At 43.4% G+C, this 198358-nt stretch carries 152 protein-coding genes and 4 pseudogenes; 42 read left to right on the top strand and 114 right to left on the bottom strand.

Features of this window, described 5'->3' with window-relative positions; translation table 11 throughout:
* Positions 1–155: 155 nt before the first annotated feature.
* The 4 genes from J2Z28_RS17250 to J2Z28_RS17235 form a co-directional block, all read right to left on the bottom strand.
* Positions 156–1109, bottom strand: a complete 954-nt coding sequence (locus J2Z28_RS17250) for an alpha/beta hydrolase (RefSeq protein WP_211083434.1) — start codon at positions 1107–1109, stop codon at positions 156–158.
* 56 nt (positions 1110–1165) lie between these two features.
* Positions 1166–2218: an LLM class flavin-dependent oxidoreductase gene (locus tag J2Z28_RS17245; protein ID WP_211083433.1), complete on the bottom strand. Its 1053-nt coding sequence runs from the start codon at positions 2216–2218 to the stop codon at positions 1166–1168.
* A gap of 28 nt (positions 2219–2246) precedes the next feature.
* The gene (locus J2Z28_RS17240) at positions 2247–3116 is read right to left on the bottom strand and encodes an NAD(P)-dependent oxidoreductase (protein ID WP_211083432.1); all 870 of its coding nucleotides are present in this window, start codon (positions 3114–3116) and stop codon (positions 2247–2249) included.
* A gap of 159 nt (positions 3117–3275) precedes the next feature.
* On the bottom strand, positions 3276–3860 hold the full coding sequence (locus J2Z28_RS17235; protein WP_342357512.1) for a TetR/AcrR family transcriptional regulator: 585 nt from the start codon (positions 3858–3860) through the stop codon (positions 3276–3278).
* Between the two features lie 154 nt (positions 3861–4014).
* On the opposite strand from J2Z28_RS17235, the gene J2Z28_RS17230 reads away from it, so the two are divergent.
* A complete protein-coding gene (locus J2Z28_RS17230; RefSeq protein WP_211083431.1) occupies positions 4015–4497 on the top strand; it encodes a hypothetical protein in 483 nt (160 codons plus the stop codon).
* Positions 4498–4701: 204 nt separating this feature from the next.
* On the opposite strand, the gene J2Z28_RS17225 is transcribed toward J2Z28_RS17230, so the two are convergent.
* From J2Z28_RS17225 to J2Z28_RS17205, 5 genes are all read right to left on the bottom strand, one after another.
* Positions 4702–5874: an MFS transporter gene (locus J2Z28_RS17225; protein ID WP_211083430.1), complete on the bottom strand. Its 1173-nt coding sequence runs from the start codon at positions 5872–5874 to the stop codon at positions 4702–4704.
* Positions 5875–5898: 24 nt separating this feature from the next.
* Positions 5899–6717 (bottom strand): MerR family transcriptional regulator, encoded by an 819-nt coding sequence (locus tag J2Z28_RS17220; RefSeq protein WP_211083441.1) that lies wholly within the window; start codon positions 6715–6717, stop codon positions 5899–5901.
* Between the two features lie 254 nt (positions 6718–6971).
* A complete protein-coding gene (locus J2Z28_RS17215) occupies positions 6972–9440 on the bottom strand; it encodes an FAD-dependent oxidoreductase (protein WP_211083429.1) in 2469 nt (822 codons plus the stop codon).
* On the bottom strand, positions 9437–9751 hold the full coding sequence (locus tag J2Z28_RS17210) for an ArsR/SmtB family transcription factor (protein WP_211083428.1): 315 nt from the start codon (positions 9749–9751) through the stop codon (positions 9437–9439). The genes J2Z28_RS17215 and J2Z28_RS17210 overlap by 4 nt, the downstream gene beginning before the upstream one ends.
* 231 nt (positions 9752–9982) lie before the next feature.
* Entirely contained in the window at positions 9983–11797 is a 1815-nt protein-coding gene (locus J2Z28_RS17205; protein ID WP_211083427.1) for a glycoside hydrolase family 43 protein, read from the bottom strand.
* 352 nt (positions 11798–12149) lie between these two features.
* On the opposite strand from J2Z28_RS17205, the gene J2Z28_RS17200 reads away from it, so the two are divergent.
* A complete protein-coding gene (locus J2Z28_RS17200; RefSeq protein WP_415841486.1) occupies positions 12150–13514 on the top strand; it encodes an alkaline phosphatase in 1365 nt (454 codons plus the stop codon).
* 114 nt (positions 13515–13628) lie between these two features.
* Here the strand turns inward: J2Z28_RS17200 and J2Z28_RS17195 are convergent, their stop codons facing one another.
* The 4 genes from J2Z28_RS17195 to J2Z28_RS17180 are packed head-to-tail and all read right to left on the bottom strand — an operon-like array spanning position 13629 to position 18109.
* Positions 13629–15044: a 6-phospho-beta-glucosidase gene (locus J2Z28_RS17195; protein WP_211083426.1), complete on the bottom strand. Its 1416-nt coding sequence runs from the start codon at positions 15042–15044 to the stop codon at positions 13629–13631.
* Between the two features lie 11 nt (positions 15045–15055).
* Positions 15056–16957, bottom strand: coding sequence for a glucose PTS transporter subunit IIA (locus tag J2Z28_RS17190; protein WP_211083425.1), 1902 nt, complete (start codon positions 16955–16957; stop codon positions 15056–15058).
* Between the two features lie 27 nt (positions 16958–16984).
* Complete coding sequence (locus J2Z28_RS17185) at positions 16985–17539, bottom strand: DJ-1 family glyoxalase III (protein WP_211083424.1); 555 nt, start codon at positions 17537–17539, stop codon at positions 16985–16987.
* Positions 17540–17551: 12 nt separating this feature from the next.
* Positions 17552–18109, bottom strand: a complete 558-nt coding sequence (locus J2Z28_RS17180; RefSeq protein ID WP_211083423.1) for a DJ-1 family glyoxalase III — start codon at positions 18107–18109, stop codon at positions 17552–17554.
* A gap of 232 nt (positions 18110–18341) precedes the next feature.
* Between J2Z28_RS17180 and J2Z28_RS17175 the strand changes: the two genes are divergently transcribed.
* The 4 genes from J2Z28_RS17175 to J2Z28_RS17160 all read left to right on the top strand — a co-directional run bounded on the left by J2Z28_RS17175 (position 18342) and on the right by J2Z28_RS17160 (position 22308).
* A complete protein-coding gene (locus J2Z28_RS17175) occupies positions 18342–19301 on the top strand; it encodes a LysR family transcriptional regulator (protein ID WP_211083422.1) in 960 nt (319 codons plus the stop codon).
* Positions 19302–19464: 163 nt separating this feature from the next.
* On the top strand, positions 19465–20841 hold the full coding sequence (locus J2Z28_RS17170; RefSeq protein WP_244988361.1) for an MmgE/PrpD family protein: 1377 nt from the start codon (positions 19465–19467) through the stop codon (positions 20839–20841).
* Positions 20842–21290: 449 nt separating this feature from the next.
* Complete coding sequence (locus tag J2Z28_RS17165) at positions 21291–21731, top strand: hypothetical protein (protein WP_211083420.1); 441 nt, start codon at positions 21291–21293, stop codon at positions 21729–21731.
* A gap of 106 nt (positions 21732–21837) precedes the next feature.
* Entirely contained in the window at positions 21838–22308 is a 471-nt protein-coding gene (locus J2Z28_RS17160) for a ferritin family protein (protein ID WP_211083419.1), read from the top strand.
* Positions 22309–22434: 126 nt separating this feature from the next.
* On the opposite strand, the gene J2Z28_RS17155 is transcribed toward J2Z28_RS17160, so the two are convergent.
* From J2Z28_RS17155 to J2Z28_RS17115, 9 genes are all read right to left on the bottom strand, one after another.
* Positions 22435–23322 (bottom strand): cation diffusion facilitator family transporter, encoded by an 888-nt coding sequence (locus J2Z28_RS17155; protein WP_211083418.1) that lies wholly within the window; start codon positions 23320–23322, stop codon positions 22435–22437.
* A gap of 339 nt (positions 23323–23661) precedes the next feature.
* On the bottom strand, positions 23662–28725 hold the full coding sequence (locus J2Z28_RS17150; RefSeq protein ID WP_211083417.1) for a golvesin C-terminal-like domain-containing protein: 5064 nt from the start codon (positions 28723–28725) through the stop codon (positions 23662–23664).
* A 228-nt stretch (positions 28726–28953) separates the two neighbouring features.
* Entirely contained in the window at positions 28954–30162 is a 1209-nt protein-coding gene (locus J2Z28_RS17145; protein WP_211083416.1) for an SGNH/GDSL hydrolase family protein, read from the bottom strand.
* 16 nt (positions 30163–30178) lie between these two features.
* Entirely contained in the window at positions 30179–32410 is a 2232-nt protein-coding gene (locus J2Z28_RS17140) for an FAD-dependent oxidoreductase (RefSeq protein WP_211083415.1), read from the bottom strand.
* 96 nt (positions 32411–32506) lie between these two features.
* A complete protein-coding gene (locus J2Z28_RS17135) occupies positions 32507–34117 on the bottom strand; it encodes a response regulator transcription factor (protein ID WP_211083414.1) in 1611 nt (536 codons plus the stop codon).
* Positions 34117–35856, bottom strand: coding sequence for a sensor histidine kinase (locus tag J2Z28_RS17130; RefSeq protein ID WP_211083413.1), 1740 nt, complete (start codon positions 35854–35856; stop codon positions 34117–34119). The genes J2Z28_RS17135 and J2Z28_RS17130 overlap by 1 nt, the downstream gene beginning before the upstream one ends.
* A gap of 93 nt (positions 35857–35949) precedes the next feature.
* Positions 35950–37536, bottom strand: a complete 1587-nt coding sequence (locus J2Z28_RS17125) for an extracellular solute-binding protein (protein WP_211083412.1) — start codon at positions 37534–37536, stop codon at positions 35950–35952.
* Between the two features lie 65 nt (positions 37537–37601).
* A complete protein-coding gene (locus J2Z28_RS17120; protein WP_076210617.1) occupies positions 37602–38471 on the bottom strand; it encodes a carbohydrate ABC transporter permease in 870 nt (289 codons plus the stop codon).
* Positions 38472–38484: 13 nt separating this feature from the next.
* The gene (locus tag J2Z28_RS17115; protein ID WP_211083411.1) at positions 38485–39432 is read right to left on the bottom strand and encodes an ABC transporter permease; all 948 of its coding nucleotides are present in this window, start codon (positions 39430–39432) and stop codon (positions 38485–38487) included.
* Positions 39433–39530: 98 nt separating this feature from the next.
* On the opposite strand from J2Z28_RS17115, the gene J2Z28_RS17110 reads away from it, so the two are divergent.
* Positions 39531–39632 (top strand): IS3 family transposase, encoded by a 102-nt coding sequence (locus J2Z28_RS17110; protein ID WP_211083410.1) that lies wholly within the window; start codon positions 39531–39533, stop codon positions 39630–39632.
* Between the two features lie 10 nt (positions 39633–39642).
* Here the strand turns inward: J2Z28_RS17110 and J2Z28_RS17105 are convergent, their stop codons facing one another.
* The 3 genes from J2Z28_RS17105 to J2Z28_RS17095 all read right to left on the bottom strand — a co-directional run bounded on the left by J2Z28_RS17105 (position 39643) and on the right by J2Z28_RS17095 (position 41879).
* On the bottom strand, positions 39643–40425 hold the full coding sequence (locus J2Z28_RS17105) for an SDR family NAD(P)-dependent oxidoreductase (RefSeq protein ID WP_211083409.1): 783 nt from the start codon (positions 40423–40425) through the stop codon (positions 39643–39645).
* Positions 40426–40494: 69 nt separating this feature from the next.
* Positions 40495–41166, bottom strand: a complete 672-nt coding sequence (locus J2Z28_RS17100) for an MATE family efflux transporter (RefSeq protein ID WP_244988359.1) — start codon at positions 41164–41166, stop codon at positions 40495–40497.
* A 101-nt stretch (positions 41167–41267) separates the two neighbouring features.
* Entirely contained in the window at positions 41268–41879 is a 612-nt protein-coding gene (locus J2Z28_RS17095; RefSeq protein ID WP_211083407.1) for an MATE family efflux transporter, read from the bottom strand.
* A 180-nt stretch (positions 41880–42059) separates the two neighbouring features.
* Between J2Z28_RS17095 and J2Z28_RS17090 the strand changes: the two genes are divergently transcribed.
* Complete coding sequence (locus J2Z28_RS17090; RefSeq protein ID WP_211083406.1) at positions 42060–42941, top strand: LysR family transcriptional regulator; 882 nt, start codon at positions 42060–42062, stop codon at positions 42939–42941.
* Positions 42942–43032: 91 nt separating this feature from the next.
* On the opposite strand, the gene J2Z28_RS17085 is transcribed toward J2Z28_RS17090, so the two are convergent.
* Complete coding sequence (locus J2Z28_RS17085) at positions 43033–44202, bottom strand: MFS transporter (RefSeq protein WP_211083439.1); 1170 nt, start codon at positions 44200–44202, stop codon at positions 43033–43035.
* Positions 44203–44470: 268 nt separating this feature from the next.
* Here J2Z28_RS17085 and J2Z28_RS17080 point away from each other — a divergent pair, with 268 nt between their 5' ends.
* Positions 44471–45019 (top strand): TetR/AcrR family transcriptional regulator, encoded by a 549-nt coding sequence (locus J2Z28_RS17080; protein ID WP_211083405.1) that lies wholly within the window; start codon positions 44471–44473, stop codon positions 45017–45019.
* A gap of 112 nt (positions 45020–45131) precedes the next feature.
* On the opposite strand, the gene J2Z28_RS17075 is transcribed toward J2Z28_RS17080, so the two are convergent.
* Positions 45132–47387, bottom strand: coding sequence for a copper amine oxidase N-terminal domain-containing protein (locus J2Z28_RS17075; RefSeq protein ID WP_211083404.1), 2256 nt, complete (start codon positions 47385–47387; stop codon positions 45132–45134).
* A gap of 232 nt (positions 47388–47619) precedes the next feature.
* Between J2Z28_RS17075 and J2Z28_RS17070 the strand changes: the two genes are divergently transcribed.
* The 3 genes from J2Z28_RS17070 to J2Z28_RS17060 are packed head-to-tail and all read left to right on the top strand — an operon-like array spanning position 47620 to position 51282.
* A complete protein-coding gene (locus tag J2Z28_RS17070; RefSeq protein WP_211083403.1) occupies positions 47620–49083 on the top strand; it encodes a spore germination protein in 1464 nt (487 codons plus the stop codon).
* Positions 49076–50164, top strand: a complete 1089-nt coding sequence (locus tag J2Z28_RS17065) for a GerAB/ArcD/ProY family transporter (RefSeq protein ID WP_211083402.1) — start codon at positions 49076–49078, stop codon at positions 50162–50164. The genes J2Z28_RS17070 and J2Z28_RS17065 overlap by 8 nt, the downstream gene beginning before the upstream one ends.
* Positions 50161–51282: a Ger(x)C family spore germination protein gene (locus J2Z28_RS17060; RefSeq protein ID WP_211083401.1), complete on the top strand. Its 1122-nt coding sequence runs from the start codon at positions 50161–50163 to the stop codon at positions 51280–51282. The genes J2Z28_RS17065 and J2Z28_RS17060 overlap by 4 nt, the downstream gene beginning before the upstream one ends.
* Positions 51283–51444: 162 nt before the next feature.
* Here the strand turns inward: J2Z28_RS17060 and cls are convergent, their stop codons facing one another.
* From cls to J2Z28_RS17040, 4 genes are all read right to left on the bottom strand, one after another.
* Positions 51445–52884: a cardiolipin synthase gene (gene cls, locus J2Z28_RS17055; RefSeq protein WP_084174617.1), complete on the bottom strand. Its 1440-nt coding sequence runs from the start codon at positions 52882–52884 to the stop codon at positions 51445–51447.
* A gap of 212 nt (positions 52885–53096) precedes the next feature.
* On the bottom strand, positions 53097–53441 hold the full coding sequence (locus tag J2Z28_RS17050; RefSeq protein WP_211083400.1) for a DUF3992 domain-containing protein: 345 nt from the start codon (positions 53439–53441) through the stop codon (positions 53097–53099).
* A gap of 84 nt (positions 53442–53525) precedes the next feature.
* On the bottom strand, positions 53526–53873 hold the full coding sequence (locus J2Z28_RS17045) for an S-Ena type endospore appendage (RefSeq protein WP_211083399.1): 348 nt from the start codon (positions 53871–53873) through the stop codon (positions 53526–53528).
* A 176-nt stretch (positions 53874–54049) separates the two neighbouring features.
* Entirely contained in the window at positions 54050–54529 is a 480-nt protein-coding gene (locus J2Z28_RS17040) for a GyrI-like domain-containing protein (RefSeq protein ID WP_211083398.1), read from the bottom strand.
* Positions 54530–54634: 105 nt separating this feature from the next.
* Here J2Z28_RS17040 and J2Z28_RS17035 point away from each other — a divergent pair, with 105 nt between their 5' ends.
* A complete protein-coding gene (locus tag J2Z28_RS17035) occupies positions 54635–55603 on the top strand; it encodes a helix-turn-helix transcriptional regulator (protein WP_211083397.1) in 969 nt (322 codons plus the stop codon).
* 89 nt (positions 55604–55692) lie between these two features.
* On the opposite strand, the gene J2Z28_RS17030 is transcribed toward J2Z28_RS17035, so the two are convergent.
* The 7 genes from J2Z28_RS17030 to J2Z28_RS17000 form a co-directional block, all read right to left on the bottom strand.
* Positions 55693–56922, bottom strand: a complete 1230-nt coding sequence (locus J2Z28_RS17030; RefSeq protein ID WP_076253136.1) for a multidrug effflux MFS transporter — start codon at positions 56920–56922, stop codon at positions 55693–55695.
* Positions 56923–57060: 138 nt separating this feature from the next.
* Complete coding sequence (locus J2Z28_RS17025) at positions 57061–58284, bottom strand: macrolide family glycosyltransferase (RefSeq protein ID WP_211083396.1); 1224 nt, start codon at positions 58282–58284, stop codon at positions 57061–57063.
* A 70-nt stretch (positions 58285–58354) separates the two neighbouring features.
* Positions 58355–59719, bottom strand: coding sequence for an MFS transporter (locus tag J2Z28_RS17020; protein WP_211083438.1), 1365 nt, complete (start codon positions 59717–59719; stop codon positions 58355–58357).
* A 196-nt stretch (positions 59720–59915) separates the two neighbouring features.
* A complete protein-coding gene (locus J2Z28_RS17015; RefSeq protein ID WP_211083395.1) occupies positions 59916–60236 on the bottom strand; it encodes a HesB/YadR/YfhF family protein in 321 nt (106 codons plus the stop codon).
* Complete coding sequence (locus J2Z28_RS17010; RefSeq protein ID WP_211083394.1) at positions 60229–60588, bottom strand: HesB/IscA family protein; 360 nt, start codon at positions 60586–60588, stop codon at positions 60229–60231. Before J2Z28_RS17010 ends, J2Z28_RS17015 begins: the two co-directional genes overlap by 8 nt.
* Entirely contained in the window at positions 60578–60925 is a 348-nt protein-coding gene (locus J2Z28_RS31820) for a winged helix-turn-helix transcriptional regulator (RefSeq protein ID WP_370511441.1), read from the bottom strand. The genes J2Z28_RS17010 and J2Z28_RS31820 overlap by 11 nt, the downstream gene beginning before the upstream one ends.
* A 12-nt stretch (positions 60926–60937) precedes the next feature.
* The gene (locus tag J2Z28_RS17000; protein ID WP_211083393.1) at positions 60938–62296 is read right to left on the bottom strand and encodes an MFS transporter; all 1359 of its coding nucleotides are present in this window, start codon (positions 62294–62296) and stop codon (positions 60938–60940) included.
* Between the two features lie 165 nt (positions 62297–62461).
* Here J2Z28_RS17000 and J2Z28_RS16995 point away from each other — a divergent pair, with 165 nt between their 5' ends.
* Positions 62462–63121, top strand: coding sequence for a helix-turn-helix transcriptional regulator (locus J2Z28_RS16995; RefSeq protein WP_211083392.1), 660 nt, complete (start codon positions 62462–62464; stop codon positions 63119–63121).
* 121 nt (positions 63122–63242) lie between these two features.
* A complete protein-coding gene (locus J2Z28_RS16990) occupies positions 63243–63644 on the top strand; it encodes a VOC family protein (protein ID WP_076317831.1) in 402 nt (133 codons plus the stop codon).
* Positions 63645–63673: 29 nt separating this feature from the next.
* On the opposite strand, the gene J2Z28_RS16985 is transcribed toward J2Z28_RS16990, so the two are convergent.
* The gene (locus J2Z28_RS16985) at positions 63674–64852 is read right to left on the bottom strand and encodes an MFS transporter (RefSeq protein ID WP_211083391.1); all 1179 of its coding nucleotides are present in this window, start codon (positions 64850–64852) and stop codon (positions 63674–63676) included.
* Positions 64842–65006, bottom strand: a complete 165-nt coding sequence (locus J2Z28_RS16980; protein ID WP_211083443.1) for a hypothetical protein — start codon at positions 65004–65006, stop codon at positions 64842–64844. Before J2Z28_RS16980 ends, J2Z28_RS16985 begins: the two co-directional genes overlap by 11 nt.
* Positions 65007–65163: 157 nt before the next feature.
* Between J2Z28_RS16980 and J2Z28_RS16975 the strand changes: the two genes are divergently transcribed.
* Positions 65164–66051: a LysR family transcriptional regulator gene (locus tag J2Z28_RS16975; RefSeq protein ID WP_211083390.1), complete on the top strand. Its 888-nt coding sequence runs from the start codon at positions 65164–65166 to the stop codon at positions 66049–66051.
* Between the two features lie 46 nt (positions 66052–66097).
* Here the strand turns inward: J2Z28_RS16975 and J2Z28_RS16970 are convergent, their stop codons facing one another.
* Positions 66098–66781 (bottom strand): TetR/AcrR family transcriptional regulator C-terminal domain-containing protein, encoded by a 684-nt coding sequence (locus J2Z28_RS16970; RefSeq protein ID WP_211083389.1) that lies wholly within the window; start codon positions 66779–66781, stop codon positions 66098–66100.
* 136 nt (positions 66782–66917) lie between these two features.
* On the opposite strand from J2Z28_RS16970, the gene J2Z28_RS16965 reads away from it, so the two are divergent.
* Positions 66918–68270 (top strand): MATE family efflux transporter, encoded by a 1353-nt coding sequence (locus J2Z28_RS16965; RefSeq protein ID WP_211083388.1) that lies wholly within the window; start codon positions 66918–66920, stop codon positions 68268–68270.
* A gap of 117 nt (positions 68271–68387) precedes the next feature.
* On the opposite strand, the gene J2Z28_RS16960 is transcribed toward J2Z28_RS16965, so the two are convergent.
* From J2Z28_RS16960 to J2Z28_RS16925, 8 genes are all read right to left on the bottom strand, one after another.
* Positions 68388–69404 carry an alpha/beta hydrolase family protein gene (locus J2Z28_RS16960; RefSeq protein ID WP_211083387.1) on the bottom strand — a complete coding sequence of 339 codons (1017 nt, stop codon included), beginning with the start codon at positions 69402–69404 and terminating at the stop codon, positions 68388–68390.
* Positions 69397–70041 carry a GNAT family N-acetyltransferase gene (locus tag J2Z28_RS16955; RefSeq protein ID WP_211083386.1) on the bottom strand — a complete coding sequence of 215 codons (645 nt, stop codon included), beginning with the start codon at positions 70039–70041 and terminating at the stop codon, positions 69397–69399. Before J2Z28_RS16955 ends, J2Z28_RS16960 begins: the two co-directional genes overlap by 8 nt.
* A 12-nt stretch (positions 70042–70053) precedes the next feature.
* Positions 70054–70818 carry a MerR family transcriptional regulator gene (locus J2Z28_RS16950; protein ID WP_211083385.1) on the bottom strand — a complete coding sequence of 255 codons (765 nt, stop codon included), beginning with the start codon at positions 70816–70818 and terminating at the stop codon, positions 70054–70056.
* 141 nt (positions 70819–70959) lie between these two features.
* The gene (locus tag J2Z28_RS16945) at positions 70960–71937 is read right to left on the bottom strand and encodes an alpha/beta hydrolase (RefSeq protein ID WP_017688351.1); all 978 of its coding nucleotides are present in this window, start codon (positions 71935–71937) and stop codon (positions 70960–70962) included.
* Positions 71938–72102: 165 nt separating this feature from the next.
* Positions 72103–73401, bottom strand: coding sequence for an NCS2 family permease (locus tag J2Z28_RS16940; RefSeq protein ID WP_017688352.1), 1299 nt, complete (start codon positions 73399–73401; stop codon positions 72103–72105).
* 364 nt (positions 73402–73765) lie between these two features.
* Positions 73766–78223, bottom strand: coding sequence for a carbohydrate binding domain-containing protein (locus J2Z28_RS16935; protein WP_211083384.1), 4458 nt, complete (start codon positions 78221–78223; stop codon positions 73766–73768).
* Between the two features lie 43 nt (positions 78224–78266).
* Entirely contained in the window at positions 78267–79145 is an 879-nt protein-coding gene (locus tag J2Z28_RS16930) for a carbohydrate ABC transporter permease (RefSeq protein ID WP_017688354.1), read from the bottom strand.
* A 15-nt stretch (positions 79146–79160) separates the two neighbouring features.
* A complete protein-coding gene (locus J2Z28_RS16925) occupies positions 79161–80111 on the bottom strand; it encodes an ABC transporter permease (RefSeq protein WP_211083383.1) in 951 nt (316 codons plus the stop codon).
* A 146-nt stretch (positions 80112–80257) separates the two neighbouring features.
* Here J2Z28_RS16925 and J2Z28_RS16920 point away from each other — a divergent pair, with 146 nt between their 5' ends.
* Positions 80258–81967 (top strand): sensor histidine kinase, encoded by a 1710-nt coding sequence (locus tag J2Z28_RS16920; RefSeq protein WP_211083382.1) that lies wholly within the window; start codon positions 80258–80260, stop codon positions 81965–81967.
* An 11-nt stretch (positions 81968–81978) separates the two neighbouring features.
* Entirely contained in the window at positions 81979–83619 is a 1641-nt protein-coding gene (locus J2Z28_RS16915; protein ID WP_211083381.1) for a response regulator, read from the top strand.
* Positions 83620–83776: 157 nt separating this feature from the next.
* Here the strand turns inward: J2Z28_RS16915 and J2Z28_RS16910 are convergent, their stop codons facing one another.
* From J2Z28_RS16910 to J2Z28_RS16885, 6 genes are all read right to left on the bottom strand, one after another.
* On the bottom strand, positions 83777–85462 hold the full coding sequence (locus J2Z28_RS16910; RefSeq protein ID WP_211083380.1) for an extracellular solute-binding protein: 1686 nt from the start codon (positions 85460–85462) through the stop codon (positions 83777–83779).
* Between the two features lie 188 nt (positions 85463–85650).
* Positions 85651–86364: a beta-glucanase gene (gene bglS / locus J2Z28_RS16905; RefSeq protein ID WP_211083379.1), complete on the bottom strand. Its 714-nt coding sequence runs from the start codon at positions 86362–86364 to the stop codon at positions 85651–85653.
* A 312-nt stretch (positions 86365–86676) separates the two neighbouring features.
* On the bottom strand, positions 86677–87381 hold the full coding sequence (locus J2Z28_RS16900; protein WP_211083378.1) for an ankyrin repeat domain-containing protein: 705 nt from the start codon (positions 87379–87381) through the stop codon (positions 86677–86679).
* Between the two features lie 10 nt (positions 87382–87391).
* Positions 87392–88900 carry an S-layer homology domain-containing protein gene (locus tag J2Z28_RS16895; RefSeq protein WP_211083377.1) on the bottom strand — a complete coding sequence of 503 codons (1509 nt, stop codon included), beginning with the start codon at positions 88898–88900 and terminating at the stop codon, positions 87392–87394.
* Positions 88901–89019: 119 nt separating this feature from the next.
* Positions 89020–89712: a response regulator transcription factor gene (locus tag J2Z28_RS16890; RefSeq protein WP_047843050.1), complete on the bottom strand. Its 693-nt coding sequence runs from the start codon at positions 89710–89712 to the stop codon at positions 89020–89022.
* A gap of 6 nt (positions 89713–89718) precedes the next feature.
* On the bottom strand, positions 89719–91188 hold the full coding sequence (locus tag J2Z28_RS16885; RefSeq protein ID WP_211083376.1) for a sensor histidine kinase: 1470 nt from the start codon (positions 91186–91188) through the stop codon (positions 89719–89721).
* Between the two features lie 203 nt (positions 91189–91391).
* On the opposite strand from J2Z28_RS16885, the gene J2Z28_RS16880 reads away from it, so the two are divergent.
* Both J2Z28_RS16880 and J2Z28_RS16875 read left to right on the top strand, forming a co-directional pair.
* Positions 91392–92219, top strand: coding sequence for a helix-turn-helix transcriptional regulator (locus tag J2Z28_RS16880; RefSeq protein ID WP_211083375.1), 828 nt, complete (start codon positions 91392–91394; stop codon positions 92217–92219).
* Between the two features lie 79 nt (positions 92220–92298).
* On the top strand, positions 92299–92637 hold the full coding sequence (locus J2Z28_RS16875) for a cupin domain-containing protein (protein ID WP_211083374.1): 339 nt from the start codon (positions 92299–92301) through the stop codon (positions 92635–92637).
* Positions 92638–92750: 113 nt separating this feature from the next.
* Here the strand turns inward: J2Z28_RS16875 and J2Z28_RS16870 are convergent, their stop codons facing one another.
* The gene (locus tag J2Z28_RS16870; RefSeq protein ID WP_211083373.1) at positions 92751–93821 is read right to left on the bottom strand and encodes an ABC transporter substrate-binding protein; all 1071 of its coding nucleotides are present in this window, start codon (positions 93819–93821) and stop codon (positions 92751–92753) included.
* Between the two features lie 249 nt (positions 93822–94070).
* On the bottom strand, positions 94071–94955 hold the full coding sequence (gene pdxS / locus J2Z28_RS16865) for a pyridoxal 5'-phosphate synthase lyase subunit PdxS (protein ID WP_200868523.1): 885 nt from the start codon (positions 94953–94955) through the stop codon (positions 94071–94073).
* Positions 94956–95100: 145 nt separating this feature from the next.
* Here pdxS and pdxR point away from each other — a divergent pair, with 145 nt between their 5' ends.
* Both pdxR and J2Z28_RS16855 read left to right on the top strand, forming a co-directional pair.
* Positions 95101–96591 (top strand): MocR-like pyridoxine biosynthesis transcription factor PdxR, encoded by a 1491-nt coding sequence (pdxR, locus tag J2Z28_RS16860; RefSeq protein WP_211083372.1) that lies wholly within the window; start codon positions 95101–95103, stop codon positions 96589–96591.
* Between the two features lie 59 nt (positions 96592–96650).
* Positions 96651–98672 (top strand): ATP-dependent DNA helicase, encoded by a 2022-nt coding sequence (locus J2Z28_RS16855; RefSeq protein WP_211083371.1) that lies wholly within the window; start codon positions 96651–96653, stop codon positions 98670–98672.
* A 154-nt stretch (positions 98673–98826) separates the two neighbouring features.
* On the opposite strand, the pseudogene J2Z28_RS16850 reads toward J2Z28_RS16855, so the two are convergent.
* The 3 genes and pseudogenes from J2Z28_RS16850 to J2Z28_RS16840 all read right to left on the bottom strand — a co-directional run bounded on the left by J2Z28_RS16850 (position 98827) and on the right by J2Z28_RS16840 (position 103228).
* Positions 98827–101557: pseudogene (locus J2Z28_RS16850) on the bottom strand (Tn3 family transposase).
* A 13-nt stretch (positions 101558–101570) separates the two neighbouring features.
* A pseudogene (locus tag J2Z28_RS16845) lies at positions 101571–102481 on the bottom strand (tyrosine-type recombinase/integrase).
* A gap of 129 nt (positions 102482–102610) precedes the next feature.
* Positions 102611–103228, bottom strand: a complete 618-nt coding sequence (locus J2Z28_RS16840; protein WP_211083370.1) for a TetR/AcrR family transcriptional regulator — start codon at positions 103226–103228, stop codon at positions 102611–102613.
* A gap of 504 nt (positions 103229–103732) precedes the next feature.
* On the opposite strand from J2Z28_RS16840, the gene J2Z28_RS16835 reads away from it, so the two are divergent.
* Together J2Z28_RS16835 and J2Z28_RS16830 are read left to right on the top strand one after the other, a co-directional pair.
* Complete coding sequence (locus J2Z28_RS16835; protein ID WP_211083369.1) at positions 103733–105499, top strand: CocE/NonD family hydrolase; 1767 nt, start codon at positions 103733–103735, stop codon at positions 105497–105499.
* A 563-nt stretch (positions 105500–106062) separates the two neighbouring features.
* Positions 106063–106590, top strand: coding sequence for a DinB family protein (locus J2Z28_RS16830; RefSeq protein WP_211083368.1), 528 nt, complete (start codon positions 106063–106065; stop codon positions 106588–106590).
* 78 nt (positions 106591–106668) lie between these two features.
* On the opposite strand, the gene J2Z28_RS16825 is transcribed toward J2Z28_RS16830, so the two are convergent.
* The 5 genes from J2Z28_RS16825 to J2Z28_RS16805 form a co-directional block, all read right to left on the bottom strand.
* Positions 106669–107610 (bottom strand): family 43 glycosylhydrolase, encoded by a 942-nt coding sequence (locus J2Z28_RS16825; RefSeq protein WP_211083367.1) that lies wholly within the window; start codon positions 107608–107610, stop codon positions 106669–106671.
* A gap of 30 nt (positions 107611–107640) precedes the next feature.
* On the bottom strand, positions 107641–109356 hold the full coding sequence (locus tag J2Z28_RS16820) for a discoidin domain-containing protein (protein ID WP_211083366.1): 1716 nt from the start codon (positions 109354–109356) through the stop codon (positions 107641–107643).
* Positions 109357–109427: 71 nt separating this feature from the next.
* Entirely contained in the window at positions 109428–111113 is a 1686-nt protein-coding gene (locus J2Z28_RS16815) for a type 2 periplasmic-binding domain-containing protein (protein WP_211083365.1), read from the bottom strand.
* 161 nt (positions 111114–111274) lie between these two features.
* Positions 111275–112144, bottom strand: coding sequence for a carbohydrate ABC transporter permease (locus J2Z28_RS16810; protein WP_017688372.1), 870 nt, complete (start codon positions 112142–112144; stop codon positions 111275–111277).
* Between the two features lie 18 nt (positions 112145–112162).
* Positions 112163–113047 carry an ABC transporter permease gene (locus J2Z28_RS16805; protein ID WP_026081071.1) on the bottom strand — a complete coding sequence of 295 codons (885 nt, stop codon included), beginning with the start codon at positions 113045–113047 and terminating at the stop codon, positions 112163–112165.
* Positions 113048–113364: 317 nt separating this feature from the next.
* Between J2Z28_RS16805 and J2Z28_RS16800 the strand changes: the two genes are divergently transcribed.
* A complete protein-coding gene (locus tag J2Z28_RS16800) occupies positions 113365–115074 on the top strand; it encodes a sensor histidine kinase (RefSeq protein ID WP_211083364.1) in 1710 nt (569 codons plus the stop codon).
* Entirely contained in the window at positions 115074–116423 is a 1350-nt protein-coding gene (locus J2Z28_RS16795) for a response regulator (protein WP_211083363.1), read from the top strand. The genes J2Z28_RS16800 and J2Z28_RS16795 overlap by 1 nt, the downstream gene beginning before the upstream one ends.
* Before the next feature lie 188 nt (positions 116424–116611).
* Here J2Z28_RS16795 and J2Z28_RS16790 read toward each other — a convergent pair whose 3' ends face one another.
* The 13 genes and pseudogenes from J2Z28_RS16790 to J2Z28_RS16730 form a co-directional block, all read right to left on the bottom strand.
* Positions 116612–117061 (bottom strand): GNAT family N-acetyltransferase, encoded by a 450-nt coding sequence (locus J2Z28_RS16790; RefSeq protein WP_211083362.1) that lies wholly within the window; start codon positions 117059–117061, stop codon positions 116612–116614.
* 184 nt (positions 117062–117245) lie between these two features.
* A pseudogene (locus J2Z28_RS16785) lies at positions 117246–117925 on the bottom strand (AraC family transcriptional regulator).
* Between the two features lie 106 nt (positions 117926–118031).
* A complete protein-coding gene (gene dnaN / locus J2Z28_RS16780) occupies positions 118032–119156 on the bottom strand; it encodes a DNA polymerase III subunit beta (protein ID WP_211083361.1) in 1125 nt (374 codons plus the stop codon).
* 27 nt (positions 119157–119183) lie between these two features.
* Positions 119184–119276 (bottom strand): hypothetical protein, encoded by a 93-nt coding sequence (locus J2Z28_RS31250; protein WP_244988353.1) that lies wholly within the window; start codon positions 119274–119276, stop codon positions 119184–119186.
* Between the two features lie 721 nt (positions 119277–119997).
* Entirely contained in the window at positions 119998–120864 is an 867-nt protein-coding gene (locus tag J2Z28_RS16770; RefSeq protein ID WP_211083359.1) for an aldo/keto reductase, read from the bottom strand.
* Positions 120861–121253, bottom strand: coding sequence for an ArsR/SmtB family transcription factor (locus tag J2Z28_RS16765; protein ID WP_211083437.1), 393 nt, complete (start codon positions 121251–121253; stop codon positions 120861–120863). Before J2Z28_RS16765 ends, J2Z28_RS16770 begins: the two co-directional genes overlap by 4 nt.
* Before the next feature lie 265 nt (positions 121254–121518).
* Positions 121519–122079, bottom strand: a complete 561-nt coding sequence (locus J2Z28_RS16760; RefSeq protein ID WP_211083358.1) for a class I SAM-dependent methyltransferase — start codon at positions 122077–122079, stop codon at positions 121519–121521.
* A 566-nt stretch (positions 122080–122645) separates the two neighbouring features.
* A pseudogene (locus J2Z28_RS16755) lies at positions 122646–122903 on the bottom strand (DUF7674 family protein); the annotation flags it as partial.
* A gap of 776 nt (positions 122904–123679) precedes the next feature.
* On the bottom strand, positions 123680–124873 hold the full coding sequence (locus tag J2Z28_RS16750) for a winged helix-turn-helix domain-containing protein (RefSeq protein WP_211083356.1): 1194 nt from the start codon (positions 124871–124873) through the stop codon (positions 123680–123682).
* A 110-nt stretch (positions 124874–124983) separates the two neighbouring features.
* Complete coding sequence (locus tag J2Z28_RS16745; protein ID WP_211083355.1) at positions 124984–125451, bottom strand: DinB family protein; 468 nt, start codon at positions 125449–125451, stop codon at positions 124984–124986.
* Between the two features lie 639 nt (positions 125452–126090).
* Entirely contained in the window at positions 126091–127329 is a 1239-nt protein-coding gene (locus J2Z28_RS16740) for a DUF418 domain-containing protein (RefSeq protein WP_211083354.1), read from the bottom strand.
* 170 nt (positions 127330–127499) lie between these two features.
* Positions 127500–128240, bottom strand: coding sequence for a type I methionyl aminopeptidase (map, locus tag J2Z28_RS16735; protein WP_211083353.1), 741 nt, complete (start codon positions 128238–128240; stop codon positions 127500–127502).
* Between the two features lie 232 nt (positions 128241–128472).
* Positions 128473–129690, bottom strand: a complete 1218-nt coding sequence (locus tag J2Z28_RS16730) for an AraC family transcriptional regulator (protein WP_211083352.1) — start codon at positions 129688–129690, stop codon at positions 128473–128475.
* Positions 129691–129873: 183 nt separating this feature from the next.
* Between J2Z28_RS16730 and J2Z28_RS16725 the strand changes: the two genes are divergently transcribed.
* Positions 129874–130503, top strand: coding sequence for a GNAT family N-acetyltransferase (locus J2Z28_RS16725; protein WP_211083351.1), 630 nt, complete (start codon positions 129874–129876; stop codon positions 130501–130503).
* A 28-nt stretch (positions 130504–130531) separates the two neighbouring features.
* Here J2Z28_RS16725 and J2Z28_RS16720 read toward each other — a convergent pair whose 3' ends face one another.
* From J2Z28_RS16720 to J2Z28_RS16710, 3 genes are all read right to left on the bottom strand, one after another.
* Entirely contained in the window at positions 130532–131047 is a 516-nt protein-coding gene (locus J2Z28_RS16720; protein ID WP_211083350.1) for a VOC family protein, read from the bottom strand.
* Positions 131048–131132: 85 nt separating this feature from the next.
* The gene (locus J2Z28_RS16715; RefSeq protein WP_211083349.1) at positions 131133–132095 is read right to left on the bottom strand and encodes a helix-turn-helix transcriptional regulator; all 963 of its coding nucleotides are present in this window, start codon (positions 132093–132095) and stop codon (positions 131133–131135) included.
* Between the two features lie 220 nt (positions 132096–132315).
* Positions 132316–136368 carry an S-layer homology domain-containing protein gene (locus J2Z28_RS16710; RefSeq protein WP_211083348.1) on the bottom strand — a complete coding sequence of 1351 codons (4053 nt, stop codon included), beginning with the start codon at positions 136366–136368 and terminating at the stop codon, positions 132316–132318.
* Positions 136369–136670: 302 nt separating this feature from the next.
* Here J2Z28_RS16710 and J2Z28_RS16705 point away from each other — a divergent pair, with 302 nt between their 5' ends.
* Positions 136671–137795, top strand: a complete 1125-nt coding sequence (locus J2Z28_RS16705; RefSeq protein ID WP_211083347.1) for a GerAB/ArcD/ProY family transporter — start codon at positions 136671–136673, stop codon at positions 137793–137795.
* 151 nt (positions 137796–137946) lie between these two features.
* Here J2Z28_RS16705 and J2Z28_RS16700 read toward each other — a convergent pair whose 3' ends face one another.
* The 3 genes from J2Z28_RS16700 to J2Z28_RS16690 form a co-directional block, all read right to left on the bottom strand.
* Positions 137947–138597, bottom strand: a complete 651-nt coding sequence (locus J2Z28_RS16700; RefSeq protein WP_211083346.1) for a hypothetical protein — start codon at positions 138595–138597, stop codon at positions 137947–137949.
* Between the two features lie 194 nt (positions 138598–138791).
* The gene (locus J2Z28_RS16695; RefSeq protein WP_211083345.1) at positions 138792–139823 is read right to left on the bottom strand and encodes a ketopantoate reductase family protein; all 1032 of its coding nucleotides are present in this window, start codon (positions 139821–139823) and stop codon (positions 138792–138794) included.
* A gap of 27 nt (positions 139824–139850) precedes the next feature.
* Entirely contained in the window at positions 139851–140597 is a 747-nt protein-coding gene (locus J2Z28_RS16690) for an acetoacetate decarboxylase (protein ID WP_211083344.1), read from the bottom strand.
* A gap of 346 nt (positions 140598–140943) precedes the next feature.
* Here J2Z28_RS16690 and J2Z28_RS16685 point away from each other — a divergent pair, with 346 nt between their 5' ends.
* A complete protein-coding gene (locus J2Z28_RS16685; RefSeq protein WP_211083343.1) occupies positions 140944–141831 on the top strand; it encodes a LysR family transcriptional regulator in 888 nt (295 codons plus the stop codon).
* 88 nt (positions 141832–141919) lie between these two features.
* On the opposite strand, the gene J2Z28_RS16680 is transcribed toward J2Z28_RS16685, so the two are convergent.
* Positions 141920–143326, bottom strand: a complete 1407-nt coding sequence (locus tag J2Z28_RS16680) for a family 4 glycosyl hydrolase (protein ID WP_211083342.1) — start codon at positions 143324–143326, stop codon at positions 141920–141922.
* Positions 143327–143502: 176 nt separating this feature from the next.
* On the opposite strand from J2Z28_RS16680, the gene J2Z28_RS16675 reads away from it, so the two are divergent.
* Positions 143503–144354, top strand: a complete 852-nt coding sequence (locus J2Z28_RS16675) for an AraC family transcriptional regulator (RefSeq protein WP_211083341.1) — start codon at positions 143503–143505, stop codon at positions 144352–144354.
* A 98-nt stretch (positions 144355–144452) separates the two neighbouring features.
* Here J2Z28_RS16675 and J2Z28_RS16670 read toward each other — a convergent pair whose 3' ends face one another.
* The 5 genes from J2Z28_RS16670 to J2Z28_RS16650 all read right to left on the bottom strand — a co-directional run bounded on the left by J2Z28_RS16670 (position 144453) and on the right by J2Z28_RS16650 (position 151368).
* On the bottom strand, positions 144453–145577 hold the full coding sequence (locus J2Z28_RS16670; protein ID WP_244988344.1) for a phosphotransferase enzyme family protein: 1125 nt from the start codon (positions 145575–145577) through the stop codon (positions 144453–144455).
* Positions 145578–145750: 173 nt separating this feature from the next.
* Positions 145751–147217, bottom strand: coding sequence for a glycoside hydrolase family 1 protein (locus J2Z28_RS16665; RefSeq protein ID WP_211083340.1), 1467 nt, complete (start codon positions 147215–147217; stop codon positions 145751–145753).
* A 41-nt stretch (positions 147218–147258) separates the two neighbouring features.
* Positions 147259–149196, bottom strand: a complete 1938-nt coding sequence (locus J2Z28_RS16660) for a beta-glucoside-specific PTS transporter subunit IIABC (RefSeq protein ID WP_211083339.1) — start codon at positions 149194–149196, stop codon at positions 147259–147261.
* A 158-nt stretch (positions 149197–149354) separates the two neighbouring features.
* Positions 149355–150203: a BglG family transcription antiterminator LicT gene (licT, locus tag J2Z28_RS16655; protein ID WP_211083338.1), complete on the bottom strand. Its 849-nt coding sequence runs from the start codon at positions 150201–150203 to the stop codon at positions 149355–149357.
* A 232-nt stretch (positions 150204–150435) separates the two neighbouring features.
* Positions 150436–151368, bottom strand: a complete 933-nt coding sequence (locus tag J2Z28_RS16650) for an ArsR/SmtB family transcription factor (protein WP_211083337.1) — start codon at positions 151366–151368, stop codon at positions 150436–150438.
* Positions 151369–151592: 224 nt separating this feature from the next.
* Here J2Z28_RS16650 and arfA point away from each other — a divergent pair, with 224 nt between their 5' ends.
* Positions 151593–153086 carry an arabinosylfuranosidase ArfA gene (arfA, locus tag J2Z28_RS16645; RefSeq protein WP_280530835.1) on the top strand — a complete coding sequence of 498 codons (1494 nt, stop codon included), beginning with the start codon at positions 151593–151595 and terminating at the stop codon, positions 153084–153086.
* Between the two features lie 637 nt (positions 153087–153723).
* Here arfA and J2Z28_RS16640 read toward each other — a convergent pair.
* Together J2Z28_RS16640 and J2Z28_RS16635 are read right to left on the bottom strand one after the other, a co-directional pair.
* Positions 153724–154296, bottom strand: a complete 573-nt coding sequence (locus tag J2Z28_RS16640; RefSeq protein WP_211083335.1) for a hypothetical protein — start codon at positions 154294–154296, stop codon at positions 153724–153726.
* A 116-nt stretch (positions 154297–154412) separates the two neighbouring features.
* The gene (locus tag J2Z28_RS16635) at positions 154413–155327 is read right to left on the bottom strand and encodes a DsbA family oxidoreductase (protein WP_211083334.1); all 915 of its coding nucleotides are present in this window, start codon (positions 155325–155327) and stop codon (positions 154413–154415) included.
* 134 nt (positions 155328–155461) lie between these two features.
* Here J2Z28_RS16635 and J2Z28_RS16630 point away from each other — a divergent pair, with 134 nt between their 5' ends.
* Complete coding sequence (locus tag J2Z28_RS16630; RefSeq protein ID WP_076210744.1) at positions 155462–155809, top strand: winged helix-turn-helix transcriptional regulator; 348 nt, start codon at positions 155462–155464, stop codon at positions 155807–155809.
* 162 nt (positions 155810–155971) lie between these two features.
* On the opposite strand, the gene J2Z28_RS16625 is transcribed toward J2Z28_RS16630, so the two are convergent.
* On the bottom strand, positions 155972–156436 hold the full coding sequence (locus J2Z28_RS16625) for an NUDIX domain-containing protein (RefSeq protein WP_076253082.1): 465 nt from the start codon (positions 156434–156436) through the stop codon (positions 155972–155974).
* Between the two features lie 65 nt (positions 156437–156501).
* Positions 156502–157386, bottom strand: a complete 885-nt coding sequence (locus J2Z28_RS16620) for a LysR family transcriptional regulator (protein WP_211083333.1) — start codon at positions 157384–157386, stop codon at positions 156502–156504.
* Positions 157387–157510: 124 nt separating this feature from the next.
* Here J2Z28_RS16620 and J2Z28_RS16615 point away from each other — a divergent pair, with 124 nt between their 5' ends.
* The 4 genes from J2Z28_RS16615 (at position 157511) to J2Z28_RS16600 (ending at position 162205) form a co-directional block, all read left to right on the top strand.
* Positions 157511–158521 carry an alpha/beta fold hydrolase gene (locus tag J2Z28_RS16615; protein ID WP_211083332.1) on the top strand — a complete coding sequence of 337 codons (1011 nt, stop codon included), beginning with the start codon at positions 157511–157513 and terminating at the stop codon, positions 158519–158521.
* 189 nt (positions 158522–158710) lie between these two features.
* The gene (locus J2Z28_RS16610) at positions 158711–160315 is read left to right on the top strand and encodes a type 2 periplasmic-binding domain-containing protein (RefSeq protein ID WP_211083331.1); all 1605 of its coding nucleotides are present in this window, start codon (positions 158711–158713) and stop codon (positions 160313–160315) included.
* A 90-nt stretch (positions 160316–160405) separates the two neighbouring features.
* A complete protein-coding gene (locus J2Z28_RS16605; protein ID WP_211083330.1) occupies positions 160406–161296 on the top strand; it encodes an ABC transporter permease in 891 nt (296 codons plus the stop codon).
* Positions 161297–161314: 18 nt separating this feature from the next.
* The gene (locus J2Z28_RS16600) at positions 161315–162205 is read left to right on the top strand and encodes a carbohydrate ABC transporter permease (RefSeq protein WP_211083329.1); all 891 of its coding nucleotides are present in this window, start codon (positions 161315–161317) and stop codon (positions 162203–162205) included.
* Between the two features lie 105 nt (positions 162206–162310).
* On the opposite strand, the gene J2Z28_RS16595 is transcribed toward J2Z28_RS16600, so the two are convergent.
* A complete protein-coding gene (locus J2Z28_RS16595) occupies positions 162311–164056 on the bottom strand; it encodes a cache domain-containing sensor histidine kinase (RefSeq protein WP_211083328.1) in 1746 nt (581 codons plus the stop codon).
* Between the two features lie 28 nt (positions 164057–164084).
* Entirely contained in the window at positions 164085–165701 is a 1617-nt protein-coding gene (locus J2Z28_RS16590; protein WP_211083327.1) for a helix-turn-helix domain-containing protein, read from the bottom strand.
* 187 nt (positions 165702–165888) lie between these two features.
* On the opposite strand from J2Z28_RS16590, the gene J2Z28_RS16585 reads away from it, so the two are divergent.
* Entirely contained in the window at positions 165889–166164 is a 276-nt protein-coding gene (locus J2Z28_RS16585) for a hypothetical protein (protein ID WP_211083326.1), read from the top strand.
* A gap of 145 nt (positions 166165–166309) precedes the next feature.
* On the opposite strand, the gene cydC is transcribed toward J2Z28_RS16585, so the two are convergent.
* The 5 genes from cydC to J2Z28_RS16560 all read right to left on the bottom strand — a co-directional run bounded on the left by cydC (position 166310) and on the right by J2Z28_RS16560 (position 174043).
* A complete protein-coding gene (cydC, locus tag J2Z28_RS16580) occupies positions 166310–168037 on the bottom strand; it encodes a thiol reductant ABC exporter subunit CydC (RefSeq protein ID WP_211083325.1) in 1728 nt (575 codons plus the stop codon).
* Complete coding sequence (gene cydD / locus J2Z28_RS16575) at positions 168034–169857, bottom strand: thiol reductant ABC exporter subunit CydD (protein ID WP_211083324.1); 1824 nt, start codon at positions 169855–169857, stop codon at positions 168034–168036. Before cydD ends, cydC begins: the two co-directional genes overlap by 4 nt.
* A gap of 14 nt (positions 169858–169871) precedes the next feature.
* Entirely contained in the window at positions 169872–170885 is a 1014-nt protein-coding gene (locus J2Z28_RS16570) for a cytochrome d ubiquinol oxidase subunit II (protein WP_017688421.1), read from the bottom strand.
* Complete coding sequence (locus tag J2Z28_RS16565; RefSeq protein ID WP_211083323.1) at positions 170885–172249, bottom strand: cytochrome ubiquinol oxidase subunit I; 1365 nt, start codon at positions 172247–172249, stop codon at positions 170885–170887. Before J2Z28_RS16565 ends, J2Z28_RS16570 begins: the two co-directional genes overlap by 1 nt.
* Positions 172250–172648: 399 nt before the next feature.
* Positions 172649–174043, bottom strand: coding sequence for an MFS transporter (locus J2Z28_RS16560; RefSeq protein WP_211083322.1), 1395 nt, complete (start codon positions 174041–174043; stop codon positions 172649–172651).
* A gap of 109 nt (positions 174044–174152) precedes the next feature.
* On the opposite strand from J2Z28_RS16560, the gene J2Z28_RS16555 reads away from it, so the two are divergent.
* Positions 174153–175028 (top strand): LysR family transcriptional regulator, encoded by an 876-nt coding sequence (locus J2Z28_RS16555; protein WP_211083435.1) that lies wholly within the window; start codon positions 174153–174155, stop codon positions 175026–175028.
* Positions 175029–175324: 296 nt separating this feature from the next.
* On the opposite strand, the gene J2Z28_RS16550 is transcribed toward J2Z28_RS16555, so the two are convergent.
* From J2Z28_RS16550 to J2Z28_RS16535, 4 genes are all read right to left on the bottom strand, one after another.
* A complete protein-coding gene (locus J2Z28_RS16550) occupies positions 175325–176299 on the bottom strand; it encodes a hypothetical protein (RefSeq protein WP_211083321.1) in 975 nt (324 codons plus the stop codon).
* Positions 176299–176790 (bottom strand): RNA polymerase sigma factor, encoded by a 492-nt coding sequence (locus tag J2Z28_RS16545; protein ID WP_036615805.1) that lies wholly within the window; start codon positions 176788–176790, stop codon positions 176299–176301. Before J2Z28_RS16545 ends, J2Z28_RS16550 begins: the two co-directional genes overlap by 1 nt.
* 185 nt (positions 176791–176975) lie before the next feature.
* Positions 176976–178559 carry a histidine-type phosphatase gene (locus J2Z28_RS16540; protein WP_211083320.1) on the bottom strand — a complete coding sequence of 528 codons (1584 nt, stop codon included), beginning with the start codon at positions 178557–178559 and terminating at the stop codon, positions 176976–176978.
* 240 nt (positions 178560–178799) lie between these two features.
* On the bottom strand, positions 178800–179219 hold the full coding sequence (locus J2Z28_RS16535) for a DUF3237 domain-containing protein (protein WP_211083319.1): 420 nt from the start codon (positions 179217–179219) through the stop codon (positions 178800–178802).
* Between the two features lie 137 nt (positions 179220–179356).
* On the opposite strand from J2Z28_RS16535, the gene J2Z28_RS16530 reads away from it, so the two are divergent.
* Complete coding sequence (locus J2Z28_RS16530) at positions 179357–180559, top strand: MFS transporter (protein ID WP_211083318.1); 1203 nt, start codon at positions 179357–179359, stop codon at positions 180557–180559.
* Entirely contained in the window at positions 180552–181196 is a 645-nt protein-coding gene (locus J2Z28_RS16525) for a TetR/AcrR family transcriptional regulator (protein ID WP_101313779.1), read from the top strand. Before J2Z28_RS16530 ends, J2Z28_RS16525 begins: the two co-directional genes overlap by 8 nt.
* Before the next feature lie 91 nt (positions 181197–181287).
* On the opposite strand, the gene J2Z28_RS16520 is transcribed toward J2Z28_RS16525, so the two are convergent.
* The 8 genes from J2Z28_RS16520 to J2Z28_RS16485 all read right to left on the bottom strand — a co-directional run bounded on the left by J2Z28_RS16520 (position 181288) and on the right by J2Z28_RS16485 (position 194600).
* Entirely contained in the window at positions 181288–183549 is a 2262-nt protein-coding gene (locus J2Z28_RS16520) for a glycoside hydrolase family 3 N-terminal domain-containing protein (RefSeq protein ID WP_211083317.1), read from the bottom strand.
* Between the two features lie 98 nt (positions 183550–183647).
* Complete coding sequence (locus J2Z28_RS16515) at positions 183648–184568, bottom strand: carbohydrate ABC transporter permease (RefSeq protein WP_211083316.1); 921 nt, start codon at positions 184566–184568, stop codon at positions 183648–183650.
* Between the two features lie 15 nt (positions 184569–184583).
* The gene (locus tag J2Z28_RS16510; RefSeq protein ID WP_051153902.1) at positions 184584–185525 is read right to left on the bottom strand and encodes an ABC transporter permease; all 942 of its coding nucleotides are present in this window, start codon (positions 185523–185525) and stop codon (positions 184584–184586) included.
* A 177-nt stretch (positions 185526–185702) separates the two neighbouring features.
* Positions 185703–187379 carry an ABC transporter substrate-binding protein gene (locus J2Z28_RS16505; protein ID WP_211083315.1) on the bottom strand — a complete coding sequence of 559 codons (1677 nt, stop codon included), beginning with the start codon at positions 187377–187379 and terminating at the stop codon, positions 185703–185705.
* A 42-nt stretch (positions 187380–187421) separates the two neighbouring features.
* Positions 187422–189083 (bottom strand): ABC transporter substrate-binding protein, encoded by a 1662-nt coding sequence (locus tag J2Z28_RS16500; protein WP_211083314.1) that lies wholly within the window; start codon positions 189081–189083, stop codon positions 187422–187424.
* A 121-nt stretch (positions 189084–189204) separates the two neighbouring features.
* Complete coding sequence (locus J2Z28_RS16495; protein WP_211083313.1) at positions 189205–190944, bottom strand: sensor histidine kinase; 1740 nt, start codon at positions 190942–190944, stop codon at positions 189205–189207.
* Positions 190926–192512, bottom strand: a complete 1587-nt coding sequence (locus tag J2Z28_RS16490; RefSeq protein WP_211083312.1) for a response regulator transcription factor — start codon at positions 192510–192512, stop codon at positions 190926–190928. Before J2Z28_RS16490 ends, J2Z28_RS16495 begins: the two co-directional genes overlap by 19 nt.
* A gap of 105 nt (positions 192513–192617) precedes the next feature.
* Complete coding sequence (locus J2Z28_RS16485) at positions 192618–194600, bottom strand: hypothetical protein (protein WP_211083311.1); 1983 nt, start codon at positions 194598–194600, stop codon at positions 192618–192620.
* 159 nt (positions 194601–194759) lie between these two features.
* Between J2Z28_RS16485 and J2Z28_RS16480 the strand changes: the two genes are divergently transcribed.
* On the top strand, positions 194760–195611 hold the full coding sequence (locus J2Z28_RS16480; RefSeq protein ID WP_211083310.1) for an AraC family transcriptional regulator: 852 nt from the start codon (positions 194760–194762) through the stop codon (positions 195609–195611).
* A gap of 118 nt (positions 195612–195729) precedes the next feature.
* On the opposite strand, the gene J2Z28_RS16475 is transcribed toward J2Z28_RS16480, so the two are convergent.
* Positions 195730–198048, bottom strand: coding sequence for a glycoside hydrolase family 95 protein (locus tag J2Z28_RS16475; RefSeq protein WP_211083309.1), 2319 nt, complete (start codon positions 198046–198048; stop codon positions 195730–195732).
* Between the last annotated feature and the right edge of the window lie 310 nt (positions 198049–198358).

Raw genomic sequence — 198358 nt, 5'->3', positions numbered from 1 at the left:
CTTCCATTTTACCAAGGAAAGGCTTCTTTTTGTTTTACAATTTGGAAAACAGGTCTGTCCCTAGCCATTTTTATGACTTATGGGACAGCCCCTTCTGACATAAAGTTTCCTATTATAAATTTTCTTTAACCTAAAAGGTTCTGATTCATCAATCCTTAATTAAGGGTTCTATTGGGATGAAGTGCACGAGCCATTGCATCCATATAACCCTGAACAGTGCGTTGACTCACTTCTGTTTCTGGAGCAAGAATTTCAAAAAGGTGGAAGCAACCGGGATAGAGGTGAAATTCAACATCCACTCCTGCTTGTGCTAGTCGGGCCACATACTCCATCGTCTCGTCCCGGAATAGATCGAGCTGACCTACACAAGTATAGGCTGGCGGCAATCCGGCCAAGCTCTCTGCTCTAGAAGGTACTGCATAAGAAGAACTTTCAATGACATCGTTCTCCTCACCAAGGTACATATTCCAAGCAGCTACGTTGTCCGTTCGGTTCCAGATTGAACCCTCTTCTGTAATCTCATGACTAGATGGCGTGATGTTACGATTATCTAACATCGGGTACAATGGCATTTGGAAGATGATAGACGGACCTCCTTTATCACGTGCCATCAGCGCGAGTGCTGCTGTCAGTCCTCCTCCACCGCTAGCACCGGCAATTGCAACCCGATTCACATCAATGCCAAGCATTGTTGCCTCCTCCGTCATCCATACCAATCCAGCATAACAATCTTCAATCGCCGCAGGATAAGGATGCTCAGGAGCGAGCCTATAATCCACTGATACGACAACACATTCTGCTGTCTGAACAAAACGTTCGCACAATTTGTCGTCCATATCTGGATGTCCTAACACGTACCCGCCCCCGTGAATCCATAACATGGCTGGCAGTAAATCATTCGTTCGATCGGCAGGCTCATATATTTTGACCAGCATCTCACCTCCATCTCTCGGAATTTTCCGGCTGGTTGTGTTTACATGCTCTGATTTTCTCACCGATGCAGCCGATACTAAGTCTCTGCTCCACTCTAAATTTTTCTCCAACTCAAACCCTGGAAATTGTGAATAGACCTCTTTTAATTCTGGTAATATACGTGTCTCAATACTCATGATAATTCCTCCAAATATAATAATGAATTCGTTCATTTATGTTTATTAGTTAATTCTTATCTCATTTCAGCTTCCCACTTGGAAATTTCCTCTCGTACTCGCGGTGCAACCTCTTTACCGAGCAATTCTATAGCCCGCATTACCAACTCATGTGGCATCGTGCTTAAGGGAACATACATCATGAAACGTGTAATTCCTACATGCTTGCGAAGATGAATAATTTTTTGAGCAACTGTTTCCGGATCCCCTACATACAACGCACCATTAGAGCTGCGGGCAGCATCATAGCTGGAACGATCATAATATGCCCACCCCCGCTCTTTGCCGAGTTTATTCATGCCGTACTGAGTGGACGGGAAAAAGAGTTCTGCGGCCTTTTCTGTATCTTCTGCAACAAATCCGATAGAATGTGAACCTACCCGAAGCTGCGATACATCATGACCAGCATGAGTTGCCGCCTTTTTATACAGTTCTACAAGTGGCGCAAATTTCGTTGGATTTCCACCGATAATTGCCAGAACTAGTGGCAGACCTAGAATTCCAGCACGTATGGCAGACTCCTGAGTACCTCCGCTACCGATCCATACAGGTATAGAATTCTGAACAGGACGCGGGTATACCCCCAGATTATGTATCGCTGGTCGATGGCCTCCATTCCATGTTACTTTCTCGGATTCCCGTAATTTAAGAAGCAGTTCAATGTTTTCATTAAATAAATCCTCGTAGTCATGCAGGTTATAACCAAACAGTGGGAAGGACTCAATGAAGGAACCCCGACCCGCTATAATCTCGGCACGTCCATTGGAGAGACCGTCAAGTGTGGCAAAATCCTGAAACACACGGACAGGATCTGCTGAAGATAGGACCGTCACAGCACTTGTCAATCGAATCCGTTTTGTGAGGGGCGCGGCAGCGGACAACACCATTGCTGGTGAAGATGCTGCATAATCATCACGATGATGCTCACCTATGCCAAACACATCAAGTCCTACCTGATCTGCAAGGACGATTTCTTCAACGACTTCTCGCAATCGCTGAGCGTGACTCATCACAACTCCGGTCTTAGTATCAGGCTTTGTTTCTACGAATGAAGTAACACCTATTTCCATAATTAATCTCTCCTTATATTTTCTTTCCTTAAGAGGAATGCTCAAGACAACGGATTAAAGCCGTCCAATCCAACTCACCATAACCATGGGTAATTCCTTCAGAGAGGTGTTGATGAATAAGCTGACCTAAAGGTAGTGGAGCTTGAACTGACTTGGCTGCCTCGATAGCTAATGCAACATCCTTTAACCCGAGCTTCATATTAAAACCGGCTGGTTCAAACCGCTGTTCGGTCATGATCGCGCCATAGTTCTGATATACCGGAGATTGAAAAAGAGCATTCACAACATCCATATATCGGGATGGCTTAATGCCGTGCTTTTCAACCATGAGCTGCGCTTCCGACAATGCTTCTAGCATTGAAGCAATTAGAAAGTTAACGCCTATTTTGACAATGTTACCTTCTTCGCCATAATCCCCAATCTCAAATATCTCTTGACCTAGTACTGTTAACATGGGAAGTACTCGTTGTCTTGCATGTTCCGGACCAGCTAAAATAATGCGCAATGTAGCTGCTTTAGCTGCATCCGGGCGCCCCATTACGGTGGCAGACACAAAATGTTGGTGTCTCTCCGCATGCAAAGCGGATAATTTCCTAGCCAGATCTACGCTGATTGTACTGGCAGATACGTGAATTCCATTTTCAGATAATCCGTTCAGAACTCCATTTGGTCCCTCAACAATTTCTCTCAATGCAGCATCATCAGATAACATGGTAATTACAAGATTGCTTTCTTTCGCTGCCTCTAGTGGTGTTTGGACATACCGTGCTCCCTGTTTTATTAATGGTTCAACTTTTTCAGGGGTCCGATTAAAGATGACTAATTCATAACCCGCTTTCAACAGGTTTTGTGCCATTGGAAGCCCCATATTTCCAAGTCCAATAAACGATACCTTCATTGGTTGCATCTCCTTATTGTTGATGGATTGTTTCTATAACGGAATGAATGTTCCGGAATGATTAAAAAAATTATGGTCTTACAGATACTCTTCAAATGGCACCTTCAAAATATGAGGAATATAATAACGGAACAATCATTCCAATATTGCTAAAAAAAATTATATCCCTGCAATTACAAAGCTAATCATCTCTTTTGCACGTTCTGGATTTTGACCTGTTTTGGCCATAATATTTATGCTTTGATGTAAATTCAGCAATAAATAAGACAATGTTTTGATATCTGTTGTTTTATCTATCTCTCCCGATTGTTGGCCCTTCTCCAAAAGCTCACAAAATGCTTGTTCCAAATCCGAAAAACTAGTCTGTATCAAGACATTTATCTGTTCATCTGGTGACTCCAATGTTGTAGCTGTATTCGTTACAAAACATCCGCCTGGTAGGCTGGTATCGTATGCCGAAGCAATATGATACTCAAAAAATTGAAGAATTCCATCTCTTACGTTTGATGCTTGTTCAAGAATAGTCTGCTTATTGGAACTCCCTTTTTTATAATGCTCCAGGGCATCTCTGTACAAGGTTTGCTTGTCGGAAAACGTATCATAAAGGCTGGATCGGCTAATGCCCATCACTTCTAGTAAATTTGGTATGCTAGCAGCCTCGTATCCTTTTTTCCAAAACAACAACATTGCTTGGTGTAACGCTTGATTTCTGTCAAATTCTTTAGTCCTGGCGATAAGTAACACCTCCCGTTTCAGAAATATAACATATCTGAACTGATCAGTCCAGAAAAAGAATCTTGCAGATTGTTGATCGTTATTGAAAATTTATCCACTAAAGAAATATATATGCTATATTTGATAGGTAACTTAAAACATATTAAGGAAAAGAGGATGTTCTATGAAAAAAGTCTTTTTATCTTGTCTTGCCATGCTCATATTTTTGATTCCATTTTCTCCTGTGACTTCTGCCAGTGGAGATCGCCTGATTTATGACACGATGTATAATGTCGCTGGTAGAGGGTTAGTGTCAGACAATAATAGATTTTCGTTTCAATTTGATAACTGGGGCGATGCGCAGCTCTGGGATGTCAAGACACGTACAATGCTATGGAACTCCAAGACTAAAGACATGAGAATACATAAACTCCAGATTAGATATTTCAGCGGGAAGTTGGAAATATCAGATCCGCAAAACACACCTTATTGGACGTCGGATAATTTGGCGTGGGCTAAGGCATGGTATGGAGCAGACAATGTACCAGCTAATCTTAGAGGTAATGTGCTCATCATGCAAAATGACGGAAATCTGGTACTGTACAACAACGAAAATCCGGCCATAGGCTGGTATCCTGTCTGGGCTTCCAATACAGGTGGGCATTAGACACCATAACAGTAATTTGTTAATGGATTCATGCTCTAATCTATCATGATGATGTAATGTGATTCTCGTTATAACTTTGTTATACACCAAAAAGATCTCTTGAGCAGTGAATGCTGAAGAGATCTTTTTTTATTTTACTTATAACCGATAATTGCATCTCAAAAAAGCCAAGTACTGAAAAGCAAGAATTACCCATCACTGAAATTACACTGGATCTGGAGTTCCAGCCCTGCTTCTCGATTTCTTAAATAGCAGTATGGCAAGAAGTAAAGCAATTCCTACAGCTCCGAACCCCAACCAATTTAAGTACAGGACAGACGTACGACTGATCACAATCCCACCTAATCCAGATCCCAGTGCAAAACCAAATTGGATAAATGACGTATTTACGCTAAGGGCAATGTCGGGATTACGAGGTGCCAGTGTAACCAGATATAGTTGCTGGGCCGGAGATATGCTCCACGTTGCTAACATAAAAATCATTAAAACTAAGATTAACATCATAAGATTAACTCCAGCTAGAGCAAACAAAAGAAGAGTTGCGCCTTGTAACAGAAGGCCTAGACAGATTGTAAACTTTGATCCCTTTGCATCTGCCAATTGTCCGCCCACTTTTGATCCGACAAAGCTGCAAATTCCCGCGAGAAACAGAACACCGCTTATCTCGGTCATGGTAAGAGTGGATGTAGCTTGCAAGAAAGGCGTAATATACGTGAACAGTGTCGAATAGCCGCCGATATACAATAATGTAATAAGCAAGGCAGTCAGAATGAGTGGATTTTTCAAAATGGAGAGCTGCATTCTGAGGGTGATCTTTTCTTCCTCTTTGATTGCCGGAACCTTTTTGTAGATAATAAGTAATGGAAGAACACTTAACAATCCAATGAATATAAATAGAACTCTCCATCCAAACATTTCACTAAAAAATGTGCCCAATGGGACACCGAGCACTAGCGAACTGCTTAGCCCCATCAAAATGATGCCGATGGCATTGCCCCTTTTTTCTTTTTCAACCAGTCGTGTCGATACGGCCATTGCTACTACGGTAGCCACTCCTCCGCTAGCCCCTTGAATAATTCGTACCCATAGTAAAGTTTCGTAAGAAAGGTCAACAAGCATAAGTCCGTTGCTGGCAATAAACACACTGAGGGCGGACAACAGTAACTTCTTGCGATCCATATTTATTGTAATTGCAATGAGAATCGGAGCGATAATGGCCGCTGCCAGAGCGAATACAGTCACCAGTAAACCCACTTCGGAAGTAGATACGCTCAAGTCTGAGGCGATCATTTCAATGACTCCTGTAATAATGTATTCAAGGGTTCCGATCAGAAAAACAGCCAATGCCAAAATATATATAATCCATTTATTTTTCACTTTAATCCACTCCGTCTTCTTCAGTTATCTATTTAGTATTGGAATTTGTATTTCTATAAATTGTGCATCTTGTTCTTGAGATAAGGGTAAGTATAACTCCCTACCAGCTTCGTTCTCCTTGATCTGATAGTTATTCTTCTCAATCCATGTAGCTAGATGAACGCAGGCTTTACAGGCAAAGGTGGCATTGGAACGATAAGCTATGGTGGCCATCATGGGCTCAGCAGGAAGAGTCCGCAGTTGAAATGGGTCGGGAGATGATCGCAGCTCACAGCTTAAGAAGTAACCTATTTCAAACTCGAACTCTTCCTCTTGTCCTGCGATTTCTTTCCACAATACAACCTGAGGTCCGTCGATCAGTTGGCGCATTTCTTTTGTTACTGACTGATCAAACTGACGAAACAAACTCGGGATATCCTCTTCCCTCCCGCACCCTGTCTGAAAAAGAAACTGCCGAGCCCCTTCCTCTTTGATTCGGATTTCTTGCCCAGTTTCGACGTGCCCCTCTTCCTCTATAAGCTGCATGCGTTCCTCAATCCGGACGAGTTTGGCCTGTTCCGTATCGATAATCTGCTGAATTTCGCTTCTTTTTAGCTTAAACATGCCTTGAATATTCTCCAATGTAATATGTTCCTGTAACAGCTGTGTAATTTGTGGCAACGTGAACCCCAATTCTTTATAAATGAAGATTCGGTTAAGCTCGAGAAGCTGATCTGCGGAATAGTAACGGTAACCCGTATCGTGATCTACCTTTCTCGGCTTAAGTATGCCAATCTGGTCATAATAACGCAGTGTTTTTAATGAGACCCTACTTAGCTTGGAAAACGCACTGATTTTGAACAACATATCATCTCCAATCTTTTAACATAATGCGAGTATATAGTTTCCCGTACAGGGGAAAGTCAAGGGTATATATGCTTCTCATTTGCCTAGCTAAATCAACCACCGTCCTTGTCATCACTCTATGTTGCTGTTAAATGTAAGTCAAAGAACCGTTTCTGAATGAAACGTTCATTATTTTTGAACAAAAAAATGCCACGCATGGTGGCATCCTCTCGGTACTCATTCAATTTACCTGCTCAGCATTACTAATTTTTTTAAATAAACAGATTATGATTGGCTTGTGATGCTTGTCCAAGATAGTAACCTACACCACCAATTTTGACTTGATCTATTAATTCTTCACGCTGAATTCCCATTAAATCCATAGACATTTGGCAGGCAACGATCTCTACTCCTTGTTCAATAGCGCTCTCTATCAATTCTTCCAACGAAGGCACATGATGTTTTTTCATCAAACCACGAATCATCTTCGGGCCTGCTCCGAGCATATTCATTTTGGACATGCCCAGCTTCTGGCTCCCGCGAGGCAGCATCATATCAAACATAAGGCCGATCATGGTTTTGGATAACTTCTGCGACTGCTGCTTACGAATAATACTCAATCCCCAAAATGTGAAAAATAGGGTTACTTTCCGTCCGCTAGCTGCTGCCCCATTTGCAATAATGAGTGAAGCGATCGCTTTATCCAGATCGCCACTGAAAACAACCATCGTGCTGGCAGGATCGCTGATGGGGGAATCCGATACGGGTTGTGCTGTATTTTTACCAATAACAGACTCAATTGTACCGCCTTTCAGCCTTTCCAACTGCAAGATTGTGGAACCTGACATCGTGGCCCATGCTTTGACATCTTCATAGAAGCCTGGATCGGAAGCTTTCACACGAAGGGTTTCTCCGTTTGAGAGTTGATCCATTTTCTGCTTAACCTGAATTAGCGGACCAGGACAACTTAATCCGCATACGTTCAACTCATGATCAATACGTTGCGGCTGTGTTGAGGCAGTGGGAATAGACTCCTTTTCCTTAGCGTCTATCAGAGGATCATGCTGCTCTTGTTTTACAGCAGTAAATGGAGCAGGCTTAAACTGGGCTTGACGGTATGTTTTATAACCACCACTCAAGTTTTTTACGCTAAAACCATGCTGACGCAAAATTTGCGAAGCTGTGTAACCACGTAAGCCGACTTGACAGTATAGCCAGATTTCTTTGAATGGGTCTAATTCATGTAATCGTTGACGAAGCTCATCAACTGGAATAGAGAGTGAATCCGGAATATGACCATTTTGATGCTCAATTTCACTGCGTACATCCAGAAGTATCGACTGCCCCGGCTGACGATCAGCCAGTTGATTATAGGTGAACGTCTGAACACGTCCGGTAATCATATTCTCTGCTGCATATCCAGCCATATTTACGGGATCTTTGGCAGAAGAATAAGGTGGCGCGTAACTCAGTTCAAGCTCTGTCAAATCCCGGACATGTCCTCCGAAATGAATGGCTACAGCAATATCATCAATTCGTTTATCCACTCCATCATAACCGACTGCTTGTGCGCCTAAAATTCTACCTTCCGGAGTAAACAGCAGTTTAAGCGTAATTGCGCTTGAACCCGGATAATACGATGCATGAGAAGCAGGGTGTACGATAACGGTTTGATATTCCACGCCGAGACGCTGTAGTGTTTTCTCATTACTGCCTGTCGTGGCTGCGGTCATTCCAAAGACTTTGATAATGGACGTACCTTGTGTTCCTTTATAGGTAGAAGGAAGCCCTGCGATACGATCGGCAACAATACGGCCTTGTTTGTTGGCAGGTCCGGCAAGTGGTATCGTTGCCTTCGTACCATGAATGGTTTCCGTTACTTCGATCGCATCCCCAACAGCGTAGATATGTGGCACACTGCTTTCTAAAGCTTCATTTACGATAATATGTCCACGTGCACCCAGCGAAACGCCGCTATCTTTCAAAAAATAGGTGTCCGGCGTTACGCCTATCGCAAGAATAACCATGTCAGCAGTCAACGTGTGACCATCCGCAAGTTCAACCCCTATGCCCTTCTCTAGGGAATGAAATCCCTGAACACGTTTGGAAAACAGCAGGTTCACACCGTGATTCTCCATTTCCTGTGCCAATGCGGCTGCTAACTCGATATCATAGGGTGTGAGTACTTGTGCGTTCCCCTCAATCAGCGTTACATCCAGACCAGCTTCCTTTAAATTCTCAGCCATTTCCACGCCAATAAATCCACCGCCTATGACGATCGAAGATTGGTTGTTAGAAGAATTTACCTGGTCTTTGATCCGATCAATATCTGGAATACTTCGTACGGTATAAATTAGCGGATTGTCCTTACCCGGCAGATCGGGAATGATCGGTTTTGCACCTGGTGACAATATCAACTCGTCATAGCTTTCTTCATATGCACCGCGCTCCTGAGATTGTATCTTAACCACTCGCTTCTGCGAATCAATAGCTACGACCTCACTTCTTGTACGCACATCGATACGAAAGCGATCTGCCATCCCTTTTGGCGTTTGCACCAGCAGACGCTCTCGATCATCGATTGAGCCACCTACATAATAAGGCAAACCACAATTGGCAAATGAGATGTAGGGTCCTTTCTCAAAGATAATAATTTCAGCATGTTCATCCAAACGGCGAAGACGTGCAGCTGCAGATGCACCTCCAGCTACACCGCCAACAATAAGTACTTTTTTGGTCATGATTCACAATCATCCTTTTCAAACAAAGTTTTGATAATCTGTTCAACCCGTTGATCGGCAAGCACATAGTTCACTTCAAGACCATTCCGCTCCGTAGCAACAATACCTGCACTACGAAGCTTCTGGAGGTGTTGTGAGACTGTTGATTGGGGAAGATCCAGACATTCCTGAATATAAGAAACATTACATTTTTTTTTCATCATCAGTCCCCGCACAATGCATAAACGAATGGGGTGAGACAAAGCTTTCAGCAGATTAGCTGGTTCATCGAACTGTTTAATGTTATTGCTGTCAAAAGCGGGAGTGTTCAAAAGTATTCCTCCTAAATCGTTATATCGTAATAATACGTTTTATTGATTTGCTTGTCAAATGTATTCTGGAGTGAATACGTTCAATAAGTTCCATACCCGCTCAACCCTACGGCTTTGCTTGTTCCAGGTGGATGATAAAAATGCCTGCCAAAACCGCTAAAAGCGACATTTGACAGGCATTCATGCTGTATCAGGTATTCATAAAATAGCGATTCAATTGAACGTCTTCTGTTAGAGTATGACAGGCTGAATCAGTCCGTCCTTACCAAAAAGAAGCGGGTCCATACATATTTCGCGGTGATAACCCTTTCCAGAGGAAAATCTGGACAGTGGCGTGACAAAACGGTGATAGGCAATCCGGTATTGACCGGTTTCATTTTCATTAAATATACAGTGATGACCTGTGCCCAGCATGCCCTTCTCCACATTTTTGCTCAGGATTGGGTATCGATAGGTAATTGGACCGTATAACTGCTCTGACGTACCGTAATTCACATGATAGTCTTCGCTGCCTGTATCATCACAGGACCACGTAAAGTGGTATAGTCCACCCTGCTTCAACACGGTTACCGCCTCACGAAAATCATGCAAGCCCACCAGATTGCTCATTGTGTCCTCCACGACACTTATCATGTCTTCACCAAGCTCCACAATGGCAGAATGTCCATTGCCAAATAGCAGATAAGGTCTTCCATCATCTTCGACATAGATGGAAGGATCAATAGCCTGACCCATGGTGATGCCCAGACGTTTCAACTGCTCCATTGTGATTAAAGGCTGTGACTCGGCCAGGAATGGACCAATCGGTGTATCTGCTACAGCAACGCCAATGGCACTCTCGCCGTTCAGCATTTTGCCACAGAAATAAAAATAGAACTTTCCGTTACGGCTAGCAATTGCCGGTGCCCAGGCATTACCGGTTGCCCAGGCTACATCCTCTGTTCCCAGATCAAGGATAACACCTTCATCTTGCCAATGCTTCAGGTCTGAAGAAGAAAACACCTTGAACTGTGTCCCCGACCACCCCTCGAAGCCATCTGTTGTCGGATACATATAGTAACGATCCTCAAACTGTGCGACATCAGGATCGGCATATTGTCCGGGAAGCACCTGATGACCATCCCCAAAAGCCGCGAGAAGCCGGCTGCACTCCTCAGCTGTGATTGGCAGGACACTTCCATGCCGCTTTTGAGTCGTTCCCATATCGAATTCACCATCAGGGACGATTCGGAATTCTCCACTTCCCAGATCTGTAGTCAGCAGAGGAAGATAACCCTTGCCTTCAGCAAATCGATCAACAATCAGGCACCACTCCTCCCGGTCATTGAATTTAAAGATTTGAGGTCCCTCCACACCTGCCACAGCCTCCAGTACCGGGGCTTGAAGCGTAACAAACGCCCCTTTGTCGAGAGAGTCTCCTTTTTCTACACGTATGTTTTTGGTTGTTTCATCCTTGGAGTATCGATAATAAGAGCCATCCGCAGGAAGAATCGTTGTATCTATAATATGATTATCCCGCTCAATGTATTTTTCCGATGCAGAAAACGTACGAAAGTCTTTTGTGCGAGCGCTGTATATTTTTTGCTTTCGTTCTTGCTCTTGAGGTTCCTGCGTCGCAGAAGCCCAGAATACAAGAAACTCATCTGTTATTTCATCATACACAGCTTCTGGTGCCCAGACACATCCAGCGCCCTCCAAACCTAGTGTAACGTTCCATGGGGATGACCAGTTTACGAGATTGCTAGATTCCCATACAATTACGTCACGGCTCCCGGCATTAACGGCATGAGTCCATCCTTTGCCGCTTGCGATGCGAAGATCCGTAGCAATTAGATAAAATTTATTTTCCTTGACTGAACGAACCAGAAACGGGTCCCGTACCCCCTTTTCTCCAAGGTCGGAAAACAGCACAGGCGAGCCGCCATTAAGATCCTTCCAGTGAAGGCCATCCTCGCTATAGGAGAAATAAACCTGCTCTCCGTCTGGTTGTTCGCCAATAAAATGTACAAAGAGATACCCATCATAATTTTGAGTTGTTTTGGTCAATGGTAAAGAGCCTCCTGAAAATGAAATTGATTGTATACTAACAGTAATATAAAAATGAAAGCGTTCTACTTATGTTGTATCATACTTCAAAAACAGCGGGATGAGTATATTTTTGTAATCTCGTATGTAGAAGATCATGTGAATCTTTCGCCGGAAACATATGTCCTAATTGGAATGTTTGACTTGCTCCTCATGCAAAAAAAATTAAAGTTATCGCCGTATTTGTTTAATTTACATCAGGTATACAAAGTTCTTGGTGTTCATTTACATATAAATGCTAATCTTCTTAATGATGAACAAATGAATATAGATTCATGCATTCATTTTTGTTGTTGAGATATTACGAGGAGGAATCATTGTGAAATTATCCAAAAGAGTATTACCAGCGGTAGCGCTGACTCTGGCTGTATCAGCTTCTACTCTCTTGTCTGCAGGACAAGCAAGTGCGGTTCAAGCTGTAAGTGTGGAGAAAAAACAAATCAAGAACATCATCTTCCTCATTGGGGATGGCATGGGGACCTCTTATACTTCCGCCTACCGTTATATGAAAGATGATCCTTCGACGAAGGGCATGGATAAAACCGTATTCGACCCTTATCTGGTTGGAGCACAAATGACCTATCCGGATGATGATAAACAAAATGTGACGGATTCCGCTTCCGCAGCAACGGCTATGTCCGCGGGCGTGAAAACATACAATGCGGCCATTGCGGTTGACCCTGAGCAGAAGGAAGTCAAAACCGTACTTGAGCAGGCCAAAGAAAACGGCAAGTCCACCGGACTCGTGGCTACATCGGAGATCACTCATGCCACACCAGCTGCATTTGGTGCCCATGATATCAGTCGAAAAAATATGGATGCTATTGCGGACGATTATTATGATGAGTTGATTAATGGCAAGCATAAGGTGGATGTACTTCTGGGTGGAGGGAAATCCAATTTTGTACGCGAGGGTCGTGATCTGACGAAGGAGTTCCAGAAGGCAGGATTCAGCTATGTGACGGATCGTTCCTCTCTCCTTGCTGATAAGAATCAACAAGTTCTTGGACTGTTTGCGGACGGAGGGCTGGACAAGTTGATTGATCGTACTGCTGCAACTCCATCATTGGCTGAGATGACCAATACAGCGATTGATCGCCTCAGTTCGAACGACAAAGGATTCTTTCTAATGGTCGAAGGCAGCCAGATCGACTGGGCAGGACATGATAATGATATCGTTGGCGCGATGAGTGAAATGGATGATTTCGCAGCAGCATTTCAGGCAGCTATTGATTTTGCCAAAAAAGACGGTGAAACACTTGTCGTAGCTACTGCCGACCACTCCACGGGCGGACTTACGCTTGGAAAAGACGGAGAATACAACTTCTTCGTAGACCCAATCAAAGCTGCACTGCGCACACCTGACTTCATGGCAGCACAAATTGCAAAAGGTGCTTCGGTTGAAGAAACACTGAAAAGTTATCTCAAACTGGAGTTGAAACCGGAAGAGATTCAATCGGTGAAAGAAGCAGCCCAAAGTGCAGATGTAACAAAGATTGATAATGCCATTGAAGCAATTATTGATAACCGTTCATTTACGGGCTGGACAACAGGTGGGCATACAGGTGAAGATGTTCCGGTCTATGCCTACGGCCCGGCAAATCATCGCTTCGCCGGTTTGATCGAAAACACAGATAATGCCAAGATCATATTCGATATTCTCAGCAAGCATCAGTAAAAAAAATCCCCAATAAATTTTGGGTAATCTTTGAAAAAGCTTAAGCCCTTCTCTCCATTGGTTGCCGATGGAGACAAGGGCTTTTAATTGATCATTCGTGTACTTGACGAAGTGTTATATTATCTTCCCTTGACTTTTAATACATTCTTTATACCAGTAGAAAGAGTCTTTTTTAACTCGCTTTAATGAACCCTTTCCATCATTGTCTTTATCGACATAGATTAAGCCATATCTCTTTTTCATCTCTCCTGTTCCGGCACTGACAAGGTCAATGCAACCCCAAGGAGTGTAACCTATCACTTCAACTCCGTCTTCCAGAATAGCTTTTTTCATCTCACTCACATGCTGTCTAAGGTAATCAATCCGATACGGATCATGCACTGCCCCATCCTCTTCGAGCGTATCCACTGCGCCTAAACCATTCTCTACAATAAATAGCGGGATCTGATACTTATCATACAGCCAGTTTAATGTAATCCGGAGACCTACCGGATCAATCTGCCATCCCCATTCACTGGCAGGCAAGAGCGGATTTTTATAACCGCTTATTTCATTCCCCTCACTCTTGTCCTGATCGGTTGGATTAGCCATAACGACAGAGCTGGAGTAATAACTGAATCCGATATAATCTACGGTTCCTTCTCTCAGAATCAATTCATCCTCAGGAGCAGTTTCAATTTCCAATTGATGCTGCTTCAGGAACCTATAATATGAGCGTGGATATTTGCCTCTGACATGTACATCTAGAAAGAAGTAAGCTTGTTGAAGTTTTTTGACCTGGGCAAGCACATCATCAGGGTTGCATGTAGCTGCGTATGACGTTGGATGAAGGAACATGCCGCCGATCATAAAGTCCGGGTTGATCTCTTTACCGAGTTTGACTGCTTTGGCACTGGCTATCAGCATATAATGCGCAGCCTGGTACATGGTCTGAAGTTTGTTTTCCCCATCGTTCCACTGAATGCCTCCCGGTTTCCATGGCTTGCGCACAATCATATTGATTTCGTTAAACGTCATCCAGTAGTTAACCTTAGTCCGATATCTGGTGTAGACTGCTTCGCAGAAGTTTAAGTAAAAATCAATCAATTTACGATTGCGCCATCCCCCATATTCCGTCACTAGATGATATGGCATTTCGAAGTGAGATATGGTGACTACTGGCTGAATCCCGTATGCCAAACAGGTGTCAAACAAGTCATCATAGAATTGCATACCTTCCTCATTCGGGTCCGTCTCATCTCCGTTTGGAAATATCCGTGTCCACGCGATGCTGGTTCGAAAGCATTTGAATCCCATCTCATGAAACAACTGAATATCTTCCTTGTATCTTGTATAAAAATCACTAGCCTGATGACTAGGGTAATATACATTTTCCTCAATTCCCTGTGTAATTCTTCGCTCCAAGCCATGTGTTGCTGCTGTCATGACATCTGCAACACTGACTCCTTTGCCGCCCTCATTCCATCCACCTTCTAACTGGTTGGCCGCTGCAGCGCCTCCCCAAAGAAAGTCTTCAGATAATTTACTCATATTTACCACCTCTAAGCGTGAATGCGTAACAGTGCTTCGTTTTGGACAACCCGATCCTCAGCAATCTGCTCAACACTCTGATATTCAAAAGTATTTGATATAATGATGGGCACGACCGTATCAAATCCTGCTGCCCGAATAGCTTCATGATCATATTCGATCAGCAGATCTCCTTGCTTAATCACCTGATCCTGCTGCACATAAGCTGTGAAATGCTTTCCTTTCAACTTGACGGTGTTAATCCCTACGTGAACAAGCATCTCCACTCCTTCATTCGACATCAGTCCAATGGCATGTTTGGTTGGGAACAGCGATACAACTTTACCGTCAAATGGCGCGTATACTTTGCCATCGATTGATTCAACTGCGGCACCGCTCCCCAGAGCAAAGATGGGATCGTCGATTTCAGTTATATTTTTAACTATCCCGTTAATCGGAGAGCCAATGATCATAATTCCGGTTGGTCGAGTCAAAGCATGAGATTCTGAGGTCGCCGCAATCGCATTAGCGGCAGCAGAACCATCTGTTCCATTGCCAACATTTGCAGTAACTGGAGCTGGAATCTCTTCTTCAATTCCCCAGATCAAGACGGCAACCAGTGCAAGCGTAATGCTGATTGCTACCCCGATAATGATGTGTATATAACTGTCAGCGATATAGGTTGGCAAGGCCAGGATACCTGGCAGAATCAGAGCCGTTGCTCCTCCACCCCAGAAATTGATGTAAGCTGCTCCGATACCTCCTGCAAGCATCGCACAGATAAAAGGACGCTTGTACTTAAGGTTGAATCCGAAGATAGCCGGTTCGGTAATACCAAACATCGCCGTTACACCACTGGATAGAGCACTGGATTTGCTCGCTTTATGTTTCAATAAGAGGAATACACCAATACATGCCCCGGCTTGAGCCAGATTTCCAGTCAAGTTTGCAGGTGAAATTACCGAGTATCCATATTCAGCAATGAGCTGGCTGTTAATTGGAGTAATCGCGTAATGCATGCCAAATATAATTAGAAGGGGTCTGAATGTTCCAAATAAAAATGCACCAATGACGCCATTCACTGTATACAAATACGTTACAATTTGCGCAACTCCACTGCCAAAGTAGGTTCCTAGAGGTCCGAAAACAATTAATCCAAGTGGAACCATAATGAACAACACAATCATCGGCACAAACAAAATTTTAAACATATCGGGTATTCGCTTATTAACAAACCGGTAGACGTAGCTCATCACCCAAACCGAAATAATAATCGGAATGATCGTTGATTTATAGTTCACGAGCAATAATGGAAGGCCGAAAAAGATTAAACTGGTAACACCCGTCTCTGCCACTTTTGCTGCACCTTCCATAATGGTGGGATACATGTAAGCCCCGGCAAGGGCCACAGCCAGATATTCGTTGGTTTTGAACTTCTTGGCCGCGCTGACTGCAAGGAAGAAGGGGAAAAAATAGAAAATAAGATCGCTAATCAGACTAAAGGTTTGGTACGCACCACTTGTTGTCTCAAGAAGATTCATTGTCGTCAGGATTGCAAGCACAGACTTCACCATACCGCACCCAATCAACACTGGAATGACTGGCCCGAATATACCTGCCACCGTTTCCACGACTCGGGAAATCACATTCTTTTTTTGTTGTACTGCTTTCACTTCAATGTCCTGATTTTCCAAGTCAAGCTTTTCACTTACTGCGTCAAAGACGCTTTTCACTTTTGCGCCAATGATGATCTGTAACTGACCGCTGTTAAACTGGGCTCGCAGGACACCTTCCAGTCGATCAAGCGCTTTCAAGTTAACCTGAGACTCATCTTTTACGTTGAATCTCAATCTGGTTGCACAATGCGTGGCATACGTAATATTATCCTGTCCAATGTTAGCGATAATCTCCTTAGCCAATTCCTCTGTTTTCATATGATTCCCCCGCCCTCTTAGCTGTCTTTACTTGCCTCCGGCAAAGTTGTATAACATCTTTTCACGTAGGCCTGATGTATCTTTGCCGAAAACTTCTGCAATTTTGTATGCAAATGGATAAGGTGTTGCAGGCCCTTGGCTTGTAACGAGATTCTGGTCAGCTACGACGACTTCATCCTTGAAGATGCCGCCAATCAATTTCTCAGCGTACCCTACATAACCTGTTACCTGTTTGCCCTCAATGACCTTCGCATCGGACAGTACCACCGTACCGGAACACATTGCGCCAATGTACTTATTGTTCTGATTGAAGTACTGCACCATGTCAATCACATCCGGATTTTCCTTCAGGTTTTGTCCACCTGGGCGGCCTCCCGGCAGAACGATCATGTCATACTGCTTTACTTCTTCGCCAAAAGGTTTGTCTGCTTCTACAAAGATGCCGTGCATGCCCTTAACCAGCTTATCACCAAAATAAAACGTGTCACAGGTCAAGCCAGCTCTTCTCAAAATATCCACAATCGTCAGAGTCTCGCCCTCTTCGTAACCTTCCGCCATCAATACTGCTACTTTATTCGTCATTTCAGTTCCCTCCTATTCAGCATCAAATGCATTGAAATAAACCATACGATTTTTGACAGCCATGCTGTCTCCGCCTAAGGCATCCACTAATGCAAAAGCGAAAGCATAAGACGTCGCGGGGCCGCGGCTTGTAATCAGATTTCCATCTTTAACAACAATATCTTCTTTGAAAGTACCGCTGGTTTCAATTTTCTGATCATAACCTACATAAGCGGTAAAATTTTTGTTCTCCAACACACCTGCTTTGCCTAGTGCAAGAGGTGCCGCACACATGGCTGCTACATATTTGCCGGACTGGTTCATTTCCTGAATAAGTTGAATTACATGGTCATCATCACGAAGATTAGCGGCCCCAGGCATTCCTCCAGGAAGTACGATCATATCGTAAGTTTTAACATCTTCACTGATAAGCGCATCAGCCTTGACCACGATGTCATGACTACCACGAACCAACTCACCCGCAGTACTAATCATGTGACATTCGATATGTGCTCTTCTCAAAATATCAACAATCGTCAGGGTTTCACTTTCTTCAAATCCTTCTGCTAATAGAACTGCAACTTTACTCACGCACATAACCTCCTGTTAATTATATTTTGGAGCAGACATTTGCATATTGCTCACGCTTACACCGCTATGGACATCGTGAATACATTCATAATTTATCATAGATATTCGCAACCCCAAAGCACATTTAGATTGCTTGTATGTAACTAATAGTTGCAGTATGATGATCTTTAACCGAGTTGCATCTAACGTATTTACATCAGAGTCACACAGTAGATTACCTCAGGAGGTATGCATGCTTAATAACTATAAATATTTTTTGGTTCTGTCCGAAGAGCTAAACATTTCCAATGCAGCGAAACGACTATATATTTCCCATCAATCACTAAGCAAATACCTGAAAAGCTTGGAAGAAAAACATGGTGTTTCGTTCTTCGAAAGAAAACCTAAAATTGCGCTGACAGCAGCGGGGAAAATTATGCAAGATACGCTTCGTCAAATTGAGCTGCTGGATCAAAACATGGAAAATCAACTTACTGATCTTAAAGAGGATAAGTCAGGAACGATTCATTTTGGCGTTACCGAAGGCCGCTATCCCATTATCGTGCCGAAATTATTAAAAGAGTTTTATGCCCTGCATCCCAAAGTGGAGCTTAAAATTCATCGTACAACCTCACCGCAAATGCAGGAGATGGTGTTAAACAATTCACTGGATCTGTTTCTCTCGGGTGTAGACAATATCGTTACTCAAAATGTAAAGTATGAAACGATTCTGCTTGAGCAGATGTACATGGTAATCTCGGACAATTTGCTCAAGCAGTATTTCCCTGATCAATATCCCGAGTGCATCGAAACATTTAACCAGGGTGCGGATTTGAGTCTGTTTCAACATGTACCCTTTGTTCTAAATAAGAAAAACTTCAATTCTCGTATTTTGCTCGATAAACATCTCTCTGAACGTAACATATCCCTGCATTGTATTAACGAATTGACGCAACCGGATATCCATCACCTTTTGTGTGCTGAGGATTACGCGGCCAGTTTTTCATTAACGATGTATCTTTCAGGGATTCATGCATTAAATGAGTCTAATCATACGAATTCTCACCTTCATGTATTTCCAATCGCTGATTTTTCTTATCTTCACCCGCTTGCATTGATCTATCACAAATCTAAAATTTTCCCCTCTTACGTAGAGGATTTGAAAAAAATAGTCAAACGTTATTGCACCCCTTCGTTGCATCAAAGCAATTGAATCATATTGGCGTTCAATTACTTATGTGCATACAAAAGTTGAGTTAGTGCAGTTAACTTGTGCTTGAGTTCAACATCATGCCAACTTTATATTTTTGTTATGTAAACTTCCCGTGTATTTGCGGATTGAAGTCAAAATAACGAGGTGAACTGTTGTGAATCATATGATTGTAGAACTTGCCAGCTACATAACCCGTCTTCAATATGAGGATCTCTCAGAGAGGGCTATCGAAGTAGGTAAACAGGTAATACTCGACTCTTACGGTAATATGATATTTGGTCGATACTCCGAAACAAGTGAACGCATTTTGGAATATGCAAGATTGGCAGACTCTATTATTAAAAATGAAGACTTGGTCTCATTGATTGGTGAACAGGATGTTCGCACTAGCACAGATCATGCTGTCTTTATTCATACCATGATGGCACGTTGTGCAGACCTGGATGACGGCTATCGCCACGCCATGGGCCACCCTGGATCTGTGCTTGTTCCGCTCCTGCTAAGTATGGCTCAGCTTCACCGAAACGATGGGAAACAGATGATCACCGCCATTGTTGCGGCTTATGACGTATATGCTCGGTTAGGCGAAGCGATCAATCCATTTATGTACCGGGAAAGAGGATTTGATGCTACCGGGGTATGCGGCGCTGTCGCAGCAGCGGCCTTGGTAAGTAAATTAACAAATGCAGATACCAAGCAGACCAAGGATGCGATGGGAATTGCTTCTCTTTTCACAGGAGGTTTGATTGAATATCAGAATGATGGAACTTCAGGGAAAATTTTATGCAGTGGCTGGGCGGCATTGACCGGATTAAGGGCCGTGAGACTGGCATCCTGTGGCTTCACGGGTCCTGATGCAGCTTTGGAAGGAAAGTATGGATTCTTTCAGGCCTTCAAAGGAACAAGCGGGCATTGTGACACAAGTCATGTGCTGGAAGGACTGGAAACTGATTTTAAAGTGACTGACATTTATTTCAAACGCCATGCCTGCCAGCGTGGATTACACGCCACTCTGGATGCTATGTTGGAACTTCGTGCAGACTATAGTTTAACACCATCCAAGATCAAGTCTGTTGATGTGAGGACCTCTTCATTTGTATATCGTCTGACGAATCCTAAACCCAAGACCGCAATCGGAGCACAGGCCAGCACACAATTCACTTCAGCCGTGGCTCTCAAATACGGTCGTATGGACTCAGAGGAATTAATATTCAATAGCTTCACCGATCCGGAGGTTCAGGAGCTGGTACAAAAAATTACAGTAACCCTGGATGATGAAGTGCAGCAATATCTGGCTGATCATCCGACTCATTTTTGCGCTGCCCATGTTGTTATAACTACACATGATGGCAATATATATGAACGGTGGATGCCTGTACCTCTAGGCGATATGGAAACTCCGTTTGGCTGGAATATGCTTGAACAGAAATTCAATCGATTTCTTGAAGGAACACCTTTTGATGGAACAAAACAAGAACGATTTAAGCTTATCCAACATTTGGAGAACTTAAATCATGTGGATAAATTGCTTTGTGTGTAAGCGACTTGACTAGCTAATACCGTTCTCAGTTGAATAAGATGAATATGAAAAAGGGTGAACCGTAGTTCACCCAGGTCGCTTATCCTTGTTGGATAAGCGGCCTTTTCAACGTTTGGACTCACACATGCCTGTTCCGAATTTGCTAATATGCATTATATCCCATGGAGTTGGTTACCTTATACAAAACTACTTGCATTGAAGGGAGAGAAATCCGATAAATGCAGTTAACGATTGGTTAAGGCAGATTAGCCACAACTATATTCTCATTGTCATTGCTGCGGTGCTCTTTTTTGCAGTCAAAGCAGTCATTGGATTCTATACGTACAAGCATTATGATAAAAAATTGGATGCACTTACAGATAAGGTGGATCGCCTTCTGGAAGAGAAGACAACGGAGTGATGCAGCTTATTGTGAGCTATACAAGTAACAAGCTTTGGAGGAAAAATGCATGTTAGGAAACTTTTTGTTGGGTATGGTCATTCCCATTATATTGGGTGTATGGATTCTGCGTCGGAACTTTACAATCCTTATTCTATTTTATCCACTCGGCGTGGCTATTGCGTCTTGCATCAACAATATTGGGTTTAATTACTTCTGGAATATTCTCCCGAATACACATAACCAATCCTTCGCTGCTCTTCCGATGAATCTTGGGGTCTATCCAATTGCCGGATGCCTGATGATGTATGCCGTCATAGTCAAAGAAGCCAAGCCATGGGTGGCGATTCTTGTTTCAGCCGCGTCTCTCACATTATTAGAATGGCTTGCCAAAATGATGGGGCATGTCATTTATTTTAATGGATGGAACATTCTTTGGACCTTCTTGTCATACCTCCTGCCATTTGTTCTTGCTTATGGTTACAGTAAGCTATTGAGGTATACGAAGTGAAGTTTCACTGAAGCTTTCGACTAATAAGGCAGGACAGATGATATGGGTTAACGCTGATGGGCATACGTGCATATCTTAACTCATATTCATCTTGGAGGGATTCGTAATGTATGTGGCATATCCTTATGGTTACAGGTATACTTTTACTCCGGTATGGGCAACATCATCAGCCGAAGCGCTTGAATTAATCAAAACGGCTGTTCAAGGAGAAAGAAATGATGAGGTATTCTATGATTCACTGATTAAGATGTCACCTGATGCCAATCAGGCTGCTATCATCACGAGCATCCGCAATGATGAACGCGGACATAATCAAATGTTCCGCCAAATGTACAAGGATCTGACAGGTCAGGAGATTACGGGCATAAGCAGTGAGCCGGTTGAGACAGTCACTTCTTATCTTGCGGGACTGCAAAAGGCGTTTCAGGGTGAATTGGCGGCCGTGGAAAAGTATAGAAAAATATGGTTTGGTCTCCCTTATGGCATCTATAAAGACACGGTGTGGGGAATCATCCTGGACGAACAGAAACATGCCGATAAATATAACAATCTGATTACCTACAATTTGCCGAGATAGTCATGTATGGGATCAATAACCGAGTATTCTTTTAAAAGTGAAAAACTGAAATCAACGAAAACCAGTGAATGAGTAAAGCTCACTGGTTTTTTTGCTTTGCCGAGTCGCTCTTTTATAATCCTGAGTTTAAATGCACTCTTCCAACGTATCAGGTTCCACATGAACGTGAACGGTGTATACGTCATGCTCCTCCATTAACTCGTTCTCCACGTCTGTACAGATATCGTGTGCTTGTTGAAGGTCCAGGCCAGCATGGACTGTTATGACAACGTCTACTACAACATTATTGCCATAGTTCCGTGCTCTCACGTCTTTAACTGTCTCTACGCTGTCAATTCCGGCAATCGTTTTTTTGTACTCCTGAATCAGTTCAACATCAAAACCATCGGTCAGATGATGTGTGGCTTCCTTGAAAATGTCCCAAGCGGTCTTGCAGATCAGGAAACCTACGATGACAGCCGTTACAGGGTCCAGCCATGGGAGGCCGAACTGGGAACCCACGATCCCAATGACCGTACCGGTACTCACCCAGGCATCGGAAATATTATCTCGAGCTGCAGCCATGACCGCCTGACTTTTAATACGTTTAGCAAGTCTTTTGTTATAGCGATAGACCAGATACATGACAACCGCACAGAAAATGCCTGTGTACGCGGCGATGATATCCGGAGATTCATGTGTACCCTGAAACACAGAACCAATGGCTTCAAACAGTACTTGCAAACCTACCGCCATCATGATAAAAGAAGCAACAAGTGACGCAACGGTCTCTGCTCTCCAGTGACCATATCTGTGATCTTTATCGGCGGGGCGTTGGGCAAGCTTCAAGCCAATCAGTACGGCAATGGATGCCACAATATCGGTAGCATTATTTAATCCATCCGCCTTGAGTGCTTCTGATCCGGCCATGTTACCAATGACCAGTTTTAATACGGTCAAACATATGTAGGCGATAATGCTGATGATGGCTCCGCGCTCTCCCAGCTTTAGATTATCGTATTTGAGTTGATCCACAATGATATCCCCCTGCTATCTTCATTTCTGGCACGTTTATGATGGTATCATCGAACATTTGTGTGGGTCTAGAGAAACGTTTTAAGTGTTATGAAACATAATCTGAATGCGGCAAGACTTTTACGAGAACCCAAAAAAGTTGGATTTGGCAAACTTAAGTGCTTAATGGGTGGTAAGAGGAAGGTGGCTGACTGCCTTCCTTGTAACCACACTTTCTTGCACTTAGACACAAAGAGCCAAATGGATCGTTTTGATCCACTCGGCTCTTGGCGTTATTTTACAATCATTTGTATAACATCACTTACCTTCGATCCCACTTCCATTCATAATTCACTGCCATTATTCAGAAAGTGTCGGTTCACCTTGCACCTCATTGGCAAGCAGCTCCGAATCATCGGAATGCCGTTCGAACATAACCGCGTCAACCCTCGTATAGATCATATCCGCAGGAAGCGTTGGCGGGTCTACCGTTGTAGGCGTAACTCTGGTTAACCGGACATATTCGCTACCGTCACCCGTAAAGTCGAACGTTCCCAGATTAACCCAACCCGATGAGCCGACCGTTGCATCCATATAGATGACCTCGGTACCCGTTTTATGCTGCACTTCCACTTTGACATTATTATCATTTCCCGTCGTATGGACGAGTTTATAGATCGAGACCGTATATTTCCCTTCTGGAAACTGGCCTTTCCACGTTGCTGATGATCCTTGAACTGTTGAATAGCGGGATTTAACCCCAATTTTGTATCCAGCTAAATTGCTTTGGCTCCAAGACCCTTCTGTCGTGTATAACCCTGTTGTATTTGTACTGTCCACGATAACCGTTAGGTCCCTGATCGTGATATTCAAAGGTGCTGTGGTTAGGGTCACACCGTCAATCGTAGCAGTAGCCCATACCTCAATGTGATCCGTGTCTCCATCAAGATTAAGAAGGGTCAACACCCCACTGCTATTCACTTCAGCCAGATCCGTACGATCAACGAAATACTGCACATCAGCCTGTGTAAGATCACCGATCAAACCGTTATCTAAATAACCGGTTACGCTCAGTTGTGCGGTTTGAGTCATCTGCAGCTCGTTCCGATCGGACATGATCACAGCAGACTCCAATTGCGGTATCTTGTTTGGGTCCACCCACATGATTGCATCGGCAACGACTCTGGACTTGTTGGCCTTATTAGTTAGTTCCACGTAACCGCTATCGCCTGCAGCAAAAGGATAATCTCCCAGGTGCACCCAAGTACCATTCGCTGTTGTCTCATCAACAGTAACGGTCTGGGAGCCTCCGCTGTGATAAACGGTAAATGAGGCATTTGTTGCCCAATTTTCACTCGCAGCCGTGATTTGCGGAATCTTGTAATACACACTGTAAGTGACACTTTCCGGCAGCTCAGGCCGCCATCTCATTTTGCTTGTCGCTGTGCCGGTCGTAGATTTGGCATACACATAGTTATCATAATAATAATCGTTAGCCGTCGTATCCCTTATCCAGACACCTTCTGTCTCCGCATCCGTATTATCCACAATGATGGTTGAACTATCCTGCCCATCGGGTTGGACTGGAGTTTCCGATACCTGATCAGGCAGATAAAGTGTCCGCTTACGGGTCTGTTTCCCCTCCGATTCCACGTAATAAGTGAAAGTTTGAGATAAATCATTCACTCGTATCGACCATTCCATCGGGTATATCGTATCTGGGATGGTCGTGTACGTGGCCCCGCCATCCAAGGAATAATGGATTGTCGCTGGTTTTGTCGTTTTGGCCTGCACATAAGCATCATAAACCGTTTCGTCGGGCTTAACGATCAGCATGCCTTTAACCGCATCAATTGGACTGTGGGTATCAAAAAAATAACTGTCATCCGATGTATCTGCCGTTCTGACCTGATGCAGCGGTACATCAATATCGAGTCCCTCTACAATGATCGCGGTGATGCCCTTGCCTGAAACAGTGGCTTGAATGATTCCGCCACTCATAACTGCTTGCTCAGGTGTACCATTGTCGCGGATGATCGTTACGGTGTAGTCCTGTGCCGGGTTGAATCCAATGATATGTTCATTTAATTCAATTGGAGTCTGAACTTCTTCTGAAGATACGTTGCTTAACCCGATGTAGAGTTTATCCCCGCTCTCACCCGTTATCCAATTCAATTGAGGATGGTTGGTCTTAATAATCCCCTTGGGCATCCAAAGCCAGACGTCCGAATTACCATAAAATTGGCCTGGTTTATTGCCATAGAGGTGATATTTGAACCATAAAAAATTCGTTTCAAAAACGGAAGGAAACGTAATACTGCCGTTCGATTTCAATGATTGTTCGCTGATCAAATAATCCATCGTTTGCCCGAGTTGCCCAGGGATATGGTGATAATAGATGGATGTAGCCCCGCTTGGGCCTTCCAGAGGAAAGTCCGGTTCAAGTTGGCTAACGGCGAACCCTTTATAATAATAACCTGGATAACTGGAATATCGTCCAATAACCGCATTATGAGCAATATCCTGCAGCAGTTCATCCCCTGTATAGAGCGACAATCTCAGCATGAACGGAGCTTCCTGAGCATTCATCCGATAATAGCCGGTTGTACTTCCTGCTTCAAACGTCAATCCGCTCGGTGAAACAAGCCAACGCTCCGCTTGAACCCCTCCGCCAATATCTTCGGGAAGCTTGAGTCTTGGATATTGAAATTTACCACTTTCCGGCCAATGGAACGACTCCGCGTAATTATATGTCTCCGGCTGCGGAATCGTAACGTTACCTTCAGGAACTGGACGAGCAACGAACATGGTTGCATAGCGTTTGGCTTCCTTATAGGCGGCATCCAAGTATTTGGGATCCTGAGTTTCCTCATAAAGCTCCAAGATCTCCATCCACAGCTTGCTGTAATAATAAATGAACTCATTTTTACTCACATCGACGGATGCAGGCGTATCGATATGTTGCGTGATATAACTGTCGGCTGCATCCTTCGCAGCTTGCAAATACTGCGCATCTCCCGTCATCCGATACATCATCAGGGGTTGAATGACAGGACCCCGGTCTTTCTGATCCGGGTCACGCACGAGGTATTCTTCCTGTGCCAGTGCCCCAATTCCTGCCGAAGTGCCCATCATCTGATTGACAGCGGCTACGCTTGAAACATCGAACGGCAGAGTAGCCATTTTCCATAAGGAAGGCACACCGTATACTTTCTTCTGCGTTGGCGACCAACCGATACCATTCCGCGATACGCCATACTGGACGGACGGCAGTGCTCTCGTATCGTATAGCTGGTCATCCCCAGTTAAATAATAAGCTCCCAAAAGAACTGCATTCGAGCTTGTTCGAACGCTATCCTCGTTTTCGATATCAATAAAACCCTTGGCACGGCTCCACCACCCGCTGGGTGATGGGACATAATTAACAGAATCGTCCCCTTGTGGCTCAACCTTAAGCAAATCGATCATATTAAACATCGCGTCAGTAAGCGACTGATCTGACACATTTTCGCGGTATGCTGAATAACCGTACTCATTGCGAAGAATATCCGCGTAGGACTCATACAGATTGCTTTTTTGCGCGATTAGCCCCATATGAAATTGATAGGTGTTTTCTGCGGTCATTTGCGAATAAGTCCCTAATTGAGGCGCATACAGGATTGGCTGCACGCTGCCTTCGTTGTTGACCAGGCTCATGCCAAGCCGTTGTTTCGTAACACCTCCCGTCGGTTCAAATTCAACCGGAAGCTCTGCCGAAGGTACAAATACACCATACGTCAATGGATTTCCCGCACTATCATTCTTCTCAACCAGACTCATCGGAGCGCTCAGCTCCCGCAAGCTTGTTGATTCCACCGTACCTACCATTTTGGCATGTGACCTGAATCCATTTAACACTTCATTGATGCCCGAGACTGCCTCTGTTGTGAAGGACTGGTATCCAATCACGTAGTTGCCGTCGCGGCGAGGCGTAAAGGCAAAAGAAACATCTGGTTTATCCCCTGCCATGGACCAGTTCACTTCAAAATCGTAATCACTGCCATGCGTAGAATCGGTTAATACCGCCGTCTGGCTGTCTGGAAAATGGACCCCGTCGAATGTAATCCAGCGTTTGTTCATCGTATCATAGTAATTGGTTCGGCTCCCCGCATTCCCGTCCAATAAAACCCATTGTTCCTCAAGTCTTTCCGATTCATTATTGATTGGAACCCAGTTCCCTGTCTCCGTGTTTTTGTAGAACATGTCACGAACGATGGATTTACCTTCATCCCATGCTGCCTCATAGAAGGTTGCCTTGTAGTTAGTATTTTCGATGCTGCCTTTCTCTGTGTAACTGAGATTCGCTAAGGTACGGCTTCTTAGTGGGGGGAGCGGTGGTGCTTGTTGACGGATATTCCCCTCGAACTTGACTGCATCAGCCCGCGTAATAATTGTACCCGTAGAAGGCTGCGTTCGAGTCAGCCTGACAAATTCGCTATCATCACCACTAAACTCATACTCCCCCAGATCCACCCATCCAACCGATGGACCTGACGAAGGTCTTAGATCCATAAACTTAACATCCGTTATCCCGTTATGAACAATCTCAATCTTCACATTACTATCTGCTTTATCCGCCCAATCCAGCTTATAGAACGATATTCTCGCCGTCCCTGCTTCCAAGCGAGGATTCCAGGTGATGCTTCTACCTACAGCGTCTGTAAATTTGGAACTGGAATTATTGTATCCCTTCACTCCCGCGCTTGTGCTCCAATATGGAGCGGAGAATCCGTTATTAGCGTTGCCGGAATCAACCGTAACGACATGATCAATTGTGAGGCTCCCATCATCAATGATGATTGTCTTATGTGGCTCTTTCTGCCTTATATTCCCTTCGAACTTGACCGCATCCGCTCGCGTAAGGATCGTGTTTGTGGTGCCGGTAGACCGGGTCAGTTTAACAAATTCTTCACCAACCCCGGAAAAATAGTACTCTCCCAAATCAACCCAGCCTGCTGGAGCGCCATATGAGGGTCTTAGATCCATAAAGACCACATCCGTTGTTCCATTATGAACAATTTCGATTTTCACATTGCTATCTGCTTTATCTGCCCAATCCAGCTTATAGAACGATATTTTCGCCGTTCCTGCGTCCAAGCGTGGATTCCATGTTATCGTTCTGCCTGCTGTACTCGTATATTTGGTGCTGGAAAGATCATACCCCTTCACCCCTGTGCTTGTAGTCCAATTTGGAGCCGCATATCCATTGTTCTCGTTATCCGCATCAGGTGTCACAACATCATTGATCTTGATACTCCCGTCATCGATGATAATCGTCTGATAAGGTAAGGTCTCCGCATAAGCGGTCCTTATTCCGATCAGGCTGAAAGGAACTACGATCGTCAACATGAAAACGATGAAGAAAAACAGCTTCCTTTTGACCATACAATTCACAGCCTCTCCTTATAATGATAACGCTTCCAAAAATGAGTTATCTGCCTAATCCCGCTCTGTCGTTTTTATCTTAGCATGTTAGATCACGGTGAAATTTCTTTCATTTTAAGAATTTCTTATACGATTTTAAGTAAAAAAAGAAACCTACATCCTAATTGATTGCTCAGTTGCAGTCAGATAGAATATAGGTCTTCCAAGTGTTCCAAGTGAACCCATCCATTATAATGGCGGCTGCACCAATAACAACTTTCCAAGCTGAATGACCGTTTGATCATACCAAGCTGGATGCTGCCGAACATGTTCCATACTTCGTTCATTACCACTTGCCTCAAACACGGCCGCTTTGTCAGTTTTCTCGTGATCGATCTCGAAGCGAACTGTATGTTTCCCATTTGGTAACTCCGGCAAGAAAACATATTGATTTCGATTATGATCGTTATAGGGTGTGAATCGATCAACAAGGAAGGGTTCCCTTCCATCCACCGACACCTTCAATCGGCCAGAATCCGGCCCCCCGATATCAAATAAGCCGATGTGGGTTCCCTCAAACTCCACTGTGATCGTCTCTCCGGCATCAACTGCTCGCCATAGACCGGGGAACAACCAATCATACTCACGTACTAAAGGAAAGTCATCAGAGGTCATGTAAGACCACCCTGCTGTAAAATGAGTAAGACGATCCAGTGGCAGCATGGTTGCATACTCCCAAGGATTGCATGGGACCAAGGGGTCCTGCGGCAAGTGATGTTCCACTTTTCCCACGTTATCTCGAATTTCGCTCATTTTCTCAATCGACCGTGTGATTGTATCTGTGTAAATCTGGTGTCCTTCGGGAATCGTTGGATGGATGGAATCATGTGTAAAAATAACGGCTCCGGGAATAGACACGTCTGCTCTTAAGGTGAAAATGAGCTTTCCATCCAAAACTAATTGACTGACTGCTACGCCCAGATGAATCGAAGGAATGCCGTAATAGTCGGCGACTTCCTCTTGCATACGAGCGCCCTTCTGGTATTGGCCGGATTGAAATGAGGTCAAATCCCGCTCCTTAACCGTATATACAAACAGGATATCGGTAAACCGGCTGCGCTTGCGAATCTGTCGGACAATGCCTTCGATCCGCGCTTTGGATTCGGGAACTCCCCCATCGTTTCCAACGAATTCAACAAATACGAGATCAGGCTGATGACGCAGTACATCTGTCTCCAAACGGGCGCAGCCGAGGTCCGATCCTGTCCCATCAATGCCTGCATTCACAGCGCGGATATCCGCATGGGGATATTGCCCTCGCAGCCAATCCGCCGTCATGACCCTGTATCCTTTCGACCGTGTATTACTGCCGCCAAAATAGACTATTGTTACTGTTTCTCCATTTTCCAACTTCTGAATGACATTAGGCAGCCCTCTTCGAGGAAAAAATTCCTTCATTGTGACTTCACCGCCCTCACTTAGCGTTATTAGGAGCAAAAAGTTTTACAGCAAACACTTCATAATAAGGCGAACCATACGTTGCACAGAAATCAAACCGGATTTGGGTTACAGCTTGTGCATGCACCTGATGTTTATTCAACGAAAGATAATTCCCACGGACTTTAATTTCACTCTCGCTTCCATCTTCTAAGGTTAAGGTCACATCATAATCTTGGATCAATGGCTCGATCGGATCGTCGAAATGCTCCAAATTCAGCTGCGAATTAAAAACAAGATGAATTTCATCCAGATTCTTGGGGCTTGCAAAACCAAACTCCAACCATTCCTGTCCTTCCGTACGTTCCGAAATCCAGCCGTTAGGCAGACCATAAGGTCTGGAGAAACCGTTGACGACATTCGCGGGATTATACATATCCAGAGATGGTAGCAGATCCTTGAAACAAATGCTTTTATTAAGCTTCTTCAGTCTGGATGGCTCTTCCGGCTTATAAAGGAAGCTCACCGCTCCTGTCATTTTTTCTTCATTGCCATATACAGCAAGGTCCGCCGTACCTTCCAATACGATGTAGATTTTGTCGTCTTCTGGCTTCTTGCAGCTGAGGTCCAGTGTAATCCAGTCATCGTGACCCGCTGAAATCACCAAGTTGTATCCCTTCAGCTCGCTGGTGGGAATATAGTTTTCCTTCCGATCCCCGCCAAACAGCTTCACTTGCAACGTTTCCGAATGCTCGGATCTATTTTTAATTTTGATCTGCACGCTTTCAACCACGGGTGTCTGAATCGGCAAGACCAAACATAACGCTTTCTCCAAGGAGATCTCTTCGGTTGGATGAAGTTGTTCATAACTTCGCTGAGACGAGGCACGAATCGTTAATCCGTCTGCGAAATAAGGATCTAACGGCTCTTGAAGCCCTACAATTGTTTGCCCGTCTCGAAGCAGCTGCGCCTGAAGCTCACCCATATGCGCTTTGACGATGGCCGCAGGGTCTGTATCATATTTTACGCATAACGCAGCAGCCGTTCCTACCGCCTGCCCCATACAACCACAGGTTGCCATCACCCTTGTAGATCCAAAAGCGACATGGGTAGCGCTTATATTGCGGCCAGCGAACATGAGATTTGGGATATTGCGTGAAAATAAGCTGCGGAAAGGGATATTATATAATCCCGGCACGAAATTCCACGCTGTAGCCGGCCCTTCATCGTAGATGCCTTTATTTGCATGCAGATCCATATACCAGCCTCCGACGGATACCGCATCTTCGAAATGAGTCTTTGTTGTAAGATCGTTCTGAGACAGCATGTGTTCCCCGATAAACCGCCTCGACTCTCGTTTCCCCGGAATCGGGCATACATAGTCCAGGATGAGGTTGTCTACATCATCAAACTCACCGCTATTTTTGATATAATCCCAGATCCCGTATACCAATTTCCGCAGTTCCAATGCGATGTCTTCATTATTCTTGATAATATCCATATGTCCGCCGTATTCCAGCCACCACAATCCGCCAAGCCCGTTGATTTTCCTTGGAAAAGATCGATGGTTTAATCCTTTTCTGATACTATCAAAAAACTCCAGCTTCGTAATATCATACGCAAAGCCTGGCCTTTTGTAAGGAACGGAATAGTTTACGTCACGGGCTTGAAACAGAATTGTATCACCCATCGTGTAATGATCCGCCACTTCTGGAGCGAGCTCCTCCTGGTATTCATGCTTCGCCTCTCTTCCCCATCGGAAGTGAGCACCAGCTTGGTATCCAACAATTCCATCCCCGGAGCAATCAATGTAGGTTGGGCTTTCAAAACGAAATTTTCTCTCTGAAGCCAATTGAAGGCCCTCCACCCATTTGATTCTGCCGTTCTCCATGCCCGTTTCATGTACACATGTATTCAGAAATAGAGAAATGTTGGGCTCATCATACACCATGTCGAGCAAGACCGTATCCGAAAGTGAAAGCATAAGCTTTTTGTTGTATAACGGATTATAATGAAAGATCTTCAGCTTGAGTTCTTCCACCAACCCGCCTTCGCGAGCATAATAGGATGGACTGTTTCCGAGATATGCAGACCCGTTGATATGAACTCTGACCTCGCTGCTCGCATTTCCCCCAAGAACCGGCCGATCATTGATAAGTGAAACCAGGAGTCCTTGGCGTGCGGCAGCAATGGCGGCACATATCCCGGCAATTCCTCCACCTATGACGGTTACATCTGCTTTCATAAGCTCCATTTTGATAACCTCCATGATTAGATGCTCCTATCATGGTAATGGTTTTGGCCCCTTTTTTTTTACAGGATTTCGCGAAAAAATCACACATTTTTTGCATCCTTATTTGGGTTCCTACCGTGTCATTTTTATCCGATATTGCTTAGGTGTATCACCCGTGTATTCTTTAAACAGTTTGCAAAAATACCCTTCATTGACGATGCCTACTTCCTCGCACAATTCCAATAAAGAATAATCCCGAACGTTTAACAACTCGAGGGCGAGATGAATTTTTTTACGATTAATGTAGCTAATCACGCCTTCGTTCATTGTTTTTTTGAATAAGCTGCTAAAATACGATGGCGCTAGATTCACTTCCTCGGCAATTGCCTCCAATGTTAAGCGTTGTTTCAAGTTTGTCTCTATAAAATGCATAGCACTCATAATTTCTGCACGATGTAACAGTTGGCCCGCATGCACGTATTCGAATGTGAAGTCGCCAATATAGGCGAGCTGCTCCTGAAAAGCCATAAATTCCATGGGGAACTCTGGGACTTCCGTGGCCATCTTATTCCCTGATTTAAACTTCACGGTAATGTCTCTGTACAAGTCTCTAATCATTGGCGCCATGATAGACTTGTGGATTTTATGGTCCGTAACAAATTGCGACAGATCGGCAAGTGCATTATCCAGCTCTTCCTTGGAAATCTTTCGTTTCAGCCGTATAAGAAAATCAGCCAGCTTCTGCTGAAAGTCTGCTTTTTTGTCATTATGGTATTGGAACCGATGCATCGGTGTTTTTACGACTTTTTCGGTATGATAATAGAAATCCTCACTCACATTTTTAGCTTCCGTGTACGCCTGTTTGATCGATTCCCAGCCTCGGTGTGGACTTCCAAAAGCGACAGATACTCTTTTATTCAAATATTGATGTAAATGAGAGATGATCTGCCCTCCCAAGGATAGGCAGGCATATTCCGTTTCCATATCACTGCGGTTATTTTCCCAGGATAAAAAACCAATAAAACGATTATCCGACAGATCCGCAGCTACCCCACTACTACCATTCATCACCGTTTCTTCGATGATATTTGTTATCGCATACTTCAAGATGTTTTGATCGGCGGCCGCGTATTCGTTTCGGAAACTTTCATACGTATTCATCTCAACGATGAAGCAGCAATAGTTGGCTTGAAAGAAATGAAACTGCATGCGATTGGCAAAATCCGATGCTCGATGAGAAGGAATTTCACCTCGGATCAATTCGTTAAAAAATTGCTTGCGGACTCTGTATTTATTTTCAAGCACGGATACGTTTAACGAGTGAAACTCCGCCTCTTTTATCTCAAACTCATTTAAAATTCCGGCTGCCTTATCCAACGCTCGATTCAAATCCGCTTCCCTCAGCGGAACCTTTACAATGTACTCCAATACGTTGGCTTGAATCGCTCGCTGAGCGTATTCGAAGGATGAATAGGCGGTCAGCAGTATGTACTGGGTATGGGGGAGCTCCGCCTTGAGCTGCTCAATCATGGAGATTCCGTCCATTCGCGGCATTACAATATCGGATATGACGATATCCGGTTTAAGTTTTATGATCTCCTCGATCCCATTCAGCCCATTATTCGCTTTGCCCACCAGAACAAAACGCCTATCCCTATGAGAGAGCTCATTAAAAAACAATTCCAATCGTTGAATGATCAGGTCTTCATCGTCAACAATGAAGCAGGTATAGTCTCTCCCCATTATGCATCTCCTTTTGGCAATTCTGCCGGGAATACAGCGCGTATACGGGTTATTTCCTTAGGTATGCTTATGATATCCAGCCCGAATTGATCTCCGTAGTGAAGTCTTATTCGACCCTGAATATTATTCAGCCCGATTCTTTTTCTTTTTACTTCCTCTTCACTCGGTTCTGAGATTAAAATATGCTTTATTTTATCGGCCGGAATTCCCTCACCTTGGTCAACAACTTCAATGATGACGATGCCATCCTCCCTGTAGGCATGAATCGTAATAGGGCCCTCAATTCCCCCACCGTTGTAACCATGGAAGATACTATTCTCCACAAGAGGCTGCAGCAGCATTCGGAAAACCGGAAAATCCATTAACCCTGCTTCGATATCTTCAATCAAGTTGAAGTTTCGGTTATACCGAATGTTCTGGATTTCGATATAGTCTGCTACATTGCGTAATTCCTGGCGTAGGGAAACCTTCTCTGAAGCATCGTCTATTCCGTATTCCAATAATGAAATAAGCGATCCGATCACCACATCTACTTTCTCTATTTGTCCGAGACGTATTACATTGCTGATTGAACCAAGTGTGTTATACAGAAAATGAGGGTTAATTTGAGACTGTAACACCTGGATTTCCAACTTCCGCTCAAGTTCATTATGAAGTTCAGCTCGGCGAATCAGTTCAACAATTTGCTGAAGCATACGATCGAATGCTCGTGAAAGATCGCCAAACTCATCGTTTCGATTAATCGTTATTGTCGTTGTGAGGATACCTTGTTCCACCTGCTTCATTTTTGTTTTGAGCGTATAGAGTGGTTTTCTTATATATTTGGCAACCAAAAAAGAAATGAACAAACTTAAAAGAAGACCTGCAGCGAGAAGCTCGAGGTAATAGGTTTCCAATCTGGACAACGCTGCTTTCAAGCGTGATTCATCGTTGATCGAGATGATGGTCCAGTTGAACTTCTCCGTTGGTTTTTTCAAAAGGGAGACCGGAATACCATCGTTGGTATACAGTTGAAGATTTGTTTCTGTTGTATCCAGAATTTCTTCCGCTGACGTCTCTCCGATCGAAAAAGAATGATCTTGGATATTCAGAGGTCCTTTATTTTCAGAAAATCCGGCAATGATCTTACCTGACGCAGTGATCAGAGCCAGATTCATTTGTTCCTGTTTATTAATCTTGAATAAGGTTTCTTCAATGGCATTTAGATCTAAATCAACCGCGATGGCCATAGGAAACGGAGCACCGTTCAGATATCGAACCATCGTAACGGTCCAGCCGGAATACTTCGATTTGTAAGGTTCACTAACAAAGGTAGTCCTTCTATTCTTGTCAGCCGCATCAAATAAAGGTGCTCTTTCAGATAAAGGTTCATCGAATATTCGAGTAGGTGTACTTCCACCCAAAATGGATAAATCGCTTTTGATCAAATAAATATTACTGACATAAATACTGTTGAGTTCATACAGCTCCCTTAATTGCTTTTTAATCACTTCGGTATTGTTAATGTTGGCTTTCACTGATGTTTCAACTGAGAAGAGAATCGTCTGGAAGGAGGAAAAATTAACGGTGAAATACTGGTCAACCTTGTCTAGTATTTGATTGGTGTAAAAAATGTCATTGGTTCTTATTTCCTTTTGAACATAGCGATAAGACAATTGGCTTATCAAGATGATGCAGCCTAATACAAAGGCAAACACGATAAAAAATAATTTTAAAGGCAAGCTGATTCTTCTTCGCATCCATCATCTTCCTTTTAGTTCCGTTTTAAACTAAGAATAGCATATGCTAATAAAGAGAGGGGCTACGAATAGCCACTCTCTCTTCGTTTATTTTTACTTGATAAGGCCGGCTTCTTTAAATTGCTGGATTGCTGTTTCCTTATATTTCTGCATGTCAAACTTGGTATCCAGCGTCTGGAGGAAATTGTCCCAGTTGGAAAGAGGCTCTTTGCCCGTCATAAATTTAACCAAGCTTTCATTAATGAAACGTGTGCGGTCAGCATCCAAGGTATCGCTAGGGTCTGGGGTCAATAAATTTCCGGGCAACGTTGGCCCCACATATTGCTGATTGTCCTTGAAAGCTTCTGCTGTCTTCGGATTCTGGAAGCTGAAGTACTCTGCATCATCACCACGGCGTGGCATTCTATAATGATCAACCCACAGGTATTTTTCTTTCATTTCCTTTGATAACTCGGAGGTTTTATTTTTGATCTTGCCGTCTACGACATCCCAATGGATGCCTTTGATTCCGTATGCAAAGTTTGGATAAGCTTCTTCATCCGTAAAGAGATAATTCAGCATGGACAAGATCCGAATGATTTTTTCCTCGTCCGCTTTTGCGGATATGGCCCATGAATTGCCTTGGAATGATTTTCTCTCTACAATTTGATCCCCGTAAGGACCTTTCATCGGAGGAATAACGATCCATTCCGGCACCTCGCCACTAATTTCTTTCATTTTCTGCTGATAGTCCGGCTCTAGTCTGCGAGCATCTCTGATCATGAAGCCAACTCTACCCTTAAACATCTTTTGGTCCAACAGATCAGGCGAATTCATCGTTACCCAGTCCGGGTCAACCACTTTGGCTGCCATCATTTTATTAATGTAAGCAAGCGCCTCTTTCATTTTGGGATCGATAAACAGAAATACCGGTTCATTATCTTTTATCTCAACGGCTGAAGGAGGATTGACGCCAAACATCCACATCAAGCTATCAAAGCCATAGGTTTGCAGATTACCTTCTTTATTCATACCGCCGATGAATCCGTACGTATCGTTTTTGCCATTCCCGTCCGGATCTTTCTCTGTAAAGGCTTTCATAACTTCGAACAACTCATCAGGTGTCGTTGGTACCTCCATATTCAGCTTTTTCAGCCAATCGTTTCGGATGAAGAAGCTTCGACTGATACCGTTTACATTATCATAGCCTGGAACTCCAATGGTTTTTCCTTGATAGGACATCGCCTCCCAGGAGTCGGTGCCAAATCGTTTCTGTAGTTCAGGGAATTGGTCCATATACGGTGTCAAATCCGCAAGAACTCCTTGGTCGTAATATTGCGCAAGATCAGCACGACTTTTCAAGAAAATCAGGTCTGGAATATCCCCGCCTGCAATGAGTGTATTCAGTTTGGTTGTTGCTTGACCAGCCTGAGGAATCATCATCTCCAAGTCGATGTTCATCTCTTCTTCCAACATTTGACGTTGAATATCTTCTTCACGTGGAGGTACCGGAGCAGCAGCATTAAAAGTGCCTTGGTTAAACATTGAGATTTTCATTTTGGTTGCAAACTGGCCAGACTGGCCTTGCGAATTACCCGAAGTTGTCGATGTAATTTCTTCAGTTCCCCCACATCCTGACAATAGCGTTCCAAGTCCTAAGATTGCCGACAGAATAGCAAATGAAATCTTTTTACGCTGCATATTGACCTCTCCTCTGCTTGTATATTATCACGGTTTCCCCGTAATAAGTTAGGTTGGAACACCTTTTATCCTTTAACGGATCCCAGGAGTACACCTTTGGTAAAATGCTTTTGCAAAAATGGATAAACGATCAATATCGGGACTGTAGTTACAACAACTGTGGCCATCTGCACAGCGAACGTGCTGACAGCTCCGGAATTGGCGAGCGAATCAGCGCTTTGAGTTGCAACGTTAAGCAGGATGTTACGCAAAATCACTTGAAGTGGCATGTAGTTGGAATCATTGATATATACAATGGCATCAAAATAACTGTTCCAATGCCCAACTGCGTAAAATAAGGAAATGGTGGAAAGGACGGGTAAGGACAGGGGTAAAATGATCCGCCATAACGTCTGAAGTTCACTGGCACCGTCTACCCTCGCTGATTCCTCAATTTCACCAGGTAATTGTTCAAAAAAACCTTTGATGATCACCAGATTAAATGCACTAATGAGATTTGGAATAATCAATACCCAAGGACTGTTTAACAATCCCAAAGAGCGGATTAGTAAATAAGTCGGAATTAATCCCCCACTGAACATCATGGTAAACACAATGAAGAGTAAAAATGGACTTCTTCCGGGCAAATATTTTTTGGATAACGGGTAGGCCGCGATTACCGTAAAAAACACGTTTAACGCAGTGCCTACAATTGTTCGAAATAACGTAATTTTATACGCCTGCCAGATCCCATGAGAAATGAATACTTCTTTATAGGCCAGAAAGGTAAAGGACTCTGGTATAATCACAATCCCTCTTCTTAATACTTCCGATTCTGGTGTTACGGAGACAGCAACCACATATAGAAAAGGTAGCACGCACAGTAGGGATAACAAAATAAGAATTACATAAACGACGGTTTGCCAGACTTTTTCACCGATTGTCATATGGATCATTCTAAAGACCACCTCACCAGATTTGCCCATCGAATTTTTTGGCGAGCTTATTCGCTGCCAACACTAAAGCAAATCCGATGACAGCTTTAAACAATCCTACAGCAGTAGCCAAGCCAATCTTAAGACGCTCCAACCCTTCCCGGTATACCCATGTGTCGATAATATCGATCTTCTCCTGGTTAAAGGTGTTGGCAAACATGAATATTTGGTCAAAACCCGCATCCAGGATATGGCTTAATTTAAGAATCAGCATCAGAATAATGACTCCTCGAATACCGGGTAACGTGATATGCCAGAGCTGTCTCCATTTGGAAGCGCCATCCATTCGAGCCGCTTCATATAAGCTTGGATCGATTCCTGCCAAGGCGGCAAGGTACAAAATCGCCCCCCATCCAATATCCTTCCATACTTCAGATAAGATGATCAGCATTCTGCCCCAGGCAGGTTCCGTTAGAAACGAGATGGGTTCAACACCTAAATCCTTTAAAATCATGTTAAAGAGACCGTCCCCTGGAGCTAGTAAGGCTACCATAATTCCATACACAATGACCCATGATAGAAAATGAGGCAAATAAGTGATTGTCTGTACGATTTTCTTAAACCATTGGCTATACACTTCATTGAGGAGTAAAGCAAGTACGATGGGCGCGGAGAAACCGAACAATAGCTTATACAGAGATATAACAATCGTATTTTTCATGATGTCCCAGAAATAAACGCCGTTCATAAAATCGGTAAAATTTTTGAATCCCACCCATGGGCTATCCCATAGTCCCAAAGCCAAGTTGTAGTTTTTAAAAGCTATCATGATTCCCGCCATAGGAATGTATTTGAATACCGCAAAGTAAATTAAGGCTGGTAATAAGAGAGCATACATCACTTTGTACCTTTGTATCGTCCTTATCCATGTCTTTCGCTTTTTGGAGATGGGAATGGCGTCCGCTGCCAATTTTGCTTGCATTTCATCACCTCGTCTTTGTTTGTATTTGTATAATAGCACCCACCTATCGGATAAATTTCTGATATATCAAGAATTTTTTATAAGATTTTAAGGAAGGTATGTCAGCGAGCGAATATATTCTGTTCTATAACCAGAACCGATTCCAGAAAAGACTAAACGGGCGTTCCCCGGTTGAATACCGGGAAACGCCCGCAGCTTAAATCGCTTTTTTTATAGTACAGAGGATTTACCACCGTCTATGTTAACGGCAGTTCCTGTTACGTAGGAGGCTGCTCCTGACACAAGAAAAGCAATAACTTTTGCCGCCTCTTCGGTATGACCTATCCTCTGTAGTGGGATGCCATGAATTGGGTTGGAAGCGAATTCCTCCCAACTTTGCTCTGGTGCTGAAGCCTGCCATTTCCGTTCAATCTGATCGCTACGAATCAGACCGATGCACACCGCGTTAACACGAATATTGTCCTTGGCGAGGTCTTTGCTCATCGCCTTCGTAAGTGCAAGACCTGCAGCTCGGCTGACTGATGTTGGCAAAGATGACGCAGATGGTGTCTTCCCAACAGTCGCCGTCACATTAAGGATAGAACCACCACCTCTTTGGCGCATATGAGAAACTGCCGCCTTAGAACTGTGGACTGCTCCTAACAATTTCAAATCCAGGTCAGCAGCCCAGCTTTCGGTACCGACCTCTTCAAACGGCCAGGCCGCAGAGGTTCCCGCATTGTTGACCAAGATATCCAGTCCACCGAAATGCTCTGCAGTCTGTTCCACCGCACTTCGTACCTCTGCTTCTACTGAAATATCTGCAGAAATGACTAGTGCATCTGTACCCGTAGTTTCTTTAATTCGTTGCGCCGCAGCTTGGAGCGCCTCTTTGTTGCGGGCAACGATTGCCACCTTTGCGCCTTCCGATGCTAAGATCACTGCTGTCTCTAGCCCGATTCCTTTGCTGCCGCCTGTAATTAGTGCTACTTTATCCTTTAATCCCAAATCCATAACTGTTTCCTCCTCTTTCCCACTGCGAACTTCGTTACCTAAAGCCATCTCTTCAATCAATTCGATTAATTATTCAGCTTTCCTGCCATTTAGCTCGGTAGCTTGGAATTTAGTCCATTTCCCATTAACATACCTCCATATGAATAGCCCTCCTTTTATCAACCAATCACAATAGATAGCTATCCATGTTGCAAACATTCCCATATCAAGGAGATATACCAAGACATAAGCGAATATAATTCTGCAGCAAAACATAGTAATCATACTCACTACCATGGGGTACTTTGCATCTCCAGCAGCCCGGAATACCGATGGAAGTGCATTTCCGAAAGGCCAAATCAATATCATGACAATCGCATGGCTCCACACAATCTCAGTAGTCCATTGCATTGCTTCTGCTGAAAAATGATAAATGCTCAATATACTCGGAAACAAGGCTAAACTAATTACGGAACTCACAATCTGTGCCACAAAAATGATACCAAGTATCTTTTTCGTATAGTATCTAGCCTGTGTAAAATCTCCAGCACCCACACATCTGGAAATGACTATAGACATTCCTAAACCAATGGCCATTCCAGGTAAAGCTTGCAATGAAGTAATCGTACTGCCAACTGAATTTGCCGCTATAGCAGCTGTTCCAAATGTAGATACCAAACTTAATATCAACAAACGTCCAAAATAGAATATTCCATTTTCTAATCCATAAGGTACACCGATCCGCATGATCTGTTTAATCATCAATGAATTAAACTTATGCTTCAAGGTTTTATTTAGATGAAGAACATGCTTAGGATTTGTTACATGAATTAGAATGCATACTGCAGCACCTATTCTGGAAATTAAAGTAGGAATAGCATCCCTGCAATCCCTATATTGAACCCATAGATGAACAAGACATTGCCTGCAATATTCAGAATGTTCATAGCCAGCATAATTTTCATAGGCAATTTGGAGTTGCCCATCGTTCTGAATATGGCAGCTCCAGCGTTATAAAGAGCTAAAAAAGGAATAGAAGCTCCGACGATCAATAAATAAGTGTTGGCATAGTTATATACCTCGTCGGTGATATTGCCAAAGAGAACATCTAAAATAAAGCCTTTAAAGATATAAATAAAAATCATAATCACAAGCCCTGCTGCTCCAGCAAACCAAACTAATTGATTTGAGGCTTCTCTGGCTTGGTTTTCCTGTTTTTTTCCGAGATATTGCCCCACAATCACCGTGCCACCCGTAGCTAAAGCTGCGAATAAACTTATTAACAGCAACATAATCATTTCGACTAAAGAAACAGCAGATACGGCTGACTCTCCTATAGAAGCTGCCATGATTGAATCGGACAATCCGATCAAAGATGCTAACATTTGTTCAATAATTAACGGGATAAATATTCTCATTAAATCTTTATCTGTAAATAACAACGGGTTCGAAAATGGCATTTTTGATTTTTTCATAATTTTAACCTCATATTGTATGATTAACTACACAACTCTCAAGTCACGTTCTCCATTCATTGTAAATTCCTATCTGTATAATTACTAATACCTATGGTGTATTTTGTATCATGCCTAATATGTATCGTATAATCATCTGTGAATGATCTATCCGACGTATTATGGAAAGGATGATAAGGTGTGGATATTCGGGTTTTGAAATACTTTTTAACTGTGGCTAAAGTAGGCAATATAACAAAAGCAGCAGAAATCCTTCATATTACGCAACCAACACTAAGCAGGCAGCTTATGGATCTTGAAGAAGAACTGGGTACGCGTTTGCTGATACGAGGAAAAAGACAGATTACATTAACAGATAGCGGTCTCTTGTATCAGCAACGGGTAAAAGAGATCGTTTCCCTCTTAGACAAGACAGAAAGAGATATGGCAGAACAGAAGGATCTGATTGGCGGAGTGGTTTCTATTGGCTGTGTGGAGTCCATTGTATCCAGAGCTCTGGCAGAAATCGTAGAGAAATTCTCCAACCGGCATCCTAGAGTACAATATGAACTGTATAGTGCTGATGGAGATGATATTAGAGAAAAGCTTGACCGAGGAAATATCGATATCGGCATTTTATTGGAACCCATTGAAACTGCAAAATATGACTATGTTCGATTACCCTATCCGGAAAAGTGGGGTATTCTGATGAGACGAGATGATCCCCTTGCTCAGAAATCATCCATTGGGATTCAAGAGATACTTTCTTTACCCTTAATTCCACCCCGTCGGACAATTGTGCAGAATGAGATTGCAAGTTGGCTTGGTGTGGAGAATGATCGACTTACTATTTTCGCATCCCATAATTTATTGACTAATGCGATGCAGTTGGTAGAACGGAAACTGGGGTATGCCATATGTGTAAGCGGATCATATACAATCCGGGAAAGTAATAGCACATGTTTTGTTCCCTTTGAACCTGAACGAATAACAAATCATGTACTCGCTTGGAAAAAGAATAGGCTATTTAGCTCAGCTACCGCTCACTTTATTCAATTTATAAAGGATATCTATGATTCATAAAAGGATTGGGATGTACCTTTAGTGTGGTTATTCTTCAATAAAACAAGGACACGTTATTAACGTGTCCCCAAGATAACAAAAGGTTAAATTCTCAATGAGAGATTTGTTTTTTAGGAGTATACATATAAATTCTTAATAGGATAAACGCCAGGCTCAATATCAAAAATAACAGTCCACCTACTACAATGTACCGAACCCCCATTCCTGATATAAACAACCCTCCGACAGTTGTTCCAATGGTTACGCCCAGGTTACCAGATGTTAGAAATAATCCATTCGCGAATTCAGGAGCTTCCGGAGCTGCTGACGTAATCCAATACTGACTAATATTGCTTGCGATTGCATACAGCACTCCCCATATAACAACAATAATGAACATAGGGACAGTGAATTGGCCCATAAAGAACAGGAAGATGTAGACTACTCCAAATACAAATGGATAGATCATTACGGACTTAATTGCATTTTTGGAAAGCAATTTTCCTCCTAATACGTTACCAAATAAACTGGCTGCACCAAATATAACTAACATTAGACTAAGACCTTTACCAGAAATATGAGTAATGGTCGCAAGATATTCGGCGAAGTAACTATACACTCCAGCCGTTGCTGCATTTACAAATATAACGGCAACAATAGAATGCCAAGTTATTGCTTTCTTCAATACACGTAGTTGAGATCCGTAGGAAAGCCTTTCTCTTACAGGCATGGATGGGACAAATAGCAATACACCAATGAATGCTACTGCATTCACGATAGCAAAAAAAGTCATAGCAGCATCAATTGAAGCGATACTGGCAATAAAAGTTGTGATGGGTACACCTAGCACAATGCCAGCAGATACGCCCATAATGACTTTTGACACTGCTTTAGGAATCTCTTTATCACTAACCGAACTAGCTGCTGCTGTCAGAGCGATCGAGATATAGACGGGATGTAAAAATGCCGGGATAACACGAGCAATTATTGCGAATGTAAAGTTTGTTGCAAATATAGAGAAAATGTTACTGATCACGAACACACCGAGTACAAGTAGCATTACCCCTCTGCGATTAAAACGAGAAAACACTAAAGGCAGAATGGGACCCGATATCGCAACTGCAAGTGCAAACAGACTTACTAGCAATCCTGCTTGAGACACGCTAACATTGAACTGTTCAGCAATTTGAGGCAATATCCCAATAACGCCCATTTCAGTATTTAAGATTCCGAAGACACCCAAAGTTAATATAAATATAAATAATTTATTTCGTTTAGACATCATTGTTACCCCCACCGTTGCTCCATATTCTCTTTCTCATGCTGTACTCCGCCCAAGATGATATTCAAATGATTGAAACCAAACTTTCCTCCTTTTGGCTGTAATCATCTATTTTAATTTAAATTCACATTGAGGGCTTAATACTCATTTGTGTATTATTATATATAAATAAAATGTATCAACAACCACAAAACATCAGGATTCGTGCATTAATACACAACACGACTTAAATTGTGAATTACTTTTCAAGAAAGTTAGGTGGAGGTACATGCTTAAAGTGGACAGAAGAAGCTTGAAATCTCAAGAAGCTATCAAAAAAGCAGTGATAGAACTCATGTCTGAAAAAAGTTTTGATGACATTACGATTCAGGATATTGCTGATCAAGCTAATGTTAATCGTAGAACGATCTATCTGCATTACTTGGATAAGTACGATCTACTGGATAAGCTTATTGAAGAGCATATTGAGGAATTAAAGAGATTGTGTGAATTGGAAGCCGAAACGGATACATTAGAGGGTAGTGCGACATGGTTTTTATATTTTGAACAACATTATTCATTCTTTTCAGCAATGTTAACTAGTAAAGGAGCTCCTTTTTTCCGTAGCCGGTTCCTCGATTTTGTCACAGACGATATTAAGAATGGTTGGGATATGTCCGAGGGAAAAAGACAAGGAATAGATGAAGAGCTTCTTATTCAATTTATCTCGCCAGCTTATGTAGGAATTGTAGAATGGTGGTTCATTAATGACATGCCCTATTCACCTCAAGTTATGGGAAAACAAGTGGGAATGTTATTGGAAAATAACCTCTCCTAAACAAAGATAATTCATTCCCAACTATAGTCTGATTTCTTCCAACGCAAAAAAAAGGCAACCGAATCATTCCTGTTCGGTTGCCTTTGATTTAGATATAAAACTATATATACCTTTACTTCTCCGATGGGAGTGGTGTAAAGAGCAGATTGACCGGCAGGTTGCTTCCTGGCGCGGCAGAGAATAGAATCGTTACGCTCTCTCCAGTTAACCCGGTGCGGTAAAGAACGCTTTGTTCACTTGAATTGGCAACCGCAACGTTACCTTCGGCAATCGATACCAACTGATTGTTCACCAGAGCTACTCCGGAGTACTTCCCTCCACGAGGATTAAAGGAGATAAGTGTACGCGGAGCGACATTGGTCAGCGTAATTTTGTACAATACACCGAAATTACCCGCATTGGATGCGTCTGTGTAAGCCATCGGATCTGTTCCTACCAGATTGGGATCGCTTGAATTGTCACCAAGTGGAAGACGGGCAGGTTTGATTCCCACGTGCTCATCGTACTTTATAATGCGAGTCGCATTCGGGTACGTACCACGGTTGTGCACTCCGTCACGATCAAGCACAGGTAGCAATGGCAGAGCCTCGAACGGATCTTTATTTTCTTCCACCAGGATAACGTTATAGTCTAAGGAATAATCACTATATGCATCCGAATAGAGAGAGATGACTTGTCCTTCTTTCATCGGAGTTTTATTAAGTTCGGTCAAAATGAGTTTGCTTTCTCCAGGTTGAAGGTACTCTTTCTTTTGATCCGCTCCAGTCTGAATCGACTTAAACCATTTATCAATAGACAATTTCCCAGCTACGGTAGCATACGGTGTAGGTCCGGCAAAGCCCATATTCTGTTGTTGAAATACGGCTGGATTTGGATTGTTATTGGTTGCAATCACATACATTTTTACTCTTTTGCCTGTATTGTTCACGTGGTGAATCATGAAACGGGTCTGCCCCAAAGATGATTCTTTATATACAATGCCTTCCGTATTCACAGTTTCCGGACTGTTACTGCGGATCAGCAAACTTGGCTCATCCATGTACGTATAAGGCACTTTCTCCATCGTAGTCACTTCGCCGCCGTTAAAGGTGAATTTCTGTCCTACCGGCGTGAAGAGTAAATTAAAATCGGTAAATGAATATAAGGTCTCATTGGTTATGGTGATGACTTTGGAGTACGTGTTCGTAGCACCGTGATTGTCAGTAACCGTAAGTGTCACCGTTTTTGGACCCGGTTCAAAGAACGCAAGTGAATTGTTCTCCCATGCTGCTTTAACAATATTATTTTCGTCATCTGTACTTTGGTCTGTGTATGTTATTTTTTCGCCCATTTTATACTGTTCTTTATCCGTGGCGAACATGGCTACAGGAGGAAGATTAGGAGCCAAAACTTCAATCGTAGTTGAATAGGGATCGCTCCATTGACCGTTGGAATCCTGTACTTGATATGAAATCGTATATGTACCTGCTTGATCAAATGAATCCTGGCGACCAGTCCAGCGTTCGTCAACGATATCCAGTCCATTAGGTGAACTGGAAGAAGTCACGTAGTCCACTTGATCACCTGCAAAGATTTCCTTTTGGGAAATGGTAAAGCTTGCAACAGGTTTTGTATTAAGATTCAACACAACCGTTTTAGCCGACTGATTCACTTTATAGGTGATGTTCAGAGCTTGAGTAATGGAAGTTAACGGCACCATGAATGTACTTTTTTGCTGATAAGCAGGGCCTTTCATCGTTCTGGTCTCTCCATTTACCGTATAGTCCTTGCTGTTAGTTTTGAATCGGAGTTCATCCTCACCACTAATAATGATGGTTTCCTTGGTTTTGTTATCATATTTGACGCCATATCCCACACGGTCAACCAGCGCACGGATTGCAACATAGGATACACCGTTTTTTACAGCCATTGGCTGTCCAGCAAGATACGTTTTTCCATCCTGCTCCATTTTGTTGCTATTCATGTACAACGTCAGATTCCCGCCTGCTGCTGCAGGAGACGTCCCATCAACGGATGGTTGCTCTATCTGAGCAGGCGTAGCTGGCGTTTCAACCTTCTCAGGGGTCTCTCCCCCATCCAATGCAGGTTTCTCGCTCTCTGTTTTAGGTGTTGCCTCAGTGCCGGTCGAGGTTTGAGTGTCCTTGGCTTCAGTGGGCGGAGTATTGATAGATTTGTTATTGCTCTCCGTCTTCACTTCACGCTCTGCAATCGGCTGCTCTTGCTTTAACACCTCAACTGATTCTACATTGACCGTGTTTACGGACGCGGTGTCACCTTGCGGTGCTGATTGCGCACTCACAGAACCGACTGCAAATGCTTGAAAAACGGCTAAAGCGGTAAAAATGGATAATTTCTTCTTCATATTCATGTGTTGTCTTTGGCTCCTTCTACTCTCTAGTAATTTATAACCCCTCAAAAAGTCATAGTATTAGACGCTAGATTTAGGAAAAAGTTTCTAATTGAATTGTAAATTATGGATTTTTGTGCAACTATTTTTTCAATGTTTGGTTATAAGTTCTTTGAATAAGAAGCGCCTATTGCATAATAGTCTTGATTTTGCACAAGATAATCCATGTCGCATTTTATAAAGAGGTGGATCAATGACCCCAACCAATCAGGCTTTTTCTGAATTAAAAATGAATATTTCTTATGTGGAACAGTCCCTCTACTGTACTGACGATTTGAAACAACAACAGCTTCTACTTAATGGTGTACAGAGTGTGCTTCTCTATATCGATTCACTTGCAGATCAGGAGATCATTCAAACACATGTCTTAACAGCATTGAATAGCCAAGCTCATTCGGAAATCTACCCATCGTTCACCACTTTAGAAAGTCGAAAAGATACGGATCTGCAACGTGGAATAGATTCACTTATTCAAGGGAAATGTCTTTACATAATCGATGGGTACCCGGAGTTTTACATTCTTTCTACCGAGAAAATGTATGTCCGAAACACAACCGAACCGGAGAATGAAGGCGTTATTCGAGGGCCGCACAATGGATTCGTAGAGCAGCTTTCGGTTAATTTGAATCTGATCCGTAGACAAATTATTAGTCCATCCCTAATCGTTCGATATTTTAACGTCGGCGAGAAGACACATACCAAAATTGCAGTTGTATATCTTCAGGACTTGGCCAATCCGGAGTTAGTGAACGAAGTAAAAGAGCGAATCACGTCCATATCTTCAGATATGGTGCTCGCTCCAGGTTTTATTGAAGAGTTTATGGAGGATAACCCCTTCTCTCTGTTTCCCCAGCAGCTCAATACAGAAAGACCTGACCGGGTTATTGCCAACTTGATGGAAGGACGTGTCGCCATACTTGCCGAAGGAAGTCCTTCAGCTCTTATTGCTCCAGTTACGTTTTTTGCTTTTTATCAAAGTCCGGATGATTATCATGGTCGCTGGATTGTCAGTTCCTTTTTACGTTTAATTCGCATGATGAGTTTTGTCATTGCTTTTACATTACCTGCTGTTTATATTGCTACCATCTCTTTTCACTCCGCTATTTTACCGATCGAACTGGCACACACAATCAAGAAATCATTGCAAAACATCCCCTTTCCTGCACTTGTAGAGGCAATGTTGCTTGAACTGATCTTTGAAGTATTAAGAGAAGCCGGGGTCCGACTTCCCAGCCGAGTGGGCCAGACCATCGGCATCGTTGGCGGTTTGGTTATCGGAGATGCTATCGTTCGTGCGGGGCTTGTATCCTATACAATGATTATTGTGGTTTCACTAACCGCTATCTCGTCGTTTTTGGTGCCTTCGCATGAGATGAGTTCGGCAGTCCGTATTCTCCGCTTTCCAATGATGATTGGAGCGGCGCTTTTTGGATATATCGGCATCGCATTTGGTCTGGTGATTCTAACCATTCACCTCTGTAAGATGGAAAACTTCGGATCGCCTTATTTTGCTCCAGTGGCCCCTTTCCGATTAGCTGACATGAAGGATGTATGGATTCGATTTCCCATCTGGGCGCTTCGCGGGCGTCCTCATGATGCCCGCCCGCAGCGGCTGAATCAGCAGAAGTTCTCTAGGAGTTGGAAAAAACGTGAATAAGGAAACAACAATCACTCGGGGACAATTATTCTTGCTCATTTTGAAATTTGAGATCGGTGTAGATATTCTGTCCCTCCCTTACCGTATACACCTTATCTCTAAAGGCGGTGGATGGATTTCTGTTTTTCTTGGAGGGTTCCTGATCCAACTTGTCATATTGTTGTGCTGGCTTTTGATGCGAAGATTCCCGAGTTCATCCATTTATGACATTGTAACGCTGATTACGGGTAAATGGATTGGCAAGTTGCTGATCATTGCCTACGTTGGATATTTCCTGTTAATGGGTACTTCTGTTCTGGTGAACGCCTACAGTGTGATTAACCGCTGGATGCTGCAGGATACGCCTCGATGGGCTATATTAGCCCTCTTCTTGTTCAGCAGTATCTATTTGGTTCGACAAAAATTACGAATCATTGCCCGAGTACTGGTACTCATCTCCTTTTTGGTCTTGCCCATGATGGTATTGATCAGTTATGGACTCAAGGAAGTCAATCTGTTATATCTTTTGCCTTTAACCGAAGCAGGATGGCCCAATATCATTAGTGGATCAACCGAAACATTAATGGCTATGTTCGGATTCGAGTTTTTTCTCGTTGTGTTTCCTATGGTTGAAGGTAGCAGCGGTGGCAAACTCAAGTCTGTTGCTTTAGCAAGTGCTGTAGTCGTGGTGTTGTATGCATTCACTGTGTTCATTTGTTCAACGGCGTTCAGCCCCCAGCAACTTGACTTAATGCCTGAACCGGTCATATATCTGCTCCGCTCTATCCCACTCGGGACAATGGATCGGGCCGATTTCCTGTTCCTCCCTATCTGGTTAATTTCCATTTTTGGGGCCATATGTGGCTATTACTATACGGCATCCTATGGTATAAGTTATTTCTTCAAACAAAAACACCATAAAAAAGCGGTGCCTTATGTCGTTATTGCTTCTTGCATAATTGCCTATCTGCCACAACAGAAGGAAAAACTTGAGTTAATTAGTACGATAGCCAACAGATCGGCATACTTTTTTCTCATGATCCTGCCTCTGCTCCTGTTGGTTCTATCTTATATAATGAAACGAAAAGAGAAGATGATATGAGTAAACGAGGAAAAATTCTTCTCCCCCTGTTACTGCTCATGGTGATGACGGGATGCTGGGATCAGGATAGTTTAAAAGATGCAAGACTAGCTAATGCTTCGGCGTTTGACATCACCTCAGAGGGTGAAATTAAACAGACGCTTGAAATTGTCGATGATTCTGAGAGTCAACAAGGGAGCAACGGTAATGAAGTCCACTCAGGCACCGGGAGATCCGTCCGTCAAAGTACAGATAGAATTCGCGCTAAAGTGACTGGTGATATCCGGTTTTTCAAATATGGGATGATCTTATACGGCAACAAACTCGCACAAAATGATATCTATCCCTACCTGGACGTCTTATATCGGGAACCCGATTACCCAACCTCACATGTGAAAATTGCAATTGTGGATGGCGATGCCGGAGATCTGTTACACCAAAAAAAAGTTGGCAGCATATTGATTGGTGATTTTATTACCAAAAAAATTAAGAGTCTGGAGGAATTATGTATTTTTCCGGAAATGACGTTAGAGACCCTTCTCCCTCCCATGCTGGATCCGGGACAGGATTTTACGCTGCCTTATCTATATAAGGATGGAGAGGAAATTGATGCTCGGGGAATCGCCCTGTTTCATGGGCAAAGGTTCAATGGGAGTCTTACGACCGAACAGGCTCCTCTATACATTATTATGAGTGGGAAATGGAATAAAGCAGCGCGTTTTGTCAAAAAGGTCCACCCAGGGCCTTCCAACAACCCGCGGAACTATGTCACTTATGAAGCAAATATCGCACAAATTAAGCGCAAAATCGCGGTAAAGGTTGCAAATGATAGACAAATTGATGTGAACCTCCGTATCGAACTTCCAGTAACGATCGTTGAGTATGCAATGAATCATCTTCAGGAAAAAGACACGATTGAACGTCTGAACAGCCAGTTATCCGATGACATGACTCAGGACGCAGAACAAATTATCAAAACACTTCAGCAAAGTGGTTGTGATTCCTTCGGTATTGGCAGACATTTAATTGCCCATTACCCGGACTTATGGAAAAACCTAAACTGGAATAAAGAATATGCCCAAGTTCGTTTTCACCCGGAAGTAAAGGTTACGATAGTCGGCAATGGTGTGTTAAATTAATAACATGCTGTCGTGCAACTGGGAAAGCTCTCTTCAATGTCGAAGAGAGCTTTTAACTGTTGACTTAAAAGAATGATTTGCTAATATCCTAGTCGTTAAGAAGCGCTTCAGTGAGAAGCTTTATCGTGCCTGGTTGAGTATAACATCGGCAGTGAAGCTGAGCTATAAAATCGGTGAAAGAAGACGTGATATTCCTTCTTTAAATTTTATAATAAGGGACCTGTTTCTATAACGATCAGAAGTAAGTTCTGTACTTAACTGGCTATCTTGATGAAACAATTCTTGAAGTTGTTTCGCAACTCGCTCGTCATATACAATTGCATTCACCTCAAAATTCAACCTAAAGCTCCGGGAATCAATATTCATCGTCCCTACTGAAGCGACTTCTTCGTCTACTACAATGGTCTTTGCGTGTAAGAATCCATTATCATATAAAAGAATCTTGGCTCCATAGTCCAATAATTCACCAGCATACGCCCAAGTCGCCCAATATACAAACGGGTGATCGGGCTTATTGGGAATCATAATGCGCAGATCCACCCCGGATAGCAGTGCGATTTTACATGCATCCATAAAAGTGCTGTCAGGAATAAAGTAAGGCGTTTGAATATACACACTCTTTTTGGCATTTACTATAAGCTTGATGTACATATTCTTCAGGTGTTCCACCTGTGAGTTAGGACCACTAGACACAATCTGAACTGGACTTGAACCATCAAGCTTTGCTGTGTTGAAGGAGAATTGTTCGTAACTTACTTGATCGGATTTGCTGGCGTGTTTCCAATCCAAAATAAACCTTCCTTGAATATGATTAACGGCATCTCCGTGCATTTTAAAATGTGTATCACGCCAGTATCCAAACTTTTTATCCATGCCCAGATACTCATTTCCCAGATTAAATCCGCCGATATAAGCAATCTCCCCATCAATAATACAAAGTTTTCGATGATTTCGATTATTCATACGGAAATTTAATGGCCTAATCAGTGACGGGAAAAAGACCTCTACTTCTCCACCGGCAGAGATCAGTTCTCTGAAAAACTTCAATGAAAGTTTCTTTGAACCAATTTCGTCATAGAGAACTCGCACTTTTACGCCTTCTTTAGCTTTTATAGTTAATTCATCTCGTAATTTCTTCCCTAAGGAATCCGGTTGAATAATGTAATACTGGATGTTAATCTCTTTCTTGGCTTCTTTGATATCAGCAAATAAAGAATCAAATTTCTCTTGTCCATCATCGAAGATGAATATCTCATTGTCATTGGTTAAGATTGCATTGGATGATGTGAGATTCAATTGAATCAGGTCAGCATATTTCATGAGCAGGGGGTTGTTTTCCTTACGTTGCTCCTTCAATGTCACTAACTGGTTCTCGACAATTAACTTTAGGGAGTTTCTCTCTTCAGCTGAAAGTCCGTAAAAATTTTTCTTTTTGAGGTTACGTCCCAGAAAGAGATAAACGATAAAACCTAAAATAGGAATGAAGTAAAATATCATGAGCCAGGCCCAAGTATAACCAATGTCTCTCCTTTCAAAAAACAAAAATACCGCTGAGAGTAATATGTTTATAATCATAACGAGCGAAAGTATCAGCGTGACCATACTGCTATATCTCCTGCCTTCCATTGACTTTATGTAAATAATAAAAAATGCTTATTACTTAGCTGTTCTCGAATGAAGCCGTCATCACAAAGAATATGATAACATATTTGAGGAATACTAAATCTATTAAATGATAATCACTAGACATCGAACTAAAAAAAGAATCCACTTCCTATAAAAGAAGGGATTATTTCACATTGAATATCCTATACTTAGAATCTGTAATTCAAAGAGAACGCAATTTTGATACTTGTTGTTCCCGCACCGGCTCCAATGAGACTTATAGTATTAATTGTTGGTGCAGTATAAGATCTACTGCTACCTGGGGCTACGACAAAACCAGGAATTTGAACTCCGTCAATAAGCAAAGCAGCGGTGGGTGAAGCCCCCACTCCGTTATTCTCAATTAGAATAGTTCCGTTTATCAGAAACGTTGAGGAATTTTCGTATATAATTGTTGGTGTCCCTCCCGTATCTGACAAACTTATCGTAGTACATACGGCGTCGTTTACAACCGCTGGAGAAACCGTATTATTACAATTACCAATTTGAGCCATTTGTGAACCTCCTTAAAAATACTCTTTCTATAAATATATGTGGGGAAATAGTAGTGGTTCGGGCTATTCCAACTTTGTTTCCATTTATTCCTCATCCTCTTCTTCATTTAGAACCTGATAGTATATATCTATTCCAAATGTGCCGCTTGCAATATTGTTTAAGCTCTTTTCAATCTCCACTTCAATATGATGCATTCCGGCACAGCTAAAAGCACAGGTGTTACCCGGTAGAACAGGAAGCGAATTCGTTCCTTCATTATGTATTATGTTCAAAAAGACAGATGAATTACTTTGTTTATGATTATAAATACTTACTGTACCATGCACGTTTAAGGTTGAAGATGCTGACCACAGGGTTAAAACCTCTGTTATGGTTGCTGAATTAATATGGAACTCCCCACAAATGGTTGTTTCAGCGAGACGAGTATTCACTCAGACTGCTCCCTTCCATAATTCTTCCTTTCATCTATTTTATTAGTGATCTGCTGTTTTCATGTATGATTATGCTCCTAATGAACAACAAAAAACCGCTACATTAGCGGCTTTCAATAGTACTATGTTCGTGACTTTAAACGATATACGACCGACTATCCAATCTCCCCTGCTCGTTAGTTCCTTACAACAGGAATCCACATTTCACCATATACCAAATCGTTTTTTTCTCCCATTTCAACTGTTGTATTTGGACCGCCAACATAGGCATAATCTTTTTCTACGGGGAGGGCTTGACCAAAGGCAATACCAGTAAGCATATTACTGAGCGCATCAGCCGTCTCTGCTTCGCCCTTCACAACCAGGTATTCTCCCTTAGGAAATTGGATTACTCTCGTTGCTTCTGGCAGAGATTCTTCTGTCATGACACCAGCATAATGCATCATCTGGTTATTCACTGCTTCGTTTACGGCAAAAATGTAGTCGTTTGTTGCCAGAGACTTTAGTTTGTCCAGGCTTCCATCCTCCTTCACCATGGACCAAAAATCCGCCTTCTCCTTGCTGATGCCAACATAGTCTGTATAGTCGCTCTTAAGCTCTGTTCCAATACCTAACACGATAAAGCTGTCTTTTTCTTCGAAATGATAATTACTCATGGTTTACACCGTCCTCTTTAAATTTTCAATTGATTTGTGTTTTCACTTGATAGGTTTATAATAACCTTAAATCATGTCAGAATATGATACTGTTTAGGGGGCCCAATGAAAAAGGTTGAACGCATAAATATCATCACGCGGTATATCAATAATCGTGCCCACTTTACCATCTCTGAAATCATGCGAGAATTTAACATTTCTCGTTCAACAGCCATTCGAGATATCAGAGAAATTGAAGCTATGGGAATGCCACTTGTCGCTGAAGTTGGGCGGGACGGGGGTTATTTTGTTATGAACAACTCCCTCCTGCCCACGGTCCGGTTTACCGATAATGAAATCAAAGCGTTATTCATTGCCTTTATGGCGACAAGAAATCAACAGCTTCCTTATCTGAAGAGTCGTCAATCTTTGGCTGAAAAATTATTGGGCCTTATCTCCGAAAATCAGCAGGATGACCTTGTACATTTGAATCAAATATTGCTTTTTGAAGGGACCAATCCCCATAATCCAGACTTGCTTGATCTGTCAGACCTGCCTCACCCTACCTTAGAAAAACTCATTCAAATTCTTCTTATAGAACGTTATTTGTTAGTTACTGTCCAAGAAGAGAAGAAAACAAAGTCCTATCCCATTGTTCTCGTGCACCTTCATCATCAAAAAGGCCATTGGATCATTGAAGGTTTTGACTTGGAGGAAGAAAAGAGACGAATCGTATCAGTCGACAACCTCATCCATGTAGAATCATATCCGACGAAAAAAAGACGGAGTACAAAAAAGATTGTAGAACAACTCAAACGAAATACGCAGGAAGAAGTTATCAACCTTGTCCTGGAACTTGGCCCAAAGGCGATTGCGCAATTCAAAAAATACCATCCTTTAAAGTTTTCAATTGCCTATACGAATCCATACCAGACTACGGCTCTCCTAAAGGCATTTATGAATGTTCATAACTCAGAAGAGTTAACCGAAATCACCAATTGGTTGCTTTTTCTAGGAGAAGATATCAAGGTGAAGGAGATTCCGGAAGAAGTCCTGAATGCTGTACAAGAGAGATTAAGCTTATTCTGCCCTTAAACCAAAAAAAGCCGCTATTGCAGCGACTTGTGATGGAATCATATTCATTTATGTCTCACGCCAATGCTTGGCGTGCTGTTCCTTCTATACTAAAAGTCAGCATTAGACTGGGCATGATTAGGTGTATGCTGCGGGACGTTTTTAACGAGTAGGAAATAAGTAACAATGGCAATGATACTGGTCATTAATAAAGTGAGTCCTAACGGGACGGCAGTGTCCTCACCCGCGATGCCGACCAGAGGAGCAACCAGTGCACCCAGAAGAAAAGGAACAACGCCGAGCAGTGCTGCTGCACTTCCGGCCATCTTAGCTTGACTCTCCATGGCAAGTGGGAATGCCGCTGTAGACGTAATGCCGATCGAGCATACGAAGAAGAACAATGGAATCACCAATGCGAAAAGTGGACCATGAGCCAGGGTTACGACCAAAGCAGCCACACTTGCTATTATAGCAAGCCATAGTCCCGATAATAGCAGCGTCTGCTCAGGGATACGTTTAGCTAGTCGACCCACGATTTGAGATCCGATGATCAAGCTGATGCCGTTCGAAGCAAATAATATAGCAAATACAGTGGGTGTGACGCCATATATATTTTGGTAAATGAATGGGGTTCCGGCCACATAAGCAAAGACCCCTGCCGTCATGATTCCCTGTGCCAGCATGTAACCAACAAATTTGCGGTCACGCAGAAGCATTCTGTAATTACCCAATTGCTGTTTGAAGTCAGGAACTATACGTCTTTCGATAGGGTGTGTTTCTTTTAAGCTCCACTTTGTCATGATTAATAAGAAAATTCCCAAGAATGAAAGGCAGATAAACACGCCAATCCAGGTTGTGAATGAAAGAACCCCACTTCCCGCGATGGGTGCTGCCAGAGGCCCCAAATTCCCTACAAGCAACAGCAAAGAGAAAAATTTAGTGAGTTCATGTCCACTGTATAGATCTCTAGCTATCGCACGGGAAATGACAATTCCAGCTGAAGCCGCAAATCCTTGCGTGAAACGAAACAAAATTAATAGTCCGATATTTGGAGCAAAAGCACATGCCAAGGAACAAATAATATAGGCTGCCATACAGATCAACAATGGTCTACGTCTACCGTACGCGTCACTCAAAGGACCCATAACAAGTTGTCCTACACCGAGTCCTAATAAACAAGCAGTAAGGCTAAATTGTACAAGTGATGCCGTTGTATTCATATTTTGTGCAATCTCCGGAAAAGCCGGTAAATACATATCAATCGTAAATGGACCTAATGTAGAAAATAAACCTAGTAGTATTGCCAGTCCAAAAACATTCCAATTCGTGCTCTTCGCCATAATAAATAAAATCTCCAATTCCTTATATAATTTGCAAGCCTAATCGAGTATAAGACATAGAGTTAACTGTAGGTCAAGTCTTAAGACTATTAAAACCAAAAAAAGCCGCTTATTAAGCGACTTTGAATGGAAAACCATTTAAATTGTGTAACTCCCCCGGCCTGAACCCATATGACTCATGATCATTTCGGCAGCTCGTGTGTAACCGCCAGCCTGCCTTAAAGATTCACCAATGAGGTAAGCCTGCCGTCTATAAAGTGAATTGTGTAGCACTTCTGTTAATGCCTCTCTCAAATTAGTTGCACTGAGGTTATGTTTATTTAAAGTAATACCCGCGCCCAACTCCTGTACCCGATTGGCGACAAGAGGCTGATCCGATGTTAATGGAATCATCACCATCGGAACGTTGTAATATAACGCCTCACTTGTGCTGTTCATTCCAGCATGTGTAATAAAAACATCGGTATGCTGCAGCATGTCCAACTGGGCAATGTATGGCTTGACGATAAAATTAGGAGGAACTTGATTCGCCAGCGGCGTCATGTCCGTGTACTTTCCTGAAGATAAAACAACATTCACGGGTAGATCCCCTAATGCTTCAAAGCAAAGCTGATAGAAATCCAAATTTTTATTTAAAATCGTACCCATAGCAATGTACACGGTTTGCGGGTACCGTTCACGAAGCAACTCAAACGAGAAGGTCGGAGCATCTTGACGTGTTATGATCGAAGGACCCGTGAAAATAAAACGATCATCCAGCTTTTCTGCCTGCGGCTGAAAATAACGGCTGGTGTACACGAGCTTTAACTGACCTGCATGTGCCGGAATCTCTTCCATGGCTGGAATACTCACTTGAAGCTCTTCAGCTAACTCCGTTGTGATCTTCATCGTAGCCTCATATAACTCCTTCGTCTCCGTCTCATTCAGAACTGAGCTAGACCCCAGAGGCTCCACAAAAGCAAAGGACGCAATCGAGCACACCGCAGGAATTCCCAGTTTTTCTGCAAGAATAGTCCCTCCCCATCCCATCAGGGAATCAAAGATCATATAATCAAACTTTTGATCCTCTACCACCTGCAATACATTGGGGATGATTCTCCGGATAATACCGCTTACCATCATATAAATGAATTGATAAGGATGCTTGTATTCCTGGGGTTTCAACACCGGATCATGAGAGAAGGCATCTTGTGGAAACGGATAGGTAATGATCTGGGCACCGGTTTGTTCAATTCGGGAACGGTACTCCTCCGTGCACACATAGATGACTTCCTCACCATTGTCTATCAACTGAGTAACTAATCCTAACGATGGATTCACATGTCCTTCAGCTGGAGTAATGACTACTAATACACGTGCCATCTTACCCACCTCCCAATGCAATTAGTCCCCCCGTTCTTCGTGATGTATTTAACGACGCGATCGTCATCCGTTACATGGAGATGTTATCCTTCACTTGGTTGATTGGATGATGTTCTTGATGAACGAGTTTGGTAATTCGTAGTGATGCCAAGAAACTTAACAAGACCCATAATAATTGCAGTGTTAACACGATCAAAACACCTGTCGATATGCCCCACTGTAACGTTTCGGACAAGGCAATCAGAGCGCCACCAACTCCAATGCTTACGCCCATATAGAAGGAATCCACAAATTGCAGATTCGCGGACATTTCTCCCTCTTTCCTGGGCAAGGCATGTTGTAAAGCAATGGCTGCTGTTGTAGGGTTGGCCAATCCAACACCAAACCCTGTAATCATTTGTGAGAGAAGGATGAGTATAATCCCGCCGTCCGTCAAAATAAGAGCCAGGATCACAAGTACTGTTCCAACGATCATAATCCCAATGCCCGTCATGACCCTACCCTTTCGAGCACGACCTTGATCTCGTGCATCAAGCTTGGCTTGTAACCACGCTGCGGCGGACCAGCTCAGAGAACCTGCTGCTACAATGAGGCCGGCAAGGTCAGGTGATAACCCCTTCACTTCGGTTAGTGCCAAGATCACAAAACTTTCCGTTGTAAAATAACAAGCAACATATAGCCCTCTCGAAACCAAAGTAGCAGGCAATCCTTTTTTTACCGAAAAAGTGCCCACAGGCAGCAATTTACGCATTGGTGTGATCATGATGACTAATCCAGCCAAACTGAGTAATATACCTCTCCAATCGGTTATCATACCAAGGCCTGTGAGTAACAGCCCCGTTCCAACGGCAAGCAGAATCGCATACATAATCTTTGAGTCGGTTGCTCGCGCTTGACCTGTCAGATCTTGCTGAAGCTGCAAATTACGAAAAGAACGGAATGTGAGACTCAACGCTATTCCAATCAAGGGTAAAACGATCCAGAAAACATATCGCCACGAGATGTAGGAAGCTATAAGGCCTGCTGCATAAGGTCCAATTAAGGTAGGCAGGACAAATGCCAGGGAGAATGCGGCCAGGATTTGAGTACGAAGTGTATCTGGATAATGTAACGTCACACAGGTATAAACACATGTGATCAGGGCCCCCGCTCCAAAACCTTGAAGGGCTCTTCCAGCAATAAGCATGTGCATATCGAAAGAAATAGCGGAGACCACAGTTCCTAACACAAAAACACTAAAAGATATCAGCATGGATGTAAAAACGCCGCGCTTGTCAATCTGCTGACCCATAACCAAAGTTCCAATAAGCTGAGATAACAAAAATGCGCTGAAGATCCAACCGTATAAATGAATACCCTCTAAACTTTGTGCCATTTTCGCGGCAATCGTTGTGATAGCCAGTCCTTCAAAAGCTACGGTTGCCAGAACCAGCATAATCCCAATTGTAGGCGCCCTGTACTGAGCATCAAAAATCCCAATCTGATTGTTGTTTGTCTTCCACACCTCCATAATTTGATGGATATTATGGTAAAATAAACCTTTTCACTTCCTGAATATACATGAAGTGTTATACTTTGTAAAGTTTAATGTTTAAAAAGTAAGATTATGGGCTAGAATAGGATTCCCATGTTCAATAGGAGATTTTGCTTGAAAATATGCCATCTTCATTACAGTCAATTTGGAGAAGTTCATCCTCCAGGATCCAGGCATCTGTTTTTTCAACAAAGAAATGAAATCCTCCAATGGATTGAACCAATGCGGGATCGACTGGTGTAGCACTCGCATTTATGCCAATTGTAAAGGCATCGGAGCCTCCTCCGACATATTTTGCGTAAATCCTTACATATTGGTCCTCTTCCAATCCCCATTCATTCTTAAATGAATCGATTGCTTGTTCAGATACTACAAATGAGATCATTGCTCTGCACTCCTTCCTTCCTTCATTAATCACATTTTTTCACTTCGCCACGATAATTGGCCATTCTGAAACTGGCCCCGCATCCACATGAAACTTTGGCATTTGGATTATTCATGGTGAATCCGCCTAACATTCCGCCCTCTTCATAGTCAATCTTAAGACCATCAATATATGGAATACTGTTTGCGTGAACCAATATTTTAAATTGCTTTTTATTTAACACAATGTCTTCTTCTGCCTGCTGTTCATCCACGATAAGGGTATAAGACAAACCACTGCATCCCCCTTCATCAACGCCTACTCTAAGGAAGGCATTTTGGATATCCGCACTTGATAAGATCTCAACGATTTTGTCCGATGCTGTATCACTGACCTCAATGATCATCTTTATTCCTCCCGGTGGTATCATTTTGAAATTTGGTATCCCAGTCCATTAGACAGGGTATGAATGCCGCAAGAGCAGCTCCTTTTGGCGTAAGTTCATAAATAATTTGTGTAGGGCGTGTCCGTATTGTTCTTTTGACCAAATGATCATGTTGAAGACCCTTTAAACGTCTGGAGAGGATCATTTCGGAAATGGAAGGAATGTTATCGAATATTTCACCAAATCTCTTTGGGCCTTGAGACAGAGCACATAAAATATGGATCGTCCATTTCGTTCCGATGATGCGATAAGCTGTAAATAGTTTATTCGGATCTTCAGTGAGCAATGGTCTGTACACCCACTTTCTTATTCATCTGCGTGGTGAAATCCGAGTGCTGGCAATGATACTCGTGACGATCAACAAGAGATGGAAACCCATGGCTACAATTAAGCCGGATTGAAGTGACATACCGCCAGCCTGACACACGACAAGAATGGAACCACCAATGCCGATCACTACACCAGGTGTAAAAGAATCTGCAAATTGCAGATTTGCCGAGGTTTGGCCCACGCCTTCTTCCCCCGTTTGGGAAAATGCGACAACACCACTAATCGGATGCGCCAATCCAATACCAACTCCTGCAATGATCTGACCAATAACTGCAATGGTAACGGTCACAACAGGTACCCAAAATACGATGGCAATCCCTATGGCAAGTAACAATACGCCAAGAATAATTCTCATATGACGTCCACTGCCCTGATCTGCCGCATCCCACCGTCCTTGCAGATACGCAATGATACACCAACTTAATGCAGCACTCGCCACAATTAATCCGGCCTGAGAAGGTGTAATTCCTTTCACATCGATTAGAGCCAATACCAGGAAATTCTGTGTACTGGTATAAGCAGCGAAGAACAATCCACGTGTTGCCAAAATAGCTGGCATTCCTCTGCGCAACGTAAGTGTTCCCTTCGGTAGCAATTTACGGAGAGGAAATATCATCAATACGAAGCCAATTATGACTAAAACAAATCCCATAATGCTCGGAAGCCTACTTAGACCAACCAGGAAAATCCCTGTACCCAACGTTAAGAGTAACGCCATCCAAGTGGATGAATATCCGCTATCCCCTCCCGTCTTCTGCACTTTCAATTTCCTAAAGGCAGGTAAACTAAGCAATGCTGAAACCACCAGCACAGGTAAGATCCCCCAGAAAACAAAGCGCCAGGACCACTGATCTGCGATAACTCCTGCTACATATGGACCGAGCATGGACGGAAGAACATAGGCAGTACCAAATGCTCCAAGAATTTTGGCACGCAACTCATCCGGGTAACTTAACGATATAGCTGTATACACACAAGTCATCATAGCTCCGGCACCCAAACCCTGTAGAGCCCGTGATCCTATCATGGTATACATGTCGCCTGCGGTTGCGGCAGCGATCAGCCCTACGATAAACAACAGAAGTGCAAAAGTGAACGGTGCTGCAGGTCCTCTTTTATCAATGATTCGACCGACGACCAGCGTTCCGATAATCTGCGCAAGCAGATAGGTACTGAATATCCATCCGAACAGGCTAAGGCCGTTCAAGTCTCCAGCAATCGAAGGAGCAATGGTGGTTACGGATAGACCTTCAAATCCAACGGCCATCACTGATAAAATAATCCCTATGGTTAGTGCAAAATAACGCGGGCTGAAAATACTTTGATGATTAGACGACATGAAATGTGACCTCCAAGAAAATTGGTATGTATACATCGTATCCGGATACTTAGTAAACATTTTTGTTTATAATGTATAAGCTACAGTTCGGCTTTGACTTTGTCAACATTTTTGTTTAAAATGTAGTTAGTCATGTAGATTCAGTTCGTCACAAGGAGGTGCACCATGAGCGGAAATCAAACCAAAAAGGATGTCTCGACCAGTACCCGGAGAGCAATTATTAATCTGTTAAAAGAGCGCGGGGGAATGGATGTTGTCACTCTCTCCTCTCAGTTTTCGTTATCCGGAATGGCTATTCGTCAACATCTGAATGCGCTAAAAGGAGAAGGGTTGGTTACCACTGTGGAAGAAGCCCGTCCCATGGGTCGCCCCACCAAGTTATGGATATTAACTCCCGCGGCTAATCGTTTTTTCCCAAGTGGATATTCCGATTTATCCGTCAGCCTCATCAATTCGATGAAAGAGGCTTTTGGTACTGAAGGGCTGGACAAGCTGCTGGATGTTCGAAATAAAAATATGCAAGAACAATATCTTCAGCATCTTGGCGATTCATCAGGAGTTAGAGAGAGATTGGAGAAATTGGCCGAAATTCGCACCAATGAAGGTTATATGGCCGAGGTTAAGGAGCAGGATGATGGTAGTCTCCTATTCATTGAGAAGCATTGTCCGATCTGTGAAGCGGCCGCGGTATGTACCGGTTTATGCAAGAATGAGTTGCATTTATTCAAAACGGTTCTAGGCGATAATGTTCATATTGAACGGGGAGAATACATTCTAGCCGGAGGAAGAAACTGCGTATACACCGTTAGGCAAAATAAGTCATGACCAAAAGAGCAACCTCATTGGAGATTGCTCTTTTGGTTTGGTTTTTGAACTGATTATGTAATTTTGAATTGAGGTAGAGTATAGTAAGAGTGTCAAAAATATACTCTAGGAGGCTACTGCCATGTCACAAAAAATCTGGATGAACCTGCCGGTGAAAGATGTTGTGAAATCCACTACCTTTTTCAATGAGATTGGATTCCATGGGGAGAATGTTGGCAACGAGAGAGCCCAGCTTGTCATAGGCTCAACAACGATTCTACTGTTTCCGGATGCAACGTTTGAGAAATTTACAGGTGCCAAAACCGCAGATACTTCCCATAGCGCAGAAGTGATATTTTCCATTGGTGCTGACAGCAGAGAAGAAGTTGATGCTTTTATTAAAAAAGTCGAATTAGCTGGAGGAACCATCTTTGGCAAGCCGGGTGAAACAGACGGCTGGATGTACGGCGCGGGATTTGCCGACCTGGACGGTCACCGCTGGAACCTGTTGTATATGGATGAGAGCAAAATGCCGAAACGGTAATGTATAACGCCTATCACTTCATCCGACTTTTATCCTTCAACTTTGGAGCCCTCGAATCGGCCAGTCATGGAGATTCTGAAGTAATTCGTTACGATACTAAAGATAAGGAACACGATTCCTCCAACTACAATATATTGTGTACTTATTCCAGTTACGATTAGTCCACATACACTAGCACCAAGTGTTGTTCCCAGGTTGGAAGAGGTTAGAAAGATCCCATTCGACAATTCGGGTGCCTCTGGTGCTGCCGATACCACCCAATATTGAGTGATATTGCCCCCTATGCCTCCTATGATCCCCCAAATGAAAATAAGGAAGGCTGTTGGCACACTGAATTGTCCGAAGGTGAACAACAAGATGTATACCGTTATTAATGCAATGGGATACATCTTGATCGTTCTCAAAGGGAAATTAGCGAGCAGTTTCCCTGCTATCATGTTCCCAACCATATTGGCCAAGCCATATAGAAATAACAACACACTGACGGTGTTCCAGTCATATCTTGTCACGGTTTTCAGAAACTCGGCAAGGTAACTATAGACCCCAAATACAGCTCCGTTCATGAAAATCACGCCAGCAATGGATAGCCACATCACGGATCTTCTCAATACATACAGATGAGTACCCATAGAGATTCTTTTCGTAACTGGCATTGAGGGCACAAAAAGAAGTGTTGCTACAAATGCGATGATCGTTACGGCGGCAAAGAACAACATCGCATAGAACAACGATGTGCTGGTGGCAATCAAGCTCGAAAGGGGTACTCCAAGTACCATGCCTGCTGACACGCCTACAAATACTTTAGCCACAGCCTTCGGCGCTTCTTCCTTGGGGACTGACGCCGCTGCGACCGTAAATGCCAATGAGCAATAGACAGGATGGAAAAAAGCCGGAACGACACGTGCAATGACCAATACCGTAAAGTTCGATGTGATGGCGGAGACCAGGCTGCCCACAATAAAAATGCCAAGTACGAACAACATAACATGCTTGCGGTTCATGCCCGAAAATAATAAGGGTAAAATGGGGCCAGATACAGCAACCGCAAGCGCAAAAAGACTCACGATCAAACCAGCGGTTGAGATACTGACCTCGTAATGTTCTGCAATCAAAGGCAAGATTCCGATTACGCCCATCTCCGTATTTAAAATACTGAATACACCAAAGGTCAGAATGAATACAAGCAGGTGATTTCGTTTAGTTCTCATATGCCATGGATTTAGAGAGATCCCGGTAAGCATTGATCTCTAACTGAAGGTTGGCAATTTTCTGCTCTGCATCAGCAGTTAAAGCAGCCTTCGCAATAGTAGTGCCCATACCTCGACCAGCGCCAGTGATAAACCATACCTTTTTCTTATCCATATCATTCATTCCTTTCAATTTCTTCTCCAGTTGCCTTGCTTTTTAGTTTAGCGTTTATACACCACATAGCAAATACTCATATCTCATAACAAGTTATGCTTGAAAGGCATTTCTGTAAGGTTTATTGTAGAATATAAAGGATAAAGGAGGAGTTACGATGGAGATTAGAGTATTGCGTTATTTTCTTACGGTCGCCAGAGAAGGAAGTATTACACGCGCTGCTGATTTCTTGCATGTTACGCAGCCCACCTTGTCCAGACAATTGAAAGACCTTGAACAAGAGTTGGGAAAGAAATTATTTATTCGCAGTAGTTACAGTATTGTTCTCACAGATGAAGGTATGCTTTTAAGAAATAGGGCTGAAGAAATTGTGGGTATGGTCGATAAATTAGAGGCAGAATTTGAATCCATGGAAGAAAGCATAAGTGGAGATATTTATATAGGCGGTGGAGAAACGGAAGCCATGAAACAGATTGCAAGAGTGGCAAAAGACGTACAGAATAAATATCCCAATATACGCTATCACCTATACAGCGGTAACGAAGATGATGTAACTGAGCGGCTTGACAAGGGACTCCTTGATTTCGGTATTCTAATCCAGCCAGCGGATGTTTCCAAATATAACTATATCAATTTCTCCGACAAGGATGTTTGGGGAGTGGTCATGAGAAAAGAAAGTCGACTCGCCTCCAAAGATACGATTCGATCTACAGACTTATTACATGTTCCACTGATCTGTTCGCGACAGTCAATGAAGCAGACATTTTCGAAAAATGAGTTTGCGGATTGGTTTGGTGAAGATTTTGACAAATTAAACGTCGTAACTACATACAATCTTGCATATAATGCTGCCATTATGGTTGAAGAAGGCATTGGTTATGCATTAACACTAGATAAAATAGTGAATACGTCCAGTGAAAGCGATCTTTGCTTCAGACCTCTAGAGCCAAGACTTGAATCTGGCTTAAATATCGTTTGGAAAAAACATCAGGTCTTTTCGACTGCTGCGGATTTGTTTTTAAAAGAAATTCAGGCTAAATTTTAGACTGATAAAGGGATTAACGTTAGTATAAGAAGAAACCCACCGGAGTTTAATTCTCGGTGGGTTTCTTTATGACTTGTTCGATTCCGAGCAAAATAAGCTTCAAGCCGAACTCGAAAGCTCCGTCGGTTCCCATCACCTCAAACAGACCATTCTTGTACATCCTGCTGAAAAGTCCAGCTTCCTTCTCACTCATAGAATCCAGAAGATGTATCATCTCTTCACCCTGAAGTGCTTCCTGGTCCTTAATAACAGCAGAGATATTGCGCTGATGCTGATAATCGTCGAGTACGAAATAGAATACATAGTTGACCAGTGTAAGAACGGCCTGTAATTTCTGCTCTTGCTCTAGCGGTGTTGATTCCATGCAGAGCAACATGCGGTTGGTGAAGCGGATCATGTCCGGTTCATGGGGCAACGTCATCATCATGAGCTGTGTGGAGCACGGGTATCTGCTGAGCACACTCCGTACCGTCACCGCAAGCCCCTCCATCTGCTCCTTCCAGTCCCCTTCAGTATGAAACTCGTCCAGAATAATTTTCGATATCTGGTTGGCCAGACGCTGGTAGAGCGTCTGCTTGCTCTTGAAGTACCAGTATAGCGATGGAGCCTGAATCCCCAACTTGTCTGCCAAGCGTCTCATGCTGAATTTCTCGATGCCCTCTTCCCCGAGAAGCTCCCACGAAATTCCCAAAATCTTATCTTCCGAAATCTGAGGCTGTTGTTTTTTCATCAGTATCCGCCCTTTTATCTAACAGTGTAAGTTTACGCTTTACAGGTTCATAAGTTCATGATAACATCTAACACTGTAAGGTTCAATCTAACGGTGTTAGATTGGATCAATATTAACGAAGAAAGTAGTGACCCACATGGATGCAGAAAACCTCCATTACTTTGAAAAAGCACCGATCGCCAAAGCCGTAGCTCACTTTGCTGTCCCGATGATGCTAGGCACGTCAATGAGTGTTATTTACTCCATCTTGAATGCTTATTTCCTTGGCACACTGGGTAATACGGCAATGTTAACCGCACTCGCATTAACTTTACCTTTATTCGCGGTCATCATGGCCCTTGGTAATTTAATTGGTATAGGCAGCGGTACATTCATCTCCCGTTTGCTGGGAGAGAAAAAAGTAGATGATCTGAAGCATGTATCTTCATTTGCCTTTTACAGTAGTTTAGTTCTCGGAATTATTGTGATGGCCGTTGGGCTCCTGCTGATTGAACCAATCGTTCATGGGCTGGGGGCAACGCCAGAGTCCTTCGGATTTACGAAAGAGTATGTCACGATTATGCTTATGGGTTCACCCTTCGTCATCTTATTCTTCACCCTGGAGAATATCGTGCGCTCAGAAGGTTCAGCAATGACTTCTATGACCGGTATGATTCTCAGTGTTGTTATAAATATTATCCTCGATGCACTATTCATTTTTGTCTTCCATTGGGGTGTAATTGGCGTTGCATCTGCTACCGTCATCTCCAACTTGGTTGCGAGTGCATTTTACGCTTACCATATGAGTTATAAGAGTCAATTCTTAACCGTCTCCCTGAAATGGTTCAAGGTGACCAAGGACATCCTGAGCAATGTGTTCAAAATCGGTGTTCCCGTCTTTGTTATGAGTGTCTTCTTGGGTGCAATGTCGCTTATTCTTAACCTTTTTCTTGTTGAATATGGGGATCAGGCCGTTGCGGGGTATGGAATCTCATCACGTTTACTGCAATTCCCTGAATTTATTCTGATGGGCTTGTGCGAGGGAGTTGTGCCGTTGATTGCCTTCTCATTCACAGCGAACAAATTACGTATGAAACAAACGATTGGATTCACGATCAAAGCTATTTTGGGCTTAGCCGTCCTGTTTGGTGTTATCGTTTATCTAATCTCTGACCACTTGATTGGTTTATTTACGACTGACCCGCAATTAATTGAAATGGGTAGCTACATTCTTCATGTAACCTTTTTATCCTTGTTTATTACAGGAATGACTTCTTTGTTTATGGGGATCTTCCAAGCAACAGCCCAAGGAACCGCCGCGTTTGTTATGTCCATAATTCAAGGAGTTACGCTAATTCCTGTATTGTATATCGCTAATCAAATGAATGGCTTTCATGGAGTGATCTGGTCGCTCGTTATTGCGGATGCCGTGGCGTTTCTTGTTGGGGCCATCATGTTATATGTTTTGCGGACCAAATTGCAGCCGGATCTGGAACATTTGGCACAGTAGTTAACATATAACATATAACATGCAAAAAGGCAGGATAAGGGCTCTCCCTGACCCTGCTCTTTCATTTCGAAATGACAATTATCTATCTGGTGATACGAAGAGATCGTAAATCCTCTGTTATAAGGAAAAAGCGGTCAACATATGTTCTATTTCATCCATATACCCATCCACTGTAATGCTTCTCGGAGCAAACAGAAATCGTAGTGATTGTTTCCATTCCGAGCCTGCAATAGAGGTTGGTAACATCGAATGTTCTGTATTAGAGAAGTTTTTCACATGAAGCAAGGATGATGGCTGAATTCCTTTACGGTATGCTTGCTCTGTATCAACAATGTCCACATTTACATCATCTTCTCCAAGCAGAAGTAGTACAGGGGTTTTGAAATGATGCAAATCCGCCGTGGCATCTGAAGCAAAATTTTTCTTTATGAAGTTCCAGCGTTCTTTGGAAATCAGATTATCCTCTCGAGCAATCTTGGTGTACTCTTCATATGTGCCATGTTTCTTTAAAATCTCTTTAATCTGGTTTTCATAATCGACCTGATTTTGAATCTCCTCCGTGGAATAACCATCTTTCGCCATTTGGCTGCGTGTGTTGTATTCTCCCTGTTCCAACCAGTTTATCGCTGGTGATACCAAGATACTGAAGGCGAGATGTTCTTTCCCAGCAAGCTTAGGAATCACCCAGCCTGCTTGGCTGGCACCCCATACGCCTATTTTGGAATCATCAATGATGGATTGTTCTTTCGCCCATGCAATAGCTTGCTGTGCCTCCACAACACGATCATCCATGCTTTGATCTAGCCAGTTTCCCTCTGAACCCCCGATTCCCCGTTTATCTAGCGACAAGGATGCATACCCGATCGATGCCAGTCGCTCCCACAACGGTTTGTATCCCTCACCATGAGTAGAGTCTATCGGACCGTCACCGTGAATAAACAGTACTAGACCTAGCTTGCCTGAATGGTTTCTGGGTAACGTGAGCGTACCTGTTAACTTACCTTGTGGAGATTGAATTTCAATGGTTTGTTCCTCCATGTCAAAATCACTTTGATCGACTATGTACAGTCCTGCACCAACCATCAGTAAGATTGCCACAATAACTGAGATGTATCGTTTGTTCCAATTAGACATAACTATCTCCTTTGTAAATCATGTAATGCCATTGATTTTCGCCTAAGAGCAGGCCAGTCAGAAAGCTGTTTGTGCTATACTGCTTGCGAAATTGATAGCGTTCATATAACTGTATCGCTTGATGATTCTGACTTGCCACATGCAAGCTAAGAGATGACATTGATTTGCATTGCAACATATATTTCTGTGCCCATTGAAGCAACTGCGTACCAATTCCCTTGCCTTGGTGCTGTGGATGTACAACCAGATCTTCCACATAACATTCGCCTAATGTAGGAGTATGCTTCAGCAGATGTAAACCAGTTAATAACTGAAGCAGTTTCCACATGCCAACCCTATTGCACTGGCTCCACCAATGAGGATTGGCACGAACGCTTGTTATTGCTGCTCTGTTATCTGCTTCCTTCCATTTCAAGCACATGGTGCCAACAATCTCCTCATTTTCACGAGCAATGACACGAAGAGTACTTTGTTCCATGGGCGGATGATTGAGAAACTGTTCAAATGCGTAAGCCAGATCAGTTATGGACAATGAAGTGATCTTTTGAAATTTGTGTCCAAAACCATAAGCCATGAGTTCAGCAACAGCTTGATGAAACTGGGGACAAACGGGTTCTATCTGAATGGAAGTTGTCACTGTGCGCCTCCCCTACTCGATCATTTGTAACAATAGCTCATAATGAAGCTTTTCTGGTGTGAATAAAGATAAATAAGATTTCTCTACCATAATAAGTGGACCGTGATACGGATAGCCCTGGTGTTCTGCATAAGCATAAAATTCGTTGATATGTTCTTTGAGTTCAGCTTCAATGTGTACATATACATGACGAGAAAGGTATTTTCCTCTAGGCAAAACTAAATCGTTCGCTCCCTCCTTTTGTGTATAAATTCCTACGGTGTCCGTCTCATCGTACGCATAATGGATGTCGGCTTCAAATAAATTGGGAATGTTTCCTTTATGTTGGGTCAGTTGCCTTGCTTGCAAGTACCCTTGCGCTTCCATATGGAACCACAGGGATAAGTGAATCTCCTCACGAGTAACAATATAATAAGTCACTTGATCCTCAAGCGGAATATGCTCTTTCTCATGCAACAACTTGCTGATAAGGTTCTTTGTTTGCTGAAGCTGAGTGATAGCTGCTTCCGTGTCTGCCAACGCTTGGCGAAATAATGATGTGATTTGAACGGTTGTCAGATTACTCAAACATTCCTTGATCATTTGAACAGACAGTCCCATTTTGCGAAGCAACAAAATATGAGATAGACGGTAGATTTCATCAACCCCATACATCCTGTATTGGTTTTCTGCTATATAAGCAGGGTTGAGCACCCCTTTTTCTTCGAAGTATCGAATTTGATGTACAGAGACATTCATGAGCTTTGCCAGCTCGCTAATCGTAATTTCATCACTCAACCTTTTCACCGCCTTGGCTGTTTTTCACAATACAAGCATAAACCTTAGGTTTGACCTAAGGTCAAGTCTTTATTTTAACCTCTCCTGATAACAAAAAACCACGGCACCCATTTTGGGACCGCAGTTCAATGATCAATTATACTATTGTATTTCTTTCATATAAGATTTGAATTCCTCGGCGATTTCTTTGTATTTCGTATGATGCAGGTAATGCGAACCTTCCATTGGGATCATTTTGCCCTGATCCGATTGTTTCACTTGTTCTTCATGCAGCGGAATCCACTGTGGATTATTCTCGTTATTCGATTGTACGAAGAGGAGCATCGGCAGGTCACGAGGGTAAGTGAGATTTTCTCCATTTTTGAAATTGGAACCCAGGTGTTTAAGTTCATCAATCAAAGTCGGATTCGTCGAGACTTGATTTGAAATTAACTTCATCTGTTCTTTGGTATGCTCATCGTATGCAAGTGATGCATATGAATCACCGCTCACTTTGTTGAGTACTCTCATTAAGCCCGATTTTTGAAGGAATTTCATTAGGTTCAAAGGTAATTTAACATCCATGCCAGGTTGATTTGGAACACTGCTATCGATCCCGACAAAAGCAGAGACTTCATCCGGATACGTGTTCACATAAGTCGCCGCGTACAATCCCGTGATGGAATGCCCCATCAGAATATAACGATCTATACCGAGCTGCTGTACAGCTTCATGAATTTCACTAACAATATTCTCGGTGGTTCTCTCCGTCTCGGTTTCGTCGCTTAACCCATAACCGAAAGGCTCAATCGCCACAACTTTGTAATCAGGCGTCAATTCATCGATTAATAATTTGAAATCAAGTACTGGCGACGTTGTTCCTTGTCCAGGTAGTAGCACAATCGTTTGTTCACCGCTGCCTTGAATGGACACATTCATATTTTTTCCATCGACATTAACATATTGACCATACGATTCAATTTTCTTTTTCTCGATCCCATTACTGATTGTATGAACGACAAACGTGATGCCCATGAACAGCACCAGCGCGCCGACAATACCACCTATTATTTTCAACCATAAGTTCCGTTTTTTACGGCCCTTAGTCCCCGTTGTTGTTACATCCACTGCTTCTGCCATATCCATCTTCTCCTGTCCTTTATATCTGTAGAGCCGCTCTTGCGACATAGGTATAGTGTAACCATGAAAGATGTCCCCTTCGTGACGGGAATATGAACGGAGTATGAACAAGTAAAAAAAAGAGAGCTGCTTGTTGAGAGCAGTTCTCCATAGGATAAGACAGTTTTAGTGGTCCAGGAACACAAGCTGAATGAAGAACAATACCGCAAAAATGTAGAAGATTGGATGAACATCTTTACCTTTTCCACGAAGCAGCTTGAGTACCGGATAGAAGATGAAACCTACGCCGATGCCTGTCGCAATACTATGCGTCAATGGAGTAAGGATGATAATCAGGAAAGCAGGAAATGCTTCTTCGAGATCATCCCATTTGATTTTGCTGATAACGTTAATCATAAAGTATCCAACAATGATCAGTGCCGGAGAAGTGATCGCCGGAATGCTTGATATTACACTTACGATCGGTGTGAAGAACAAGGTCAGCGCAAGCAGCACACTTACCGTTACCGCTGTCAGTCCCGTTCTTCCTCCTGCAGCTACCCCTGTGCTGGACTCGATGTAAGCCGATGTTGGACTTGTTCCGAGTAAAGCACCACTAGTTGTTCCTACGGCATCTGCCAATAATGCGCCACGCGAACGTGGAAATTTACCATCCTTAAGCAATCCTGCTTGTTCAGCAACGCCGAGCATCGTGCCCGTCGTATCAAACAGTGTGATCAACAAGAAGGTAAATATGATTGTATATAAACCATTCGAGAATACCCCTGCCAGATCCAGTTGCAAAGCCGTTGAAGCGAGGCCTTGCGGCATGGATACAATCGATTCCGGCATTTGGAATAGTCCCATGATCCAGGCAAGTATCGCTGTTACCACCATTCCGATGAAAAGGTAACCTTTCACATTGTAAGCCATCAGCACAACGGTAATAATCAATCCGATAATGGTCAGATAAGCCATCGGCTCAGCCAAGTTCCCGATCGTAATCAAATTCGATTCTGAATCGGCAATAATCCCGGCATTTTGCAAACCTACCGTTGTAATAAACAATCCGATCCCTGCGGTTATGGCATGTTTTAAGCTAGCAGGAATTGCATCAAGCAACATGTAACGGAATGAAGTCAGTGATAAAATAATAAACAGAATCCCTGCTATAAATACAGCTCCCAGTGCAACCTGCCAAGATACGCCATATCCGGCAACTACGCTATAGGCAAAGAATGCATTCAGGCCCATACCCGGCGCGATGACGATTGGATAATTGGACCATATTCCCATAATCAGAGTTCCCACGATACTTGCCAGTACCGTTGCTATGAATACTCCGTTAAAGTCCATGCCTGTGCTGCTGAGTATTCCTGGGTTTACGATAACTATGTATACCATTGTGAAAAATGTTGTAACCCCTGCGATAATTTCTGTGGGGATGGTCGTGCCTCGTTCTTTAAGTTTGAACCATTTGTCCATGGTAAAGCCAGCCTCCAACTTTCAAATTATACTCCAAAGCTAAAAACAAAAAATCCTAATCTTTATATAGGATTGTAATATTGTCGCTCCTATATTCGTTGTTAGGATTTAAAGATTCAACAGCTAAGCTCTAAACTAAACATAAAGATACTCATATCTGTTTTCAACCTGAAGTCCATTTCGTATTCTAATTAAAATCACATGCAATGTCAATGAATTAACGATTTGTTCACAGTTATTTACGAACTATACAGACATTATATCTTGTATTCATTCGTTTTTAGAATAGAGATGGAAAGATTGTCAAAAAATCCGATTCCAATATACCGGAATCGGATTCTTCATTATATAGAGAATTCAAAAGCTAATTGGCAGGACCCAGATTAATCAAGCTGACCTCGGATAATGAGACGGTTGTGTTGCCATCTTGCAGACCATCAATGTTACCCAGATCAAATGAAATTCGAGTATTCGCATAACTGGCTTCTGTTGCATCAAATGTAAACGTGAACTCCTGTTCTTCTGGAGTCAAATCAACTCGTGCCCCAAAGAAACCATGCCATTCATAGTTGGCAGCTGCATCAACCCATCCAATCCCCAAACCCAATTTCCTGGACTTCTCCGCTTTGGCTTTAAACGTTAATTTATATTTAAAACCTTGCTGTATGCCAAATCCTTCATTGATGACTTGACGATCCCATGGATGCTGTCCTGCATGACCAATTTTGGCTTGAAGCTGTTGATTGTTGACTTGCATCTCAAGGTCCGCTGCATTACCATCCGCGTGGGTAAACCAACCTTCCTTACCTTTGGAGAAGTCTCCATTAGGAATAAGATTAACATGAGCAGGCTGCCCTCCTTGATCTGCATTCGGATTCACTTCATATAATTGGACGTTATTAATGTGAATCGAGTGTTCACCTGTAGAGAGCGGATATCCTAATCCAAATGCAAGCATAGCTGCCGAATCGGAGCTATCCCTCATAGTGAAGGTGTAAGTATATGACTTTTGATCCGCGGTTAATTCCACTTCTTCTTCAAAATACTTCACAAAATCCCCTGCATTCTGAGAAAGAACCGCTTGCATGGATTTAGGACTTGAAGCAGATGCCTCCAAGGTAAGTCGGTACGTTTTGTTTGCATCCAGTTTGATCTGACCTTGTTGCAACAAAGCATCCCACCAATGTTCACTTGTACCAGGCAATTTAACCGTTAATCCTTCGCCCTCGTCATGTGATGCTGTCAGATCATTAGGAATTAGCTCCCAATGCTTCAGATCAGCTGTTAGCTCACTGTTCTGAATTTTGTTTTGTGAAATATCCACCCAACGTGTATTATAATCTGCTCCTTCAAAATTCACATAATAGGGTTTGCCTGCTGTCAAGTTGACCCCTGGAAAATACACCGTTTGATATGCTTGCCATCCACCCGTGTCTCCGAGACTCAGGTCTGATTGTGCAACGGTTGTCCCTTGTTCATCCTGAATGCTGAACTGAACCTTGGAATCACTTTTTCCACTGGCCATTCGGGCAGACAGAACATATACTCCGTCCTGAGCTACATCGATTTTATATTGCAGCAGATCTCCCTGATCCATGTAACTGACATGTTTTCCTCCTTCTACGGAGTCCTCCAGTTGTAAGCCCTGCATCATCCAGGCTTCGGTTGCCGGTACATGTGCGTAGCCATTCACTGACAGAGGTTTTCCGCGTTTAGTCAGACGAACATTGTCCACATATACCTTACCTTCAGAACTGCCGAATAACAGTCTTAACTCGGATTGTGCGATTGGTGCTCCATCTCCAATGATGATTTCTCCAGTAAATGTTTTCATTTCTTGGTTCAAGGAGAGGTTTTGCCCTTGATGAACCTGTACCGTATGCCCATTACTACTGACAACATCAATGTCGATGCTTCGCGTTGTATCTGCCTTGGCATCTAAGGAGAAACCATACGTTGTATTCGCTTCCAGCTTCAAATCCGGTTGGTTTACCGAAACTTGCTGTGGGTCACCATTCGTTTGAGTAACATCAACAACCAGCTGACGCTCCATAATCGGGAATTCCGAAAAGTTATTTACACTTATATTGGCTGCCGCACTGTCCTGAATGCTGCTTGACCAGAATCCCAGACGCTCCTTGCCCTGATCGAATGTGCCATTGTAAATAAAGTTGCCATCAGGTAACGCGTTTCGTTCGACAGTTAACGGATCAGCTTCACCCACCTCGATCAGTCTGACATTGGCAAACCAAACGGTTGTATCATCCAACCCCAGATTAAATTCGAATCTGGCATTGTTATCCGTGCCATCCCGCATATTGAAGGTATAGTCATAGGATTGCCAATCTGTCGTGAGTTCAAAGGTGTTATCATCCGAATAATTGGTCCAGCTTTTTTCAAATTGGTTCAGTTTGGACATGATTGTACGGTTAGCAGATGCTTTCGCATCAAATTGTATCTTGTACTTTTTGTTTTTCTTGATGTACATCGGCATCTGAGTGAGTTGAACCGAGTAGTTTTCAGTACCCGATGCATCAATGGTAACTTCTGCTGCTTTCCCTTTCTGCTCATCCGTTACAACTTTGACACTGCCAGCTCCATCAGCATTTGTGATGAATTTCCACTGAAGAGGCACTCCATTGTCTGCAGACCCTTCCGCAAAACGATCATTGTATATTTGATTGCCATCGGCTTGTGGGTCACGCTGTTGCGCAGGCTCGATGGGATTTGTTGTTACATCAGGCCATGTGTCTAGATTTTTGTAAGAATATACTCGCACAAAGTCAACATTCATCTTTTCGGAAGTGAAGTTGCTTTCAGGTGCCCCCGGCCAGTCTCCTCCAACTGCCAGATTCAGAATCAGATAGAATGGACGATCAAATGGTGCAGGAAATGTATAATACTCGGGTTGGCCCGCGGCCTTCGTTTGCCAGTTGGTCACTTCATGATGCAGCTTTCCATCCACATAGAAACGAATCATACCCGGCAACCATTCTACCTGGAAATCATGATAATCGTCAGCAAAAGTTTCTCCCTTCGGAAGAGTAAGGCTTCCCTGATCATGTCCATGGGAACCGTCAGGCTTCACACTGTCATAATGCAATGTGCTATATACCTTGTTATTACTCTCTTTGCCACCAATTAGCTCCATAATATCGATTTCTCCAGAGGCAGGCCATCCACCATAATGTGCTTCATCTGTTGGCATCATCCATATGGCAGGCCACATGCCTTTATCAATAGGAAGCTTCGCACGTACAACTACTTTACCGTAGGTCCAGTCGCCTTTTCCCATGGAGATCAGTTTGCCAGAGCTGTAATCCTTTCCGTTTTTCGGACCCTTTTTTGCTTCAATCTGCAACACGCTTCGATTCTGATCTTTTGTAATTCGAGTGTTATCGGGGCTGTAATATTGCATTTCATTGTTATAAACGAGTCCTGTATCCTGCACGGTCCATTTGGAAGAATCAATCGAAGGTCCGTTAAACTCATCATTCCAGATCAGCTCCCATTGATCATGCGGAATCGTTGTTGCTGGAACCGGTTTTTCGCCAGCCGGATTGCTTGGTGTTGATGGTGTAGACGGTGATTGCCCGTCTGGAGAAGATGGTGTGGGTGTACTTGTCACACTTGTTGAACCACCAGGCTGCGATGAAGCAGGTTGTTGGGCTTCACCCACCATGGATGTGCGCAATCCTTGTTTTACTTTCTCTCCGTTGATCACAACATCATCGGCATCTACACTCAATTTTTGGACCGTACCTTTGGTATCCATTCGAGTCTGACTCGCTTCTGCATGAATATTCATGGAATCAATCAGGCTGTTTGAAGAGATCTCCAGAATGGATTTCTGCTTTACATGCATCTCCTGAATGTTACTTTCTTCCGTAATGGCAACTCTGACGGGTTCCCCACGTTTGTCAACGACTACTCGATTCAGCTTGGAGTTGTTAATGTTGATGGAATGACTGCCTCCGCCTTTAATGATGACACTTCCTGTGACAGTTACGTCCTGAAGAACAACAGATCCCTCGCCAATGCCTTCTGCCAGTAGCAGATTTCCATTGACAACCATATTTTTCAACGTGATATCCGTTGATTTAATAATCAAGTTGCCATCTACCCGGGACTCATATGTTCCAGGAGTGCTTTTTACATCTGCAATCATCGCTGACAGTAACTCTGCCGTCTCCGCTCGTGTAATCGGGGCTTTGGGATTTAATTTGCCTTGGAAACCTTTAAGAATATTTTCGTTCACCAGATAGGTAAGCGCTTTCTTTGCATAACTAGAAATATCATCTGCATCCTCAAATTTCAATTGTTCACTATCTTCATTTGTAGCCGCTGAAAGTTGAAAAGCTCGATCTACCATAACCGCTGCATCTTGGCGTGTAATCGGTTGTTGTGGTGACAGATGTTCACGGTCTGTCCCTTCGATGATGCCAGAACCATTCGCTCGTACCATCACGTCATAGTACCAATCGTCTGAAGTCATATCCGCATATGAACCAGTCGCCACATTACCGGTGAAACCAAAGGCCCGATCCAGAATCATGACGAATTCAGCTCGGCTAATGACCTGACTGGGCTTGAACGTACCGTCCGTATAACCTTTCAATAAATTCAAGTCTTGCAAACGTGTAACTGCAGATTGTGACCAATGCCCCGTCAGGTCTGTATAGGGAACAGAGAAGTGCAGGCTTTTTGCCTGCACATTTCCCACCTCCGCTTGACCCTGTACACTTTCTGCTCCAGCAGTTGCTGGATAAACGAGAGAAGCCATTAAACTCCATGCCACCATACATGCCAGTCCTTTTCTCATCCTTCTTCCTCCCTCAGCTCAGTTATCCTTGCATTTGCATAGCCTATTCCTTGACTGCTCCAATAACGATCCCCTTAACGAAGAAACGTTGTAAAAACGGGTATACCATCAGGATCGGAAGCGCGCCGATAAAGATCTGTGCTGCACGTACGGTTCGCTGCGAGATATTCTCCAACATGGAAGGATCGACGTTGATTTTGCTGAGATCTTGCTGAACGATAATGGTCTGTAATAGAGAAGCAAGTGGATAATTTTTAATATCGGACATATAGATCATGCCGTCGAACCAGGAGTTCCACTGATACACCATCGTAAATAAGGACAAGGTTGCTATAGCTGGTAGAGACAGTGGCACGTAGACCAGAATCAACGTTTTGATATGACCTGCTCCATCCAAATAAGCTGCTTCCTCAAGTTCTTTGGGCAGACCGCGGAAGAAGTTCATCATGAGAATAACGTTCCACACGGACAGTGCGCCAGGCAGAATAAGCGCCCAGATTGTATTCATCAGGCCAAGCTTCTGGATCAGAATGTAACTTGGAATCAAACCGCCGCTGAACAAAATGGTAAATACGAAAAACCACGTATATAAGGAGCGACCTTTAAAACTGATGTCTTCCTTCGACAACGGAAATGCGGTTAAGAGCATGATGACCATACCAATGATCGTCGCAATTACAGTCCGTTTAAGTGATACGATCAAGGAGTTGATGAAGTTTGAATTCCCGAATGTTTTTACATATGCGTCGGTTGTGAACCCAATGGGCCAGAAGGTAACCAGGTTTGATGATGCTGGCGCCATACTGCTGAATGAAACAGCCAATATATGAATAATTGGTAAAATGCAGAGTATCGATAATATCCCAAGAAAAGTATAGTTAGCGATGCTGAATATGCGGTATCCTTTTGTTTTATAATACAAGCCCTTTTCTCCTCTCTAGAAAACTCGATAATTAGCTAGTTTGTAAGCCATTCTGTAAGATATAACAATCAAAATGGTAGCAACCACAGATTTGAACAACCCTACTGCTGTGGCAAAACTCATCTTCCCGTTCAGAATCCCGAGTCGATATACAAAGGTGTCAATGATGTCGCCTTTGTCATAAACAAGCGGATTGTACAAGTTGAACACCTGATCAAAACCGGCGTTCAGGATATTGCCGATAGAGAGTGTCATCAGTACGATTGTAATCGGCATTAATGCCGGAATCGTAATGTACAGCGTCTGTTTAAATCGGTTGGCCCCATCCACCTCGGCAGCCTCGTAGAGTGCAGGATTAATTCCTGAGAGAGAAGCCAGAAATACGATCGTACCAAAACCAAATTCTTTCCACACATCACTGAGGATCAGTGTTATTCGGAACCATGTACCATCTCCCAGGAAGAAGATCGGTTCTCCGCCAAAGGCTACGACAAGCTGGTTGACCATGCCGCCCTGAGGAGACAGGATATCGAGCAGAATACCACCGAGAATAACCCATGATAGGAAATGCGGTAGATACACAAGCGTTTGACTCACTCTCTTGAATGCCGTCAAGCGCACTTCATTGAGCAAAATGGCAAACAGGAATGGAGCGAACAGTCCTGCGATGATTTTGAAAAATGCAATGACCAGCGTATTCCAGATCACCTGACCTACGTCCGGATATAAGAATAAATATCGGAAATTGTCCCAACCCACCCATTTGGATTCAGAAAATCCCAAGTATGGTTTGAAATCCTGAAAAGCAATTACAATGCCACCCATCGGTATGTACTGAAACACCAGTGCCAGCAATACAGCTGGAATGAGCATCATATGCAAAGTCCAGTTCCGTTGCATATTCCAGCGCTGTTTAACCCTGGTGGAGCGCCGTTTATGCGGCGTTTCTAACGTATGTTCCTTCACTCCTGCATCCCCCATGTTCTAAATTTTGTATTTTACAAGTCATCGTGAACTTGTATATTAAAATTATAGCAATGGAAATTTGTGATCTATATCCTAATATTGCAACAACGATATCAATATTTTAATAAGATTAAGGAGGTTGGACTTTGTTCACACGCTTGAATGTCTTTACCAAAATTACACTGTTGTTTGTGATGCTGCTTATTCTGGTGCTGTTTCTCTATACATACTCGAACCGGGAAAGCGTGCGTGTTATCGAACACGAGATTCAAAACAATACGATGAATCATCTCTCGACATTTGCTGACTCAGTAGAATCCAATATTTACCAACTGTCATTGTATGGGATGTCTATTGGGCAAGATTCGAGTATTCAGGAATATCAACGTCCCGACTATAAGGACATTCCCTATGAACGTGTGAAAGTTGGAAGTGCCATTCTGGAAAAGATGAATCTGTACAACGCAGCAAGCAAATGGCATTCGACCATCACACTATACTTCCCGCGGATGCAAAAAGTGATATCAACGGATTATTATGCTTACATTCCATACAGGGATGATGAATTTAAGGAGCCTCTCTCGCAATCCTGGACCTATGCCGACAATCAGTTTATCTGGTACACTACCGATCCAACGACAGCGATGGCGAGACCTGGCAAAGCCAGATTGATTACCAAAATCAGTTTTCCAGTTCATCACTTAACTGCACTTCTTAATCAAAACAAGTTAAGTAATAAAGGTGACCCGTTCATGTTCCATCCCGATTATGGATTAATTAGCAATAGTTCTGGAAAGGAAACCTTGAACGCAATCCTGCCTTCCCTGAAAGAAGCAAAACTGCAGGCCAGTGGTGGGTTCAGTACAACGTTGAACAAAACGGAATATTACGTCTCCTACATTCAATCCAAGAGCCTCGGCTGGTATTATGTTGACTATGTGCCTATGCAGCAAATTTTGAAACCGATTACGAGCAGCCGGAATCTCTTTTACGCTTCAATTGCCGTTCTGATCGTGATGAGCGTTGTTGTATTATATACACTCTACCGAAGTGTACAGCTTCCGCTCTTACAGTTGGTGAAAGGGACAAATCGCTTGTCCACCGGGGACTTTTCCGTTCGGCTTCATCATTCTGCACGCAATGAGTTCAGCCTGTTATTTGCACGTTTCAACATCATGGCTCAACGAATTCAAGAATTAATCGAGAATGTATATGAGGAGAAATTACGAAGTCGGGAAGCCACGCTCAAACAGTTGCAATCGCAGATTAATCCGCATTTTCTATATAACTGTCTGTTCTATATCAAGAACATGGCCCGAATGAAAAATGAAAAGGCCGTGGTAGCCATGGCACTGAATCTGGGGGAGTATTACCGATACATAACCAGGTCCGAAAAGGATCAAGCCACGCTTCGTGAAGAGCTGACGATGGTCAAAAATTATTTGGAAATCCAGTCACTGCGTCTCGAACGAATGCATTTTACAATCGACGTGCCCCATGATATTTTAGATAAAACAGTTCCCAGACTAACCCTCCAGCCTATTATTGAGAACGCTATTATTCATGGTCTGGAGCCCAAATCGGTAGATGGTGAGATTAAAATCTATGCGGACTGCGAGGATGATGTGTACACGATTATCGTGGAGGACAGCGGGCTTGGCATGTCCGAGAAACAGCTTGATCATCTGAGAGATAATCTTCTTAAACCGCTGGATGAGAATATGGGATGTGGTACATGGAATGTCCATCAGCGTTTATCTTTTCTGTACGGTGAAGGATCTGGACTATCTTATGATCATTCTTCAATGGGTGGGATTAAAGTTAACATCACGTGGCACGACAATACAGACAAGTAGGTGAACGACCCATGCTGCAAATATTATTAGTTGACGATGAACGTTCCGTCGTGGAAACGCTGGCAGAGACCATTCCGTGGGAAAGCTGCGGGATCGGTACAGTTCATGAAGCCTTATCCGGTGCAGTAGCGCTGGAAATTATGGACAACCACGACATTGACATTGTAATTACGGATATACGTATGCCCGAAATGTCAGGCATTGCACTGATTACAGCGATTCATGAAAAGTGGCCGCATGTGCAGACAATTCTGTTATCAGGTCACGCCGACTTTGAATATGCGAAACAGGCCATTGCGCAGGAAAGCTTCGATTACTTGCTGAAACCTGTTAGTGATGAAGATCTGATCGAATCCGTGCAACGTCTTGTTCATCGAATTAAAGAAAAGTGGGAAACCGCAGCATCTCATCAAAGAGCCTTACACGCCTTTCAGGATCATCTGCCATTGCTTCAATCCACGATGCTGCATGAGTTGCTGACTGGAAAAGTCTATGATCAGAAGACGCTGGCAGACAAGCTTGATCTGCTGGAGCTTCCCTACTCCGTAGGAGAAGATCTCGGCATGCTGATTATCCGTATGGAGAAACATCTATCCGATATGGCACACGGCGACCTGGCCCTAATGGAATATGCGATATGTAATATCATAAGTGAAGTAATGCATAATCATTTTCATATCTGGCATACACGTGACGTGCACGATTACATTGTTGTTCTGGTAAGCATGAAACATTCCACAACGATGAGTTATAGCCGGAGTGAGACGCCTCAGACATTGCTTGAGCAGTATGCTGCCCAGATTCAAACCAATGTTCAGTTATACCTGAAAGGTGCAATCTCCATTTCCGTCTCCAGTTGGGGCAAGTTTCCCCACGAAATTGGAGAACTCTATGAGCGAACGGTTATGTCCATGCGTAAACGGATGGGTCAGGTGCAAGGTTTGTTTGTCACCGCTTCCGATGAAACGGATGCCAATCCTCTACATACGATTAGGTCGCTGTATCAGCCGCCAACGTTGATTAGCCTGCTCGAAGCTGGTCGCTTTGAAGATGTGGAACAGAAAATCGAGCACATTTTTGAGGAACTGCTGCATTCCAATGAACATCATGATATTGCTGAGTCAACTTTTGAGGTGTATTTTGCTATAGCGGGGGCGTTTGCGTACATCATTCATAAAAATGGCAAACAAATCTCTTCTTTGATTCCAGCAGAGTCCTATCGTTACTTTCAAGCTCCCAGCTATTCCACTGCGCAGCAGCTACAGGACTGGTCCGTGCGTACACTTCATTACATACGAGATGATGCTGAACAAGAGCTTAGAGACAATCACAGCACCATTGTGCGCAGCGTCAAAAGTTTTGTCGACCTTCATCTGGCTGGAGATGTATCACTGCCTGCAATTGCACACCATGTGCATCTGCACCCAGTCTACTTGTCCAAGGTATACAAGGCGGAGACAGGTGAAGCACTTACTGCCTATGTGTACCGGTTAAGAATGGAGAAAGCAGCCTATCATTTGCGAACATCAACCGCCAAAGTGTTTGAGATTGCAGAACTTGTCGGTTACAACAATACCGCATATTTCATCCGAGTTTTCAAGAAATTTTATGATCTTACACCGCAGGAATATCGGGAAAATCTGCCGGTTTAAGAGAGTACACAGACCAGACTTGACGTTCTAGTAATCTCTCCGGTTTCCCCCTTCTCCATATCAAATACAAAAAGGCATTGCCGGAGATCTTCTCCTGCAATGCCTTTTTGGTGCTTATGTGGCCGCGATGATTCAATTCAGCCAGCCCTGCGTCATCCTATTTTCCGCTTTTCACGGAATCATACCACTCGTTAACTTCTTTCGTAATCTGATCTCCACCTGAAGACTTCCACTTCTCAACAAATGAGTCGAACGCGTCAACAGAGGTTTTGCCATATACAATTTGAGAGAAGGTGTCTTTCTCCATCTTAGTCAAAATGTCATTGTTCATCTGCATTGTCATTGAAGGTGCACCGGTAAACATTTGATTGAACACGATATCCTTTTGATCCAAAACAATCTTGGCTGCATCAAGCATAGGTACTGGTACACCTGATTTGATTTTTTTCTCAAACGGTGTAGTTGCTTCTTCACCGCTTGCCAGCTTGGCAAGTGTTGTCATACTTAGATTGGGAATACGCGCTCCATCAAAAGTCAAAGTGTACTTCTCGGGAGCATAACCACCCGTAAGACTTGCATCGGTTGATGGTTTCCCATCTACCATAACCCAATCGTATCCTTCCGCAAATCCATGCTCGAACTCATCGCCCTCTTTAGGATTCGCATAGTGATCAAAGAGATAGTTCTGATAGGTGAAAAAGGCTTCCGGATTCTTCATGTCTTTGTTAATCAGAACTACGCCGTTTCCGTTCGACGTACCATGTCTTCCTGCTTGACCGTTTGGACCGGAAGGAATGGGATACGCCTTGTATTCAGCCTCAGGATTGTTTTTCTTCACATCCTCCAGCGGCCAGGATGGCATCCAGTGAGGACCGACCACAATACCTGCTTTTCCGGCAGTAAATTCTTCAGCTGCTTTTGTCTCGTCATACACGCCGGCTTCTTCCGGGATATACCCTTTGCTCATCCAGCTCTGTAATTTGGCCAAAGCCTGTTTTGCACCAGATGTAACGGAACCGTATTCAAGTTTTCCGTCTGCCGTCAGATTCCATTGGTTTGGCATTGTACCATAAGCGCCAAATACCCACCCAGCTTCTGACATCCATGTGTTCAGCCAGTTTTTGAAGCCAATGGTGAGTCCGTAAGTGTCCTGCTTCCCATTGCCATCCGGATCTTGATTCGTAAACGTTTCCATAATGACTTCAAGATCATCTATAGTTTTAGGTGCTTCCAGATTGAATTTCTTCATCCAGTCTTCACGGATCCACATGACAGGATCACCATTATAGGAATAGTCCAGAATCGGAATACCGATCTTTTTGCCATCTTGCATGTATGGATACCATACGGAAGGATCTTCGTTTACGGCTGCTTTCCATGTGTCGCTGGCATATTTGTCAAACAACTCGCCCGCATCGACAAATTTTCCGGACTCAATCAATTCACGCACCAGATTGAATTCGCCGCGATACGAAATAATGTCCGGCATGTCCGCATTGGAAGCAAGCGATAGACGCAGTTTTGTCTCAAATGCATTATTGGTGGATGGAGATATCCACTGGTTTTTTAACTCAATTCCGAGTTTCTCCTTGGCCCATTTGGTATGGACGTTGTTATCCTGATCCTCGCCTGACTTAAACTTCACGTCTGGACCCCATGGTCGTAAATACGTAATGGATACAGGTGGATCATACTTCCCATTTTTGAGCTCCAACGTTGTCGCTGGTGTACTTGATTCAGTTTTCTTTTCGTTCCCGTTACTACACCCACTCAAGGCTGCAGATAGGGCCAATACACCGATCATGACCAAACTGCCTACTCGTCTCTTTTTACTTGTGTCCAACTTCGTTCCCCCAGTCTATGTAATGTTGCTTACAGGTTAATCATAATGAATGTTTGATATTTATGCCCATACTAATATTGCAACATTTATTGCATTAATTTAGGATATTGGATATTGAATACATATATTGAATAAATACAATGCCTGAATATATAAAAAAGCAGCCGCTAACGGCTGCTTCAGTCTGCTTAATTACTCGTATATCTGACCCAATCGTACTCTGCATAGAGCGGATTGGCCCCGTTATAAGGACCGAGCCAGCTATCTACTCCTGTTCCATTCCAGAGGTTCATCATGATTTTTCCGGGTGTTTTAGGAATATTGCTGGTTGCCGTATGCTTTAATACACCATCAACATACCATTTGATATGTCCCGGCTGCCAGTCAAATGCGTACGTATGGAAGCCCTGGGATGCATCAAAACCTAGATTGATAATCTTCTCATGATTACCAACCCCATTGGTATAATAATTAAACTGCACTTTGGTTGTGTCTTTTCCTAAAAATTCGATATCAATCTCATCCCATTGGGTGCCATGTGCAGGGCCTGTGTATGTGAAAAAAGACGATACTACACCTGTGTTCTTGGCAGGTTTCATACTTACTTCATACAAGCCGTACCCATACGTATTCGTGGAACGGTACTCTCCACAATCAAACTTATTTTGTGCAGAGCTGGTCAAACCAAGCTTAAGCTTGCCGTCACTTGTGAAATTAACATTGTTAGCCCTCCACGTACAGTTAAACATGCTCCCATTGGAATACCCATCCGCTTTTTGCCACGTACTTGCGTTAAAATAGGTTAGAGGTTCCCAGAACACATAACCCGCGAAAGCGCTTACCGAAAAAAACAAAGAGATTACACCAGTTACCGCCAAAGTATACCAAGACTTCCTCTTCATCATACACCTCCATGAATGATTCCAACATGTACAAGCGGCACAATAATAGATAGCGCTTACATGGTTGGTATTTCCATTTTATCCGGAAGCATGGTGGTACACTATAGCAAACTTCAAAGCAGAGATATTCAATTTTTAAGATCCTCGTTCTTGTATCTAATCATGTCATGTTAAGACTAAGCCAGTTTCATAAACATAAGATGGATTGAATGAAGCGCCTGCCCTTCAGCATAGAAGGAATCAGGCGCTCCATCAAAACCATTTTTACATATATCTCAATATGTTTGTTAATTTATTCACCCTAAAAGGGTTCTATTTCGCACCAGCTTGTACCAAAATGTCTTCAATTTCTTTAAAGCCACTATTCTTCGCATGACTGAGTGGTGACACCCCATCACGGTCCGATATGTTTACGTCTGCTCCGTGGTCAATGAGTAATTGTATCGTCTCCTGCTGCCGAGCATTGCCATCGTTAAGAATGATCGCTTCGAGTAGTGCTGTCCATCCCAATTGATTCACATGGTCCACATCCACCGAAGTTTGAGTCAGTAGTTCTTGCACTACATCCACATATCCATGCTCCGAAGCTGGAATAAGTGCTGTCCCTCCATATCGATTCGTTATCGCTGGGTCCGCTCCCGCCTCGATTGTCAGCTTCAAAATATCCAAGTATCCTTCAGCGCCAGCATACAGAAACGGGGTATTTTTCATATCGTCCTGTATATTCACATCTGCCCCCGCTTCAATTAAAACTTTAGCCGATGTTAGATCATTATTGTAGGTTGCAATCATTGTAGCGGTTCGTCCACTCTGATCTTGAGCATTGATATTGGCACCTGCTTGAATCATTTGTTCGATGCGTTCAGTATCGCTGTCCTCTACTGCCTTGAATAGCTGTTCATCTGGTGAAGTCATGGCCTTTTCCTCCACGTTAGAGTCGTTTATCATTTCAGGCACGCAGCCTTGAACGATCAACATACTGCTTATCAGGACAACGATGATCAGTGATTTACTCATACTGCCTCCTTTACTCCAGTGTCAAGGTTACCGAAGAAGCGATACTCCAATCTCCAACTGGGTTTATTGTATACGTAGTACCCGGAGTCAACTTCCCATCATTTGTTAGGTCGAATACACCCGTCGCACCTTTTCGACTTGAATATTTATAAGTGGCCGTCAGAACATCCCCGCTAGCTGAAGTTAACGTTACACTTCGACCAGAGAACAGTTCATCCCCAGGGTCCTGGTCAAGTGTAACTTCAATGGATGTTCCGCTCACTGCTTGAGCACTTGCAACCACTAGTGCATCAAACGATTTCGCTGTAAATGAAGCATTTTCGATGTTGGCCCAATCCGAAGAAACCGTATATGTGACACCTGATTTCAGCGTTTGTCCCTCAGGCAAACGGAACTTCGGTTCTTGTTTGCCATCTGTGGATTGCGTGAACGGAACATATCTGGCAACGATAGGTTCGCCACCTTCTGGCGTAATTACAACTTGTCTTGCCTGCATGGAAGAGATGATTTGAACCGTTTTGCCTCCTGCTTGCTCTTGATCATTCAGCACGAATGCATTAGCTCCTCGACCACCGCTGTAAGCCGAAATGATGTAACCATAATCCACGACACTGTTGACTTGCAATGCTTCAATCTCGAATGTATCATTCGTTACTTGACTAACCGTTGTCATGTTTATTTTCGTGGCACTGCCTTCAAAGGAACCAGCGTCTTGGCCTTTGTAAGTCAGGTTGTACACTTCACTAGCATCTTGTACGGACGTTGGAACGATGTAAGTCGCAATCGACCCTGTTTTCAAACGGGGCATATTGGTCAACGTCAGCTCACCACTAAACGCAAAGTCCGTTTGTGCTTTGGCAAAAGCCTCATCCGCCGCTGTCAGCGGTTTGTCAAAAGTTACAATTAACGTAATGGCATTCAGTGATCTAACGCTCTTGATTTGAGCTTGCTCCGAAGGAATAGCTTGGTGTGCAGTTTGCAACAGCACTGCTGTCTCGCCGCGCGTTGCTGTACCGTTCTCGGAGTAGAACTCGCTCATCCAATGGTGAACGGACTTTACATCACGTTGCATCGCTTTGGATACGACCTGTTCGAGTTCAGCATCCGACACTTGAGTTTGCGGATTGAATTGTCCATCGTTAGCCTGCATGATGCCAAGTTCAACAAGCTTTGACGCATATGGCGCATACCATGCATTCGGATTCACATCCGTCAATTCTACGGTTTCTCCCGTCTTGCTCTCCAAATTAAACGTTTTGAAAACCAATGAAGCTAACTCCGCACGAGTAATTGCTCGATGTTCACCCATAGATTGATCTGCATACCCGTTCATGATCCCCAAGCTATTCAGATCCTTGATAGCAGCTTCAATCTGTTGTTGGGTAAGCTGTGTGGTTGTTGCCGCAATGTTAGTAACGTATGTAGCTGCATGTACTTGATTCGCAGTTAACGGGAACACTGCTGTACCTAATGCAGTTATGGTTAGAAATGTAGCGATTTTGCGGGTTGTAGAATTCATGGTTGAGTTCCTCCTCTATAGGTTGTAGTTGCCTGTATCTATAGAATAGAGGACAAAAAGAAACTCCCAAGGCTAAAGTTATTAACAAAATATAAACTGGCTCTAAATTTTCACGAAACTTATGCAGTAAACCGGTAGCCTGCACCCCAGACGGTCTCAATATACTCCGGATTTTTGGGGTCTGTCTCCAGCTTCCCCCGCAGTTTGCGAATATGGACGGTAACCGTTGCAATGTCTCCGGTGGAATCCATGCCCCAGATCCGCTCGAACAGATCGGATTTGCTGAATACACGGTTGGGATGACTCGCAAGAAATACAAGTAACTCGAATTCCTTGGTTGTAATCGCCACCTCTTCTCCATTAACAAAAACGCGGCGTGATCCTTTATCAATATGAAGTCCGCGAATGTGGATTTCATCCTGCTCAGCTGGTTTGTTTTTGCCAAGTAGTCTCTCGTATCGGGTCAAATGAGCCTTTGCTCGTGCAACCAGCTCACTTGGGCTGAACGGTTTTGTAATAAAGTCATCCACTCCCAGATTAAATGTCCGGATCTTATCGATTTCTTCCTTTTTCGCGGAAACGACAAGGATGGGCACCTCTTTTACCTCGCGAATGCGCCTGCAACATTCGAAGCCGTCGAGTCCCGGAAGCATCAGATCAACAATGATCAGATTATAGTCCCCCTCCAGTGCCTGCTTCAGACCTTCATCTCCAGTATGGCAGAGATCCACCGAAAATCCGTTGAGCTCAAAATAATCCCGTTCCAGTTCCGCAATCGTTGTTTCGTCTTCAATGATCAAAATGTTTGCCATTACTTATTAGTTCCTCTCTTCACTCAGCCGTTTCAGTTTGATATATATACTCGTGCCATCATTGGGCTGGCTTTCAGCCCAGATGAAGCCCCCATGTCCATCAATGATTTGGCGGGAAATTGCTAGCCCGAGCCCACTTCCGCCCGTTGAGGAATTCCGGGATTGTTCTGCACGATAGAAGCGTTCAAATATATAAGGCAGTGCCTCTTCAGGTATTCCCCTGCCATTATCTTTAAAGCCCATCGTAATCCATTTCTCATCAGCTTGAAGTGTAATCTCGAATCGTTTATGTTCATTCTCCATGTATTTGAGTGCATTATCCACCACATTAACAACGGTACGTTTTAACTTCTCCGGATCCACAGCAGCCATAGCGGGACCAGACACCTGGTTATTCCAATCCAGGGCAACACCTTTATCCTCCAGATCATATCTCAGCTCTTCTATGCTATCTTCAAGGAAATCAGCGAGATCAACTGTCTTGAACAGGAAAGGTTCTTGGTTCAAGTCGAGCTTGGAATACAAAAACAGTTCATCCACCAGCTTATCCATGCTAACTGCTTTGGAGTGAATGATATTAACATAACTCTCCATTTTCTCCGGAGTATTAGCCACGCCGTCACGAATACCCTCAATATACCCTTTGATATTGGTAATCGGCGTACGGAGATCATGCGAAATGTTGGAGATAAGCTCTTTGCGGTTCACTTCGTCCTGCTGACGTAACGCATAGGAGAGCTGTAATTGATTCCGCATGCTCTCAAACGCTTCGCTGAGTTGACCAACCTCATCATTGGAGTTTAGCTGAAGTTTAAAGGATAGATTGCCATCCTTAATATGTTCGGCTGAACTTCGTAGTTGATTCAAGGGTTTAATGAAGCTGCGCGTGATCCAGCGGAACAAGAGCAGATTTGCAATGATGAGAACGCCAATAAGCAGAAATGACATCACAGGCAGCAACTTGCGAGTAAGCTCCGCAAAGGGGCTTCTCTCACGAATGACAAAGATACTCCCCCGTTCCCCATCTGAATATTGAAAATCAAATTTTGCATACGCGTAAAATCGCTCACCAATATTGAAGGTGCTCCGAATCTGATAATTGTTAAGATCATAGGCAGGCAGTGCTTGCTTCAGTTCTGGCTGGTTGAAGGTCAGTGATTCGAAGATCTGACTATTCTCTCGTCTGATGTAGAGCCCTGACTTCTCAGCTCGAAGCTTCATATCATATTCACGCAACAAAACCTTGTTCTGCAGGTCATCCGGGTCATTTTTGGCCAGAAACTTCATCTCTTGAAAGATCGATTCTCCCTGTTCAGTCAGGGGGTTGATCTGATAATGTACCTTGTATATATCACGGAAACTCTGTAGATCCCCTGTAGCCGCAATCGTATACAGACTTGCCGTAAGCAGGATGAACAGTAGACTTATAACAAGCATGCCCGTGAAGGACAGCAGCATTTTTATTCGAATTGACATGGGTTCCCCTTCTCAAGCAAACAATTGGATTAGTTAGTGCACATGTTAACACAAGATGGATTCTATTGCCCATATGTAAAAAAGAGCTTTCTTTTTCATTATATATGTTGACAGTGATAATCGTTATCAATAATGTTGGAGTAAGGTGCACAACGATTCATCTTAGAATGACTGGCAAACACTTTTGAAATGAGGTACGTAATGTGAAAGTAGACGTTAATCAGTTAGCAGCGCATTTTGCACACATTCCTTTTCAAGTCGAAGGAGTATATCGATATGCTAGAAATCCAGGGGTTCCCCAGGCTGACTATACCGATTCTTTTCCTGGATTTGTATTTCCTCTTACAGGAAAAATACAATTTCAATTTGATGGTACACCCTATATCTTTTCACCAGGAAAAGTTGTACATGGCGGCGCGAAAATGAAACTGGATCAAACCGTGTTTCATAGAACGGACTGGGAATACATCCTCGTTTTATACCGGATATGTAGTTCGGACCTCGAAGAGACAAGCTTTTCTCATCAGCATTTTGAATTATCAACGGGTCAGTCCCCACGTCTGATCGAATTAATCACGCGTCTTTGGCATGTGTATAATCAGCGCGGAGGTATTTCAAAGTTTCAGACCGAGATGCTGTTTCGCGATGTACTGAATGAGACTTTAATATATGTTGATCATAGGCAAAATAGTTGTGAATCAGATGTTTTATTCGAACGCGTCTCTACCTATATCCAAGAATACTATGATCAAAGTCTGACTGTCGCATCGCTTGCAGAACAAAATAATGTTAATCGAAATCGACTTTCCTACGTGTTTAGAAGACATGCAGGTATGGGTCCAGCAGAATATGTATTGAAATATCGTATAAACATGGCACAGCAAATGTTATTGGCAAGTGATGCGTCTGTACAACAGATTGCCGAGACCGTTGGCATTGCTGACCCCTTTTATTTTAGCAGAGTGTTCAAGAAACAATATGGTATTTCTCCTACGGAGTATCGTCTGAAGTTCATCAATAATCCATCCTGATTTCAATAGGCATCCATGTTATACAAAAGCTTAGATTAGTATACTGAACATATAGGATTAATACACAGGAGGAATGACGATGCACTATCAAGCAATTAAATTAAATGAGGAATTTTCGAAATTAAATGATCTTTGGTCTCCGAAACTCATTGGTGAAATGAATGACTATCAATTTAAGATCGTTAAGATTGCTGGAGATTTTGAGTGGCATGTTCATGAGGAGACCGATAAGTTATTTTTTGTGCTCGAAGGGGAAATGATAATTGATTTTCGTGATGGCCAAGTGAAGATTTCCAAGGGCGAGATGTATATTGTCCCTAAGGGAGTCGAGATCAAACCTTCCGCCGAAAAGGAATGTCATATCATGTTGATGGAGCCTGGAAGCGAAGTAAACACTGGCGTGGCTGCGTTGGGATAAACAACACTTCGTTCCACGTAGTTTGTTGTACTTATTCATTTATCGGCAAAGAACCAAGATCTTGTCCTCAGTTTGGGACAGGAGCTTGGTTCTTTTATTACAAAAAAAAGCTATTACAACCCGAGATCATCAGCGAGTCCTTCAACACCTGTGAAGATGGAATCCCCGTAACCCCAGAAGTTGTTGAAATCAATAATGTAGATTTTTTTGTTTTTAACTGCGTTAATGTTTTGTACCTGTTTGTTGGCAAGCAGCTTTTCAATCGTCTGCTCAGGATCAATACCACCTGCATACCTCGAAATAATCATTGCATCCGGATTAATCTCGATTAACTTCTCCAGACTGAGTGTGCCAGTTTCATTAATCAGCATATTATGCATATTGATTAATGACATTGCACTTTCAATAAACGTATCACCATTTCCGTTGTAGATTCCAATAGTTCCATCACCATTATCCGAAAAAGATGCATAGTTGATCTTTTCAGCGCTAGCTCGAGCCGACAACGCATTCTCGCGTACTTTTAGCGTCTCAATATATGCCGCTGCATTCGCTTGTACGTTGAATATCTCACCTAATTCAGTAATGTCCTGATACAGACTATCTAACGATGCGTCAGGAACACTGGTGCTTTGTACATACGTTTTAATCCCCATATCATTCAAGCTGCTTACTGTACCAACACCCCAATCCGCATCCTCAAACAATCCACCACGCCCTACAACCAGATCAGGCGAAGCGCCTATCGTCACTTCCTTACCTACATAGCCTTCAGCCAGCACAGGAATTTGTTTGAATTCGTCAGCAATATCTTCAGGTACACTACCGAACAGCGCCGCCACTCCAACAATTTTGTCAGTCAAACCAAGACGGATCATTAATTCAGCCGCACCTTGTGTATTGGCAACAACTCGTTCAGGGACCTTATCGAAGGTTTGTTCTTTAGCCACCCATGTTCCATTTTCAGTCGTATAGTTTGAAACGATTAAAGGATACGTTGTTTGAGCAGCACCTGAAGCGTCTGCATTCGATTTCTTCTCATCTGTTGCAACATTTTTCGCTGCTTGCTGTGAGTTATTGTTTGCCTGATCGCTACCATCACTACTACTGGAGCAGGCTGCAAGTACAACAACAAGTGCAGCAATAAAACAAAATAACATTCCTTTTTTAAAGCGTGTAGACATTTAATTCTCTCCCTTTGAAATCCTTAATTTTCTATTTATGCATTATGTAAAATAGTTATTGTCAGTATACAGCAAATGTCGAATCTCGTAAATGATAATTATAATCATTCTCAATTGATAAGAAAATGGACATTCTCCTCTCCGTCTTTGCTTTTACTTTCGTCATGAATAACCAAAAAAGCCGATCAATTTGTATCCATTGATCGGCTTTGCTTGATACTATTTATTCTCCAGTTGTTCTATCTGCTCTTACCAACCGCGGTTGGACATGCGATCTTCTGGAGCCAATTTAGAAATTTCGATCCCTTTCATAGGGGCGCCCAAGTTTTTGGATACTTCGGCAATCAGTTTGTAATCCGTGTAATGTGTTGTCGCTTCAACGATTGCACGAGCGAATTTCTCCGGGCTATCGGATTTGAAAATACCTGATCCTACAAACACACCGTCTGCTCCCAGGTGCATCATTAAGGCTGCGTCCGCCGGAGTAGCTACACCGCCTGCTGCAAAGTTAACGACAGGAAGTTTTCCATTTTCATGAACTTCGCGCAGTAGCTCATAAGCTACACCCAGATTTTTTGCTTCAGCGTACAGCTCGTCTTTGGACATGTTTTGCACTTTACGGAGCTGGCTGTTAATTAGACGCATATGACGAACTGCCTCAACAATGTTGCCCGTTCCAGGCTCACCTTTTGTACGAATCATCGATGCACCCTCACCAATACGGCGAAGAGCCTCTCCCAAATCTTTGGCTCCACATACAAATGGTACAGTAAACTCATGTTTATCGATATGGAACACTTCGTCTGCAGGAGTAAGAACTTCACTTTCATCGAGATAGTCCACACCCAGGGATTCAAGCACTTTGGCTTCTATGTAATGACCGATACGTGCTTTAGCCATAACTGGGATAGATACAACCTTCATAACCTCTTCAACGATGGTTGGATCTGCCATGCGAGCTACACCGCCTGCTGCACGAATATCGGAAGGTACCCGCTCAAGAGCCATAACAGCTGTTGCCCCTGCCGCCTCAGCGATTTTAGCTTGCTCTGCATTCATAACGTCCATGATGACGCCACCTTTTTGCATCTCAGCCATTCCTCTTTTTACACGATCTGTACCTGTTTGCATGATTGTATTCCTCCTATTAACTTTGGGTGGTTTTCAATAAAGGCATCGCTCTAATCTATGATTTAGTATAGAATGAGAATGGTCATATAAAAAGATCCAATATTTTTGGTTTTTATTGTACCACTTCAATGATAACTCTGGAGGTCCTATGCAATTTCATGTAGCTTACAGTTCATATTTGAACCGAAAATATACCAAGATGAAGGCTCTCTATCATGCCATTCGTGATGCAATCCATGAAGGTAATCTTATACATGGAGAGAAGTTACCCTCTACAAGAGAGTTAGCCGCGACATATCACATCTCCAGAGGAACCGTGAATCAGGTCTATGATACGTTGACTGCACAAGGTTACATTCATTCAGAGCATGGAAAAGGAACCTTTGTTGCTTACCAGTTGGATTTGAACAATAATGCGTCCACCGAGAAAGCTTGTACGCATCACTTATCCGCCTGGGGGAATCGTATTCAGCAGTTTGAACAGCAGTCGATTCAAAGAAATGCACCAGCCAATGCTCATACACTTGATTCCGGAATGAATAGCGACGAAGTGATCGACTTTAGCAAATATCAACCTGATTTCTCCAAGTTTCCTTACGATGAATGGAATAATCGATTGTATGCAGAGATAAGGCAGCGTGAGCATCACCTGAAAACAACCTCAGCTATGGTTAGTTCAACCGGAGATCCAAAATTGAGAGAAGCCATTGCTGCCTATCTTCGGAGGATGCGGGGCATTCAAGTTGATCCGGATCATATTGCAGTAACTGCAGGCTCCATGCAAGCTATAGCTCTACTCACTCAATTACTTGCAGATCCTGGGGATTATGTCGTGACAGAAAGTCCTTGTTATGTCGGGATTTCTAAAGCCATATTGGCTGCGGGCGCAAAGTTGATTGAAGCCAATCTCGATGGTCAGGGAGTTGTGCCCCAAGACTGGGAAGCACGAATGTTGTTTGTCACGCCGTCACGACAATTTCCTACTGGTGAAATGCTCAGTCTCGAACGCAGACAAACCTTGCTGGACTGGGCACAGCGGCATGATGCCATGATTGTTGAGGATGATTATGATAGTGAATTCCGATATCGCGGAATGCATGTTGAACCACTGAAAACACTCGATAAAGCAGGACGTGTAATCTATCTGGGCAGCTTTACAAAAACCTTGCCTTTAGAAGTACGACTTGGTTATGTCGTTCTTCCCCCTACCTTGGCAGATACTTTTAGAAAGGCACAGGCATTATACGAGCCAAGACCCGTCAACCTGATCGAACAACGGGCATTAGCTGCATTCATGACAAGTGGTCAATATGAACGTCATCTGCGCAGAATGAATCGATTATACAGTCGGAAATTCCATCTGTTACTCAAACTTTTGAACAAACACCTCTCTACATGGTTTGATTGGGTGGAGAATGAAGCGGGTCTACACGTGTTTGGTTGGTGGCGAGGTAATGTGACCACTTATGAGGCCTTTCGGGAATCGGCTAGGTCACAAGGTGTGGTATACTCAGAAGTCAGCAGTTCAACGTCTGTTGGTATGAAGTATGGTATCTATCTGTCTTTTGCACATTTGTCAGATGAACAATTACAGGAAGGCGTATCCAGATTAAAAAATGCCGTTACAACTGCATTGTGAGGTAAATCGTCTCCAAAGTAAGTACAAGAAGATCATCATTCGGAAGAGGGGCGATCGTTATGAATTGGTTAAATGAACTTTATACAATAAAAAAGCAGGAACCGGACAAGGAAATCGAACGTTCTTTGGTTAACGCCATCTTCCGAATATATGACCGGTTCCCCCGAATTGGCCTTAGAGAGCGGATCGGACAACAAGAAATGTCTCTTGATATCGCCGATGCTTATATCCATGGACATAACGCCATGATTGAAGCTGGTGTCGGAATTGGTAAGTCTTTTGCGTACCTGATCCCAAGTCTGCTCACGAATCAAATGTCTCAGAAACCAGTCATTATAGCTACCTCCTCCATTCAGCTTTCGGAACAGATACATAAAGATTTAAGGATTATTGGTAGTCGGTTGGGATTCTCAACGGTTCGCTCCGTGGTGGGGAAAGGCATGGGTCAGTATGCTTGCCGAAGTAGAGCGGCGGAATTGATCAGTCTTGATGATGCAAACTCCTCCGTGTCTGCCCTTGCGCAGAGCATATTAGATTATGAAATTGATGAAAGAGCCGATATTAAAGCTGGAGTTAGTGATGCCGAATGGTCCCACGTTTCCGTGAATGATTGCAAATTTGAACGTTGTCATCACAAAAATGCATGTTTGTTTTACGATATGAGAGCGAAATTAAATGCAAAAGCTCACGAGATTGATTTTATTATCGTGAACCAGGACTTGCTCATACGAGATTTGATGAAGAAAAAAGAAGGAACCAAGAGTATCATCTCAGAACAGCCTGCTCTGATCGTTATTGATGAAGCGCATAATCTGGAAGCAAAAGTTCGGGATGCCAGAACACTCGAGTTCACTTATCGGGGAATCTGCCGCATTCTGGATACCACGGTGCAGCTTCTAACGAAACAGTCCGGGGATAAAAGTCTCTTCTCACAATCCAAGTTCATCAAAAACTGCGCTGAGCGCATCTTCAAACAGGTAAACGCGGATTTGCTCCACCATGCCAAGCAGGATAACGACCGAATCAAAGTGTCGGAAATCAAAGGAATACCGTTGAACCATGTATCCAATAATTTGAAAGATTTCAGTCTACGCCTTTCCATTTTGACCTCCCGCCATGAGCGAGAGATCGATGACGCTTTTGAAGCCATCAACGGGCTTATTACCCTCATCCATGTCTTATCTGAAACAGAGCACAACTATCTCTTGTGGGCTAGTAGCCCCCTGGGAGTAGCTACGATCAGCATCTGTCCCAAAGATATAAGCCAATTTCTGAAATACGCTTTATTTAATAGCAAGGTACCTGTAATCCTAACATCAGCAACACTGTGCCAAGGCGGGGATACGCTGGAGGAACAATATTCTTATATGACGCACTCCCTCGGTTATAAGGGAGATTTCCTAGAGCGCCAACCCTCTCCTTTTGACTACACCAACCATGCCATGATGTATATTTCGAACAAAGTTCCATATTACCAACATGACCAGCGCGAAATCTATCTTGAAGCAGCTTATAAGGAATTGGTTCAACTCTGTAATCTAACTCAGGGAAGAACAATCGTCCTGTTTTCAGCAAAAGAGGACATGAAGTACATTCACAAAAAGTTGATCTCAAGGGCTAATGAATATACGTGGGCACTCCATGTTCAAAAAGAGGGATCTTCCCAGGACAGTGTCATCGCCGAGTTCAGGAAAAGCAAAGGAGTGCTCCTGGGTACCGGTGTATTCTGGGAAGGTGTGAATATCGAGGGGGCTGACCTGTCACAGGTCATTATTTTCCGGCTGCCCTTCCCTGTTCCATCGGATCCTGTGTATGAATATAAGGCATCTGTAACGGAGAATCCGTTCATGGAGGTGTTTGTACCGGACATGCTTCTGCGGTTACGGCAAGGAACGGGACGCTTGATTCGTAGTGAAACGGACCTTGGCATACTCAGCATACTTGACTCCCGTCTCAGCGCAGCGGCTAAAAAGAGTTACCGGGAACAGGTGCTGGACACGTTACCGTTTAAAAAAGTGACGGAGGATTTTGCGGTTTTGGAGAAGTTTGTCCAAACTAAGGGGATACGACGAACGGATTAGAAGTGAATAACATGTAACCTTGAAAAACTGCCTAATTACAGGGGTCCCGCCAACATTTTAACGAAAATATACGCTAAGCCCTCGGATGTGACCAGCTTAGCGTTTATTCTTACTCTAAGCCCAGCAATCCGGGTGGCAAAACCCTGACCACCGGTCATTCAACTTCTTGTTCCTTCAGCGGACGTAATGAATTTAGAGACGTATTCTGCCTGAAATTGAACTTGTATTCACCTAAAAAATTGATATGCTCCCATCCAAGCGGAGAAATATGATTTAGTAGCTCTTCCTGAAGCTTTCCTTGCTTTTTGCGGTGTTCGGTTGCCTGCTGTAGATAGACGGTATTCCAAACGCTAATTGCATTGATGATAATATTCAATGCGCTGGCCCGTTGGAGCTGGTCTTGTAGCGCACGTTCCCGCAGTTCGCCGTGTTTGCCGAAGATTATCGCTCTGGCCAGTGCGTTCATGGCTTCTCCTTTATTTAACCCCCGATGGATTTTTCGCCGCAGCGCCTCGCTCGAAAGGTAATCCAGGACGAAGATCGTTTTCTCGATACGTCCCATTTCTCGCAGTGCTGTAGCCAAACTGTTTTGTCTTGCATAGGAACCGATTTTCCCCATAATGAGTGATGCTGAAACGGTACCTTCTCGGATGGAGTGAGCCAGCCGGAGTACATCGTCGTAGTTCTCTTGAATGATCTTTGTATTAATCTGTCCGCGCAGCAGCTTTTCCAATTTTGGAAAATCGGAAGGTTTCCCTATAGCGTAGAGCTTGGAATCAGCCAAGTCGCGTAAGCGCGGCGCAAAACGAAACCCAAGCAAATGCGTTAAACCAAAGACTTGATCAGTGTAACCGGCTGTATCCGTATAATGCTCCTCGATGTCTAAGTCCGTTTCATGGTGGAGCAAACCGTCGATGACATGTACGGCATCCCGAGCATTCGTATTGATGACTTTCGTATAGAACGTGGAAAACTGATCGCTTACGAATCGATAAATCGTAGCACCTTTTCCGGTCCCGTAGTGTGGATTCGCATCTGCGTGAAGCGACGAAACTCCGATCTGGACGCGCATTCCATCAGAAGACGAGGTCGTACCGTTCCCCCAATATGAGGGCAGTGCCAGCTTGTGATGAAAATTAACAAGAACAGCCTGTGCTTTATTCATTGCGTCTTCGTACAGCCGCCATTGTGCTGTATTGGCCATTTGCCGATATGAAATGCTTGGCGTGGCTTCAGCCATCTTTGTAAGCCCAATGTTCGTTCCCATTGCCATAAGGGTAGCCATAAGGATTGTCGTTTCTTCCTCGTTCGGAGTGCGGTTACTCGAAGCGTGAATAAATTGATCTTGAAAATTCGTCCAGTTGGCTACTTCCATGAGCAGATCTGTTAGCTTGATTCGTGGTAGCAACTCATAGAGGGAAAGGCTGAAATTCCGTGATTCATCGGGAACATCTTTCTCCAAACGCTCGATGTGCAATTTCCCGTTCTCCAAATTAACGCCGTCCAGCTCGTCGATATGGTCCGAAACCCAGTTTAATCTTTGAAGAAGCGCTCCAATCCGTTCTTCAAGATATTCCTTTGTAGACAAGCTGACGGCAAGTTTCGTAGAGTTGGTATCGATGCCATTCCATTCAGCTTTCGGTACAAGGTATGCCTCGAAATCCTTATGTTGACGGCTACGATTTTAGCAGCGTTGGTGTGTATTTCCGTAGCGCATAGAATTTCTTTTCCAGCAAGTCCAAATAGTCGTAATCTACGGGCCGCGCAAGCCGTTTAGCTTCTTCCACGGATGCGACGATCTGATCCCACGGCATAACGGCATCAAGCGCAACAAACGGATCAATTCCTTCACTTCGTGCCTTAATAAGCGCAGCCCCAAGATCGGCAAAGTGAACAACTTTTTCGTTGATCGATTTACCGTTTTGTTTTTGAATTTCCTCTTGGGCTTTTCTCCCTTTGGAGAGCAGTATCATAATCTGCCTGTCGTGAATCTCGAAAGCCATATCTGTCAAATCCTGAATCAGCTCTAATAGGTACGCTACTAAAATAGCGTACTTTTTCGGATCATTAAAACGGCGAAAAGAATGAGGTTCGTAACGCGAACCGATTTTTGAAAGCTGCCGTAGCCGGTTCGGATGGATGCCTTTCGTATCGGCTTGCAGTTGCAAGTCCCTTATGTATTCGAGCTTTTCAATAACCTTCAAAAAAGAGTCCGGAGAACTGGTACCTGGTATTTCCCTGAGCCATGCCAAGTAGGTTTTGCTGCTTTCCGGCATGGTGGTTATGACGCGATCCAGCTTAGCAATTTGTAATTCTGTCAGTGAACTGTTGAGTAGTTTAAATATTTTTTCCTCTGTCCGTTTGCGTGTTTCCCAAACTGCTCTTTCAATCGTGGCCATTAAAGGTAGGATGATTTTACGCTTACGTAAATCTTCGAGTGCAAGCTGAATCAGGTGTAAGGGATTTCCGTTTGCCATTGCATGGCTAAAAAGATACTTGCACAAAGAGCGATACTCGCTCAAGGTAAATGTCTGGTAGCCATACTCTTTCCGGATTTCATCCAGATGCTCATATTTCGTAGCTTCCCGTTCGCCGTAAGAAACAAAAGACCCCACATCGGCATTGATTTGCTTTGCAATATAACGAAGAACATGAACCGGCACTTCCTTTATTTCAGAAAGCGTCCAGCCGAGATAGCGAAGTACGCATAGTTGCACGGCAAAGCCGAGTCGATTATAATTTCTTCGCCGCTGCTGGATGATTTCAAGGTCATGCTGCGTAAATGTGAAATAAGTGCCCAATTCCCATTCGCCGAGATCAGGCGGTATCTGCAAATATTGCAGCCGTTCCTCCGGAGTCAGTAGTTCCCTTACTCTCGCGTACATCGTTCTCTTCCCCCTATTGCCAAGCTATTTTTTCGACTTCCGCTTGCAGATCCGCACGGGTTGCTTTGACGTAAATCATGGTTGTATCAAGACTATCGTGTCCCATAATTTGCGCCAAGCGGTGCAACGGCGTGTTTTCTACCATCACGTACCCGAACCGATGCCTAAGATCGTGGGCGCTCAATCCTTCGAGCCGGGCTATTTTCATATATTTTTGAATCAAATGACGTAAAGCACGTTCGGTTAATCGATCACCGGTTTTCTCCGATTGAAACAGATAAGGACTGTCCGGAGGGAGCTCTGCCAGATATTTTTCTAAAGCAGTTCTACACGTAGCGTTCAAAGGAACTTCCCGCTGTTTATGCCTTTTTCCTGATCGGACCGTAAGCTGGCCGCTCCGCTTGCCGATTTGAATATCTCCTGGAGACAGCTCACACACTTCCATTGTTCGTAAGCCGGTGTGAAACATCACGATTAGAATTGTCTGATCCCGAAGGGAACCGCTGTGCTCAACTGCAGCGATCAACGCAGCTCTCTGTCATCTGTCGTGGGCTCACTTTTTCTTCAGGAACCAATTTAACTGGCTCCGAAGGATCGCGACGTATCCTAGATTCCTGTGTGGCCCACTCGAAAAAACGTTTCAGGGTTATAAGCCGGCGGTTAATGGTCGCCGGTTTCAATTCCATAATTTTTTTGCGCAGCTTCCCGATATCGAGTTAATGTTGGAGTCGCCACATCTTCAATTTGAAAGATGACCTCTTCCTCTTGGTGGTAGGCTGTCTCAAACCAACCGATAAAATGTTTCAAGTCGCTTGTGTATTCTTTCAGTGTCTTGGGATTCAAATCTTCTTGAGTGGTAAGAGCTTGAATGAAGTCCTGAATCGTCTGCTTGCCCTGTTCAGAAATCCCGGTTTTCTCTCTCATATGCAAAGCCTCCGAATCTTGAATTACATTAGCGGACATGCTTTTCTTATCTTATTCAAAACATTAGCGGTCATATAATAAATACAGGCTGCTTTCGGCGTTCTCTACAATGAATGATTTTGTCCTGAATTATTTTTTTAAACCAGCTGCAAAGTATGGACCATTAACCGTAATGGTCGTTAGGATACGGGCCATTTCCTGAGGAGATTCTTTCATGCCACTTTCCAACCATTGTTGAATGACCCCTATTATTGCCGTTCCCATATAGGCAGCTAAATATTGTCCTGGAACAAGGAGATTTTCTTCCTTTACATATGCGCTTGGATTATTTCCATAGAGTGTTTCCCACATAAATTGTTTCAATTTTGTTTGAAAAGATAAATCCCCTTTGGGACCTAACACAGCTTTCATAAATCCACTATGAAGATTTAAATACTCAAATAAGGAAACGGTTAAGGAGAATGGTGTCAACGTCTGAGAGTCAGTTTCAAGAACGGTAATCAAATTGGGGAAGTTTTGTTTCGTAATTCTAGACATATCAAGCATGATTTCCTCTTCACATTTAGTCATTAAATCAAATTTGTCTTGATAGTGCGCATAAAATGTGCCCCGATTAATTCTCGCTCTGGTTGTTATGTCTTTAACCGTAATAGCCTCGATACCTTTTTCATTTATTAATTCTACTAATGCGTGTCGTATGGACTCTTTGGTCCGAATAACTCGTAGATCAGTATTTAAACTCCGCAAGAAAAACCCTCCTTGATTTTAATCCAACACATTGCTTAAAGGTGTTCCATAACCAACATGTTTGCCATTTCTAATTATTGAACAGAACCTAATCCGATTTTATAATTTGAAGTGTAATAAACAACAGGTTGTCTGTTATTATAACGCAACACCTAGGAGGGTGAACAGCCAAATATAATAAGCAAATTTTGCATTAAATAAGTAACGTTTGGGAAACTTGATTTCAGACGTGGGCTATTTGACGCTTACTCCACTTTAGCTCGATCAAAACCTTCTTGACAAACATGACGAAGCAGACCGAGGCGGTCATTCTGGTTAAAGGGGGCCGAGCATTTCGCCCGGATGCGGAGCGTGATCTCGACCATAATTAAGCAAAAGCTAGCTGTACTGCTAACGTTGATTTCATCACTTTCAGATCAGCTACGGTTCGTTTAGTCCAGCGCAGTAACAAAATGTAAAGAATCAAAGAATGCAATTCATTAAAAATCAAAGGATGATACGACTATGGATAAAGTAAAAGAAATGATGTTATTCAACCAATCATTTGAATATATCGATGATGGAGTAGAGCATGGTATACTGAGCAAATTTAACCCGGGTACAACGGTGCTAAAGAAAGGCTATCAAGTAGATCAACGTTTTAAGGCACTTCCGTGTGATGTGATTTTTGAAAAAGATGTACCGGTAAAACTTAGAGATGGTGTTACAATCTACACTGATGTTTTTCGTCCCGCTGGAGAAGAAAAGGTTCCTGTTATTATTTCTTGGAGTCCTTATGGTAAGGCAGCCGGTACAGCCCCAAGATACACAAATCTTTTTGGCATGATTGGTATACCTGATTCAGAACTTTCGGGTCTTCACAAGTTCGAAGGCAGTGACCCTGCTTACTGGTGCAATCATGGTTATGCAGTTTGTAATCCTGATCCGAGAGGAATTGCACATTCTGAAGGCGATATCTATATGATTGGTACACAAGAGGCTCGTGACTGCTATGATCTTATTGAATGGCTTGCAGAACAGGAATGGTGTAACGGTAAGGTCGCTACAAGCGGTACTTCGTATCTTGCGTTTTCACAGTGGTTCATTGCTGCTGAGCAGCCGCCCCACCTTGCAGCAATAAATCCGGTGGAAGGCTTGGGAGATGCTTATCGCGACCTCATTCGTCGCGGTGGTATACTTGATGTAAACTTTGCATCTCGTCTGCAAGTTAACCATGTACATGCTGGTGAACCTGTTCGGAGAGAAGATGTACATGATGAAGGGCTTAAATATCAATTTTCCAACTGTGAATTATGGGAAGATAAAATCGCCAAATTTGAGAATATAACATGTCCGGCTTATGTTGTAGCAAGTTACAGCAATACACTGCATACTCCGGGTACATTTCGCGCATGGAGAAATCTGCCCAAGGAAAACAAATGGCTTCGTATCCATGACAATCAGGAATGGCCGGATTTCTACAAGGAAGAACAGCAGGAAGACCGCCTGAAATTCTTCGACCATTTCCTTAAGGGAATAGATAACGGTTGGGAGAAAACACCTGTGGTGCGGTATGCGCTTCACGATTTTGAAGGTGGTCATTACGAAGGTATAGAGTCTGAAACGTTCCCACCAGAAGGAACGGTATACAAGAAGATGTATCTTAACGGAGTTACTCGTAATCTTTCAGAAACACTTGCCCAAACAGATGTGCCTGCAATTTATGACAGCGAGTCCTCTCTTGCACAGGCATCATTCCTCTATAAAGCAGAGGAAAAGACAGAACTTGTCGGTTATCCTAAAGCAAAACTTTATGTTGAAGTTGACGGAAGCGATGATATGGATATACTTGTATATCTCTATAAGCTTGATAAACACGGAAATCACCTTCAGCAGTTTGTAATTCCAAATATGACTGCAAGGATGCATGATCTAACAGACCGCGGCGGAAGTGTTTTAAGATATAAAGGCAGCAACGGTCGTCTTCGTGTATCAATGAGACACCTTGATGAAGAAAAGAGTACGAATGAGGTGCCTGCATATACTTTTGATCGTGAAGAAAAGCTCCACAAGGGAGAAATTGTAGAGATTGAAATTGAGATGTTCCCAATTGGAATGCTCCTTTATCCGGGAGAGCAACTTCGCTTTATTGTAAGCGCCAAGGATGAAGTTGGTGGCATAATGCCGGGTACACCTGCCGCACCACCGGTAAATCATGGTAAGCATATTATTCACTGCGGTGGACAGTATGATTCGTATTTACAGCTACCTTTTAAAGTAAGCGTCAAATAGCGCCAACCTAGCGGCTATCATTTTCTCCCACTGATTCAACTTTCCCGGTCAGACTTTTCGGAAAATTTTGGAATCGCTGCTGCTTCAGCCGCGCCTTGTACGTCTTCAGTAAAAACGGAAATCACCTTTCAGCAGTTTGTAGTTCCAAATATGACTGCAAGGATGGCATGATCTTACAGACCACGGGCGGTTGAAGGAACTTATGATTCATTCCTTCTGGTACCAGTGATTCCTCAATAAAATTAGTGAAAGTCTGAGTCCCGTCAAGGAGCGAAAATTCCACTGGCGGGACTTATTGCGGTTAATTTGAGCCTTGCTGTCTTGGAGGGTTACTTTTCTCACTCCGGCTAACCGTGGATAAATTGTCCGTCGTTTCAGCTTAGAGTAAGAAAAATGCTAAGTCGAATTCAATTTAAGGCTTAGCGTATATTTTCGTTAAAATGTTGGCGGGACCCCTTACATGAAATGGCCCTTCCGCTCATAAAACGGAGGGGCTAATTTCATGCTGTAGGATATATGCTACAATATATTCCATATCTAAGAATCCCAAAGGAGGCATTACCATGGTTGAAAGACCAACTACTGAGGAATATGCAGCTTATTATGAAGGGTACATCCAGCTTGTTCCTGAAGGGAACATCATCGAACGCTTAGAGCTGCAAGCCAACATCATACCAACTTTGCTCTCTTCATTGACAGAGGAGCAAGCTAATTATCGTTACGCCGAAGGCAAATGGAGCGTGAAGGAGGTCATCGGCCACCTTTTGGATAACGAACGAATCATGAGCAGCCGATTGCTTCGCATCGCCAGAGGTGACCAAGCGAATCATCCCGGTTACGATCAGGACGTGCTTATGCAGACCCACCCTTTCAATACGTATACGCTGGCCGATTTGAGCGAAGAATATGCTGTCACACGCCGCTCAACTATTCTTATGCTCCGTCGCCTCACCCCAGAAGCATGGCTCTGTCAAGGGATCGTCAGTGATAATCCTGCTTCAGCTCGATCGATTGCATTTGTTATGGCTGGACATGAGCTCCACCATTGTTCAGTACTTCGCGATCGCTATTCGTTAGATTTGAAATTATAAAATTCATTTAAAAAGACTTTGAACCTGCATTCGCTGTAGGATCAAAGTCTTTTCTCATCAGTCGTTTTATCGTTCAAATTATCGTTCAAAATGAATCAGATGTGCATCCTCTCGCAAAGATAACGTGGAATACTCATGTAGAATTGGAATGTTCCCATTGAATTTAATGGGCAGTACCACATAGCTGGATTGGAAGTAATCCGATCCGTTCCAGCGATCTGCAAAGTACAGGTACTCCTCCTCTGATCGCTTCAGCACAAACGCTGGTTGCGTTCGATACGTCGTTTCATCGCCAAAGTCGCTGAGCATCCCCCATGGTCCATCCATCGTATCAGCCATCGCGTATTTCCCTTGATTGGGAGCCCAACCCGTGCAAAATGAGGTCACCATATAATACTTCCCTTTTCGTTTGAAGACGGCTGGCGCCTCTCGATATTCCCCCTGCCACAGCTTTCCGACAAGACTTTCCACATTAAGATAATCTTCCTGCAGGCGATAGATGTGCAGGTCCGCATTGTCTCTGGCAGCCGAAATAAAATAAGCCGTCCCGTCATCGTCTTGAAAGAGCGTGCAGTCACGCGACATATACCCATACGGATTAAAGCTGCCATGGTAAATGAAATGACTATCCGGAGAATCCGATGTGGCAATGGCGCATGCGGCATCGTTGTAATGGTTACCATTCTCATAGTGAACCCAGAGGACATACTTTTTGGTCACCGCGTTGAAAAGCACTTTAGGCCGTTCGAGATTTACCTTTCCACCTTTCTCGCTCACTAATGTCAGATTTGTCCGAACTCGAACGGGTGCAGCTGGCGTAGAGGTGGTCAAGATATGGTTTCGAAACTCCCAGTTGAATAGATCTTTGGAACGGTAACAACTCACATATATATAGTCTCTCCGATCTTCGCCATACCAGTAATAATAGTCGTCATGGAATAACATATGTCCACCATGGGCATGGATCGGCTGACCGCTTGAATCATTCCAGATGCCACCATTGGTTAATTGATTATTCACACCGTTACCTCTCTTCTTTTAGGAACAACGTTAATTGGTGTCCGATCCAAATACCTTCACTTCCCATAGTCTTGGCGTGTACCAATTGTTGGGATTGTTATGAAGTGCCACATTTTGCATATTAATTCGTACATACCTCGCATTAATGCTAGATAGCGTATCTGAGGTGAAACCGTAAGATGTGTTGTTGGTTCGATCCAATGCTACGGTCCAGTTTACATTATCCGTGCTGGTCTCAATTTTGTATTTGTAAAATCCTTCAGAGCCTTTTTGCATCCACCAGGAGATTTGCACATTATTCAACTGCTGAACAGAGCCGAGGTCGACCTTCCACCAATGTGGCCAGGAACTACCTGTGCCGACCCATTCGGTTTGATAGTTACCATCATTAGCATAACTTGCAGGATTTGTTCCAGTAGCCGTTTGGGCTGTTGCCGGTTTGCCTTGTGACAGCAGTTTTCCATTTTGAACGGGAACGACAACATCATCGCTTGTGTTATAAAGGACTTGATCAAAATAATCATAAAATGCGTAACCATCAGAGAACCAAACGGGAAGCAGTCGTTCCTCTGTTGTTCCGTTTTGTGTACCTGCCCAGCCGAACATCCAGCGATACGCAACCATAACCACGTTGTTACCCGTATCTGGCTTCACCCGCATGACGGAACCCGACTGCGCCGAGAAGGTTGACGTGTTGCCAATTGTCCGTAATTCAGACCAATCTCCGTCTATGCTCGTTGCTGATGAATACAGGGGGATACTCGGATACCAACCTGCCGCTTGGGAAGAGAACAAATAATAAATGTCATCTTTTTTGATCATTTTGGGCAGTTCCCTGTGTTGATTTTGGTAAATAACTGAAACTTGATGATCCACATCCAGCCAATCGGAGGTCAACTTATACAGAATAGTGTCCGAATTATTATTGGCCGTAGAGATCAGATACGCCGAATCATCATCATCTTTGAAAATGGAGATATCCCGCGATTGGTTCCCTTCCGGCCGAAAGCTTTTGTGAAATGTAAAGTCTTCTCCAGGTGTGGCCGAAGCGACCGATACTCTGGCAAGTGTGTAGTCTGTACTGTTTTCATAGTGAGCCCAAAAAACAAATTTGTTCGTAGGTGCATGGTAGAGGATATTAATCCCCTCAAATTTAGAATTCGCCAGATCGGGATGATCCGTGTAGGAAAGGACCACTTTGTCGTTACCGTATGTGATGTCATCCGTTGACGTCTGTTGAATCATTTCGCCAAAACCACCTGATGACTTTTGCACGAAATTGAATCTGTAGTAGGTGTCTCCAACTTTAAGTTCATTCGGGAGCATGAGCGTAGATTGCGTTGTGTTATCAAAAGTTGTGAGGTTTTCTGGAAGGCTGTAAGGGGTATATTCTGGCGAGACAGCGGAGGTTAACAAGGAAGTTCCGCCATATGACTTCACTTGATATTTGTACGAACTACCTATGTTGAGGTCATAATCATCCATCGTTGTACCGGTTAAGGTCTGTAACAACTGATAGGGTTCATCGTTCTCGGATCTATACAATTCGTATGCAGTCGCTCCCTGGACAGGTGCCCAATGGATTTTGGCATTGGATACTTCGGATTCATTCTTCAGCACAAACAGTGTTGCAGCAATATGGGTCTCTTCACCAGCAGCGTGAACGGTTTGAGCTGAGGACGTTAAATGAACTGTTAACAACATCAATGTAATGACAATAACAATCCACGGTTTACCTTTGATCATGTCTCATCATCTCCTTTTTTAGAAGACCAACCTTCCTGTTGCTGGAAGGCTGATCCAGGTGAAACTAGACTTTATTTCAAATTCATCAGTGTCATTACATCCGTCTCGCTGGCTTGGTTGTACCATTCGTTAACTTCTTCAATCACGGTGTCTCCGCCTTTTTCATGCCACTGTTTCACAAAGGTATCAAATGCTTCAAGCGGCTCATTGCCATATATGATTTTGGTGAACGTCTCTTGTTCCATGGTGGTCAACTGTTCCCACACATTTTGCATCGTTGGCGTTGGTGGACCGTTAAACTCATTTGGCAGTAAAACATCTCTGTTTTCATACGAAATCCGATATCCGTCCTGAGTCGTTTGATCCTTAGAAGCGCTTTGAATGAGGACGCCCGTGTCGGCTTTAACTCCATTCGCCAGATCGTAGTAGGATTGGCCGGGGCCATCAACACTCGGTGTATTTTTAGTAAATGCCATTTTCCCAACGCCCTGCACAGCCTCTAATGGCGTATTGAATTTCGTTGGATCAAAAGTGACTTCATCGTTAACGATATCGTAATCGTATCCTTGAGCGTACCCGTACTTGAAATCCCCGGTGCTGAACGCCGCATCGTACATTTTATCGTAGTACAAGAAGAAGGCTTCCATATTCTGAAAATCCTTGTTAAACATGAACACACCATCGTTCAACTGGGCGGATTGATAGGTCTTATCACCGTTCACGCCTTGAATGGTCGGATAAGCACTAATTTTTGCACCCTCCACATTTTTCTCCACGTCCTTCACACTGTCGTAAAGCCAAGGACGACCAATGATGATACCAGCTTTCCCCTCCGTAAAATCGGACAGAGCATCCCACGCCCCTTGGGTGGCCAATTCTTTGTTCAAGTACCCTTCCGCATACCAATCGCGTAACTTGGCAAGTGCCTCTTTGTTGCCAGGAGCCACAGATCCATAGGTGAGTTTGCCATTGTCGTTATGCCATTGCCTTGGAAGATGTTTGCCCGTGTATGCGCTGAATATCATGACCGGATCGCTGACCCAGCCCGTATTGTAGGAATCTTTACCTGAAAAAGTAAAGCCGTATGTGTCTTTCTTGCCGTTCCCATCTGGGTCCTCATTAGTGAACGCCGCGATGACTTGTTCAAACTCATCAATCGTTGTTGGCGCTTTCAATTTTAACCTGTCTAACCAGTCCTGGCGGATCAACATAACTTCGCCTTCCGTCAAATTCGGCGCAATCGCCATCCCGTAGACCTTGCCCTCCCTAACCACTGGATTGAAGGTGGTTGGGTATTGTTTGTATATTTCTTTTATCCGGTCAGGCATGTAGGTTGAGATGTCTTCTGTAATCTCATTGACTTGCCCCGACTCAATCAGATCATTGACCAGCATGGTATCATAGACGGGCAGAACGTCTGGTAGTTTCTCGGAACCCGTCAACGCCAGCCGCAGCTTGGTATTATATTGTGAAGCATCACCTCCCAGCAGGGTGGTTTGGATTTTGATACCCAGGTTTTGTTCGCCCCAGCGGGTCAATACATTGTCATTCAACGTCTCACCGTTGATGTACTTTCCAGCATTTTCATCCTGCTGTTTGGCGATGGTGATCGTAAACGGTGGATCATATTTACCGTCCTTAAGCACCGATGCCGGTGCGGTCTCGGAAGCACTCTCCCCTTTGCTACAGCCAGCCATAAGAACAGCCGACAGCATAACCATACTTACCATTTTCCATAAATCGGTTCTTTTCTTCATGGAAACATGCCCCCTTCACTCATACTCAATTTGTTTTCTATATAAGTTCAACTAATTGCATATTTACACTGGCACTCCGATGACAGAACAACCTTCCGATCGCTGTTATCGTGTAAATTTTAGTTGAACTTATATAGCGATCCAATTTTTCGTCATCCTAATTATTCTTTGACGGCTCCTAGTACAATCCCCTTCACGAAATAACGTTGTAAAAAAGGATAGACCAAAATGATCGGAAGCGTGCTTACAAAAATTTGGGCTGCCTTGATACTTTGTTCCGACATGGCTGCCACCTCGGACTGGCTCATCGCCATATTTTGCATATTGCTCTGCACAACGACCGTCTGTAAGAACGAAGCCAACGGATACTTACTTGCATCCGACATGTACAATATCCCGTCAAACCAGGAGTTCCAGTGGCCCACCATAATGAACAAGGATACGGTCGCTATGCCAGGCAGAGATAATGGTAAATATATTTTGCTGAGAATTACGAAAAAGGACGCTCCGTCAATGAAAGCTGCTTCTTCCAGGGCTTTGGGAATCGTTTTGAAAAAATTGACGAGAAGAATCAAATTATAAGCACCGAAAGCTCCCGGTAACACAAGCGCCCATATAGTGTCCTTTAATCCGAGGGCTGTGATCAATATGTAAGAAGGTATCAATCCCCCCGAGAAGAGCATAGTAAAGATAAAAAACCACATGAGCACGTTGCGTCCCCGGAATTCCTTGGACAAAGCATATCCTGCACAGGTAAGGATAAACATGCTGATGGTTGTACCCAATACGGTTCGAGTGATGGATGTTAACATGGCACCGTTGAAATTAGAATTGTTGAATGTTTTTACATAGGCGTCCACGTTGAACCCCACCGGCCAAAATGAAACCATATTACCACTAATGGCCGCTTTGCTGCTGAGCGATTGTGCCAACAGATGAAGCAGTGGAAGAAAACACGCCAGACCCGCCAGTATCATGAACGCGTAATTAAAATAGGAGAATACTCTATAGCCTGTCGTTTTATGGTACATGATCCCTCTCCCTCCTTGTTAGAATATTTTGTAATTGGCGTATTTATAGGCCAGCCTGTAAGAGACAACAATCAAGATCAAGCTAATCCCCGATTTGAACAGTCCTACAGCGGTCCCGAAGCCGTATTGCCCGTTTAACAAGGATGAACGGTAAACATAGGTGTCAATGATATCTCCCGTACTGTAGACAAGCGGATTGTACAGATTGAAAACTTGATCAAAGCCCGCATCCAGAATATTGCCCAGACTCAGCGTAGAAATGACGATAATCATGGGCAACATGCTAGGCAAGGTAACGTATCGAATTTGCTGCCGGCGTGTGGCGCCATCGATCTCGGCCGCTTCGTAATAAGATGGATTAATCCCTGCAATGGTCGCTAAGTAGACAATCATGCCGAAGCCAAAGCTCTTCCACACATCGCTGATCACAACCGTGAATCGAAACAGATCAGGATCACCCAAGAAGTAAATGGGATCGTTCCCGAAAATCTGGGTCAAGATGTGATTGATTCCTCCGTCTAATCCGAGAATGTCAATCATCAACCCTGCCACAGTAACCCAGGACAAGAAATGTGGCAGATACACCAGTGTCTGTACACTTTTCTTAATGCCCATATTTCGGATCTCACTCAGCAGAATAGCCATGACGATCGGAACGATAATACCTACGATAATTTTAGAAACGGCGATAATTAACGTATTAACTATCGCTTGTGTTGCTTCTTTGTACTGGAAAATTCGTTCGAAATTATCTAACCCGATCCACCGTGAACCTGTGATGCCCAGCCATGGTTTGTAGTCCTGAAATGCCATAAGCAAACCTACCATCGGGCCATAAGAAAAGATGCAGACAAACACAAAAGCGGGAATACACAGTACGTACAAAGGCCAGCTTTTCTTGATTTCCTTTTTGAATGAAGTCCGCTGGGAAAGCTTTGTTTTTGTTTTTTTTGCGGATCTGGCGGGCACAATCTCGTTAATGTTGCATACCTCCTCTATGATGGTTCTTCGAAAGCGATCCTTGCAGTTAAGCTTAACAAAAGCGCTTTCACTCCAAAATGCCAAAATTTCAAGATCATCACCCCACCCTGAAGCACTTTAAAACCGCTTTCATTTATCGCCGTTGCTGCCCTTCCGCTTTTTGAAGGTTTGGCTTATATTAAAGTTAATCCGATCTGGACTTTAAACTTCTGCGTTTGGCGATATGAAAGGAAACATATATGATCAGAAAAATGTATATGAAGCGATTCATCTATTTCTTTGTTTTTTTTCTGCTGCTGACGTTAAGTTTGTTTTTCGTGATGAACCGATTAAGCTCCAAGACACTTGAAGAAAATCTGATTGGCGCTTCCAAAAACCAGCTTGATTATGTGAAAGGCATTCTGGACGGGATTATATACGAGGCTAACATGTACGGAGTTCAATATGCAGCTGACAGTGATGTCCGATTTTATCAGAGGCATGTTATCGAGCTGAGCAATTACGATTCCCAAATGAAGAAAAACGATATTGTTGATCGCTTGCGCCAAACGCTCCTCTCCAGTCGATCGATTGAATCGATCGGCATTTACTGGAAGTCTGAAGAAACGTTTCTATCCACCAACAGTACGCCGGAGGCGCGACTTCCGTTCAAGGATGTTCATCAACGGGGATGGCAAATCGTCGGCAATAGCTTGTATTACTTTGCCCTCTACCCTTACATCCAAAAATCCGGACAAAATGAACCGACTCAGTACGTCGTTGGTGTAAAGCTGAATACCGATTATTTGAAAAATCTGCTGAAAAAGGCTGTGAACAACGACAGTTCAAACGCTTTTTTTTGGTTTAATTCACATCAGTTATGGAGTGAGAAAGAAGTCGACAACAATCTATTGAAAGCGGTTACTGATATGCTTTCTCCACAGCCGGAGATCACTTTAAAATATGATTATCACACCAATTCGGACGATTACTATGTTCTTTCCGGATATATTGAATCAATCGACGCCTACCTGATTACATATACACAGACGAATGATTTTCTGCAACCGATTGACCGCAACCGTAAAGTTTTTTTTGCCAGTATTTTAGCCGTTTTCACACTTGGCCTGGTTGTGATCTTTACGTTTTACCGGAACTATTACCGTAATATTCGTTTGTTGGAGCGGAAGTTTTCACAGGTCGAACAAGGCAATCACAATACACGTATAACCGAAAATACGGATAGAGAGTTTTACAGCCTATTCAGAAGTTTTAACCACATGGTTACTGAAATCCAGGATCTGTTCGTATCCTTGAAGACTGAAACGGAACTGAGACGAGGTGCCGAACTTCAACAACTCCAAGCTCAGATCAATCCTCATTTTTTGTACAACAGTTTGTTTTTCATCATGTCGGTGGCTCAGTTCTCACCTGATTCTGTCATGCGCATGAGCAAACATCTGGCTGAATATTATCGTTATTTAACGAAGTTGGACCGGCATGAAGTCACGCTGGAAAGCGAGCTTCAGTTTGCGGAACATTTCCTGATTATTATGGCTCTCAGCAAAAAAATGGAGTACAGCATTGATCTGCCGCCGGAACTGTCCTCCCTTCCCCTCATGCCGCTGATCATCCAGCCGGTGGTTGAAAATGCGATTCAACATGGAATCGAAGGACAACAAGGTGCCCATAGGGTGACGATTGATGTAAAACAGACGGAGGCTGCAATAACGATCAAGGTCTCCGATGACGGAAAAGGTCTTTCACTGGATGATATCCGTAGCCTGGAGGCTCGGCTTGAGAGTGATACCCCGCCTGAAGGAATTAAAGGCGTAGGGCTCTGGAATGTAAATCAACGTCTGAAAAATACGTACGGCGAACGTAGCGGGTTACATTTTACTACTAATGATTGGGGCGGCTTGTCCGTCCTGCTGCTCATCAGCATTCCCGAGGTGAAAGGAGATAGCTAATGCGATTATTAATTGTGGATGACGGACATTATGTCGTTGAATATATGAAGCACTTACTCGATTGGAACACCTTTGGCATTGATCAGATCGAGACGATGACCAATTCGATTGAAGCCCGAGACATGTTGACTCAAAACCACATCGATATTCTAATCACTGACATCCGAATGCCTGAGGTGTCTGGTATTGATCTGCTTCAACATATCCACCAACATAACTTGCCAACCAAAGTGATCATCCTTTCCGGCTACTCCGAGTTCGAATATGCGCAACAAGGAATTCGTTTAGGAGCGCTGGATTACTTGCTCAAACCTGTCGACAAAGATGATGTGGAGAAAGCTATGTCCAAAGCCATCAACAATATTACAAAGACACGGCCCGCTCAATCTGTTGCATGGGAGAACTTCGATGGGTTGGAGTATCTGCTTTCGGTTCTTGGTCAAAATGAGACATTAAGAAAGGCATATGATGTTTATACTGAATTTTTAGGGGAACGTCGTTTTTGCTGCTTCAAGCTGGAGGGTTTTACACAGGAATATGAGGATGTTATAAAACATGCTGTCGGAGATAAATTGGATCGTCTCGTGTGGGTTGCCGGAACACGACTGTTCGGTCTTGTTCCGGAAGAAGCTGCTGCAGAACTGACCATTAAACTGGAGCAATTGGTCGTGTCTCCTCCATTTATGTTGACTGATCGAAACGTGACCCGGCAGATGTTCTACAGGTTTTTCCTAAGTGAGGACGTACACTCTGATGACTTCATCGGCATATTCAATCGTTCTCCATCATGCGGTGATTGGGAGTCAGCCGGAAATATCATTAGAAAATATGATCAAATCCATCTCCAAAAGCAAAAAGTAATCTTTCTCATGGAGACCATTCTATATGTATATCTGACGGATAAGGATCGCGATCCCTCTGAAACCGTGGAGTGGATATTCAACCAGTTACGGTATCCTGATGAACTATCCTCAACTCTCATGGATCGGGTCAATCGAATCAGAAACAACAAACAGATGTCCATCCAAACCATCGTTGACAAAGTACAAACGTATATCGAAGACCATCTGTCACATGGCCTTAGCCTGGATGAACTGGGGAAAGTTGCACATCTCCATCCCGTCTACTTTTCCAAACTGTTTAAACAGGAGACAGGAGAGAATGTGTCAAACTACATTTCCAGGAAGCGGTTAGAGAAGGCTTCTCAACTGCTTCAAGATTCGGAACTCCGTGTAGCCGATATAGCGCAGATGGTTGGTTACCGAAAAAATCAATATTTTATCCAGTTGTTCAAAGCGGAATACGGAGTTACGCCCTACCAGTACCGGAGAAATATGATCCATCAATGAGAACGAATAAATAACTTCATCAAATTGATATGTCTAATGCAGTACCGAAAAGCCCAACTTCCACTCTTCAGTTTAAAGAGTGAGTTGGGTCTTTTTAGTGCAATTAATATATAAAGAAACTTTCATGAATGACATAGCGATTTTTGTATTTTTTGTTTAAGACGCTGTGGAGGTGAGTGAATATTCGTTTAACCTTGGGTTAGGTCAATCATCTTATCAAAGCAATATGAATCTCTGTCATAGCCGTTATGCTCATAAAAAGCATGGGCGTTGGTACGCTTCATTCCGCTACATAAAATAATACTTGATATTCCCCGTTCTTTAGCATAATTTTCAGTCAGTCTTAGTAGTTTTGTACCTATCCCTCTATGTTGCAGATCCCTTTTAACAGCAAGAGCTTGAATATGTAGATAACCAATTGGAACTCCTACGGATAATGCCTGTACAATAGTTACAAAACCGACCACATTATTTTCGATCAATGCGACAAATGTTTTGTAATTCCCGGCCTTATTCATCTCTTCCATAGTCACTCGGAAGTTTGCATCATTAACATTACGAATTTCAAGTACATCATTCCATAAAGAAACAACTTCAGCATAATCATCTGATATAATTTCTCGAATTTTAATATCCATACCTAACCCCCTCAATATAAAATAATCGAACAATATCCCCTATCCTTCGATTTGTGTTAAGTTTCTCAGCGCTATTTGCAACGGTAAGTTATAGGGCCATCCTTTGTGGGGATGACCCTTTATTAATCTAAATTTTTTCAGTTGTCATCTCCGTTAAAGCCTGCATTTCGCTCGCATAAGAGCATTATTTTTTCTTCACCGGTATCCAGATTTCTCCTGAAACATTCCCATGCCGTGCCATTCCATAATACATTTCGAAAGTAGGGCCCTCAACCTGTTCGTATTCAGATGTCGGAAACCACTCAGAATAGATTCGTTCCCATAGTTTTTGCATATCACACTGCGGCTCCGGGAAGACCGCCCACGTTAATGTTGGGACAGCAAGTTTTGTGAATCTCTCCGGAATCTCAAGTCCCTTGCATTTATAATTCCATATACTCCAAACATCTCAAAAGAATCTCTTTGCTCAATACGGTAATTCATTTCGACATCCCCTTTTATTGAAATATGAAAGGACATTCGAGGATAGGCTTTTAGAGAAACGCCTGTATCACGCGCGGATATAGGCATAATACCATGAAGATTCTTAAAGGCGCGTGCAAACGCCTCTGGCGAATCATATCCATATTTCATAGCTACATCTATAACCTTTGAGCCTGTTGTCTGCAGTTCGAATGCAGCCAATGTCAACCGTCGACGTCGAATGTACTCCGATAACGTTACGCCAGTAATAAATGGAAACATCCTTTGAAAATGATAGGTAGAGCAACAGGCTCTCTGTGCTATTTCATCATATGAAATAGTGTCCGCTAGATTTGTTTCGATATATTCCATGGCACTATTCATCCTGACCAACCAATCCATCGTATTCCCTCCCTTCAAGGTAATTTTATGGGAAATAAATAATGAATACCTTGCAATTTCTGCACGAAAAAGTCAGTAAAAAACTTGCTCTTATGGATGATACGGTTCACCGGGTCATCACTGGAGTAATCAAGAACAGAGTAGACATGAGCGAATCATCTGGAAGTACGACGATGGGACTTGTTTTCCCGGAGTATCTTAATCGGACGCTAGCGCAATCCATGTTGCGAAGTATATCGATAAAAAACTTTCCATTTAGTGATACCACAAATTCTTCCCCACACATCTCTAATAGTGGAATTTCATTCTGAATATCTCCAACATCGGCTGTTTTGGACAATAGTTTTAATGTGTCTGCATTAGCTACTAATCTAATCACTTGTTCACTGGCCATCACAGTTACACATTCAACTGCTTTCAACAAACATGCTGTATCAACTGCGATTTCACATAAATAAGATTGAGGGATTACATTCTTTATGAATGGAAACGTTCCTTCAATAAGAGCAGACTCCACTTTCAGTCCAGTTGTCACGAATTTAACTCGATTATTACTCACTTCAATTTCAGTTGTGTCATCTGTTTTGTTTAATATTTTAGATAATTCATAGAGATTTTTTGCTGGAATAACAGCGTTCAAAATGTTGTGGGTAGCATCTTCTAAATGCAAAGCGCGGTATGCAAGCCGCACTCCATCTGTAGCAATTAAGTTAAGACAATCATTACTGCATTCCAAAGAAACTCCTGTTAATATGGGGCTGGTCTCGGACGTTGATGCTACGATTGCTAGCTGTTTAATAGTCGAACGAAGTAAGGAAGTACTAATGCGTAGTTTAGTAGAAGGGAACGCTTCTCCATCATCAATGGAAGGGAATTCTGTAGGGTCCATGCCGCATAAACGTAATTGAGAATGACCGGATACAATCGAAAGAATCATTGGCTCTTTAATTTCAAGTATAACTTTGTCATCATTAAATTTACGAATAATATCGTGAAAATAACGCGATGGTATAACGATTGCCCCTTTTCTTTTTACAGTCAGAGAAAAACCATCTTGAGCAATCATAGACTGTATCGTCATACTTGTATTACTTGCCGTAAAAGTAACGCCATCTGCACCTGCTTGAATATGTATTCCTTGAAGAATAGGTATTGAACTATTTGCTGCTACTGCCTTTATCACATATTGTATGGCATTCATAAGAGAATTTTTTGTTATCTCTACGAGCAAAGACCTCACCTACCTCGAATAAAAAAATTATTTTGTATAGAAGGACTCAATGATGTTACGTATAGCCTCCGAACGAGAAAGTTTATGCTCTGTGCAATGGTTTTCGATTTTCCCCCACATGTCCTCTGTTAGAGTTAAAGATATTTTTTTAGTCACACCTATACTCTTTCTCCCGGAACCTTCTCGCAGACCACCTCTCGAAAAGACAAAACCTAACTGGCCTTCTTTATTAGAGACACCAACTTTAACCTTATTATTGTTCAATATAATGACGCTCCTTCATTTTGATTTAGGTAACCTTATTCAAAAGAACTTCTTCTCATCATATCATGTCTCTACATGGATTTACAATATTTTAAAAGCGATTGCTGAAGAACAACTCATCGAATGTAAAGATGGGACTATCTCAAAAGGAATTCCCTTCGCTTCAAGCGCTAACGAACCTACCACACTCTAAACGGCGGCTTCTTAAGGAACGCAGTATGTAACGAACCTCAGTAACTTTATTCCATCGTAAACCGCCTAAACATCATATAAATGGACCAACTCGATGAAATAACGTCTCTATGATTCGTTAGAATTCAAACCTATGCAAATGGGAGCAAATAGCGTGTGCTAGGTCCGTTAGAACTGTATAACCCTGACAAAGGGCTGTACCCGGTCATGCTCATGACTCACAGGACAGCCCCAAGAAAATAATTACGTATAGACACCTTTTTTATATACTCAACTGGACTTCGGGAATCGAAGTGTCGCTTTATGTTCGGGAAGAAAGAATCTTTTGGGGAACGACCACCAAATTTGAGTGCTCGGTTGTTGTTCAAAATCGAATTATGATCCATCAATGAGAGCGAATAAATAACTTCATTAAATGGATATAAATCGGGTTGACCATGTAGCCATTCGGACTTACGGAATATCTCTTACCCGTGTCCAATCGTCGTATTTGTTCCATTTCCTTCTCATTCAACTCAAAGTCGAATATTTCATTGTTCTCTTTAATCCTTTGAGGATTCGATGATTTGGGGATGACAATAATTCCACGTTGCAAATGCCAGCGCAAAATGACTTGGGCAACCGACTTCTGATGGCAAAGGGCAATTGCCGCCAGCTCCGGATGCTCCAGCAGCGCTTTGCTTCCCTGCCCCAACGGTCCCCAAGCCTCATGCAGAATCCGATGTCGAACCATATAATCATGCAATTCGTGTTGCGGAAATTCCGGATGGGTCTCGATCTGATTTACCATCGGCGAAATCCGGGAATGCTTCTTCAGATGCTCCAGATGCCGGATCTCGAAATTGGCTACACCTATAACTTTGATTTTACCTGCGTCGTATAATTCTTCCATCGCCTTCCAGGCATTCACGTATTGAGGACCGGCAAAATGAATCAAATACATATCGAGATACGTTACGTTCAGCTTCTGGCAAGTCTGCTCGAACGCCTTTTTCGTTGCACGGTACTTCAGGTCTGTCGTCCATACCTTGGAGGTAATGAAGAACTCCTCCCTGGGAATGCCGCTGTTTTGGATGACCCGACCTAGTACCGCTTCATTACCGTAAATTTTGGCCGTATCGAAATGGCGATAACCCATTCGAATAGCCTCCTCGACAGTCCTCTCAAAAGTCCCCCTGTCTTTGATCTTATATAGGCCGAACCCGAGTTGAGGAATGTCCACTCCGTTTGCCGCTGCGACTGTCTGATTCATTCGCAACTCCCCCTCCCCATGTTTCCTAATTCTTGTTCCGATGCTTGTTCTTCACATTGCGTTAGCAACTTTTCTATCTCGTTCACCAGGTTTTTCAATAATTTCAACTTGCTACCGGAGTCAAGGCTGTAATAGTTGAGAGTTCCTTCTTTACGAACACTTATTATCTGTGATTCTTTCAATATTTTCTGATGATGTGATACGGTCGGTCGGGAAAGGTGAGTTTTCATCCTGATCTCTCCTACGCGCATGCCGGGTTTTTGCGGCCCTTGAATCAAGGCTATGAGGATGGCTTGCCGAGTCTCGTCTCCGATCGCATTCAATACCTTCTGATTGTTCTTAAATTCGATAGCAATCGTGGTCGCAAGTTCCTGATCCAGGTAAATTATCCCCTTCCATTTAAAACGTGTAATACTTTTGTAGATACAGCCTATCACAATCTCGGATTCGGCTGTACATCGGGAAAGAAATTCAAGAACCTATTTTTCCCATGTCTTAAGACAAAGGATATATGTCCAGATGGAAACTGTTCCTATTTAATGCGTTAGTTGCCTCTCAGTTCTCCGAAAAAATGTGCTCCTAGTTATGATGCTGTTGAACATTAGCAAAAGAAGAAGCCCCCCAGACGAATGGAGTGGCTTCTATAAATTGAACTTATTTATTTTTCTGTGCAAGGATGATATAGACGGGTTGGTTAGCAACTTGTGTTGGTAAATGGATCGTATTAATAACTGAGAAACCTGCCTTTACAATTTCCTTTTCCATTTCCTTGGATGAAACTCTTGGACCAGTAGGCTTCGTCGACTCCTCTAATTCAATGCACACAAAGATCCCTTTGTCTTTCAATACTCTATGGATTTCAAGCAGTACGGACGAAAGAGGTTGAACTTCGTGTAACGATATGGAAGCCACGGCCTTTTCGAATCTTTCGTTCGCGAGTGGCATCTCTTTGAAATTTGCGGCAGTGGTTTCAATGTTGGTTATGCCTTTTTCCTTAGCTTTCACCTCTAGATACTGTAAAATATCAGCATCGTAATCCAATGCAACTACTCTTTTCACATAATTAGCAAAAGCAAAGCTTATATAACCTGTGCCAGCCCCAAGGTCTAATAGTTCGTCCTCTTTATTAAGCTGTATAAATTCAAATAACTCCTCTGCTGGGAACCTCTCGATATTCTCCAACTGCTCAATTTTTCTTTGTATCTTAGGATTCATTTTCATACTCCTCACCTAATTGTATTTGCCAGAGCATTTACGGTTCACTTGTTTGGAACTAATATTGTAGATATAAATTGTCTTTAATGACTATAATATATAGAACAAAATTTGTAAATAACAAATATCCCTCCGATTCATATGGCGTAAAGCAAATCCCACAAGCCTATTGACTGCTGAGATTTAGAAAAACGGAATGTGATCCCATAAATCTTTTCCAGATTCGCTGAGTCACTATCCAAGTCAATAATCTGGGCAGGACAGGCGTAAGGCTGTAATGTAGCAAACTCCTTCATTGCTTCCACCCCACTGGTTGATGCGAATGGAGGCCTATCCAAAGCAAAAAGTTATGCATAATTATCTAATCGATCATTGGAATAAGTTCTTTCCCCTCAACCTTTGAGATAGGCAATTACATGAATAAAACAACAAAAGCCGCTGCTTTAGCGACTTTGAATGATATTATAAAACCAACGATATAAACTCTTGAATACCTACTCTCCAGCAGAGTATTCTATGGAAAATCTTTCCCTGAGTGCAGATCTTCTATTTCTTGAGAAAGTCTTTTAGTATGCTGCTTCATATAACATTGAGCTTTTTGCATGCCCACCTAAATCATACAAGGTTGTAGTAGATAATACTTGTACAATATAAAGGCTCGTTTGAGTTGCCATCCATTCAAAAAAATTGAAAAACTGCTCAATTTGTTCTGTATCATCATTTTCACGAAGCAATCCTTCAACATAAGTAGCCACTTCATCGCCAAAAAACACATGTCCTAGAAACTCTTGATATAAATCCAAATGTTCTATATAACAATCGTGGAATTCAGGAAAAAGTTAGAATAGATTGATTAAAATACCTTTGTCCATTCTCCAAACTTCCTACCTACACATACTTACTGCTCTTTTCGTTTAAAGAACATCTTGCCAACCATAAGTCCCATAGCGGTTGAGCAGATCAGATATCCAAAGAACAAGAAAAGTAAATAAACAACATGAAGATCTGCAGGAATCTGTTTCAAACCTTCAAACCAAGCAAAACGAAAAGGATAAAAGATAACTACCCATATGATCAGCAAGAAAAGAAGAAAATTAATAATTTTTAGCACAATAACGATCCTTTCAAGCCTGAGTGGAAAAAGTTGAATGTATATGCTACATCTATCATTTCGCATTACCTTACCACTGCCCGCACTATAATAGTTAGCTTATGTATTAGAGTTGATATGTTGAATCTATAAAACTACAAATTGTAACAGGAAACATTAGGGATATTTCTTATTCTTCAGTGAGTATAACAAATAAAGGTAATATAAGCACACAAAATTAATTATGGTCATTCTTCGAGCTAGAACAAACTACCTACTCTTAGGGGCAATACCAGCGTAACTGACACCACCCGCAAACATATGGATAAAAATGCAATAACCCTCCTAGTCTGGAGAGTTCTTTTATGAGTGATAAATGTACCAATTGTGGCCTGTTTGTTAAACTAACGTTATCCGTTAGCGGAATGACCTTTTTTAATTTATGGTTGGTGAGGATGTCGATTCAGAACGGTATCCAAATTCATTACCTATATACAAATACAGGAAATATCAGTTTATAGACTCTGCCGAAATCGTCTCACACCCGTTGAATATCGCAAACTTTTGGAAACAACTGTTCAAGGCTGTTCGCAATTGCGTTGTTTGCTTCACACCGTTCTCGTACCAGATGTTTTTAAGAACGAGCGTTCCAGTTTTACGCTCCACGATTATCTCGGCCCGTCCAATGAAGCTTTCTCCATATAATAGAGGCAGCACATAATAGCCGAATTTTCGTTTGATTGCAGGCGTGTAAATCTCCCAGGTGTAATCGAAGCCAAACAATTTGTTGATCAGTTTTCTGTCCCATATGAAATTATCTAGAGGGGCAATAAGCTCACAACGCAATTTCTGCTCCTGATTTCTCAGAACAGCTTCAATAAGCGGTAAATCCTCCGCGAGGCAGTACAGCATATCCTTCATTTGTTCCACAGCAACAGCAACAATACGATTTTCGTTTAATAGCTGGCGAAAAACCTCGGTGCGCTGTGCTGCTTTCAGCCCCCATATATTCAGCCATGCATCTGACGCACGATTCCATAAGAGACCAACAGAGCCGATTCGACGCAGTACCCGCCACTTATGATGCTCAAGCTCATCCTCCAGCGGCTCTGATGCATTCAGCAGATTTGGTTGTATGTACTTCTTGGCTATATCGTAATATTTACGCGTTCCTTTTTTATGATGGATAATCAACTCACCCGTCGAATACATCTGTTCCAGCACCGATCGAGATGAATTGTTTCCACCGCTCCAGTGGATGGCCGATTGCCAAGAGAAATCCCCATCCAATTTTAAATCATCCGAACTTAGTGCACCGTGATTTTGGATATGAACCCGTACTTGCGTAGTCAACGCTTCCATTTCGGGATAACGTTCGGCATGTTGCCTTGCGGCTTGCCTGTATCGCTCAAAATACGGCCAGTCCTCGACAGAGATAATGGCTAGGTTCTTGTCGGGATAATCGACAAGGCTTCTATCCTCATACAGCAACTCGGCGAGCATTCCCTTGGTAAATCCCTTGATTCGCGACTGTAGCACCAATTCGGCGTTTTTTCCGCAAACATCGATGGGGTCGTATTGAATGCAGCTGACCTGCCGAGCAAAGTCCAATACGCCCTGCTTTTCACTAAATTTATATTCGCCCAAAAGTCCATGCTTCAGCAATAGAAATTGCCGTGCCTGGCGGTTTGTTAATTGGATCATGTTTGCACCTACCTCTAATTTAAATGCAATACCGAACTCAAACCAATCAATCAGCCGCCTATTAAAGACTCTAACTTTGAGGAGCCACTACCAAGAAAGACATCTATTCGTTATTGCATTTCTTTTGTTGGACCCATCACGGGCGGTACTGGTAAGCCTGCTTGACGTAATAGCACCATCATTTGGCCGCGGTGATGTGTTTGGTGGTCAATTAAGAAACGTAATAATGAACCTTTTGTTGCAAGACTTTCTAAGCCTGTTTCTGTTAGCAAGTCCTCATTTGATAGCTTGGCTACCTCTTCCTTGACCGCCTCTGCTGCTTTTTCGTAAGCTGCTACAATTTCTCTTGCTGTCGCTGGAACTGGCTCATCTTGACCAATCATTGGTACAGTTAAACCTGCTAAATGACTAAAATAACCTGTTGTTTCTACTAAATTCCAGCCTAACCAACCTAGTGTACTATGCCCTTCAAAAATACTTTGTCCTAATTTGTCATCTGTTACGGCTTGTAATACTTGCAATGTTCCTTTCACAGCCACTGCCCATTCCTTTAAAAAATCATCCACTTGTCGATACATCCAAACTCCTCCTCTACCATTCACGTCTCTTGTATCATACAAAATATTTACTTAAAAGAAAAGGAAAAAACAAACATATGTTCTTGTCGAAAAATGCGTACAAAAAAACATCTGTATCGGCTAAACTTAACTGTCCGTCCCCATTAATAAAATAAGTACCGAATTTATTTTTGTATACAGAACTTCGAGCTATTTGAGACTCTTATTATCTAAAATATACATTTTGATATACTTATTACAATTGGAAGTTCCTATACTGGCAGTACTTTAATTTCGGACTTGAAGCCCTTATCTAATACTTCAAGCCAGGAGTTACCTGAACCGCATCTTGTCACCTATTCGAGTAAAGAAGAAATCACAGCTGCCCTTAAGGAAGCGGGAATTAACAAGTTTCACTACATCGATGATCCGTGGTTTAACTTGCTTCCAGATGGTATTATTGAGGTTTTTGTGAAGCAACAAAATGTATATTTCAGTGATTCCCCTTAGTAGCAGACGAAACAGATAAGCTGTACTTTATGAAAAAGGAAGGATCCGACTGGCGTATCTTATCTGTTACAAATTAGTATCTTACAAAAAAAGAAGCCCTTTCTTTATCAGAACGAGCTTCTTTTTGCGTTTCACGATAACACTTTATGCTTACTGGACACCAGGTGCGTTTTCATTCGTAGTTAAGTTCGATCTTTTCTTCTTTCTTGGCTGCCCTTTCCAGGACAGATATGTCCAAATCCGCAGCAGGTACTCGACAGGACCATTGCTAAATTTCTTGAGATATAGCGGACTGAGCCACAATTGAATACCGTACACAGCAAGCGCAATAATTGCTCCGATAAACACGCCAACACTTCCAAACAGTCCCAGGCCATATCCATAGAAAATTGTCGTACAGATTACGCTCTGCATCAGATAATTCGTCAACGAGAGACGGCCAACCGCCTCGAACCTGCCCAACAGGCTGGAACGGCGGTTTCCCGCATACAACAGCGCAAATACGTATATGTATCCCAGTGCAAGCAACGTTCCTCCAAGCGTCCCCCCGATTCCGATACCGAGCCAACCTTTCGCACCCAATTGTGGCGCCAATACACCGTATGCTTTGAGTATCAAACCTACTGGAATCAATAACGATGCCCGGCGAAGATATATAGCTCGCATCGTTTGGGGATCGCTAAACGTGCCAATTCTGGCAGCGTGCATGCCGAGCAGGAACATCGGCACCGTCATGAGTGGTGCTAACATCAGGGCTATCAGGGCAAATGACAGCTCCAAATCCCCGCCGAATGGATCGCCGTTATTACTGAAATTCCTGATTTCCGCGTATGTGTCGTTGCCGTATACATGCTGACTTTGAATGATGTAGTTCTCCATATGAATGGACTCAATCGCCAGCGGATTCATCGGATTAGATGCCGGGAGACCAAGTATGCCCGCTCCCATGAGTAGCAGTACCGCCCATATGAGCAGCGTTTTGGGCTTCCGATTAAGGAACATGAGCAAGAAGAAACCGAGTACACCATAAAATGTCAGGATATCCCCTTCCCACAGATAGATGATGTGCAGTAATCCGATTCCAAACAGTAGTAGAAAACGGCGTGCCAGATGACACTTTGGTCGTAAATCTCGTGATTTTAGGCTTTCCGAGAGCTTAACCATTCCGAAGCCAAACATAAATGCAAAAATCGGCATAAAACTGCCTACCACAGTGATCAGCAGGAACGAGAGGAAAGCCTGATCTGCTCCGCCGATCCCGAACAGTTGGGGTTTACTCTGGCCATACATTCCGTATTGAAAAGCCAGCATATTCGCCAGCACAATGCCGGCCAGACTGAATCCGCGCAGTCCATCAATGACTTGAACGCGCTTTTTTGATGTGCTCAATCAATCACCTCTGTCTATAACATAAAGATCAGATCTAAATATACGTTAAATCCTTCCATAATTTCAACATAAATTAATAAGTGAACGTTTATATTATGATTTGCTTTGACGTGCCAATAAAACAAAAACAAAAAAAGTCGCTAAATTTAGCGACTTTCAGTTTGAACACCTTAAAGAGTGACAATAATCGGACCATTTTTAGTAAGAATAATGGTATGTTCGATTTGAGCTACATAGCTGTTTTTAGTAACAAAGGTCCAGCCGTCCCCTGTTTGGTCCACTTCTTCTTCTGAAGTTGAGACAAATGGCTCGAATGCGATAACCATGCCTTCTTTTAACAATTCATCATCCGATGGATCATTATAGTTGTAGATGTGGTCAGGTGCTTCGTGTATTCCACGTCCAACACCATGTCCTGTAAGGTTTTTAATAACCGTTAATTCATGTTGTCTAGCAGTTTGGAATACGGCTTTTCCGATCCCGCTTTTTTTGGAACCCGGTTTTGCTTTCTTAAGACCTGCTTCAAATGCCAGTTTAACAACGTCGCAAATTTTCGTTAACACTTCTTCACCTTCACCTACGACAAACGAGAGTCCCGTATCTGCAAAATAACTGTTCTTCGAGCCAGACACATCAATATTGACGATGTCCCCCTCTTGAATAACCCGCTCTCCCGGAATGCCATGTGCCACTTCTTCATTAACACTAATACAAGTGAATCCTGGGAAATTATATTCACTTTTTGGAGCAGAAACTGCGCCAGCTTTCTCAAAAAGTTCTCCGGCTAGATCATCAAGTTCTTTAGTTGTTATGCCCGGAATGGTTTTTTGAACCAATTCATCTCTAATGGAAGCCACAATTTTACCAATTTCCTTCAAGCCATTAAAATCTTCTTCTGTTTTTGCGATCATTTTTTCTACCTCACTATCTTTTATCACTAATTGATTACATAAGTTTTTTTAATCGAACATTAGATAATCATATCCAAAGCAGCAAAGCTTCGCAACTTTTTTATCAACATTATGAGTGTGGTTGTTCTCTTGTTCCTTCGTATTATTGAAGTTCAATTCTCCATCCCTTCATATATTCTGCGCCATAAGTGAGGGTATAGTTTTGAAGTAGTCCTTGTATGGTGGTTATCTGTTATGGAATAGCGTTACTACTCGTCCTGACGATAAATACAGGCAAGATATCGTTTTCCCTGAATTGGTTGAGCAGCCATGTCAAAACTTGAAAATCGTCACGGTTTGCAGTATCCAACGTTTCTTCAAATCGAAAAATGTTGTTGGGTCTCACGTTATTTTCCTGAAGGATCTTCTTAAGATACGCATGTGAATCGCCTTTTACTAATTCAGATAGCTTGATCAAATATGGAGAGGTTGAATTTTGTTCATCATGTCCAGATATATCGATGTGAATCCATTTATTCAGTTCGCTGTTTACCGTCTCAGGAATTTCAAATAATCTACGATGTCTTGCAAAAACTAATGCTGGATCGATGATTTCCCTACAGTGATCTTTCATCTTCTGTTTCTTTTTATGTTGTTCACGAAATGCTTTCGGTCCTTCCGGGAAAATCTTATTAAATCGTTGATAAAAATATCTGGGTGAAGAAAAACCACTCTCAATTGATATTTCTACCAGACTTCGATCTGTCGTCAATAATTGTTTGATTGCGTGCTCAATGCGCAAGTAATGAAGCAAGTTTTGCAGCGTATCTCCTATTAATAACTTGAATTGTGATGATAAATAATCCAAATTTAAATATTCCTCTGTGTGCTTGGCGATATCATTCAAAGATGCCTTGTTAATAAACCCCCTGTTATTGAATAAGTAATCATATATTCTTCCTATTCGTTGCAGCTTGGTTGGGTTCCCTTCGAACATTCTTTTCGCATCAAAATTCATAATAAGCAGGTCCAACAACTGTTCGACTGTATTCTTTAACGTTAAAAATGGCATCTCGCTCTTAGTTACAATTGGAGTTATTAACGTGCATATGGCCTCAATGATTCCTTCTGCTCGTTCTAAACCTAGATATGCTCCAGGGCTAAATTCATGCGCAAACCATACATAGGATAAATCAGGGTAATATTCCTTTGCAAATTCAGCATCGATATTTATTTGGAGGACGACATTGCTTTCATCGGTTTGCCATAGACGGTGAACTTGATTGATATTGAAAATTTCTATTGTACCAGCACCTAATGTTCGTTGCTCATCTGCAATGGCAACATGAATGCTTCCTTCCAATATAATCACCACTTCAATGGAGTTATGCCATCGAAACGGTTCATCTTTGAACTTTAGAAACTGTACGTTCATGGGAGAACTGTCGGTGAAATAACCCCTACCACTCATCTTGTGATCTCCTCCTTCCACTCCAATCCAACGAGTGGCAAGCAACATCCGAGCAACATACGAAGAAATCTAAGAAATGTACCCACAACTCAAAGAAATGTGAATTGTTCACGCTTCTGCATTTTAGGAAAATAAATGATAGAACATCAACAAAGTCTTAAATGAAGGATTGGGGAGATATGAATGAACCAAATTCAAATCACACAGCAGCTTAATGCACAACAACAAGAACAAGTTGCTCATTTATTTTACAAAGCTTTTCCATTGAAAGTAACACATCTTTGGTTTTATGCAAAAACGAAAAAACAAGCAGTAGAACTATTAGCTCAGTCTATTCAATTTGAACAGGGCATTTACGCATTAAGAAATGAAGAAGTAGTTGGATTTCTCGGTTACAATATAGGAAAAAAAGCGTTCACACCTGCCAATTATGCAGCTTTTCGGAACGTGTACTCCCCAGTGGTAGCGACTTGGCGATTTTTATTTTATGCGTTTTATTTGAAATTTCATTTGTATCACGAACATGTATTGCATATTGACCCTATTGCCGTATCTGAAGAAGCACGTGGTCATGGCATAGGTAAATTGCTATTAAGTAAGTTGGAACAAGTCGCAAGAAATAAGCAAATCACTAAAATCAATCTAGAGGTCGTTGATACAAATCCTTCAGCACAAAAATTATATGAGCGGTTCGGTTATATGCTTAAAAAAGAACTGGAATCGGGCCCGTTTACTGCCAAGGCAGGCTTCAAAAAAGTGATATTTATGCAAAAATGCTTAGCGAGCACCCATTCATCAATCCAATCAGAATAAAGGAGGCCAAGCGGATCTTGTGTCCACGTTAATAGCTTTTGGCCCACTCAGCGACTCTTCGACTACTTTCTTCTTCCGATAAATCTTCAATCCGGGTAAGAATAGACCAGCGTACGCCAAAAGGGTCTAGTATACTTCCGAATCGATCACCAGACGCAAAGTTAATAATCTCTTCTCTTACTTTCGCCCCTCGGGATACGGCGGTTGCAATGGTTTCATCCACATTAATGACATAAATCCCCAAAGAATAACATGCATGATCTTGATCTGGGGGCAAAGCCAATTGATATGCCGGGTTTGCAGCCCCCAGCTGTAAAAAACCATTTCCAAAATCTAATTCGGCATGAACAATAATCGTATTACCATTTCCATCTGGATGCTCAGTGATATCCTTCACCCTTGCATTGAAAACAACTTTGTAGAACTCTATTGCTTCAGAAGGGTCTTTCACTGTTATAAATGGGGTAATCGATGTAACGCCGTTAGGTGTACCCTTCTTTGTATATTTTCCTGATACTGCCTTGTTTTCTGTCTGTTCACTCATATGTCTACTCCGCCTTCCTTTTCAGTAATCCGAGATTGTCATCATTATAAAACAACTTCACTGACATCTACTGTCAGGGAAGTTGTTAAAGTTGATAGTATTCCATTAACTCGGATACAACAGCAACAAGTCTGTCCTTCAAACGCTGTGGTTCGATGACTTGAATGGACTTCCCATAGGATAGGAGAAAATAGGGGACGTATGTATCAATTGATTTTTCATCAAATAAAAAGATGGCTTGATTAGAAGTCCGCTCTTTCAGATAATGTCCCATAAACCAATGCAGCCCCAAGTCATCCAATGCCTCTGATCGGCCTTCGATAACCAAGGAAATTAACCCCTCTTTGCCCCCTACATCAGGTAACAAATTTTGCAGAAAAAATTCACGGGCTGAAAAGGCTTCCGAACGCTTAAAGCGGAGCGGAGTAAGCTTGATTCGCAGAATACGATCTGCTCGAAAACTGCGGAATTCATTCCTCAAGTGGCAAAACGCAATGGTATACCATTTATTATTCCAGTAAACCATTCCATACGGGTCTATTACTCTATTCTTGGGTTGTTCATCACGGCTTCTGCGATAATCAATTTCGACAGAGCAATCATTAGCCACGGCTTGCTCCAATTCCGCCAAGATCGGCTGAACGGATGGATCTCCCATGCGATTGATAACGTTAAACCCGGCTAAATGACGGCGAAGTGTGTTTTCCTGATCCTGATTTGTATACATTTTCAATTTGGATGTTGCATTGTCCAATGCCTCACTCAAAGGGTATCCAGCTTCTCTTGCAAACACAGCAGCTTGGAGAAGTGCCTTTTTTTCATCAATATCAAATAACAGAGGTGCTTTGATATGCTGATTCAGCAAGCTATACCCGCCGTTGTGACCTGTATCGGAAATGATCGGTACTCCACTGGCGCATAATGCATCAATATATCGATATACGGTCCTTATATTGATCTCTAACTTTTCGGACATCTGTTTTGCAGTTACTTTGGTGTCTGAATTCAGCATCCATAGAATGGCTAACATATTATCGTTCTTTGGCATAACCTACATCCTCATCTAAAGAAAATATTAGTTTGCGAATTGAATAAGTCCTCTAGCATCAATCAACTATACATTTTTAATCAAGCATAACTAAAGACAATGGGATCAGTATACCATTTATTGAAGGAATAATTACTGTTACATTTGCACACAAAAAGAAACCAATGAGAGAAGATAAGTCTCCCATTGGTTTCTCTTGTATTATTTTCACTAAGTCATTTCATTTTACCTTATCCAAAAGTCCGATAATAAGTGTGATCGCCTCCGCCCGCGTAGCTGTCTGCATCGGTGCAAAACGATTGCTGCCCACACCATCTACCAATCCGGCTTCTACAGCAGAAGCTACATACGAAACTGCCCATGTCGGAACATCCTTGGCATCTTTGAAGTTTAGTTTCGTATTAGAATCCGTAGGAATTCCGCCTGCACGCACGATCATGGTGACCATCTCGGAGCGGTTTAATGTTTTGCTCGGGCCGAAAGAACCATTTGCGTAACCATTGATAATGCCTAGGGATGTAGCTGCTGTAATGTAAGGCTTAGACCAAGAGGGAATCTTATTTTCATCCGTATACTGAACATTGTCGCTTATGTTATTTAGATTAAATGCACGACCCAGCATCGTGATGAATTCAGCACGTGTAACCTTCTGATTCGGACGGAATGTATCGTCGCCGTATCCATTCACGAATCCAGCTGCAAGCGCCCGATCAATGGCAGACTTGGCCCAGTGCCCAGCCGTATCTTTCATTGGAGGTGTATTTTCACTATTACCATTGTTGTTTGATCCTGTATCCGTCTCATTCCCGGGATTACTTCCATCACCAGTACCGTTGTCTGGACGGTTATCGGTTGCCGTATCTCCAGCGTTTCCTGAGGAGTTATTCCCGCTGCTAGACCCGTTACCTGAGCCGGGATTTGATGTTCCCGGATTGGTTGTACCAGGATCCGGAATCGTTATCTCTGTTTTCTTCAAAATACCAAACTGATCAATGATGAACGGAGTTGCCCCATTCACATTCTGATCAATTTCATACGTTATCGCCGTCAGTTTGCTACCATCTATCGTAATACCCACAAAGTTCTGGACCTGACTACGTATTGGACGACGGTTGTCACTTGGGTCCGGTCCATATTGAGCCGCATGATTTTCTTCCGCGCGCTCAAAAAGACTGTAGTAGGCCTCTCCCAGACTTGTGCTTTGATTTTTGTAATAAACTTTTGGACCTGCTGTTGCCGGAATCAGATAGATTGTACCATCGGGATTCACAGAGTACTCCAACTTCTGTCCATTTTGCATTTCCGTGATCATTTCTGGTTGACGTGCGTTCCCCTTCTGATCAATTGGTTTTGAGCGTGCATAGATATGGTCATGCCCCTGAAGAACAAAATCAATGTCAAGTTCCGCCATGATCGGAGCAATCTTGGAGCGCACTCCATTCACTCCCATAATGTCAGAGTCTGTTGCATGGTTCGATGTTGTGTATGGGCCTTTGTGAATGTTGACGATGACCCATTCTGCTCCCTTTTTCTTGGCAGCCTGAACATCTTCCTTGAGCCACTTGACTTGCTCTAAAGAAAAGTTGTCATACTCCGTTGAATCCTCATTGGAATTCAATACAACAAAATGCGCATTGCTATAGTCGTACGAATAATAAGCTCCTGTTTCTGTTGCGGAATTCACTGCAGGCTGTACATTAAAATGATCGATGAATGCATAGTTTTCGTCCTCATGATTCCCTGAGGACGGGACAATGGTTGTATTCAACAGGCTTTCCTGTGAGTGTCCGAGCAGCCAGTTCCACTGTTCTTCTTTGACACCTTTATCAACAATATCACCGTTATGCACAACGAACTGTGCATCAGGTACAGTAGTCAGTGCTTTGGCCAACGTCTCGGAGGACAGAATAGCCTCATCTTCTTCTTTTGCTTGTGTATCCGCCAGATCAATGAAGGTGAATTTGCCTTTTGCCGGTGCTGTACGGAACGTACCTGTCGCACTCCATACTTGCTTGGTAGCGTCACCTACACGGAAGAAATAGGTCGTATTTGCTTTCAGATCTGTCGCTTCTGCTTTGTGCATCCGCTCCGTTGGAGAATTGGCAGGCTGTACAGAACGTCCTTGAAACAGCTTGGCTTGATTGAAGTCAGGTGTTGCTTCTGTTTTCTCCACGACTTGAAGGTCGCTTTGCAGTAATTGATCCGATGTATACCATGTAAAGCCTTTATCCTTGGTCGGATCTCCATGGAAAGTTACCGTTATCTTGCTAATCTGTTCCGGAACGGGAACTGTATCTGTTTCTTTGAGAATTCCGAATTGATCTACAATGAATGGCTCACCGTTATTGGTATGTTGGTCAATCTCATATGTTACAGCAGTAAGCTTGCTGCCATCGATTGTGAATGACACGAAATTCTGAACCTGTCCTCTGGCTGCACTCGTAGTATCACCATACTGCCTTGCATGGTTCTCTTCAGCACGTTCGAACAAGCTGAAATACGCTTCGCCTAATTCTGGCTTTTGGTTCTTAAAATATACTTTTGCCCCTGCGGTAGCTGGAATCATATAGATCGTTCCATCTGGCTTCACTGCGTATTCGATACTCTGTCCGTTCAGAGTCTCCGTAATTTTGGACACGTCTTCAGCCGTGCCATCGCTTTTTATTGGCTTGGTCCGTGCATAGATATGGTCATGCCCTTGAAGAACCAAATCAATACCCAGTTCGTTCATCAACGGAGCAATTTTATTTCGTACACCGTTCGCGCCGATAATGTCGCTGTCTGTGGCGTGATTGGATGTTGTATACGGCCCTTTATGGATGTTGACGATGATCCACTCTGCTCCGGCAGCCTTTGCCTCTTCAACATCCTGCTTCATCCATGCCACTTGCTCGTTGGAGAAGTTGGCGTACTCCGAGGAATTTTCGTTGGAGTTCAATACGATAAAATGAGCTTTGCTGTAGTCATAAGAATAATATGCACCTGTTACTGTTGCAGCATTGTCTGGCTGCTTCAGGTTAAAGTGCTCGTAGAATGCATAATTCTTGTTCTCATGATTGCCCGCGGATGGAGCAATGGTCGTGTTCATCAGACTGGATTGGGAGTGACCAAGCAACCAGTTCCATTCCTGCTCTGACGTTCCATTTTCTACAACATCACCATTATGAACAACAAACGCAGCATCTGGAACTTGGATCAACGCTTTGGAGAGCGTAGAGCCAGATAGAATAGCCTCATCCTCTTCTTTAGCTTGGGTATCCGTCAGGTCAATAAACCTAAAGGCTCCGTTAGTGGGAGCTGTTTTGAATGTGCCAACCTCACTCCATATGCCCAGATCTTGATCGCCAACACGAAAATAATAGGAGGTATCGGGTGTCAGTTCTGTTGCTTCGGCCTTATGCACCATCTCTCCCGGGGAATTGGAAGCCACGGATGAGCGTCCGTTGAAGCTTTGCGCCTGACTGAAGTCAGCAGCCGATCCTTGGTTTGGTACCACTTGGACAGTGCTTTGTGTGGATGCAAGAGGTGTATACCAAGTAAAGCCTTTACTCGTTGTAGCATCACCATAGAAGGTAACGGTTACTTTACTGATATCCAGCGATGGTGCTTCCGCCAATGCTTTAAGCTCCATGTCAAAATACAAATCTGAGCTGCTGTCGCTTTGTTGATGAACTTCGACCGCAATTTCGTTGTTGCCATCGTGCAGGTAGGCTTTCAGCGGCTCAGTCAGATCTATGTCCTCATACATTACAGGCAAGTCTTGACTTGATGTTGCTTTGGTTGAGTACTGAATCTCGCCTTCAGGCATGCCAAAGCGACGTACTTCAACACCATTTACATAGATAACTGCCCCATCATCAATGCCAAATGTGCCGAGAATTTGTCCATAACCATTAATCTCATCCTTGTTGACGGTTAAGCTTGTTCTTAAATAGGTCGTGCGGTATTTTAACTTTTTGTCTTCACCATAGCTTACTTCCGTTTTGAGAGGTCCAAAATAGGAAGTGCTTATGCCATTGCCGTTATCCTTGTAGCCAAACGGTGCGAGTCCGAATTCCCATGATGAATCATCATATGAAGCACGCCATTGCGATTCCAGATTCTGTCCTTGATCGAAGTATTTCCAATTGGCATTACGTTCTAACAGAATGTCAGGCTCAGATAACGATGCGGCTTGAGCTGAATTTGCTCCCCCAAATCCCGCAAACCATCCGATTACTAAAGAAAGCGATAACAGGATGGGTAACATCTTTTTGTAGAGGTGACTGATCATAATTCTCTCCCTTGTCTGTTTGATAGATTGGCTTATGTAACTCCAAACAGAACTAGCATAACAAGTGGAGATCAAGGGTTCATTTCCTAAAGGTAAAACTTATGTAAAGAATTACATTTTATAAAGTTCATATAAGCTCTAGCTGTTACAATCGGAGAGACATAAACAATCCACTCGTCAGAACTAGTATATATATACTCCAAAGGTAATAAGCTTAACTCATCCAACTGAATTCTTACATAAAACAACTGCGTTGGGCGATACTACCTAGAAATATATTCTCCGGTTTGGAGCGAAGGCCAATGAAGCAATCCACATCTAATATTAATACCTCCGAGGTAATTATTGTAGTTATCAATTCAATACTCGGAGCTGGAATTCTAACACTCCCTCGCACAATTAGTAAAGCAGTAGGGACACCAGATGTATGGATTTCTGTCATTTTATCAGGATTAATTGTAACCACAATCAGCATCCTCCTTGTAACCTTGTGTCGTAGATTCCCCGGTAAAACGGTATTCGAATTTATACCCGAAATCACAGGTCAGTGGATTGCTTATCTATTGGGACTTTTAATTATCGTGTATTTTGTTGTTCTTTGTTCATTCGAAGTTAGAGTCATGGCCGAAATTACAAGTATGTACATCCTTGAGCGTACGCCTACTTGGGTCACCATTATGGTCAGTTTGTGGATTGGTATTTATATGTTAACGGGTGGCCTTAAGGTCATCATCCGGGTCTTTTCAATCGTGTTGCCCGTTACGCTCGTATTGTTAGCGCTGGTTTTCCTTTTAAGTACTAAAATGTTTGAAATCAATAATCTCAGACCGCTCCTAGGCGATGGATTCATGCCTGTGTTGAAAGGTCTTAAACCTTCGTGTCTCTCCTATTCTGGATATGAAGTTTTACTCATCATCACAGCTTACATGGTGGACGTGAAAGCAAGCAATAAAGCTGCTATATACAGCATACTTAGTTGTACGATCATATATTTGGTCACGATTGTTACCGTTGTAGGAAACTTATCTTTGCCAGGAATTCAAACACGAATGTGGCCGACGTTCGACATGGTTCGAAGTTTTGAAATTGAGGGGTTTCTTTTTGAGCGATATGAATCGCTGTTCATTGTGTTTTGGCTGATGCAGATCTTTGCAACCTATGCTTTTAAACACTATTTTGCGGCAATCGGGATCCGAGATTTGTTTCGTCTCAAAAATATTACGAGCATACAATTCGCGATGTTGCCAGTCTTGTATGTAATTGCTTACTTGCCTAAAAACCTGGAGGAAACGTTAGCTTTGGGTGATTTTCTTGGCAATATGTCCATTTTTTTATTTGGCTTGTTACCACTGCTACTGCTGATCATTAGTTTTGTTCGTAAAAAAGGCGGGAAGCAGGCTTCTAGTGAAGCACTTAAGGCAAGCTGAATGTTTGGTTCTTATTGTATGTAGACAGTAAAAAAGAAAAAAAGCCGCTAAAATAGCGACTCTAATGGGAGTATATTTTCTTCATTATTTATTAATTTATTATCCAACAATTATTAATTCCATATACAGCAAGCTAATAATAATGTCGAGTTTACGATATGTGTCCAATAACTTCTGGTAATACTCTTTCATATTCCTTATACAAGACATAACGATTAACACCTCTGGAAGAGTTAAGTGCTTCAAGAGCGTGATGGATAGCGATATCGCGGTTTTCTGCTTTGAGTTCAATACCCGCGAGCAATGTTGATCGCATCCACTGTTTTTTAATGAATTGAAGTCTTTCCCGCGCTCGATCCCTTTGCCCGTCCTCCAACAGTAGTACGGTTTCGTAATAAGTACGGTAGTCTGATAAGCCGATATGAGGTACAGCTTGTCGAATGGCAAACATATCCTTGCGATATAATCCGTAAGCTGCCTTGAACTGTGCTTGTGTTGTTCTTCGCTTATATTTCTGCATAATCTGCTCCATAACAAGTTCTGCCTCATCATCAAGTCTGTTCGCAAAAACATAAATAATGTAAGTCCCAGGTGTATTTTGCTGCTTGGATAAAAAGGACTCTAAGCGATCTATACGCTTTTCAAATACTAAAGGATAAAAAACATGTTTAATAAATGCGATAAGAATGGTAACGGAAACAACCCCCACGATCAGAACTGGGGAATATTCGTTTATTAGCATAAATAAGAAAAATATTAAAGCAACAAAATAAATCACGAATTCCCACCAAGATTTCCTCATATGTATCTCCTTCGAATAGAAAAATAACCAGCAAGTCTATATTATATCAAAATTAATCCCCCTTTTTGTATAATGTTAGGAAACAAAAATCACGAAGAATATTCTATCTGTCGCAAAATCAAGCCTGACTAGATTTACTGATACAACAAAAAAGCCGCTATATTAGCGACTTTCAGTTGAAATAATTGAATTTATTATTGTGCACTTAATAGTTCTTCAAAAGCTTTTATATTCGTGTCAAAATCAGGAACGGTTTGAGTTTCTTCAGCAGATTTAACCAGTTTTACAACTAAATCATTATAAGGTGACGCAATTCCCGTACCTTCTGCCCTGCTTGAAACAACCCCGTTAATATAATCAATCTCCGTTTTGCGGTTCTTCTCCAGATCTTGAAGCATGCTTGCTTTGAGCAGTCTGGAGGGCTCCATCACGTAACGTAATGTTTTCACCCGTTCAGGGATATCTTCTTCACTGTTCAGTTCGAGTGAAGCGATGTCGAATCCATTCATTTTAACCAAAGTGACCCCATTGGCGCGAGCAACTTTAATCGTCTCGTCCGCAATATGAGCTGCACTCACAATGCCGGTTTCATGATCGATAATGTCTCCGTATTCCCCATTCAATGCAGCCGATAAACCACTAAATGCATTGTTGATCAGCAATTTGGACCATTTGGTTCCAACCAGGTTATCGGAAATATGAGTTCCACCCACAAGGTCCAACACCGATTTTACGCGTTGAATTCGTTCGGTAATTTCACCATTTAATTCGCCAATCTGAAAAGCATACTGCTTAAATTGAGTGTACTCGGTAGTCAGACTTGACACACCAGGTTCAATGAACGTAGCGCCAAATTCAACGGAACCAGCAATGACACGTTTTTCACCCACGATGGACGCCACTTTTTCTTCCGGAATTCCGTTCTGCAAGGAACACACCATACTGTCTTCTTTCAAGAATGGAAGTAGTTCCTGAAGGATGGAATCGTTGTAGAGTTGTTTGGTTAAAAGTAACACGAGGTCATACTGTCCTGATTTTTGATCAGGAGTAATTGCTTTTACTTTGGCCTGGAACTCTGTGGTACCCGTCACTTTAGCACCCGTCTGATTTAAAGCATTTACATGTTCTTGATATGCATCAATTAACTCAACGTCCAGTCCACCATCCGCAAGATATGCGCCTACGATAGTTCCCAAGGATCCCGCGCCTACAATTGCAATTCTCATTTTATTTTTCCTCCTTATTTTTCCTCCTTATTTTTCTTCCAGGTAGTTATATACAGGTTGTGCAGCGTTTAAGGTTAGGTTGGTAAGGATATGAGAAGCGGACACCACTTCCAACACAGGCAGATCTGCAAGAGGTGCCAACGCATGTTCGAACAGTTGAAGTCGGGCAGGTCCTGTCCAAGCTTCCTTCACTTCGATGTCCGTAATTTGAGTACGGATCAGATCACATATTCTTAAATTCCCGCTATAGTCTGTAGCAATCTTAATCATAAAATTAGGTCGGCATATTTCACGTTTGGCGAACTCTTTATCCATCTCCACATGTTTATATCCCATCGTTGCCGTGGCTACACGCAACGATCCATAATCTAGTGTGCCAACAAGTGTATCCGAATCGGTATACAACTTGGGTGCGCCCAGCTTTTTCGGATAGGCCGTGAGCTCTCGACCACTCGCAATCGCGGGGAAATTGTCTACGTACATCGAATGCACATAATCACCTTCCTCCCCATTGAATTGCACAGGAATGACTTGTCCAGCTTCTGTATATGCACCCAGTCCAGAAACATCTGGCATCCACATCACTTCGAATTTAACCAAAGGTTCCGTAATTTCGAGAGGTTCTGGTACGGCTGCTCGTAAAGCTTTTTCATCGGTCCGGTAAATAATATTCAAATATTCACGATTCACGAATTTGTACGGTGGCATTGGATATGCCGGAGCTGTTAGGGGTGTATTCAGATTTTTAGCTATGTTATTCACATCGATTTTCATCAAAGACACCTACCTTATGTTTTGGTTCTATATAAGTTGAATTAAAGATTATTTACACTGACACTACGATGACAGAACAACCTTCCAATCGTTGTTATCCCCAGATTTTTCGATTCCCCTTCTAAAGGGGAAAATCCGGTGATAAAGGCGAACGCTTCGCTTTTTCAGGTTTTTTCTGTCCTCTCCGTTATTGTGTAAATGATTAGTTCAACTTATATAGTCAGGTTTTTGTTATTTAAAATTTGATCTGTATCTCATAAAAAAATTCTACATCAATATTTAAATTTAATATAATACATAATAAGTACTATATATATTTATCAGAATAAATAAGGAGTGCAGATAAATGGAATTGCTTCAGCTCAAATACTTTCAGACCGTTGCCTATACTGAACATATCTCCAAGGCAGCTGCGCAATTGAATATTGCTCAACCTTCTCTTAGCTTAACGATTAAAAGACTTGAGGATGAACTGGGTACCCCCTTATTCCACAGGAGAGGAAGAAACATTCAATTGAATTCCTCAGGTGAGATTTTATTGAAGCATGTAAACCGGATTTTTATTGAAATTGAAAATGCAGAGATGGAGATTAAAGCGGAGGAACAGCAAATATCCAATACGATCAGGATCTCGATTACGAATACCCGATTTCTCACTGGTCTCATTAGTGACTATATCAACGGTTCCCCTGAAACCAAGCTTCATCAGGGTATTGGGACCCGCAGTGAAATTATTACAGGTTTGAAGAAAGGTGACATGCATCTGGGCATTACCGGGCATCCGATTCAGGATGAGGAGATTGAGAGTGTTGTCCTTGTTGAAGAGGATATTGTTCTAGTTGTGCCAACAAATCATCAATACGGCGGAGAGACAAGCATCTCGTTAAGTGTTGTTGCAAATGAGCCCTTTATTTCCCTTGCCGATAATAAGGAGTACAGCCGGTTTACCACCATGCTCTGTGAAAAAGCAGGTTTCCTGCCCAATCATGCATTTGAGGTCGATTCTCATACCCTGCTTGAAATTATCAGGCTTAATCAGGGTGTGGCATTACTTCCTATCTCTGTATGTAGAGCACTGGGGTTACGTTATGTAAAAATTGCTGATGATTCAGCGATATATCCAATTAGCCTATCCTGGGTCAAACAAAAATGGTTATCTCCTGCTGTTGGAGAATTTCGTGATTTTATTACTTCGTACTATGAAGACCATGCTGGATTGTTTAAAGTGAAGTAGGATTTCTTGATACATGACAAACGATAAAAACAAAGACCACGTTAGTCCCATGGAAGGAGCCGACGCGGTCTTCTATCGTTATCGTTTCTTAGCTATACTGCAGTCTGTCCTTATACCAAACGTCCGGAATCATCTTACGCTCCAGTTCCAACAATTCATGGATGATCTTATCCGCGTCACTGATGGAACTCACGAGCGGGTCGGTGAGCATCGCCCTTCTCAGCTTCTCGTAGCTCTGTTCCAGAACAGCTTCAACTGTAAGCTCATGCGTATCCAGTACAATTTCTTGCATACCTCTTATTCCACGTGGCATCTCGCCTACATGAAGTGGTTTCGCCCCATCCATATCTACATCGCACAGTAGTTCCAGGAACGAATCGTTATTCATATTAGTTACCGCGCCTTGATTGAGCGTATTGATGAAGAACTTTTTGCCCAAGCTCCCCACCATATTCTCGATGATGTCAGTCGCATGATCTGGTCCGAAGGTGCTCATATAATCGGCAATCGGGATGTTCCCTGCAAGAAAGTCATCCACCTGACGCCACATTTCGTCGTGACGCTCATATCTGTCCTCTGTCTCCCAGATCGATAATGGCGGAATGGCGTCCGCAGTTTTGCCAAGACCCTGCCAATACCGAACGTATTCCTTCGTATGCGCCGTACAAGTAGGAATGATTCCGAAAATATCATACAGTTCATAGCTAATTGCATCGTTATACAGAGCTTTTGCGCCGCGATCACCACCGTTATTCTCATCACCTGCCATCTTACGCATGGCTTCTGCGATAGTGGGCATCACATTTGTTCCTTCATACTCGGCTTTGAGCAGCCAAGTGAAATGATTGACACCAGCGATACGAAAATCGAATTTCTGGTTGATCTCTTCAGTGAACTGGCTATTGTCTCCAATGATTCCGGCTCGTACAGCGTAATAGGCTTTTTTATGCGGCATATGATGACTATCGCACAGCGCAAATGATTTGAGCTTCGGTGCATAACGATGTAAAGCGATGCCGTGAACGGTAGACGGGTTAATATAATTGATCACCCACGCATCCGGACACAACTCCTCAATGTCTTTGGCGCATTCCATAATAACTGGCAGTTCCCGCATCGCGCGAAAGATTCCGCCCGGGCCAATCGTATCGCCGGAACACATGCGAATCCCATACTTTAGAGAAATCTGGCAGTCGATGCCCCGATATTTCACCGATTCTTCCGCAAAGCTGAGCACAACGAAGTCGGCTCCCGGTAGTACCTGTCTTCGGTCCACTGAACCCTCAATCTTTAGGGATACGTTGTTCTCCTTGGCGACCATTTCCGCTAGTTTTACCATTTTCGAGAGCCGTTCCTCGTCCGTATCCACCAAAGCCAGCGTTCCCTGATTCAAATATGGGGAGTGTACCATCTGCCAGATGGACTGACGACCGAAAAATAGGCTGCCCGCCCCAATAACAACTACCTTTGGATGCTGTGTACTTGTAGCATTCATCAATAACCCCTCCTCGTAACGATATAAGTTCATTATAGGTGAGTGAGCTGGAATCGGAATGTGTGATAGTTTTCAATACATGTCATATCGTACGATAGTTAACAAGAGATAAATCCTTTGTTATGATAGTGAAATATAAAGGATGTCATAAAGTCGAGAGGATTAGGTTGGATTAGATGCACACAGGAACTGTAAATATGAGTATAATCGACGAACTTTCGGAGTATATCACACTTCGCATGAGCTCTTATTTGGAACAAACGCATGACAGTAATTGGACGGAGCACAAGTCTCATTCCGATTATGATCTGTGGTTCATTACAGCAGGCTCCCTCAAGATTACCATCGATGGAATCGAGCATATGGCGGAAGCGGGTGACGTGGTGTTTTTTTATCCGGATATGCCCTATATTGCTTCCACGACCGGAGAGTTGTGCAGATTCGTATACATGCACTTTGATTTCAGCATCGCTGAGCAAAAGCGAATTCTCGGAGAGTTTCAACTCCCGGGCATTGTACCTGGCAATCTGATTCAAGAGGAATCAGCGCTGTTCACCTCGTCCTATCGAAGGTTCAAGAAGAGTAGCGGCGCTTCCGCCAGTCCACTTTACTTGAAAGCCTCTCTGCTTCTCGTCATCGCCAAAATTTTGGAATTACATAGGCAAGGGCTGTATCACGGTGAGTTTCTGAAAGACCGAAAACCGAGGAAGATCGAAGGAAGTCTGGAAGTTCTGCAGAACGTATTCCCATACGTGGATGCGAATCTGCATCGTGCCATCCGAGTTAACGAACTTGCCGCTATTGCCGGCGTCTCTGAGAAATATTTTATTTCGTTGTTCAAAAAAATTCTCGGTATTACACCGGGGCAATATATCAATCAGATCAAAATGAACCGGGCCAGAGACTATCTGTATGAGAAAAAATATACGATTCAGCAAATTGCCGGATTTCTGGGTTATCCCGACCCCTTTACGTTCTCCAAAGCATTCAAAAAATTTTACAACGTGCCCCCTTCCAAATTTGAATAAAATACCGCAGACAAACAAAGAGGCAACCGGTCCATCCGGCTGCCTCCCCAATTGATGAATCCTTGGTTATTCAGGGTTTAGTTTACGTACAGGTCCCTTCAGCGTCCCTCATACTCAAAAGGAGCTTCAGTGGAATACATCTCATGGAAAAATCCTTTATACGGTATATCCTCTTCCAGACATTTAATGAGATACAACAGTTCTTCGTTAGCTTCCGGTTCTTCGCCAGCACGCTGCATTTCCTCAAATTGACCTAGAATATTCTCCAAGAGAGTGACTTGAATAAATAAAGGCAGCTTCTCCAGCATCGAATCTTCGATCTTGGTTTCGGAAGTATATCCAGCGAGGGCGGTTTGGAAATAGTCATCCATGAACTGTTTGCGTTTATCCGCATTCGGCTCAAATTGAATCCAGCCGACGCCATGTGTCCATAGATCTGCCAGATCATACATATACCAACCGAAGCATGAATTATCAAAATCATACACGGTGATCTGACCGGTATCAAAATCGATCGAGTAATTCCCGTCATTATAATCAAAATGGATCATGCCGAATGTCTCTTGGTTTGTATCCAAACCTTCTAAGGTATTCAGAAGCTCAACCATCTTCTCCTTAAGCAGAGGAAATGATTCAGGTACCAGGTTATCGATATATTCACCGCTGTAATTGTCAATCAAATGATGCCGGCGATGGACGGGAGTGTACCCTTTCGATAGCTGATGCATTCTGCCCAGAACTTTACCGCTATTATAATAGTATTCGCTAAGTGGAACGCCTTCCCGGTACTGATAATGGTTCTCTACCAGCAACTTCCCTGTGGCCTTCACAAACATACAGATAAAGAACGTATGCTCACCATAAGTGACCTCTTCTAACAGATCGCCCTTTTTCGAGCTGACTAAATTCGAGACACTTGCACCGTGCTCAAACAGATACCGGACATACTCCAGTTCGGCAATGTAATCTTCCCGCCTTCTGTCAGGCAAAAAAGACACCCGTAGAATTAGCGATTCACGCCCCTCTTGCTCACAGGTGTAAACGACATTACGTCCACCCTCATGAGGCGGAATAAGCTGAATATTGTAACCCTCCAGATGAAACAGCTCGGGTACCAGCGTCAGTACATGTGTATTGCTGATATTAACAGCTTCGTTAAAATTAATAATAATCTCCTCCAGTAAACATTGTTTGGACGGTTTCCCGCTCTGCAATGTCCACAAAAGGAATCCCTATAACGCAAATATCCTTCTGTGAACCTAAAGCACAATCACCTTGTTAGACATTGAATTCACTCCTCTTGTTTGAATATCACAATTTTACATAATTATCCCTGATTTTACTAGTGTAAAATAAAGAACCGCCCATACGGGCGGCGTGTAAGAATTTTGTATAATCACAGGATTTCTCCATTAGATTCAATAACTTGTTTGTACCAGTAGAAGGAATCCTTGCGGGTTCTTTCCAATGAACCATTGCCGGCATTGTCTTGATCTACATAAATGAAACCATAACGTTTGCCCATTTCAGAAGTCGAGCAGCTAATGATATCGATAGGTCCCCAGCTAGTGAAACCCATCAATTCAACGCCGTCAGCGACAGCTTCTTTCATCTGTTCAATGTGGCTGCGCAAGTAATTGATGCGATAAGGGTCATGCACTGCCCCGTCCTCTTCCGGTGTGTCGATAGCACCCAGCCCGTTCTCAACGATGAAGAGCGGCATCCGGTAACGATCATACAATCGGTTCAGCGCGACGCGAAGACCAATTGGATCGATAGGCCATCCCCATTCGGTAGCTTTCAGATGCGGGTTTTTGATCTGACTGACCAGCATACCAGAGTTGCTGTTGTCATTGGGGTCATATTTTCCGATATACGTCATGTAATAACTGAAAGCAATAAAGTCCACGGTATTGTCCCGGATAATGGCATCGTCCTCAGGAGCTTTAACCAGTTCAATGCCGTTTTCCTCAAAATATCTTTGCATATAGGATGGGTATTCGCCTCGTGCCTGCACCTCTGGGTAGAACAGGTTCATCTGATCTTCCTTCAGCGTCTGCAGAACGTCCTCCGGTTTACTAGAAGCAGCATACGTTTCCAGACGGCAGATCATACAGCCGATTTGTGCATTCGGCATTTTCTCTTTTCCGCTTTTGACAGCCAGCGCACTAGCTACAAACTGATGATGCGTTGCCTGATAAGCCACTTGCTCCGGGTTTCCCTTGATTTTATCTTCCAGAATGCCGCCGCCAGTATACAGACTTGTCAGCATCATGTTCATTTCATTGAAGGTGATCCAGTATTTCACTTTGTCTTTGTAACGGTCGAACAGCGTATTGGCAAATTTCAGATACAGATCGATCATCTCGCGGCTTTCCCAGCCGTTGTATTTGCGGGTTAACTCTACGGGCATCTCGTAGTGAGAGATCGTTACGAGCGGCTCAATGCCGTATTTCAAGAGTTCGTCGAGCACGTTATCATAGAAGGCAAGACCAGCTTCATTGGGAACTGCTTCTTCTCCTGTTGGGAAGATCCGTGTCCACGCGATCGAAAGACGAAACACTTTGAAACCCATCTCTGCAAACAAGGCAATGTCTTCTTTGTAGCGATGATAGAAATCCACGCCGTTCCGTTTCGGGAAATATACGTTGGTGTTACCGCTCAGATATTCTTCCAATTGAACAGAATCCACGTCGAAGGTAAAATCCTTGCCATTGCGCTCCTCGTGAGGAACGAATGGAGCCATGTCTGAGGTAGAGAGTCCTTTGCCGTCTGCGTCATATGCACCTTCGAGCTGATTGGCAGCGGTAGCTCCGCCCCATAAAAATCCTTCAGGAAATGAGTGTTTAATTGTTTTTGTCATGTTATTTCTCTCCTTTTTTGTATGTGGTATGCATGAAGCTGTCAACGAACGGTGAGGAGAAGCAATTCATTCATTGGAATCACCCCCTTCACCTGAACAGGTACTACATCGAGGTAATCCGGCGTATTGGTTACAATGACTGGTGTCACAAGATCAATACCCGCACCCTGGATGCCATCCATATCAAATTCCAGAAGCAAATCACCCTTCTTCACTTCTTGTCCAGCAACAACCTTCACGTCAAAATATTTCCCTTTGAGCGACACACTGTTTAGTCCAACATGAATGAGAATGTCGATTCCACTGGATGAGGTCAGCATAATCGCATGTTTACTTTTGGCAACCAACGTGACCGTTCCGTCAAAAGGAGCTGTAACACGTCCATCCTGCGGACGAATGGCAATACCTTTCCCGGTCATTTCCTCGGCAAACGTTTGATCCGGAAGCTCTGCGAGCGGCACCAATTCACCAGTAAGCGGGCTGAACACCTCCCCTTTTTTATCCTCAATGGAATGTACTGTGACAGGTGTCACCGGTTCTTGAGAAAAGGCAGTGGCTGTATCCTGTTCCTTTTCGGTTAATGTTTGTATTGAGTCGGACACGGAGGAATTGCGTGCATTTGGCTCATCCCACTTGAGCAGCAAAGTCACCACGAAGGAAACGCTAAAGCTGATGCCAATTCCGATTAATGCATACCAGAAATTGGACATGCCACCATTCGGGCCAATGTATAACGGAAGTGAAAGCAATCCTGGTACAGCAAAACCGAAGCATTTCAGACCCACTGCGGTAATAAAGCCACCCCCTGCTGCTCCACCGATGAGTGAAGCGTAAAATGGTTTTTTTAGCTTCAAGGTGACACCGTACAGTGCAGGTTCAGTAATGCCAAGCAAAGCAGATATGCCACTGGATAAAGCAATGGATCTCATTCTTTTATCTTTGGTCTTGAGGAAAACAGCCGTGACTGCACCAGCCTGACTCATATTGGTTATCAGGTTGATCGGCAGCAAAAGCACGTCATATCCGAGTTTGCTCAGATTCTGCAATGTGCCCGGGAAGAATGCATAATGCATTCCCGTCATAACAATCAGAGGCATGAGGCCGCCAAGAATAATGCCGGTTAACGGACCCGAATGGGCAAAGAGCCAGGAAGTGCCCATTTCCAGATAGATGCCCATGTAATTCCCTAGGGGGCCAATCGCAATTAATAGAATCGGCACCGTGATGACTAGCACAATCATCGAGGTAAAGATGACTTTGACTGGACCGGGAATAAAACGATCCACCCAGCGATGTACATAACTCAGAAGCCACACACCCAGAATAATGGGAATAACGGACTGGGTGTAATTCACAATGGACACGGGCAGCGAGAGAAAACGAATCGGTTCAAGCTGGTTTGCCAGATACGCGTTCAGAATCGTAGGATACAATAAAGTTCCTGCAAGCGTCAGGGCGATATATTCATTCACTTTGAACTTTCGGGCTGATGATAGAGCCAGAAGGAATGGCAAGAAATAAAAGGCCGCATTTGCGATGGAAGACAGAACTTGATACTCACCGCTGTTCTCCTGTATCACTCCAAGTGTAACGAGCAGTGCCAGAATCCCTTTTAACATCCCGGTACCTACGATGGCAGGCAGAATCGGAGTGAAAATGCCGGAGATCGTATCCAAAACAGCATTAATCCCTTTAGAGCGTGGCGCGTCTGTTTCGGGCCTCGATATGCCACTCTGCTTCATCTGATTCTCGATCTGCTCATATACGGCTGCAACCTGGTTGCCAATTACCACCTGAAACTGATCGTTCTGAAACTGAGCGCCAAGCACACCATCAAGCGCTTTGATCTGTTCCAATTGAACTTTGTTTTGCTCTCGAACGTTGAAACGAAGCCGTGTGATGCAATGCCAGGCTTGGGTAATATTCTCTTGCCCTCCTGTTAACTGGATAATTTCTTTGGACAACTCCCGATGATTCATGTTGCTTCCTCCTTTTTTGGCGAAAAAAAAACCAAATGTAATACCGGCCCGCCGCAGATGCGGAGTCGGAAACATTTGGTGGTGCCTGATCGAATCAGTAACACTCCATATTCAATTCATATTGATGATGGTATAACTTCAAACAGGTTGTATGGAGATTAATCCGTATCGGTACGGGATGTCACTCTCTCGATGTGGATCATGAGATATACCATCTCATCGGGAGTAATCACGAATCCGCGTTGCTGCTCCATCGCCTCCTTTATTTTGAGTGCGCATTGGAAGCTGACAGGATATCGCTCCGACAATACATCATATAGAAATTGCTGATCTTTGAACGAGAGCACTTCCCTGTTCAACTGACGAACAATGAAGTATCTCAGATGGGTGATGAACCTGGAAAAATCAGCAGATTCCTGATTCAGTGCCATTCCAAAATGTTCTGTCATGATACCTAAAATGTCATTAATCATCTGTGTAATTTTAATCGTTTGGTTCATACTGCCCGACTCGAATTGTGAGTTCACGAAATGAAGGGCAATAGAGCTTGATTCACCAGATGGCAATGAGACTTGAAAAGCATCATTGATTTTTTGAACTGCCCATTCTCCGGCACGGTATTCGGCAGGATATAGATGGCGAATGTCCCAATGAAGCGGATTTTGCACATCCACGCCTTTTTTGAAACGATCCAGCGCAAAATGAATATGGTCCGCAAGTGTTAACAGGATCGAGTCATTCAGCTTTTTTCCGATCATCGTCTTGCCTTCTTCAATAATCTGATCCGTAATGTCAATGACTTGCAGTGGGATATCACTGAGAAATTGCTCAACTCGCTGATATTTATCATTTGAGCCGATTCGGAACATTTTCTGGATCTGGCTCTGCTCAATCGGCTGTCCTTTTACTTTTTTGAAGCCAACACCCGTTCCGATGACAATGACTTCGCAGCCTTCGGCGTCTTCCGCCAGTGCAATGTTGTTATTTAACGATTTTTTAAACCTCATGATGCAATCACCCCCAGTATGCAAAAAGCACCACCAATGTCCAATTCACAAGTAATAAACAAACTTGTGAAATCCAGACTTTGGTGGTGCCTGATCGAATCAGTGACACTCCTTATATAGCTGTATCTTATATCAGCTATGTAATCGTTGTCAATACCATTACTCTGGAATTGTTCTGCAGGTGGTTCATCGTGTAACTTTCCCTCTATAAATTGACATCAAAACGAAAATCCTATTCGTCTGGAGTTTTATTTTCCTGAGCATCATAATAGTATCGAATCAGAATATCCTGATCATAGTTGCCAAAACCTTTGCCAAACAGGGTGAGTCCGCCTCGGCCAGCTACGCCCTCTTCCGGCTTCAATCCAAAGGTCCAATAGGTGGATGCATCCAGCTTCAGGTCTTGAACGCGCACGTCCGAGATGCGCTGACCATCAATAAACGTGCCTTCCCCGTTAATACGCAGCATTTTCAATACACCATACTGGTTGACATCCAGCTTCCACCATAGTGGCGTATGTTTACCTTTCCGATCCCCGAAATCACCAGGGCTTGTCCAAGTACCGAGGTCATTGCCGTTAAGGGTAAAGCGAATATCAGAAGGCCAGTTTTCGTTCACCTTTGGCGCTTCCGAGCTTAATTCAAGGGAAATTTCAATCTCTCGAAGATGCTGATCATTATACAGATAATTGGGAATCTTATATTCAAGAAAACCTCGCGCCATCCAAAGGATTCCCGCGTTCACCCGATCCGGGTCCATAAAGCAGGCCGGTGTGTCGTACTGTCCAATCATTTGCGTAGTTGTCGCAATCCCGCAGGTCGGCCACGCTTCATAATCTGTATATTGACCTACCGGTATGGATATTTCATGGTAAGGAGCGTCAACAGGCTCTGGTGACAGGTTAATAGTCATGAACTCTCGTACGATAAAACAGTACTTATAGGTTCCGCCGTTCTCCCGTTTCATTCGGCTACCGACAATTCCGGCTTTTTGCAGCTTGCTGACATGTGTACTTACAATAGCTTTGCTCAGAAAAAGCTTTTGGGCAAGCGCATTGATATGCATTTCCCTGTTTTGTAGCAGCAGGCGCACAATGTTTAAACGGGCTTCACTTGCCAGTGCCTCGTAAATTAGCAATGAAGCTGCATCTGTCCCAAGCATCATGATGTTCACTTCCTTTTTTGAGTAAAATCGATCTATTTCAATTTCAGGATTCGTTATTTTGCGAACTCATAAAAATGAACTTGCTCAATATATAAGCATTATGGTACATATTAGATAACAAATCAATGAGTTGATTTTGCTTTTATGCGAACTCATCTTGAAATAAAGTTTCTTACAACCCTAAAATTAATTCTATGGAGGTTTTCCCATTGCTTACATCCAAAATGCTTATCGATAAAGACTTTCAGATTGCTGAAGTAGATCCGCGTGTCTATGGTTCATTTATAGAACATCTGGGACGGGCCGTATACGGCGGTATTTATGATCCAGGTCATCCTACGGCAGATGCTCAAGGTTTCCGTCAGGATGCCATTGAAGCGATCAAAGCACTGAACGTACCCATCGTTCGTTATCCGGGCGGCAATTTCGTATCCGGTTACAATTGGGAGGACGGCGTTGGTCCGATAGCCGAGCGTAAACGCAGACTTGAACTGGCATGGTGGACGATTGAAACGAATGCCGTTGGAACGAACGAATTTGCAGATTGGGCCAAACTGGTTGGAACCGAAGTGATGATGGCTGTAAATCTGGGTACTCGCGGCATTGATGCGGCCAGAAACCTGATCGAATACTGCAACCACCCATCTGGCACATACTGGAGTGATCTGCGTATCTCTCATGGTTACAAGGACCCGCATAAATTCAAAACGTGGTGTCTTGGTAACGAAATGGACGGACCATGGCAGATTGGTGCAATGACTGCATATGAATATGGCCGTATTGCCAATGAGACCGCTAAAGCGATGAAATGGGTAGACCCTGAGATCGAGCTTGTGGCCTGCGGCAGTTCCAGCCGTGACATGAGTACATTTGCAGATTGGGAAGCAACCGTACTGGATCTCACCTATGAAAATGTGGACTACTTGTCCCTGCATCAGTATTACAACAACAATAAAGACAACACGTATGACTTCCTGGCGACATCGCTGGATCTGGATCAATTTATTGATAGTGTGGCTTCAATCTGTGATTTTGTACAAGCCAAGAAACGCAGCAAAAAGAAATTAATGCTGTCTCTGGATGAATGGAATGTCTGGAAATCCATCGGCACAAGCCGTATGGAAGAACGGTGGCAGATTGCGCCTCCAGAGTTTGAAGATGTGTATACTCATGAAGATGCACTGGCTGTGGGCTGTTATCTGATTACCATACTCAAGCACGCCGATCGTGTAAAAATGGCTTGCCTTGCTCAGTTGATTAACACCATTGCACCAATCATGACAGAAAATAACGGAGCGATCTGGTTCCAGACGACGTATTTCCCGTTCATGCATGCATCCAACTTCGGTCGTGGTACGGTGTTGCGATCCATCACAACTTCACCTAAATATGATTCCAAAGACTTTACAGATGTGCCTTACCTTGAAGCGATCAGTGTGCATGATGAAGAGAACGGCACGATCACAATCTTTGCGGTGAACAGACATCTGGATGAGCAGTTGGAACTGAATGTGGATCTGCGTTCCTTCGGAGAAACCACATTTGTGGAGCATATCGTATTGGAGAACAACGACTTGAAAGCCACCAATACCAAAGAAAACCCACGTAACGTTGTTCCTCACAACGGTGGATATACAACGGTTGACCAAGGTAAAGTGCAAGCAGTCTTGAACAAAGCATCATGGAACGTGATTCGCCTCAAAACCAAACAGTCTTAAAGGCTTAATAAGAGCGGGATTGAATTCTCTCCTACTCTGCAACATCAGCATTGTTTTTCGCACCGCGTGCAGCTCCCTGCGCGCGGTGTTTTTTTGCTGTATGATGGCAAACGTCCGAACTACATAGTTCCAAAGTTAGATTTTAGACGCGTATTTGAAACCTCAGTTTTTATTCCTCGCAACGAACGAATTTAACGAACACAGGGAGTCTTATTTAACCCGTTTAGGGCGGATTCTAATTCTAACGAACACAGGAGAAGTTATGCTGCAGAATCAGCCCCTTTTCCACACTATATCTTACATTTTGCAGCAAATAGGGTGTGTCATGTTCGTTAGAATTTTAATGGCTTGATATTGACCCGGATAAGGTTTCTGAGGTTCGTTAGCACTGAGCAAGCATGCGAAATCGAGCTGGTTCGAACCTCATATACAGCATAAGCAAATAAGCCACCCTCCGTTTGGCGTACGGAGAGCAGCTTGCAGTTAAGCATCTAGCGAAGAAGCTGAAACAGAACAGATACGAAGATAAGGAACAGAACAGATCAGAAAGAGATCAGATCACCCAACATACTAGCAATGCTTCCTTCCCATTATGCAACGAAGGTTGTGTTCTATTTCACGATTTTCATTTCAAGTATTATCCTTGTTGTGCTTCCTCTTCACCTTCGGTTTCAGCCTGAGCTGCTTGGTTTGCTGGAGTCATCAGCCCTTGAACTGCACCCATAAATGGCTGAATCTGCTTAATCATGCCATACCCCATTTTGACCACAGGTGTAAACCGCTGGATCATGCCAAACAACCGCATGCCACCGCCTAACATACCTCCAATCGACCCTGCACCGCCAAAGCCACCTAACATTGAGCCTAGCATAGGCATGAAAGAGGATACCTGGGCTTGCCTAGACGTTGAGCGAGACATCGACCGGGATCGTACTTGCGACTTACGTGTGCTGTTCACCCGTTTACGGTTTCGAGAGGATGCTGTTTTTCTCGTAGCCCCTGCCTTAGGTTTGGTTTTGCGAGCACTGCCTTCAGATGAGGGTGCTGTGATTGCGGCCTGAGTAAGCTTTCCGCCCCCGGTAAGCACTACGCCTTCGCTGTTAACACCAGAGATGTACCCGACGTACGTCTCGCCATTATGAAGAGTCACGCAGACTGGGCGATCCTTGAGCCGTTTCACCCGGACGTGTATTTCATTGGTTTTAGCCATGGAATTCACCTCACTTGACTTGATCTACTTCAGTCTACGCAATGGGTGGACGACTTGCCTGTGCGAATAACACATCCGTGTGCCGAAAGCAGGAAGATTCTAACACGGCTCCTACCTCAGATATGCTCAATATACATCTCATTCAAAATATGACCCATACGATATGTGTGCTCTGCCAATTCAGATTTCACATATGATTCAATATCACTCTTTTCGATACTGTACAAGACCTCCATTTCTTTAGAAAAAAGAAGGTGTCCTTCATTGATTTTCTGCTCCAACGAGATTATCTGTTTGGGTTTCAGATCACCACCGAGCACCTGCTGAAGTGCTTGCACATATGTTTCAAGAGAACGCGCTCCGACAATTTTTATACCCTGATTCTCTTCATTCACAATGATAATTGATGGGAAACCTCTAACTCCCAAACCAGCGACACTCTCAAAGTCTTCCTCTAATAAATCTTGTGCAGATTGCTGTGCAGCCGCCTCAACCACTTCTTTTCCATTCAAGCCCAGTTGATCAACGATATCCGCCAGCACATCATCTTCTCCAATATTTCGATTAAATGCAAACACGGCTTCACGCGCACGTCTTAAGAAGTCCTGCTCTTTACCAGGGTGTGTACTCTGAATGACCTTAAATACGCGAGATGGCGGATAGGAAGAAAGTATTGGATTATCGTGCCATAAGGAACCGTCGATAGGCATGCGTGAATGCTCACCCACTTCCTTCCAATGCGCTGCAACGTCCGAAGGTTTCTGAATCCCGTTAGCGCCATCCGAGAAACCATTCCAGCTAGCCAGTAGCCCACCCATTTTAATTTGCAGCGTAAAATAATGGCCGTATTCCTCAACAAACCGATGAAGCACAGGCTCAAGCGCCCAACAGTGAGAGCAGATCGGATCTGTTGCGTAATATAGAGTTATCCTTTTCTCAACATGATTCAGATTGATTTCTTGCATCGCCTCTTCTTCGCTCACACCACATATGCCTGTTTCCAGATCACACATCATAGATTCGTTACTCACGTTTATCCCGCCTTTATATTGTCTTATGAATTGATTTTCTTGTGTTAGTTTGATTATAATGTCTACAATCTTCTGAACAAGTACGATTCTTTTTCTGACTTAGTATCAAAAAGTATACTATTGGAGGGTATCAAGTGAAATACGAGTTTAATTTCGATCAGTTATGTCCAGCGACTTATGCATTTCAGGTTATTGGAGGCAAGTGGAATCTTCCGATCCTGGCAATCCTCAGTGAAAATGACTGTATACGTTACAATGAATTAAAAAGAAGACTGCCTGGCATTACCGGAACGATGTTAACGAACTGTTTGAAGGATTTGATTCATTCCGGCATCGTGCATCGGGAGCAATATAACGAGGTGCCACCGAGAGTGGAGTATTCGCTCACAGAATCAGGCAAGGAATTGGTTCCTTTAATTGAATCCATGGTAATATGGGGTCAGAAAAATATGACAGCAGGCGTGAAGCAACAAGAACTATAATTCCTGGCCTAGTGTAACCCCTTATCATAGATGTTCATTTTTGAATCGCTCTGTACACTTTGTTCAACGACAAAAAGGCTATTTCACTGGATCATCATGTCCTTTGAAATAGCCTTTCCTTTATAAATACAAGACGGCCGCTTGTTTACGACGTGTACACATCTAACTATTCAGGTCGTCATCTTCCTCATTTCCTAAATACATAACCGTTTTTTCTCCATCAACCAATCGAATGATCTGCTTTCGTAATTTTGCAGGAAATAAAGGTAGTTCGTTTATATTTTTAATTTCGAGCCATTCATATTCCACTTGATTTTCGTCACTTGGCAGAATAGAACTATCTTGGTCCATCAAACCTATGTACTCGCATAAAAAAACAAAATCTACACGATGAAGAGCTTCACCGTATACACCTTCAATGACAAATTCCAGTGATAACGGTTCTACATCTATTCCGATTTCTTCCGCAACTTCACGCTTCACAGCATCCGTCAGGGTTTCACCTGCATTCTGGCTCCCACCAGGCAGAATGTAGATGACTTCATCATTATCATCCTGCTTCATTGCAAGCATTCTCCCGTCTTTAATGATCAATGCTTTTGCAGAATTTCTAATCTTTCTCTCCATTGCTAATCCCCCATATATTCTGTAAAGAATATTTTAACACATACATCTAAACAAATTCTGAACAATCAAATCAACTCACTCTTGGCGACCTCCATGAAAGCAGCCATAGACGGAGAGATCCATTTTTCCCGATGCCAGAGCATTTGCGCAGAAAAGGATACATCTGATAAATCCCACGGCAGTGCAACCACTTCCCCTTCTCTCAACTCTTTCTTCAAAGCCATTTCAGGCAATAAAGCGATCCCTAGACCAGCCACAACACATTGTTTAATGGCTTCTACACTATGAAACTCCAGCTCTGTCAGAGCATCCACACCTTTCTTTGTTATGGATTGGTCAAAATAAGTGCGATACGAACAGTTCTTTTCGGTCAGTAAAAAATGCTGTTTGTGGAAGTCATCGATGACCAACTCGGAACGCGATGCTAACATATGATCGGGAGAAACCACCATTTGAAAGGTCTCATCCTTTAAAAACTCTGACTGAAGGTCTTTGGAATTAATAGGCTCATCCAATACAAAAACGACATCGGCATGCCCTTCTCTCAGACTCGATTTAAGCTCTTGCCCAGACAAGGGGCGGAACAATAACCGCACACCAGGATATTCCGCTCGGAAGCGTTTGAACAAAGCTGGAAGAAGATATGCACACAGCACTTCGTCTGCTCCGATCACAACCGTTCCCGCCAATTCTCCGTGCTGACTGGATATGCACTTTGCTTCCTCTACGTCGTTTAATATCTTAGTGGCGTACGGCAGAAACTGTTGGCCAGCATCCGTTAACACGACCTTTTTGCCTAATCGATCCAGCAATTTCACCCCAAGCTCTTCTTCCAGCGATTTGATTTGCATGGTTATGGTAGACGGTACATAGCTCAATAATTCAGCAGTTTGACTAAAGCTGCAGGTCGATGCAAGTGTCCAAAAGGTTTTTAGCTGGCGTATTTCCATGAGTCAGGCACCTCCTAAGTTCAAAATAAATGAATGATATGTTCGATAACGTTTCGTTGAATTGATAATAGACGTATTGTAGAGTGAAATCAAGTTATTACTATTTTATAAGGAGAATCAATCTATGAACGATTATGAAACATATAACCTTGGAGATACATTACTTCAATCGGGACAACAGCTCCCTCAAGCCTTTATCGCTTACAAGACCTATGGAAACTTAAACGCGGCAAAGGACAATGTTATTGTTGTCCCAACATGGTTTGCTGGAATTCACACAGATAATGAATGGTTAATTGGAACGGACAAAGCACTGGACCCCAGTCGTTATTTTATCGTTGTGCCCAATATGTTGGGTAACGGATTATCATCCTCTCCAAGTAATACCCCTGCCCCATATGATAAGGACAACTTCCCTCTCATCTCCATGTATGACAATGTGCATGCCCAACATCAACTCATCACTCAAAAATTCGGTATCTCCAAAATTAAACTTGTTGTGGGTTGGTCGCTGGGAGCCATGCAGGTTTATCAATGGGGAACCAGTTATCCTGAGATGGTCGAGCGTATTGCTCCCTTTGGCGGAACGGCAAAGAGCAGACCCCATACACAGTTGGTATTCGAAGCAATGATCGCGGCGTTACAGGCAGATTCGAATTATAAAAATGGTAGATATGAGCGCCCTCCGGTTGCCGGTCTCGCAGCGATGGGAAGAGCTTATGCTCCATGGGGGTTCTCGCAGGCGTACTATTTGGAGAAATTGTACCAATCTGAGGGTTACGACTCCTTGAAATCTTATGTAGAAGATTACTGGGATCAAGTATTTCTTCCCTTCGATGCTAACGACTTGATTACCATGTTGCGTACAGGAATCTATGGAGACATTAGCGATAATCCCGTCGATGACGGCAACTTCGAACAGGCGTTAAGCAAGATCACTGCTTCTGCACTCGTTATGCCAGGATCAAGTGACTTGTTTTTCACGCCAGAAGACAGTTCGTATGATGCTCAGCATATGCCAAACGCGGTGTATCAACCTATAGAGTCCAAGTGGGGACACTGCTTTGGAATCGGAGCAAATGAAGAGGATTCACTCGTTATCGATCGTCATCTAAAGCAATTTTTGGAGACATAAGTAAAAAAAGAAGGAGCACAAAGTAAAAAAAGTGCACAAAGCTCATTTCTCTTTTCTCCACTACAACTCAAAAGTAAAAAAAGATACCGGTTCTCGTCAATAACCTTTATATCACGTTCCCCCTTTCTCGTTTAGAATATTTTCAAGTAAGCGTTATTGAAATATGATGACTGATAAGGGGGAAAAGAAATGAACAAGAAAACGAAAGCCTTAGTCTTGTCTGTGTGCATGTCAACCTTATTACTCGCAGCCTGTAGCAATGGAAGCGGTGCCGATAAAGGTTCAACGACGGACACGGATTCCAACGAGGCTGGAACGACAACCATTCACACCGTAACATCAGAATACACTTCAGCAAAATATCCAAAGGGCGACGATATCACCAACAATGTATGGATTAAGCGATACAAAGAGAAGTTTAATATCAATGTCAAAACAGACTGGGTCAGCGATGAGTACGATACAAAACTCAATTTGGCTATCGCATCGAACGATCTTCCTGACGTATTCAGAGTTAATCCATCACAACTGAGACAGTTAGTCGAAGCAGATATGGTCATGGACCTTTCCGAGGTCTTTGATCAACACGCTTCAGATCGTCTCAAAGGTTACATGGAAGCAGATGCGGACAGTTACGAATCTGGAAAGAAGGACGGTAAGCTGTACGGAATACCACAGATGCACTGGGGATTAATTGAACAACCAGACTTCATCTGGATCCGGAACGACTGGAAAGAAGAATTGGGTGTCCAAGATCCAAAATCTGTGGAAGACATCAAAAATATCGCACTAAAATTCATGGAAAAACACGGTGGTTATGGTATAGCGGTAGACCAATCGTTGGATTACCTCAACCTGCTGGCCATTGCATGGAATGCGCATCCAGATATGTGGATGGAGGATAGCACTGGAAAACTCGTGTACGGCTCCGTGCAGCCTGAGATGAAAAATGCGCTGGCTGAGTGGTCAGAATGGTACAAGCGAGGCATTATTGATCCGGAATTTGCAATCAAAGACTTTAATGCGATGAACGCTGATATTGTAGCCGGCAAAGTGGGAATGCAACCTTATTACCAATGGTGGGGTTATAATCCGGGTGTCGACACAGTATCCAATCTGGGTAAGGACGCTATCTTCTACCCTTATATCATCCCTACCGTTGATGGAAAAGAAGCCAAACAATCCATTTTCTTCGCCAACAACAATTATATCGTTATGAAAAAGGGATTTAAGAGCCCTGAAGAAGTGATCAAAATTTTGAACGACTATGCTTATATTGTGGATGAAGGCAATGGCAAGGAATCCACAGAAACGTTATCCGCCTTGCTGGACAACGATATTGCCCATGTTGTTGGAGCATTCCGTGTACTTAATCCGAATTCCGATTACGAGCAATTTGAGGCAGTCTCCGCTGCCCTTCAATCCAAGGATACCAGTGGACTCACAACTTCGGGTATGTGGCAAAAATATAACAACAGTGTGGAATTCATGGAGAATGCAACCCCAGGAGCAGTTGGTGATTATTTGCAACAAGGGGCTCCAAAGAATGCGTATGGTCTTGCCAAGAAAGTACTGGACAGCGAGAACTATACAAAGACGGCCTTATGGGGTGTTACGCCAGAAATACTTTCAAGCTACGGCACAACCTTGGATGATATCCTGACCGAAGGTTTCACCAAGATCATTATGGGTAGCGAAAGTATCGATTATTTCGATGTTATTGTCCAGAATTGGCGTGCAGCCGGGGGCGATAACGCAACCCAGGCAGTTAATGAAGCCTACGGGAAGAAATAATTTCGTTTGTCACAAAGAGGGGACGAGGGTTATCTCTCCCCTTTATTTGATAGCGATTACATTTGGCGTACACTGAACGGAGGAATATGTATGTTGAGAAAATGGAAACAGCAGAGTGCTTACCATCTCATGTTGATTCCAAGCCTGGTCTTGGTCTTCATCTTTTGTTACATCCCTTTCTACGGACTTATTATTGCGTTTCAGAAGTACAATCCGGGCCTCGGATTCAACTCGCCATGGGTAGGATGGGATAATTTTACCCACATATTTAATCAGCCAAACTTCGTAAGAACGATCTGGAATACATTGTACATGTCTGTCTTTAAGATTATCGGTGGTATAATCGTGCCCGTAATTTTCGCATTACTGCTTAACGAGGTACTACACAGTGGAATCAAACGTACATTCCAAACTCTTGTCTACATTCCGAACTTCCTCTCTTGGGTCATTATGGCCGGCATTATGCTAGATATCCTTAGCTCCGACGGCATTATCAATACATTTCTAAGTGTATTTGGGATTGCACCGATCTCCTTTCTTGGCACACCCTCTATTTTTCCTTGGACGATGATTGTGAGTGACATATGGAAAGGTTTCGGGTTTGGCACGGTTGTTTATTTGGCAGCCCTGACCAGTATTGATCCGGGACTTTACGAAGCCGCGGTGATCGACGGAGCGAAACGGTGGAAACAAACCATCTACATTACGTTGCCTCTCCTCATGCCAACCATTGTTTTAATGACCGTACTTTCACTTGGAAACGTACTCAATGCTGGCTTTGACCAAATCTATAATCTCTACTCCCCTGTTGTCTATCAGACCGGTGATATTATTGATACCTATGTCTACCGTTTAGGAATTCAACAAGCGCAGTATTCAATTGGTACCGCTGTCGGGTTATTTAAATCGATCATTTCCAGTGTTCTCGTTGCTGTATCATACATCCTGGCTTACAGAGTGGCTGGTTATCGTATCTTCTAAGAAGGAGGAACTCACATTATGATCTATGATAAAAGTATGAGCAGGCGTTTGTTTCTTATCATAAACTACACCATATTGCTTCTAATCTCTCTCCTATGTATCCTGCCGTTTATCAACCTGCTGGCTGTTTCATTCAGCAGCAGCGCGGCTGTATCTGCGGGGAGTGTTACGTTCTGGCCTGTGGAATTCACGACAAAAGCCTATGAGTTTGCATTAACTGGAGGATCATTTTTCTCCTCTCTCTGGGTAGCCATTCAACGAACCGTTATCGGAACGGTGGTGAATCTGGTTCTGATCGTACTGACGGCTTATCCCCTCTCCAAATCAAAACAAAAATTAATGGGGCGTAATATCTATATGGGATTTTTCATAATAACCATGTTATTCAGTGGAGGACTAATTCCAACTTATCTCGTGGTCGTCAAAATGGGACTAATCGATTCCATATGGTCTCTGATCCTGCCTGGGGCCCTTCCCGTATTCAGCATGATTATCCTCATGAATTTCATTCGGGGGCTGCCCGAGGAGATTGAAGAATCAGCAATTATCGATGGTGCTGGGCCTGTACAGGTATTGCTTCGTATTCTACTCCCACTTCTCAAGCCCGCTCTCGCTACGGTTGGTTTGTTCAGCATCGTTGCCCACTGGAATTCGTGGTTCGATGGCATTATCTATATGAACAATCCAGCCAATTATCCATTACAAAGTTACCTCCAGACCCTCCTGCAAAGTTTTGAGCAAATCATGCTGAAATCTGGGTCAGATTATACGCAGCTGTTGTCCATGATGAACGCCAGAACGGGGCGCGCCGCTCAGATGTTCCTGGGTGCCATTCCGATTTTGCTCGTGTATCCATTCTTACAAAAATATTTCACCAAAGGTTTGGTGCTAGGTAGCGTCAAAGGGTGAACAAAAGGGCTTGCAGTTCATACTGCGAGCCCTTTGTTTATATCTAAACTTATTTTTATGATCGCTGTACCGCATTATGAGATGCATAAATGAAAGCATGAATGACTATTTGGCTTCTATGATGGCAGGCAGCAGAATGGAGAAAATGGTACCTTCACCCATTTTACTCTCCACCTGTATTCCATAAGGTTTACCAAAATGAAGCTGAATCCGCCGCTGCACATTATGCAATCCAATCCCATTCGTTCCCATACTTGCACCGGGCTTCTCTTCCAATAGATTCTGCATCGTATGATGATCCATACCAACACCATTATCGCAGACCTCGATCACAACTTTATTCAGCTGTGATTGAATCCGAATGGTAATCATTCCGTCTTCCTCAAGCTCGGCCAGACCATGAAAAATCGCGTTCTCCACAATGGGCTGCAGGACCATTTTGGGCATCCGATAATCCAACACTCTATCCTCAATCTCGTATCTCATCTGAATACAATCGTAGTACCTGACATTCTGGATCGTTACGTAATTCGTTATATTATCAAGTTCCTCACGAATGGTTACGAGGGTCCCATCGGATTTTGTTGCATAGCGGAGCATCGAGATTAGTGCATCAGTCATTTCCACGATTTTATCAGCCTGCTGCATTGAGGCAATCCATTTCACCGACCCAAGGGTGTTATACAGAAAATGTGGCTTGATCTGGTCATGGAGCGCACGCATCTCGGCCTTGGCTTTCTCTATTTCTTCCTGCTGCATCCGTTCGACCAACCGCTTCAATTCATGCGACATTCTGTTGAATCGAATGGATAAATGTCCAATCTCGTCTTTTGATCCAATAGGTTCAACTTGTTCAAACTGACCTTTCTCGACTAGAGCAATATTCCGTAGCAGTTTTTTAATGGGAGTTGTGATCACGTGAGATAAAAAGATGGATATGACGGCAGCAAAAAGAACAATGACAATGGCAAGCGTCACCAGATTACGGCCCAATATTTTGCCATCAGCAGTCAGCTCATCCAACGGCATGTATAAGTACGTTGTCCATTTTTGCTGACTAAGGGGACTGGTCACCACGACATTTAGTGCTTCAGGCGGACGAACGTTGTCCCGGAACAGTGTCCCGATTAATCGTTCATTCACGTTATATACGATCTTGTCATCCTCATCAACGATCATGAATCTGGAGCGCAGCCCTTCCTGCAAGTTTCGATTGACGATTTCGATGAATTTGATATCAATGCTGACAACAATCACGCCAAGCAGTTTTCCACTAGTCACATCATGAATTTTGCGAGCGTGTGACACTGCCAGTATTTTATTCTCCAATTGCTCATCGATTCGTGTTGTGAGGGTAATGGTTCGATCCTTATCATGCATGAACTTTTTAAACCACAATTCGTTTGCTACTTTGAAGTTTGGATCAATGGGTTGATGTGGACTGACAAAAAGGTCTTGCCCCCCGTTCATATTGTAGAGGTAGATGGAGAATACGCGATCTTTCATCATGATATAATTCATCAGAATATTGTATGCGGCAATCTCATGTTGTTCATCACCCTCTCGCAGGAAATCCTGGATCGGAAAACTCCCTTCATGAGTCGCAGACAGATTGTCACTAAGCCCATTGCTGGCTAACAGCGTGATTTTCTCAATCTCCTTGAGGAACTCGTCAATGCGAATATTCGTCTGTTTGGCCAGATCGTTTAGCAACGTTGTATAGTTCTGTGCCAACAACCGTTCTGAAGAGTAATACGAATTGATTGTCATCACCAATACCGGAAGGATAATGACCGTCATACAGATCACCATAATTTTGTACTTGATTCGGAAGGGCCGAACATGCTTCATATGCTGCACCTCTATTCACCGATTACATTCATCCCTGCTGTAATTCTCGATATTCCTCAGGAGTGACACCTACCGATTTTTTGAAAATCTTACTGAAGTACGTGTAATTATGGTAGCCCACCTTTTCTGCGATTTCATACACTCTCATTCCTCTGCTCAATAGATACGCCTTGGCATGTTCAATTCGAACTCGGGTCAAGTACGTAATAAAGTTCTCTCCTCGTTCCTGTTTGAACACGCGGCTGAGATACGACGGATTCACACTAATTTGGCTAGCGATACTTTGCAGTGAGATATCTTCCGCATAATACTTGTCGATCAATTCAGTGGCGAGATCGGTGTAAGTGCTTTCCTGTTTGATTTGGGAATCGGTTTGGAAGTAATACGCAATATGAGCAAGCATATCTTGGTGGATATCCTCCCAATACTCCCCCTTTAGAACGATTTCATAGGGTGATTTTTCTGTTAAAGAAGGTGCACCTCTTTCCGTAGCTCGGGATAGATGGGAATGTATCGTTTCCATTACCATGATATATTGCTTGCGAATGCTATTCTCATCCGCTCGTAGCTGTTCCAGATTGGATCGGATTCCTTCAAGGAACTCTTCCGCCTTTTGGTTGTCTTTGCTTACCCACAACTTCAACAAATCTCGTTCTTGTTGCGGGCTTAAAGCCCCCTTAACTTCGTGTCGATCTGGGGATTGAACCATATCATCGTAATACAACACCTGGTTGCTTCCTGTGAAGAAACCCTGTTGTAGAGCCGTTTCTGCCTCTTGGCAGGCCTTCCTGATGTGAAGGAAACCGGAAGTCATTCTACTTACCCCAGCCGTGAGCGATAGATTCATAAAATCCTTGATCGAAGACAGCAATTTATTACATAGTTTATTCAAGTCGGCGTGTACAGATTGGCTCTCAGGAAGTACATTGACGATCACCCAATATTCAGAGGAACTTTCAACAAAAATCTCTTTCTCCCACTTCGATGGAATGATCTCTTCCATAATATTAAGAATCGAAAATCGTAGCAGCTTTTCCCCCTTCTCTACATATTTCCGCTTTGCATCCTCGTAATAGTTCACGATGAACTTCATGACAACCAACTGGTCCGAACGTATACGAAAATGCAGTTCTTCCGCTTTAGTGACCATATCTTCCTCACTAATGAATCCGCTTACAATATCTTGGAAGAAACTATCCTTTAGATATCTTAGGCTCTTGGAATAGTCGTGTATTATAGAGGGTGTGTTGGTTGGGTGAACATGTTCACTTTGCAGTTTCTGTCCAACAGTGCTCAGGAGGTCAATAAGGGAGGATTCGGTGATCTCACTTTTAATCAAGTAATCTGAAGCGCCAAGTTTTAGCGCCTCTTTCACATAATGAAATTCGTCAAAATTACTCAGGATGACATACTTACAGGTTTTCAGTACGCAGGATGCCTCTTGTATAAGCTGTAGCCCATCCATAATCGGCATCTTGATATCTGTAATAATTAGATCAGGCCTCACTTCAAGCGCAAGGCTTAATGCCTCTTTTCCATTTCCCGCCTCACCAACAACATAGAAATTATACTCTTCCCAATTCAGCATGGAACGAATTCCAACCCGCATGAGCAATTCATCATCTACGATCATCAATTTATACATGCGTATCCCCCAACATGAACCATTTTTAGATATTTTACCATTAAACGGACTCTTGCAAAGATGTCTAGCGAACCTTATTAAATTGCGGGTATCATAAATAACACTTTTACAGAACATACGTTCCTGTTATAATCAGATTATCGTATTTGGTGTAACATAACATGCCCGCCTGGAAAGGATACATATCATGAATTTATACAAGTTTGAATTAACGGTGAACGGATATCTATTACGTGTTCATTTCAGTGCATCTGAAGAAAGTGGATTGAAATGGTGCAAACGAGTTGCTTCTGAATTCCAGAATAACGTTGCCAATCTTGAGATCAAGGTTGATATACATAAAAAGCAGAAACAAAAGCATGCACGGCAATATCACGGAAAGCCATATTTGTATGATAGGACACTAAGGAAAAAGCCACTTGCGAAGAAAAATAAAACGGCTGAGTCATCTGCTGTTATGTAAAGGGAAATTAACATTGCCGCTTAACGAGTCTTCTCAATAGATAGACAAAAAGACTAAAGAACGGCTAATTGATGATAACATCAGTAACGTTCTTTAGTCTTTTATGAAGTACTATCGACACCTTGAGTAGGGCTGATATTCGTTTTTACGCCCCGGCGTCTCCAATCATTTGTCGTTCAATTTGTTTCATTTCATAAAAATAGCCTTTTTGCTCCATCAGCTCGGAGAAAGAACCTGATTCTACAATCTTGCCTTGGTCCATGACCACAATCCGATCCATCTCTTCCAATCCCGTCAGCCGATGGCAGATCAGGAGAAGTGTATCTTCGGCAGCTTGTGCCAGAAGATGCTGCAACACACGTTGCTCTGTGACGTAATCTAGTGAAGAAGTTGGTTCGTCCAGAAGCCATAACCGTCCTTTGCGTAGCATGGCCCGTGCGAGAGCCAGCCGCTGCTTCTCACCATCCGACAGGTTCTCCCCTTTTTCATACACCATGTCGGTCAACAACTTATTCGGCAGTTGCACTTTATCCAGCACAGCCGACAGTTGTTTATCTGAATGTCCTTCTCCATTCAGCAACAGGTTGTCCCGGATGGTTCCCCGGAAGAAGTGGCTTTGCTGCAACACGACATTCGTCCCTTGCCAAATGCTCTCTTCATTCAGTTCCTTCACCGAAACATCGTTTAATCGTATATCGCCAGACGTTGGTGCGCGCAGCTTGAGTAACAAATCCATAATCGTTGACTTGCCTGACCCGCTCGGCCCGACAATCGCTGTTTTGGAGCCTGCTGCAAGTTGCAGGGATAGCTCCCTCAGCGCCGGTCTCCATTCCCCTTCATATTGGAAGTTAACACCGGATAGGTCAATCGAAACCGCCTGATCGGCTGAAACTTCACCGCTTGGCTGTACAGGTTGTACATCGGAGGTTGGCACCGTTTCCGCCAGTCGCTGAGCGGCGTGTTCGCTGTCCTGCTTATATAGAGGCAATATAGCCATTGCGGCAGCTTCTTCGAACACGGTCTGCGTGGCCAGGATCAACATGGCGAGGAATACACCTGCAAATGCTCCATCCACAATTAAAAAGGCGCTCAGTGCCAGTACTCCCCATGTAACAAGATACGTCACAAAAACGTGCATGGATTGCCCGCGCAGCAAGTGCGAAGCGGCTTGTTTCTGTTCCGTTGCCAATGCAGCGGAAGCCTGCTGAAGCTGTTGCTCACGCTGTTCCAATTGGCCGTATACTTTCAAATCCCTGAAACCATACAACACTTCGGTTACTTCCGTGGACAACAAGGCCCGTTGCTGGCGGACACGTCCGTATATTTTTCGCTGACCTAACAAGACAATACCTGGTACAACAAATGCTGTAATCAGCATACCTAGTACTAACAAACACGCAATCCAGATCGAAAAGGCCGAAGTGAACAGCATGGTAGCCAAAAACACCATAACGACCATGATGGGTGGATACGCGACCCGCAAAAAGTAATTTTGCAAACTTTCCACATCACCCACGATCCGCGCAAGCAGATCCCCGCTTCGGTTTTTGTTCAATATACCTGGCGTTACCGGGATCAGTTTGGCAAAAAAGGACGTCCGCAAACGGCTCAGCATGGAGAATGTTGCCCTGTGCGAATACAAGCGTTCCCCGTAGCGACTTGCGGCTCGAAGGAAACCGAGCAGTTTGACCATGGAAGTGAGTACAATTAAGGTGTACAACGGTGGTGCAAATACTGTTTGAGATATCATATAACCACTCGCGGAAAAGAGAGCTACCCCTGCTATGCCGGCGATAAATCCGCCCAATATCGAAAGCAAGATATCCTTGCGCTCCTGAATCATCGCTTTTGACAGAATCGTCAGCTCATTCATGCTAACCCTCCTTTCCGTTGTACATCCACCATCTCCGCGTATTGAGGCAGGCGTGCCAGAAGCGCTTCATGATGTCCTGAATCCACCAATACCCCATTATCCATAAACAAAATGTTGTCCGCATGTTGAATCGTATATAAACGGTGAGCCACCGTAATCATCGTTGCCGTTTTGGCTAATGACGCAATGGATTGTTGCAATACCCGCTCGGTGTGTAGATCCAGACCAACGGTGGGTTCGTCGAACAAAATAACAGCTGGTCGCTTCAGAAAAGCACGTGCCAAAGCAAGTCTTTGCTTTTCCCCACCAGACAGCCCCCGGCCACCTTCACCAACAAACGTATCCAAGCCCTGCTCCAATTGTGCAACAACGCCAGCAAGTCCTGCTTCATCTGCCGCCTGCTCAATTTCAGCTCTGGAGACGTTCCGACCCGCTCCAATCGCGATATTTTCGGCAAATGTACCTGCAAAAATATACGGATGCTGTGTAATGTAGCTAACACGTTCAAACCAAGCAGCCTCATCATGTTGCGAAAGCTGGCTTCCGTTAACCAGGACTGCTCCCGAATCTGGTTTCAGTAAACCGGCAATGAGATGAAGCAGCGTGGTTTTACCTGAGCCACTTTTGCCTACAATAGCGATCTGTTCTCCCGGTCCAATCAAGATCTGTCCTGTCTCAAGTCCAAAGGAATCAGGTGTGTACTGGAATCGGACATCATTCAGTTCAATGGTTGGTGGCATTGATATCAACTCGGCGCCAGTTGTACGGAGCTCTTCCGTCTTTGCAATTGTATCGACATTGGTTAATTCGCTTTGATCCGATCCTTCTTCCCGCTCCGTTTGTGTGCTCTTGATACTTGTTTCCTCAAGCATTTGTTCCACCTTACGAATGGCCCCCATACTGGTTCGCCCGCTGTGAAAAGCCGTTCCCGTATTCTTCAACAGACTGTAAAACTCGGGCACGAGCAACAACACGAGAAAGGCCGTGTGGAAGCTCATCGATTTGAAAACCAGTAATTGAATAGCCAGTTCAAGCGCGACGATACCAATGCTTAACATCACAATGGATTCCAGCATAAACGTATTTGTAAATGCAATTTTCAAAATGCCCATGGTGGCATCACGATACCCCAGACTGCTGCGTTCAATTTCCTGTTGCTGACGTTTAGCCCGTCCGAATATTTTCAACGTAACCAGCCCTTGAAGCGAATCCAGAAATGTACCGGAAAACTCAGCCAGTTGCGCGTATTTTTCTTCTGATTTGTTCTTTGTCTTGAGCCCAACCAAGATCATGAACAGCGGGATAAACGGTGCCGTAAACAACATAATCCAGCCTGTGTTGGCGTGCTGCGTAAACGTAACAACCAGAATCAGAATCGGGATCATCGCAGCTTCCATCATACGCGGCATATATTGACTGAAATAACTGTCGGCTTCATCCACAGCATCCAAAGCAACGCTGACCTTTCCTCCCGTCTGTCCACGAAGGGTTGAAGGCATGGAAGCGCGGGTCAGGTTCTGCAACACAGATGCTCGCATATTCGTCTTGGCGCGTGCTGCCATATGCAAGCCCACTTTCCCATTGCCATACGACAACAGTGAGCGTACAGCCATAACAACCAGTAATAGGACAAGCAACAGCATCACTGATGAGAAGGAAGCTTTCTCTACAAAGATTCGCTGGACTGCTTCAGCCACCAAAGTGGCCTGGCTTATAATAGCTACACCAAGGGCCAGCGAAATGATCGCAAGGAGAAGTCTGTTTTTTCGTTGTAAAGACATTTGCTGTGAGATCAGATTGGATTTGCCTCTCCTTTTCATTGAACGCTCCTCCTTTATTTTTTCCCTTTCACATAATCCGCATCAAACAGGAACAGTTTGAAGACCAGGATTAGAGAAGGAATTAACAGGCATAGACCACCGATAAACACAACGACGAGTGCAAAGCCCATTGCAGGTGATGTGGCGCTGCTCTGAATGGTGATGTATGGATCAAGAATGTAAGGATATTGCCCAATCCCGTAAGCGAAAAAGGCTGTGAGAAATTGCAGCATGATGCATATAAAAGCTAATCCGTAACGCCGTCCGTTATATAACAGCCACATGGCAATCATGAAAAACGCAACGGAAAGCGCCAGCAGCCACCATAAATCCATCATGTTTTGAAAATGACGCTCATTGTGTTGACCCAAATATATAAATGCAGTCAGCGCGAGAATAATGGTCGGTGTGCTCCAGAACAAAGCATAGTTCCGCATGAGCTTCAATGCCGAATGATCCTCTGCCCGAGAAGCGTAAAATGTGAGAAATGAACCGCTAATGAACAATACGGACACGATGGCTAGTCCAACGATGCTCCACGATAATGGATTCGTAAACAGCGCCCAGTAATCCAGGGAAACGGTATCCCCCTGCTTCAAAATAAAGCCACCTTCAGAGAGGGTCAGTGCCACTGACAATGACGCTGGAATAAGCAACCCGGTAGCTCCGTATAAAAACAGATATACGATGTTATTTTTGGAACCATAATTCTCAAAGGCGTAGAACGACCCACGAATAGCAAGTAAAATGACGGCTATACTTCCCGGAACAAGCAGCGCAGAGCCATAATAGTAAGCGGTATCCGGGAAAAACCCGACGATACCAATATAGAAAAAGACGAAAAATACATTGGTGATCTCCCAAACCGGTGATAGATAACGGGAGATCAGACGATTAATTAGGTGATCCTGCTTTGTCAGGCGTGCATAAAAGGCAAAGAAACCTGCTCCAAAATCAATGGAAGCTACAATAAGATAGCCGTACAAGAACAGCCAGAGTACGGATATACCAATCAATTCATAACTCATCAGGCCTGCTCCCCTATCTTGGCTGATTGATCATGCTTCTCTTTCAACCATTTCTCCATCTCGAGTTCAGCAGGATTGTTATTGAACAACCGTCTCAGTACGACGACACACATAACGCCTAGCAGGATGTAGAGAAGCAAGAAGACGAAAAATAAAATTCTCACACTCGGTGAAGAAGTAGCGGCCTCTTCTACCCGCATATAACCTCGGATGATCCATGGCTGCCGCCCGATCTCTGCATAGAACCAACCCATCTCAACGGCCAGAAAAGCAAGCGGTGCACTGAGTGCAACCATACGAAGCATCCACTTGTTAAACTGATTACGTTTCTTCCAGAATACAAACAGGAAGTACAGACTTGATATAGCAAGCAGAGCGAATCCAATGCCAGCCATTAGATCAAACAAATAATGCACAAGTAAGGGCGGATGTTCATCTGGTGGAAATTCGTTCAGCCCGGTTACCTCGGCGTTAAAATCTCCAAAGGCAAGGAAACTGAGCACCTTCGGCAAATGAAGTGCGCCTATAATTTCATGTTCAGCATTCAGCCATCCTAATAAAATCAAATCCGCGCCGCTTTCCGTCTCGAAATGCCACTCGGCAGCTGCGAGCTTCTCCGGCTGATGCTCAGCCAAAAACTTGGCAGACACATCTCCAGCTAAAGAATTTAATAAACTGAATACCAGCACAACGGCCATCATTAGATTCAAGCCTTTTTTGTGGTAGGCTGACACTCCTTTTCTCAGCATCGCAAAGGCTGCTATTCCTGCTAACAGAGCAGCTCCTGTCAGATAAGCCGAGCTTAATACATGGAACACTTTGGAGAACGTCGCTGTATTCAGCATCGCTTGCACGGGGTTCACTGCCATGAATTGACCTGCTTCCATGACAAAACCTTCAGGCTGGTTCATGAAGCCGTTCACTGTTGTAATAAAAACAGCAGACATGCCTGCCCCGGCGACAATCGGAATAGTCAGCAACCAGTGGATATACGGATTTTTGAACCGATCCCACGTGTACAGATAAATGCCCAGGAATATTGCTTCAAAAAAGAATGCAAATACTTCCATAAATAGTGGCAGTGCAATGACATTCCCCGCCAGTTTCATAAAATTCGGCCATACCAAGGCCAACTGTAGTGAGATCGCTGTGCCTGTCACGACACCAACCGCGACAGAAATGACAAACCCTCTGGACCACCTCTTTGCCATAAGTATGTAATGGTGATCCTTCTTCCGAATGCCGATGAACTCTGCAATAGCAATCATCAAAGGTACGCCGACACCAAGCGTTGCAAAAATCACGTGGAACCCGAGCGTCAAACCAGTCACTAGCCTGCTCCATAAAACCGTATCAATAGCCATTCTTTGTGTTGCCTCCTTTCAAACTCTGTTCAATTTAGAAACATTCAATATCAGATTTGGCCAAGCTCAATGCAGAGTTGCGAAAAATTTCACAAAGTTAGGTATGACGATATCTTGCCACACCTATAATGCGTTTACTCCTGTAGGCCCCCGATAATAACAATCATTGGATGCCTATTAAAATCTGATATTGATGCACTTAATGTACTAACCAAGCCTATTAATCAAAATTATTATATCTTTATTTTTACCTAATTCAATCAAAGACACGGCTTCTACCCTAAACGTTCAAGAAAGGATCAACTCTTTCTGACAACTTGGTGAAAAACCAAAAATACACCCAATGGAGCTATTGATTCATTGGGTGTAAACGTGTTATTGCACGGCAGATTCTCTATTTTACTTGCTTACTTGCTCCGGACTCACCAAACCTGCCTCGCGACGTATGCTCATGATGATCAGTGATGCAGCTAATACCGTAAGGATGATTCCAAGCATCTGAAATCCTGTCACATTGAATGTATCCCCCATAACAATTCCAATCAATAACGACGATAAAATGGTCCCCAGATAGCGTGATGTATTAAAAATACCCGATGCGACTCCAATCATTTCTTTCGGTGTGCTTTTAAACAGTGCTGCTTGCATACCGACCGCGTTTAGGCCGTTACTTATGCCAAATAAAGCTAAGGCAACAATGATTATGAAGATTGGAGAAGTTTCATTCATAACAACGATCAATATAGATCCAAATGTCATTAAAGAAGCGGATACGATCAGAGCTGGCCGTGATCCCGATCTGTCAATCCAGCGTCCTGCGATCGGAGCAATAATGACTGAACATAACCCCAAAGCTAGCATGCTCATTCCTGTATGAACTTCGTTGAGATGACGTACCTGCTTCAAATACGTAGGAACTCCAAAAAAAAGTGCGTAAAACAGGATGTTCACCAGCATGTATTGCACATTCACCCAAGTCATCTCCGGATATGAGGCAAACGTTCGCAGAGGGATAAAAGGCGTGGCTGCTTTTAATTCATGTCGGATGAACATGACGAGTGCAATTAACCCGATCCCCCCTGTCAGCAGATGCCATGTTGAAATATCTCCTGTGGAATTTACTGAAAGTAAACCGATGAGTAGAGTCACCAAAGCTACCGTAAACATCAGGATACCTGGTGCGTCAATTAACGCAAGCCATTGCCGAATGGACATGTGACCAGAGATAGACGGAGATTGCTCGTCCTTCGGGATGGTTTTCCAGGCGAACCAAAAGCTTGCCATGACAAACGGAATATTAACGAAGAATATGCTTTGCCAGTCCCACCAATGAATCAATACTCCACCAATAAAAGGTCCAATTGCAGCCGCTCCAGAAAGGAATATAGCCAAGGTGGACAAGGCGGAGGCTTGTTTTTCAGTCACGTTCATTCTGACAATCGCCATTCCTACGGCCACCATCATGCTTGTGCCAATTGATTGAACAATCCGGAATACGATGAGCCACGAAAAACTGGGAGACCACGGAGCTAGCATGGACGATACAAAAACAATAACAAGACCCATGAGGAAAATCTTCCTGCGGCCAAACAAATCACTACACTTGCCCATGACGGGTTGAGCGACAGCACTGGCAATGTAAAATGATAAAATAATCCACGAAACGGCTGTAAAATTAAGTTGATACACTTGTTGTAACCTGGAGATTGCCACCGATATCATGGAGGAATTCAACGGATTCAACATAATTCCGAGTCCAACAGCTAACATCAATCCTTTATTTCGAACGTTCATTGGTGCACCTCTCTCTCTTCTGCTGTTATCTTACTTGAACGTATTCATTTATTCCAACGCATTATATGTTATGATTTGATGAACTAGAAGGAATGAAGGAATGGTGCAAATGGAACTTCTTCAACTAAAATATTTCCTGACAGTGGCCCGATGCGAACATGTTACGGAAGCTGCGGGAAAGCTGCATGTCACGCAATCCTCCCTGAGCAAAACGATACAACGATTAGAGGACGACTTGGGAGTCCCTTTATTTGATCGAATCGGGAGAAAGCTGAGACTAAACGACTTTGGAAGAACATTTCTTCAGCGATCTGAAAAAGCCTTATTCGAATTGGAACAAGGAAAGCGGGAAATCGCTGACCTCTCCAACCCGGATCAAGGTACACTGCAATTGGCCGTGACTACGGCAAGCACATTGCCAGGTATACTGCGGGAATTCCGGAAAAACAAGCCGGATATTCAGTTCCATGTGCAAATGGTTTCGTTAGAAAACATGTCCAGACTTCTACATCGGGGCGAGGTGGACTTTTGTCTCTCCTCCCCTCCGATTGAAGGTGACGATATCGAATGTCAGATACTATATGACGATCCGATTGTAGTCGCTGTTCCTATGGGTCATCGATATGCAGACCGAAGCAGCATTCAATTAACCGAGCTTAAGGACGAGTGGTTTGTTGGGGTGAAGCAAGGGTATGGGGTTCGTGATATGGTAGATTCCGTATGTCAATCCGCTGGTTTCCTACCGAAGTATGTATATGAAGGGGATGAGCCTGCAAGATTAACAGCCCTTGTGGAGGCGGAGATCGGTCTCGCTTTTATACCTAGCACAGCCAGAAACCCGCACGAGCGCATTAGATATCTTCAGGTAGAGGAGCACCAACTCGTTCGGGAAATCGCTCTACTTTCGCACAAAAACAGATATATTTCAAAAGCCGCTTTAGAGTTTCGCAGCGTGGTTATGGACTATTTCAGCGCTATGCCATGAGCATAAATTCAATCCAGAAAACCGTCATCCCTCCCAACACCGCCATGATAAAGGGAAAATGGATATGAGTGAATGTACACTGGATTGGTTTCATGATCTGGTAGATCGACACCAGGAGTTAGCGCGTACAGATGCGGTTTATATATTTGGAGTATACGAAAATAATGAATGGACCGATCATTTGGTGTATTACAAAAATTCTAATTAATCTAATCTCACCGATAATTAAAAAAGCGAACAAAGCACTTGTGTGCCCTGTTCGCTCTTCTTGGTTAAGCCATATGGCTGTCTTCGCCTTACTCGCCCAAGCTGTTCCAGAATGATTGGAACGCGCCTTTCTCCACTTCCAGGAATACTGGAACATTACCGTAACGAACCAGACCTTCACCAAACAGAACCAGTGGGACCTGCGTTTTGTCTTCCAGCGTGAGATAGATGATCTTGCGATCTTCCTTGCCGTAGAGGTTCTCTTCCAACTCCGGGCTCGTTGCGATCGGTTTGGCAGCATTTAGCGATGAGATAAAGCTATCCAGCGATCCGTCCGTTGCTGCTAACGGTTGAAGCTGCTGCAATCCATTATTCCAGCTGTCGAACGTCTCCCATTGCGCCGAGGCGATGTTGCCTTCGAGATGAAGCTTGCCGATCAGGTCGGCACCAGTACCGATGGTGATCCCGTTGTTCTTGTCGAATAGCTGAGCATACACCTGACCATCGATCTCGGTGTAAGACATGATGCGGAAATCCTTGTCGTAGCCATTAACAGCATAGATGTCTGCTTCGCCAATGTTGGAAGCAAGCTCCGTATATTTATCCTGGCCGCTCAGCTCATTGATGCCACCAGTTGTAGTACCAAGCTTTTCACCCCGCAGGTTGAGTGCATTTGCGCCTTCAAGCAAAGTTGGGGATTGTGTATATACGTTTCCTCCATATACAACCAGTTGCATCATATCAGCCATCGCGCCTTTGCCCTGTGAACTCGGCAACTCCATCTTCGGAATCACGATCGGGTCAACCGACGCGCCTGGAGTCACCGCTGCCACCTGTGGTGTTGGTGCGGCTGGCCCATTGAATTGTTGCCATACACTTGGCGCAGCCAATCCAATGCTGGCAGCGATAACAACACTTGCTGCAATGTATAGTGGTTTACGTTGACGTTTTGGTCCCTGATGTTGCGTGTTTAAGGATTGCTCTACCCGTTTTTTCATTTGTTCGTTTGTTTTCATATGATCCACCGCTTTCTTGTAGTTTTGTTTGAATTGTTCTTCGTTCATTACAGTTCCTCTCCTTCCAGCTCCAGTTTTAACAGCTGTCTTCCTCGTTTCAATCTCATTTTCACTGCTGATTCGCTAATCTCCAGGATCTCGCTGATTTCTCGGATCGGATAATCTTCGTAATAATACAGATGAACCACCGATCTATACTTGACGGGCAATGACAGCACAAGTTCGATCAGCGCGTGATCTTCAGGGTTATCTGTTGTAAGAGGATCGACTCCCTCCAGCTTGACCTCCCGTTTGCGCCAGCCTCTGCCTAATAAGGATTTGCAATGATTGGTGATGACCCGAATCAACCATGCTTTTTGATGCTCCGCATCGTTGAACGTAGGGGCTTTTTCTATTAGTTTGATGAAGGTATCCTGAGTGGCTTCCTCCGCGTCTTCTCGTCTGCCGAGGTGCACCATGGCAATCCGGAACAGCGTATCCGCGTATGTCTCATAGACTTTCATCACATGATCGCCCAGCTGGGGCACTGATCGCTGCATGGTTGTTATGCCCTCCTTTATACCTCTAACACTCTTACGGACGGCATTTGGTCACATTTTGTTTTAGGATTTTTTTACTGGTCCATTTCATTCAAAATGCAAAAAAAGAAAGCAGCCCCATGGAGAGGAGTTGCTTTCTTCATCTTCGTCTTTATTTTCATATAAAATGCATATCGTTTCACCGATTAGAATTTCTTCTGTAAAAGCTCAATGTTGTCTTCCAAACTGCTGTCCAAGCTTACGCCTACCTTCTGCAGTTTGTTTTCGTAATATGTCTTCACATCTTCCCATTTATAGTACGGATAGGTCCTTGTTTCGATCGGGAACGCGATCTCTTCTTCATTTCTAAGCATTTTCACGAGAACATCCTTACCATTGGAATACAGAATCCATTGAATATTTGCTCCCATTGGTGAGATAACCGAGCCATTCCAGTTTTGGGTCACGTCCTGCGGTTTGTCGATACTCACATTAGCTCCGGCGATATCCAGGAATGAAGATAGTGGAATGATGGTTTCTGCGTGAGCAAAACGAAATATACCAGCCGTGTCTTTCTGCTGAATGGACTGTTCGGTAGACACGATCAACTCTTTGACCAGAGGTGCAATGATATTCTGCGGCAGATCCGTTGACGTTAAAGATGGACCTTTTTCATAGAAATCATTGATATTGTCAATGCTCTCGTACCATTTCAACTGATTAGCCGTGAAATACCGCCCGAATTCGAAGTCACCTTCTCCTTTAATATTCGAAGATATGATGTATAGTTCGTATAAATTAGAAGTAGCCTCGGTTGGGTTGCTGAGCTTCACTTTTCCCTTCTCATCTTTCAATTCAAACTCTCCAGCGTTCAGCCGTTGATAGAAGTCTTCAGAGAAAAATTGCAGAAGGACCTCTTTTGCATAACGCGTTCCAGTGCTCTGTGTGACATAATCCTCGTATAACTTAACCCAGTCTCCATCTTCTACATACTCGTTATACTTCGTAGCCAAGTCGTAGGGCCGTAGATAGGGGTCTTTCCCTTCTTCAAAGGCCGAAGCCAGAATGTCTACCTTGTTATCTCCCAAGCTTTCCTTTAACCCGTCAATAAACTGATCTCTGCTCTGAGGCGTTCGATCTTTGAAGGTGGCCTGTGCAATCACTTTTTTATCCGATGTAAATAGTTCTTTGAAATTCTGCCCAACTCTGGCCCCTATTCCTTTCAGTTCTTCTCCACCCGTAGTGGATAACAATCCATAATGATCTTTTTCAACCTTCATCAGATTGCCAATTTCCTTCTTCAGCTCTTTGCCCAGATTAGTGATCTGCCCGTCCTTTTCAGCGATGTTGAGCAGTTCAAATAACGTCTTGTCGTACTTGGAACTAGATAGATGTCTGGAACCATGTCTCCCTATGTAGTTAATAAATATGGGTTCATATCCACTAGGAGCTTTTGTATAACTTGTTTCCTTAAAAGGATATGGTGTTTTGGTACCGCGGTATCCCTGCTGCTGATCATCCATTTTTTGTCCAACAAACACCGATTGGGTGTTGTTATCCCAGTCTACCTCTTGCCCCAAGGCTTCACCAATCGCTCTTGCAGGTACATAAGTAACCCCATTATAGAGAAATGATTCGCCTTCCACCCTTTGACCGTTCACAACCACATTAGCCGATTGTTCAGAAACTTCGATCATGCGTTTGGAGCCTGCACCATATGCGTCAAATACACTTACAGACGTTAAGATGGCGAGTGATGCTACTGAAATCCCGATTTTTTTGATCATCATAATGAATAGTTTTCTCCTTATTTCGCCTGATATTGGTTTGTTTTCGCTCATCATACTATAGGTGTGAAGTGTCTGCGCCGTATCCATCCTATGTTAATTCATTGTAAAAGAGTACATATAAATATTGACGTAAAGTCTCATACAACAAAAAGAGCCGCTCCTTAGCGACTCCGAATCAGCATAACAGGCTATCTTGCTCCGAGACACATGAACAAAATAGTTATCACATGTCTCGCATTATCATAGCGCCCTATATATTTTTATATCTATCCCTGACTCCGTCGGATGACCTTCTCCAATAAGTGTCTCACGGTTCAAGAAGGATAAGGCTTTGCTGTCTGTAATCATTTTGGGAGAAGTACGAAATAAAGCAGTTTTCAGCGTTTTATCAATATTTCCGTTATTTTCGATATAAATTTTGCAGGAATGCCCTGAGTTGTCGGTTCCTTGGAGCATGTATCTGGCCGATAGCGTATGCGGACCACCATTCTTCCCGATAATCTGCGTATCCACTCCTCCACCCAGCACAATTCCCTCAAAGTACTTTCCGGTTACGCTGCCTGTAAAAGTAATCATGACAACCGAATCATCTTCGCTATTCTGTAAATCAAATGATTTCTCAATGTTCACATGTACCGTAAACAATTCCTCTAATTTCACGTGTTCCCACCTCCATATGAATTCAATTATAACTCTACTCACTAAAAAAAAGATTTACATATTTCCTTTAAATCATTTAAAATGGTTTACACAATGTAAAGGTTAACAAGTTGTTAATGAAGGGGTTAATGACGTACATGAGTACATTACCAAAATCAGTTCGCTTTCCACTGTTCATTCTGATGTTAAATCTGTTTATCGCTTTATTGGGGCAAGGGATGCTCATCCCCATATTGCCGGAGTATTTGAAGCTTTTTCATGCGGGAGGCACAGTAGCAGGATTTTTAGTTGCAGCCTTCGGTGCTGCTCAATTCTTCTTTTCACCTCTCGGGGGACAACTGTCTGATCGATTTGGACGCAAAAAGTTGATCATTGCGGGTATGTTTCTGTCTGTCATTTCAGATATCATATTTGCGCTGTCGACTTCATTGCCGTTCCTCTATGTCGCACGGTTTATCGGTGGAATCAGTCTCGGTTTAATGGTTCCTGCCAACCTCGCATATGTCGCCGATATTACAACGCCAGAGACACGTGCAAAAGGTATGGGCTATTTCGGCGCAGCTATGAATTTGGGGATGGTTCTCGGACCTGGTCTGGGCGGTCTCATCGCCGAGATGGGCATTCGCATGCCCTATTTCTTCGCAGCGGGTCTGGGACTGATTGCGGCCCTGATGACGCTGCTATTGCCTGAGACACTTCCCCCCGAGAAAAGAACGGTCTCCATCCGTCTTCAAAAAGGAGATCACTTGGGCAAGAAAATCTGGAGTTCTTTTAAAGTCCCCTATTTCAAATACTTGATTGTGTTGCTTGTCATGACCTTTGGTCTCATGAGTTATGAGACAGTATTCGCGCTTTTCGCAGAGCAAAAATATGGATTCGACGCTGCAACCATCTCCATCATTATTACCTTAGGTGCAATTATCGGTATCGTTGTGCAGATCTGGCTTTTGGATTGTTTCGTACAGAGAATCGGTGAAATTAAGTTGATCCGTCTCTCCTTGATAATCACACCCATAGCTTTATTGTTAATGTTGATTAAGGTCAACCTTGTGTTTCTGTTGTTCGCTTCTGCGTTATTCTTTGCCTTTAATTCGTTTTTACGACCTTCGGTCAGCACGTTAATATCCAAAAATGCAGGAGATCGGCAAGGTTATGCATCGGGTCTGAATACTACATTTTCCAGTCTCGGCACGGTGATTGGGCCGCTGATCGCAGGACTATTGTTTGACAAAAACATAAACTTCCCGTATATTTTTGGTGCAATTATGCTACTCGCTTCTCTCGGACTGACCTTGAACGCATTTCGTTCGAAGAAAGGACAATTGTATACAAGTGAATGAAAACTGGCATCAACAATTGGGAAATAAACATCGTGATGATTTGATTGCAGCAGGTAAGGAGCTTTTTTTGAAATATGGATTGCTCCAGGTGAAGATTAAGGATGTATGTACAAAAGCTGAACTTAGTAGAGTGACCTTTTATAAACATTTCCAGTCTATGGATGAACTTCTTCTAGCCATTCAGATGCAACTGATCGAACATTTAACGGATGAGGTTAGCCGTGCTTCAACGAAGGACTTGAACGGCCGGGAACAACTCACGGTTATGTTGAATGCATGGGTTGTTTATGCCGAGAATCATCCAGACTACATCCGGTTTATTCAATTGTTTGATATCAACTATGAGATGTATGATTTTAGCCCTGAATTAAGAGAAGAGTATGATAAGTTCAACCAGAACGGGAAAGAAAATCATTTCCTGTTGGACGCTTTATCCCAAGGCGTTGTTGACGGCAGTATTAAGAACCCATCTCCTCCGCTGGATCTGGCTCAGTTTATCTTCACAACGATGATGGGCATGCTCCAGCGCATGGTAACTATTCGTGGTGCTCATGATAATTCATTGGATATGCGGATGACGGAGCAATTTGTGAAGATGCTGCTTCATTTTGTTTGTAGCGAAGAAATACCCGAGTGATGGCATGGTACATGGATCGATAAAACAAAAGTTTGAAATAAAAAACGGATTCCGTATGCTGGAATCCGTTTTTTTCTTCATTAATTAAGCGTTAATCCGTTAGTACGGGTAACTGTCCTCCAGCTTTCAGTTGACCAAGCAATACTTTGATCCCGGCAGACGTATTTGGTTCCTGCTTTCCATACACAGCAAGCCCTGAGCGCACGTTCTGCAAATAGATCATCTCGTATGGGTTACCGAGTGAGAACAGCGTGTATCGCTGATTACTCTTGTTCATCGCATTAATCAAGGTTTGATAATCACTCCACCCGAACTGGCTGGCCACATTGCGGAATTGGTAAGAAGCTAGAATGACATAATTGGCTTTGCCAATCGCCTGGAGCGTTTCATTCATGTTGCCTTGTCCAACAAGTGATATTTCAGTCTTTAACGACAGGTTATTAGCGGCTTGCAACAGTTGTTTGTCAAGCTGTTTCGCCTGTTCCTGCTCGGCTGCGACAATAACAACCCGGTCGCCTTGCTGAATTGGATCAGGAAGCACACCTTTGCGACTGCTGAGTACAGTGACCGCTCGCTCTGCGATTGTCTGCTCCACTGCTCGGTGCGCCTTCGATCCGATGATACCGTTAAGCTGAGTTAGCTTTTGCGCAAGAGTTTGACTGCGTTCAAATAAACCATATTTCGCTTTCATCTCCAAGATTCGTTTCACAGATGCATGTATGGTTTCATCCTTGATCGTTCCATTGTTCACCGCGTTTACCAGCGTTTGATGGGCCGCTGCTGAATTTTTTGGCATAAGGATGATATCAACCCCTGCGGAAACGGCTCGTTCTACCGATTGATTCTCCCCAAAATGTTCTGCAATTGCATTCATGGTAAAGGCATCAGACACAATGAGACCTTCGTATCCAAGCTCTCCGCGAAGCAGTCCTGTCAGTACCTTTTTCGATAAGGTGGCAGGAATCGGCACACGTTCACTGTCCTTGAGGGAATTAACATGTTCGTTGTCAATGGCAGGGAAAGCAATATGCGCGGTCATAATCATCTCTACCCCATTTTCAATCGCAGCCCGAAACGGTTTTAATTCTACCGCATCAAGCCGTTCTCGGTTATGGGCAAGCACAGGCATACCAAGATGGGAATCTACCGTTGTATCTCCATGTCCCGGAAAATGCTTAACTGCCGCGATCACCCCTGATTGCTGTAGCCCTTTTATTGTTGCCAGACCAAGCCGTGTCACCAAATCCGCCTCCGAGCCAAACGACCGTATACCAATGATGGGGTTATCTGGATTGCTGTTGATGTCCAGCACTGGCGCAAAATTAATCTGCAATCCCAGTGCCTTCAGCTCCTCTCCTGTCAGCTGACCAGCTGCTTCGGCTAGTGTTGCATCTCCAGTTGCGCCAAGCGCCATCTGACCGGGAAGGTTCGTACCGCCTGGTATTCGCTTAATAACGCCTCCTTCTTGGTCGATGCTAAGAAATAGAGGAATGTCACCTGCTTCTCTTTGTATATCATGTGTGAACGTTGTAAGCTGCGTCACGTCTACAATATTTTTGTCAAAAAGAATAAGTCCGCCCAAGTCCTGATCATGGATCGTGCGTTTCAGCCCCTCATTAACGGTCGTTGTCGCTTTACCATTCCATTGCCTAATGTCGGGCATAAGCATCTGACCAACTTGCTCGCTTACCGTCATATAGGATATCAGTTTGTCCCAATCTTGTGTCCGAATGGCCGCTTCACGTTCGAAGCGAATTACTCTCGCTATAAATACGGCATATTCAGCACGCGTGACAGCTTGATTTGGACGGAAGGTGGCATCTGAATAACCGCCGACCAAGCCGTTTGAACTCATAATAAGAATGGGTGCTGCTGCCCAATGCCTGTCCGTGTCTGTCCATTTTGCGGCGTTCTTACCTTCCACGAGTGCATATGCCCGTGTAAGGAAGGCCGTAGTCTCTGCGCGGCTAAGTGGTGCATCCGGACGGAAAGTTCCGTTAGGAAAACCACTTGCAAGTCCATTTTTAGCAGCTATCATGATTTCTCGATGGAAAGGATGTGTAGTTGGAACATCGGAATAAGTTGTGCCTTCCACTGCTCTTTGAAGCTGATCTGAATAGAGCTCGCGCACCATAAAAGTGACGGCTTGTGCCCTTGTCACAAGTGCCTCTGGCTTGAAGATCCCATTGCCGTATCCGGCTACTGTTCCCCGTTTCGCCATATACGTGATGCCATCCTCTGCCCACTTTGAATACTTTAGATCAACAAACGTTTCTTCCGCAGCTGCCGTTCCCACCCCTATAAGCATAGAGCCAACAACGGCACCAATAATCGTCATCCATTTTACATGCATTTGTTTCACTCCTGTTGTATTCTATGGATGAATAGACGTTACTACGGTATAGTTTGTTGCGTTTTCATAAGTTCAATGAAATTATATTCAGGTCATGACTATCCCTTCACGCCACCAATCGTCATACCCTGGACAAAGTATTTCTGTAAGAACGGATATACCATCAGAATAGGAACACTTGCAATAATGGTCATGGTCGCTCGAATCGAGGTTGGTGTGACCGCCGTTGCATTGCTCTCGGCAGACTGATAAGCATCACTTGCTGATGAAGTCGCTGAGGTTGTCGAAGTTTGCAGAATCTTCATCAACTCATATTGCAATGTGCTTAATTCTTTATTGGAAGAGTTGTACAGGAATACATCGAACCAGGAATTCCATTGTCCCACAGCTACAAAGAGTGATACGGTTGCCATTGCGGGAATCGTTAGCGGCAGGACAACGCGGATAAATGTCGTGAACTCCCCTGCCCCGTCAATACGGGCTGACTCCAGAATGCCTTCAGGAAGACCTTCAATAAATGAACGGATGACAATCATATTGAAGACTCCAATTACACCCGGAATGATATATACCCAGAAGGAACCGATCAATCCAAGGTCTCGAATCAGCAGATAACCGGGGATCAACCCCCCGCTGAAGTACATGGTGAATACAAAAAACATCGTAACAAACTTGCGAAGCACAAATTCCTGACGACTAACCGTATACGCGAGCATGGCTGTACAGAAGACGGACACCACGGTTCCAATGACCGTACGCAGCGCCGAGATCAGAGTTGCGTGATAAATATCAGATTCGCCAAAAATGTATTTGTAGTTGTCCAGTGTCCATACACGAGGCCATAGATATATTCCACCCCGAATGGCATCGTTTGCATTATTGAAAGATACGGCAATCATATTAACAAAGGGATAAATCGTCACAATCATCAGACATACCATGAAGATAATGTTAAAGGTGTCAAACGCTCGATCCCCGGTGCTGCTATTCCGAAAGCGGGATATGTTTCCTTTTCGCATGGCATAGGCCTCCTTTTAGAATAGTCTGCTCTCTCCCATTTTTTTCGCTATATAGTTCGCTGAGAAAAGGAAGATGAAGCTGACCACAGTTTTGAATATGCCAGCTGCTGTACCTAAGGAAAAGTTCCCCATCCCTAATCCATATTTCAGTACAAAGATGTCCAGATTCTCCGAATAGTCCATATTCATCCCGTTACCCAGCAGATATTGCGGTTCGAATCCGGATTCAAGAATACTTCCCATGTTCATGATCAACAAGATCACAATAACCGGTTTCAAGCCAGGCAGGGTGATATATAACATCCGTTTGAAGCGACTGGCTCCATCAATCTCGGCAGCCTCATATTGCGCAGGATCAATTGCCGTAATCGCTGCCAGATAGATAATGGTGTTCCAACCGACATCTTTCCAGACCTCAGTTGCCCCCAGAATACCCCAGAAGTATTCTCCCTTCCCCATCCATAGTACCGGACTGTCAATCAGGTGAAGCTTCATCAGCAGCAGATTGATAATTCCATCTGGTGACAGGACTGTTAATACAATGCTGGAAGCAACAACCCACGAGATAAAGTGAGGCAGATAACTGACGGTTTGCACAAAACGTTTGAATATGACATTTTTCAGCTCATTCAATAAAAGGGCCAGTGTAATTGCTGTCACAAATCCCAACACCAGTTTAATGGAACTCATGACAAGTGTATTTCGCAACACCCGGTAGAAGGTATTGTCCTCAAACAAGATACTAAAATGATGCCAGCCTACCCACTGCTGATCGGAGAAGGACCTCGCCGGTTTGAAATTCTGAAAAGCCATGGTCCATCCCCATAACGGCAGGTACTTGAAGATAAAAGCCCAGATGACAAAAGGAATACACATCCAGGCAAGCGTTCGTTGCTGCACAAGTCGCTTAAAGAACGAGTGTGCTCTGGTTCCCTTCGGACTCGAGGCTGGAGGCATCGAGTTAAGGGAGACATTAGGTTTCTCCAAGGTGAACCTGCTCCTTTCCTGTGCTGTTATTCATGCGAGGAGAAACCGGAGTTTATGCTCTGTCGTCTTCTCCTGCGCATGTAACAGTTTGTTTTAAAGAGATTGTTGAAAACCGATCTTATTGAACACGCACTTAAAATGTTCGTATTACCATTTTCCTGCTACACGATCCTTCACAACTTTGGTAATGGTCGCTTCATAACCAGCTTTGTCCAATTTGTTTAATTCAGCCATGTAGGCATCCCACAGCTTATCAAAATTCGATGGTGCTCCCAAGATCATTTCCGGTAAGTATTTACGTTGCAGATCATCCGATTTGGTGGTGAAGATCTGTTCAGGTGATCCTTGCTCAAGGGCGATGGACCATGCCGGGAACCATGGCCGCTCTTCCGGTTTGTTAAATAATTCACTGAAAGTTTGGATACCGTAGGCTTCAAGGAACTTCTTGTCTCCCTCGGTGTAAGATGCAGCGGCTACTTCTGGCTGGTTGCCAGGGCTATAAGCGTTACCATCGGTAAGTGTAGATTCACCGCCATATCGCGGCCAGTCTGATCCGAAGTAGGTGAACCCGAATTTACGGCTCAGCTCCAGATCATCATGGGCTTTGCGTTGATCCTCGTTCGCAAAATAGAATCTGCCCTTTTCATCCACACTGTACGTCTCGTCCTTGATTCCCCACTGCACCAGAACCTGATTCTCTTCCTTGAGCAAATTATCGAAATATTTGATGATACGAACAGGGTCTTTGGCATTCACCGAGATACCTGTTGCATAGTTGTTGACGAAGCCGGGAGGATCAACATACTGATCCTTAATTCCTTCATTAAACACAATCGGAAGTGGTGCATAACGCTTCTCATCAATGCCTGCCGAGAGCAGGTTTTTCGACGCGTCTCCAACCTGCCAGCCATAATTGAAGTATCCTAACACACGACCCGAAGTCAGTTTGGCCAAATACTGGTCTTTGTTCATCGTAAAGGATTCCGGATCAAGCATGCCTTGAGCATTGATCTCATTTAACTTTTGAATCCATTTTTTCTGGGCATCTGTTCCCGCGACGACTTTCGCCTCATGGGTAGTCATGTCCACCATGACACTGCCATCGTTCGGATAACCGGCAAGATGCATCGCTGGATTTTGCAAGGTGAAGAAGTTATTGGCTACACCCGCAAGTGACACAAATCCAATCGTCTCTGCACCATCGACAGTTGGATGTTTTTCCTTATAATCCTGAATCAGATCAAAATATTCATCCAGTGTAGTGATCTTGGGATAATCAAACTCTTTGAGCACAGAGCGTTGAATCCAGAAAGCTCCTCCGCCAACATTTGGACTACCTGAATATTCACCCTGATTAGCCGTATAAGGCAGAGCATAGATTTTTCCGTCTTCGGCATTTTTCATTTTATCGAAATATGGTCCGTACACCCTTTTGATATTAGGGCCGTATTCCTCAATCAGATCATCCAGCGGAATGTAGGCTCCGGCATCCAGTAACTTGGACATCTCACCACTGGAGCTAATGACATCAGGATAATCTCCACTGGCAATCATGACACCGGCTTTTGTAGCACTATCACCTACCAGATATTCCAACTTCCAGTCCACACCCGTTTGCTCTTGCAACGTTTTACCGATGGTTGTTTCGCTTGCCAGAGCATCCTTCTTGCCTGGAGAGAACATGTAATACGAGAACGTGACTGGACTGTTCTCATCATCACCTGTGGCTGAAGGCGCTGATGACGAACTGTTCTGACTGCACCCAGCCAGTAAAGCTGTTAGTAATACAGCTAAACCCGCTGTTCTAAATTTTGGTTTTAACATGTGAATATTCCCCCGTTCCGTGTTTTCTCTTATGGATTACACTCACCATTTGCCAGCTACACGATCCTTAACTGCCTGTGTTATCGTAGCTTCGTATGTTTTCTTGTCGAGTTGATTCAATTGACTCATATATTCATTCCATGTGTTCTCGAAAGTGGAAGGCGAGTCCATAATCATTTTGGGTAAATATTTTTTCTGAAGGTCTTCTGCCTTGGTGATGAAAATCTGTTCAGGAGAGCCCTGCTCCAATGCAATGGACCAAGCAGGAGACCAAGGACGCTCATCCGGTGTGCTGAATAATTCTGTAAATGTCTCCACACCATATTTCTCTAACAACAGCTTGTCTCCGTCCGTGTAGCTAAAGGTAGCCACTTCTGGTTGATTACCTGCTCCATAGGCGTTGCCATCCTCCAGTACGGAGTTATTGCCGTACCGAGGCCAGCTGTAATTAAAATAGTCAAAGCCGAATTTACGACTTAATTCCGGATCTTCGTGTGCTTTGCGTTGGTCATCATTTTCAAAGTAAAAGCGGCCCTCATCATTCACACTATACGTCTCGTTCTCAACACCCCATTGAACCAGAATCTGGTTTTCTTCCTTAAGCAAATTATCAAAATATTTAATAATTCGCACGGGATCTTTGGCATTTACGGTAATTCCCACACCATAGTTGTTCACAAAACCTGGAGGGTCCACATACTGGTCTTTGACACTGTCATCAAATACGATTGGTAGAGATACGTATCGTTTATCGTCAATACCAGCCTTCTTGAGGTTGTTCGTTGCGTCTCCAACCTGCCAGGAGTAACTGAAATAGCCCAGCACCCGACCGGATGTCAACTTGGCGAGATACTGATCCTGGTTCATTGTGAAGGATTCAGGATCAAACATCCCCTGTGCGTTAACCTCGCTTAGCTTCTGAATCCATTGTTTCTGATAATCAGATCCGGCTACCAGTTTGGCTTCATGGCTCTGCATATCCACCATCACACTGCCATCGTTTGGATAACCTGCCAGATGCATGGCCGGATTTAGCAGGGTGAAGAAACTGCCCGATTCACCCGCAAGTGTGGCGAAGCCGATGGTTTCTTTTCCATCGATCTGCGGATGTTTTTGCTTGTATTGCTCAATCAAGTCAAAATAATCGTCCAGCGTTTTGATCTTGGGGTAGTTAAACTCTTTTAACACAGCACGCTGAATATAAAAGCCGGTCTGGAAGTTAGGCTCTGACACGTAACCGATGTTGGCAGTGTATGGTAAGAAATAAATCTTTCCATCCTCCTGTCTGAATTTGTCCATATAAGACCCGTATACCCGCTTGATGTTAGGCCCGTATTGATCGATCAGTTCATCCAGCGGGATAAAAGATCCTGCATCCATCAACTTGGCCATTTCACCACTGGAGTCGATGATGTCGGGGTAATCCCCACTTGCAATCATTACACCTGCCTTGGTTGCACCGTCACCGACCAGATATTCCATCTTCCAGTCAACGCCCGTTTGTTCCTGTAGCTTCTTGCCAATGGTCGTGCTACTTGCCAGAATGTCCTTCTTGCCACCGCCAAACGTGAAATATTTAAAGGTGACCGGGGTGTTGTCATTACTGTCAGGATTAGAGGCCTCCGGGCTGGCTTTATTACAACCTGCCAGGGTTACAGCCAGTAAAATGGCCAGACCTGTTATAATGTTTTTTTTTCTAAACATGTAGCAAATGCCCCCTTAAAGTATTGTTTGTGTCTTTAAGCCTTCTCAATATATCAAGATAGCGCTTTCAAAGTTACCCATGAAAGTGTACCTCCTACTTTGAAAAGTATATCCCTCGTATTTAGTCGCCTGACATGGCTGATGGATCAAGTGGAAGCTTAATTTGGATACGTGTTCCTTCTCCTTCCCATGTCTGGATATCGAATGTAAAGTGATTTTTATAACAAAGTTTTAAGCGACTATACGCATTTTTCATGCCAACATGCTCTCCCATATCGGTGTTTTGGTCCAGGTAATTTAACAACTCTTCCAATTTTGCTTGTGACATCCCTATACCGTTATCCGTTAGTCTGATATGGAGCTGGTCATTTTCCATTGAAACAAAGAGTTGAATGATACCTACACCCGGAGATGACTCAATACCATGAATACTTGCATTCTCAACAAAGGGAAGGATAACCATCTTGGGGATTCGGTACATCAGTACCGCAGGATCTGCCTCAATGGTATATTGGAGTTTATCTCCAAAGCGGTATTTCTGAATTTGCAAAAAACTCTCGATGAGTTCCAAATCTTCTTGTACTGTCACATCATTCTGATTCCAACTAATCGACTTGCGAAACATCTTGGCCATGTTATGCACGATTTTGGCAGTCTCTTTCTCGCCTTTGATAAGGCTCCGCATACGTACCGACTCCAGCGTATTAAACAAAAAATGTGGGTTGATCTGACTATGGAGCGCATGAAGCTGTGCTTGCTGCTGCTTTAACTCCAGGTCTTTCTTTTGGATGTCGGCGAGATATACTTCATGAATCAGGTTATGGATCGTTTCGGTCATTCGATTAAATTCCATCGTGAGTTGACCTATTTCATCTCTTGCATCTTCAGGCGGAATTGTCTGGAAATTCTGTGTTTTTACTTTTTTCATATGTTTTAGAATACGCACCAGCCTGACATGGATGGATCTGGACATCGCCGCGATGATAATAGAAGGTAGGACAAAATTAATGCAAGCCAGCCATACGACGAAGGAACGGGACTTCCGCACCTCCTTCAACACAATTTCTTCATCCATCACTCCATGCAGGGACCACCCTTCCAGATAGTTAATACCTGTATACGTAAGTTCAAAGGGAATCATTTTGTTCGGAAACTGGATCTCGCTGTAACGTTTCCCTATCTGAGCTTCTTCTGCTGTAGGATCATTTGAAAATTGGATGTGTCCCCCCGGATCAAGAAGATACACTTTTCCATCAAATCCGCTGTTGTGAAAATACTGCTTGATCATATCCATATTCAGGTCAATTTTAAGTAACTGCTCTATCCCCCCAGTGTCCAGATTGTCGAGCCTTTGAACCAGACTTAACATCTGATCCGATGAGATCAGTGCAGGATAAGGAGCGGAGTATGCCTGAAATTGAACATACCAGTCCGAGTTGCGGACCACGTCAGTCAAACGATCAATATAACCGGAAGATAGAATGGTAGAATTATCGGTATACACTTGATACCAGCGAATCCCCTGATTCAATTGACCGGAGAATTGCCCTTTTAGATAGGAATTATAAGCGTCAATGTACTCAAAATGACTTTGAAATGAACGGGAGAGGGTGTCATTGAATACAGGGTCAGTATATAACGAATAAGAGAGGCCTACGCCCTGATCAATGGTTACCCGCAGGTCGTTCTTCAGATTGTTCAGTGCCATGCCGGCATCACGAGTTTTCTGACTACGAATATTGGCGGATGTGACATTATAGAACACCACATTGGTAACAACGATGGGAATAAACACAGATAAGACATACATGAGCAGTAGCTTATCTCGAAGCTTCATGTAATTCAGGTTCCATCTTGGCATTGTGCACCTCGCTGCTCATTTCCCATAAGGAGATTGCGATACTCTGTAGGCGATAACTTAACCAATTTCTCAAACTGGGTTACAAAATAATCCGCATTCTGAAATCCTACACGTGCAGCAACCTCGTACATTCTCAGATCCGTCTGGCGCAGTAATTTCTTCGCCTCATGAATCCGCAGGTTCAGCAGATAGTCATTGAAATATTGATTGTAGCTTTTGCGGAATAATCGCCCAAGATAAACGGGATTCATATAGAAGAGCGCAGCAATGCTTTTGAGATTGATGTTCTCGGTATAATTTGAATCAATATATCGTTTGATCTTGCTGATATCTCCTTTGGATCGCTCCATCCTCAGATGAGAGACATAATCCTCGGCTTCCTCCAGCGCGGTGAGAAAAGCATTCTTCAATAGTCGTAAATTCCAACCTTCATGACTTTGTTGTGCCAACTCTTTTAGCTGCTGCAACCCTTCATCATTCCCACCCATTTCGTGGACCACAGCGAGAATACCCGTTATACAACGCAATAGAGAACCCGATACCGCCTGAGGAGAAAATCGATTCATATGAAACCATTTGAAGTTCTCTTCTACAACCTTGTGGTAAGCAGACCTATTCCCCTCTTCCAGGCTCAAAATTAATTGGTCCACCTCATCCTGGTACACATTGAAAACAAACAGCGGTTTGTCTTTGATCTCCGTATAACGCACAACACCACCGGTTTCAGCATATTTATGCTTGGCTGCTTCTTCAGCCGCCATAAGGGATTTTGGGACATCACCAATTTCTTTGACAAGTGTTCCTGCGTAAAGACCGATATCCAAGTTAAACCTTTTGCTCAGTGTTATATGAATATTATGCAGTTTATCCTGTAACGCCGAGCCCCCTTGATGATGATCAGGCCACAACAGTAACAAAGCAAACGTGCCGCGTTGTTGCTCACTGATGAACATTTTGCATAAATTACTCTCCAGAGAATGTACTGCTTCACGTAGCTGTTCAATGGTAATTTTAATTTCATCTAAACCTGTCTGAATTTCAATCAAAGTTATGAGCAGACTGGAGTTACGATTGATCCCGAGCATCTCGGCATATCGATGTTCATCTTCCACCTGTACATGGCCTTTGATCACATCCTCCAGCATGATGTTACTGGCCTGTCCCTCAGTCAAAAGAATATGTTTTCTTTTATTGCAAATCAGATTAGCTGACTTCTGCAACGTCGCCGTCAGTTCTTCATCATCAATAGGCTTCAGGATATAGTCATGAACACCGTACCTGATTGCCTGCTGTGCATATGTGAAGTCATGATAACCACTGATGATAATGAACACAGGTTCCAGATGTGGCATTTTTTCTACGGCACGTATCAGTTCAAGTCCATCCAGAATTGGCATGCGGATATCTGTTATAATCACGTCTGGTTGCAGGCATTCAATCAGATTCAGTGCCTCTGCACCGTTCTCTGCCTCTCCGATAATCTCCATGTTAAGATCCATCCAATTTATCAGTTCATACAGCCCTTTTCGTACATACATCTCGTCATCTACCAGTAATACTTTTAACATCCGTGTGTCCCCTTTCCTCCAACGAAAATAAACCGCCGGTAGCGTCTCTCCCTATCGGCGGAAAAAATCTAATATGGTGACTGTTGTAGTTATTGCATAATACATTCATTCATGTCGCGCATAATCCCAATAGTCGCCAACGAGGCCTTCGATGATCGATCCACTGGCCCATGGCATCAGGCAAAACCAGGTGCTGGCTGGTGTACCATCCGCATATTTTTCAGTGACCAGTCCTTCCGAATGACAGAAGCGTTCAGACATCCATCCTTTTTTTCCATAGCCGAATTCTTGATCATAACGATTATAGGTCTGACAACCCCACCCGATGGTATCCATCATACGTTGACGAACATAATTCTCTTCCCGCTGTCCAACATAATACAACAGCTCATCCACTAGATTGCTGGACATGGGGTGAATATGCGGATTAGCTACTGAAGTAACACTTCCCCCGGAACTGGACCAGCCTAATGTACTGAGTGGCGGAATCTTAATAGGTGAGTTGTAACAAAATTTGAAGCTGAATTCATAACTGATCGCATCTCTCATGTGATCTAGAAACAGCTCGTCACCGGTCAACGCGTGCAGAAACCGAACAGCTTTGATGTAAGCCAGAATACCTTCCGAATCAACAGCCTTGTCCGCATCCAGCGGAGCGCCGTAACATTCCATGTGTTGCACATAGGTGTTGTAATAGTGGGCTTCACTGTGGCTGAGCTCTTCCAGAGAAGATTCATCATGGGTTAACCAGCAGTGATATGCCTTGGCAGCAAGACACCATACTCCACTAAAGGCATCATATTCAAGACCTGCTCCGGTCCGCTCTGACAAAATGGTGGGATATTCTCCATCCGTATTTTTCGTGCACTCCAGACGATCAAGTATTGGTTTGACGTAAGCAAGCCAATCATCGTGTCTCACATTTCGAATGCGCTTCTCATAATCGTAGCTTTTCAGAATGTAGAACATCGCTTGAGCTACAAGGTATGAGGAATGTCCTGGGGTACGCATGCCGTCAAACCACCAGCCTTTAACACTCCAGATCCCATCCTGATAAGCGTCATACGGAAGTCCGGATTCGGGATTCATGGCATTCTCGATAATATTGGTAATACAGGATAACGCCTGCTGTCGCATGGGCTCATTATTCAGGCGCAGTGCGGCCATAAGCATTGGTGCAGCTATGGTCAGACCATTTGTCCAACTGATTGAGATAATTTTGTTGTATCGGTAGCCACTGGTTTCAGCAGCATCTTCATATACAAATGTGGAATAATGACGATCCTCCGGAAGCCAGGCATATTCATAGATGGCATTGGACAAATCCGTTACCGTTGTCTGAATGTCACTTCCTTCTCTTGGTTTTTCGTGATACCGCCTATAGATTGTTTCCAGTGCAGGATTGATGCCCAGTTCTGATTCAGACTCGTAGTTATATAGTTCAAGAGTGAGCCCAACCGATTCACCTGCCGCAAGTTCAAAACAGTTTTCTCCAAGGGCAGCTCGTTCATGGACAAGTCTGGATTTGATAAATAACAACGGAGCATTCTCATATCCCAACGTATATCCGACCGTACCCTTTTCAATAGAACATGTGAATCCCCCGTATTGCACAAAGTTTCCTTCCATTCCTGGATACCATTGCTGCTTCTGGTTTCCTGTATTGATCCAGTAGGGACTTGCGCTTAGACCAGCAATCCGACCTTCATCATGGATAAGTGCAGCTGGATGAGAAAGACGATCACTTCGGACCATCCACCAGGGTGATGAAGGACGAGAGGGCTTGCCCTCCCTTAGTCTGGGGAACTCATTTGGAACATTCTGGGGTGCTTCGCCCCGGTTGCGGCCATACATAAATGCAGGCAAAAAAAACCTCGGATTCTGTTTGTCCAACGGCATTTCCACATGAATAACCCCTGCCCAGGCATTCTGGCCCTCGTTGTAAATCTGAATGTCGGCTTGCCATGGGTCTTCTGCACTGCCGTTCCCGCTTGTTACTTTTACGTCAGCCTTGAGAGCATGCTTGTCCAATGCCGTGTACTCTACGTTGTCCTGCACTCTACTTCTAGCCGTGAAAATCAGATCCATCTTTTCCTCCAATCGCGTTGTACACACCTGAGTGGAAACGCTTGCAATTATGTATCCATCATGCTAGGATGGTTACATTTTATAGCTTCACGTCTGCAATTTCATTGCACAAACGGCTATATTTATTGCGCGAAACGACAAGGAGGTCATATATCTGATATGAATGAGACTTCAGAATACCTGTTTGATCCAATCCAGAATGAGCTGTTGTACCTTCATCGCACCACCACGTATAATATGGGAACGTTTTATCATCGACATAATGCATACGAACTCTACTTATTTCTTCGTGGCAATGTAAACTTCTATATTGAGAACCGTTGTTACCATTTGCAACGTGGAGATCTGCTCGTTCTTAACCCGGAGGAGATGCACCGTTCCTTTGCCTTGGACAAAAACGAATATGAGAGAATTACCATAAATCTGAAAAAGTCATATCTGAACCGCTTGTCTACGTCAACCACCAACTTATCCGCATGTTTCGACTACCGTCCCAAGGGTAAGGGTAATATCGTACATCTTGAAGAGCACGAGCTTCAACGAGTGCTGCAATTAACTGGCGAGCTTGAACAGTGTCTCTCATCAAGTGACTATGGAGCGGATATTCTGGGGAATATTTTGATTACACAGTTACTCCTTCTAACGAATCTAACTTTTCAAAATACGGATTTTGTTGCAACGGATATTATGCCTGAACTAGTTCGAAACACGATGGATTACATTGACTGTAATCTGACCAGGCAACTGGCGCTCGAACAATTGTCTGAGGCTATGTTCACGAATAGCAGCTATATTAGTCGACAATTCAAAAAGCATACCGGACTCACGATTCGAGCATACATTCTTAGTCGCCGTATAGAGCTGTCAAAATCTTATTTAATGGAAGGTTTAAGTATTACAGAGGCCTGTTATCAATCCGGTTTTGGAGATTATGCCAATTTTATTCGCAGCTTCACCAAGATGGTCGGCACTTCACCTGGTAAGTACGTTAAATATGGAAGTCTTCTTTAAACATTGTATTGAGCAAAAACACGCCAAATCTTGCCTAAATCTTATCTCAGCAAAGAAAAAGAGCGAATTCATCCGGCAATTTTGTCAGCCGGTATTCGCTCAGGTAATCGGTAAATTCTTATTTGTTATTCCATTTATCCCCTTTTAATTCAATCATAGCATTGGGGCCAGGAAAGTTTAATTCTATCTTTTGGTCCAAATAGGACACGGTTACTCTTGTTTCTTCGATAGAACGAATTCTGGTATTTAACAGACGACCATTTTCCCATTCCAGATCTATTTCAAATCCGCCACGAGCCCGAATACCACGAATATATCCTTTTGGCCACGCTGATGGTAAAGCAGGTAACAATCTGATTACTTCGTTATGACTCTGGAGAAGCATCTCTGCTATCCCTGCAGTACCTCCAAAGTTCCCATCAATTTGAAATGGAGGATGGTCACAAAACAGATTGGGTAACGTGGAGGAACGTAGAAGTTCCACGATGTTATCGTGTGCAAGTTCCGACTCCTCTAATCGTGCCCACATGTTGAGAATCCACGCCCGGCTCCATCCTGTGTGTCCACCACCGTGTTCCAGTCTTCTGTCGAGTGTTACGCGAGCTGCCTTGGCCAGATCAGGCGTTGATTGCAACGTAATTTGTGTTCCAGGATGCAAAGCGAATAAATGGGAAATATGTCTGTGACCAGGTTCCAATTCATCATAATCGTTACTCCACTCCTGGATCTGGCCATGTTTGCCAATGGAGGTCTCCGGTATTTTGGTTAAAGCACTACGGAGTACTTCTCCGAATTCCTGATCTTCTTGCAATATTCGGGTACTTTCAATGCAACGCATGAAGAGTTCTCTAATAATCTGATTGTCCATTGAAGCACCAAAACATAAAGCCCCCGACTCTCCATTATCTAATATATAGCGATTTTCCGGTGAGGACGAAGGACATATCACCCAATTGCCGGAAGGATCCTCTATTAGATAATCCAGAATAAACATAGCCGCATCTTTCATCGTGGAGTACACTTTTTCGAGAAACTGAACATCCTTATTGTATTCGTAGTGGTCCCATAGATGTAATGAAAGCCATGCTCCTCCCATAGTCCAAAACGTCGATGTCATGCATACATCCTGCGGAGCAGCGTCTGCCCAGATATCCGAATTGTGATGAGCAACGAACCCCTTGCATCCATACATGGTTCTAGCGGTTTCCTTTCCCCGGACTTGCAGTCGATCTATAAAATCAAACAATGGAACGTGACATTCAGACAGATTGCAGCTTTCTGCAGGCCAGTAGTTCATCTGTGTATTAATATTAATCGTATATTTGCTGTCCCATACAGGAAGCATGTCTTTATTCCATATCCCTTGAAGGTTTGCAGGTAAAGAACCTGGACGGCTGCTTGAGATAAGCAGATAACGACCAAATTGAAAGTATAGACTCATCAGTTCCGGATCATGCTTACCAGCTCTAAGCCGCTCAAGGCGCTGATCGATTGGAAGTTCGGAATATATCACATCTTTATTTTCATCTTCGAGATGTATATCCATCTTTTTGAATAAGGATTGATAATCCGAGACATGATCGGCGAGCAGTTCGCTATATGGCTTTGTTGAAGCGGCCTCAATTCTTCGGAGGCACTCCGCTTCGAGTTGTTCCTTGGGTACTCGGAAATCCGTGCAAGCCGAGATTAGAATTGTTGCAGAATTACCATTCTTCAGAGAAAGCTGACCGCTTGAATAATGAACCTGCCCCCCTTCAGATATAAGGCGAATCGCACAACAAAATCGGATTCCTTCTTCTCCCCCACTTCTTCCCCGGATGACCAAGTTATTCGTTCCACGCTTCTCGATCCGGTCCAGATAGGATTGAAAACCAACAGGATGCTTAAGAATATCTGAATAGGATGTTGATTCCAGAACAGCTCCCCTGCCAAAAATAGTGGAGAAAGATAACTTTCCAGGTACGCTAGATTTGAGATGAACAACGAGCACTTGATCCGGGTAGCTAGCAAAATAATCTCGGCTGTAAATGGATTGATCTGCGGTATAATTCACGTGTACCTTGCCTTGTTCCAGATCGAGATGTCTTTGATATCCATTTGGTTCATGTTCACTGTGATCCATAGCGATATAGAAGTCCCCTAATGGCTCATAATGCCTTTGCCCGTCAGGAACTCCTACCAGAGTATCTGCTGCGAGTTCTTCTGCTTCCCTAATCTTACCGTCAAAAATCAGGCTTCTGATCTGAGATAAAGATTCAAGTGCTTGAGGATTATTCCGCTGCATCGGACCACCATACCACAGACTATCTTCATTAAGCTGAATTCTCTCGATCTGTGTTTTCCCAAAAATCATGCCTCCAAGAGTTCCATTTCCGATAGGTAATGCCTCTTCCCATCTTCCAGCAGGTTGATTAAACCAGATATTTTTGGTCTTCACGTTAAAACCTCCAACGAATTATAATTCCTCACATTTTTCATGTTTAGTGTGTTCCGTTTGTATGTTCTTTCAGTGTACTGTAATCTCTTAAACATCTAAATGAACAAAATTAACTTGAATTATCACAATCTTATCCCAGTATTAGAGGTGTAATCGTAAATTCCGAAACTGACAGTACAAATTCTTTGTTCTGGACAAGGAAGTATAGCTATTGGCAATCAGGACCACCCGTCCAACGGGTGGTTTGCTCTTGGGGTATAACCCCCTGTTGCCAAACTGCGCCTAAAGACGCTAGCCTGACAGCAGGGCT

Source organism: Paenibacillus xylanexedens (assembly GCF_017874615.1).
Lineage (GTDB): Bacteria > Bacillota > Bacilli > Paenibacillales > Paenibacillaceae > Paenibacillus > Paenibacillus xylanexedens.
This window is presented reverse-complemented; position numbering and strand designations above follow the sequence as displayed.

Bases quoted from the DNA above. Each gene is read 5' to 3' on its own strand.
- J2Z28_RS17250 (WP_211083434.1), bottom strand. From the start codon at position 1,109: ATGAGTATTGAGACACGTATATTACCAGAATTAAAAGAGGTCTATTCA.
- J2Z28_RS17245 (WP_211083433.1), bottom strand. From the start codon at position 2,218: ATGGAAATAGGTGTTACTTCATTCGTAGAAACAAAGCCTGATACTAAG.
- J2Z28_RS17240 (WP_211083432.1), bottom strand. From the start codon at position 3,116: ATGAAGGTATCGTTTATTGGACTTGGAAATATGGGGCTTCCAATGGCA.
- J2Z28_RS17230 (WP_211083431.1), top strand. From the start codon at position 4,015: ATGAAAAAAGTCTTTTTATCTTGTCTTGCCATGCTCATATTTTTGATT.
- J2Z28_RS17215 (WP_211083429.1), bottom strand. From the start codon at position 9,440: ATGACCAAAAAAGTACTTATTGTTGGCGGTGTAGCTGGAGGTGCATCT.
- J2Z28_RS17195 (WP_211083426.1), bottom strand. From the start codon at position 15,044: ATGAGTAAATTATCTGAAGACTTTCTTTGGGGAGGCGCTGCAGCGGCC.
- J2Z28_RS17190 (WP_211083425.1), bottom strand. From the start codon at position 16,957: ATGAAAACAGAGGAATTGGCTAAGGAGATTATCGCTAACATTGGACAG.
- J2Z28_RS17185 (WP_211083424.1), bottom strand. From the start codon at position 17,539: ATGACGAATAAAGTAGCAGTATTGATGGCGGAAGGTTACGAAGAGGGC.
- J2Z28_RS17175 (WP_211083422.1), top strand. From the start codon at position 18,342: ATGCTTAATAACTATAAATATTTTTTGGTTCTGTCCGAAGAGCTAAAC.
- J2Z28_RS17170 (WP_244988361.1), top strand. From the start codon at position 19,465: ATGATTGTAGAACTTGCCAGCTACATAACCCGTCTTCAATATGAGGAT.
- J2Z28_RS17165 (WP_211083420.1), top strand. From the start codon at position 21,291: ATGTTAGGAAACTTTTTGTTGGGTATGGTCATTCCCATTATATTGGGT.
- J2Z28_RS17160 (WP_211083419.1), top strand. From the start codon at position 21,838: ATGTATGTGGCATATCCTTATGGTTACAGGTATACTTTTACTCCGGTA.
- J2Z28_RS17150 (WP_211083417.1), bottom strand. From the start codon at position 28,725: ATGGTCAAAAGGAAGCTGTTTTTCTTCATCGTTTTCATGTTGACGATC.
- J2Z28_RS17145 (WP_211083416.1), bottom strand. From the start codon at position 30,162: ATGAAGGAATTTTTTCCTCGAAGAGGGCTGCCTAATGTCATTCAGAAG.
- J2Z28_RS17140 (WP_211083415.1), bottom strand. From the start codon at position 32,410: ATGGAGGTTATCAAAATGGAGCTTATGAAAGCAGATGTAACCGTCATA.
- J2Z28_RS17135 (WP_211083414.1), bottom strand. From the start codon at position 34,117: ATGGGGAGAGACTATACCTGCTTCATTGTTGACGATGAAGACCTGATC.
- J2Z28_RS17130 (WP_211083413.1), bottom strand. From the start codon at position 35,856: ATGCGAAGAAGAATCAGCTTGCCTTTAAAATTATTTTTTATCGTGTTT.
- J2Z28_RS17125 (WP_211083412.1), bottom strand. From the start codon at position 37,536: ATGCAGCGTAAAAAGATTTCATTTGCTATTCTGTCGGCAATCTTAGGA.
- J2Z28_RS17120 (WP_076210617.1), bottom strand. From the start codon at position 38,471: ATGATCCATATGACAATCGGTGAAAAAGTCTGGCAAACCGTCGTTTAT.
- J2Z28_RS17115 (WP_211083411.1), bottom strand. From the start codon at position 39,432: ATGCAAGCAAAATTGGCAGCGGACGCCATTCCCATCTCCAAAAAGCGA.
- J2Z28_RS17110 (WP_211083410.1), top strand. From the start codon at position 39,531: ATGTCAGCGAGCGAATATATTCTGTTCTATAACCAGAACCGATTCCAG.
- J2Z28_RS17105 (WP_211083409.1), bottom strand. From the start codon at position 40,425: ATGGATTTGGGATTAAAGGATAAAGTAGCACTAATTACAGGCGGCAGC.
- J2Z28_RS17100 (WP_244988359.1), bottom strand. From the start codon at position 41,166: ATGATTAAACAGATCATGCGGATCGGTGTACCTTATGGATTAGAAAAT.
- J2Z28_RS17095 (WP_211083407.1), bottom strand. From the start codon at position 41,879: ATGAAAAAATCAAAAATGCCATTTTCGAACCCGTTGTTATTTACAGAT.
- J2Z28_RS17085 (WP_211083439.1), bottom strand. From the start codon at position 44,202: ATGTCTAAACGAAATAAATTATTTATATTTATATTAACTTTGGGTGTC.
- J2Z28_RS17080 (WP_211083405.1), top strand. From the start codon at position 44,471: ATGCTTAAAGTGGACAGAAGAAGCTTGAAATCTCAAGAAGCTATCAAA.
- J2Z28_RS17075 (WP_211083404.1), bottom strand. From the start codon at position 47,387: ATGAATATGAAGAAGAAATTATCCATTTTTACCGCTTTAGCCGTTTTT.
- J2Z28_RS17070 (WP_211083403.1), top strand. From the start codon at position 47,620: ATGACCCCAACCAATCAGGCTTTTTCTGAATTAAAAATGAATATTTCT.
- J2Z28_RS17060 (WP_211083401.1), top strand. From the start codon at position 50,161: ATGAGTAAACGAGGAAAAATTCTTCTCCCCCTGTTACTGCTCATGGTG.
- cls (WP_084174617.1), bottom strand. From the start codon at position 52,884: ATGGTCACGCTGATACTTTCGCTCGTTATGATTATAAACATATTACTC.
- J2Z28_RS17050 (WP_211083400.1), bottom strand. From the start codon at position 53,441: ATGGCTCAAATTGGTAATTGTAATAATACGGTTTCTCCAGCGGTTGTA.
- J2Z28_RS17040 (WP_211083398.1), bottom strand. From the start codon at position 54,529: ATGAGTAATTATCATTTCGAAGAAAAAGACAGCTTTATCGTGTTAGGT.
- J2Z28_RS17035 (WP_211083397.1), top strand. From the start codon at position 54,635: ATGAAAAAGGTTGAACGCATAAATATCATCACGCGGTATATCAATAAT.
- J2Z28_RS17030 (WP_076253136.1), bottom strand. From the start codon at position 56,922: ATGGCGAAGAGCACGAATTGGAATGTTTTTGGACTGGCAATACTACTA.
- J2Z28_RS17025 (WP_211083396.1), bottom strand. From the start codon at position 58,284: ATGGCACGTGTATTAGTAGTCATTACTCCAGCTGAAGGACATGTGAAT.
- J2Z28_RS17020 (WP_211083438.1), bottom strand. From the start codon at position 59,719: ATGCTGGTTCTGGCAACCGTAGCTTTTGAAGGACTGGCTATCACAACG.
- J2Z28_RS17010 (WP_211083394.1), bottom strand. From the start codon at position 60,588: ATGATCATTGAGGTCAGTGATACAGCATCGGACAAAATCGTTGAGATC.
- J2Z28_RS17000 (WP_211083393.1), bottom strand. From the start codon at position 62,296: ATGTCGTCTAATCATCAAAGTATTTTCAGCCCGCGTTATTTTGCACTA.
- J2Z28_RS16995 (WP_211083392.1), top strand. From the start codon at position 62,462: ATGAGCGGAAATCAAACCAAAAAGGATGTCTCGACCAGTACCCGGAGA.
- J2Z28_RS16990 (WP_076317831.1), top strand. From the start codon at position 63,243: ATGTCACAAAAAATCTGGATGAACCTGCCGGTGAAAGATGTTGTGAAA.
- J2Z28_RS16985 (WP_211083391.1), bottom strand. From the start codon at position 64,852: ATGAGAACTAAACGAAATCACCTGCTTGTATTCATTCTGACCTTTGGT.
- J2Z28_RS16980 (WP_211083443.1), bottom strand. From the start codon at position 65,006: ATGGATAAGAAAAAGGTATGGTTTATCACTGGCGCTGGTCGAGGTATG.
- J2Z28_RS16975 (WP_211083390.1), top strand. From the start codon at position 65,164: ATGGAGATTAGAGTATTGCGTTATTTTCTTACGGTCGCCAGAGAAGGA.
- J2Z28_RS16970 (WP_211083389.1), bottom strand. From the start codon at position 66,781: ATGAAAAAACAACAGCCTCAGATTTCGGAAGATAAGATTTTGGGAATT.
- J2Z28_RS16965 (WP_211083388.1), top strand. From the start codon at position 66,918: ATGGATGCAGAAAACCTCCATTACTTTGAAAAAGCACCGATCGCCAAA.
- J2Z28_RS16960 (WP_211083387.1), bottom strand. From the start codon at position 69,404: ATGTCTAATTGGAACAAACGATACATCTCAGTTATTGTGGCAATCTTA.
- J2Z28_RS16945 (WP_017688351.1), bottom strand. From the start codon at position 71,937: ATGGCAGAAGCAGTGGATGTAACAACAACGGGGACTAAGGGCCGTAAA.
- J2Z28_RS16940 (WP_017688352.1), bottom strand. From the start codon at position 73,401: ATGGACAAATGGTTCAAACTTAAAGAACGAGGCACGACCATCCCCACA.
- J2Z28_RS16935 (WP_211083384.1), bottom strand. From the start codon at position 78,223: ATGAGAAAAGGACTGGCATGTATGGTGGCATGGAGTTTAATGGCTTCT.
- J2Z28_RS16915 (WP_211083381.1), top strand. From the start codon at position 81,979: ATGCTGCAAATATTATTAGTTGACGATGAACGTTCCGTCGTGGAAACG.
- bglS (WP_211083379.1), bottom strand. From the start codon at position 86,364: ATGAAGAGGAAGTCTTGGTATACTTTGGCGGTAACTGGTGTAATCTCT.
- J2Z28_RS16900 (WP_211083378.1), bottom strand. From the start codon at position 87,381: ATGAGTAAATCACTGATCATCGTTGTCCTGATAAGCAGTATGTTGATC.
- J2Z28_RS16895 (WP_211083377.1), bottom strand. From the start codon at position 88,900: ATGAATTCTACAACCCGCAAAATCGCTACATTTCTAACCATAACTGCA.
- J2Z28_RS16890 (WP_047843050.1), bottom strand. From the start codon at position 89,712: ATGGCAAACATTTTGATCATTGAAGACGAAACAACGATTGCGGAACTG.
- J2Z28_RS16885 (WP_211083376.1), bottom strand. From the start codon at position 91,188: ATGTCAATTCGAATAAAAATGCTGCTGTCCTTCACGGGCATGCTTGTT.
- J2Z28_RS16875 (WP_211083374.1), top strand. From the start codon at position 92,299: ATGCACTATCAAGCAATTAAATTAAATGAGGAATTTTCGAAATTAAAT.
- J2Z28_RS16870 (WP_211083373.1), bottom strand. From the start codon at position 93,821: ATGTCTACACGCTTTAAAAAAGGAATGTTATTTTGTTTTATTGCTGCA.
- pdxR (WP_211083372.1), top strand. From the start codon at position 95,101: ATGCAATTTCATGTAGCTTACAGTTCATATTTGAACCGAAAATATACC.
- J2Z28_RS16855 (WP_211083371.1), top strand. From the start codon at position 96,651: ATGAATTGGTTAAATGAACTTTATACAATAAAAAAGCAGGAACCGGAC.
- J2Z28_RS16835 (WP_211083369.1), top strand. From the start codon at position 103,733: ATGGATAAAGTAAAAGAAATGATGTTATTCAACCAATCATTTGAATAT.
- J2Z28_RS16830 (WP_211083368.1), top strand. From the start codon at position 106,063: ATGGTTGAAAGACCAACTACTGAGGAATATGCAGCTTATTATGAAGGG.
- J2Z28_RS16820 (WP_211083366.1), bottom strand. From the start codon at position 109,356: ATGATCAAAGGTAAACCGTGGATTGTTATTGTCATTACATTGATGTTG.
- J2Z28_RS16815 (WP_211083365.1), bottom strand. From the start codon at position 111,113: ATGAAGAAAAGAACCGATTTATGGAAAATGGTAAGTATGGTTATGCTG.
- J2Z28_RS16810 (WP_017688372.1), bottom strand. From the start codon at position 112,144: ATGTACCATAAAACGACAGGCTATAGAGTATTCTCCTATTTTAATTAC.
- J2Z28_RS16800 (WP_211083364.1), top strand. From the start codon at position 113,365: ATGATCAGAAAAATGTATATGAAGCGATTCATCTATTTCTTTGTTTTT.
- J2Z28_RS16795 (WP_211083363.1), top strand. From the start codon at position 115,074: ATGCGATTATTAATTGTGGATGACGGACATTATGTCGTTGAATATATG.
- J2Z28_RS16790 (WP_211083362.1), bottom strand. From the start codon at position 117,061: ATGGATATTAAAATTCGAGAAATTATATCAGATGATTATGCTGAAGTT.
- J2Z28_RS31250 (WP_244988353.1), bottom strand. From the start codon at position 119,276: ATGTGGGGGAAAATCGAAAACCATTGCACAGAGCATAAACTTTCTCGT.
- J2Z28_RS16770 (WP_211083359.1), bottom strand. From the start codon at position 120,864: ATGAATCAGACAGTCGCAGCGGCAAACGGAGTGGACATTCCTCAACTC.
- J2Z28_RS16760 (WP_211083358.1), bottom strand. From the start codon at position 122,079: ATGAATCCTAAGATACAAAGAAAAATTGAGCAGTTGGAGAATATCGAG.
- J2Z28_RS16750 (WP_211083356.1), bottom strand. From the start codon at position 124,873: ATGATCCAATTAACAAACCGCCAGGCACGGCAATTTCTATTGCTGAAG.
- J2Z28_RS16745 (WP_211083355.1), bottom strand. From the start codon at position 125,451: ATGTATCGACAAGTGGATGATTTTTTAAAGGAATGGGCAGTGGCTGTG.
- map (WP_211083353.1), bottom strand. From the start codon at position 128,240: ATGATCGCAAAAACAGAAGAAGATTTTAATGGCTTGAAGGAAATTGGT.
- J2Z28_RS16730 (WP_211083352.1), bottom strand. From the start codon at position 129,690: ATGAGTGGTAGGGGTTATTTCACCGACAGTTCTCCCATGAACGTACAG.
- J2Z28_RS16725 (WP_211083351.1), top strand. From the start codon at position 129,874: ATGAACCAAATTCAAATCACACAGCAGCTTAATGCACAACAACAAGAA.
- J2Z28_RS16720 (WP_211083350.1), bottom strand. From the start codon at position 131,047: ATGAGTGAACAGACAGAAAACAAGGCAGTATCAGGAAAATATACAAAG.
- J2Z28_RS16715 (WP_211083349.1), bottom strand. From the start codon at position 132,095: ATGCCAAAGAACGATAATATGTTAGCCATTCTATGGATGCTGAATTCA.
- J2Z28_RS16710 (WP_211083348.1), bottom strand. From the start codon at position 136,368: ATGATCAGTCACCTCTACAAAAAGATGTTACCCATCCTGTTATCGCTT.
- J2Z28_RS16705 (WP_211083347.1), top strand. From the start codon at position 136,671: ATGAAGCAATCCACATCTAATATTAATACCTCCGAGGTAATTATTGTA.
- J2Z28_RS16700 (WP_211083346.1), bottom strand. From the start codon at position 138,597: ATGAGGAAATCTTGGTGGGAATTCGTGATTTATTTTGTTGCTTTAATA.
- J2Z28_RS16695 (WP_211083345.1), bottom strand. From the start codon at position 139,823: ATGAGAATTGCAATTGTAGGCGCGGGATCCTTGGGAACTATCGTAGGC.
- J2Z28_RS16690 (WP_211083344.1), bottom strand. From the start codon at position 140,597: ATGAAAATCGATGTGAATAACATAGCTAAAAATCTGAATACACCCCTA.
- J2Z28_RS16685 (WP_211083343.1), top strand. From the start codon at position 140,944: ATGGAATTGCTTCAGCTCAAATACTTTCAGACCGTTGCCTATACTGAA.
- J2Z28_RS16680 (WP_211083342.1), bottom strand. From the start codon at position 143,326: ATGAATGCTACAAGTACACAGCATCCAAAGGTAGTTGTTATTGGGGCG.
- J2Z28_RS16675 (WP_211083341.1), top strand. From the start codon at position 143,503: ATGCACACAGGAACTGTAAATATGAGTATAATCGACGAACTTTCGGAG.
- J2Z28_RS16665 (WP_211083340.1), bottom strand. From the start codon at position 147,217: ATGACAAAAACAATTAAACACTCATTTCCTGAAGGATTTTTATGGGGC.
- J2Z28_RS16660 (WP_211083339.1), bottom strand. From the start codon at position 149,196: ATGAATCATCGGGAGTTGTCCAAAGAAATTATCCAGTTAACAGGAGGG.
- licT (WP_211083338.1), bottom strand. From the start codon at position 150,203: ATGAGGTTTAAAAAATCGTTAAATAACAACATTGCACTGGCGGAAGAC.
- J2Z28_RS16650 (WP_211083337.1), bottom strand. From the start codon at position 151,368: ATGATGCTTGGGACAGATGCAGCTTCATTGCTAATTTACGAGGCACTG.
- arfA (WP_280530835.1), top strand. From the start codon at position 151,593: ATGCTTATCGATAAAGACTTTCAGATTGCTGAAGTAGATCCGCGTGTC.
- J2Z28_RS16640 (WP_211083335.1), bottom strand. From the start codon at position 154,296: ATGGCTAAAACCAATGAAATACACGTCCGGGTGAAACGGCTCAAGGAT.
- J2Z28_RS16625 (WP_076253082.1), bottom strand. From the start codon at position 156,436: ATGGAGAGAAAGATTAGAAATTCTGCAAAAGCATTGATCATTAAAGAC.
- J2Z28_RS16620 (WP_211083333.1), bottom strand. From the start codon at position 157,386: ATGGAAATACGCCAGCTAAAAACCTTTTGGACACTTGCATCGACCTGC.
- J2Z28_RS16615 (WP_211083332.1), top strand. From the start codon at position 157,511: ATGAACGATTATGAAACATATAACCTTGGAGATACATTACTTCAATCG.
- J2Z28_RS16610 (WP_211083331.1), top strand. From the start codon at position 158,711: ATGAACAAGAAAACGAAAGCCTTAGTCTTGTCTGTGTGCATGTCAACC.
- J2Z28_RS16605 (WP_211083330.1), top strand. From the start codon at position 160,406: ATGTTGAGAAAATGGAAACAGCAGAGTGCTTACCATCTCATGTTGATT.
- J2Z28_RS16600 (WP_211083329.1), top strand. From the start codon at position 161,315: ATGATCTATGATAAAAGTATGAGCAGGCGTTTGTTTCTTATCATAAAC.
- J2Z28_RS16595 (WP_211083328.1), bottom strand. From the start codon at position 164,056: ATGAAGCATGTTCGGCCCTTCCGAATCAAGTACAAAATTATGGTGATC.
- J2Z28_RS16590 (WP_211083327.1), bottom strand. From the start codon at position 165,701: ATGTATAAATTGATGATCGTAGATGATGAATTGCTCATGCGGGTTGGA.
- J2Z28_RS16585 (WP_211083326.1), top strand. From the start codon at position 165,889: ATGAATTTATACAAGTTTGAATTAACGGTGAACGGATATCTATTACGT.
- cydC (WP_211083325.1), bottom strand. From the start codon at position 168,037: ATGAATGAGCTGACGATTCTGTCAAAAGCGATGATTCAGGAGCGCAAG.
- cydD (WP_211083324.1), bottom strand. From the start codon at position 169,857: ATGAAAAGGAGAGGCAAATCCAATCTGATCTCACAGCAAATGTCTTTA.
- J2Z28_RS16570 (WP_017688421.1), bottom strand. From the start codon at position 170,885: ATGAGTTATGAATTGATTGGTATATCCGTACTCTGGCTGTTCTTGTAC.
- J2Z28_RS16565 (WP_211083323.1), bottom strand. From the start codon at position 172,249: ATGGCTATTGATACGGTTTTATGGAGCAGGCTAGTGACTGGTTTGACG.
- J2Z28_RS16560 (WP_211083322.1), bottom strand. From the start codon at position 174,043: ATGAACGTTCGAAATAAAGGATTGATGTTAGCTGTTGGACTCGGAATT.
- J2Z28_RS16555 (WP_211083435.1), top strand. From the start codon at position 174,153: ATGGAACTTCTTCAACTAAAATATTTCCTGACAGTGGCCCGATGCGAA.
- J2Z28_RS16550 (WP_211083321.1), bottom strand. From the start codon at position 176,299: ATGAACGAAGAACAATTCAAACAAAACTACAAGAAAGCGGTGGATCAT.
- J2Z28_RS16545 (WP_036615805.1), bottom strand. From the start codon at position 176,790: ATGCAGCGATCAGTGCCCCAGCTGGGCGATCATGTGATGAAAGTCTAT.
- J2Z28_RS16540 (WP_211083320.1), bottom strand. From the start codon at position 178,559: ATGATGATCAAAAAAATCGGGATTTCAGTAGCATCACTCGCCATCTTA.
- J2Z28_RS16530 (WP_211083318.1), top strand. From the start codon at position 179,357: ATGAGTACATTACCAAAATCAGTTCGCTTTCCACTGTTCATTCTGATG.
- J2Z28_RS16520 (WP_211083317.1), bottom strand. From the start codon at position 183,549: ATGCATGTAAAATGGATGACGATTATTGGTGCCGTTGTTGGCTCTATG.
- J2Z28_RS16515 (WP_211083316.1), bottom strand. From the start codon at position 184,568: ATGCGAAAAGGAAACATATCCCGCTTTCGGAATAGCAGCACCGGGGAT.
- J2Z28_RS16510 (WP_051153902.1), bottom strand. From the start codon at position 185,525: ATGCCTCCAGCCTCGAGTCCGAAGGGAACCAGAGCACACTCGTTCTTT.
- J2Z28_RS16505 (WP_211083315.1), bottom strand. From the start codon at position 187,379: ATGTTAAAACCAAAATTTAGAACAGCGGGTTTAGCTGTATTACTAACA.
- J2Z28_RS16500 (WP_211083314.1), bottom strand. From the start codon at position 189,083: ATGTTTAGAAAAAAAAACATTATAACAGGTCTGGCCATTTTACTGGCT.
- J2Z28_RS16495 (WP_211083313.1), bottom strand. From the start codon at position 190,944: ATGCCAAGATGGAACCTGAATTACATGAAGCTTCGAGATAAGCTACTG.
- J2Z28_RS16490 (WP_211083312.1), bottom strand. From the start codon at position 192,512: ATGTTAAAAGTATTACTGGTAGATGACGAGATGTATGTACGAAAAGGG.
- J2Z28_RS16485 (WP_211083311.1), bottom strand. From the start codon at position 194,600: ATGGATCTGATTTTCACGGCTAGAAGTAGAGTGCAGGACAACGTAGAG.
- J2Z28_RS16480 (WP_211083310.1), top strand. From the start codon at position 194,760: ATGAATGAGACTTCAGAATACCTGTTTGATCCAATCCAGAATGAGCTG.